The sequence below is a fragment of the Nocardioides sp. JS614 genome (genome assembly GCF_000015265.1).
GTDB lineage: Bacteria > Actinomycetota > Actinomycetes > Propionibacteriales > Nocardioidaceae > Nocardioides.
The window spans coordinates 3897387-4117781 of the sequence record NC_008699.1; the positions used below are offsets into that span (position 1 = coordinate 3897387).

At 72.3% G+C, this 220395-nt stretch carries 244 protein-coding genes and 1 pseudogene (2 of these 245 running past the window's edge); 115 read left to right on the forward strand and 130 right to left on the reverse strand.

From position 1 onward, the window contains the following. A protein-coding gene (hemE, locus tag NOCA_RS20070; RefSeq protein ID WP_011757105.1) for a uroporphyrinogen decarboxylase crosses the window boundary here: on the reverse strand, positions 1 to 467 show its 5' end (the start). Its footprint begins 571 nt before the window's first position; only the first 467 of its 1038 coding nucleotides appear in the window; its start codon is at positions 465 to 467; the stop codon falls past the left edge of the window. 71 nt (positions 468 to 538) lie between these two features. On the opposite strand from hemE, the gene NOCA_RS20075 reads away from it, so the two are divergent. The 4 genes from NOCA_RS20075 (at position 539) to NOCA_RS20090 (ending at position 4380) form a co-directional block, all read left to right on the forward strand. Beyond that, positions 539 to 1168, forward strand: coding sequence for a DUF3000 domain-containing protein (locus NOCA_RS20075; protein WP_011757106.1), 630 nt, complete (start codon positions 539 to 541; stop codon positions 1166 to 1168). Between the two features lies 1 nt (position 1169). Continuing rightward, a complete protein-coding gene (locus tag NOCA_RS20080) occupies positions 1170 to 2498 on the forward strand; it encodes a ribonuclease D (protein ID WP_011757107.1) in 1329 nt (442 codons plus the stop codon). 100 nt (positions 2499 to 2598) lie between these two features. Beyond that, positions 2599 to 3303 carry a hypothetical protein gene (locus NOCA_RS20085; RefSeq protein WP_011757108.1) on the forward strand — a complete coding sequence of 235 codons (705 nt, stop codon included), beginning with the start codon at positions 2599 to 2601 and terminating at the stop codon, positions 3301 to 3303. A 408-nt stretch (positions 3304 to 3711) separates the two neighbouring features. After that, the gene (locus NOCA_RS20090; protein ID WP_011757109.1) at positions 3712 to 4380 is read left to right on the forward strand and encodes a DUF6448 family protein; all 669 of its coding nucleotides are present in this window, start codon (positions 3712 to 3714) and stop codon (positions 4378 to 4380) included. Positions 4381 to 4571: 191 nt separating this feature from the next. On the opposite strand, the gene NOCA_RS20095 is transcribed toward NOCA_RS20090, so the two are convergent. The 8 genes from NOCA_RS20095 to NOCA_RS20130 form a co-directional block, all read right to left on the reverse strand. Beyond that, complete coding sequence (locus NOCA_RS20095) at positions 4572 to 5381, reverse strand: inositol monophosphatase family protein (protein WP_049774416.1); 810 nt, start codon at positions 5379 to 5381, stop codon at positions 4572 to 4574. A gap of 2 nt (positions 5382 to 5383) precedes the next feature. Then, complete coding sequence (locus tag NOCA_RS20100; RefSeq protein WP_011757111.1) at positions 5384 to 6478, reverse strand: ABC transporter ATP-binding protein; 1095 nt, start codon at positions 6476 to 6478, stop codon at positions 5384 to 5386. Between the two features lie 13 nt (positions 6479 to 6491). Next, positions 6492 to 7409: a carbohydrate ABC transporter permease gene (locus tag NOCA_RS20105; protein ID WP_011757112.1), complete on the reverse strand. Its 918-nt coding sequence runs from the start codon at positions 7407 to 7409 to the stop codon at positions 6492 to 6494. After that, the gene (locus NOCA_RS20110; RefSeq protein ID WP_011757113.1) at positions 7406 to 8257 is read right to left on the reverse strand and encodes a carbohydrate ABC transporter permease; all 852 of its coding nucleotides are present in this window, start codon (positions 8255 to 8257) and stop codon (positions 7406 to 7408) included. The genes NOCA_RS20105 and NOCA_RS20110 overlap by 4 nt, the downstream gene beginning before the upstream one ends. 49 nt (positions 8258 to 8306) lie before the next feature. After that, on the reverse strand, positions 8307 to 9605 hold the full coding sequence (locus NOCA_RS20115) for an ABC transporter substrate-binding protein (RefSeq protein ID WP_011757114.1): 1299 nt from the start codon (positions 9603 to 9605) through the stop codon (positions 8307 to 8309). 86 nt (positions 9606 to 9691) lie between these two features. Continuing rightward, entirely contained in the window at positions 9692 to 10459 is a 768-nt protein-coding gene (locus NOCA_RS20120) for an SDR family NAD(P)-dependent oxidoreductase (protein ID WP_041546726.1), read from the reverse strand. Next, the gene (locus NOCA_RS20125; protein ID WP_011757116.1) at positions 10459 to 11991 is read right to left on the reverse strand and encodes an FGGY-family carbohydrate kinase; all 1533 of its coding nucleotides are present in this window, start codon (positions 11989 to 11991) and stop codon (positions 10459 to 10461) included. Before NOCA_RS20125 ends, NOCA_RS20120 begins: the two co-directional genes overlap by 1 nt. Positions 11992 to 12004: 13 nt before the next feature. Continuing rightward, complete coding sequence (locus NOCA_RS20130; protein ID WP_011757117.1) at positions 12005 to 12823, reverse strand: BtpA/SgcQ family protein; 819 nt, start codon at positions 12821 to 12823, stop codon at positions 12005 to 12007. A gap of 140 nt (positions 12824 to 12963) precedes the next feature. Between NOCA_RS20130 and NOCA_RS20135 the strand changes: the two genes are divergently transcribed. Then, positions 12964 to 13743: a DeoR/GlpR family DNA-binding transcription regulator gene (locus NOCA_RS20135; RefSeq protein WP_011757118.1), complete on the forward strand. Its 780-nt coding sequence runs from the start codon at positions 12964 to 12966 to the stop codon at positions 13741 to 13743. A 121-nt stretch (positions 13744 to 13864) separates the two neighbouring features. Here the strand turns inward: NOCA_RS20135 and NOCA_RS20140 are convergent, their stop codons facing one another. Next, positions 13865 to 15265 (reverse strand): ABC transporter substrate-binding protein, encoded by a 1401-nt coding sequence (locus tag NOCA_RS20140; protein ID WP_011757119.1) that lies wholly within the window; start codon positions 15263 to 15265, stop codon positions 13865 to 13867. A 141-nt stretch (positions 15266 to 15406) separates the two neighbouring features. On the opposite strand from NOCA_RS20140, the gene NOCA_RS20145 reads away from it, so the two are divergent. After that, a complete protein-coding gene (locus NOCA_RS20145; protein WP_041546728.1) occupies positions 15407 to 16174 on the forward strand; it encodes a hypothetical protein in 768 nt (255 codons plus the stop codon). Positions 16175 to 16264: 90 nt separating this feature from the next. Here the strand turns inward: NOCA_RS20145 and NOCA_RS20150 are convergent, their stop codons facing one another. The 3 genes from NOCA_RS20150 to hrpA all read right to left on the reverse strand — a co-directional run bounded on the left by NOCA_RS20150 (position 16265) and on the right by hrpA (position 21290). Beyond that, positions 16265 to 16711 carry a type II toxin-antitoxin system PemK/MazF family toxin gene (locus tag NOCA_RS20150; protein ID WP_140403888.1) on the reverse strand — a complete coding sequence of 149 codons (447 nt, stop codon included), beginning with the start codon at positions 16709 to 16711 and terminating at the stop codon, positions 16265 to 16267. 124 nt (positions 16712 to 16835) lie between these two features. Beyond that, positions 16836 to 17432 (reverse strand): hypothetical protein, encoded by a 597-nt coding sequence (locus NOCA_RS20155; RefSeq protein ID WP_041546729.1) that lies wholly within the window; start codon positions 17430 to 17432, stop codon positions 16836 to 16838. 9 nt (positions 17433 to 17441) lie between these two features. Further along, positions 17442 to 21290 (reverse strand): ATP-dependent RNA helicase HrpA, encoded by a 3849-nt coding sequence (gene hrpA / locus NOCA_RS20160; RefSeq protein WP_011757123.1) that lies wholly within the window; start codon positions 21288 to 21290, stop codon positions 17442 to 17444. A 65-nt stretch (positions 21291 to 21355) separates the two neighbouring features. Here hrpA and NOCA_RS20165 point away from each other — a divergent pair, with 65 nt between their 5' ends. The 4 genes from NOCA_RS20165 to NOCA_RS20180 all read left to right on the forward strand — a co-directional run bounded on the left by NOCA_RS20165 (position 21356) and on the right by NOCA_RS20180 (position 26370). Continuing rightward, positions 21356 to 22924, forward strand: coding sequence for an FAD-dependent oxidoreductase (locus NOCA_RS20165; protein ID WP_049774417.1), 1569 nt, complete (start codon positions 21356 to 21358; stop codon positions 22922 to 22924). A 9-nt stretch (positions 22925 to 22933) separates the two neighbouring features. Further along, positions 22934 to 24178, forward strand: coding sequence for a hypothetical protein (locus tag NOCA_RS20170; protein ID WP_011757125.1), 1245 nt, complete (start codon positions 22934 to 22936; stop codon positions 24176 to 24178). Between the two features lie 75 nt (positions 24179 to 24253). Continuing rightward, entirely contained in the window at positions 24254 to 24964 is a 711-nt protein-coding gene (locus NOCA_RS20175; protein ID WP_011757126.1) for a response regulator transcription factor, read from the forward strand. Then, entirely contained in the window at positions 24961 to 26370 is a 1410-nt protein-coding gene (locus NOCA_RS20180; protein ID WP_011757127.1) for a sensor histidine kinase, read from the forward strand. Before NOCA_RS20175 ends, NOCA_RS20180 begins: the two co-directional genes overlap by 4 nt. Before the next feature lie 47 nt (positions 26371 to 26417). Here NOCA_RS20180 and NOCA_RS20185 read toward each other — a convergent pair whose 3' ends face one another. Next, a complete protein-coding gene (locus NOCA_RS20185; protein WP_041548002.1) occupies positions 26418 to 27020 on the reverse strand; it encodes a TetR/AcrR family transcriptional regulator in 603 nt (200 codons plus the stop codon). 51 nt (positions 27021 to 27071) lie between these two features. Here NOCA_RS20185 and NOCA_RS20190 point away from each other — a divergent pair, with 51 nt between their 5' ends. Both NOCA_RS20190 and NOCA_RS20195 read left to right on the forward strand, forming a co-directional pair. Next, positions 27072 to 28661, forward strand: a complete 1590-nt coding sequence (locus tag NOCA_RS20190) for a flavin-containing monooxygenase (RefSeq protein WP_011757129.1) — start codon at positions 27072 to 27074, stop codon at positions 28659 to 28661. After that, on the forward strand, positions 28658 to 29500 hold the full coding sequence (locus NOCA_RS20195; RefSeq protein ID WP_011757130.1) for an SDR family NAD(P)-dependent oxidoreductase: 843 nt from the start codon (positions 28658 to 28660) through the stop codon (positions 29498 to 29500). Before NOCA_RS20190 ends, NOCA_RS20195 begins: the two co-directional genes overlap by 4 nt. 9 nt (positions 29501 to 29509) lie before the next feature. Here the strand turns inward: NOCA_RS20195 and NOCA_RS20200 are convergent, their stop codons facing one another. Continuing rightward, the gene (locus NOCA_RS20200) at positions 29510 to 30862 is read right to left on the reverse strand and encodes a threonine/serine ThrE exporter family protein (RefSeq protein ID WP_140403889.1); all 1353 of its coding nucleotides are present in this window, start codon (positions 30860 to 30862) and stop codon (positions 29510 to 29512) included. 38 nt (positions 30863 to 30900) lie between these two features. Between NOCA_RS20200 and NOCA_RS20205 the strand changes: the two genes are divergently transcribed. Together NOCA_RS20205 and NOCA_RS20210 are read left to right on the forward strand one after the other, a co-directional pair. Beyond that, on the forward strand, positions 30901 to 31464 hold the full coding sequence (locus NOCA_RS20205) for a DUF402 domain-containing protein (RefSeq protein ID WP_049774418.1): 564 nt from the start codon (positions 30901 to 30903) through the stop codon (positions 31462 to 31464). 19 nt (positions 31465 to 31483) lie between these two features. After that, positions 31484 to 32614, forward strand: a complete 1131-nt coding sequence (locus NOCA_RS20210; protein ID WP_011757133.1) for a glutamate--cysteine ligase — start codon at positions 31484 to 31486, stop codon at positions 32612 to 32614. A 68-nt stretch (positions 32615 to 32682) separates the two neighbouring features. Here the strand turns inward: NOCA_RS20210 and NOCA_RS20215 are convergent, their stop codons facing one another. Together NOCA_RS20215 and NOCA_RS20220 are read right to left on the reverse strand one after the other, a co-directional pair. After that, entirely contained in the window at positions 32683 to 33771 is a 1089-nt protein-coding gene (locus NOCA_RS20215; RefSeq protein WP_011757134.1) for a DNA polymerase IV, read from the reverse strand. Next, the gene (locus tag NOCA_RS20220; RefSeq protein WP_011757135.1) at positions 33768 to 34868 is read right to left on the reverse strand and encodes an FUSC family protein; all 1101 of its coding nucleotides are present in this window, start codon (positions 34866 to 34868) and stop codon (positions 33768 to 33770) included. The genes NOCA_RS20215 and NOCA_RS20220 overlap by 4 nt, the downstream gene beginning before the upstream one ends. 159 nt (positions 34869 to 35027) lie before the next feature. Here NOCA_RS20220 and NOCA_RS26065 point away from each other — a divergent pair, with 159 nt between their 5' ends. Both NOCA_RS26065 and NOCA_RS20230 read left to right on the forward strand, forming a co-directional pair. Further along, positions 35028 to 36377 carry a serine/threonine protein kinase gene (locus tag NOCA_RS26065; RefSeq protein WP_011757136.1) on the forward strand — a complete coding sequence of 450 codons (1350 nt, stop codon included), beginning with the start codon at positions 35028 to 35030 and terminating at the stop codon, positions 36375 to 36377. Between the two features lie 81 nt (positions 36378 to 36458). Continuing rightward, a complete protein-coding gene (locus NOCA_RS20230; RefSeq protein WP_011757137.1) occupies positions 36459 to 37877 on the forward strand; it encodes a WS/DGAT/MGAT family O-acyltransferase in 1419 nt (472 codons plus the stop codon). Here NOCA_RS20230 and NOCA_RS20235 read toward each other — a convergent pair. Next, positions 37874 to 39052 (reverse strand): site-specific DNA-methyltransferase, encoded by a 1179-nt coding sequence (locus NOCA_RS20235; protein ID WP_011757138.1) that lies wholly within the window; start codon positions 39050 to 39052, stop codon positions 37874 to 37876. The genes NOCA_RS20230 and NOCA_RS20235 overlap by 4 nt on opposite strands. Positions 39053 to 39142: 90 nt before the next feature. On the opposite strand from NOCA_RS20235, the gene NOCA_RS26070 reads away from it, so the two are divergent. The 3 genes from NOCA_RS26070 to NOCA_RS20250 all read left to right on the forward strand — a co-directional run bounded on the left by NOCA_RS26070 (position 39143) and on the right by NOCA_RS20250 (position 42982). Further along, positions 39143 to 39976, forward strand: coding sequence for a matrixin family metalloprotease (locus NOCA_RS26070; RefSeq protein WP_238383514.1), 834 nt, complete (start codon positions 39143 to 39145; stop codon positions 39974 to 39976). A 164-nt stretch (positions 39977 to 40140) separates the two neighbouring features. Beyond that, positions 40141 to 41700, forward strand: coding sequence for an alpha/beta hydrolase (locus NOCA_RS20245; protein ID WP_011757140.1), 1560 nt, complete (start codon positions 40141 to 40143; stop codon positions 41698 to 41700). Between the two features lie 19 nt (positions 41701 to 41719). Beyond that, positions 41720 to 42982 carry a phosphodiester glycosidase family protein gene (locus tag NOCA_RS20250; protein ID WP_011757141.1) on the forward strand — a complete coding sequence of 421 codons (1263 nt, stop codon included), beginning with the start codon at positions 41720 to 41722 and terminating at the stop codon, positions 42980 to 42982. On the opposite strand, the gene NOCA_RS20255 is transcribed toward NOCA_RS20250, so the two are convergent. Beyond that, positions 42964 to 43413, reverse strand: a complete 450-nt coding sequence (locus NOCA_RS20255) for a hypothetical protein (RefSeq protein ID WP_011757142.1) — start codon at positions 43411 to 43413, stop codon at positions 42964 to 42966. The genes NOCA_RS20250 and NOCA_RS20255 overlap by 19 nt on opposite strands. A 56-nt stretch (positions 43414 to 43469) precedes the next feature. Here NOCA_RS20255 and NOCA_RS20260 point away from each other — a divergent pair, with 56 nt between their 5' ends. Next, entirely contained in the window at positions 43470 to 44036 is a 567-nt protein-coding gene (locus NOCA_RS20260) for a mismatch-specific DNA-glycosylase (protein ID WP_011757143.1), read from the forward strand. Positions 44037 to 44073: 37 nt separating this feature from the next. Next, a complete protein-coding gene (locus NOCA_RS20265; protein WP_011757144.1) occupies positions 44074 to 44994 on the forward strand; it encodes an NAD-dependent epimerase/dehydratase family protein in 921 nt (306 codons plus the stop codon). A 9-nt stretch (positions 44995 to 45003) separates the two neighbouring features. Here the strand turns inward: NOCA_RS20265 and NOCA_RS20270 are convergent, their stop codons facing one another. From NOCA_RS20270 to glgC, 4 genes are all read right to left on the reverse strand, one after another. Beyond that, complete coding sequence (locus tag NOCA_RS20270; protein WP_140403892.1) at positions 45004 to 45399, reverse strand: hypothetical protein; 396 nt, start codon at positions 45397 to 45399, stop codon at positions 45004 to 45006. Positions 45400 to 45537: 138 nt separating this feature from the next. Further along, on the reverse strand, positions 45538 to 46851 hold the full coding sequence (locus tag NOCA_RS20275; protein ID WP_011757146.1) for an amidohydrolase: 1314 nt from the start codon (positions 46849 to 46851) through the stop codon (positions 45538 to 45540). Beyond that, positions 46848 to 47507: a trimeric intracellular cation channel family protein gene (locus tag NOCA_RS20280; protein ID WP_011757147.1), complete on the reverse strand. Its 660-nt coding sequence runs from the start codon at positions 47505 to 47507 to the stop codon at positions 46848 to 46850. Before NOCA_RS20280 ends, NOCA_RS20275 begins: the two co-directional genes overlap by 4 nt. Positions 47508 to 47645: 138 nt before the next feature. Further along, positions 47646 to 48893, reverse strand: coding sequence for a glucose-1-phosphate adenylyltransferase (gene glgC / locus NOCA_RS20285; RefSeq protein ID WP_011757148.1), 1248 nt, complete (start codon positions 48891 to 48893; stop codon positions 47646 to 47648). Positions 48894 to 48945: 52 nt separating this feature from the next. On the opposite strand from glgC, the gene glgA reads away from it, so the two are divergent. The 3 genes from glgA to NOCA_RS20300 all read left to right on the forward strand — a co-directional run bounded on the left by glgA (position 48946) and on the right by NOCA_RS20300 (position 51419). Continuing rightward, entirely contained in the window at positions 48946 to 50139 is a 1194-nt protein-coding gene (gene glgA / locus NOCA_RS20290) for a glycogen synthase (protein WP_011757149.1), read from the forward strand. 136 nt (positions 50140 to 50275) lie between these two features. After that, the gene (locus NOCA_RS20295; RefSeq protein ID WP_011757150.1) at positions 50276 to 50707 is read left to right on the forward strand and encodes a hypothetical protein; all 432 of its coding nucleotides are present in this window, start codon (positions 50276 to 50278) and stop codon (positions 50705 to 50707) included. 34 nt (positions 50708 to 50741) lie between these two features. Beyond that, complete coding sequence (locus NOCA_RS20300; protein WP_011757151.1) at positions 50742 to 51419, forward strand: EthD domain-containing protein; 678 nt, start codon at positions 50742 to 50744, stop codon at positions 51417 to 51419. On the opposite strand, the gene NOCA_RS20305 is transcribed toward NOCA_RS20300, so the two are convergent. From NOCA_RS20305 to NOCA_RS20325, 5 genes are all read right to left on the reverse strand, one after another. Beyond that, on the reverse strand, positions 51404 to 51784 hold the full coding sequence (locus tag NOCA_RS20305) for a DUF427 domain-containing protein (protein WP_011757152.1): 381 nt from the start codon (positions 51782 to 51784) through the stop codon (positions 51404 to 51406). The two genes, NOCA_RS20300 and NOCA_RS20305, sit on opposite strands and share 16 nt — an antisense overlap. An 82-nt stretch (positions 51785 to 51866) precedes the next feature. Next, positions 51867 to 52349: a gluconokinase gene (locus NOCA_RS20310; protein WP_011757153.1), complete on the reverse strand. Its 483-nt coding sequence runs from the start codon at positions 52347 to 52349 to the stop codon at positions 51867 to 51869. A 9-nt stretch (positions 52350 to 52358) separates the two neighbouring features. Continuing rightward, the gene (locus NOCA_RS20315) at positions 52359 to 53012 is read right to left on the reverse strand and encodes an alpha/beta hydrolase (protein ID WP_011757154.1); all 654 of its coding nucleotides are present in this window, start codon (positions 53010 to 53012) and stop codon (positions 52359 to 52361) included. Beyond that, entirely contained in the window at positions 52993 to 53661 is a 669-nt protein-coding gene (locus NOCA_RS20320) for a hypothetical protein (protein ID WP_011757155.1), read from the reverse strand. Before NOCA_RS20320 ends, NOCA_RS20315 begins: the two co-directional genes overlap by 20 nt. 38 nt (positions 53662 to 53699) lie before the next feature. Continuing rightward, the gene (locus tag NOCA_RS20325; RefSeq protein ID WP_011757156.1) at positions 53700 to 54218 is read right to left on the reverse strand and encodes a hypothetical protein; all 519 of its coding nucleotides are present in this window, start codon (positions 54216 to 54218) and stop codon (positions 53700 to 53702) included. A 110-nt stretch (positions 54219 to 54328) separates the two neighbouring features. Between NOCA_RS20325 and NOCA_RS20330 the strand changes: the two genes are divergently transcribed. From NOCA_RS20330 to NOCA_RS20360, 7 genes are all read left to right on the forward strand, one after another. Continuing rightward, the gene (locus NOCA_RS20330) at positions 54329 to 55480 is read left to right on the forward strand and encodes an acyl-CoA dehydrogenase family protein (RefSeq protein WP_011757157.1); all 1152 of its coding nucleotides are present in this window, start codon (positions 54329 to 54331) and stop codon (positions 55478 to 55480) included. A 25-nt stretch (positions 55481 to 55505) separates the two neighbouring features. Then, positions 55506 to 56642: an acyl-CoA dehydrogenase family protein gene (locus NOCA_RS20335; protein WP_011757158.1), complete on the forward strand. Its 1137-nt coding sequence runs from the start codon at positions 55506 to 55508 to the stop codon at positions 56640 to 56642. A 122-nt stretch (positions 56643 to 56764) separates the two neighbouring features. Continuing rightward, the gene (locus tag NOCA_RS20340) at positions 56765 to 57019 is read left to right on the forward strand and encodes an Hsp20/alpha crystallin family protein (RefSeq protein WP_011757159.1); all 255 of its coding nucleotides are present in this window, start codon (positions 56765 to 56767) and stop codon (positions 57017 to 57019) included. A gap of 173 nt (positions 57020 to 57192) precedes the next feature. Then, on the forward strand, positions 57193 to 57507 hold the full coding sequence (locus NOCA_RS20345; protein ID WP_011757160.1) for a WXG100 family type VII secretion target: 315 nt from the start codon (positions 57193 to 57195) through the stop codon (positions 57505 to 57507). Further along, positions 57507 to 57809, forward strand: a complete 303-nt coding sequence (locus NOCA_RS20350) for a WXG100 family type VII secretion target (protein ID WP_011757161.1) — start codon at positions 57507 to 57509, stop codon at positions 57807 to 57809. The genes NOCA_RS20345 and NOCA_RS20350 overlap by 1 nt, the downstream gene beginning before the upstream one ends. Beyond that, on the forward strand, positions 57806 to 59176 hold the full coding sequence (locus NOCA_RS20355) for an RNase A-like domain-containing protein (protein ID WP_011757162.1): 1371 nt from the start codon (positions 57806 to 57808) through the stop codon (positions 59174 to 59176). The genes NOCA_RS20350 and NOCA_RS20355 overlap by 4 nt, the downstream gene beginning before the upstream one ends. 13 nt (positions 59177 to 59189) lie before the next feature. After that, complete coding sequence (locus tag NOCA_RS20360; protein ID WP_011757163.1) at positions 59190 to 59474, forward strand: contact-dependent growth inhibition system immunity protein; 285 nt, start codon at positions 59190 to 59192, stop codon at positions 59472 to 59474. 302 nt (positions 59475 to 59776) lie between these two features. Here NOCA_RS20360 and NOCA_RS27650 read toward each other — a convergent pair whose 3' ends face one another. After that, on the reverse strand, positions 59777 to 59920 hold the full coding sequence (locus NOCA_RS27650) for a hypothetical protein (protein WP_158305687.1): 144 nt from the start codon (positions 59918 to 59920) through the stop codon (positions 59777 to 59779). 198 nt (positions 59921 to 60118) lie between these two features. Here NOCA_RS27650 and NOCA_RS20365 point away from each other — a divergent pair, with 198 nt between their 5' ends. Next, on the forward strand, positions 60119 to 60571 hold the full coding sequence (locus NOCA_RS20365; RefSeq protein WP_011757165.1) for a hypothetical protein: 453 nt from the start codon (positions 60119 to 60121) through the stop codon (positions 60569 to 60571). On the opposite strand, the gene NOCA_RS26685 is transcribed toward NOCA_RS20365, so the two are convergent. Continuing rightward, positions 60525 to 60728, reverse strand: coding sequence for a hypothetical protein (locus NOCA_RS26685; RefSeq protein WP_083768213.1), 204 nt, complete (start codon positions 60726 to 60728; stop codon positions 60525 to 60527). The two genes, NOCA_RS20365 and NOCA_RS26685, sit on opposite strands and share 47 nt — an antisense overlap. Before the next feature lie 15 nt (positions 60729 to 60743). On the opposite strand from NOCA_RS26685, the gene NOCA_RS20370 reads away from it, so the two are divergent. From NOCA_RS20370 to NOCA_RS20380, 3 genes are read left to right on the forward strand one after another with little or no spacing between them, the layout of a single operon-like run. Next, the gene (locus NOCA_RS20370) at positions 60744 to 61373 is read left to right on the forward strand and encodes a hypothetical protein (RefSeq protein WP_011757166.1); all 630 of its coding nucleotides are present in this window, start codon (positions 60744 to 60746) and stop codon (positions 61371 to 61373) included. After that, positions 61370 to 61705, forward strand: a complete 336-nt coding sequence (locus NOCA_RS20375) for a hypothetical protein (protein WP_011757167.1) — start codon at positions 61370 to 61372, stop codon at positions 61703 to 61705. The genes NOCA_RS20370 and NOCA_RS20375 overlap by 4 nt, the downstream gene beginning before the upstream one ends. A gap of 14 nt (positions 61706 to 61719) precedes the next feature. Then, entirely contained in the window at positions 61720 to 62211 is a 492-nt protein-coding gene (locus NOCA_RS20380) for a hypothetical protein (RefSeq protein WP_011757168.1), read from the forward strand. Positions 62212 to 62280: 69 nt separating this feature from the next. Here NOCA_RS20380 and NOCA_RS20385 read toward each other — a convergent pair whose 3' ends face one another. Next, positions 62281 to 62787, reverse strand: coding sequence for a DUF4234 domain-containing protein (locus tag NOCA_RS20385; RefSeq protein WP_011757169.1), 507 nt, complete (start codon positions 62785 to 62787; stop codon positions 62281 to 62283). A gap of 98 nt (positions 62788 to 62885) precedes the next feature. Further along, positions 62886 to 63020 (reverse strand): hypothetical protein, encoded by a 135-nt coding sequence (locus tag NOCA_RS28500; protein ID WP_274378263.1) that lies wholly within the window; start codon positions 63018 to 63020, stop codon positions 62886 to 62888. A gap of 103 nt (positions 63021 to 63123) precedes the next feature. Between NOCA_RS28500 and NOCA_RS20390 the strand changes: the two genes are divergently transcribed. After that, complete coding sequence (locus NOCA_RS20390; RefSeq protein ID WP_197687666.1) at positions 63124 to 63756, forward strand: maleylpyruvate isomerase N-terminal domain-containing protein; 633 nt, start codon at positions 63124 to 63126, stop codon at positions 63754 to 63756. A 4-nt stretch (positions 63757 to 63760) separates the two neighbouring features. Here NOCA_RS20390 and NOCA_RS20395 read toward each other — a convergent pair whose 3' ends face one another. The 3 genes from NOCA_RS20395 to NOCA_RS20405 all read right to left on the reverse strand — a co-directional run bounded on the left by NOCA_RS20395 (position 63761) and on the right by NOCA_RS20405 (position 65068). Continuing rightward, positions 63761 to 64162, reverse strand: coding sequence for a DUF2237 family protein (locus NOCA_RS20395; protein ID WP_011757171.1), 402 nt, complete (start codon positions 64160 to 64162; stop codon positions 63761 to 63763). Between the two features lie 16 nt (positions 64163 to 64178). Beyond that, complete coding sequence (locus NOCA_RS20400; protein WP_011757172.1) at positions 64179 to 64643, reverse strand: hypothetical protein; 465 nt, start codon at positions 64641 to 64643, stop codon at positions 64179 to 64181. Positions 64644 to 64717: 74 nt separating this feature from the next. Beyond that, complete coding sequence (locus tag NOCA_RS20405; RefSeq protein ID WP_011757173.1) at positions 64718 to 65068, reverse strand: ArsR/SmtB family transcription factor; 351 nt, start codon at positions 65066 to 65068, stop codon at positions 64718 to 64720. A 92-nt stretch (positions 65069 to 65160) separates the two neighbouring features. On the opposite strand from NOCA_RS20405, the gene arsM reads away from it, so the two are divergent. From arsM to NOCA_RS20420, 3 genes are read left to right on the forward strand one after another with little or no spacing between them, the layout of a single operon-like run. Beyond that, positions 65161 to 65964 (forward strand): arsenite methyltransferase, encoded by an 804-nt coding sequence (gene arsM / locus NOCA_RS20410; RefSeq protein WP_011757174.1) that lies wholly within the window; start codon positions 65161 to 65163, stop codon positions 65962 to 65964. Further along, positions 65961 to 67052 carry an ACR3 family arsenite efflux transporter gene (gene arsB, locus NOCA_RS20415; protein ID WP_011757175.1) on the forward strand — a complete coding sequence of 364 codons (1092 nt, stop codon included), beginning with the start codon at positions 65961 to 65963 and terminating at the stop codon, positions 67050 to 67052. The genes arsM and arsB overlap by 4 nt, the downstream gene beginning before the upstream one ends. Further along, a complete protein-coding gene (locus NOCA_RS20420; protein ID WP_011757176.1) occupies positions 67049 to 67492 on the forward strand; it encodes an arsenate-mycothiol transferase ArsC in 444 nt (147 codons plus the stop codon). Before arsB ends, NOCA_RS20420 begins: the two co-directional genes overlap by 4 nt. Here NOCA_RS20420 and NOCA_RS20425 read toward each other — a convergent pair. Both NOCA_RS20425 and NOCA_RS20430 read right to left on the reverse strand, forming a co-directional pair. Continuing rightward, positions 67489 to 70704, reverse strand: a complete 3216-nt coding sequence (locus NOCA_RS20425) for a heavy metal translocating P-type ATPase (protein ID WP_011757177.1) — start codon at positions 70702 to 70704, stop codon at positions 67489 to 67491. The two genes, NOCA_RS20420 and NOCA_RS20425, sit on opposite strands and share 4 nt — an antisense overlap. 4 nt (positions 70705 to 70708) lie before the next feature. Next, a complete protein-coding gene (locus NOCA_RS20430) occupies positions 70709 to 70918 on the reverse strand; it encodes a heavy-metal-associated domain-containing protein (RefSeq protein ID WP_011757178.1) in 210 nt (69 codons plus the stop codon). 234 nt (positions 70919 to 71152) lie between these two features. On the opposite strand from NOCA_RS20430, the gene NOCA_RS27655 reads away from it, so the two are divergent. Together NOCA_RS27655 and NOCA_RS20435 are read left to right on the forward strand one after the other, a co-directional pair. Further along, entirely contained in the window at positions 71153 to 71314 is a 162-nt protein-coding gene (locus NOCA_RS27655) for a hypothetical protein (RefSeq protein WP_158305688.1), read from the forward strand. A 51-nt stretch (positions 71315 to 71365) separates the two neighbouring features. Then, the gene (locus tag NOCA_RS20435) at positions 71366 to 71779 is read left to right on the forward strand and encodes a carboxymuconolactone decarboxylase family protein (protein ID WP_011757179.1); all 414 of its coding nucleotides are present in this window, start codon (positions 71366 to 71368) and stop codon (positions 71777 to 71779) included. A gap of 147 nt (positions 71780 to 71926) precedes the next feature. On the opposite strand, the gene NOCA_RS20440 is transcribed toward NOCA_RS20435, so the two are convergent. Both NOCA_RS20440 and NOCA_RS20445 read right to left on the reverse strand, forming a co-directional pair. Then, a complete protein-coding gene (locus NOCA_RS20440) occupies positions 71927 to 72907 on the reverse strand; it encodes an aldo/keto reductase (RefSeq protein WP_011757180.1) in 981 nt (326 codons plus the stop codon). Positions 72908 to 72936: 29 nt separating this feature from the next. Next, positions 72937 to 73479 carry a hypothetical protein gene (locus NOCA_RS20445; protein ID WP_011757181.1) on the reverse strand — a complete coding sequence of 181 codons (543 nt, stop codon included), beginning with the start codon at positions 73477 to 73479 and terminating at the stop codon, positions 72937 to 72939. A gap of 34 nt (positions 73480 to 73513) precedes the next feature. Here NOCA_RS20445 and NOCA_RS20450 point away from each other — a divergent pair, with 34 nt between their 5' ends. Further along, the gene (locus NOCA_RS20450) at positions 73514 to 73861 is read left to right on the forward strand and encodes a TfoX/Sxy family protein (protein WP_011757182.1); all 348 of its coding nucleotides are present in this window, start codon (positions 73514 to 73516) and stop codon (positions 73859 to 73861) included. A gap of 43 nt (positions 73862 to 73904) precedes the next feature. Here the strand turns inward: NOCA_RS20450 and NOCA_RS20455 are convergent, their stop codons facing one another. Continuing rightward, positions 73905 to 74237: a TraR/DksA family transcriptional regulator gene (locus NOCA_RS20455; RefSeq protein ID WP_011757183.1), complete on the reverse strand. Its 333-nt coding sequence runs from the start codon at positions 74235 to 74237 to the stop codon at positions 73905 to 73907. Continuing rightward, complete coding sequence (rlmC, locus tag NOCA_RS20460; protein ID WP_011757184.1) at positions 74234 to 75373, reverse strand: 23S rRNA (uracil(747)-C(5))-methyltransferase RlmC; 1140 nt, start codon at positions 75371 to 75373, stop codon at positions 74234 to 74236. The genes NOCA_RS20455 and rlmC overlap by 4 nt, the downstream gene beginning before the upstream one ends. Positions 75374 to 75585: 212 nt before the next feature. Between rlmC and NOCA_RS26075 the strand changes: the two genes are divergently transcribed. Together NOCA_RS26075 and NOCA_RS20470 are read left to right on the forward strand one after the other, a co-directional pair. Next, positions 75586 to 77991: a DUF7507 domain-containing protein gene (locus NOCA_RS26075; protein ID WP_011757185.1), complete on the forward strand. Its 2406-nt coding sequence runs from the start codon at positions 75586 to 75588 to the stop codon at positions 77989 to 77991. A 101-nt stretch (positions 77992 to 78092) separates the two neighbouring features. Continuing rightward, positions 78093 to 79421, forward strand: coding sequence for a phospholipase D-like domain-containing protein (locus NOCA_RS20470; protein ID WP_041546737.1), 1329 nt, complete (start codon positions 78093 to 78095; stop codon positions 79419 to 79421). Between the two features lie 33 nt (positions 79422 to 79454). On the opposite strand, the gene NOCA_RS20475 is transcribed toward NOCA_RS20470, so the two are convergent. The 4 genes from NOCA_RS20475 to NOCA_RS20490 are packed head-to-tail and all read right to left on the reverse strand — an operon-like array spanning position 79455 to position 85798. Continuing rightward, a complete protein-coding gene (locus tag NOCA_RS20475; protein WP_011757187.1) occupies positions 79455 to 80648 on the reverse strand; it encodes a glycine C-acetyltransferase in 1194 nt (397 codons plus the stop codon). A gap of 1 nt (position 80649) precedes the next feature. Further along, positions 80650 to 81690 carry an L-threonine 3-dehydrogenase gene (gene tdh, locus NOCA_RS20480; RefSeq protein WP_011757188.1) on the reverse strand — a complete coding sequence of 347 codons (1041 nt, stop codon included), beginning with the start codon at positions 81688 to 81690 and terminating at the stop codon, positions 80650 to 80652. Between the two features lie 49 nt (positions 81691 to 81739). Continuing rightward, positions 81740 to 84475, reverse strand: coding sequence for a secreted protein (locus NOCA_RS20485; RefSeq protein WP_011757189.1), 2736 nt, complete (start codon positions 84473 to 84475; stop codon positions 81740 to 81742). Positions 84476 to 84520: 45 nt separating this feature from the next. Continuing rightward, positions 84521 to 85798 (reverse strand): cation:proton antiporter domain-containing protein, encoded by a 1278-nt coding sequence (locus NOCA_RS20490; RefSeq protein WP_011757190.1) that lies wholly within the window; start codon positions 85796 to 85798, stop codon positions 84521 to 84523. Between the two features lie 95 nt (positions 85799 to 85893). Between NOCA_RS20490 and NOCA_RS20495 the strand changes: the two genes are divergently transcribed. Continuing rightward, positions 85894 to 87204: a phospholipase D-like domain-containing protein gene (locus tag NOCA_RS20495; RefSeq protein WP_011757191.1), complete on the forward strand. Its 1311-nt coding sequence runs from the start codon at positions 85894 to 85896 to the stop codon at positions 87202 to 87204. Positions 87205 to 87345: 141 nt separating this feature from the next. On the opposite strand, the gene NOCA_RS27660 is transcribed toward NOCA_RS20495, so the two are convergent. Both NOCA_RS27660 and NOCA_RS20505 read right to left on the reverse strand, forming a co-directional pair. Further along, a complete protein-coding gene (locus NOCA_RS27660) occupies positions 87346 to 87483 on the reverse strand; it encodes a hypothetical protein (protein ID WP_158305689.1) in 138 nt (45 codons plus the stop codon). 711 nt (positions 87484 to 88194) lie between these two features. After that, positions 88195 to 88500, reverse strand: coding sequence for a GIY-YIG nuclease family protein (locus tag NOCA_RS20505; protein ID WP_011757194.1), 306 nt, complete (start codon positions 88498 to 88500; stop codon positions 88195 to 88197). A 267-nt stretch (positions 88501 to 88767) separates the two neighbouring features. Between NOCA_RS20505 and NOCA_RS20510 the strand changes: the two genes are divergently transcribed. From NOCA_RS20510 to NOCA_RS20520, 3 genes are all read left to right on the forward strand, one after another. Next, entirely contained in the window at positions 88768 to 89505 is a 738-nt protein-coding gene (locus NOCA_RS20510; RefSeq protein ID WP_011757195.1) for a hypothetical protein, read from the forward strand. Between the two features lie 70 nt (positions 89506 to 89575). Then, the gene (locus NOCA_RS20515; protein ID WP_011757196.1) at positions 89576 to 90148 is read left to right on the forward strand and encodes an RNA polymerase sigma factor; all 573 of its coding nucleotides are present in this window, start codon (positions 89576 to 89578) and stop codon (positions 90146 to 90148) included. After that, positions 90145 to 91008, forward strand: coding sequence for a hypothetical protein (locus tag NOCA_RS20520; RefSeq protein WP_011757197.1), 864 nt, complete (start codon positions 90145 to 90147; stop codon positions 91006 to 91008). Before NOCA_RS20515 ends, NOCA_RS20520 begins: the two co-directional genes overlap by 4 nt. Here the strand turns inward: NOCA_RS20520 and NOCA_RS20525 are convergent. Next, positions 90975 to 92129, reverse strand: coding sequence for a fatty acid desaturase family protein (locus NOCA_RS20525; RefSeq protein WP_011757198.1), 1155 nt, complete (start codon positions 92127 to 92129; stop codon positions 90975 to 90977). The two genes, NOCA_RS20520 and NOCA_RS20525, sit on opposite strands and share 34 nt — an antisense overlap. 199 nt (positions 92130 to 92328) lie before the next feature. Between NOCA_RS20525 and NOCA_RS20530 the strand changes: the two genes are divergently transcribed. From NOCA_RS20530 to NOCA_RS20560, 7 genes are all read left to right on the forward strand, one after another. Further along, positions 92329 to 93057 (forward strand): IclR family transcriptional regulator, encoded by a 729-nt coding sequence (locus NOCA_RS20530; protein WP_238383374.1) that lies wholly within the window; start codon positions 92329 to 92331, stop codon positions 93055 to 93057. 72 nt (positions 93058 to 93129) lie between these two features. Continuing rightward, positions 93130 to 94164 carry a thiamine pyrophosphate-dependent dehydrogenase E1 component subunit alpha gene (locus tag NOCA_RS20535; protein WP_011757200.1) on the forward strand — a complete coding sequence of 345 codons (1035 nt, stop codon included), beginning with the start codon at positions 93130 to 93132 and terminating at the stop codon, positions 94162 to 94164. Between the two features lie 10 nt (positions 94165 to 94174). Beyond that, on the forward strand, positions 94175 to 95218 hold the full coding sequence (locus NOCA_RS20540) for an alpha-ketoacid dehydrogenase subunit beta (RefSeq protein ID WP_011757201.1): 1044 nt from the start codon (positions 94175 to 94177) through the stop codon (positions 95216 to 95218). Next, positions 95215 to 95451: a biotin/lipoyl-containing protein gene (locus tag NOCA_RS20545; protein ID WP_011757202.1), complete on the forward strand. Its 237-nt coding sequence runs from the start codon at positions 95215 to 95217 to the stop codon at positions 95449 to 95451. The genes NOCA_RS20540 and NOCA_RS20545 overlap by 4 nt, the downstream gene beginning before the upstream one ends. Positions 95452 to 95619: 168 nt before the next feature. Then, entirely contained in the window at positions 95620 to 96840 is a 1221-nt protein-coding gene (locus tag NOCA_RS20550) for a YVTN family beta-propeller repeat protein (RefSeq protein WP_011757203.1), read from the forward strand. A gap of 113 nt (positions 96841 to 96953) precedes the next feature. Then, the gene (locus NOCA_RS20555) at positions 96954 to 97739 is read left to right on the forward strand and encodes a prolipoprotein diacylglyceryl transferase (protein WP_197687686.1); all 786 of its coding nucleotides are present in this window, start codon (positions 96954 to 96956) and stop codon (positions 97737 to 97739) included. 140 nt (positions 97740 to 97879) lie between these two features. Continuing rightward, complete coding sequence (locus tag NOCA_RS20560; RefSeq protein WP_049774421.1) at positions 97880 to 98584, forward strand: M23 family metallopeptidase; 705 nt, start codon at positions 97880 to 97882, stop codon at positions 98582 to 98584. Between the two features lie 3 nt (positions 98585 to 98587). Here the strand turns inward: NOCA_RS20560 and NOCA_RS20565 are convergent, their stop codons facing one another. The 7 genes from NOCA_RS20565 to NOCA_RS20595 form a co-directional block, all read right to left on the reverse strand. Further along, entirely contained in the window at positions 98588 to 99493 is a 906-nt protein-coding gene (locus tag NOCA_RS20565) for an ATP-binding cassette domain-containing protein (protein ID WP_011757206.1), read from the reverse strand. Continuing rightward, positions 99490 to 100632 (reverse strand): ABC transporter permease, encoded by a 1143-nt coding sequence (locus NOCA_RS20570; protein WP_011757207.1) that lies wholly within the window; start codon positions 100630 to 100632, stop codon positions 99490 to 99492. The genes NOCA_RS20565 and NOCA_RS20570 overlap by 4 nt, the downstream gene beginning before the upstream one ends. Further along, a complete protein-coding gene (locus NOCA_RS20575) occupies positions 100629 to 101780 on the reverse strand; it encodes an ABC transporter permease (protein WP_011757208.1) in 1152 nt (383 codons plus the stop codon). The genes NOCA_RS20570 and NOCA_RS20575 overlap by 4 nt, the downstream gene beginning before the upstream one ends. 27 nt (positions 101781 to 101807) lie before the next feature. Beyond that, positions 101808 to 102146 carry a hypothetical protein gene (locus NOCA_RS20580; RefSeq protein ID WP_011757209.1) on the reverse strand — a complete coding sequence of 113 codons (339 nt, stop codon included), beginning with the start codon at positions 102144 to 102146 and terminating at the stop codon, positions 101808 to 101810. Continuing rightward, the gene (locus NOCA_RS20585; protein WP_041546742.1) at positions 102143 to 102370 is read right to left on the reverse strand and encodes a YgaP-like transmembrane domain; all 228 of its coding nucleotides are present in this window, start codon (positions 102368 to 102370) and stop codon (positions 102143 to 102145) included. Before NOCA_RS20585 ends, NOCA_RS20580 begins: the two co-directional genes overlap by 4 nt. A 150-nt stretch (positions 102371 to 102520) precedes the next feature. Next, complete coding sequence (locus NOCA_RS20590; protein ID WP_197687687.1) at positions 102521 to 102958, reverse strand: hypothetical protein; 438 nt, start codon at positions 102956 to 102958, stop codon at positions 102521 to 102523. Between the two features lies 1 nt (position 102959). After that, a complete protein-coding gene (locus tag NOCA_RS20595) occupies positions 102960 to 103247 on the reverse strand; it encodes an SHOCT domain-containing protein (protein WP_041548039.1) in 288 nt (95 codons plus the stop codon). Between the two features lie 282 nt (positions 103248 to 103529). On the opposite strand from NOCA_RS20595, the gene NOCA_RS20600 reads away from it, so the two are divergent. From NOCA_RS20600 to NOCA_RS20645, 10 genes are all read left to right on the forward strand, one after another. After that, the gene (locus NOCA_RS20600) at positions 103530 to 104225 is read left to right on the forward strand and encodes a response regulator transcription factor (RefSeq protein WP_041546744.1); all 696 of its coding nucleotides are present in this window, start codon (positions 103530 to 103532) and stop codon (positions 104223 to 104225) included. Between the two features lie 231 nt (positions 104226 to 104456). After that, positions 104457 to 104714 carry a glutaredoxin family protein gene (locus tag NOCA_RS20605; RefSeq protein ID WP_041548041.1) on the forward strand — a complete coding sequence of 86 codons (258 nt, stop codon included), beginning with the start codon at positions 104457 to 104459 and terminating at the stop codon, positions 104712 to 104714. Further along, complete coding sequence (locus tag NOCA_RS20610) at positions 104707 to 105660, forward strand: cytochrome c biogenesis CcdA family protein (protein WP_011757215.1); 954 nt, start codon at positions 104707 to 104709, stop codon at positions 105658 to 105660. Before NOCA_RS20605 ends, NOCA_RS20610 begins: the two co-directional genes overlap by 8 nt. 12 nt (positions 105661 to 105672) lie before the next feature. Then, on the forward strand, positions 105673 to 106296 hold the full coding sequence (locus NOCA_RS20615; protein ID WP_011757216.1) for a peroxiredoxin family protein: 624 nt from the start codon (positions 105673 to 105675) through the stop codon (positions 106294 to 106296). A gap of 106 nt (positions 106297 to 106402) precedes the next feature. Continuing rightward, the gene (locus NOCA_RS20620) at positions 106403 to 106714 is read left to right on the forward strand and encodes a metal-sensitive transcriptional regulator (RefSeq protein WP_011757217.1); all 312 of its coding nucleotides are present in this window, start codon (positions 106403 to 106405) and stop codon (positions 106712 to 106714) included. 49 nt (positions 106715 to 106763) lie between these two features. Then, positions 106764 to 107159 carry a heavy-metal-associated domain-containing protein gene (locus NOCA_RS28505; protein WP_083768214.1) on the forward strand — a complete coding sequence of 132 codons (396 nt, stop codon included), beginning with the start codon at positions 106764 to 106766 and terminating at the stop codon, positions 107157 to 107159. Between the two features lie 29 nt (positions 107160 to 107188). Beyond that, on the forward strand, positions 107189 to 109546 hold the full coding sequence (locus NOCA_RS20630; RefSeq protein ID WP_011757219.1) for a heavy metal translocating P-type ATPase: 2358 nt from the start codon (positions 107189 to 107191) through the stop codon (positions 109544 to 109546). Positions 109547 to 109756: 210 nt separating this feature from the next. After that, on the forward strand, positions 109757 to 111532 hold the full coding sequence (locus NOCA_RS26080) for an N-acetylmuramoyl-L-alanine amidase (RefSeq protein WP_011757220.1): 1776 nt from the start codon (positions 109757 to 109759) through the stop codon (positions 111530 to 111532). A gap of 37 nt (positions 111533 to 111569) precedes the next feature. Next, positions 111570 to 112160, forward strand: coding sequence for a class I SAM-dependent methyltransferase (locus NOCA_RS20640; protein ID WP_011757221.1), 591 nt, complete (start codon positions 111570 to 111572; stop codon positions 112158 to 112160). Further along, a complete protein-coding gene (locus NOCA_RS20645; RefSeq protein ID WP_011757222.1) occupies positions 112157 to 112615 on the forward strand; it encodes a DUF2752 domain-containing protein in 459 nt (152 codons plus the stop codon). The genes NOCA_RS20640 and NOCA_RS20645 overlap by 4 nt, the downstream gene beginning before the upstream one ends. Positions 112616 to 112631: 16 nt before the next feature. Here NOCA_RS20645 and NOCA_RS20650 read toward each other — a convergent pair whose 3' ends face one another. Further along, complete coding sequence (locus NOCA_RS20650; protein ID WP_041546745.1) at positions 112632 to 112877, reverse strand: hypothetical protein; 246 nt, start codon at positions 112875 to 112877, stop codon at positions 112632 to 112634. Between the two features lie 460 nt (positions 112878 to 113337). On the opposite strand from NOCA_RS20650, the gene NOCA_RS20660 reads away from it, so the two are divergent. From NOCA_RS20660 to NOCA_RS27665, 4 genes are read left to right on the forward strand one after another with little or no spacing between them, the layout of a single operon-like run. Next, a complete protein-coding gene (locus NOCA_RS20660; protein ID WP_011757224.1) occupies positions 113338 to 115284 on the forward strand; it encodes a MoaD/ThiS family protein in 1947 nt (648 codons plus the stop codon). A 32-nt stretch (positions 115285 to 115316) separates the two neighbouring features. After that, positions 115317 to 116138 carry a phosphoadenylyl-sulfate reductase gene (locus NOCA_RS20665; protein WP_197687689.1) on the forward strand — a complete coding sequence of 274 codons (822 nt, stop codon included), beginning with the start codon at positions 115317 to 115319 and terminating at the stop codon, positions 116136 to 116138. Between the two features lie 47 nt (positions 116139 to 116185). Next, positions 116186 to 116743, forward strand: a complete 558-nt coding sequence (locus NOCA_RS20670; RefSeq protein WP_238383375.1) for a hypothetical protein — start codon at positions 116186 to 116188, stop codon at positions 116741 to 116743. 57 nt (positions 116744 to 116800) lie between these two features. Beyond that, the gene (locus tag NOCA_RS27665; RefSeq protein ID WP_011757227.1) at positions 116801 to 116968 is read left to right on the forward strand and encodes a hypothetical protein; all 168 of its coding nucleotides are present in this window, start codon (positions 116801 to 116803) and stop codon (positions 116966 to 116968) included. Here the strand turns inward: NOCA_RS27665 and NOCA_RS20675 are convergent. Beyond that, a complete protein-coding gene (locus NOCA_RS20675) occupies positions 116965 to 118062 on the reverse strand; it encodes a hypothetical protein (RefSeq protein WP_011757228.1) in 1098 nt (365 codons plus the stop codon). The genes NOCA_RS27665 and NOCA_RS20675 overlap by 4 nt on opposite strands. 226 nt (positions 118063 to 118288) lie before the next feature. Here NOCA_RS20675 and NOCA_RS20680 point away from each other — a divergent pair, with 226 nt between their 5' ends. Further along, positions 118289 to 118603, forward strand: a complete 315-nt coding sequence (locus NOCA_RS20680) for a hypothetical protein (RefSeq protein ID WP_011757229.1) — start codon at positions 118289 to 118291, stop codon at positions 118601 to 118603. 46 nt (positions 118604 to 118649) lie between these two features. Here NOCA_RS20680 and NOCA_RS20685 read toward each other — a convergent pair whose 3' ends face one another. Beyond that, the gene (locus tag NOCA_RS20685; protein WP_011757230.1) at positions 118650 to 118907 is read right to left on the reverse strand and encodes a hypothetical protein; all 258 of its coding nucleotides are present in this window, start codon (positions 118905 to 118907) and stop codon (positions 118650 to 118652) included. A gap of 144 nt (positions 118908 to 119051) precedes the next feature. Between NOCA_RS20685 and NOCA_RS20690 the strand changes: the two genes are divergently transcribed. Beyond that, positions 119052 to 119240 (forward strand): hypothetical protein, encoded by a 189-nt coding sequence (locus NOCA_RS20690; RefSeq protein ID WP_011757231.1) that lies wholly within the window; start codon positions 119052 to 119054, stop codon positions 119238 to 119240. 33 nt (positions 119241 to 119273) lie between these two features. On the opposite strand, the gene NOCA_RS20695 is transcribed toward NOCA_RS20690, so the two are convergent. The 3 genes from NOCA_RS20695 to NOCA_RS20705 all read right to left on the reverse strand — a co-directional run bounded on the left by NOCA_RS20695 (position 119274) and on the right by NOCA_RS20705 (position 122105). Then, entirely contained in the window at positions 119274 to 119843 is a 570-nt protein-coding gene (locus NOCA_RS20695; protein ID WP_337999000.1) for a DUF488 domain-containing protein, read from the reverse strand. Between the two features lie 43 nt (positions 119844 to 119886). After that, positions 119887 to 120147, reverse strand: a complete 261-nt coding sequence (locus tag NOCA_RS20700; protein WP_041546748.1) for a fibronectin type III domain-containing protein — start codon at positions 120145 to 120147, stop codon at positions 119887 to 119889. Between the two features lie 113 nt (positions 120148 to 120260). After that, positions 120261 to 122105, reverse strand: coding sequence for a hypothetical protein (locus NOCA_RS20705; protein ID WP_041546750.1), 1845 nt, complete (start codon positions 122103 to 122105; stop codon positions 120261 to 120263). A gap of 115 nt (positions 122106 to 122220) precedes the next feature. Between NOCA_RS20705 and NOCA_RS20710 the strand changes: the two genes are divergently transcribed. Next, entirely contained in the window at positions 122221 to 123255 is a 1035-nt protein-coding gene (locus tag NOCA_RS20710; RefSeq protein ID WP_041546751.1) for a hypothetical protein, read from the forward strand. A 76-nt stretch (positions 123256 to 123331) separates the two neighbouring features. Here NOCA_RS20710 and NOCA_RS20715 read toward each other — a convergent pair whose 3' ends face one another. From NOCA_RS20715 to NOCA_RS28330, 5 genes are all read right to left on the reverse strand, one after another. After that, on the reverse strand, positions 123332 to 124033 hold the full coding sequence (locus NOCA_RS20715; RefSeq protein ID WP_011757236.1) for a SprT family zinc-dependent metalloprotease: 702 nt from the start codon (positions 124031 to 124033) through the stop codon (positions 123332 to 123334). A gap of 102 nt (positions 124034 to 124135) precedes the next feature. Continuing rightward, entirely contained in the window at positions 124136 to 125128 is a 993-nt protein-coding gene (locus tag NOCA_RS28325; protein WP_011757237.1) for an ERCC4 domain-containing protein, read from the reverse strand. An 18-nt stretch (positions 125129 to 125146) separates the two neighbouring features. After that, positions 125147 to 126346, reverse strand: a complete 1200-nt coding sequence (locus NOCA_RS20725) for a cysteine desulfurase-like protein (RefSeq protein WP_011757238.1) — start codon at positions 126344 to 126346, stop codon at positions 125147 to 125149. Between the two features lie 46 nt (positions 126347 to 126392). After that, the gene (locus NOCA_RS26085) at positions 126393 to 127313 is read right to left on the reverse strand and encodes a nuclease-related domain-containing protein (protein ID WP_049774425.1); all 921 of its coding nucleotides are present in this window, start codon (positions 127311 to 127313) and stop codon (positions 126393 to 126395) included. Positions 127314 to 127526: 213 nt separating this feature from the next. After that, a complete protein-coding gene (locus NOCA_RS28330; protein WP_238383376.1) occupies positions 127527 to 127790 on the reverse strand; it encodes a hypothetical protein in 264 nt (87 codons plus the stop codon). A gap of 39 nt (positions 127791 to 127829) precedes the next feature. Between NOCA_RS28330 and NOCA_RS20735 the strand changes: the two genes are divergently transcribed. Further along, positions 127830 to 130718 (forward strand): DUF3427 domain-containing protein, encoded by a 2889-nt coding sequence (locus NOCA_RS20735; protein WP_238383377.1) that lies wholly within the window; start codon positions 127830 to 127832, stop codon positions 130716 to 130718. Positions 130719 to 130876: 158 nt separating this feature from the next. Continuing rightward, entirely contained in the window at positions 130877 to 132094 is a 1218-nt protein-coding gene (locus NOCA_RS20740; protein WP_011757241.1) for an exonuclease domain-containing protein, read from the forward strand. A 256-nt stretch (positions 132095 to 132350) separates the two neighbouring features. Here NOCA_RS20740 and NOCA_RS20745 read toward each other — a convergent pair whose 3' ends face one another. Continuing rightward, complete coding sequence (locus NOCA_RS20745; protein WP_011757242.1) at positions 132351 to 135221, reverse strand: vitamin B12-dependent ribonucleotide reductase; 2871 nt, start codon at positions 135219 to 135221, stop codon at positions 132351 to 132353. A 140-nt stretch (positions 135222 to 135361) separates the two neighbouring features. Beyond that, positions 135362 to 135880: a transcriptional regulator NrdR gene (gene nrdR, locus NOCA_RS20750; RefSeq protein WP_011757243.1), complete on the reverse strand. Its 519-nt coding sequence runs from the start codon at positions 135878 to 135880 to the stop codon at positions 135362 to 135364. Positions 135881 to 136460: 580 nt separating this feature from the next. On the opposite strand from nrdR, the gene NOCA_RS20755 reads away from it, so the two are divergent. Both NOCA_RS20755 and NOCA_RS20760 read left to right on the forward strand, forming a co-directional pair. Next, complete coding sequence (locus NOCA_RS20755; protein WP_011757244.1) at positions 136461 to 137234, forward strand: sigma-70 family RNA polymerase sigma factor; 774 nt, start codon at positions 136461 to 136463, stop codon at positions 137232 to 137234. A 125-nt stretch (positions 137235 to 137359) separates the two neighbouring features. Continuing rightward, on the forward strand, positions 137360 to 137746 hold the full coding sequence (locus NOCA_RS20760) for a hypothetical protein (RefSeq protein ID WP_041546753.1): 387 nt from the start codon (positions 137360 to 137362) through the stop codon (positions 137744 to 137746). 255 nt (positions 137747 to 138001) lie between these two features. Here NOCA_RS20760 and NOCA_RS20765 read toward each other — a convergent pair whose 3' ends face one another. Together NOCA_RS20765 and NOCA_RS20770 are read right to left on the reverse strand one after the other, a co-directional pair. Continuing rightward, positions 138002 to 138358: a LysM peptidoglycan-binding domain-containing protein gene (locus NOCA_RS20765; RefSeq protein ID WP_011757246.1), complete on the reverse strand. Its 357-nt coding sequence runs from the start codon at positions 138356 to 138358 to the stop codon at positions 138002 to 138004. Positions 138359 to 138575: 217 nt separating this feature from the next. After that, positions 138576 to 139397: an SDR family NAD(P)-dependent oxidoreductase gene (locus NOCA_RS20770; protein WP_041546754.1), complete on the reverse strand. Its 822-nt coding sequence runs from the start codon at positions 139395 to 139397 to the stop codon at positions 138576 to 138578. Positions 139398 to 139469: 72 nt separating this feature from the next. Here NOCA_RS20770 and lexA point away from each other — a divergent pair, with 72 nt between their 5' ends. From lexA to NOCA_RS20800, 6 genes are all read left to right on the forward strand, one after another. Continuing rightward, positions 139470 to 140210 carry a transcriptional repressor LexA gene (gene lexA, locus NOCA_RS20775; RefSeq protein ID WP_011757248.1) on the forward strand — a complete coding sequence of 247 codons (741 nt, stop codon included), beginning with the start codon at positions 139470 to 139472 and terminating at the stop codon, positions 140208 to 140210. 99 nt (positions 140211 to 140309) lie between these two features. Then, complete coding sequence (locus NOCA_RS20780) at positions 140310 to 141221, forward strand: phosphatase PAP2 family protein (protein WP_158305690.1); 912 nt, start codon at positions 140310 to 140312, stop codon at positions 141219 to 141221. A gap of 95 nt (positions 141222 to 141316) precedes the next feature. Then, complete coding sequence (locus NOCA_RS20785; RefSeq protein WP_041546756.1) at positions 141317 to 143029, forward strand: alkaline phosphatase D family protein; 1713 nt, start codon at positions 141317 to 141319, stop codon at positions 143027 to 143029. Then, positions 143026 to 144348, forward strand: coding sequence for an alkaline phosphatase family protein (locus tag NOCA_RS20790; protein ID WP_083768216.1), 1323 nt, complete (start codon positions 143026 to 143028; stop codon positions 144346 to 144348). Before NOCA_RS20785 ends, NOCA_RS20790 begins: the two co-directional genes overlap by 4 nt. 528 nt (positions 144349 to 144876) lie before the next feature. Further along, a complete protein-coding gene (locus NOCA_RS20795) occupies positions 144877 to 146349 on the forward strand; it encodes an MXAN_6640 family putative metalloprotease (RefSeq protein ID WP_011757253.1) in 1473 nt (490 codons plus the stop codon). A gap of 47 nt (positions 146350 to 146396) precedes the next feature. Next, positions 146397 to 147974: an MXAN_6640 family putative metalloprotease gene (locus NOCA_RS20800; protein WP_041546758.1), complete on the forward strand. Its 1578-nt coding sequence runs from the start codon at positions 146397 to 146399 to the stop codon at positions 147972 to 147974. Here NOCA_RS20800 and NOCA_RS20805 read toward each other — a convergent pair. Together NOCA_RS20805 and NOCA_RS20810 are read right to left on the reverse strand one after the other, a co-directional pair. Then, positions 147967 to 149997, reverse strand: coding sequence for an ATP-dependent DNA helicase (locus NOCA_RS20805; protein ID WP_011757255.1), 2031 nt, complete (start codon positions 149995 to 149997; stop codon positions 147967 to 147969). The genes NOCA_RS20800 and NOCA_RS20805 overlap by 8 nt on opposite strands. Before the next feature lie 144 nt (positions 149998 to 150141). Beyond that, entirely contained in the window at positions 150142 to 150615 is a 474-nt protein-coding gene (locus NOCA_RS20810) for a hypothetical protein (RefSeq protein WP_011757256.1), read from the reverse strand. Positions 150616 to 150665: 50 nt separating this feature from the next. On the opposite strand from NOCA_RS20810, the gene NOCA_RS20815 reads away from it, so the two are divergent. Continuing rightward, positions 150666 to 151352 carry a response regulator transcription factor gene (locus NOCA_RS20815; RefSeq protein ID WP_011757257.1) on the forward strand — a complete coding sequence of 229 codons (687 nt, stop codon included), beginning with the start codon at positions 150666 to 150668 and terminating at the stop codon, positions 151350 to 151352. An 11-nt stretch (positions 151353 to 151363) separates the two neighbouring features. Beyond that, a complete protein-coding gene (locus tag NOCA_RS20820) occupies positions 151364 to 152641 on the forward strand; it encodes a sensor histidine kinase (protein WP_011757258.1) in 1278 nt (425 codons plus the stop codon). A gap of 13 nt (positions 152642 to 152654) precedes the next feature. On the opposite strand, the gene NOCA_RS20825 is transcribed toward NOCA_RS20820, so the two are convergent. Beyond that, entirely contained in the window at positions 152655 to 153104 is a 450-nt protein-coding gene (locus tag NOCA_RS20825; protein ID WP_140403921.1) for a hypothetical protein, read from the reverse strand. A gap of 131 nt (positions 153105 to 153235) precedes the next feature. On the opposite strand from NOCA_RS20825, the gene NOCA_RS27670 reads away from it, so the two are divergent. The 5 genes from NOCA_RS27670 to NOCA_RS20850 are packed head-to-tail and all read left to right on the forward strand — an operon-like array spanning position 153236 to position 156611. Next, a complete protein-coding gene (locus NOCA_RS27670) occupies positions 153236 to 153655 on the forward strand; it encodes a hypothetical protein (RefSeq protein ID WP_011757259.1) in 420 nt (139 codons plus the stop codon). A 4-nt stretch (positions 153656 to 153659) separates the two neighbouring features. Further along, positions 153660 to 154601: an FAD:protein FMN transferase gene (locus NOCA_RS20835; RefSeq protein ID WP_011757260.1), complete on the forward strand. Its 942-nt coding sequence runs from the start codon at positions 153660 to 153662 to the stop codon at positions 154599 to 154601. Next, positions 154598 to 155185 (forward strand): ferric reductase, encoded by a 588-nt coding sequence (locus NOCA_RS20840; protein ID WP_011757261.1) that lies wholly within the window; start codon positions 154598 to 154600, stop codon positions 155183 to 155185. Before NOCA_RS20835 ends, NOCA_RS20840 begins: the two co-directional genes overlap by 4 nt. Then, complete coding sequence (locus tag NOCA_RS20845; RefSeq protein WP_011757262.1) at positions 155182 to 156420, forward strand: NADH-ubiquinone oxidoreductase-F iron-sulfur binding region domain-containing protein; 1239 nt, start codon at positions 155182 to 155184, stop codon at positions 156418 to 156420. Before NOCA_RS20840 ends, NOCA_RS20845 begins: the two co-directional genes overlap by 4 nt. Beyond that, positions 156417 to 156611 (forward strand): ferredoxin, encoded by a 195-nt coding sequence (locus tag NOCA_RS20850; RefSeq protein ID WP_011757263.1) that lies wholly within the window; start codon positions 156417 to 156419, stop codon positions 156609 to 156611. Before NOCA_RS20845 ends, NOCA_RS20850 begins: the two co-directional genes overlap by 4 nt. Before the next feature lie 290 nt (positions 156612 to 156901). On the opposite strand, the pseudogene NOCA_RS26700 reads toward NOCA_RS20850, so the two are convergent. Together NOCA_RS26700 and NOCA_RS20855 are read right to left on the reverse strand one after the other, a co-directional pair. Continuing rightward, positions 156902 to 157057, reverse strand: a pseudogene (locus tag NOCA_RS26700) (MarR family transcriptional regulator); the annotation flags it as partial. A gap of 118 nt (positions 157058 to 157175) precedes the next feature. Beyond that, the gene (locus NOCA_RS20855) at positions 157176 to 157892 is read right to left on the reverse strand and encodes an SGNH/GDSL hydrolase family protein (RefSeq protein WP_011757264.1); all 717 of its coding nucleotides are present in this window, start codon (positions 157890 to 157892) and stop codon (positions 157176 to 157178) included. 89 nt (positions 157893 to 157981) lie between these two features. Here NOCA_RS20855 and NOCA_RS20860 point away from each other — a divergent pair, with 89 nt between their 5' ends. Further along, positions 157982 to 158878, forward strand: a complete 897-nt coding sequence (locus tag NOCA_RS20860) for an alpha/beta fold hydrolase (RefSeq protein ID WP_011757265.1) — start codon at positions 157982 to 157984, stop codon at positions 158876 to 158878. Positions 158879 to 159039: 161 nt separating this feature from the next. Here the strand turns inward: NOCA_RS20860 and hflX are convergent, their stop codons facing one another. Further along, a complete protein-coding gene (gene hflX, locus NOCA_RS20865; RefSeq protein WP_011757266.1) occupies positions 159040 to 160521 on the reverse strand; it encodes a GTPase HflX in 1482 nt (493 codons plus the stop codon). 83 nt (positions 160522 to 160604) lie between these two features. Here hflX and NOCA_RS20870 point away from each other — a divergent pair, with 83 nt between their 5' ends. Beyond that, complete coding sequence (locus NOCA_RS20870) at positions 160605 to 163088, forward strand: GcvT family protein (RefSeq protein ID WP_011757267.1); 2484 nt, start codon at positions 160605 to 160607, stop codon at positions 163086 to 163088. After that, on the forward strand, positions 163085 to 163666 hold the full coding sequence (locus tag NOCA_RS20875) for a nucleoside/nucleotide kinase family protein (protein WP_011757268.1): 582 nt from the start codon (positions 163085 to 163087) through the stop codon (positions 163664 to 163666). The genes NOCA_RS20870 and NOCA_RS20875 overlap by 4 nt, the downstream gene beginning before the upstream one ends. Positions 163667 to 163755: 89 nt before the next feature. On the opposite strand, the gene NOCA_RS20880 is transcribed toward NOCA_RS20875, so the two are convergent. From NOCA_RS20880 to miaA, 4 genes are all read right to left on the reverse strand, one after another. Beyond that, positions 163756 to 164532 (reverse strand): SDR family NAD(P)-dependent oxidoreductase, encoded by a 777-nt coding sequence (locus NOCA_RS20880; protein WP_041548057.1) that lies wholly within the window; start codon positions 164530 to 164532, stop codon positions 163756 to 163758. A gap of 71 nt (positions 164533 to 164603) precedes the next feature. Further along, positions 164604 to 165443 (reverse strand): diaminopimelate epimerase, encoded by an 840-nt coding sequence (dapF, locus tag NOCA_RS20885; protein ID WP_011757270.1) that lies wholly within the window; start codon positions 165441 to 165443, stop codon positions 164604 to 164606. Continuing rightward, positions 165440 to 165997: a dihydrofolate reductase family protein gene (locus NOCA_RS20890; RefSeq protein WP_011757271.1), complete on the reverse strand. Its 558-nt coding sequence runs from the start codon at positions 165995 to 165997 to the stop codon at positions 165440 to 165442. The genes dapF and NOCA_RS20890 overlap by 4 nt, the downstream gene beginning before the upstream one ends. Continuing rightward, complete coding sequence (gene miaA / locus NOCA_RS20895; RefSeq protein ID WP_011757272.1) at positions 165994 to 166926, reverse strand: tRNA (adenosine(37)-N6)-dimethylallyltransferase MiaA; 933 nt, start codon at positions 166924 to 166926, stop codon at positions 165994 to 165996. The genes NOCA_RS20890 and miaA overlap by 4 nt, the downstream gene beginning before the upstream one ends. Positions 166927 to 166944: 18 nt before the next feature. On the opposite strand from miaA, the gene NOCA_RS20900 reads away from it, so the two are divergent. From NOCA_RS20900 to NOCA_RS20920, 5 genes are read left to right on the forward strand one after another with little or no spacing between them, the layout of a single operon-like run. Next, positions 166945 to 167202, forward strand: a complete 258-nt coding sequence (locus NOCA_RS20900) for a hypothetical protein (RefSeq protein ID WP_041546762.1) — start codon at positions 166945 to 166947, stop codon at positions 167200 to 167202. 1 nt (position 167203) lies between these two features. Beyond that, positions 167204 to 167383, forward strand: coding sequence for a hypothetical protein (locus NOCA_RS20905; RefSeq protein WP_041546763.1), 180 nt, complete (start codon positions 167204 to 167206; stop codon positions 167381 to 167383). Beyond that, positions 167380 to 167838 (forward strand): NUDIX hydrolase, encoded by a 459-nt coding sequence (locus NOCA_RS20910; RefSeq protein WP_011757273.1) that lies wholly within the window; start codon positions 167380 to 167382, stop codon positions 167836 to 167838. Before NOCA_RS20905 ends, NOCA_RS20910 begins: the two co-directional genes overlap by 4 nt. A gap of 14 nt (positions 167839 to 167852) precedes the next feature. Continuing rightward, positions 167853 to 168116, forward strand: coding sequence for a hypothetical protein (locus tag NOCA_RS20915; protein WP_011757274.1), 264 nt, complete (start codon positions 167853 to 167855; stop codon positions 168114 to 168116). Continuing rightward, positions 168113 to 168424, forward strand: coding sequence for a hypothetical protein (locus NOCA_RS20920; RefSeq protein WP_011757275.1), 312 nt, complete (start codon positions 168113 to 168115; stop codon positions 168422 to 168424). The genes NOCA_RS20915 and NOCA_RS20920 overlap by 4 nt, the downstream gene beginning before the upstream one ends. A gap of 18 nt (positions 168425 to 168442) precedes the next feature. Here the strand turns inward: NOCA_RS20920 and miaB are convergent, their stop codons facing one another. Continuing rightward, positions 168443 to 169933 (reverse strand): tRNA (N6-isopentenyl adenosine(37)-C2)-methylthiotransferase MiaB, encoded by a 1491-nt coding sequence (gene miaB, locus NOCA_RS20925; protein WP_011757276.1) that lies wholly within the window; start codon positions 169931 to 169933, stop codon positions 168443 to 168445. 63 nt (positions 169934 to 169996) lie between these two features. Between miaB and NOCA_RS20930 the strand changes: the two genes are divergently transcribed. After that, entirely contained in the window at positions 169997 to 170344 is a 348-nt protein-coding gene (locus NOCA_RS20930) for a hypothetical protein (RefSeq protein ID WP_041546766.1), read from the forward strand. Between the two features lie 17 nt (positions 170345 to 170361). Beyond that, positions 170362 to 171855 carry a CehA/McbA family metallohydrolase gene (locus NOCA_RS20935; RefSeq protein ID WP_011757278.1) on the forward strand — a complete coding sequence of 498 codons (1494 nt, stop codon included), beginning with the start codon at positions 170362 to 170364 and terminating at the stop codon, positions 171853 to 171855. Here the strand turns inward: NOCA_RS20935 and NOCA_RS20940 are convergent. From NOCA_RS20940 to NOCA_RS20950, 3 genes are all read right to left on the reverse strand, one after another. After that, positions 171839 to 172303, reverse strand: a complete 465-nt coding sequence (locus NOCA_RS20940; protein WP_011757279.1) for a hotdog fold domain-containing protein — start codon at positions 172301 to 172303, stop codon at positions 171839 to 171841. The genes NOCA_RS20935 and NOCA_RS20940 overlap by 17 nt on opposite strands. 111 nt (positions 172304 to 172414) lie before the next feature. Then, entirely contained in the window at positions 172415 to 173299 is an 885-nt protein-coding gene (locus NOCA_RS27675) for a PASTA domain-containing protein (RefSeq protein ID WP_011757280.1), read from the reverse strand. Between the two features lie 65 nt (positions 173300 to 173364). Continuing rightward, positions 173365 to 174174 carry a trans-aconitate 2-methyltransferase gene (locus NOCA_RS20950; RefSeq protein WP_011757281.1) on the reverse strand — a complete coding sequence of 270 codons (810 nt, stop codon included), beginning with the start codon at positions 174172 to 174174 and terminating at the stop codon, positions 173365 to 173367. Between the two features lie 66 nt (positions 174175 to 174240). On the opposite strand from NOCA_RS20950, the gene NOCA_RS20955 reads away from it, so the two are divergent. Then, the gene (locus NOCA_RS20955; RefSeq protein ID WP_011757282.1) at positions 174241 to 174729 is read left to right on the forward strand and encodes a MarR family winged helix-turn-helix transcriptional regulator; all 489 of its coding nucleotides are present in this window, start codon (positions 174241 to 174243) and stop codon (positions 174727 to 174729) included. 30 nt (positions 174730 to 174759) lie between these two features. On the opposite strand, the gene NOCA_RS20960 is transcribed toward NOCA_RS20955, so the two are convergent. The 7 genes from NOCA_RS20960 to rsmI all read right to left on the reverse strand — a co-directional run bounded on the left by NOCA_RS20960 (position 174760) and on the right by rsmI (position 182330). After that, positions 174760 to 176595: an ABC-F family ATP-binding cassette domain-containing protein gene (locus NOCA_RS20960; protein WP_011757283.1), complete on the reverse strand. Its 1836-nt coding sequence runs from the start codon at positions 176593 to 176595 to the stop codon at positions 174760 to 174762. Continuing rightward, positions 176588 to 177493 (reverse strand): 4-(cytidine 5'-diphospho)-2-C-methyl-D-erythritol kinase, encoded by a 906-nt coding sequence (locus NOCA_RS20965; RefSeq protein WP_041546768.1) that lies wholly within the window; start codon positions 177491 to 177493, stop codon positions 176588 to 176590. Before NOCA_RS20965 ends, NOCA_RS20960 begins: the two co-directional genes overlap by 8 nt. Beyond that, the gene (rsmA, locus tag NOCA_RS20970; RefSeq protein WP_011757285.1) at positions 177484 to 178377 is read right to left on the reverse strand and encodes a 16S rRNA (adenine(1518)-N(6)/adenine(1519)-N(6))-dimethyltransferase RsmA; all 894 of its coding nucleotides are present in this window, start codon (positions 178375 to 178377) and stop codon (positions 177484 to 177486) included. Before rsmA ends, NOCA_RS20965 begins: the two co-directional genes overlap by 10 nt. A gap of 55 nt (positions 178378 to 178432) precedes the next feature. Beyond that, the gene (locus NOCA_RS28510) at positions 178433 to 179596 is read right to left on the reverse strand and encodes a resuscitation-promoting factor (protein WP_011757286.1); all 1164 of its coding nucleotides are present in this window, start codon (positions 179594 to 179596) and stop codon (positions 178433 to 178435) included. 210 nt (positions 179597 to 179806) lie between these two features. After that, on the reverse strand, positions 179807 to 180634 hold the full coding sequence (locus NOCA_RS20980; protein ID WP_011757287.1) for a TatD family hydrolase: 828 nt from the start codon (positions 180632 to 180634) through the stop codon (positions 179807 to 179809). Next, positions 180631 to 181467, reverse strand: coding sequence for an alpha/beta fold hydrolase (locus NOCA_RS20985; RefSeq protein ID WP_011757288.1), 837 nt, complete (start codon positions 181465 to 181467; stop codon positions 180631 to 180633). Before NOCA_RS20985 ends, NOCA_RS20980 begins: the two co-directional genes overlap by 4 nt. A 2-nt stretch (positions 181468 to 181469) precedes the next feature. Further along, positions 181470 to 182330, reverse strand: coding sequence for a 16S rRNA (cytidine(1402)-2'-O)-methyltransferase (rsmI, locus tag NOCA_RS20990; protein WP_049774428.1), 861 nt, complete (start codon positions 182328 to 182330; stop codon positions 181470 to 181472). A gap of 48 nt (positions 182331 to 182378) precedes the next feature. Here rsmI and NOCA_RS20995 point away from each other — a divergent pair, with 48 nt between their 5' ends. Further along, positions 182379 to 184004 carry a dolichyl-phosphate-mannose--protein mannosyltransferase gene (locus NOCA_RS20995; RefSeq protein WP_011757290.1) on the forward strand — a complete coding sequence of 542 codons (1626 nt, stop codon included), beginning with the start codon at positions 182379 to 182381 and terminating at the stop codon, positions 184002 to 184004. A 204-nt stretch (positions 184005 to 184208) separates the two neighbouring features. On the opposite strand, the gene NOCA_RS21000 is transcribed toward NOCA_RS20995, so the two are convergent. Continuing rightward, positions 184209 to 184808: a TetR/AcrR family transcriptional regulator gene (locus tag NOCA_RS21000; RefSeq protein WP_197687690.1), complete on the reverse strand. Its 600-nt coding sequence runs from the start codon at positions 184806 to 184808 to the stop codon at positions 184209 to 184211. Positions 184809 to 184864: 56 nt separating this feature from the next. Here NOCA_RS21000 and NOCA_RS21005 point away from each other — a divergent pair, with 56 nt between their 5' ends. From NOCA_RS21005 to NOCA_RS21025, 6 genes are read left to right on the forward strand one after another with little or no spacing between them, the layout of a single operon-like run. Continuing rightward, the gene (locus tag NOCA_RS21005; RefSeq protein WP_011757292.1) at positions 184865 to 185617 is read left to right on the forward strand and encodes an SDR family oxidoreductase; all 753 of its coding nucleotides are present in this window, start codon (positions 184865 to 184867) and stop codon (positions 185615 to 185617) included. Beyond that, complete coding sequence (locus NOCA_RS21010; RefSeq protein WP_011757293.1) at positions 185617 to 186435, forward strand: SDR family NAD(P)-dependent oxidoreductase; 819 nt, start codon at positions 185617 to 185619, stop codon at positions 186433 to 186435. Before NOCA_RS21005 ends, NOCA_RS21010 begins: the two co-directional genes overlap by 1 nt. Further along, positions 186432 to 187484 carry a phosphotransferase family protein gene (locus NOCA_RS21015; protein ID WP_011757294.1) on the forward strand — a complete coding sequence of 351 codons (1053 nt, stop codon included), beginning with the start codon at positions 186432 to 186434 and terminating at the stop codon, positions 187482 to 187484. The genes NOCA_RS21010 and NOCA_RS21015 overlap by 4 nt, the downstream gene beginning before the upstream one ends. A gap of 1 nt (position 187485) precedes the next feature. Beyond that, positions 187486 to 188709, forward strand: coding sequence for an acyl-CoA dehydrogenase family protein (locus NOCA_RS21020; protein ID WP_011757295.1), 1224 nt, complete (start codon positions 187486 to 187488; stop codon positions 188707 to 188709). A 4-nt stretch (positions 188710 to 188713) separates the two neighbouring features. Next, positions 188714 to 188845: an acyl-CoA dehydrogenase family protein gene (locus tag NOCA_RS28345; RefSeq protein ID WP_140403924.1), complete on the forward strand. Its 132-nt coding sequence runs from the start codon at positions 188714 to 188716 to the stop codon at positions 188843 to 188845. A 32-nt stretch (positions 188846 to 188877) separates the two neighbouring features. Then, positions 188878 to 189810 (forward strand): alpha/beta hydrolase, encoded by a 933-nt coding sequence (locus NOCA_RS21025; protein WP_011757296.1) that lies wholly within the window; start codon positions 188878 to 188880, stop codon positions 189808 to 189810. Between the two features lie 12 nt (positions 189811 to 189822). On the opposite strand, the gene NOCA_RS27680 is transcribed toward NOCA_RS21025, so the two are convergent. Continuing rightward, the gene (locus tag NOCA_RS27680) at positions 189823 to 189960 is read right to left on the reverse strand and encodes a hypothetical protein (protein WP_158305691.1); all 138 of its coding nucleotides are present in this window, start codon (positions 189958 to 189960) and stop codon (positions 189823 to 189825) included. 300 nt (positions 189961 to 190260) lie between these two features. On the opposite strand from NOCA_RS27680, the gene NOCA_RS21030 reads away from it, so the two are divergent. Together NOCA_RS21030 and NOCA_RS21035 are read left to right on the forward strand one after the other, a co-directional pair. Then, complete coding sequence (locus tag NOCA_RS21030) at positions 190261 to 190665, forward strand: YciI family protein (protein ID WP_041546770.1); 405 nt, start codon at positions 190261 to 190263, stop codon at positions 190663 to 190665. A 14-nt stretch (positions 190666 to 190679) separates the two neighbouring features. After that, positions 190680 to 191813, forward strand: a complete 1134-nt coding sequence (locus NOCA_RS21035) for an RNA polymerase sigma factor (protein WP_011757298.1) — start codon at positions 190680 to 190682, stop codon at positions 191811 to 191813. Here NOCA_RS21035 and NOCA_RS21040 read toward each other — a convergent pair. From NOCA_RS21040 to NOCA_RS21050, 3 genes are all read right to left on the reverse strand, one after another. After that, on the reverse strand, positions 191779 to 192396 hold the full coding sequence (locus NOCA_RS21040; RefSeq protein ID WP_011757299.1) for a class I SAM-dependent methyltransferase: 618 nt from the start codon (positions 192394 to 192396) through the stop codon (positions 191779 to 191781). The genes NOCA_RS21035 and NOCA_RS21040 overlap by 35 nt on opposite strands. Further along, entirely contained in the window at positions 192389 to 193195 is an 807-nt protein-coding gene (truA, locus tag NOCA_RS21045; protein ID WP_011757300.1) for a tRNA pseudouridine(38-40) synthase TruA, read from the reverse strand. Before truA ends, NOCA_RS21040 begins: the two co-directional genes overlap by 8 nt. A gap of 117 nt (positions 193196 to 193312) precedes the next feature. Then, complete coding sequence (locus NOCA_RS21050; RefSeq protein ID WP_041546771.1) at positions 193313 to 194233, reverse strand: carbohydrate kinase family protein; 921 nt, start codon at positions 194231 to 194233, stop codon at positions 193313 to 193315. Positions 194234 to 194256: 23 nt separating this feature from the next. Here NOCA_RS21050 and NOCA_RS21055 point away from each other — a divergent pair, with 23 nt between their 5' ends. Further along, on the forward strand, positions 194257 to 194616 hold the full coding sequence (locus NOCA_RS21055) for a GntR family transcriptional regulator (protein ID WP_011757302.1): 360 nt from the start codon (positions 194257 to 194259) through the stop codon (positions 194614 to 194616). Positions 194617 to 194703: 87 nt separating this feature from the next. On the opposite strand, the gene rplQ is transcribed toward NOCA_RS21055, so the two are convergent. From rplQ to rpsJ, 33 genes are all read right to left on the reverse strand, one after another. Then, on the reverse strand, positions 194704 to 195312 hold the full coding sequence (gene rplQ, locus NOCA_RS21060) for a 50S ribosomal protein L17 (protein WP_011757303.1): 609 nt from the start codon (positions 195310 to 195312) through the stop codon (positions 194704 to 194706). 150 nt (positions 195313 to 195462) lie between these two features. Continuing rightward, positions 195463 to 196479, reverse strand: a complete 1017-nt coding sequence (locus NOCA_RS21065; protein WP_011757304.1) for a DNA-directed RNA polymerase subunit alpha — start codon at positions 196477 to 196479, stop codon at positions 195463 to 195465. A 151-nt stretch (positions 196480 to 196630) separates the two neighbouring features. Further along, the gene (gene rpsD, locus NOCA_RS21070) at positions 196631 to 197239 is read right to left on the reverse strand and encodes a 30S ribosomal protein S4 (protein WP_011757305.1); all 609 of its coding nucleotides are present in this window, start codon (positions 197237 to 197239) and stop codon (positions 196631 to 196633) included. 31 nt (positions 197240 to 197270) lie between these two features. Continuing rightward, a complete protein-coding gene (rpsK, locus tag NOCA_RS21075; RefSeq protein ID WP_011757306.1) occupies positions 197271 to 197678 on the reverse strand; it encodes a 30S ribosomal protein S11 in 408 nt (135 codons plus the stop codon). A gap of 89 nt (positions 197679 to 197767) precedes the next feature. Further along, complete coding sequence (rpsM, locus tag NOCA_RS21080) at positions 197768 to 198142, reverse strand: 30S ribosomal protein S13 (RefSeq protein ID WP_011757307.1); 375 nt, start codon at positions 198140 to 198142, stop codon at positions 197768 to 197770. Between the two features lie 160 nt (positions 198143 to 198302). Continuing rightward, positions 198303 to 198416: a 50S ribosomal protein L36 gene (gene rpmJ, locus NOCA_RS21085; RefSeq protein WP_011757308.1), complete on the reverse strand. Its 114-nt coding sequence runs from the start codon at positions 198414 to 198416 to the stop codon at positions 198303 to 198305. 32 nt (positions 198417 to 198448) lie between these two features. After that, positions 198449 to 198670, reverse strand: coding sequence for a translation initiation factor IF-1 (gene infA, locus NOCA_RS21090; protein WP_011757309.1), 222 nt, complete (start codon positions 198668 to 198670; stop codon positions 198449 to 198451). 257 nt (positions 198671 to 198927) lie between these two features. After that, positions 198928 to 199971: an LLM class flavin-dependent oxidoreductase gene (locus tag NOCA_RS21095; protein ID WP_238383378.1), complete on the reverse strand. Its 1044-nt coding sequence runs from the start codon at positions 199969 to 199971 to the stop codon at positions 198928 to 198930. Between the two features lie 57 nt (positions 199972 to 200028). Next, the gene (locus tag NOCA_RS21100; RefSeq protein WP_011757311.1) at positions 200029 to 201087 is read right to left on the reverse strand and encodes a TerC family protein; all 1059 of its coding nucleotides are present in this window, start codon (positions 201085 to 201087) and stop codon (positions 200029 to 200031) included. Between the two features lie 228 nt (positions 201088 to 201315). Beyond that, positions 201316 to 202134: a type I methionyl aminopeptidase gene (gene map / locus NOCA_RS21105; RefSeq protein ID WP_011757312.1), complete on the reverse strand. Its 819-nt coding sequence runs from the start codon at positions 202132 to 202134 to the stop codon at positions 201316 to 201318. Between the two features lie 10 nt (positions 202135 to 202144). Continuing rightward, positions 202145 to 202720, reverse strand: a complete 576-nt coding sequence (locus tag NOCA_RS21110) for an adenylate kinase (protein ID WP_011757313.1) — start codon at positions 202718 to 202720, stop codon at positions 202145 to 202147. A gap of 60 nt (positions 202721 to 202780) precedes the next feature. Continuing rightward, the gene (secY, locus tag NOCA_RS21115) at positions 202781 to 204094 is read right to left on the reverse strand and encodes a preprotein translocase subunit SecY (RefSeq protein WP_011757314.1); all 1314 of its coding nucleotides are present in this window, start codon (positions 204092 to 204094) and stop codon (positions 202781 to 202783) included. Positions 204095 to 204259: 165 nt separating this feature from the next. Then, on the reverse strand, positions 204260 to 204700 hold the full coding sequence (rplO, locus tag NOCA_RS21120; protein ID WP_011757315.1) for a 50S ribosomal protein L15: 441 nt from the start codon (positions 204698 to 204700) through the stop codon (positions 204260 to 204262). A gap of 1 nt (position 204701) precedes the next feature. Further along, positions 204702 to 204884, reverse strand: coding sequence for a 50S ribosomal protein L30 (rpmD, locus tag NOCA_RS21125; RefSeq protein ID WP_011757316.1), 183 nt, complete (start codon positions 204882 to 204884; stop codon positions 204702 to 204704). Next, the gene (gene rpsE / locus NOCA_RS21130; protein WP_011757317.1) at positions 204884 to 205501 is read right to left on the reverse strand and encodes a 30S ribosomal protein S5; all 618 of its coding nucleotides are present in this window, start codon (positions 205499 to 205501) and stop codon (positions 204884 to 204886) included. The genes rpmD and rpsE overlap by 1 nt, the downstream gene beginning before the upstream one ends. A 72-nt stretch (positions 205502 to 205573) precedes the next feature. Then, a complete protein-coding gene (gene rplR / locus NOCA_RS21135) occupies positions 205574 to 205957 on the reverse strand; it encodes a 50S ribosomal protein L18 (protein ID WP_011757318.1) in 384 nt (127 codons plus the stop codon). 2 nt (positions 205958 to 205959) lie between these two features. Further along, positions 205960 to 206499 (reverse strand): 50S ribosomal protein L6, encoded by a 540-nt coding sequence (rplF, locus tag NOCA_RS21140; RefSeq protein WP_011757319.1) that lies wholly within the window; start codon positions 206497 to 206499, stop codon positions 205960 to 205962. 31 nt (positions 206500 to 206530) lie between these two features. Further along, on the reverse strand, positions 206531 to 206938 hold the full coding sequence (gene rpsH, locus NOCA_RS21145; RefSeq protein ID WP_011757320.1) for a 30S ribosomal protein S8: 408 nt from the start codon (positions 206936 to 206938) through the stop codon (positions 206531 to 206533). Between the two features lie 149 nt (positions 206939 to 207087). Next, complete coding sequence (locus NOCA_RS21150; RefSeq protein WP_011757321.1) at positions 207088 to 207273, reverse strand: type Z 30S ribosomal protein S14; 186 nt, start codon at positions 207271 to 207273, stop codon at positions 207088 to 207090. 1 nt (position 207274) lies between these two features. After that, positions 207275 to 207871 carry a 50S ribosomal protein L5 gene (gene rplE / locus NOCA_RS21155; RefSeq protein WP_011757322.1) on the reverse strand — a complete coding sequence of 199 codons (597 nt, stop codon included), beginning with the start codon at positions 207869 to 207871 and terminating at the stop codon, positions 207275 to 207277. Further along, on the reverse strand, positions 207871 to 208242 hold the full coding sequence (rplX, locus tag NOCA_RS21160) for a 50S ribosomal protein L24 (RefSeq protein ID WP_011757323.1): 372 nt from the start codon (positions 208240 to 208242) through the stop codon (positions 207871 to 207873). The genes rplE and rplX overlap by 1 nt, the downstream gene beginning before the upstream one ends. 3 nt (positions 208243 to 208245) lie before the next feature. Beyond that, complete coding sequence (rplN, locus tag NOCA_RS21165) at positions 208246 to 208614, reverse strand: 50S ribosomal protein L14 (RefSeq protein ID WP_011757324.1); 369 nt, start codon at positions 208612 to 208614, stop codon at positions 208246 to 208248. A gap of 130 nt (positions 208615 to 208744) precedes the next feature. Continuing rightward, positions 208745 to 209026 carry a 30S ribosomal protein S17 gene (rpsQ, locus tag NOCA_RS21170; protein WP_011757325.1) on the reverse strand — a complete coding sequence of 94 codons (282 nt, stop codon included), beginning with the start codon at positions 209024 to 209026 and terminating at the stop codon, positions 208745 to 208747. Next, a complete protein-coding gene (gene rpmC / locus NOCA_RS21175; RefSeq protein ID WP_011757326.1) occupies positions 209023 to 209265 on the reverse strand; it encodes a 50S ribosomal protein L29 in 243 nt (80 codons plus the stop codon). The genes rpsQ and rpmC overlap by 4 nt, the downstream gene beginning before the upstream one ends. Next, complete coding sequence (gene rplP / locus NOCA_RS21180) at positions 209265 to 209684, reverse strand: 50S ribosomal protein L16 (RefSeq protein WP_011757327.1); 420 nt, start codon at positions 209682 to 209684, stop codon at positions 209265 to 209267. Before rplP ends, rpmC begins: the two co-directional genes overlap by 1 nt. 4 nt (positions 209685 to 209688) lie before the next feature. Further along, a complete protein-coding gene (rpsC, locus tag NOCA_RS21185; RefSeq protein ID WP_011757328.1) occupies positions 209689 to 210525 on the reverse strand; it encodes a 30S ribosomal protein S3 in 837 nt (278 codons plus the stop codon). Then, a complete protein-coding gene (gene rplV, locus NOCA_RS21190) occupies positions 210525 to 210965 on the reverse strand; it encodes a 50S ribosomal protein L22 (protein WP_011757329.1) in 441 nt (146 codons plus the stop codon). Before rplV ends, rpsC begins: the two co-directional genes overlap by 1 nt. Further along, positions 210962 to 211243, reverse strand: coding sequence for a 30S ribosomal protein S19 (rpsS, locus tag NOCA_RS21195; protein WP_011757330.1), 282 nt, complete (start codon positions 211241 to 211243; stop codon positions 210962 to 210964). Before rpsS ends, rplV begins: the two co-directional genes overlap by 4 nt. Positions 211244 to 211258: 15 nt before the next feature. Then, positions 211259 to 212095, reverse strand: a complete 837-nt coding sequence (rplB, locus tag NOCA_RS21200; protein ID WP_011757331.1) for a 50S ribosomal protein L2 — start codon at positions 212093 to 212095, stop codon at positions 211259 to 211261. Positions 212096 to 212126: 31 nt separating this feature from the next. After that, the gene (gene rplW / locus NOCA_RS21205) at positions 212127 to 212432 is read right to left on the reverse strand and encodes a 50S ribosomal protein L23 (protein ID WP_011757332.1); all 306 of its coding nucleotides are present in this window, start codon (positions 212430 to 212432) and stop codon (positions 212127 to 212129) included. Next, entirely contained in the window at positions 212429 to 213208 is a 780-nt protein-coding gene (rplD, locus tag NOCA_RS21210; RefSeq protein ID WP_011757333.1) for a 50S ribosomal protein L4, read from the reverse strand. The genes rplW and rplD overlap by 4 nt, the downstream gene beginning before the upstream one ends. Positions 213209 to 213210: 2 nt before the next feature. Further along, the gene (gene rplC / locus NOCA_RS21215) at positions 213211 to 213882 is read right to left on the reverse strand and encodes a 50S ribosomal protein L3 (RefSeq protein WP_011757334.1); all 672 of its coding nucleotides are present in this window, start codon (positions 213880 to 213882) and stop codon (positions 213211 to 213213) included. Positions 213883 to 213892: 10 nt separating this feature from the next. Next, entirely contained in the window at positions 213893 to 214201 is a 309-nt protein-coding gene (rpsJ, locus tag NOCA_RS21220; protein WP_008360994.1) for a 30S ribosomal protein S10, read from the reverse strand. A gap of 566 nt (positions 214202 to 214767) precedes the next feature. Between rpsJ and NOCA_RS21225 the strand changes: the two genes are divergently transcribed. Genes NOCA_RS21225 through NOCA_RS21245 form a run of 5 tightly spaced genes read left to right on the forward strand, consistent with a single transcriptional unit; the run spans position 214768 to position 219751 of the window. Then, positions 214768 to 215721 carry a hypothetical protein gene (locus NOCA_RS21225; protein WP_041546775.1) on the forward strand — a complete coding sequence of 318 codons (954 nt, stop codon included), beginning with the start codon at positions 214768 to 214770 and terminating at the stop codon, positions 215719 to 215721. Then, positions 215718 to 216341, forward strand: a complete 624-nt coding sequence (locus NOCA_RS26090; protein ID WP_011757336.1) for a DUF4129 domain-containing protein — start codon at positions 215718 to 215720, stop codon at positions 216339 to 216341. The genes NOCA_RS21225 and NOCA_RS26090 overlap by 4 nt, the downstream gene beginning before the upstream one ends. Next, positions 216338 to 217453, forward strand: a complete 1116-nt coding sequence (locus NOCA_RS21235) for a DUF4350 domain-containing protein (protein WP_011757337.1) — start codon at positions 216338 to 216340, stop codon at positions 217451 to 217453. The genes NOCA_RS26090 and NOCA_RS21235 overlap by 4 nt, the downstream gene beginning before the upstream one ends. After that, complete coding sequence (locus NOCA_RS21240) at positions 217450 to 218448, forward strand: AAA family ATPase (RefSeq protein ID WP_011757338.1); 999 nt, start codon at positions 217450 to 217452, stop codon at positions 218446 to 218448. Before NOCA_RS21235 ends, NOCA_RS21240 begins: the two co-directional genes overlap by 4 nt. A gap of 10 nt (positions 218449 to 218458) precedes the next feature. Continuing rightward, positions 218459 to 219751, forward strand: coding sequence for a DUF58 domain-containing protein (locus tag NOCA_RS21245; protein WP_011757339.1), 1293 nt, complete (start codon positions 218459 to 218461; stop codon positions 219749 to 219751). A gap of 119 nt (positions 219752 to 219870) precedes the next feature. Here NOCA_RS21245 and NOCA_RS21250 read toward each other — a convergent pair whose 3' ends face one another. Next, positions 219871 to 220395, reverse strand: the 3' portion of a protein-coding gene (locus NOCA_RS21250) for a stage II sporulation protein M (RefSeq protein ID WP_011757340.1). Its footprint extends 471 nt past the window's final position; 525 of the gene's 996 nt are visible here — the last part of the coding sequence; its start codon lies off the right edge, out of view — the gene reads right to left on this strand; it ends in the stop codon at positions 219871 to 219873.

Below are 220395 nucleotides of genomic sequence, written 5' to 3' on the forward strand. Positions count from 1 at the left end.
ACGAGGTACGACGCGACCGTGAACGGAGCACCCGCGAACCCGATGAGCGGGGTGCCGCCCAGCTCGCCGACCAGCCCGCGGACCGCCTCGGTGATGAACGGGACGTGCTCGGGGGTCAGGTCCGGGATCGCCTCGACGTCGGCCAGCGTGCGCACCGGGTGGGCGACGACCGGCCCGACACCCGGCTTGATGTCCAGGTCGACGCCGACCGCCTTGAGCGGCAGCACGATGTCGGAGAAGAAGATCGCCGCGTCCACGCCGTACCGCCGCACCGGCTGGAGCGTGATCTCCACCACCAGGTCCGGGTCCATGCAGGACTCCAGCATGCCGATGCCCTCGCGGACGGCGAGGTACTCCGGCAGCGAGCGGCCCGCCTGGCGCATGTACCACACCGGCGTGTGCGGCACCGGCTCGCCGCGGGCCGCCTTCAGGAAGGCGCTGTCGGCGAGTCGCGGATCGGGGGTCACGGGGCGAAGCCTCGCAGGTCACCCGGCGTGTTCGCACATCGGGATCGTCAGGATCGACCTACTGTGACCTCATGGTCGTCGGTCAGGAGACGCACCCGAGCACGGGTGCGGGTGCGGCACCCCCGGAGTTCCGGGACGCGGTGGCGACCATGCACGCCGCGCGGCTGCGCCCGGAGATCTTCTGCGAGGAGATGCCCGCGCCGCAGCGGATCGCGCCGTACGCCTCGGCGCTGAGCGCCGACGTGACCGTGGACGACACCGACATCGGCACCGGCCGGATCATCCTGCTGCACGACCCTGCCGGCAACGACGCGTGGGAGGGCACCTTCCGGTGCGTCGCGTACGCCCGCGCCGAGATCGACCTCGAGCTGATCACCGACCCGATGCTGGCCGCCGTGGGCTGGTCCTGGCTGACCGAGGCGCTGGAGGCGCACGGCGCGTCGTACGCCGCGGCTTCGGGCACGGTCACCCGGGTCGCGACCGAGAGCTTCGGCGGGATGGCCGACGAGGGCGGCACCGCGCAGATCGAGGTCCGGGCCTCGTGGACCCCGCTCGTCCCCGACGACCTGGCGCCGCTCGACCTGGCGCCCCACGTGGAGGCCTGGGGCGAGCTGCTGTGCACCGCGGCCGGGCTGCCGCCGGTCCCCGAGGGCGTCACCGTGATGCCGAGCCGCCGCGGGCAGCGGGGCTCGGGACGCTGACATGGCCGCTGAACCCACCGACGCCAACCCCGACGGCAACACCGACGCCACCCCCGACGCCACCCCCGGCACGTCCGAACCCGAGCCGGCTCCCGAGCGGCCGCTGCTGGTCCTGCGCGAGACGCTCCCGCGCGTCGTGGACACCGAGGCCGGCCTGGCGGAGGTGTGCGAGCGGATCGCGGCCGGGACCGGACCGGTCGCGATCGACGCCGAGCGCGCCTCCGGCTACCGCTACTCCTCGCGGGCCTACCTGATCCAGCTGCGCCGCGAAGGGTCGGGGACGTTCCTCGTCGACCCGATCCCGTTCGTGATCCTGCCCCAGCTCCAGGAGGCGCTCGAGGGCACCGAGTGGATCCTGCACGCCGCCACCCAGGACCTGCCTTGCCTGGCCGAGGTCGGGCTGCTCCCCTCGCGGCTGTTCGACACCGAGCTGGCCGGCCGGCTGCTGGGCTACCCCCGGGTCGGCTTGGCGACGCTGGTGGAGACGCTGCTCGGGTCCCGCCTCGCCAAGGAGCACTCGGCGGTGGACTGGTCGACCCGGCCGCTGCCGGAGCCCTGGCTGGAGTACGCCGCCCTCGACGTCGAGGTCCTCGCGGAGCTGCGCGACCTGCTGGCCGACGAGCTCGAGACAGCCGGGAAGGCCGAGTGGGCGCGCCAGGAGTTCGACGCGCTGCGCAGCTTCGTGCAGGCCGAGCGGGTCGACGCATGGCGGCGTACGTCGGGCCTGCACCGGGTCCGCGGGCGCCGCGCGCTGGCCGCCGTCCGGGCGCTGTGGGAGACCCGGGACGAGATCGCCGAGAACCGCGACGTCACCCCCGGACGGATCCTGCCCGACTCCGCCATCGTCGCCGCGGCCCAGGCGATGCCGACCGACCGCGCGACGCTGCTGGCGACCAAGGGGTTCCACGGCCGCGGCGCCGATCGCTACGCGAACCGCTGGGTCGCCGCGCTGCGTGAGGCGGCCGAGCTGCCCGAGTCGGACCTGCCGACCCGCTCACCGCGCGGCGACGGCCCACCGCTCCCCCGCGCCTGGGCGGAGAAGGACCCGGTGGCGGCCCGGCGGCTGGCCCTGGCCCGGGACGCGATGGCCGCGCTCGCCGAGGAGCACCACCTCCCGGTCGAGAACCTGCTCACCCCCGACTACCTGCGCCGGACCCTGTGGACGCCGCCGCGCTCCCGCGACCCGGAGAAGCTCGCCCCCGCCGTCGCCGACCAGCTGCGCACGCTCGGTGCCCGCGAATGGCAGGTCGAGCTGACCGGCCCGATCCTGGTCGACGCGATCCTCACCGCGGAGCAGGAGCCCCCGGCCGCGCCAACCACCGGGGCTTGAACCGGGGTCGCGGGCAGTCATCCTGGGTGTGGTCGGACCCTTCCGGCGCGCCGCTGATCGGAGGATAGTTCGAGTACGGGGGAGTATCGGGTGTTCACCTATGGAGGTGGTCACGGTGACTGGACACCACGAACTCAGATGGGGCGGTTTCGCCGGACTCGGATTCGTCGTACTTGCGGCGATCGCCGTGCTCCTGCCCGGCCTTGCTCCGATGTTGACCGACTCGGACCGCGAGATCACGACCTGGATCAGTGACTCGCGCACGCAGCTACTCGCATCGTCGCTGTTGTGGGCGGCAGGTGCCGGGCTGATCATCTGGTTCGCTGCGGCGTTCGCGGAGGCCATCCGCGAGCGTGAGGAGCGCAGCGACGTACACCTGGCTCTCCTGGCGGGCGCGGTGCTCGTCGGCGGAGCCGTCTTCGTCACGGCCGCAGGCCAGGCGATCATGGCCTACGGCGAGGCCGGGCGCGATCCGGGGCTCACGCTCGCGATGTTCGAGGGCGTCAGCGTCCTCAACAGCGTGATCGGAGTCGCGGCTACGCTGCCGCTGGTTGCCGCAGGCATCGGAGTCCTGCGCACCCACCTGATGCCGGACTGGCTGGGCTACCTCGCGCTCGCGGCCGCAGCCGTCTCGGTGATCGGCGCCTTCGGGGTGTTCTTCACCGACGGCGCCATGGTGGCCGGCGGACGGTTGAGCGCGATGATTCCCCTGCTCGCCTCGGGGATCTGGGTGGCGTGCACCAGTGCGTACATGGTGCGCGAACACCTGCCACAGATGACGCCGATGGGTCTTCCTCAGACCTGACCGGCGCCTCGCTCGCACGACACAACTGGCGAGGGCGAGCCACCGGCTCGCCCTCGCCAGCTTCGATGGCCAGCCGTTCCGCCCGCTCCTGGCGACCGGGCCGATCCGCGCCTGGGCGGCGAGCGGGGCCGTCGGCCGCCCGGACCTGCCGGCCGTCCAGTGAGGGCCCGGTGTCACGTCGGCAGTCCCTCCACATGGCATCCGACCCGGCTCCCGCCTCGGCACCCACCTCGTGGTGGTCGCGCTCTTCCCCGAACCGTGCTGACCCCTGGGCCGGCCGATCCTGAGGGGACGCTGAGCCGACCCTGAACCGATGCCCATGCTGTGCGACTACTTGACGCACGTCATGTTTCGACCATGGCCGCTCCATCCAGCATTCGGGCCACCCCAACGAGAAGGAGTGACCCCATGGTTGCTGCAAGCAAGAAGTTCCTCGCCCGCGCCGTCCTCAGGTCTCGCATCGGCCGGGCCGTCGTGGCCCTGCTGGCCGCGACGGCGGTCGCGGTCCCGCTGATGCTCGGGACGGCGGCGCCGGCTTCTGCCCACTGCGACTCCGCCCAAGGCCCGGTCGCGACCGCGGCCCGAGACGCCCTCGCGGAGGGCAACGTCGACCTGGTCCTGCCCTACGTGAAGGCGGACCAGGAGGAGGAGCTGACCGCGGCGTTCAACCAGACCGTCGCCATCCGCGACAGCAGTGCGGAGGTCCGGGAGCTCGCCGACCAGTACTTCGTCGAGACCGCGGTCCGGCTGCACCGCGTCGGCGAGGGCGCGTCGTACACCGGCCTCAAGGACGACGTCGAGATCAGCCCGGCGCTGGCCGCGGCGGAGACGTCCCTGGAGCAGGGCACCAAGGACCAGGTCTTCAAGGTCCTCAAGCGCGACCTGCGCGCCGAGCTGACCGACCGGTTCGCGGGGGTCCTGGAGGCGCGCGAGGCCGAGCAGGGCGACCCGAGCGTCGCGACGGCGCGCGAGCGTGCCGAGGCCGAGCTGATGTTCGAGAAGTACATCCTCGAGATCGAGACCGCGGTCAACGCCGAGCCCGGGCACGATGCCCCGGCCGGCGGCGAGGGCCACTGACGACCTCGGGCACCGTTCAGGGACAGTCGCGGACCTGATGTCCGCGACTGTCCCGCTCGCCCTCTTGGAGTTCCGACTGCCCGTTCATCCGGGGTCGGGGAGCCCCGAGGGGCCGGTCCGAACACTGCCCGGCAGAGCCGCGTCCGGCAAGTCGTCAACTACGTGCGCACATCCGGTTAGGTTCCCGCACGTCAACTCCGGCTGGGCGTGCGGCCAGTAGAGAGGCCGAGGCCGAATGCGTGATGCAGCGGCTCCCACAGAGCGGAATTGGCCGCAATCACGCCATGCGTCGAAACGCGGCGCAGGGGCGCAGTCAACCCTCCAGCCTGCTCGACAAGATGAGCACCGGCCGCCCAATCCCAGGGCTGCAAGTCATCTTCGACGAACCCATCTAGCGCTCCTGCCGCGACATGGCACAGCTCGAGGGCAGCAGAGCCACCGCGACGGACATCCCCGATGTCGGCCAGTGCCCGAGCCAGGGCAGCTCCCTGCCGTGCCCGGTCGGCGGCGTCATAGGAGAAGCCGATGCCGATCAACGAGCTTGCGAGATTCGTCGTCGCTGAGACTCGAATCGGGCGCCCGTTCACTGTCGCGCCGCGCAAGGCGGCACTGTAGAGCAACCCGTGAGTGGGGTCGTAGACCACTCCAACCGCGGTCTTCCCCTCGTGCTCGGCGGCGACGCTCACCGACCAGCCCGGGTAACCACGCAAGTAGTTGCTGGTCCCGTCCAACGGGTCGACGACCCAGGTGACGGAGCTCGAGCCGTCCCGAGGCGCGAGCTCCTCGCCGACGATGGAGTCAGCTGGCCGTGCGCGTCTCAGTACGTCACGAATGAGTGCCTCGGCCGTGCGGTCGGCTTCGCTGACCAAGTCCGTGGCACTGGACTTCTGTTCGGCAGTGTTCTGGTGGCGCATGTCCAGCAGAAGGTGGCCGGCTTGCCGTGCGGCATGCTCGGCGACGGGAAGCAGCGCATCGGCGAGATCAGCCAGTGCCTCGTGCACGATCACGTCGTCAACAGCCGCTGTCCGCCGGCTTCGAAGAAGTGCAGGCCCGCAGACGCGAAGTCCACGTCGACCAGGCTGCCCTCATGGATGCCCGACAGGTCGCGAGCCTCCACGACTGCAATGAGCCGCTCGCCATCGGCGTTGAGCGAGACGATGGCTCGCGGACCTAGAAGCTCGACCAGCTCGACTCGGGCCGCAGCGCCCGCACCGGCGCCAGGATCATTCCTTGCCCGGCTCGACTCGTTGTGGTCAGCCCCGACCAGACGAACGAGCTCGGGGCGTACACCCAAGCTGCCTTCCTGGTCGGCGGCACCCATCGGCACTCGACCCCACCGAGACTCGAAGACCCCACCGACGACCCGACCGGCGATCAGGTTCATGCGGGGCGATCCGACGAATCCGGCGACGAAAGTGGTGGCTGGAGCGGCGTAGACCTCCCGCGGGCTGCCCTGCTGAGCGATGGTGCCGCCGTCCATGACGACCATGCTGTCGGACATGGTCATCGCCTCCTCCTGGTCGTGGGTGACATAGACGGCCGTGACACCAAGCTGACGCTGCAGCCGGAGGATCTCCGAGCGCATCTCCACCCGCAACCGCGCATCCAGGTTGGACAGCGGCTCGTCGAACAGGAACACCCGCGGTTCTCGCACGACGGCACGTCCGATTGCCACCCGCTGCTGCTGTCCCCCCGAGAGTTGCCCAGGCTTGCGCTGCAGCAGTTCGGTGAGCCCGAGCATCTCAGCCGCCTCACGTGCTCGTCGAATGGCATCGGCGCGCTTGCCGCCGCGAGCAAGAACCGGAAAGGCAAGATTGTCCTGAACCGTCAGATGGGGGTAGAGGGCGTAGTTCTGGAACACCATCGACACATCGCGAGTCCGCGGTTCTCCACCGGTGACGTCCTCTCCGTCGAAGTGGATCGAGCCGTGGGAAACGGCTTCCAAGCCAGCGATCATGCGGAGCGTGGTCGTCTTTCCGCACCCGGATGGCCCGACCAACACGGTGAGCTGTCCGTCGGGCAGGGTGAGACTGATGTCATCGACAGTCGTCTTGGAACCGAAGATCTTGGAGACGTGACGCAACTCGACAGCTGCCATCCTGCTTTCCTTCCTAGAACTTGACCGCGCCGCCAGCGAGGCCCTGGACGAGGCGGCGCTGGACGACGTAGCTGACGATGAGGACCGGCACGATCGAGACGACGATGGCGGCGCACATAGCGCCCAACTCGACACCACGGAAGGTGTTGAAGCTGGCAATCGTGACGGGCAGAGTCGCCGAGTTGCCGGGCGCGAGGATCAAAGCGTAGAAGAGGTCGTTCCACGACAGGACGAATCCGAAGATGGCAGCCGCACCCATGCCGGGAGCGACCTGAGGGAGTACCACCTTCCGGAAGGCGGCGAAGCGAGTCAGCCCGTCCACCATGGCCTGCTCCTCGATCGAGATGGGAACCGCGTCGAAGAACCCGATCAGGAACCAGCACACGACCGGCAGGACGAAGCTGAGATGGGCCGACGTCACAGCCACGAGCGTGTCGTTGAGGCGCAAGTTGTAGGAGACGACCAGGAACGGGAAGACGAGCACCGCGGGCGGGAGGACTTGCGCGGCAAGGATCCCGAATCGCGTCACGTCGCCGCCCGTCTTGAAGCGCGAGATCGAGTACGCGGCCATCGAGCCGAGCACGAGCGAGATGATCACCGTCGCGAGGCCGACAAGTGCGCTGCGACCAGCGGAGCCGAGAACCCCAGATGAGGCGATCGCTGACCAGTTCGATGTCGTCGGGCTGAACACCACGGCGGTCGGATCGTTGAGCGCTGTGGGGCTCTTGAAGCTGCCGAGCACCACCCAGAACAACGGCAACGCGACCAGGAGGAAGGCACCTCCGAGGAGAAGCCGTCCGCCCGTGGCCCACGCCCCGCTGACGGGGCGGAGGGAGCCGTCCTGCGACCGCCGTGGGCCGCGCGAGGCGTTGCGATCGGCACTGGGCGCGAACCGGGTCGCGAAGCGGCGGGACGACGTCGAGTCGCTCATAGGACTCCTCCTCGTCGAATCCGGGCGAACAGGAGAACCGCGAGCACCACCACGGCGGCCAGCAACAGGTAGGCCATCGCAGAGGCTGAGGCGAGACGGAAGAAGGTGATGCCAGTGTTGTAGATCAGGTACTGAATGGTCTGCGTCTCGGTTCCCGGCCCGCCGCGAGTAGTGGCGTATACGTACTCGAACACCTTGAGCGCGTCCAAGCTGCGGATCAGAACTGCGACGACAATGACAGGTCGCAACAGCGGAATCGTGACTTTGCGGAACGTGAACAGCGCGCTGGCACCATCGACCCGGGCCGCCTCGAATGGCTGCTTCGGTAGTCCCTCCAAGCCGGCGAGCAACATCAGCATCATGAAAGGAGTCCACTGCCAGACGTCAATGGCCACGATGGTCCACAGCGCCGTACCACTGCCGAAGAAGTCCATGGAGACGCCCAGCCCGTTCAGGAGCGACGGGATCGCCCCCAACTGGCTGTTGAGCAGGAAGCGGAACATCAGACCGACGGCGATCGGGGTGATGAACATCGGCGCGAGCAGGAACGAGCGACTGAGGTTGCGGACCCACCGTTGCTGCTGCAGCGCGAGTGCCAATAGCATGCCGATAGCAAGCTCGAGCACGACCGCGGAGACGACGAACGTCCCGGTCGTAAGCAGCGCTTGGACGTAGTCAGGATCGTTCAGTGCATTGTCGTACTGCTCCAGGCCACGGAAGGCTACGTCCCCCCGGCTGGTGATCTTGTAGTCCGTGAGGGAGAGGTAGAAGCTATAGGCGAGCGGGTACCCGACCACGGCGGCCAGCACCACCACCAATGGCAGCATCATGCGGATTCGGACACTCACCAGCTGCTACCTCTCCCTGATTCCTGACGGTACGTAGATCGGCCCAGGCTCAGCTGGACTGGATCCGAGTCGCCTGCTCCTGGGCCGCAGAGAGGGCGTCTGCCACGCTCTTCTGTCCGGAGACTGCGGCGCTGAGCTCGGTTCCGACCGCCTGGATCATCTCGTCGCAGTTGGCGCCCTGGCACAGGGGGGCCGAGTTGGCGAGGATGTCACCGACAGTGGCGTAGTAGTCAGCACCGAAGCCCTGGGCCGCCACCTGCGGATCAGTCAGGACGCTCTGCCGGACGGGTGCGCCACCGGCCTCCACTCGCTGCTTCTCACCGTCGGCAGAGGTCAGCCAAGAGATGAACGCCCAGTCGGCATCGTCCGTCTCACTGTTGGAGGGGATGGCCCAACTCCATGAACCGAGGACTTGCTTGCCGCCCGGCATGGTCGCCAAAGCGAACTTGCCAGCGAGATCGCCGGCGGGCGAGTCGTCAGCGTTGAGGGTGGGGAGCATCCAGTTGTAGGAGACCATCATGGCCGCCTTGTCGCTGCTCACGGATCGCAGCGCCTCGTCGAAGGCCCAGTTGAGGCTGCTGGCGGGAGCCGCGGTCTCGTAGAGCTCGATGTAGGTCTCGAGGGCCTCCTTCGCCTCGGGGGTGTCCAGGCTGAGATTTCCTTCGTCGTCGTAGATGGAGCCACCAGCGGCAAAGAGGAAGTTGGCCCATTCCTCAAATGCCTTGTAGCCGCGCTGGGGCTGCATCGCAATGCCAGCCCGAGTGTCAGTGGTGTTCTCCTGGGCGGCAGCAACGAGTTCATCCAGTGTGGAGGGCGCTGCCGAGAGGAGATCGGTGCGGTAGATCAGCCCCAAGCCGTAGTTGTAGAACGGAATACCGTAGGTCTTGCCGTCGACCTCGTTGATCTGGCGCAGAGGTTCGGCGAAGTCCTCGTAGTCGTAACCCGACGTCGACTCGATGTACGAGTCCAGTGGGGTCAGGAATCCGGCCTTCGCGAAGTCGCCCATCCAGGGGTTGTCGATGATCGCGAGATCGTAGGACGACTCAGGTGCGGTGAAGGACGCCACGTACTTGTCACGCATCTGGTCGTAGACGGCGGTCTCGATCTGGACCTTCACGTTGGGGTACTGCTCGTTGAACTCGCCGATCATCCCCTCGACGATGTCGGTGTCGGGCACGCCCTCCATGAGGACCCGGACGGTCCCTTCGACGTTCGAGCTCACGTCTCCGTCACCGCTGGGGGTCTCGGACCCCGGCGCACCCTTGCCCCCAGAGCATGCCGCCGTCAGGGACAGCGCCGCGACGGCAGCTGTGACAGCCACCGTGCGGCGCACAGTTCGATTCTTCATGGCACCTCTCCTTTACCTGTACTGCTCCATTGCTGCCGAGATCGTGCTGCGACATCGGTCGCACCGATGGGCCTTGCGACGTGTGGTCAATCCATGAACGCGCCCCCGTTGACGGCGATCGCCTCTCCAGTAATGAACGCGGCATCAGGTCCGCAGAGGAACGCAACAACCCTGGCAACGTCTTCGGGACGCTCGAGCCGACCGATCGGCGTGGCGTCGATCATCGACTGACGGACCTGCTCGGGCGTCGTGCCGCCGAGTTCTGCTTCCCAGGCGAGCTCACGGGTCTGCATGTCGGTCGCGACAAAGCCGGGGCAGACACTGTTGACGCGGATGTTGGCTGACGCGAGCTCTCTGGCCATCGCCTGGGTCAGTCCGACGACGGCGAACTTGCTGGCGACGTAGTCGGCGAGGAAGGGCACCCCGCCCTGCTTGGCTGCCATCGACGCGATGTTGACGATGCGGCCACCACCGTGCGTGGCCATATGACGGCTCGCCGCCTGAGACGCGAGGAACACCCCTGTGGTGTTCACACGCAGAGACCGTTCGAAGTCCTCGAGGGAGATGTCGAGGAACCGCTGCATCTTCGAGATGCCTGCATTCGACACCCACACATCGAGTCGCCCCATCTCGGCGGCAACCTCGGCGACCACGTCGGCGCATTGCTGGGCCGAGGTGACGTCTAGCCGGCGAGCGATCGCACCGGGTACCTCTGCGGCATTCTGCGCCGCCCGGTCAGCGTCGATGTCGGTGAACACCACCCGGTAGCCCCGGCTGGCGAGCTCGCGACCGATCGCAGCCCCAATGCCAGATCCGGCGCCGGTGACGACAGCCACCTCCTCGAGCGTGTCCATCATCCGGTCCTCTCCGTTGTGTCCTCGTCGGCGCCCAGGCGAGCAAGCCGTCTGGCGAGCGGATTCACCTGCTCCTGCAGGTCCAAGAAGATCTGATACGCGTCGGCGTATCTTCGAGTCCGATCACCGTCGGGCTCAATCGGCGTGTCGTACTGGATGCCGGCGGCTGCCCGCACCCAGTCGTCAGGGCCTTGTACGGATCCGGCGAGCGCGGCACCGAGCGAAGCCCCCGGATGGTCACGCACGGGGATCAGCGGCATGTTGAGAACGTCGGCCAGGACCTGCTTCCACAACACGGACCGCGACCCGCCATTGGTGACCCGCACCGTGGTCACTGCCACCCCCGCCTCCCGGAGGACCTCGACGTGCTGGCGGAATCCGTACGCGATGGCCTCCAGGGCCGCCCGATGCAAGTCCGCGGCGGTCGTCCCCAGGTGGACGCCCAGGAACGCGCCACGCAGCCACGGATCGTGGTGCGGCGTCTTCTCTCCGAGGAGATAGGGCAGCGCCACGAGCGCGGCAGCCGGCCTACCCGTCGCCTCTTGGTCGAGCTGTTCTAGGTCCTGCCTGCCGTGGATGGTCTGCAACCACCGCAGCATCGACCCGCTGGTGGCCATGCAACCATTGGGCAGCCATCGGTTGGGGATGGGATGGGCGTCGAGGTAGAGACGAGAGTCGAGCACCGGGCCGTTGGCGACCGCGAGGATGTCACCGGCGCCACCGAGCTTGACCAGCACATCTCCTTCCTCGGCAAGCCCCGCGGCATAGGCCGACATCACGTGATCGGCCCCGCCGACGACGATGGTGGTTCCTCCCCGCAGACCCAGGTCCGCTGCGGCGCTGGCCGAGAGGGTGCCGACCGCGTCGCCCGGCCGATGGAGCGCTGGAACGCGGTCGGCATCCAGACGCACCGCGTCCCACACCGCGGCAACAGGCTCCCCGGCAAGGTCGTACAAGCCACTTTCGATCGCCCAGTTCAACTCCACATGTGGTGATGCGCCCATCCGCATGGCGACGTAGTCGTAGGAGCCGACCACCCACCGGGTCTTCGCCCAACGATCAGGTTCGTGACGTTGCAGCCACCGCACAGAGGGTGCAACCGATTGCTGGCTGAGTACCGAGCCGGTGCGCTCGAGCAGGTCGATACCGGCCAGCTCGCGAGCAAGCTCGGCGATCTCGCGGGTCGCGCGCGCATCGTTCTGCAGCATGGCAGGGCCGAGGGAGCCTCCTCGTGCGTCGACGCACACCACGGCCGGGACCATGCCGGAAACCGCGACGACGCTCACCGGAAGGCCCTCGGGCAGGTCGTGCACAACCTGCCGAGTCGCGCGGCAGGTGGCTTCCCACCACTCCTCGGGGTCGGCCTCGGCCCACCCGGGCTCCGGCGAGTAGAGCTCAACCGGCACCGAGGCGGTGGCAAGAACCCCGCGCACGCGAGAGTGCGCGAGGACCTTCACGCCACTCGAGCCGATGTCGACGCCGACGGTCACTTCGTCGCCAATAGAGAGTGAGCGGCCTTCGGTCCTGGGCATGACGGTCACGATCTCAGGCGTCAACCAGGTCGCGGACGCGCCGTGCCTCGACCATGAACTCGGTCACCCGGCTGACGTCGACCTGGTTCTCGAAGATCCCGTCGTACTTGAAGGCGGTCCCGACGATCGCACCGTCTGCGGCGCTCAACTGTGTCTCGAGGGTGGCGACCCGCACGCCAGTGTTGACGAACACCGGCGTGTCACCAGCAGCCTGCTTCACCACCCGAAGTTGATCGGTGTCTGTCGCCGCACCCGCGGTGGCTCCGGAGACACACAATCCGTCAGGCGCGCAGTTGAAGACGGTCGTGCGAGCGATACTCGCCAGGTCTCGGTGTGCCAGGTACTGCGCTGCTTCCGGGACGATGTTGAACAGCAGTCGCACTCCCATGGCGTCGTGCTGGCGTTGACGCCGGGCCGACAGCCCGACGTTGGTGTTCCAAAGTCCGAAGTCCGAGGCGTAGACGCCCGAGAAGATCTCGCGCACGAACTGTGCACCCGTCGCAGCAGCCAGATCGATGCTGGCCGGGCCGTCCCAGAGCACGTTCACGCCGAACGGGACACGAATGTCGCTGGCGAGCTCACCGATGATGCGTGCCATCGAGATCGCGGTGATGGGCTCGGTCTTGGTCAGATAGGGGAGCGAGAACTCGTTGGAGAACATCACCGCGTCCACACCACCGTCCTGGAGCGCACGCAGATCCTCCCCTGCCGCACGGAGCACGGCCGCCATGCCGGTGGTCGCGTCATAGTGCGGGTCCCCCGGCAGCGGCTTGAGGTGGAGCATGGCGATGATCGGCCTGTCGACGCCGAAGGTCTCCTTCAACCACTGCATGAATGTTCTCCAATCACACTCGAACGTGAATCTTTCACGAACAGTAGGGGTTCGATGTGGTCTTGACTAGGGTTGAGGTCAAAAAATCTCAGAATCACCGATGTATTGAGAGAAAGTCTCAGCACCACTAGCATGCAGCCATGGGCGCAGTGGATGAGCGGCGTCAGGCGATCAAGGACCGGCTCCGCGCAGGCGACGACGTGCGACTCGCCAGCCTGGCCGAGGACTTCGAGGTGTCCGAGATGACGATCCGTCGTGACTTCGAGGCCCTCGAGGAGGAGGGGGTCCTACGACGAGTGCTGGGCGGGGCGATCCCGGTCGGCGGCATCGGCAAGAGCAGGGAGCCATCCTTTGCCTCGCGGGTCGGTGCCCGGGCCACGAACAAGGCCCACATCGGCGCGGCCGTGGCCCGTCGATTCGTCAAGGGCGAGGCCGTCTACTTCGACGGCGGGAGCACGGCGCTCGCCGTGGCGCGAGCAGTCAGGCACCGCGAGCTCGAGCTCACGGTCGTCACCACCAGCCTTCCGGTCGCCGTTGAGCTGGTCGATGAGCCGAGCACCAGTGTGATCCTGCTCGGCGGACAACTACGCCAAGGCGAACTGACCACGATCGGCACCGAGACGACCGAGGCGATCGCGCACTACAACGTCGACACCTACGTGATGGGGGTCGCCGGCGTCGACCCGGAGCGCGGACTGACGGAGTACCACCGAGACGAGGCCGGCGAGAAGCGAGCCGCCCTGCGCCGTACGGATCGCGTCATCGTGGCCGTGGATGCGAGCAAGCTCGGCAAGGTCCTCCTGGCCCATGTCGCGGACCTCGCTGAGATCCACACACTCGTGACGGACGCCCATCCGGACGATCCGACGCTCGCCGCCATACGAAGGCATGGAGTGGAGATCGTCATCGCCGAGAACTAGCCGAGAACTAGCCGGGAGCTCCGCGAGACCCGTGGCAGTACGACGCGGTGATGCCCGGACCGACCGGGGTGGAAGCGAGTGAGTCTCGTCAGCCGGGCTCGCGACCGAGCGTCACGACGATCTAGGACGAGGGCGTCGCCGCAGATCGCCCTGTCGGGCTGGGTGGTTCGCTGGGCTCGGGCGGGCTGAGGACCGCCCGGGACTCCTCGTCGATCTGCTCGGTGAGGCCCTCCAGGTCGAGTACGCCGATGCCGTAGACGAGCTGCTCGAGGCTCGGCTGCACCGCCGCCTCGAGCCGGCCGAGGGTGTCGATCAGCGGCGGCAGGTCGATCGAGCGGACCGTCGAGTTGAAGAACGCCGCGTGGAGCGGCTCCCGGCCGGGCTGGAGGAACGTGTCCGAGAGCGCCACCTCCAGGTTGGCGGGGGCGAGGTAGCCGGTGCGAGTCACCCGGCTCACGGCCTCGGTGGAGATCTCGTGGATCAAGAAGTCCGCCGCCAGCGGGACGCTGTCGGAGGTGCGGGACAGGCACAGGCCGGTGACGTCGCCGACGGTCGAGGAGCTGTCGAGCACCGGCATCGGCATCACGTCGAAGTCCAGGTCGTCGACCCCGCGCAACTCCGGCACCAGCGAGCGGTAGCCGGCGATCATGCCGAGGCGGCCGCGCTCGAACCAGGTCAGCGGACTGGCCTCGGCGAGCTGGTCGTCGTCGAGGGTGACCTGCGGGTTGCGGAGCAGCTCGAGGGTGCGCTCCAACGCCGAGCGGGTCCCGTCACTGGAGAAGGCCAGCGAGGTCGGGTCGGTGTTGTCGTCGTACACCGAGCCGCCACCGGAGCCGATGAACGGCGCCAGCCCGGGCAGGGTCGCCGCGATGTGCACGCCCTTGGTGCCGCGCCCGGGACGGGTGGCGAAGTCGGCGGCGGCGGCGAACTGATCGAACGACCAGCTCTTGGCGTCCTGGTCCGGGGCGTCCAGGCCGCGCTTGCGCATCCGGTTGAAGTTCACCAGGTCGCGGTTGTAGTAGATCACCATCGGGGAGACGGCGTACGGCATGCACTGCAGCCGGTCATCGGCGCTGAACGCCTGGATCGAGTCGCGGGAGTACTGGTCGCCGAACTCGACGCCACGCTCGTCGAGCAGCTCGTCGACCGGCTGGTTGTGCCGGTTCTCGAGCAGCCAGCTCAGGTCCGACCGCGAGGCCAGGAACACGTCGGGCACCGGGGCACCGGAGTCGATGTCGGCACGCATCGCCGCGTGATCGGGCCAGGAGCGCAGCTTGACCTCGGGTCGGTCCTGCTCCGCGCCGGCGGCGTTCCAGGCGTCGACGGTGGCGCGGTACGCCGCGATCTCGGCCGGCGCTCCGTAGACCCCGAACGTCAGCCGGGACACCTCCGGCTGGACCGGGCTGGTGGCCGGCTTCGGCCCCGGCGTCGCGCCGTCGCCCGTGCAGCCCACCGCCGAGAGGGCCAGCCCGACCACGGCCACGGCGCCCAGCAACGCGCGGCGCCCCCGACTCGCCCTCACCGGCAACCTCCTCGCGCGCACTCGCTGGTCTCGTCCCGGGTCGCGCCCGGCCCGCACAACCCTAGCGACCCGTGCCGACCGGTGGGCCGGGCCGCATGTCGCAACCCCGATCCGGGTCTGCGGATCCCTACGATGGCAGGCGTGCCTCGGGTCCGGACCACCTCCCTGATCGCCGCCCTGGTCGTCGAGGGCCTGGCCGCGACGTTGCTGCTCGCGGGCTGCGGCACCGACAGCGACGGGCCGGAGGCCGCGGAGCCCGCGGCGACGCCGAGCGCCCGAGCGACCGTGTCGGAGCAGCCCTCGGCGACCGCCGCGCCGTCCGCACCCGAACCGACCGCCGCGACGCGGGCCACCCGCAAGCCGCGCGGCCACAAGGTCGGCACCCTGCAGCCGAGGGCACGGGCCACGACCACCGAGCACCTGTTGGACGCGGACCGGCTGCCCACCGTGGGCGACCGGGCCTGGGCGGTCGATACCACCGGCCCCGAGGATCCCGAGCGCGACCCGGCCGTCGGCGCCTGTCAGAAGACGCTGCTGGGCACCATCGGCGCCGTCGAGACGGTACGCCGTACCTTCACCGCAGCCGACCGGGTCACCGCGACCCAGGTGGTCGCCCGGTTCGCGGACTCGCGCTCGGCGTGGCGCGCCCACCGGGTCCTGGTGGCGTGGCGCGACGACTGCGCCGAGCGGGTGGACCGCGCCGACGTCGGCCCACTGGAGCCGGTCACCGTCCGCACCGGCACCGCCGAGTCCTACCGCACCGCCGCGCGCAAGCGGGCCGCCGGGTTGGGCATCCTGCGCACCGGCAGCTACCTCACCGTCGTCGAGGTCACCGCACGCGCCGAGCGCTACCCCGACTCCTGGGACCCCGCCCGGGTGGCGCTGCGCCGGGTCGCCCGCACGTTCTGAGCTGCCCCCGCCTGAGCTTGCGAAGGCCGGGACCCAGCAGCCAGGTCGAGGAGCCCCGCGACGCGAGACCGGGTCGTTGCCGCGAGACGCTCAGCCCAAGGAGTGGAAGCGACGAGCCGCCGTGACCACCCGGTCGAAGGTGGCCCGGTCCAGGGCGGCGCCCTCGCGGCGTACGGCGTCGGGCGCGAGCTCGATCAGCCGGTCCAGACGCACCTCGCTGGGACGCCGCTCGCGATCCCACCCGCCGGTGCCGACGTCCATCCAGTGTCGGCCCCAACGGGCCTCGTCGGCCGCGTCCCGGTCGTGGTCCTTGCTGGTCAGCATCAGCCCGAGCAGCCGCCCCGCACGCCGGCCGACCAGCAGCACCGGGCGGTCCTTGCCCTGGCGGGGGTCGTCCTCGTAGGGCACCCAGCCCCACACGACCTCGCCGGGGTCGGGCCGGCCGTCGGCTCGCGGCGCGTACGACACGGTCGATGTCCTCGACGCGGTCCGGGCCCTCGGGCGGGCCCGGTGCAGCAACCGGCGCAGCGATCTCATGCGAGGAGCCTAGAAGGAGGAGTACGCCGGACCGGGAGCGCCTCACGGCGCGTGGCCGCTCGTAGCGGCTGATTTTGGGACCCGGGGCTGCCACGGCCCGGCGTACTCGGCGAGTGTAACGGCCCTAGGCCAGCTCGTGTTCCAACTCGGCGTGACCCGCCGACTCGAGCTGCTCGGAGAGCACCAGCATCCGCTGCACCTCGGCCCCGCTGGGGTCGCTCAGGGCCGCCCGGCCGGTCGCCACGACCCGCGCGAACGCCGCCGCGCGCAGCAGCACGTCGGCGAAGTCGCTGGCGGCGATGCCGCGCAGCACCTGGTCGACCATCGCCTTGAGCTGCTCGGGTCCCGGCGGCTCGGCGACGCCGGCGACCACCCGCGCCACCTGCGCGCTGCGGCGGCCGGCCTCGAACTCGCGGGCGACCTCGACCGGGTCGGCGTACACCCACGAGCGCAGCAGGTAGAGCCGCCACAGGCAGCCGGCCAGCGAGTCCGCGGGCGCGCCCGACCACACCTCGGCGATCGTCTCGATGCCCTCGGTGTCGGCGAGGTGCAGCAGCCGTTCGGCGACCGCGGCGTCGTCGGACTCGCGTGCCCCGCGCACCAGCAGCGCCGCCGCGCGGTCGGCGGCCTCGCTGACGAGCGCCGGATCGGCGCCGCCGACGAGCGCCTCGAAGAAGTCGCCGCCCGGTGTCATCGGGCGGTGGTGGGGGCGGTCGTTCACCCCACGAGGTTACGGGGTCAGGCTGCGTCGGATGCGCTGGTCGCTGACCGGGTACGGCGTGCCGAGCTGCTGGGCCCACAGCGAGACGCGGTACTCCTCGAGCATCCAGCGGACCTGTCGCAGCCGCTCCCCGGGCGGTCGGCCCGGCGGGAGCGCCTCGAGACGGTGCAGGTAGGCGTCCTGGAGCTCGGTGAGCTGGTCCATCAGCTGCCGGTCGCGGTTCACCTGTCCGGGCAGCCGCTCGCGGCGCTGCTCGAGGGCGGTGAGGTACACGGGGTAGCGCCGCAGCTGGGCCGCGCCCGCCTCGCCGACGAACCCGCGGTGCACCAACCGGCCCAGCTGCGCGCGCATGTCGGTGAGCGCGGGCAGCAGCGGCAGGTCCGCGCGACCGCTGAGCGCCTTCTCGGTCCGGCGCCAGGCGTCCAGGACCCGGATCACGTCTCCCATCACGGCCCGCAGGTGGGCCTCCTGGTCGCGGGCGGCCTCGGCACGCAGGGCGACGTACGCCGCCTCGTCGCGCACGGGCGGCCGCGCGTCGACGGCGGCGCCGACCACGGCCGCGCGGCAGTCCTCGAGCAGCTCCGCGACGCTGGGGTACGGCGAGCCCGCGAGACCCAGCTTCTCCGCATTCGTGAGCCCGTCGAGGACGCGCTTGACCGGCGAGTCGAGCTCGAGGAGCAGCAGCCGGCGGACGCCGAGGCGGTGCCGCGCCTCCTGCTCCTCCGTGGACCCGAAGACCTGCTGCCCGACGGCGCTGCCCTCATCGACGAGCGCCGGGTAGACCTGGACCTCGTGGCCGGCGCGACGCTCGGTGTGGCTGCTCGGGACCTCACCGAACGCCCAGGTCGTCTCACCGGTGCGGGCCAGGCCGCTGTCGCCGGCGACCTCCGCGATGGCCGCGGCGAAGGTCGGGCGCAGCGGCGCCTTGAGCGCCTCGAGGTCCTTGCCGCGGGCCTGCTCGCGGCCGGCGTCGTCGACGACACGGTACGTCGGCCGCAGGTGCTCGGGCACCTTGCCCCAGTCCCATGCCTCACGCGGGACGACGACGCCGGTGGTCGAGCGGCACCAGCGCTCGAGCGCGTCGAGGAGCGGCTCCTCGCCCGGCGGGACCGCGGCCAGGAACTCCCGGGCCTTGTTGGGCGCGGGCACGAAGCTGACCCGCAGGTTCTTGGGGAGGCTGCGGATCAGGCTGGTGACCAGCTCCTCGCGCAGGCCCGGAACGTTCCAGGAGAAGTCGTCGGCCTCGACCCGGTTGAGGGTCGCCACGGGCACCTCGATCGTGAGGCCGTCCTCGGCCGCGCCGGGCTCGAAGTGGTAGCTGATCGGGAAGGTCAGGCCCGCACCTTCCCATTGCTCGGGGTAGTCGGCGGCGCTGACCTCCTCGACGGTGTCGTGGGTGAGCATCGCGGGGTCGAAGGTCAGCAGCCGCCCGTTGCGCTGCCTCTCGCGCTTCCACCACTGGTCGAAGTGGGCGCCGCTGACCACGTCCGCGCCCACGCGCGCGTCGTAGAAGTCGAACAGGGTGTGCTCGTCGACGACGATGTCGCGACGCCGGGCCCGGTGCTCGAGCTCCTCGGCCTCCTCGAGCAGCCGGCGGTTGGTCTCCAGGAACTTGTGGCTGCCCTGCTCGGCCGCAGCCCACTCGCCGTAGACCAGCGCGTGCCGGATGAACAGCTCACGGGCCAGGGCGGGGTCCACCTTGCCGTACGCCACGGGGCGGTCCGCGACCAGCGGGACGCCGTACAGCGTGACCCGCTCGAAGGCCATCACCGAGGCCCGCTTCTTGCTCCAGTGCGGCTCGGAGTAGGTGCGCTTGACCAGGTGCGCGCCGAGCCGCTCGGCCCACTCCGGCTTGATCGCGGCGTTCTGCCGGGCCCAGAGCCGGCTGGTCTCGACGAGCTCGCCGGCCATCAGGAACTGGGGGTTCTTCCGATGCAGCCCGCTGCCCGGGAAGATCGCGAACCGTGCGCCGCGGGCGCCGAGGTACTCACGCGGGCCGCGACGCTCCTTCTCCCGCTCCTCGAGCAGCCCGATGTGGGAGAGCAACCCCGAGAGCAGCGCCTGGTGGATGCCGTCCGCATCCTCCGTGACCACCTGAAAGGTCTGACCCTCGGCCACCGAGCGACGTTGCCGCTCGGGGCCGATGGTCAGACCGACTTCCTTGCAGACCTGGCGCAGCTGGGACTCGAAGTCCTGCCACTCGCGCACCCGCAGGTAGTTGAGGAACTCGCGCTTGCACATCCGGCGGAACGCCGAGGAGGACAGCTCCTTCTGCTGCTCCTTGAGGTAGCGCCAGAGGTTGAGCCAGGTGAGGAAGTCGCTCGCCTCGGCCTTGAACCGTGCATGCAGCTGGTCGGCCTGCGCCTGCTCCTTCGGGTGGTCGGCGCCCGGCCGCTCCCGCGGGTCCTGCAGCGAGAGGGCGGCGGCGATCACGATCACCTCGCGCACGCAGCCGAGTCGTTCGGCCTCGAGGATCATCCGGGCCAGCCGGGGGTCGATCGGCAGCCGGGCCAGCCGTTGACCGATCCTGGTGAGGCGCGGGCCACGGGCCTTCGCCGCTCGCTCCGGCGGACGAGCGGTCGGTTCGGCCGCCGTGGACAGCGCGCCGAGCTCCTCGAGCAGCTGCACGCCGGCCTGGACGTTGCGCCGGTCGGGCGGCTCGACGAACGGGAAGCGGGCCAGGTCGCCGAGGCCGAGGCTCGTCATCTGGAGGATGACGCTGGCCAGGTTGGTGCGCAGGATCTCGGGGTCGGTGAACTCCGGGCGGCCCTCGAAGTCCTCTTGGGAGTAGAGCCGGATCGCGATGCCGGCCTCGACGCGGCCGCACCGGCCGGAGCGCTGGTTGGCGGAGGCCTGGCTGATCGGCTCGATGGGCAGCCGCTGGACCTTGGTGCGCACCGAGTAGCGGCTGATCCGCGCGACGCCGGTGTCCACGACGTACCGGATGCCAGGGACCGTCAGCGACGTCTCCGCCACGTTGGTCGCAAGCACCACCCGGCGGGTCGCATTGCCGTGGGAGGAGAAGACCCGGTGCTGGTCGGCGGCGGACAGCCGGGAGAAGAGCGGCAGGATCTCGGTCCGCGGCAGGTCCCCCAGCGCGTCGGCGGTGTCGCGGATCTCGCGCTCGCCGGGGAGGAAGACGAGGACGTCGCCGGGTCCCTCCCCCGAGAGCTCCTTGATCGCCTCGACGATCGCCTCGGTCTGGTCCCGGACGATCACCTCGCCCTCGTCGTCCTCGCTCTGCTCACCTGGGGCGAACGCCATCAGCGGCCGGTAGCGGATCTCGACCGGGTAGGTCCGCCCGGAGACCTCGACGACGGGAGCGTCGAAGTGCTTCGCGAACCGGTCGACGTCGATGGTCGCCGACGTGATGATCAGCTTGAGGTCCGGCCGCTTCGGCAGCAGCCGCTTGAGGTAGCCGAGCAAGAAGTCGATGTTGAGGCTCCGCTCGTGGGCCTCGTCGATGATGATGGTGTCGTACCGGCGCAGCTGCCGGTCGCGCTGCAGCTCGGCGAGCAGGATGCCGTCGGTCATCAGCTTCACGCGGCTCTTCCGCGAGGTCCGGTCGGTGAACCGGACCTGGTAGCCGACCAGGTCCCCGAGCTCGGTCCCCAGCTCGCTCGCGATCCGCTCCGCCACGGATCGCGCCGCGATCCGGCGGGGCTGGGTGTGCCCGATCAGGCCCGTCGAGCCACGCCCGAGCTCGAGACAGATCTTCGGCAGCTGGGTCGTCTTGCCCGACCCGGTCTCGCCCGCCACGATCACGACCTGGTGGTCGCGGATGGCGGCGGCGATGTCCTCGCGGCGCTGGGTGACCGGCAGCTCCGGAGGGTAGGCGATCTGGAGCTCCTCGGACATGGCCGGTCCATTGTGTCAAGCCTTCGACCGACGGCCTGAACTAGAACATGTTCTACACTCGCCGCATGACGCACGCGCGGGAGTACGACGTGGTGGTGGTCGGCTCGGGTGGGGGTGCGATGACCGGCGCGCTCTTGGCGCAGAAGGCGGGCCTGTCGACCGTGGTGGTGGAGAAGACCGCCCTGCTCGGCGGCACCTCGGCGTACTCCGGCGGCGCGTGCTGGTTGCCGGGCAGCGCGGTGCAGCAGCGGGCCGGGATCGCCGACTCGACGGCGTCGGCGCGCACGTACCTCGCCGCGATCCTGACCGGCGCGGACGAGGCGCGGATCGAGGCGTTCCTCGAGCACGCGCCCCAGCTCGTCGCGGAGCTCGAGGCGGACGAGGCGATCGACTTCGAGTGGCTGCCGTTCCCGGAGTACTACGACGCGCCCGGCCGGGTCCCGCTAGGCCGGTCCATCCAACCCACCAACGTCAAGCGCGCCGACCTGCCGGCCGCCCTCGGCGACCTCGTGCGACCGCCGGTCGAGCGCGACCGCGCCGGCCGGGGCGGCCGCAGCACGCTCAGCGGCGGGCAGGCGCTGATCGCTCGGCTGCTCGACGGCTTCCTGCGCGAGGGCGGGACGGTGCTGACCGAGCTCCCGGTGACCGGGCTGGTCCTCGAGGACGGCCGGGTCGCCGGCGTGGCCGCGAGGACGCCGGAGGGACCGGTCCGGATCGGGGCCCGACGCGGCGTGCTGGTCGCGGCGGGCGGGTTCGAGGGCAACCAGGCGCTGCGCGACGAGCGCGGCGTCCCGGGCGACGTCGCCTGGACGATGGCGCCCGCCGGCACCAACACCGGCGAGCCGATCGAGGCGGCCGCGGCGATCGGCGCCGCGACCGACTTCCGTGCCGTGGGCTGGTTCTGCCCCGGCCTGGCGCAACCCGACGGCGGCGGGTCGTTCACGCTCGGCTTCCGCTCCGGCCTCATCGTCGACCAGGGCGGGCAGCGCTACGCCAACGAGTGCCTGCCCTACGACCGCTTCGGCCGGGCCATGGCCGAGGACCCGGCCCGGATCCCGTCCTGGTTCGTCTTCGACTCCCGCGAGGGCGGTCGGCTGCCGGCGATCGCGATGCCCGAGGGCGACCCTGCCGACCACCTCGCCGCCGGCACCTGGGTGCGGGCCGAGACGCTGGCGGACCTGGCCGGCCTGATCGGCGTACCGCCCCACGCCCTGGCCGCGTCGGTCGAGCGGTTCAACGGCTTCTGCGAGACCGGCGTCGACGAGGACTTCGGCCGCGGCGGCGACGAGTACGACACGTTCTTCACCGGGGGAACCGGCCCGACCGAACACATCAGGAACGGGGCGCTGACGGCCTGCACCGAGGCGCCGTTCTACGCCGCGCGGCTCGTGCTCTCCGACCTCGGCACGAAGGGCGGGCTGGTCACCGACACCGCCGGACGGGTGCTGCGCGCGGACGGTACGCCGATCGCCGGGCTCTACGCGGCCGGGAACTCGGCCGCGTCCGTGTTCGGCGCGGTCTACCCCGGCCCCGGGGCGCCGCTCGGCTCCGCCATGGTGTTCGCCGCGCTGGCGGTCCGCGACCTGGCCGATCTGCCCGAAGGTGCAGTGGTGCCGACCGAGGTGCGGGCGTAGCGTCCGAGCATGCGCCGCGCGCTGGCCCTGCTGCTCGCCGTCCCGCTGCTGGGCCTGGCAACCGCAGGGGCGCCACCCGCGGTCGGCGGCGAGACGTTCTACCAGGTCGTGCGCGAGCTCGACGGCCGCTTCGACGCGGCGGGCTTCACGTGCGCCGGTGACCCGAGCACGGCGCCCACGGCCCGCATCGGCGTCTCCGACATCCACGTGGACGGGCAAGGCAGCCTGCTCCTGCGCAGCGCCGCGGACACGCTGGCGAGCACGATGCTCGTCGATCCGGCCAAGCCGAGCCGGGTGGTGTGGCACGCCTGGCCGACGACCGGCACGGACCCACGCGGGGTGTGGCGGGTCGAGATGAACGGCGACGTCCTGACCAGCGACCCGGTCGCGCTGCCGCCCGGCACCTGGACCCGCACCGGCGTCAGCGGCCTGACGCTCCACAACGGCGACTGGTCGGGCACGATCGACGACTACATCACCCAGTTCGGGAAGGGCGACCACTGGCGGATCGGCCTGCTCACCGGCGACTGCCTGGACAGCGCCGAGGTGCGGCTGGATGACATCGGCGCCCGCACGGCGACGTACGACTTCGAGGCGCGCAGCTGGCTCACGCTCCGGCTCGAGGCACGGACCGACGCGGCCCTGCTCGAGTACGGCGACCCCTTCGACGTCATCGTCCGGGCCAACCGCTGGGACGCCGACGCGGACCGCGGCCGCCGGGTCGCGGGCGCCCGGGTGACGTTCCTGCGCCGGTGGGCCGACGGACACGGCTGGCGGCAGGTCGCGGACGCGCGCACCGGCGCGGCCGGCCGCGCCGTGCTGCACCAGACGTCGCAGCGGCGGGCGTACTGGCGGGTCGTGTGGCACCGCTCGCCGACCCCGGTGCCCAGCGACCAGGAGTACCAGGGCTCAGACGTCGCCTTCGGCGCGCCGCTCGTGGACGGCCGCCGCTGCCGGGTCGTCGACGACTACCCGATGACGTGCGCGCGGGTCACCGTGTCCCGGGGCCGGGTCGTGCTGTCCGGGCGGGGCCGGCCCGGCGGCTCGGCCGTCGTGCACCTGTACCTCTACCGGGACGAGTCCCACGGCGAGCCCCTGCTGCACCGCCAGGACCGTCTCGACCGGCACGGCCGGTGGCGCATCGCCTTCCTCACCGGCTCCCGTCATGAGCTGTTCGCCCAGCTGGGCGCGAAGCCGACCTCGGACCGCCACTGGGTCTCCTACAACCCGGGGATCCCGCTGCGGGTGCGCTGACCCGCGCACCGGCTCCTCACCGCGACACAGAACACGCACAGCAACCGCACAGGTAGCGTCGCCAGGGTGAGCGGCATGGAGCTGGCCCGGCCGGACGGAACCCCGCTGCGCGTGCTCGTCGTCGACGACGAGGCGAACATCGCCGAGCTGATCTCGATGGCGCTGCGCTACGAGGGCTGGCAGGTCCGGGCGGCGCACACCGGCTCGAAGGCGGTGGCCGCGGCGAAGGAGTTCCGGCCCGACGCGGTGGTGCTCGACATCATGCTCCCCGACTTCGACGGCCTGGAGGTGCTGCGCCGGATCCGCTCGACCGACCCCAGCGTGCCGGTCGTCTTCCTGACCGCCCGCGACGCGGTCGAGGACCGGGTCGCCGGGCTCACCGCCGGTGGCGACGACTACGTGACCAAGCCGTTCTCGCTCGAGGAGCTGGTCGCCCGGCTGCGGGGCCTGATGCGACGCGCCGGGGCCCAGCAGGCGACCGCGTCGTCGACGCTGGTCGTCGGCGACCTCGAGCTCGACGAGGACAGCCGTGAGGTCTTCCGGGCCGGCCGGGAGGTGACCCTGACCGCGACCGAGTTCGAGCTGCTCCGCTTCCTGATGCGCAACCCGCGCCGGGTGCTGAGCAAGGCCCAGATCCTGGACCGGGTCTGGAACTACGACTTCGGCGGCCAGGCGAACGTCGTCGAGCTCTACATCTCCTACCTGCGCAAGAAGATCGACGCCGGCCACGAGCCGATGATCCACACCATGCGTGGCGCGGGCTACGTGCTGAAGCCCGCGACATGAGCCGGGTCCGCCACGCGCTCGCGTCCCTCACCTCGCGCCTCGTGCTGACGACGGTCCTCCTGGTGCTGTTGGTCTCGGTGCTGATCGGCACGGCGACGACGCTGTCCATGCGCAGCTACCTGCTCGACCAGCTCGACCAGCAGGTCCACCAGTCGGTGCGCGTGGCGGCGGGCGGGCCGGGCAGCGAGATCGGCCTCCTCCGCGCCGTGCTTCCCGACAGCGGATCGCCCCGGGTCGAGGTGGTGCAGTCGCCGACGGCAGTCGAGCCGCCGCGTCAGGTCCAGGTCGCCGGCGGCACCGTGGTCGGCCGGCTCGAGCGGGTGCCCGCGGACGGCGAGGCCCACAGCGTGTCCCTGCCCGGTCTCGGCGACTACCGGGTCCTCGTGATCGACGCCGACGGCGGCACGGTCCTCGTGGGGCTTCCCGCGGACCAGGTGGCGAGTGCCCTGTCCCGGCTGCTCTGGCTGGAGGTGCTCTTCGCGATGCTCGCGACGGCGATCGCTGCCGGGGGCGCGCTGGTCGTCGTACGCCGTCAGCTGCGCCCGCTGCGCGAGGTCGCCGCAACCGCGCACAGTGTCGCCGCCCTCCCGCTGGAGACCGGCCAGGTCGACATCACCGAGCGGGTGCCCGACCATCTCACCGACGAGCGCACCGAGGTGGGCCAGGTCGGGGCGGCGCTGAACACGCTGCTCGCCCACGTCGAGACCTCCTTGGCGGCGCGGCACCGCAGCGAGCAGCAGGTGCGCCAGTTCGTCGCCGACGCCTCCCACGAGCTGCGCTCGCCGCTGGCGACGATTGCGGGCTACACCGAGCTGGCCCGGCGCCGCCCCGAGGACGGGGCCGCGATCGAGACGGCGCTGGACAAGGTCGAGGAGGAGTCCGGCCGGATGACCTCCCTGGTCGAGGACCTGCTGCTGCTCGCCCGGCTGGACGCGGGTCGGCCGCTCGATCGGGCGCCGGTCGACCTGACCCGGCTGCTGCTCGAGGCGGTGTCCGACGCGCGGGTGGTCTCGCCCGACCACCGGTGGCAGCTGGACGTGCCCGACGACGCCGTGGACACGCCGTACGACGTGCTCGGCGACGAGCTGCGCCTGCACCAGGTGGCGACCAACCTGCTCGGCAACGCCCGGCGCTACACGCCGCCCGGCACGACGGTCACGGTGACCGTGCGGCGCGACGGCTTCAGCGTCCACGACGACGGCCCCGGGTTCCCGCCGGACCTCGTGGGGCACGCGTTCGAGCGCTTCGCACGCGGCGACGCCGCCCGCACCCGCGGCGCCGAGGTCGGGGTGGGCCTCGGCCTGGCGCTCGTGCAGGCGATCGTCACCGCCCACGGGGGCTCCGTCACCCTGGCCAGCGCGCCCGGCGACACCACCTTCGACGTGCTCCTGCCCGGTAGTCCCTGACGTTTGCGCGGCGTGGGAGCGATCCCAGACCCCACAACGGTCAGGGACTATCGCTCCGGGACGGTCTCCACGATGGCGGGCAGGGAGGCGGCGAGGATGTCCAGGAGCTGGTCGCGGGTGAGGTCGCCGGGGGCGGCGATCCAGGAGAGGACGAGCTCCTCGATCATCGCCGACCAGCCGCGGACGACGAGCCGGGTCACCGGGGTGTCCGGGATGATCTCGCCCTGGGCGTCCTCGCGGAAGATCCGGCTGTTGAGGGCCGCGCGCGCCTCCTCGTAGATCTCGCGCAGCGTCTCGTTGCCGCCGGCCGCGGCCTTCACCAGCGAGAGGTACCCCTCGTGGTTGGCCACGACGTAGTCGACGTACGCCGCGAGCGAGGTGACCAGTCGCACCATCGGCTCGCCGTCGGAGGGCGGCGCGGTCTGCGCGATCAGGTCGTCGGCCGCCCGTCGCACGACGGCCTCGTGGAAGGCATGCTTGTTCCCGAAGTAGTGGTAGAGCAGGCCCCGCGAGATGCCGGCCTCCTCGGCGAGCAGATCGATCGAGAGCTCGTCGAGGGAGCGGGTGGCGAGCAGGCGGACCCCGAGATCGAGCAGCTGGGAGCGCCGCTGCTCGGGCGTGAGCCGGGTGCGCGTGGTGGTCGTCGTCACGGACCCCACTCTATTGACACATTTTCAATAACGCCAGTACGGTCGGCCCCCATGAGCGCACTCCGCACGCCCTCCCCTGTCGAGCGGCCCGGCGAGCACCACGTCGAGCACCACGTCGAGCACCTGGTCGTCGGCGCCGGCTTCGCCGGGCTGTGCACCGCGATCCGGCTCCAGGAGGACGGCGAGGCCGACTTCCTCGTGGTCGAGAAGGCGGGCGACGTGGGCGGCACCTGGCGCGACAACACCTACCCCGGCGCGGCCTGCGACGTCCCGAGCCAGCTCTACTCGTTCTCGTTCGCGCCGAACCCCGACTGGACGATGTCGTTCTCCCCCCAGCCGGAGATCTGGGCCTACCTGCGCCGGGTCGCCCGGGAGTCGGGGACCCTGGACCGCTTCGCCTTCCACACCCGGCTGGAGCACGCGACCTGGGACGAGGTCGCGCAGCGCTGGCGCAGCCGGCTGGTCGGCCCGGACGGCGAGCGCACGGTCACCTCGACCACGCTGGTCGTCGGCGCGGGCGGCCTCTCGGAGCCGCGGCTGCCCGAGATCGACGGGATCGAGACCTTCGAGGGCGAGCTCTTCCACTCCGCCCGCTGGAACCACGACGTCGACCTGAGCGGCAAGCGGGTCGCGGTCGTCGGCACCGGCGCCTCGGCGATCCAGATCGTGCCCGAGCTGCAACGCACCCTGGAGGCTACGGGCGGGCACCTCGACGTCTACCAGCGCACCGCGCCGTGGGTGATCCCGCGCCACGATCGCCGCTACCCCGCGTGGGAGCGGGCGGCGCTGCGGCACGTTCCCGGCCTGCAGCGGCTCTACCGGACGGCCGTCTACTGGGCCCGGGAGACCTACGTCCCCGCCTTCACCATCGAGCCCAAGATCGCGACGCCCGCCAAGCGGGCGGCCCTGGCCAACATCGAACGCGGCATCGCCGACCCCGAGCTGCGCGCGCAGGTCACCCCGCACTACGAGATCGGCTGCAAGCGGATCCTGATCTCCAACACCTACTACCCCGCTCTCGACGCCGACAACGTCGAGCTGGTCACCGACCCGATCGTGAAGGTCACGGGCAGCGCCGTGGTCACCGCCGACGGGGTCGAGCGGCCGGTCGACGTCCTGGTCGTGGCGACCGGCTTCTACACCACCGAGCTGCCGATCACCGAGCACGTCACCGGGCGCGAGGGCCGCACCCTGGCCGACGTGTGGCGCAGCTCCGGGATGGCGGCCTACAAGGGCACCACCGTGCCCGGGTTCCCCAACTTCTTCATGCTGGTCGGCCCCAACACCGGTCTCGGCCACTCGAGCATGGTGTTCGTCATCGAGTCGCAGGTGGAGTACCTCCGTGGCGCCGTCCGCACGATCCGGCGCGGCGGGTACGCCGCGGTCGAGCCGCGCCAGGAAGCCCACGACGCGTGGAACGGCGACCTCCAGCGGCGGATGCGCCGCACCGTCTGGAGCACCGGCGGGTGCTCGAGCTGGTACCTCGACGAGCACGGCCGCAACACCACGCTGTGGCCGAAGTCGACGGTGACCCTGCGCCGCCAGCTCGCCCGCTTCGACACCGACGCCTACCACCTGCGCGCCGCCGCACCCACCACCATCCCCCAGCCGTCGCCCCAGGGAGAGGAAGCCCACGCATGAGGACGCTCGACGACAAGGTCTGCGTGGTCACCGGCGCCGGCTCCGGCATCGGCCGCGCACTGGCCCTCAACCTCGCCGGTCGGGGTGCCCGACTGGCCCTGAGCGACGTCGACGACATCGGGCTGGCCGCCACCGTGGACCAGGTCCGGGCGGCCGGGGGCCGCGAGGTCCGCTCGGACCACCTCGACGTGGCGGACCGGGACGCGTTCGCGTCGTACGCCGCCGACGTCGCCGGCCACTTCGGTCGCGTCAACGTCGCGATCAACAACGCAGGGGTGGCGCTCGCCGGCAACTTCGAGGACCTCGAGTACCCCGACATGGACTGGATCATCGGGGTCAACTTCTGGGGCGTCGTGCACGGCACCAAGGAGTTCCTGCCGCACCTGATCGCCTCCGGCGACGGCCACCTGGTCAACATCTCCTCGCTCTTCGGGCTGGTCTCGATGCCCGGTCAGAGCATGTACAACGCCTCGAAGTACGCCGTGCGCGGCATGTCCGAGGCGGTGCGCGAGGAGATGCTGATCGCGGGCCACCCGGTCGGCGTCACGGTCGTGCACCCCGGCGGCATCAAGACCGCGATCGCCCGCAACGCCCGCGTCTCGTCTCGTGAGGACAAGGAGAAGACGGCCAGGCTCTTCGACGAGAAGCTCGCGAAGATGACACCCGAGCGGGCCGCGGAGATCATCGTCCGCGGCATCCTGCACAACCGCGCCCGGGTGCTGGTCGGACTCGACGCCCACGCCGTGCACCACCTCGCCAAGCTGACCGGGTCGCGCTACCAGGACATCCTGGCCAAGGCCGCCGGCCGGGTGCTGCCCGACCAGACGACCGCGGTCTGACGCGACCGGCTACTCGTCCCGGTCCTTGGCCCCGCGACGGGCGCGCCGGGAGGTGCGGGTGCGCAGCGGGCCGACCAGCCGCGGCCCGGCCAACCGGCTCTCCAGACGGTGCGCCTCGCGCTTGAGCGGCTGGGCGACGTACTCGCCGAGGATCACGCCCGAGGCGAGGGCGATCGCCACGGACGCAGCGGTGATGATCGCGAGCAGCCCGTCCGAGGTCTGCCCGCCGCCCTCGGTGAGCAGGCTCAGGCCCCGGTAGATCGACAGGCCGGGCAGCATCGGGACGATCGCCGGGACGACGACGACCAGCGGTGGCACCCGCATCCGGCCGGCGACGGTGTAGCTGACCAGGCCGACGAAGAACGCTGCCAGCGCGGTCGGCCAGGTCCGCCCGAGGCCGCCCAGGGCACCGGAGCCCGAGATGACGATCGCCACGGCCGCGACCGCACCGATCGGCAGGAGCGAACGGCGGGGGGCGTACGACGCGAACGCGAACGCGGAGCCGCAGATCGCCGCGCCGAGCGCCATCACGGAGAGGGTCTTGAGGTCGGCGGCCGCCCCGGGGTCCAGGCGCCCCACGTCGACACCGAGGACCTCGGCGAGGGTCAGGCCGCCGCTCACGCCGGCGATGATCCCGGCGGTCGCCAGCAGCGCCTCGGTGAGCCGCGCCCCGGCGGTGACGTAGAACCCCGACAGCGCGTCGTGCAGCGCACCCATGAACCCGATGCCGGCGAGCAGCATGATGATGTTCGCGGTGACCGCGACCGAGGGGTCGAGGTCTCCGGGCAGGGCGACGGCGGCCAGCACGGCGATGATCGTCGCGACGCCGCCACCGGCCACCTGCTGGTAGAAGAACGGCAGCCGGCGCCGGGCCATCAGCAGCTGCAGCCGGTCGATGCACGCCGCGGCGACGAACGCGACCGCCACGATCACCGGGCCGCCGCCCAGCTGCAGGCCGACCCCCGCGCACATCGCGCCCCAGCCGAGCGTCACCGCCCAGCGTGGCGTCAGGTGCCCCGACGAGACGATCCGGGCCAGGCGGCTGCGCGCCTCCTTGAGGTCGACCTCGCCGCGGAGCACGTCGCGCACCAGGTGGTCGACCAGGGTCAGGTCCTCGTAGTCGATGTCGCGCTGCTTCACGTGGCGCAGCAGCACCGCCGCCGGCTCCTCGGGGTCGCGCTGGTAGCTCATCGACAGCGAGGTGAAGGTGATGTCGATCTCCGGGTGCCGCACGCCCAGGTGCCAGGCCAGCGACTGCATGGTGGCGGTCACGTCGGCGGCACCGGCTCCCGAGGAGAGCAGCAGCTCGCCGACCCGCAGACAGAAGTCCAGGGTCAGGTTCAGCTGGCGCGCCTCCGGCATGGGCGCCATCGTGGCAGCCCGACTGGTAGACAGGCCACGTGACCTCGGTTGCGCGCCCGGACCTGCCACCCCGCCCCGGCGACCGCGTGCGCGTCGTCATGACCAAGTGGCGCGACGGGCGGCACTGGGAGTTCGAGGCCGACTACCTCGGCCGGGACCAGCACGGCGACTGGCTCGGGATCCTCGCCGGCACCCCGATGGCGCGCCCGGGCGCGACGTACGTCGCCCCCACCGACCAGGTCGGCCTGGTGCCGGCGCCCGGTCCGGACACCGGGCGCGGGTGGCTGGCGACGTTCCACGCCGTGGGCGGCCCGGTGCGGGTGTACGTCGACGTCACCACCCCACCGGTGTGGGACGGTCCGGTGGTCCGCGCCGTGGACCTCGACCTGGACGTGGTGCGCGGCAACAGCGGCCGGGTGTGGGTCGACGACGAGGACGAGTTCGCCGACCACCGGGTCCGGCTCGGCTACCCCGACGAGCTGGTCCGGGCGGCCCTCGCCTCGTGCGAGCTGGTGCGCGCCGCGATCGAGACCGCGGCGGCGCCGTACGACGGCACGGCTGAGGCGTGGCTCACCCTGGTGGGCGCTCGGCGCGGACCCTGAGCTGTGGAACGCTGGAGCGATGCGGATCGACTTCCACGCCTCACCCGAGCCCACGCTCGGCGTGGAGTGGGAGTTCGCGCTCGTCGACCGGCGCACCCGTGACCTGCGCAACGACGCCACCCACCTGTTCGCTCGGGCCAAGCCCCGGTTGCCCGACCCCGACAAGCTGCACAAGGAGCTGCTGCGCAACACCGTCGAGGTCGTGAGCGGGGTGTGCCACACCGTCGGCGAGGCGATGGCCGACCTGCGCCGGACCCTCGAGGTGGTGGTCCCGGCGGGTGACGACCTGGACCTGGACCTGTACGGCGGCGGCACCCACCCGTTCGCGTCCTGGACCGTGCAGCAGCTCTCCGAGGGGCACCGCTACGAGGAGCTGATCAACCGCACCCAGTGGTGGGGCCGGCAGATGCTGATCTGGGGCGTGCACGTGCACGTCGGGATGCCCGAGCGCGACCGGGTGATGGCGGTGCTGTCGTCGCTGCTCAACTTCCACCCCCACCTGCAGGCGCTGTCCGCCTCCTCGCCGATCTGGTCCGGCATCGACACCGGCTACGCCTCCAACCGGGCGCTGATGTTCCAGCAGTTGCCGACCGCGGGCCTGCCGTTCCAGTTCGAGCGCTGGTCGGAGTTCGAGGCGTTCGTCGGCGACGAGCTGGTGACCGGCGTGATCGAGGAGCTCTCGGAGGTGCGCTGGGACGTCCGGCCCGCACCGCGCATCGGCACCCTCGAGAACCGGATCTGCGACGGCGTCCCCGACCTCGCCGACCTGTCCTCGCTGGTCGCGCTCATGCACTGCCTGGTCGTCGACCTCGACACCCGGGCCGCGGCAGGCGAGACGCTGCCGACGATGCCGCCCTGGCACGTCCAGGAGAACAAGTGGCGCGCGGCCCGCTACGGCCTGGACGCGATCGTGATCACCGACGCCGAGTCCAACGAGCGGCTGGTCACCGAGGACCTGGCCGACCACCTGGAGCGGCTCGCGCCGGTCGCCGACCGGCTCGGCTGCAGCGAGGAGCTCGCCCAGGTGGCGCAGATCCCGGTGCGCGGCGCGTCGTACCAGCGCCAGCGCGCGGTCGCCGAGCGCACCGGCGGCGACCTGGTCGCCGTGGTCGACTCGGTCGTCCGCGAGCTGCGCGCCGGCCTGGGCTGAGGCGCCCGGAACTTTCGGGTCGTGTGCCTGAGGACGCGCCATGGCGCGTTCTCAGGCACACGACCCGTTCAGCGCAGCGGTCCTTCGGGCGGGTCGACCATCTCGAGGCGCACGCCGAGCAGGCGGACGGGTCGGCCGCGCTCCACGCGCTCCAGCAACGAGACGGCGGCGTCCTCCAGCACGGCCGGATCGTTGCTCGGCTCGGGCAGGGTGAGGCTGCGGCTGACCGTGCTGAACGGCCGGTAGCGGACCTTGATCCCCACCCGCGCGGCCGGACGCCCCTCGCGGTCGATGTCGTCGACCACCCTCCGGGTCAGCGCCCGGACCTCCTCGGTGACCCGGTCCCAGTCCTCGAGGTCCTCCTGGTAGGTCTCCTCCCGCCCGTGTGCCCGCGGCACCCACGGCGTCGCGTCGACGGGGCTGGTGTCGACCCCGCGGCCGAGCCGGTGGAACCACGGGCCCATCGTCGGCCCGAGCTCGGCGGCGAGGACGCGGGCGTCGGATCGGGCCAGCTGCTCCACGGTGTCGATGCCGAGCGCGGACAGCTTCTTCGCGGTCCGGGCGCCGATGCCCCAGAGCGCGGTCGTCGGCCGCTCCCCCATCACCGGGAACCAGTCCGCCTCGGTCAGCTGCCACACCCCGCGGGGCTTGCCGAAGTCGGTGGCGATCTTCGCGCGCAGCTTGTTGTCGCCGATCCCGACCGAGCAGTGCAGTCGGGTCTCGGCGAGCACCTCGGCGCGCAGGTGCTCGGCGAACTCCCGGGGGTTGCCGAGCTCGCCGTGGTCCTCGCCCGCCGCCAGGAACGCCTCGTCCCAGCCGAGCACCTCGAGCACGACCGGTACGCCGCCCCACTCCAGGCCGCGCAGCGTCGTCATCACCTGCGCCGAGGCGGCGTCGTACGCCTCCTTGTCGACCGGCAGGAAGACCGCGTCGGGGCACTTGCGGGCCGCGACCCGCAACGGCATGCCGGACCCGACCCCGAACGCCCGCGCCTCGTACGACGCGGTCGCGACCACCCCACGCTCGGTCGGATCGCCACGGCCGCCGACGACCACCGGGCGGCCAGCCAGCTCCGGCCGGCGCAGCACCTCGACCGCGGCGATGAACTGGTCCAGGTCGACGTGCAGCACCCAGCCCGGTGCGGTCCGGCCGCTCATCGCGGTGGCGGGGGCAGGGCCTCGGTCGACTCCATCTGGTCGAGCCCGGTGACCATCAGGAGGTCCGCGACGACCGCCCGCAGCTGGGCCAGGATCGCCTCGGCGGTGAGCAGGTCGGTGCGCTCCACCTGCCCGGTGGCCTCGCCCACCACGAGCAGGACGCCTCGGGCAGCGGCCGCCATCCGGTTCGCGGCCAGCTCGTCGGCAACCCGGTCGGCCGCGTCGGCGAGGTCGAGGGCGAGCAGCGAGTAGGACGACGGCACCGGGCGCCGGCGGTACGCCGCGACCGCGGTGTGCCGGACCAGGACGCGGGTGCTGCGCAGCGCCCGGTCGAGCGGGTCGACCAGGTCGACCATCTTGCGCAGGTCGCCCTTGTGGCGGATCCGGAACGGCGAGGACTCGACCACGGAGAGGCCTTCGTCGGCGGCGTCCTTGAGCTCGCGGATCAGGTAGTCGGTCGAGCGGGCGTCGGCGAGCAGGTCGAGCGCCCGGGCCGCCTCCCCGTCGTCCATCACCTCACCGGCCGCCCGCAGCAGGGCTGCGATCTTGCGCATCACGACCGCGGCCTGCTCGCGCGGCCGGCGTAGCGGCGCGGCCGGCACCGCGGTGGCCGCGACCAGTGCGACCGCGCCACCCACGACCGCGTCGGTCCACCGGGTGAACGCCGCCCCCGGGTCCGGGACGAGCGACGCGACCACGATGGACTGCACCGCCGCCTGGGTCACGAACAGCTGGCCGCCGTCGAGCAGGAAGGCCGCCGCCATCGCGAGCGCGACGATCAGCCCGATCTGCCACCAGCCCGAGCCCAGCCACACCACCAGCAGGTCGGCGAGGAAGACGCCGACGGCCACACCGATGGTGACCTCGGCGACCCGGCGCAGCCGCTGGCCGTAGGAGGTGCCGAGGGCGACCACGGCGGCCACCGGGGCGAAGAACGGGGTGGGATGGCCCAGGACGTCGGCCGCGATCAACCAGGCGACCGCGGCGGCGAGCGCACACTGCGCGATCTGGAAGGACTTGGCCTGCAGCCGGCGGATCCGAGCCCGGACCGAGGTCCGGCTCCGGTCCCACATCCGGTCCAGCGGCCCCGCCTCCATGCCCGGGATCCTGCCACGCGCCCCCGATCAACCGGTGCCGGGACATCGGGCTCCGATGAGTCCCGCAGCCATCGCGCCGGCCGTGACCAGAGCTTCGGATCGCCAGCTCCAGGACCGTCGGGACGGTTCACCGGCCGGACCCGTGGGTACCGCCCCAGGGTGGACAAGGGAGACCTCCTCGGCGGCCGGTACCGGCTGACCGAGCGGATCGGCGCGGGCGGGATGGGGACCGTCTACCGCGCGCACGACACCCGGCTGGACCGGACCGTGGCGATCAAGACCCTGCACGAGGGCCGCGACGTCGACGACGTCACCCGGTCCCGGCTGCGCGCCGAGGCACAGCTCGCGGGCACGCTGCGCCATCCCGGTGTCGTGCAGGTCTTCGACTACGGCGAGGAGGCCGGCGCGACCGGCCCGACGCCGTACGTCGTGATGGAGCTGGTCGAGGGCACCCCGCTCTCCCAGGTCCTCCGCGCGCGGGGGCCGCTCCCGACCGAGGAGGCGGCCGCCCTGGTGGGTGACGTGGCCCGCGCCCTCGAGGCGGCGCACGCGGCGGGCATCGTGCACCGCGACCTCAAGCCGTCCAACATCCTGGTCACGCCCGAGGGCCGCGCGGTGCTCCTCGACTTCGGCGTCGCCCGCTCGGACTCCATGGAGCCGCTCACCGAGACCGGCCTGATCATCGGCAGCGCCGACTACCTCAGTCCCGAGCAGGTGCGCGGCCAGCGAGCGACCCCCGCGTCGGACGTGTTCGGTCTCGGGGTGGTCGCGCACCAGAGCCTGAGCGCCGCCTCGCCCTTCCACCGCGACACCCAGGCGGCGACGGTGCTCGCCCGCCTGCACGAGGACGCCCCCGAGCTGCCGGCATCGGTGCCCGCCCCGCTGCGCCGGCTGGTCGCCTCGATGCTCGCGCGCGAGCCCGACGACCGACCCTCGGCCGCCGACGTGGCCGACCGCGCGGCAACCGCCCATCGGAGTGGGCCGGTGCTGCCGCCGCCGCTGCCCACGCCGCCGTCGGCGCCGCGGTCGAGGTGGAATCGGCAACGCCTGCTGGCGATCGCCGCGGCCGCCGTCGTACTGGCAAGCAGCCTCGGCCTGTTGGCCCTGCAGCGCCGCGACGTGCCGCCGGCCGGAGCGTCCGAGCTCGAGGTCCCCGCAGTCGTGGGCAAGCGGGCAGAGCGTGCCGTCCGGATCCTCGAGCATGCCGGTTTCGAGGCCATCCTCGAGGACACCACGGGCGGCGTCCCGGGCCAGGTGGTCAGGCAGTCACCGGAGCCGGGCCCGTACGACGGCGCCGCGACCGTCACGCTGTGGGTGGTCGTCGTGCCCACCTCGGCCGTGCCCCCGTCGCCGATGCCGACGCCGGCGACCCGTCCGCAGCCCCACGAGAAGCCGACCGCGATCCGGCAGAACCCGAAGGAGCACGGCCCCGGATCCGCCCAGGGCCAGGGGTGGGAGAACGGGCACGGCAAGGGGCCGCACGAGGAGCCGGGGAAGAAGCACGACTGAGCGACGCCCCTTGTGGCGGCCGGCGTGACCGGACATAGTCGGACGCCACGACAACGGCGACACAACGAGTGGGGGACGCGCGTGGTCTCACCGATCGACCCGACGGCTACCGGCTTCCTGCTCGCCGAGAACCGCAGCATGCCGATGCACGTGGGCGGCCTGCAGCTGTTCGAGAAGCCGGAGGGCGCCGGGCGCGACTACGGCCGGGTGATGTACGAGGCGATGCGCGACGTCTCCGAGGTCGCGCCGCTGTTCATCAAGCGGCCGCACCGGTCGGTGGCGACCGCCGGGCAGCTCGTCTGGGTCGAGGACGAGCAGTTCGACATCGAGCACCACGTGCGGCACAGCGCGCTGCCCAAGCCCGGCCGGATCCGCGAGCTCCTGGACCTGGCCGGCCGGCTGCACAGCACCCGCCTGGCCTGGGAGCGGCCGCTGTGGGAGGCGCACGTCATCGAAGGCCTGCGCGACGGCCGGGTGGCGCTCTACACCAAGACGCACCACGCGCTGGTGGACGGCATCTCGGCAATGCGGCTGCTGCAGGGCGTGCTCACCACGGACCCCGACCAGCGCGACATGCCCGCGCCCTGGGACGCGGGCACCCGCCGCAACCAGGCCGCCGCGGCGGCCGGGGGCAGCAGCCCGGGTCTCGCCGAGCTGCCGGCCCACGTCGTCCGCCAGGCGCTGAGCCAGGGGCTGGGCATCGCCGCCGAGGCCGCAGGGCTGCCCGGCGCGCTGGTGCGCACCCTCAGCAAGGGCGTTCGCAACGAGACGTCCGCGATCTCCCTCCACGCGCCACGCACCCTGTTCAACCAGAAGATCACCGGGTCCCGCCGGTTCGCCGCCCAGGACTGGCCGATCGAGCGGCTCCGCGCGATCGGCAAGGCCACCGGCACCACGATCAACGACGTGGTGCTCGCGATGTGCAGCGGCGCGGTCCGCGCCTACCTGCTCGAACACGAGGCACTTCCCGAGGCGCCCCTGGTCGCGATGGTGCCGGTCGGACTCAAGGCCAAGGAGTCGAACATCGCCTCGATCGACGGCGGCAACGCCATCGGCGCGGTCATGTGCCGGCTCGGCACCGACCTGGTCGACCCCGCGGACCGGCTCCGCGCGATCCACCGGTCGATGAAGGACGGCAAGGACGCGCTGTCGAGCATGACGCCCACCCAGATCCTGGTGATGAGCGCCCTCGGGCAGGCCCCGGCGATCGTCGCGCCGATGCTCCGCATGCAGGGCATCGTGCGGCCGCCGTACAACCTGATCATCAGCAACGTGCCGGGCCCGCGCACCACCCACTACTGGAACGGCGCGAGGCTGGTCGGCACCTACCCGCTCTCGATCCCGATCAACGGGATGGCGTTGAACATCACCTGCACGTCGTACGACGGCAACATGGCCTTCGGGCTGATCGGCTGCCGCCGGACCGTCCCCCACCTGCAGCGGCTGCTCACCCACCTCGACGACGAGGTCCGGGCGTTGGAGAAGGCGGCCGGGGTCTAGAGCCGGACCTCCTCGAACCCACCGCCGACCCGCTCAGCGACCGCCCGCAGCCGGGCGCGGGTGATGTCGGCGACGGTGCGCAGTCCCGCGTTGCGGGCGTTGGAGCCCTCGCGGGTCGGCTCCGCGGAGTTGATGCTGACGCAACGGCGGGTGCCGCCGTCGGCGGCGTTCTGCAGCGCGACGGCGTGACCGGTGGTGCCGCTGCCTGCGAAGAAGTCGAGCACGACCGCGTCGCCGGGCATGGTGCCGAGGATCCGGCGGAGCAGGCCGGTCGGCTTCGGCGACTCGAAGACGTGCCCGACGACCTCCTTGAGCTCGGCGACCGCCGTGTCGGTGGACCCGACCTCCTCGGCGAGCCAGATCGTGCGCAGCTTCTTGCGCCGCACGCCCGGGACGCCACCGGCGGCGACGGGGTGCAGCCAGTCCTTCTGGAACACGTCGACCCGCTCCCCCAGGCGCCCCTTCACCCGGCGGCACACGAGGTCGTCGGGCCGCTGGTCGATCAGCGGCCGGCTCCACCGCCACACCGCCGGCGTACCGTCGCCGAACACCGGCCCGATCTCGACGGCCCCCTCGAACGGCACGGTCGCGACCCGGCCCGTCTGGGGGTCGCCCCACACCGTGAAGTGCAGGGTACGCGCGGTGACCGGGTTGAACTTCTTGTTGGTGTTGCGAAGCGGCAGCTGCCGGTACCGCCGGCCATCCGCGCTCTCCAACGGGAAGTCGCTCGGGTCGACGGTCTCGTGGGTCGCCGCGTCGAGGACCGTACGACGGGCGTCGCGGGCGTACACGAGCAGGTACTCGTGGCTGGTGGCGAAACCCCTGCCGAGCTGGCGCCCCTTCGGGTTGAGGTTCACCACGACCTGGGCGAGCAGGTTCTGCTCGCCGTACACCTCGTCCATCAGCAACCGGAGATGGGCGACCTCGTGGTCGTCGATGCTGACGAAGATCGCGCCGGTCTCGGCGAGCACCTCGCGCGCGGCCGTCAGTCGCGGGCGCATCATCTCCACCCACGCGGCGTGGCAGCGGAAGTCGTCGTGGTAGGCGAAGTCGTTGCCGGTGTTGTACGGCGGGTCGATGTAGACCAGGTCGACCGGCCGGCCGACCAGCTCCGGCACCCGGGGTAGCACGTCGAGGTTGTCGCCCTCGACGAAGACGTTCCACGGCTGGCCCACGGCCCGACAGTAGTGGCGCAGGCGCGCCCGAAGATGGGCGAAACGCCCCCGGCAGGCCCGCGGAGGCCCGAGAATCGCCGCGTGTTCCGCATGCTCTCGGCACAGCTGGCGCGGCGCCGCCATGCCCGGGAGCTGCGTCGGCTGCTGCGTGACCTCGACCGGCTGGAGCGGCGCCGGCGTCGTACGCACCGGATCGCGCCCCGCGCCCGCACGTCCGTCTCGCTGCTGCTCGCGGTCGCGCTTGCGGCTCTGGTCGTCGCCTTCAACCCGACGTCGACCGGTGAGCGGCTGCGCGCGACGCTCGGCATCGGCCAGGACCTCACGTTCACGATCACCGACACCGGCGGTGCCGGCTACACGTTCGCGATGCTGCAGCCCGACGGCGTCGGCCCGGTGACCTGGGACCGCTGTCGCGAGATCCCCTACGTGGTCAACCCCGAGGGCGCGCCGGCCGGGCACCTGGAGACGGTCGCGGCCGCGGCCGAGGACCTCGCGGACGCCAGCGGGCTGCGGTTCCGGTACGACGGCACCACCGACGACCGCCGCCTCGAGGACCGGGCCGGGCCGTTCGGGTCGACGGCCCCCGTGCTGGTCGCCTGGGCGACTCCCGAGGAGGTGCCCGCCCTGGCGGGCGACGTCGCCGGCGTCGGCGGCGCCGAGGCGCGGCCGGTGACGCCGGACCGGCTCGCCTTCGTCACCGGGATGGTCGCCCTGGACCGGGACGCGTTCGCCGCGATGGCGGCGCGCCCCGACGGGGCAGCGCTGCAGCGCGCGGTGGTCGAGCACGAGCTCGCCCACGTGCTCGGGCTGGGCCACGTGGACGACCCGGCCCAGCTGATGTACGCCGAGACCACCGGTCAGCGGCGCCTCGCCCCCGGCGACCGCGACGGACTGGCGGTGCTGGGCTCCGGTCCCTGCCAGTGAGCGGCGCGCGAGTTTCATCGGCCGGCCGACAAACGTCGTGCTTGGACGATGCAGTTTCATCGTCCAGGCTCGAGTTTCATCGGCCGGCCGATGAAACTCGCCGGGACGTTCAACCCGTGGTGACCCGTCAGTAACCTGAGGCCCGCTCCGGGCGTTGTCCTCACATGCTGCGCACCGCACTCCGCGCCACGATGGCCGCCGGGCTGGCCGCCACGATGGCCGCCGGCACCCTCCTCGCCGCACCGGTCACGCCTGCGGCGGTGGCCAAGCCGGTCGCCACGACGACCGACGGCTGCCTGAGCAGCGTCCCCGACCCGGGCACCACCGCGCCGGTCCAGATCTGCTACACGGTGTTCCGCCCGGCGGGCGCCTCCCGCCGGCACCCGGTGCCGATGCTCATGCACAGCCACGGCTGGGGCGGCTCGCGGGCCACCGAGCCGGCCGAGCTCTCGACGTACCTGGAGGCCGGCTACGGCGTGCTCTCCTTCGACCAGCGCGGCTTCGGCGAGAGCGGCGGCCACGCGTACGTCGAGAACCCCGCCGTCGAGGGCCACGACGTGCGGGCGCTGGTGCGGCTGGTCGGCCGGCTGCCGTGGGTCCGCCAGGACGGGCCCGGCGACCCGCGGATGGGTGCGATCGGCGGCAGCTACGGCGGCGGCTACCAGTTCCTGACCGCCTTCGAGGAGCTCCGGGTCACCGGGAAGCCGGTGCTCGACGCCCTCGCCCCCGAGATCACCTGGAACGACCTCAGCGACAGCCTCGCGCCCGACGGCGTGGTCCGCACCGCCTGGGCGGTCGCGCTCAGCGCCGGCGCGGTCCCGTCCGACGCGCTTCCTCCCAACGTCTACAAGGCCCTCGTGGAGGGGGCGGCCACCGGCTTCTGGCCGGACGGCTCGGTGCCCGGCACCGAGGACATGGCGACGTTCTTCCGCGCCAACGGCCCGAAGTGGCACGTCGAGCACGGGCGCTGGCTCGACATCCCGGTGCTGCTGGGCCAGGGCACCACGGACTCGCTGTTCCCGCTCCAGCAGGGGCTGGCGAACTGGCGGACCGCGCTGACCCCGCAGGCCCGCCGGCACAGCATCTTCGTGGCCTACAACGGCGGCCACGTGCTGCCCGCGGTGCTGCCCAGCGGCGTGAGCGTCGACTCCGACCCGTGCAGCCGGCAGCTGGCCGGGGGCAGCTTCGCCGACCTGACCGTGCGGTTCTTCGACGAGCAGCTGCGCGGGCGCGACACCGGGCTGCACGGCTACGGCAAGTACCACCTCGCCACCCCCGACAGCACCTGCACGACGGTCGCGTCGGTCGCCGCGAACACCTCGTACGACGTCGGCACGGTCGCCACGCCCGAGACCGGCGGCGCGCCGCTGGCCTACGAGGTCGCCGCCGGGCCGATCCGGGTCGCGGGGACGCCGTACCTCACCGGCACCCTGACCGCGCTCGGCGCCAACAACCGGGCGTTCTACGGCCTGGCGGTCGGTACCTCGCCGGCGGACGCGCACCTGGTGCAGAACAACGTGCTGCCGCTGAACACCCTCGAGCCGGTGGTCGGTCAACCGTGGCACCTGGCGCTGCCCTCGGTGGCGGTCGACGTGCCGGCCGGGCAGTCGCTCTACGTGATCGCCAGCCCGCTCAGCGACACCTTCGTGGGGATGGGCAGCCGGACCCCGGGCGCGGTGCTGCTCGAGGACACGGTGGCCCACCTCCCCATCGTCGGCAGGTGAGGCGCTTAGCCTTGTAGAGGTGCGTACCCGTCTCCTCTCGGTCAGTCTTGCCGCCTGCCTGCTCGCGGCCACGGGGCCCGCTCTCGCGGGCGACCCGGGCAGCGACGCGTCGGCGGCCGGCCAAGCGGTCGCGCGCGGTGGACACGGGAACCGCCCCGACGTCCCCCGCACGCTGCACCCGCAACACACCTCGGGGGGCGAGGAGGGTGAGGTCGCGGCGGCGCTGCCGTCGATGCGCCGCACGGCCAGCCAGAACTGGCGGACCAGCTGGCAGGTCGCCCCGGGCGTGAAGTTCACCCGCTGGAGCCAGACCGACGCGCGCGGACCGATCGTCGCGCACCTGCTCACGATCGACCCGAAGACACCGGGGCTGCGCATCGACTACGCCAGCATGGGCGCCGTACGTCGCGTCGCGCCGGTCCGCGACATCCTCGCCGTCGACAACGCCGTCGCCGGCGTCAACGGCGACTTCTACGACATCGGCCACACCGGCGCCCCCCTCGGCCTGGGCAAGGACCGGCAGCGCGGGCTGCTGCACGCCCGGGAGGACGGCTGGAACAAGGCGTTCTTCATCAATCGCCACGGTCGGGCCGGCATCGGCGACCTGCCGATGACGGCGCGCGTGCTCTACCACCCGAAGCTGAAGGTCACGAACCTGAACTCGCCCTTCGTGATGCCGGGCGGCATCGGCATCTACACCCCGCGATGGGGCCGCACCGCCGGGTACGGCGTCACCCAGGGCCAGACCGAGCGGGTGCGCGCGGTGACCGTCGTCAACGGCCGGGTGCGGACCAACCGCGCGAAGCTCAGCCACGACCAGCCGATCAAGGGCCTGCTGTTCATCGGCCGCGGCGAGGGCGCCAAGGTGCTGCGCAAGCTGCCCAAGCACACCCGGATCAAGGTCCGATGGTCGCTCCAGGGACGCCCGCAGATGGCCATCAGCGGGAACAACTTCCTGGTCCACGACGGCATCATCCGCGCGATCGACGACCGCGAGATGCACCCGCGCACCGCGGTCGGAGTCGACTCCGACACCGGCGAGGTGCTGCTGCTGGTCGTCGACGGCCGCCAGGCCGACAGCCGCGGCTACACGATGGTGGAGCTCGCGAACCTGATGGTCGACCTGGGTGCCGACGAGGCCGTGAACCTCGACGGTGGCGGCTCGTCGACGATGGTCGGCAAGAACCGCAGGGGGAAGGTGGCGGTCCTCAACGACCCCTCCGACGGCTTCCAGCGCTGGGTCGCGAACGCGATCGAGGTGACCTACTCCCCGCCGTCCTGAGGAACGGCCGCGAGTGCCACCGTCGTCACGGGCGCGAAGCACTCCTGCCGCGGCGACGGCACCCGCGCAGGCACGAAGGTCGTGGCGGCCCCCTCGCCCACGACGTCGACGTCCGGAGGTACGTCGCAGCCGACGGCGACGACCGCCGCGACGAGCTGGGCGTCGGGCGGGACCTCGAACCCGGTCGCCGCGCTCGCGACCTTGCCGGCCAGCGGGCCACGGAACCCGCCTGCGTACGCCCGGATCGCCGCCCGCCCGTCGAGCACCGTCACGCCGTCGGCGACCTGGCCGCCGGCCGCCGTGCCGGAGACGAGGGTGACCTCCGGCGCCGGCGGGTCGCCGATCGCGGAGACCCCCTCGTCGTCCCCGCACGCAGCCGCCCCGAGCGGGAGCGCGAGCACCAGCAGCGTCGTTCCGAGAATCCGTCGCATGACGATGGGACGGGAGCCGCCCGCGCGGGGTTCCGACCGCGTGGCAGGCTTCGGGCGTGCCTCGCTTCACCCGTGCCGAGCTCGAGTCCTTCCGCGACGCCGAGGTGCCCGACCTGGTCGGCCCCGGGCTGAAGCTGCTGTTCGTCGGCATCAACCCCGGCCTGTGGACCGCCGCGACCCGGACGCACTTCGCGCACCCGGCGAACCGCTTCTACCCCGCGCTGCTGCAGGCGGGCATCATCACCGAGCCGATCAGCCCGTCGGCCGGCATGACCGACGAGGACCGCGACCGGCTGCGCGCCCGCGGGCTCGGCATCACCAACCTGGTCCGCCGCGCGACCGCGCGGGCCGCCGAGCTCGGCGACGAGGAGCTGCGCGCAGGCGGGCTCGAGCTGGTCGAGACGGTACGCCGCACGACGCCCCGCGTGGTCGCCATCGCCGGCATCACCGCCTACCGGGCCGCGTTCGGCGCCCGGCGCGCCGTGCTCGGCCGCCAGCCGGAGCCGCTCGCGGGCGCCGAGCTCTGGATCGTCCCGAACCCGAGCGGCCTGAACGCCCACGAGACGATCGCGTCCCTGGCCGTGGCGTACGCCGAGGCCGCCCGCGCTGCCGGCGTGATCTGAGCCCGGCCGCAGTCGCCGGACGTGCCATCGTGGACACATGAGCGAGTCGCCCCCCACCGCACCGCCCGTCGTCGTGGTCACCGGCGCCAACGGCCTGGTGGGATCCCACGTCTGCGCGGCGCTCGCCGAGCGCGGTGCGACGGTCCGTGCCGTCGTACGCCGTCCGGGAGCGGCACCCGACCTCGCCGATGTCGAGGAGTGGGCCGGGGAGTTCGGTGACGCGGGGTTCGCCGCAGCGGTGACCGCAGGGGCGAGCGCGGCCGTCACGACCGTGCACCCGATGGGTTCGGACCTCGAGACCCAGCGGCGGGTCGGTGTCGAGGCGACCGGGACGTTCGCGCGCGCGGCCGCCGCTGCCGGCGTCGGGCGGCTGGTGCACCTCTCGACGGCGGCCGTCTACGACCGCTCACCCGGCCGCGGCGACGTCGACGAGGCGTCCGCGCTGGTGGGTGACGACGCGAACGACTACGCCGTCACCAAGCGCGACACCGACGCGGTGCTCCTGGCCGTGGCCGGCCCGACCAGGGTCCTGTTGCGACCGCCCGCGGTCCTGGGTGGCGGCGAGACGTCGGTGTGGAACACGCTGCGCCCGGCGCAGCTGCGCGCCGACGAGGCGGCCCGGCACGCGGTGCCCGAGCAGACCTTCTCGTGGGTCCACGTGCTCGACCTGGCGGCGTTCGCCGCCGATCTGGCCGCGGGCCGGATCGCGAACGCGACAGCTCCCGACGACGGCCCGGTCGCCGGCGGCTGCACCGCCGTCAACGTAGCGGCCGAGCCGGGCACCGCGCGCGACTACTTCGAGACGGTCACCCGGGCCCTCGGGGTCGACGCGACCTGGGACGACGCCCCGGCGTGGACCGGCCGGATCCTCGCCGGCCGGGCCCAGCGCTGGGGCTGGACGCCCACGGTCGACCTCGCCACCGCCCTCGCCGAGATCGACGCCGGCCTGCGTGCCTGACCGGGCCGCTCACCACTCGTAGCGCAGCGACCACCAGTGCTTGCCCTGGTCGGGCCGGCGGTGCCAGCCGGCCCGGACCAGCTCCGCGTCGAGCTCCTCGAGGCGCTGCCGGGCCAGGTGGGTCCACTTGTCGTCGGTGTCGTCGTCCAGGTCCTGGAACGGGACCAGGGGGAACCGGTCGCTGGAGCCGGCGTGCTCGACCTCGGCGTGCTCACCGCCCGGCGCGGCGGCGACGAAGCGGTAGACCGGGCCACCGCCGGCGCTCATGACCGCACCGAACAGCGCGCTCTTCCACGAGTGGCGACCCACCTCCTCGAGCTGGATCTGGATCATCCCTTCGGGCGGCTCGGCGATCTCCACGAGGCCGTCGAGGTCGGATCGCTGCCATGACGTCATGGCGCTCACTCCCTCTCTCGTCGTTCATCGTGGCGGTGCCGGCCCGGCGCGGCTAGAGCAATTCGTCCCACCGGCCCGACGGCATCTCGACAGGCGCCGAGCCGCTGCCCCGGGCCCCCAGATGCAGGAGAGCCGGGCCGCCGAGGGTCACCGCCCTGCCACCCCGTCCGGGGTCTCGACGATGCTCGCGGGCGCGAGCCACTCCAGGGCTGCGGTGACGAGGGCGGTGGTGCCGGTGTCGAGGGTGGGCTGGAGCACCGGTGCGAAGGCGGCGGAGTGGTTGACCGGGACGTCCTGGGCGATCCGCCCGGCCGACCGGGCCCGCTCGTAGAGGTCCCGGTCGATGCCGCCGATCCCCCAGTAGGTGTAGGGGATCGCGAACGCGTTCGGGAGATCGGTGAAGTCCTCGCTCGCGGTCTGCAGCGGCAGCTCGACGGCGTCGTCGCCGAACCGGCGGCGGAAGGCCGCAGCGACCCGCTCGGTCACGTCCGGGTCGTTGTCGGTGAGCGGGAACCGGTCGAAGAGCTCGAACTCCGGCGGCCGCGGGCTGCCCGAGGCCTCGCACTCGGCCACGACGATGCGGCGGATGGCGTCGAGGATCGCGGTCCGGGTGTGTTCGTGGTACGTCCGCACGTTCAGCGCGATCACGGCGTGGTCGGGGATCACGTTGCTCTTGGTGCCGGCCTGCAGGCTGCCCACGGTGAGTACGGCGGGCTCGCCCGGCTGCGTCTCGCGTGAGATCACGGTCTGCAGCCGGACGACGATCATCGCGGCGAGCACCACCGGGTCCACCGACGCCTGCGGCATCGAGCCGTGCGCGCCACGGCCGTGCACCGTGATCCGCATGCTGTCCGCGGCCGACAGCGTCGGGCCGACCCGGGTCGCGACCTGACCCGTCGGGAGCGGCAGCACGTGCTGGCACAGCGCCACCTGCGGCCGGCCGACCCCGGCACCGTCGACCAGGCCCACGAGACCGTCGTCGACCATGCCCCGGGCCCCGTCGGCGACCTCCTCGGCGGGCTGGAACACCGCGACGACCGTGCCGTGCCAGGCATCGCGCGCGGCGGCGAGCAGCGACACCGCGCCCAGCAGGCACGCCACGTGCACGTCATGCCCGCAGGCGTGCATCACCGGCACCACGGCGCCGTCCGCGTCGGTCGCGACGGCGGTGCTCGCGTAGGGGACCCCCGTGGCCTCCCGCACCGGCAGCGCGTCCATGTCGGCGCGCAGCAGCACGGTCGGCCCGCCGCCGTTCGACAGGACGCCGACCACGCCGGTGCCGCCCACCCCCTCGTGGACGTCGCAGCCGTCCTGACGGAGCCGGTCGGCGACCACCCCCGCGGTCCGGGTCTCCTGGTGCGAGAGCTCGGGATGGGCGTGCAGGTCGCGGTAGCACTCCTCCTGCCAGGACCGCACCCTCGAGAGCCCGGCGAGGACGGACGTGAGTGGTTCGCTGGTCATCGGCTACCTCCATCGGTGCGGTCCGGCTCCTCAATCATGCCGGGCGGTCTGGGCGCGTTGATCCGGTAGTGCACGCCGAGCATCCGGATCGCGAAGCAGGTCCCCGCGGCCAGCAGCGCCGCCGGTACCCCGTATCCACCGGCGCGATCGGTGGCGACCACGATCGTCGCGGCGACCAGGGCGGGGATCGCGTAGAGCTCGCTGCGCAGCACCACCGGGACGACACCGGTCATGACGTCACGCAGCGTGCCGCCGCCGACCGCGGTGATCACGCCGAGGATCACCGCCTGCGCGACGCCGACGTCGAAGTTCAGTGCCTTGGCGGCCCCGGTGACCGCGAACAGGCTGAGCCCGGCGGCGTCGAGCACCAGGATCGGCGTGGTGAGCCCGGTGAGCGCCCGGCTGAACCCGAACGCGACCAGGCTGCCGGCCGCCGCGACCAGGAGGTAGCGCCAGTCGCTGAACGTCGCCGGCGGGACGGCGCCGATCAGGATGTCCCGGAGGATGCCGCCACCGATGGCGGTGATCATGCCGAGGGTCACCACGCCGACGACGTCGAGCCGCGCGACCCGGATCGCCGTCATCGCTCCGTTGAGCGCGAACGCGAACGTGCCGGTCAGGTCCAACGTCAGCAGCAGGGGCGACTCGGAGCTCACCGCACCTGTGTACCCGCTCGAGGGCTCCCAGGACAGGTTTGCCGGCACGGCCGCGCACCGGTGCCGGGGATCTCGACAGGCTCGATCACCGGTGCGCCGCTCGATCACCGGGCGCGGCTCGACCGCCGGAGCGGGCGGTTACGTCGGGAAGGCCTGGTCCTTGCCGAGGATCGTGAGCCCGTCCTCGACGACGAAGCCGCGGGCCCGGTCGGCCTCCGGGTCGACGCCGATCTGCGCGCCGGGCGGCACGACGACGTTCTTGTCCAGGATCGCGTTGCGCACGACGGCCCCGGCCCCGACGTACACCCCGTTCATGAGCACCGCGCCGGTGACCTCGGCGCCGGTGTCCACGCGCACGGACGGGGAGAGCACGGAGCGCTGGACCTGGCCACCGGTGACGACCACGCCCGGGGAGAGGACCGCCTCGTCGACGCCCGGCAGGTCGCCGGACGCACCCTGCACCAGCTTGGCCGGAGGCTGCGGGCCGTACGAGGTGTAGATCGGCCAGTCGAAGTTGTAGAGGTTGAACACCGGCAGCGGCGAGACGACGTCCATGTGGGCCGCGTAGTAGGAGCCGAGCGTCCCGACGTCGCGCCAGTAGCCGCGGTCGCGGTCGGTCGAGCCAGCGACGTCGTTGTCCTTGTAGTCGTAGACGGCGGCCTGCTGTCGGCGTACGAAGGCCGGCACGATGTCGCCGCCCATGTCGTGCTTCGAGCCGATCTCCGTCGCGTCCCGGGTCACCGCCTCGACGAGGGCGTCGGCGTCGAAGACGTAGTTGCCCATCGAGGCGAGCACCTCGCCGGGGCTGTCCGGCAGGCCGACCGGGTCGGTGGGCTTCTCGAGGAACTCGCGGATCCGGGACGGGTCGTCGGGGTGTACGTCGATGACGCCGAACTGGTCGGCCAGCTCGATCGGCTGGCGGATCGCGGCGACCGTGCAGGCCGCGCCGCTCTCCGCGTGGGCCTTGACCATCTGGTAGAAGTCCATCCGGTAGACGTGATCGGCTCCGACGACCACGACGTAGTCGGGCCGCTCGTCGCGCATCAGGTTCAGCGACTGGTAGATCGCGTCCGCGGAGCCGAGGTACCAGTGCTTGCCGACACGCTGCTGCGCGGGCACCGGGGTGACGTAGTTGCCGAGCATCGTCGACATCCGCCAGGTCTGGGTGACGTGCCGGTCCAGGCTGTGCGACTTGTACTGGGTCAGCACGACCACCTTGAGGAAGCCCGAGTTCACGACGTTCGACAGCGCGAAGTCGATGAGCCGGTAGATGCCCGCGAACGGCACCGCCGGCTTGGCCCGGTCCGCGGTGAGCGGCATCAGCCGTTTGCCCTCGCCACCGGCGAGGCAGATCACGAGCACGTTCTTCCGGGAGATACGAGCCATGCCGCCACGCTAGCGCCCCCAGGACGGCGGCGGAGGCGAGTAGGTTCGGGCTGTGCGAGTCGACGTGCTGAGCAAGGAGTACCCGCCCGAGGTGTACGGCGGCGCCGGCGTCCACGTGGCGGAGCTGGTCCGGGCGCTGCGGGCCCGCGACGACGTCACCGCGCACGTGCACGCGTTCGGCGCGCTGCGCGACGAGGACCGCACGTCGTCGTACCCCGACCTCGCCGAGCTGGCCACCGCGAACGCCGCGCTGCGCACGCTGGGCGTCGATCTCACGATCGCCGACGGCTGCGCCGGCACCGACCTGGTCCACTCGCACACCTGGTACGCGAACCTCGCGGGGCACCTCTCCTCGCTCCTGTACGACGTGCCGCACGTCGTCACCGCACACTCGCTCGAGCCGCTGCGGCCGTGGAAGGCCGAGCAGCTGGGCGGCGGCTACGCGATCTCCTCGTGGGCCGAGCGCACGTCCTACGAGGCCGCCGCCGCAGTGATCGCGGTGTCGGCGGCGATGCGCGACGACGTGCTCGCGTCGTACCCGCGCATCGACGCCGACCGGGTGCACGTCGTACACAACGGCATCGACACCGAGGACTGGCGACCGGTCGCCGATCCCGACCGGGTGCGTGGGCTCGGCGTCGACCCGGACCGCCGGTCGGTGGTGTTCGTCGGCCGGATCACCCGGCAGAAGGGGCTGCCGCTGTTCCTGCGCGCCTGCTCCGCACTGCCTCCGGACGTGCAGATCGTGCTGTGCGCCGGCGCGCCGGACACCCCGGAGATCATGGCCGAGGTCGAGGGGCTGGTCGACGGGCTGCGGGCGAGCAGGGACGGGGTCGTGTGGATCCCGGAGATGCTGCCGCGGCGCGACGTCGTCGCGCTCCTCACCGCCGCGACCGCGTTCGCCTGCCCGTCGATCTACGAGCCGCTTGGCATCGTCAACCTCGAGGCGATGGCCTGCGAGACCGCCGTCGTCGCAACGGCCACCGGCGGCATCCCGGAGGTGGTGGTCCCCGGTGAGACCGGGCTGCTGGTGCCCATCGAGCAGGCCTCGGACGGCACCGGCACGCCGCTGGACCCGGATCGCTACGTCTCCGACTTCGCCGCGGCTCTCCTCGAGATCGTCTCGGATCCCGGCCGGGCCGCCGAGCTGGGCCGCGCCGGACGTGCCCGCGCGATCGCCGACTTCAGCTGGGCCGCGATCGCGGAGCGCACCGTGGCGGTCTACCGCTCCGCGCTCGCGCGATAGTCCCTGACGTTTGCGGGGCCTGGGATCGCTCCCACGCCGCGCAAACGTCAGGGACTATCGCTCGCTGTGCGCCCGGTGGTCCGGTGCTTGTGGAGAACGGGGCGGCGGTCTGCCGGATCGGGGCAGGCTGCCGGGCATGAACGATCACGCCTACCGACCCATCATCCGCAGCCAGGCCGACCTCGAGACGGTCTGGCGCCACCTCATGCAGCCGCTCGGCTTCGCCACGGGCAGCGTCTGGATGCTGCGCCTCGAGGCCGACGGGCGCGCGGTGCCCCGCCTCATGGAGATCGCCGACGCCGAGCTCGCCGCGGATCCCCGCGAGGAACCGGAGCCGTTCGCGGCCCTGCTCGCCGACCTCGACAGCGTCGAGCCAGGCGGCAGCTACGCATTCCTGCGGTCCCGGCCCGGTCGCGACGGCATCAGGCCCGAGGACCGCGCCTGGGCGGGCTTCCTCTACGCCGCCGGCCGGCTCGCCGGGGTCCGGCTCGAGGTCGTGCACCTGGCGACCGACGCCGACGTCGTACCGCTGCCGCTCGACGAGGTCGGCCTGCCACGCAGCGCCTGACCGCCGCGGCGAGCGGCCGCTACCGTGGGCGCTCGTGACCAAGCTGGTGTTCGCCCTCTGGGGTGACGGACTGCCGACGAGCCTCCACGACCCCGGCCTGCACGGGCGGCTCGCCGCCGCGGGGGTACGCCGTCTGCAGCTCAACGTCGACGACGAGCAGGTCGCCGGGGCCATGCGGATCCCGACCGGCGAACCGGTGCGCGCAGTGGTCAGCGTCTGGGACGCCGAGCCCACTCCGGTCGCCGACGCCCTCGCCACCGCCGCGGCGACCGTGCACGGCTGGCGGGTGGACGAGCGCCGCCGGCTGGACCCTCCCGAGACCTGGGACGGCAGCCGCGCCGACGCGCTGAGCAACGTCGCGATCCTGCGCCGCCCCGCCGAGCTGGCGCACGAGGAGTGGCTGCGGCGCTGGATGGTCGAGCACACGCCGATCGCGATCCGCACCCAAGCCACGTTCGGCTATGTCCAGAACGTCGTCGTCGAGCCGGTCACCGCCGGGGCGCCCCGCGTGGACGCGGTCGTCGAGGAGCTGTTCCCGAGCGCCGGGATGAGCGACACGCACGCGTTCTACGGCAGCGGCGGCGACGAGGCCGAGCTGGGCCGCCGGCTCACCGAGCTGATGGCCAGCGTCACCCGGATCGGGGCCGACCGCGACCTCGACCTGGTCCCGACCAGCCGCTACCTCTACGCCCTGGATCAGGCGCTCGGGTAGGTCCGGACGTCCACGACGTTCGGGTAGAACGCGACATGGCCGGCGATCCCGGCGACCGCGTCGTACGGCTGCTCGTAGACCCACACCGCGTTGTCGTGGGTCGCACCGTCGGCGACCAGGCTGTAGTAGCCGGCGTCGCCCTTGTAGGGGCAGTACGTCGCGTGGTCGGTGCGTCGGAGCACCGCCGGGTCGACGTCGGCCAGCGGGACGTACTGCACCGGCGGGTAGCTCGCCTCCTGCAGCGTCAGGGCGGAGGTCGTGTCGGCCACGGTGCGCTCACCGAGCGTGACGACGACCCGGCCCGTGGTGGGCGTGATCGTGATCGGGTGCCCCTCGTCGGGCACCAGCACCTGCTTCTCGCTCATACCGGGCCCAACACCGTCCCGGACGCGCTGATTCCGCCTGCGCCACCCGTTCCCGGAGGAACGCGCGGCGCGGCATCCGACCTCAGGGCCGTCCGACGATCGCGTCGACGATCGCCTCGACGCTCTGGTCGACGTCGATGACCACCCCCCGCTCGTCCGGCTCGAGCGGCTCGAGGGTGGCGAACTGCGAGGCCAGCAGCGAGGCCGGCATGAAGTGGCCGGGTCGGCTGGCCTGGCGCCGGCCGATCACCTCGGGGGTCCCCTCCAGCAGCACGAACTCCACGACGGGCGCGTGTCGGCGCAGCTGGTCGCGGTACTTCCGTCTGAGCGCGGAGCAGGCCATCACGCCGCCGTCCGGATGCTCGGCGAGCCAGCCGCCGACCGCCTCCAGCCAGGGGTAGCGGTCGTCGTCGTCGAGCGCGTGCCCCGCGCTCATCTTCGCGACGTTCTCCGGCGGATGCAGGTCGTCGGCGTCCTCGTACGGCACGCGGAGTCGCTGGGCCAACGCTGCCCCCACGGTCGACTTGCCCGAGCCCGAGACACCGATCACGACCAGGGGATGCATCCTCGCACGCTAACCCGTGACGTCCAGCAGGGTCGCCACCGCGAACCGGGCGGCCGCGCGCTCGAAGGCCCCACCGTGGCGCAGCATGGCGTGCCGCGCGCCCGGCACCTCGACGTACTCGACCTCGGTCTGTCGCGCCAGGGTCCGCGCGACGAGGCGGGACCGCTGCGGTGGCGCGACGCGGTCCTCGGTGCCGTGGACGATCAGGACCCGTCGCCCGGTGAGGTCGACCGGCCGGCGCGGGTCGTCGGGGTAGACCCACGGGTTGAGGGCGACGACACCGCGCACGCCCGCTACCCCACCGGCCAGCAGCGCCGCGCGGCCGCCGAGCGAGTGCCCGACCAGGCAGACCGGCAGGTCGCCGAAGCGGGCCCCGACCTCACGCAGCGCCCACGCGACGTCGTCGACCGGGGTGTGCGTGGCGTCCCATCCGCGCGCGGAGTTGAGCAACCTCGACACGGCGAGCCGCCCCCGCCCGGCACGCGCGATCCGGCTCGCGACCGGCACCATCCGCAGCACCGAGAGCTGGGCCGGGCTCACCTCCGAGCGGCCCGGACGGCTCGCGCCGCCGTGCAGCACCAGGACCACTCCCCCAGGGTGGTCCGGCGTATGCGTGTCGATCAGCCGGGCGCGCGTCACGCCGTCATTCGGTGCGAGAGCCACGAGCGGATCGGTACGACGGCTCGCGCAGCCGCTCGACCGCGCCGTACTGCTCGAGTCCGGGGAGCCGGTTGACCACTGGGTCGAACGAGACGGCCGGGTCGTCCGCGTCGTCGTCCAGGGGCAACGCGGACAGCCGCAGCTCGGCGAAGCGCGCCCACTCCCCCTCCGGCGCGGCCGCGGCCAGCTCGAAGGACTCGGCGCCGGTTGGCCGGGCACCGAGCAGCAGCGGCCCCCGGTCGGTCCGGTAGGGCAGCAGCGTGGTCATCGGCCGCTGCCGCGGGGAGCGGCTCATGGTCAGCACGAAGCGGGTCAGCCGGCCCCATCCGGTCGAGGCGAGCAGGAGGTCGCCGTGCCCGCCGCCGGGGCGGGGCACGCGGATCGCCAGGCCATGGATGTCGGGCGCCGAACCGGGCAGGCCGATCGCCCGGGAGCGGCGCACCAGCACGTCGTCCTCGCCGGTCTCGTCGAGCCACGGCACGCCCGTGGCCGGCTGCGCACCGCGACGGAACAGCCGACCGCGGGTCACCTCTCCGCGTGGGTGCAGCGGCTTGGCGGCCGGCCGGACGGCGGCCACGGCGCGGGTCGTCCCGGCGAACAGCAGGCCTCCGGCGGAGGCGAGGGCGTGCGCGGGGGCGTCGAGAGCGGACATGACCCCGCCGTACCCATGCGGGACGGGCGGCACGCCGCTCAGGGCACCACGACCGTGAACGCGACCGCGTTGGCGAGCTTGTACGACCCGCCGGCCGTGAAGGTGAAGGTCCGCACGCCGAGGTCGCTGCCCTCGGGGCAGCCGGCGGCGGACTTGCTGAGGTACGCCGCGAGGTTGGCCCCCGCGGACTTGTCCCAGTCCACGCTGACCGCCGGCGCGACCGTGTCCGGGTCGATCGAGTCGTCGGCGTACGTCAGGCAGTAGACGCCGGTCTTGACCCGGACGACCGAGGCGAAGCCGCGGGTGCGGGCCGGGTCGAGGATCACGGGATCCTCCCAGGTCACGTAGGTGTAGGCACGCACCGAGAGGGCCGCGAGCGACGAGGCACTGAGGTCGGCCGGGCGCACCGCGCCGTCCTTGATCTTCACGCTGGTGATCGCGCTGTTCGCGATGTCCTTGGTGCCGATCCTGGAGGCCGCATAGCTGACGCCACCGAGCGAGAGGACCAGGGCCAGGCAGGCCACCACCATGGCGGGCGAGGGGATCAGTCGGCGCACACCAGCACTTTAGGGAGCCCGCCGGCCGCGGCGGTGGCGGCGCACCGCGCCGGTCGCCGTACCAGCCGGTAGCCTCTGCCACACCCCCTGCCCGACCACCGGAGGTACGGATGCAACTGGCGCTGTCCGCGGAGGACGCCGAGTTCCGCGACGAGATGCGGGAGTTCTTCACCACGAAGGTCCCCCAGGAGATCCGCGACGCGGTCCGCGACCAGCGTGAGCTGACCAAGGACCAGTTCGTCACCAGCATGCGGATCCTCAACGAGCACGGGCTCGCCGTACCGAACTGGCCCGTCGAGTGGGGTGGCCGAGACTGGTCGGCGCTGCGGCGCCACATCTGGCACGAGGAGATGCAGCGGGCCTTCGTGCCGGCGCCGCTGGCGTTCAACGCGACGATGATCGGGCCGGTGATCGCCCAGTTCGGCTCCCAGGAGCTCAAGGAGCGGTTCCTCCCCGCGACCGCGAACCTGGACATCTGGTGGTCGCAGGGGTTCTCCGAGCCCGACGCCGGCTCCGACCTCGCTTCGCTGCGCACCACCGCGGTGCGGGACGGCGACGAGTACGTCGTCAACGGGCAGAAGACGTGGACCACGCTCGGCCAGTACGGCGACTGGATCTTCAACCTCGTGCGCACCGACCCGGAGGCCAAGAAGCAGGCCGGCATCTCGATGCTGCTCATCGACATGACCTCCCCCGGCGTCGAGGTGCGCCCGATCGAGCTGATCGACGGTGGCCACGAGGTCAACGAGGTGTGGTTCTCCGACGTGCGGGTGCCGGTCGAGAACCTGGTCGGCGAGGAGAATCGCGCGTGGGACTACGCGAAGTTCCTGCTCGGCAACGAGCGCGTGGGCGTCGCGCCGGTCGGCGCCACCAAGCGGCTGCTGGCCCAGGCCAAGCAGTGGGCCGGGCCGCTGCTCGACGACCCCCTGGTCGCCGCCCGGATCGCCGAGCTCGAGAACGAGCTGCTGGCCCTGGAGCTCACCGCGCTGCGCGTGGTCGCCCACTCCGCCGACGGCAAGCCACACCCGGCGTCCTCGGTGCTCAAGCTCAAGGGCACCGAGCTGCAGCAGGCGGTGACCGAGCTGGTCGTCGACCTCGCCGGGCCGGCGTCGCTGGCGAGTGGCGCCGGCGACGACTCCGACCTGCCCTGGTGGACGCGGCGCTCGACGCCGATCTACCTCAACTTCCGCAAGGCCTCGATCTACGGCGGCTCCAACGAGGTGCAGCGCCAGATCATCGCCCGCACGATCCTCGGGCTCTGAGCCCGACCCTGGGAGAGGAACCGTCATGGACTTCACCTACGACGACGAGCAGCAGGCCCTGCGCGAGGCCGTGCGCGGCCTGGTCGGCCGGACCTACGCCGACTTCGAGAACCGCCGCCGGGCGGTGGCCGCGGACCCCGGCTTCAGCGAGGCCGTGTGGGGGCAGCTGGCCGAGATGGGGATCCTCGGGCTCCCGTTCGCGGAGGAGTACGGCGGGATGGGGGCCGGGGCCGTCGAGGTCGGCATCGTCGCCCAGGAGCTGGGCCGGGTGCTCGCTCCCGAGCCGTTCCTCACCGCCGTGGTGCTGGCCGGTGGCCTGGTCGCGGAGGCCGGGTCGGAGGAGCAGCGCAACGAGCTGCTCGGCGGGCTGTCGGCCGGGGAGCTGGTGCTCGCCTTCGCCCACGCCGAGCCCGGCTCGCGCTGGTCGCCGAGCGCCACGGAGGTCCGCGCGGAGGCGGCCGGTGCCGGCTGGACGCTCAGCGGCGTGAAGGAGCCGGTGTCCCACGGGGCCCGCGCGGACGTGCTCGTCGTCAGCGCCGCGCTGCCCGGCGGCGGGACCGGGCTGTTCGTGGTCGCCGGGGCGGACGCCGTACGCGAGGGCTATCGGACCCACGACGGCGGTCGAGCCGCGCGTGTCGCCTTCGACGGCACCGCGGCGACGCCGCTGGGGGCTGCCGAGGACCGCACCGGCATCATCGCGCGGGTGCTCGACACCGCCCGGGTCGCCGCCTGCAACGAGGCGGTGGGGCTGATGGAGACCGCGCTCGACCTGACCTCGGCGTACCTCAAGAGCCGCAAGCAGTTCGGCGTGACCCTCAACACCTTCCAGGCGCTCACGTTCCGTGCCGCGGACTTGTACGTCTCGCTCGAGCTGGCGCGCAGCATGGCGCTGTGGGCGACGATGGTGCTCGACGGCGGGTCCGGGGAGGAGACGTCGGTGGCGGCGTCGCGGGCGGCACTCCAGGTGAGCCGGGCCGGCCGGCACCTCGGGCAGGAGGCGATCCAGCTGCACGGCGGGATCGGCATGACCGCGGAGTACAGCGTCGGCAGCTACACCAGCCGGCTCACCGCACTCGACCACCTGCTCGGCGACGGCAACCACCACCTGGGCCGGCTGGCCGCCGGCGTGCGCGGCTACGACGAGGTCGATCCGCTGCCGTGACCTTCTGCCCGTGACCTCCGGCCCAGGGGCCCTGGCGGCGACACCCCGGCTGCGCGAGCGTCGAGGTGACGGCTCCCGATCGTGGGGAAGGCCTGGGAGGGTCGGCGGAGGGAGGGGCGGACATGGTCAACCTGGTCCACGACCGCTTCGTGGTGGTCGAGCAGTTCCAGCGGGACGGGGCGTACGTCGTGCGCGTCGAGCTGCCGGAGGTCGAGGTCTCGGTGGCGGGTCGCTACCTGGTGGTCCGCGGCGCCTCCGAGCGCGGCACCTTCTCCCGCAGCCTGCGGCTGCCGGACGGCGCCGAGCCGTTCGGGCTGCGCACGGTGCCGCTCGACGGGTGCGTCGAGATCGTCATCCCTCTGGTGGTCGGCCGCTGAGCGGTGCTCGGCCGGCCGGCGGACCTGCGCGCCACGGCATGCGGACGGAGCAAGGGGTGACACCATCCGGGCGACCTCCCGAGGACGCCCCTCGGACGCGGCAGGAGAGCCGCTTGTCCACAGGTCGCCGATGACCGGGGTCCATCGCCGGCTCGGCGGGGCATCGTCTCGGCATGGACGATCCGCTCGCCGCCGACCATCTGGCGTTCCGGGCCGCCGTCGCGCACGTGCGCGGCACGGTCGCGCAGCTGGCTGAGGACCGGGACCGGGTCGCGGCCCGGGTCGACGCGCTGCTCGACCGCGGCTGGCGCGGCGGCGCCGCCACCTCCTTCGCCGCCGGCTGGGCGGAGTGGGCCCGCGCGGCCGATGCCGTACGACGCGGCCTGGAGCTGATGGGCGACCTGCTGGAGGCGGCCGACCGCGACCTGGTCCGCGCCGACACCGACGCCGGCGATGAACTGGCCAGCCTCCGGGCGAGGTTGGGCTGATGTCCGCGCCGGGCTTCGCCGTCGACCTCGACGAGCTGCTCGACGTGGTCGACGAACTGGTGCGGTGCGGTGTGGCGCTCGACGCGCTGCTCGACGACGTCGTCGGGCGGGTCGCCGCACTGCAGCAGACCTGGTCCGGGAGCGCCGCGGACGCCCAGGCCGGCGCCCAGGCGGAGTGGGAGAGCGGCTTCCGCGAGATGAGCGCGGCGCTGGCCGTGATGCGGAGTGCCGCCGACACGGCCCATGACAACTACGAGCGCGCCGCGACCACGAACCTGCGGATGTGGGAGCAGGTCCGGTGAGGCTCGCGGTCCTGGGCGAGGGCTACGCCTCGGCGACGACAGCGTTCGTCTCCGGCAACGAGATCGCCGCACAGGCGGCCCGCGACCTGTGTGCCGACCTGATCGGCTTCGGTGGGATGGCGGGCGACGATGCGACGGCGACCGACTTCGCGGCGTCGTACGACGAGGCGGCCGCGGAGGCGGCCGCCGGGGTCGCCGAGGTGGCCTGCGCGCTCGCGTCCCTGGCCGAGCTGAGCGCGCACTCGCTGACCAATCACCATGCGGCGGAGGTCGCCTCGGGCGGATCCGGCGTGGGCGGGGAGCCCGACGCGTCAGGCGTCGTGCGCCTGATGGCGGCGACACCGCCCTCCGCGCTGGGGGCCGACGCCGACTTCCTGCCGGGGTGGGCGGGGGTCGTGCTCGACTTCCTGGAGGGGGCCGTCTGGCCCGACGCGGACACCGATCGGCTGCGTGCGGCCGCCACCACATGGCGCACCGCCGCCCGTGCGGTGGGCCTGCTCGGCGCGCACTGCGAGACCGCGCTCTCCGGACTTGACGACGAGGTCTCGCCCGAGATCCCCGTGGCGATCGCGACCACGCGCGACCTGCGCGATCGGGTGGCCACGGTCGCCGAGCAGCTCGTCGCGATCGCCGGCGCATGCGAGGCGTACGCCGACCAGGTCGAAGCGAAGCGCGCCGAGATGCTCGACCTGCTCAAGGAGCTCGGCATCGAGCTCGGGGTCGGCGCGGTCATCGCCGGCGCCCTGTCGTTCCTCTCCGCCGGCCTCGCCGCCGGGGCCGGCAGCGCCGCCGCGGGCGGCCGGATCGCCACCGCCTCGCGCGAGCTCAAGGTGATCGCCGACGCGCTGCGGATCCTCAACGGCAGCACCGCGGCCACCCTCCGCCCCGTCGCCGTCACTGTCCGAGACACCCGCTCCTCGCTCGCGCGGCTGCTGCGGGTCGACCTCGCTCGGGCGGATGAGCGGGGGGTAGCGTCCCTGGGCCGGTGGCCGGACGGCTGGCTCTCGCAACACGAGAAGGGCGAGCTGGCGCACACGATCAGGCGGCACGTGGCGAAGTCGGACCGCGAGCTCATCGAGCGCGTCACCGCCTCGGCCGGGCCGAGGCGGGCTTCATCGTTCGCCGACCAACGGACCGCGGAGCGCTTCCTCCGCCGTCTCTTGGGATCGCAATCCGATGACATCCGCGTCTGGTTGAGGACCAATCCCGAGGACCGCTTCGTCCTGACCCAGGACTTCGGTGTGATTGTCGGACGCACGGCCACCCGAGCCGGAGAGGTGTTCGACGTTTCGGGGCTTCGCGCCATCTTGACGGCAGACCCGACGATGCCTCAGGGCTACCGCATCGTGACGGCCTATCCCGCCTAGACTGGAGAACGCGATGGAGACACGAGCCCTCCGCCACTTCATGGGCGCCTACCTGCACCAGGACTTCGATCTGGTGGGTTCGGTCGAGGACAACCTCGCCCTGTTCGTGCGGCAGTCACCCGCGCTGGCCGCCGCGCTGTCGGACGAGGTCGCCGACCTGCTCGCGCATCCATTCACCGATGGTGAGCTCGAGCGGCTGCTCGACGAGATGGGCTGCGAGGCCTCTCCACCGGTCGGCAAGACCTACCGCGACTGGCTCACTCAGATCGCCGACCGGGTCCGTCGAACGACGGCCTGAGGGCGCCGCCAGTTTCATCGGTCGACCGACAGAGCTCGTGCTTGGACGACGCAGTTGCATCGTCCAGGGTCGAGTTTCGTCGGCCGGCCGACGAAACTCGCGAGCCGGCCATCTGGGCGGGCCGGCCCCCGGAGTAACGGAAGGCCGCCCCGTCGAAGGCGGAGCCGGTCGGCGCCCCGCAACACGCAGACGGAGAGGAGCAGGGCGAGCGCCCGGGGTCGGGGTGTGGCGGTCACAACGACCGTCCGGCGCCCACCAACCCCGGGGGCCCGTGCACGCCACCGGTCGACCCGCCGCGAAGGTCAGCGGGTCTGGTGCCGCAGGCGCAGCATCTCCAGCTCGACCTGGCTCTGATGGCGTCGGCGCAGGTCCTCCAGGCGCTGCTGCTTGTCCTGGTGGGTCAGCGAGCGCCACACCTCGCGGCGCTCGGCCAGCATCGACTTCATGACGGGTTCCTTCTCCGGTCTCGGGATCCACCTCCGTGGTGGGCACGCCCATCGTCGGCGGCGGCGCTTGGAGACGGCTGGGAGCCGACTTGAGGGAACCGGCGAGGAACCGGCGAGGAACCGGCGAGGAACAAGGTCCGTGCCGCCCACGGACCCACGACCCTGGGACGCGGGCACCCGGCGCCCCAGCCTGGTGCCATGAGCACGCCCACCCGGGTCGCCAGCCACAAGCGGTCGCCCACGGCGGCCGCCCGCCGCTCGGGGTACGTCGGCACCGTCGTCTTCGACGCGATCAGCCTGATCGCCATCAACGCGTGGCCGGGCTGGGACGTGCTGCCGTTTCTCACCGCCGACACCGACCGGGTGATCGGGCTCGTGAACGCCTCGATCGTGGTGCACCTGGTGGTCTTCGCGCTCTACACGCTCTGGGACCCGAAGGCGCTCCGGGCGGCCGGTGAGATGCTCACGTCCGGCTTCGGCATCGCGGTGACCGCCCGGCTGTGGCAGGTCTACCCGTTCGACACGGCCGATGACTGGTCCGGTTGGGGGCTGGTCGCCCACGTGCTGGTCGGGCTCGGGATCGTCGGGTCGGCGATCGGCGTGGTCACCGGGGTGGTGCACCTGGTCCAGGCGTGCGCCCGTCCTGAGTGAGCCGCGGCCCGGCGCCGTTCTCGAGCCGGTCCCGCAACCGGTCGCGGACCTCCTCGGGGCTCAGCTGCGCGCGCTGGCGCTGGTCGCGCGCGATGATGACACCGGTGGCGGCCACTCCGGCCAGCCCCGCCAGCCCGAGCCACTTCCACAGCTTCACGGGGGACTCCTCTCGATGACTCGTCCGACCGGCCCGACCGGCTCCACCCTCACGCTCGAGCAGGCCGTCGACCTGACGCGGACCGGCGACCTGTGGTTGTTCCGCGGGCGCTCGACCGCCGACCACGCTATCCGGGTGCTGACCAACGCGCCCGTCAACCACGTCGGCATGGCGATCGTGCTCGACGACCTGCCGCCGCTGATGTGGCACGCCGAGCTCGGCAAGGGGCTGCTCGACGTGTGGACCAACAGCCACCACCGCGGGGTCCAGCTGCACGACCTGCGCGCGGCGGTGGAGCAGTGGACCGGCCGCTACGGCCAGCGCGCCTGGCTGCGTCAGCTCGACGCGCCGGTCACCGCGGAGATGGAGGACGCAGTGCTGCGCACCGTCGCGCGCCTGGACGGTACGCCGTTCCCGGCGACAGCGGCGTTGGTCGGCCGATGGGCCCGCGGTCGACTGCGCCGCCCCGCGCCGGCCGAGCTGACCTACTGCGCCGAAGTGGTGGCGGCGACGTACACGGCGATGGGCCTGCTCGACGGCCGCCGGCCCACCAACTACTACGACCCGGGGCGGTTCTGGTCGGGTGACGACCTGGAGCTGCTGCAGGGTGCGGAGCTGAACGAGGAGATCGAGGTACTGCCATGACCGACCTGGCCCTGACCGCCGACGACCTCGCGGTGCGGTTCACGCCCGCCGAGAAGGCGCTCGGGATTCTGCGGAACGTGACCGTGCCGCGCACGGCGATCACCTCCGCCGTCCTGGTGCGGTCCTGGCGCCGCGAGGTGCGGGGCCTCCGGGTTGGTCTCGGGCTCCCGGGCATCCGGCTGCTCGGCACCTGGCGCTCGCGCGGCCACAAGCAGCTGGTCGCGCTGCGCCGCGACGTGCCGGCGGTCCGGATCGGCCTGGTGGGCGCGTCGTACGACGAGCTCCTGGTCAGCACGCCCGACGCCGAGCGACTGGTCGCCGAGCTCGGCTGACGAGCAGCAGGCGGGTGTACCACGTCGGCTCCCGCGAGGGACTGCTCGCCGAGGTGACCCGCGAGGTCGAGGCCCGGCAGCGGGCGCTGATGACCGCGACGTACGACGAGGAACTGCCGCCGCTGGCCGCCGCCGCGGCGTACTGGGAGCAGACCGTCGAGGCCACGCTGCGCCACGGCCCGCTCTTCTTCGAGCTCGCCGCGCACGCGATGCAGGGCAAGGAGCACGCCGCCGACCTGAAAGCCGAGCTGATCGCTGCGTGGCTGCCCTCGATCACCGAGCTGTGCCGGCGGCTCGGGATCCCCGCGCCTCAGGCCGAGATCCACGCGCGCCTGGCCCTGGGCGCGGCCCGCGGGCTGCTCATGGACCTGCTGGTGACCGGGCAGCGCGAGCAGGTCGCGCAGGCCGCCGACCTGCTCAGCCGGCTGCTCCTGCTCTCCGCCGAGGACGGCGGCGCCGGGCCCCACGACGACCCCGGCAACCACACCGGGCCGGCGCCTCGATGAGGCCCGGCCCGGTGCTGCGCGGTCTGTGGTGCGCGGTCTGTGGTGCGGTGGTCTGTGGTGCGGTGGTGGTCAGGCCTGGGCGCCGACCGACTTCCAGTACTCGTTGAGCGCGTTGTTGGTCTTGACGAACCACACGATCGCGCCGACGAGGAACAGCCAGCCCAGCAGCAGGAACCACAGGCCGGTGGCCGCGGTGACCGGGGCCTGCTGGCCGCGGCGCTCGTAGAGCTTGCCGACCTCGTTGGAGGACAGGAACGGGCTCACGATGCCGACGAAGATCGCCAGGATCAGCGCGATCCCGCCGCCGATGCCCTCACCCGTGTGCCGCTTCATCTCGTCGTGGGTCTTGTAGTACCAGAACCAGGTGTAGATCCCCAGGGTCACGATGCTGAGCAGGATGCAGGTCCCGGTGCTGCGGACCTCACCGATCGGGCCGGCGGCGGGGGCCGCGTGGGCCGCCCCGGCGTACGCCGGGGCGGCCGGCGCCGGCGCGGGAGCAGGCGTGGCCTCGCCGAAGGGCGGCGGAACGGATGCGCTCTGCGGGCTGACAGGGGTGGAGTCGTTGCTCTCGGTCATGCGGCAGAGGCTAGGGCCCCACCGACCCCGCCGCGGGGATTCCCGCGGTGGACTGGACCGCGTGTCCCCAGCGAGCGCGGGTCCGGCGGTGCTTCGGGTCAGCGCCGCCGCAGGAGCCGCAGGTCGAGCTCGACCTGGGCCTGCTGGCGGCGCCGAAGGGCCTCCAGGCGCGCCGCCAGCTCCTGCGCGGGGAGCACCTGCCGGGAGCGGTGGCGCGAGCGCTGCTGGGTCATGCCTCCATGGTGCCGACCGCACCTGGGGACGCGCTTCCGATCAACCGTCAACAACCTGTGGACACCCGCGCCGGGCGCCGGACGCGTGCCGGAGGATGGAGCGGTGTCGACCGCCCTGACCGCAGCCCGCACCACCTACGCCGAGGCCTCCGACGCGTTCGTGGCCCTCGCCGCCCAGGTGCCGATGGAGCGGTACGCCGAGCCGGGGCTCGGCACCTGGGACCTGCGCGCGCTCATCGGGCACACCGGCCGCTCGCTGGTCACCGTCGCGACCTACCTGACGACCCGCGCGGCGCGGGTCGACGCCCCGGACGCCGCGGCGTACTTCGCGATCGTCAGCCGGCTCGCGCACGGCAGCGCGCGCGACGCGATCCACCAGCGCGGGATCGAGGCCGGCGTCGCGCTCGGCGCGCACCCGCTCGCCGCCCTGGAGGCGGCACGCGAGGAGGCCGAGCTCGCCCTGGACCTCCTCGAAGGGGAGGACCCGGTCGTCGAGACCGCCGCCGGCGGGATGCGGGTCAGCGACTACCTGCCCACCAGGACGTTCGAGCTGACCGTGCACTCCCTCGACATCGCCGAGGCCGCCGGCCTGGAGTTCGCGCCGCCGGCCGAGGCGCTCGCCGACACCCTCGCGCTGGCCACGGCGAGCGCCCTGCGGCTGGGCCACGGGGTCGACGTGCTGCTCGCGCTCACCGGTCGCCGGCCGCTGGCCGCTGGCACCTCGGTCGTCCCCTGACCGCTCAGAGCAGCGCGCCGGGATCGTCCGGGACGTCGACCGCCTGCTCGTCGAGGTACTCCAGCGGGACGACCTCCAGGGCCCGCTCGCTCGTGGACGCCAGCACGACCGGCGCGGGGACGCCGGCCTCGTAGGCCTGCAGCCAGCGCGCGGCCACCACGCACCACCGGTCACCGGGGTGCAGGCCCGGGAAGCCGTACTCCGGACGGGGGGTGGACAGGTCGTTGCCGATCCGGCGCTGGTAGTCGAGGAACTCCGTGGTCATCACCGCGCAGACCGCATGCAGCCCCACGTCCTGGGGTCCGCACGTGCAGGTGCCGTCGCGGGAGAAGCCGGTCACCGGGTCGGTGCCGCAGGGCTCCAGCTGCGTCCCGAAGACGTTCCGCTCCTCCAACGGTCCGACCATCAGCCCCGCTCCCCTCTCAACCCAGGGCCCAGATCCCCGGACGTCCCTTGGTCATCGCGCCCTCGGCCACCAGCGCCTGCCGGGCCCGCCGCGCGGCGTAGCGCCAGCGCAGCTCGCCCTCGGGCGTCTTCTCGTGGTCGGCGTCGGTGAGCCGCTCCTCCATCCGGACCTCGAGCTCGAGGAAGACCTCGTCCTGGTCCAGCTCGCCACCGGCGGCCGACAGCACCGCGAGGATCTCGGGCTTGAAGACGTCCGGCGGGGTCCACCGGTGCCGGACCGGTCGCGCCGGCGCCGCCGCGGTGGTCGACCTGGTCGAGGTGGTCGACCTGCTCGATCCGGGCGACGAGGTTGCGGTTCGGCGTACGACGGGCCGGGTGGCCGGCGCCTTGCGCACGGTCGGCGGGGGTGGAGCCGGCGGGTTCCCGTGGATGCACTGGGACTTCGGAAGGTCACACAGCTCGCAGTAGTCCTCGGCGCTCATCGGCTCCAGCCTAGACGACCGGCCGACCGATGGGCCGAGCGGATGAACGGCCGGCGGCGGCGGCCGCCCGATCGTCAGGGGAGCAAGGCGCTGCTGAGGCTCGTGAGGGTGTCGTCCACCAATCGGTAGAACGCCCAGCGACCGCGCTGCTCGCGGGTCACGAGCCCGGCGTCGACCAGCTGCTTCATGTGATGGGACACCGTCGGCTGGGAGAGCCCGACCGGCTCGATGAGGTCGCAGATGCAGGCCTCGCGCTCGGGATGGGCGGCGATCATCGAGAGCAGGCGCAGCCGGGTCGGGTCCCCCAGCGCCTTGAACACCCGCGCCAGGTTCTGCGCCTCCTCGGCGTCGAGCAGCCCGCGGGCGACCGGGACGCAACAGCCGCCGGTGTCGTCGAGGACAGGGAGGGCGGATCGAGCGGACATGGCTCCATGGTGCCACACCCATTGACATTCGTCGATTGATTGATAATCTTCGATGCATCGACAGTCGTCGATACGGATGAGAGGATAGAGCCATGACGAGTACCGACGATCTCCGCGAGGAGGTCCGCACCCGCTACGCCCAGGCCGCGACCGCCGTGCGCGCCGGCAGCACCAACACCGAGCTGAACGACGCCCTGCAGGTCGTCGACGACGGCTGCGGCTCCAGCTCGTGCTGCGGCGGCGACGCGACAGCGGTCGACCAGTCCTTCGGCGCCGGGCTCTACGCCCCCGAGGAGCAGGACGAGCTGCCCGCGGAGGCCCTGGCCGCCAGCCTCGGCTGCGGCAACCCCACCGCCGTGGCCGCGCTGCGGCGCGGCGAGCGGGTCCTCGACCTGGGCTCGGGCGGCGGCATCGACGTACTGCTCTCGGCGCGCCGGGTCGGCGAGACGGGCTTCGCCTACGGCGTGGACATGACCGAGGAGATGCTCGAGCTGGCCCGTGCCAACGCCGCCAAGGCGGGCGCCACCAACGTCGAGTTCCTCCAGGGCACCATCGAGGACGTCCCCCTGCCGGACGCCTCTGTCGACGTGGTGATCTCCAACTGCGTGATCAACCTGTCGGTCGACAAGCCCCGGGTGCTCGCGGAGATGCACCGGGTGCTGGTGCCGGGCGGCCGGATCGGGATCTCCGACGTCGTCGCCGAGGACCAGCTGACCACGGCCGACCGCGCCGAGCGTGGCTCCTACGTCGGCTGCATCGCCGGCGCCCTCTCGCGGGCCGAGTACCTCGACGGCCTCACCGCGGCCGGCTTCGTGGACGCCGAGGTCGAGTTCACCCACGAGGCCGCACCGGGGATGCACGGCGCGATCATCCGAGCCACCAAGCCCGTCGCGTGAGCGACACTGCAGCGGCGCAGGTCCGTGCCGACGTCGTCGGCCGGCTCCCCACGCTCGACCGGTACCTGCCGGTGTGGATCGGGCTGGCGATGGCGGCCGGGCTGCTGCTCGGCCGCTGGGTGCCCGGCATCGCCGACGTCCTCGACGCGATCACGATCGCCTCGGTGTCGCTGCCGATCGCGCTCGGGCTGCTGGTGATGATGTACCCCGTCCTCGCCAAGGTCCGCTACAACGAGGTGGGCGACGTCGCTCGCGACACCCGCATGATGGCGCTGTCGGTGGTGCTGAACTGGGTCGTCGGTCCGGCCCTGATGTTCACCCTGGCCTGGGTGTTCCTCGCCGACCTGCCCGAGTACCGCACCGGGCTGATCATCGTGGGCCTGGCCCGGTGCATCGCGATGGTGATCATCTGGAACGACCTCGCCTGCGGGGACCGGGAAGCGGCGGCCGTCCTGGTCGCCCTGAACTCGGTCTTCCAGGTGCTCGCCTTCGCCCTGCTCGGCTGGTTCTACCTCGACCTGCTGCCCGGCTGGCTCGGCCTCTCCGGCACCGGGCTGGAGGTGTCGCCCTGGCAGATCGCCTGGAGCGTGGTGGTGTTCCTCGGCATCCCGCTCGCTGCCGGCTACCTCAGCCGCCGGGCGGGAGAACGACGCCGCGGCCGCGAGTGGTACGAGCAGCGGTTCCTGCCACGGATCGGGCCGTGGGCGCTGTACGGACTCCTGTTCACCATCGTGGTGCTGTTCGCACTGCAGGGCGACACCATCACCAACCAGCCGGCCGACGTCGCGCGCATCGCCGTCCCCCTGGTCGTCTACTTCGCCCTGATGTGGGGCGGGTCGATGCTGGCCGCCCACCGTGCGGGGCTCGGCTACCGCCGATCCACCACGGTCGCCTTCACGGCAGCCGGCAACAACTTCGAGCTCGCGATCGCGGTGGCCATCGCCGTGTACGGCGTCACCAGCGGGCAGGCGCTCGCGGGAGTCGTCGGCCCGCTGATCGAGGTGCCCGTCCTCGTCGGCCTGGTCTACGTGAGCCTCTGGGCCCGCCGCTTCTTCCCCGACACCGTCCAGGAGGACCTACCCCGATGACCGAGACCCACGTCCCCACCGTCGTGTTCGCCTGCGTCCGCAACGGTGGCCGCTCCGTGGCTGCCCGGCTGCTCACCGAGCACTACGCCCGCGGCCGCGTGCTGGCCCTGTCGGCCGGCACCCAGCCGGGCGAGCACATCCACCCCGAGGTCGCCGAGGTCCTGGAGAAGCTCGGCCTGGACACCTCGCAGGAACATCCCAAGCTGCTCACCACCGAGATGATCGCCGGCAGTGACCTGGCGATCACGCTCGGGTGCGGCGAGGAGTGTCCCTACGTGCCCGGCGTCACCTACCGGGACTGGCCGGTCGACGACCCCGGGGGCCAGGAGGAGGAGACGGTGCGTCGCATCGTCGCCGACCTCGACCGCCGCGTGCGCGACCTCCTGCAGGAGCTCGCGCCGGATCTCCCTCTGTCGCCCCCGGTGGTGCGGGCGGGCTAGCCCGCCCGCACCACGAACGGCGCGGTGACGACGGTGTCGTCGCCGAGGCGGAACTGCGCCCACAGGCGATAGGTCCCCGCGACCTCGAACCGGGCGTGCATGGCCAGCTCGGGCCCGAAGGTCGTCCCGGGCAGCGCCGGCACCGGCCGGCCGTCGTCGTCGAACGTCTCGGCGTGCCGGTGCGCGAACCGGGTGCCGTCCTCGCGCAGGACCACGACGTGGCCGGCGGCGCCCAGGTAGGGCCCGAGGTCGTCGATGGGGGCACCGGTCGCGGCGTCGGCGAAGGTCAGCGTGAACTCGCTGACCGCGTCGACGTGCGCCTCGCCGTCCAGCGTGATCCGCACGCCGTCCACGGTGACCTCGCGGACGTCGGCGCTCGGCACCGGCGCGGCCGGCGGCGGGTCGCCCGCGACCGTCACCTCGTGGCTGTCGAGCACGTCGGCGAGCTGACCCTCCTGGCGCAGCTCGGTGTGCAGCGCGTAGGTGCCTGCCGTCGGGAACGTCGCCCGGACCGTGAACACCCCGTCCTCGCCGGTCGGCTCGGGGTGCAGGTGCGCGAAGGTGCCGAGGTCGGACCGGGTCACGATCAGGTGCATCCACACCTGGTGGGTGCGGACCAGGTCGCCGACCGGGTCGCCGGTGGCCGCGTCGCGCACCGTGACGGTCAGCGTCGTCGGAGCTCCGGGCCGTACGTCGGCAGGCAGGTCGTACCCGATGTCGAGCCCCGCGTGGTGGGCGCTGGTCGGCGGCACGTCCGTCTCCTCCAGGACGCTCATCGCCGGACGCATCGGCATGCCCATGCCAGCCTGCCAGGTGAGCAGGCCGTTCATCCCGCGCTCGGCCTGGTCGGTGCGGCTGAGCCAGGTGAAGCCGATCCCGATCGCGAGGGCGACCACGGCGATCAGGCCGAGGTAGCCGGCGTCGACGATCCGGCCGCGCAGGCTCCCGCCGTGGCCCGGCTTGCGCAGCCGCAGCGCGTTGGTCACCACGCTGACCGAGCTCATCGCCATGGCGGCGCCGGCCAGGACCGGGTCCAGCAGGAGCCCGTCCCACCAGTAGAGCGCGCCCGCGGCGACGGGGACGAGCAGCACGTTGTAGGCGAAGGCCCAGACCAGCCCCTGCTTGATCGTGGTCACGGTGCGGCGCGAGATGTCGATGGCCGACGCGATCCCGTGCAGGTCACCGCCGACCAGGGTGATGTCCGAGGCCGCGATGGCGACGTCCGTGCCGGTGCCGATCGCGATGCCGAGGTCCGCCTGCGCCAGTGCGGGCGCGTCGTTGACGCCGTCGCCGACCATCGCGACGACCTGGCCGGCGGCCTGGAGCTCGGCGACCCGGCGGGCCTTGTCGGCCGGCCGCACGTCGGCCATCACGTGCTCGATGCCGACCTGCTCGGCGACGGCGCGGGCGGTGGTGGCGTTGTCGCCGGTGACCATCCAGACCTCGAGGCCGAGCCGCTCCAGGGCGGCGACGGCCGCGGCCGAGGACTCCTTGACCGTGTCCGCGACGGTGACGCTGCCGGCCAGGACGCCGTCGACGGCGGCGTACACGCCGGCGCCGTCGAGCGGTGCCGTGTCGATGTCGTGCTGGGCGAGGTGGGCGGTGTTGCCGACCAGCACCGTGCGGCCGTCGATCTCGGCGACGACGCCGTGGCCGGGGACCGAGTCGAAGTGCGTGACTGCCGGCAGCGTGAGCCCGCGGTCCTGTGCCCCGCGCACGATCGCCTCGCCGACCGGGTGCTCGCTGCCGACCTCGGCAGCCGCCACCAGTGCGAGCAGCTCGTCGGCGTCCCAGCCCTGCGACGTGACGACCTCGGCGAGGTCGGGGTGGCCGCGGGTGATGGTGCCGGTCTTGTCGAGCACGACCGCCGTCAGCCGGCGCGCGGTCTCGAGGGCCGCGCCGTCACCGACCAGGATGCCCATCTCGGCGGCCTTGCCGGTGCCGACCATGACCGCGGTGGGCGTGGCCAGGCCGAGCGCGCACGGGCAGGCGATGATCAGCACCGCGACCGTCGTACCGATCGCCAGGACCAGGCGGTCCGCCTCCGGGCCGAGGAGCAGCCAGCCGAGGAAGGTCAGGAGCGCGACGACCAGCACGGCCGGCACGAACCACGCCGAGACCCGGTCGGCGAGCCGCTGCATCGGCGGGGCGCTGGCCTGCGCCTCCTCGACGAGGCGCACGATCTGGGCGAGCGTGCTGTCGGCGCCCACCGCCGTCGTCCGGACCACGAGGCTGCCCGTGGTGTTGACCGTGGCGCCGATGACCGCATCCCCCGCGACCTTCTCGACCGGGACGCTCTCGCCGGTCAGCATCGACTCGTCGACCGCGGACCGGCCCTCGGCGACGACGCCGTCGACGGGCAGCTTCTCCCCCGGCCGGACCCGCACGTGGTCTCCCACGCGCACCTCGGCGATGGGTACGTCGACCTCCGCACCGTCGCGGAGCACCCGGGCGGTCGTGGGCGCGAGCCCGACCAGCGCCTTGATCGAGGCCGCGGTGCGCTTCTTGGCCTTCAGCTCCAGCCACCGGCCCATCAGGATCAGCGCCATCACGATCAGCGCGGTCTCGTAGTACAGGTGGAGCGGCAGGCCCCAGCGCTCGGCCGGCCCCGGCCAGAGGGTGACGAACGCGCTGTAGCCGTAGGCCACGCCGGTGCCGAGCGCGACCAGGGTGTCCATGCTCGAGGACCCGTGCTTGGCGTTCGCCCAGGCCCGTTGGTAGATGTCGCGGCCGGCCCAGAACAGGGTGACGGTCGCGACCACGAGGAGCAACGGCATCAGCCAGTCCATCGTGTCGAGGTCGAACGGGACGTACATCAGGCCCATCAGGGCCAGGCCGACGACGAGCGCGACCCGCCACTTGCGGCCCAGCCGGGCGATCTCGACGTCGCGGCGCGCGTCCAGCTCGGCGACGGGGTCCGGCGCGGCCGGCAGATCCGCCTCGGGCCGGGGCGCCGCGCGCAGGGTGCCGGCGTACCCGGCCTTCTGCACCGCCGCCGTGAGCGCGGCGGGCTCGACGACCGCCGGGTCGTAGGTGACCGCGGCCGTCTCGGTCGCGAGGTTCACCGAGGCCTCCACCACGCCGTCGACCCGGGACAGCGCCTTCTGCACCCGGCCCACGCAGGACGCGCAGGTCATGCCCTCGATGTCGAGGGTCCCCTCGGCGGTGAGCGGCGGGTTCTCGGTGGTCGGTGTCGTCGGTGTGGTGGTCATGGCCTCAGGAGACGAGCTCGTAGCCGGCCTCGTCGATGGCGGCGGCGATCTCGTCGTGGGTGAGCTCCCGGGTGGACCGCACGGTGACGTCGCCGGTCTCGAGCTCGACCTGGACGTCGGTGACGGGCTCCAGTGCGCTGACCTCGCGGGTCACGGCGCCGACGCAGTGGCCGCAGGTCATCCCGGTGACGCGGTACGTGTGGGTCGTGGACATCTCGATTCTCCTCAGAGTAGACCGTATATACCCCACTGGGGTATCACATCGGAGCGAACCTAGCATACCCCTGCGGGGTATGAACAGGGCCGGTCGGCCGATCGTTCGCGGGCCCATCGCCTGAGGTGGCGCGAGCCGGGAAGTACGGCGATCTCCCGATGTGCCGGCCCACCTCAGGCGCGCACCGTGGCACTCGCCACCGCCTAGCGACCGACTACTCCCAGGAGTACCCCGATGATCGACTCCCTCACCATCCCCGACCCGACCTGCGCGCTCATGCTCGCCCACCTCAGGGTGGACCAGGAGGGGCGGGCGTACGCCGTGCGCCGGCGGGCCCTGCGCCGCCGGCAGCGACGATTCCAGCACCAGGCGCGCCTGCGCCGACTGCTCGCGTGAGGACCATCGCCAAGTCGTGACCGATACCCCCCGGGGTATATCATCGTTCGCATGACGACCTCCACGATCGCCCAGTCCACCGAGCACCAGGCCTCCGAGCACCCCCACGGCAAGGAGGTGCTGGACGCCCTCTCCCCGCTGCACCGGCAGCTGCGGCAAGCGGTGCCCGACGTCTACAAGGGCTTCGGCGAGCTGCACAAGGCCGCGTTCGCCGCGGGTGCGCTCGACACCCGCACCAAGGAGCTGATCGCGGTCGCGATCGGGGTCGTGGAGGGCTGCGACGGCTGCATCGCCTCCCACGCCCAGGCCGCGGCCCGGGCCGGCGCGACCAAGCAGGAGGCGGCCGAGGCGATCGGCGTCACCTTCCTGATGAAGGGCGGCCCGGCCACGATCTACGGGCCGCGCGCCTACGACGCGTTCTGCGAGTTCGCCGACGCCCTGGAGCAGGGCCGCCCCCCCGCCTGAGCCGGCGGTCTCAGGCTGCGCGCGGACCGCAACCCAACCGTCTGAACACCGACCCAGGAAAGATCCCGCGGCCGGCGCGGCGGCGAAGCCGACGCCGCAGACGCGGCCTCGGCGGGTGTGGCGGCGAAGCCGACGCGGCAGACGCGGCTACCAGCGGTCGTGGATCGCCGCGCGGAGCCTCGTGTCGTAGATCCGCGTGACCCCGTCCAGGACGGAGCCGGGCAGCGGCCCGGCCAGTCCGGCGACCGCGTTGGCGCGCGCCTGCTCGGCGTTGCGGGCGCCCGGGATCACCGTGGTGACGCCCGGCTGCTGCACCACCCACGCGATCGCCGCCTGCGCGGGCGTCAGGTCCAGGTCACGCACCAGCTGCGAGAACTCCTGCGCCGCGCGGACGCCGGTCTCGTAGTCGACGCCCGAGAACGTCTCCCCCACGTCGAAGGCGCTGCCGTCGCGGTTGTAGCTGCGGTGGTCGTCCGGGGCGAACGTCGTGTGCTCGTCGTAGCGACCCGACAACAGGCCGGACGCGAGCGGCACCCGGGCGATGATCGCGACCCCGGCCTCCGCCGCCGCCGGCAGCACCCGGTCCAACGGCTTGAGGCGGAACGCGTTGAGGATGATCTGGATCGACGCGACGTGCGGGCGCGCGATGGCGGACAATGCCTGGTCGACGGTCTCGACGCTCACGCCGTACGCCGCGATCGCGCCGTCGGCGACCAGCGTGTCGAGCGCGTCGTACGTCGCGTCCGCGTCGATGACCGCGCTCGGGGGGCAGTGCAGCTGCACGAGGTCGAGGGTGTCGACGCCGAGGTTGCGTCGCGACCGGTCGGTCCAGGCCCGGAAGCTCTCGAGCGTGTAGTGCTCGGGCAGCTGCTCGACGCGACGACCCATCTTGGTGGCCACGACGACCTCGGGGTGCTCGCGCAGGAACCGGCCGATCACCTGTTCGCTGCGCCCGTCGCCGTACACGTCGGCGGTGTCGAAGAACGTGACACCGGCGTCGACCGAGGCGCCGAGGACGGCGAGGGCGTCGTCCTCGGAGACGTCCCCCCAGTCCGCGCCGAGCTGCCAGGTGCCGAGTCCGACCACGGAGACCGGACGCCCGGTCCGGCCGAGGGTGCGCTGCTCCATGCCGCGAGTCTGGCACGCGGTCTCGGGCCTCACCCAGGGAGGTAGGAGAGCACCTTCCGCGAGAGCCGGTGCTTGCCGGGCACGTAGTCGTCGGTGCGGGCCGGGGCGTCCATCTGGTAGGACCGCACGGACACCGCGAACCGCACCGAGGGCTCCAGGCAGCTGGGGTCGAACCGGACGACCGACCGGCGCTGGTTCATCCGCAGCGACGCGCACTGCTGGTCGGTGATGTTGCGACCGTGGTGGGTCCACGAGCTCGTCTTGTAGACGGCGTACTCGGAGAAGGACGGGCCAGTGACGAACAGGTCCGGCACCCGGTCGTCGTCGGTGTCCACCCAGAAGTCGATCGAGTCGCGGACCTCGACCGGCCGGGCGTGCCGGATGACGACCTTGGCCTTGCGGCCGGGGGCCGGGGCCGAGGTCAGGGTCACCGAGAGCACGTCGTACGCCTTGTCGGGCTCACGCGCGTCGGTGATCGTGCGCTCGGTCGGCGGCGCCGCGACGGCCGGTGGGACGAGCGCCGCGACCAGGGCGAGGGCGGCGAGGAACGGAACGACCCGAGCAGCACTCATACCGCCAGTCTGCCCCCGTGAAGGGGCGAATGGCATGAGACTTTGGTCCATGGCGTACGACGAGGGGCTGGCCGACCGGCTCCGGGAGATCCTCACCGGCGAACCCGGACTCAGCGAGCGCAAGATGTTCGGGGGCCTGGCCTTCCTGGTCCACGGCAACATGGCGGTCGCCGCCAGCAGCGAGGGTGGCCTGCTCCTGCGGGTGGCGCCGGAGCGCACCGAGGAGCTGCTGGGCGAGCCGCACACCTCGTCGTTCGTGATGCGCGACCGCGAGATGGTGGGCTGGCTGCGCGTCCAGCCGGCGGGGGTGGTCGCCGACGAGGACCTCGAGCGCTGGGCCGAGGTCGGTGCCGGCTACGCCCGCACCCTGCCCGCGAAGTAGCCCGCGGCCCGGCCCGGCCCGGCCCAGCCCGGCCCGGCCCGGCTCAGGCGCAGCCGACGCAGGTCGTCGCGGTGGGCCGCACGTCGAGGCGCTCGGCGGCGATCGGTGCTCCGCACCGGGCGCATGCCCCGTAGGTCCCGTCGTCGAGGCGGGCCAGCGCGTCTGCGACCTCGGTCAGCCGCTGCTCGGCTCGGCGCACCAGGGCGCCGACCTGCTCGCGCTCGAAGGCGATCGTCGCCCCCTCCGGGTCGTGCTCGTCGTCGGCGTTGGTGTCGCGCGAGGCGTCGACGAACCCGCGGTACTCCCCGCGGAGTTCCGCCAGCCGGGCCGTCGTACGGCGACGCTCCTCGTCGAGCCGCCCGCGTGGGCCGGTCACAACCGCTCCAGCAGCGCGAGGACCTCGTAGTGCGCGGTGTTCGGGAACATGTCGAGCAGCTGCGCGCGCACCGGGCGCAGCGAGGGCATCGCGTCCAGGTCGCGGGCCAGCGTGTGGGCGTTGCAGCTGGAGTACAGGACGTGCCGCACGCCCGAGTCCTCGAGCCAGCCGCTGAGCTCGGGGCCGAGGCCCCGTCGCGGCGGGTTCACGACGACCAGGTCCGGGACGTCGGGCCGGTCCGACACCCAGGCGGTGGCGTCGCCGGCCTCGAACCGCACGCGGTCGAGCCCCGCCTCCCGCGCGCTGGCGGTCGCCGAGGCGATCGCCTCGCCGCTGACCTCGACGCCGGTGACCTCCGCGTGCGCCGTGGACGCGATCGCGAGGGCGAAGCCGCCCACCCCGCAGTACAGGTCCCAGACCCGGCCCGGGGCCAGCTCGGCCGTCCACGCGCGGGCGAGCCGGTAGAGCTCGGCGGCCATCGCGGTGTTGGTCTGGAAGAAGCTCTGCGGCCGCAGGTGCAGCCCGAGGCCGCCGACCTGCATCAGCAGCGACTCCTGCTCGGTGAGCACGATCTCGCGCTCGCCCTCCAGGACCGCCTTGTGCTCGGGCTGGAGGTTCACGGTCGCGACCGCGACCTGCGGCAGCCGCTCGAGCAGCGCGGGCAGGTGCTTGCGGATCCGCGCCACCGGCTCCTGGGAGCGCAGCACGAACCGCACCATCAGCTCACCGTCCGGTGACTCGGTGACCAGCAGGTACTTCAGCTCACCCCTGCGAGTGGCCAGGTCGTACGGCGCCAGCGCGGCCCGGGTCACGAAGTCGGCGAGCACCGGGAGCGCTGCCTGGATGCCCGGCGTGTGCAGCGGGCAGTCGCGCAGGTCCACCCCGGCGCCGGCCGGGTTCAGGATGCCGAGCGTCGGCTCCGCGAGGGTGCCGCTGACCACCATCTTCGCCTTGTTGCGCACGCCCAGCTGGGCGCTGGCGACCGGCGGCAGCCAGGCCGTCGCCCCGGCGGCGCCGACCGACCGGGCGAGCAGCTCCTCGACGGTGTGCTGCTTGGCGCCCAGCTGCGCGGCGTACGCCGTGCCGAGCCAGGTGCAGGACCGGCAGCGTCCGGCGTCGAAGTGGGAGCAGAGCATGACCGCACCAGGCTACGGGGGCCCCGGTGCGGCACTGGTCTGATCCGGTGGCACCAGGACGGCCGTTCCCGGGACCGGACGCTGCCCCGACGCTAGCCTCGAGAGGTCAGGACGGGGGGTCCGGGCGCGCCACACGCGCGTCGGGGGTCGTGACGAACCACCAGCAGGACGCCTCGTCCCGTCGCCACCGATGGAACGAGGGGGGTCCAGCCGTGGTCACGTCTGGTCGTATTGCCAACCGCACGCACGTCGTCCTGAGCGGGCTGCTCGGCCTGCTCGTCGCGCTCGCGCTCGTCGTCGTCCCGGGGACGCCACTGGCCGGGCCCGCCCGGGCCGCAGGCGATCCGCCGGGCAACAACGGGACGGTCAAGATCGCCGAGCACGGCGAGCTCGACGGGACGCCGGACAACGACCCGCACGTCGGCTGCGAGTTCGAGGTCGAGTGGTACGGCTTCGACCAGGGATCCGACATCATCTCGACCGTCACGTTCGAGATGCAGGCCCCGACCGACGACGTCGTCCTCGACGTCACCGGTCCCGCCGCGGTCTTCGTAGGTGGCGACCCGGCGAGCGGCGCCGGCACCGGCACCGGCCTGGACGGCCGCGAGACCTACACGCTCGCGTTCTACGGCGAGCCGCAACCGCTGCAGGGTTACCACGTCAAGCTGACCATCCACACGCCCGGATCGCAGGGTGCGGACAAGAAGTCGAAGGTCTTCTGGGTCGAGGGCTGCGAACCCGTCGTGCCGGACGGGCCCGGGATCCACGTCGAGAAGAGCGTCACGGACTCCGCCGACGCCGACACCGTCGGCTCGTTCGGCGAGCAGCTGACCTACGGCTTCGTGGTCACCAACGTCGGCGACACGACGCTCGAGGACGTCACGCTCACCGATGACCTGCTCGGGCTGGCCGCCGCACCCTGCGTCGCGACCCTCGCGCCGGGTGAGTCGACGACCTGCCCGCTCCTGCCGACCCCGACGTACGTCGTCACCTCGGCGGACGTGGCCGCCGGCCGGGTGTGGAACCTCGCCACCGCGACCGGGACCCCGCCGTCCGGCCCGGACGTGTCCGACTCCGACGACGCGGCGATCCCCACGGGACCCGGCGAGCCGGAGCCCGCCGGCCTGGCGGTCGTCAAGACCGCGGACGTCAGCCTCGCCGCGCCGGGTGACCTGGTCACCTACACCCTGCGCGCCGTGAACAGCGGCCCCGGCGCCGCCGAGGACGTCGTCATCACCGACGTGCTGCCCGCCGGCGCCAGCTTCGTCTCGGCCGGTGCCGGCTGCACCTACGCCGCCCCGACCGTCACCTGCGCCCTCGGCGACCTCGCCGCCGGAGGGCAGCGGTCGGTCACCGTGACCGTGCGGGTCAGCCTGCTGCCGAGCACCGTCACCACCCACGACCACCTCTTCGACGTCACGAAGATCGAGAGCCACCTGTCGGCGTTCGCCGGCCAGACCGCCACCGCCACCACCTCGTGCCCGACCGGGTACCTCGCGACCGACGGCAGCGTCCGGATCGATCATATCGACCAGAACGCCGGGACCTGGCCCGACGTCGACGTGCTGGCCTCGGCCACCACGGCCGACGGCCGGGGCTGGACCGGGACGCTGCGCAACGGCACCACCGGCCAGGTCCAGGCCAAGGTCAACGTCGTCTGCATGAGCGAGCGGACCGTCTCCGGCGAGGACCACTCGCACCCGCTGGTGGTCTCCGACGTGCTGAGCACGACCCAGGCGTGGGCGGCCGGTCCGCACAGCGTCGACCTGTCCTGCGGACCCGGCGCGGTCGCGATCGCACCCGGCTTCGCCTTCCTCGAGGGCGACGGCGTGGTCGCCAGCCGCCCGATCTCCGACGGCCGACGGTTCGTGGGGGACATCGACGACGACGCCCTGGTCACGCTGACCGCGCGGTGCCTGCGGACCACGCTCGGCGTGGCGCGCGGCCACACCCACGAGCTGCTCACCTCCGAGCTCTCCGGCCACGTGGACGTCGCGCCGGGCGCCCTGGTCGAGCGGAGCCTCACCTGCCGCGACGGCGCCAAGGGGATCGTCGCCTGGGTCGACCCGCACGGCACCCTGCCGCTCGGCAACGACCCGCAGCCGGTGACGCGGGTGTTCCGGTTCTACAACCCGTCCGCCGGGTCGCTGACCGTGGACTACGGACTGCTCTGCGTCGACGTGCGTACCAGCCCGGCCGAGGAGGAGAGCCGTCAGGTGGAGAACACCGCCACCGTGGCGACCAGCAGCCCGGACTCCGCGACCTTCGACGACACCTCGACCGCCACGATCACGGTCAGCGCGACGGGCGTCTCGGCCGGCGGCTCGGGCTGGGTCAACGCCGGCCGGACCAGCGTCCAGGTCCGGGTCGCGACCGAGGTACGCCGCCACGTCTCGCTGAAGCTGATCGCCACCCACCGGGTCGCGGGCGCGCCCGTGCGCCGCGGCACCGTGCTGGCCCAAGGGAAGGCGGTCGTCCGGAAGGCCCAGCCCACCGTCCGCCTGGCCGTGACCAAGGCCGCCCGCGCGGCGTTGCGCGGCGACCGGATCCACCGGGCCCGCCTGGTGGTGACCGGTCCCGGCGGCGCCCGCGACGCACGGCTGATCACGCTGCGCTGACCGCACGGGGCACCACGCGCCTGTCCCCCGCGTGGTGCCCCCGGCGTGCCACCCGCGTGGTGCCACTGTGGCCAGTGGGGCCAGAGGTACGCTCTGGTGCCGTGCGCAGGACGATCGTGGTGCTCGGCTGCGCCCTCGCGCTGCTCGTGTCGCTGGCCATCTCCGCCCCGGCGGTGACCGCGAGCAGCGCCGACAGGAAGCACCAGCACCGCCACCACCACGCGACGTCCTGGCGGCCGGCCGAGGGCGGCTTCTTCAACAACCCGTGGGGCGAGCGCGCCGACAAGTTCCGCATCGAGCGGCAGATCGTGGCGGCCATCCGGCACGCCCGGAAGGGCTCCTACATCCGGATCGCCGTCTACTCCTTCGACCGGGTCAACGTCGCCCGGGCGCTCATCGACGCGCACCGCCGCGGCGTGCACGTGCAGGTGCTGCACAACGACCACCAGGTCACCGCCGCGATGCGGATGCTGCGCACGGAGCTCGGCACCGACCGGGGGCGGCGGAGCTGGGACCACATCTGCACGACCGGCTGCCGCAGCGAGCAGGGCGTGCTGCACGACAAGATCTACCTCTTCGACCGCACCGGCGCCGCCGAGAACGTGGTGATGACCGGCTCGGCGAACCTCACCCTGAACGCCACCGCCCACCAGTTCAACGACCTGCTGGTCCAGCGCAACGCGCCGCGCCTGCACCACGTGCTGCTGCGGCTCTTCTGGGAGCTGCGCCGCGACCGGACCGCCCAGCCGCTCTTCGAGCACAAGGTGCTCAAGCACTACCGGCTGTGGGTGCTGCCGCACCCGCGCACGACTGCGGCGAACGACCCGGTCATGCAGGTCCTGCGCCAGGTGCGCTGCCGCGGGGCCCGCGGGAACACCGGTGTCGACGGGCGCACCAAGATCCGGGTCTCGATGCACTCGTGGAACGGCGACCGCGGCACCTGGATCGCCGACAAGCTGCGCCGCCTGTACGCGCGCGGGTGCAACGTGAAGGTGATGTGGTCACTCGCGGGTGCCGAGATGAAGCAGGCGATCGGGGCGCCGACCCCGCGGGGCGAGGTTCCGCGCCGGGCCGACGGCTACAACACCGACTGCGACGTGCTGCAGGAGGTGGACATGTACAGCCACCAGAAGTACCTGACGATCTCGGGGCGCTACGGCAGGGACCGGCGCGCGTCGTACGTCTTCACCGGCTCGAGCAACTGGACCGCCCAGGGGCTCAGCGGCGACGAGATGATCCTGCGCGCGCACGGGCTGCGCCTGGTCCGGCAGTGGAACCACAACTTCGACTTCATCTGGCGGCACCGGGCCCGGCAGGTCGGCGGCGAGCGCGGGTTCCGGCCGGGCGCCCCGTCCTGCCCGTACTACTACCGCACCACCCGGCCGCACCGCGGGCTCGCCTTCTCCGGCGAGCACTGGGAAGCGGACTGAGCTGAGCCTCGGCGGCTTCAGGCCTGGGCGGCTTCAGGCCTGGGCGTCCCGGGCCGCGACGAACGCCGCCACGCAGCGGCGGACGTCATCCTCCGAGTGCGCGGCCGAGAGCTGGACCCGGATCCGGGCCTTGCCCCGCGGCACCACCGGGAACGAGAACGCGATCACGTAGACACCCTGGGCGAGCATGTCGTCCGCGATGGCGGTGGCGAGCCGGGCGCCGTCCTCGCCGGGGAACATCACCGGCGTGATCGGGTGCGTGCCGGGCAGCAGCGAGAAGCCGGCCTCGGTCATCAGCGACCGGAACAGCGCGCTGTTCTCCTCAAGGGTGTCGCGCGCCTCGCTCGAGGAGGTCACCAGGTCCAGGGCCGCGAGCGAACCGGCGACGACGCCGGGTGCGACCGAGTTCGAGAACAGGTAGGGCCGCGAGCGCTGCCGCAGCAGGTCCACGATCTCCTGGTGGGAGGCGACGTAGCCGCCCGACGCACCGCCGAGCGCCTTGCCCAGGGTGCCGGTGATGATGTCGACCCGGTCCAGCACCCCGAACAGCTCCGGCGTGCCGCGCCCGCCAGGACCCACGAACCCCACGGCGTGGGAGTCGTCGACCAGCACGAGGGCGGAGAACTCGTCGGCCAGGTCGCAGATCTCCGACAGCGGCGCGAAGCTGCCGTCCATCGAGAACACGCCGTCGGTCGCGATCAGCACCCGCCGTGCGCCGGCTTCGCGGGCCGCGACCAGCTGGTCGCGCAGATCGGCCAGGTCGGCGTTCTTGTAGCGATACCGCGCCGCCTTGCTCAGCCGGATGCCGTCGATGATCGAGGCGTGGTTGAGCTCGTCGGAGACGATCGCGTCCTCCTCACCGCACAGCACCTCGAAGACGCCGCCGTTGGCGTCGAAGCAGGAGCTGTAGAGGATCGTCGCCTCGGTGTGCAGGAACTCCGAGAGCCGCCGCTCCAGCTCCGTGTGCTGGGTCTGGGTGCCGCAGATGAACCGCACCGAGCTCATCCCGAAGCCCCAGGTGTCCAGCGCCGCCTTGCTGGCCGCGATCACGTCGGGGTGGTCGGAGAACCCGAGGTAGTTGTTCGCGCAGAAGTTCAGCGCCTCGCCCGCGGTGGTCGCGATGTGCGCCGCCTGTGGCGTGGTGATCTCGCGCTCGCGCTTGTAGAGCCCCGCGCTCTCGATCTCCGCAAGGGTCTGGGCCAGCTGCTGCTTCACGTCGCCGTACATCTCAGCTCCAATCCAGGACGGCCTTGCCGGCGGTGCCGGACCGGGTGTGCTCGAAGGCTTCCTCCCAGTCCTCCGCCGGGCCACGCCACGTGATCACGGACTGTACGGCGTCCCGCAGCGCCGGCGTGGTCGCCAGCATCGAGCCCATCAGGTACCACGTCTCGAACATCTCGCGGCCATAGATCCCGCGCAGCGTGATCATGTGCGTGATCACCTTGCCCCAGTCGATCTCGTACGCCGACCGCGGCAGGCCCAGCATCGCGACCCGGGCCCCGTGGTTGAGGTTCTCGAGCATGTCGCGCACGGCGTCGGGAGCACCCGACATCTCCAGGCCGATGTCGAAGCCCTCGAGCATGCCGAGCTGCCGCTGTGCCCAGGCCAGGTCCTGGCCCTGGGAGACGTCGACGGTGAGGTCGGCGCCCGCGCTTGCCGCCAGCTCCAGCCGCTCGGGGCTGAGGTCGGTGACCGCGATCCGCCGGGCGCCCGCGTGCCGCACGATCGCGGTCGCCATGATCCCGATCGGGCCGGCCCCCGTAATGACGACGTCCTCCCCCACCACCGGCCACTGGAGGGCGGTGTGGGTGGCGTTGCCGAGCGGGTCGAACAGCGCACCCAGGTCCGGGTCGAGGTCGGCCGGCTGGACCCAGGCGTTGGCCGCCGGGATGACGACGTAGTCGGCGAACGCGCCGTCCCGGTTGACCCCGACGCCGACGGTGTTGATGCACAGCTGGCGCCGCCCGGCCCGGCAGTTGCGGCAGGCCCCGCACACGATGTGTCCCTCGCCGGAGACCCGGTCGCCGACCGAGACGTGGTCGACGTCCGCGCCGACCTCGACGACCTCCCCGAAGAACTCGTGGCCGATCGTCATCGGCGCCTGCACCGTCGCGGCCGCCCAGTCGTCCCAGGACAGCAGGTGCAGGTCGGTGCCGCAGAGGCCCGCTCTCAGCACCCGGATCTTCACGTCGCGGTCACCACAGGCCGGCTCGGGCACGTCGATGAGCTCGAGCCCGGGTCCGGCGGTCGTCTTCACGAGAGCACGCACGTGCCCATCCTGCCCACTCCTGTCCAGCCCCGCGGGCCCGGCCCGGGCATCACCCGTCCCCGACGGTCACGGTCCGCACCACCGGGTCGCCGGCCTTCTGCACCCGGATCCGCAGGATCACGGTCTCCGCGCCCTCGTCCAGCCCGTCGCGACGGACCGGGATCGCGAAGCGGTCCGCGGTCTCACCCGGCTCGATCAGCCCGAAGAAGCGCAGGTCGACCTCGTGCAGCGGGGTCCCGGCCGGCGGTACGACGGCCACGTGGTGGCGCAGCCAGCCGGACGGCAGGTCGTCCACGCTCAGCTGGTCCGGGCTCCGGTCGTCGACGACCCGGGCCCGGATGCCGGTGTAGTAGTCGGCGGGCTCGGAGCGCTCGACGACCCAGCGTGCCAGGGCGCCCTCGACGATGCGCGCCCGCGCCGCCCGGATCGTCACCGTCGGCGCGGGGTCGTCGTCGAGGACGGTCAGCACCGGGGTGAACCGTCCCGGCATCACGCCGGTGGCGCCGAACACGTTGAGCACGATCGGGTTGCGGTAGAGGTCGTCGCGGCGATCCGCTGCGTAGGCGACGTCGACCGAACCGCGCGTCGTACCCGCAGGCACCCGGACGGCGGCCGACTGGGGTGCACGGTAGTTGCGCGGGTCGAGCACCACGAAGGTGAACCGGGCCGGCGACGTGAGGTCACCGACCACCTCGAAGGACAGGCCGGCCGTGGTCGTCCCGTCGGCGTCACCCTCGGGGACCCTGACGTCGCGGAAGAGCACCAGCGGCAGCCGCTTCTCGGGCACCGGAGCGATCTCCTCGGAGACGGCCGCGAGGTCCAGCACCCACACCTGGCCGGCGTCGCTACGCCCGACCAGGTCGACGCGGCGTACGTCGCTGAGGTCGATGCCGCTCGCGCCCGCCAGAGGCACCCGGAGGGTCTGGGCGAGAAGCTTGGTCCACCAGACCTGGCCCGGGAGGCGGCGCAGCACGCCGTCGGCCTCGGGCGTGAGCAGCGCGGTGGCCCCGCTGCCGTCGTGCAGGCGCACGGCGAGCCGCACCCGGCCCGGCTCGGGCGCGACCACGGTGCGCAGGTCGAGCCGGGTGGCCTCGCTGAGGTCCCAGGGCCGGTCGAGGAGGAGGCCGCCACTCGCGCCGGTCCGGCGCCAGGTCACCTGCCACGCCGGCGAGGTCGGGACGCGGCGGCTCCAGGCACCCTGCGCGACCCAGTGCGGGGCGACCGAGTCGCTCTGCGTGGTGCACAGCCGCTCGTCGCGCCCGGTCTTGCCCACGCAGATCCGCGACGCGCGCGGCACCTCGGAGACCGCGGCCGCGTCCACGCCGGGTCGGCGCAGGGAGCGCCCCAGCCCGAGCGCCTGGGTCCGCACGTCGGCGCCGCCGGCCGAGGCGACCTCGACGTCGCTGCCGTCGAACATCGGTAGCACGCTCCGGTCACCGGCCGCCATGAACGCGACCGCCCCCGCGATCCAGGTACGCCCGACCGCACGCTGCTCGGCCGCGGTCAGCCGGGTCTCGCTGCCCGGCCGGCACGCGCCACCGAGGTCGCCGTCGTCCCACGACGGTGCCGCCGAGAGCCCCGGCGTCCACTCGGTGTTGAAGAAGTTGTGGTTGGCGCCCATCACCAGCACCGAGCTGCGCAGCGCGGTGTCGTCGGCGGCCAGGTCCCGGGCGCGGTCGGTGTAGGCCTGCCCCTGCAGGTCGAACACGTCGCCGTCGCAGTAGGGCAGCATCACGACGGTCGGCACGTAGGCCGCGACCGCCCGGGCGAAGTCGGTGGGCGCGAGCAGCACCTGCCCGACGATGCGGTACGGCGCCTCCAGCGGCGTGGTCAGGCTCGCCAGGTCGACGCCCTCCCCGCCGCGGGAGTGGCCGACCAGGACGACCCGGCTCGGGTCCACGTCGTAGGTGCCGTCGGCGGCCCACGCCGCCCACTGCTCCAGGTGCGAGCGGACCAGCCGGGCGCGCGCGTCGGCGCCGCCGTCGCGGGCGACCCAGTCCTGGGCGTTGATGCCGTTGGCCGCGATCGACACGGTGGCGTAGCCCTGGCTGGCCAGCAGCCGCTGGACGTAGCGGTAGCCGAGCTGGCTCGGGACCGGCCGGGTCCCCGCCGGGCACGGCCAGTCCGGCCCGGGCCGGGGGTCGTCGGGGTGGCCGTAGCAGTAGTCGTGGCGGCCGTGCAGGAACAGCACCAGCGGCGCCGGGCCCGCCGTCTCGGGCAGCACCGGCAGCACCACGTGGCCGATCCGCTCGACCGGGGCGTCGAGCTCGGGGACGACCAGGTCGGACAGCTCGTAGTCGGAGCTCGTGACCGCGTACGGCCCGCGGACCCCCGGATCGACCGGCAGCGGATCGCCCGCCCGCGGCTCGGCGTACGACGCGGGGCTGGGGCGCGCGGCGCGGGGCCGGTCCAGGACCCGGCCGGACAGGCTGACCTCGAGGTCGGCCACCTGCGGCTCGGTGTCGGCGGTGACGACCAGGCTCAGGGTGCGGCCGTCGGCCTCGAGCGACGGGGCCGGCAGCAACACGCCGGCGAGCCGGAACTCCGGGCGTGCCGAGGTGATCGGCAGGTCCGTCGGCGAGCGCCAGGTCAGCCGGTACGTGCCGGGCGCGACGAGCGAGACCTCCCAGCTGCCCCGGGCGCCCGGCGCCGACAGGGTGACGTCGAGCGCGGGTGCCCGGGTGCTGCCGGTGGCGGGGGCGACTCCCGGGGCGAGGGTCATGCCCACCGCGAGGTTCACGACGAGCGCCAGGCCCGCCACCGTCGTACGCCGTGCGCGGCCCATGGCTCACCCTGCGTCCGCTCCTCCGGCCCGGTGCAGGGTCCAAGGTCACCTGCTCGCAGGATCACCGACGCGGCGCAGCACCGGTGAGGCGAGCACGCCGTGCAGGAGCACCGAGGCGACGACCGTGAACGAGACCGTGGACCACAACCAGTCCGTGCCCAGCTCCGCGGCGTGTCCGGCGGCGTAGGCCAAGTAGTAGATCGAGCCGACGCCGCGGACGCCGAAGAACGCCGCCGCCCACCGCTGGCCCCGGGTCAACGGTGGGCGCTCCCGTCGGGCGAACGGCGCGAGCGCGACCAGCCCCGCGAGCGGGCGGATCACGAGCAACAGACCGAGGCCGAGGACGACGCCGCGCCAGTCGAGCCCGCCCAGCAGCCCGCGGCTGAGCGCGATGCCGAGCACCAGCAGCACGAACAGCGTGAGCAGTCGCTCGAGCCGCTCGGCGACCTCGTGCATCGCCGCGTGGTAGTCGTGGGCGCGCTCCGCCGACCGGAACGTCATCGCGCAGACGAACACCGAGAGGAAGCCGTAGCCGCCGACGACCTCGCCGACACCGTACGCCGACACCAGGGCCGCGAGCGCCAGCAGCGACTCCCCGCGCTCGGCCACCCGCAGCGACCGGCTCGCGGAGCGGAACGCGACCCAGGCCAGCACCCGTCCGACCGCGATGCCCGCGACGACGCCGATCACGACCTTCCCGACCAGGTAGAAGCCGACCCACTCCAGCGCCCACCCCGAGACCGCGCCCTCGGTCGCGAGCAGGATCGCGGCGTACACGAACGGGAACGCGAGCCCGTCGTTGAGCCCGGCCTCGGAGGTGAGGGTGAAGCGCAGCTCGTCGGACTCGTCGATCTCGTGGTCACCGGTCTGCGGGCCGGCGACCTGGACGTCGGACGCGAGCACCGGGTCCGTCGGCGCGAGCGCCGCCCCGAGCAGCAGGGCCGCCGCCGGCGCGACCCCGGCTCCCCAGGCGAGCAGGGCCACGGCGCCGATGCACAGCGGCATCGTGATGCCGAGCAGCCGCCAGGTCGTGCTCCACCGGGCCCAGGAGGCGCTGCTGCGCGGCCGCAACGGCCGGTCGAGGGCCAGCCCGACGCCCATCAGCGCGACCAGCACCGCGAGCTCGGTGACGTGCTCGATCGTGGCCCGGTTGGCCTGCGGATCCAACGGCATCCCGTCGGGCAGCGGAGTGAACCCGATGCCGATCCCGACCGCGACCAGCACCATCGGCGCGGACACCGCCCACCGGTCGAGCAGCTCCGGCAACACGATGGCGAGCAGGAGGCTGCCCCCGGCGACGACGTACACGAGGTCGGCGGTCACGCCGGGCAGTACCCCTGGGACGCCTTGTTATCCTCGCCGACGTTCGAGGCTCCCCCCGTCCGGGCGCGGGCCGACCGCGAACGAAGGGTGCGAGCGTGCGGTTGAGGATCACGGGTGTGCTGGGCGCGCTCGTCCTGGTGGCGACGATGTTGGCGACCAGCCCCACGGGGCCGGCCGAGGCGGCGAGCCGGAAGCGCTGGGAGCCACCGACCGGGGGCCACTTCAACAACCCGTGGCGGGACCGGGAGGCCAAGTTCCGCATCGAGCGGCAGATCGTCGCCGCGATCAACCACGCCCACAAGGCCTCCTACATCCGGATCGCGGTCTACTCCTTCGACCGGGTCAACGTCGCGAAGCGGCTGATCGAGGCGCACAAGCGCGGCGTGCACGTGCAGGTCCTGCACAACGACCACGCGTACACGAAGGCCATGAAGATGCTCAAGCGCGCGCTGGGCACCAAGCGGAGCAGGAAGAGCTGGGACTACACCTGCAAGACCGGATGCCGCAGCCAGCAGGGCGTGCTGCACGACAAGATCTACCTCTTCGAACACACCGGCGGCGCCAGGAACGTGGTGATGACCGGCTCGGCGAACCTGACGAAGAACGCCGCCGTCCACCAGTTCAACGACCTGCTGGTGAAGAAGGACGCCCCCAAGCTGTACGACGTCGTCCTGACCCTGTTCCGGCAGCTGAAGAAGGATCGGACGGCCAAGCCGCTCTACTGGCACAAGGTCCTGCGCGACTACCAGCTCTGGGTGATGCCGCACCCCCGTACCGCCGCGGACAACGACCCGGTGATGGACATCCTGCGCCCGGTCCGGTGCCGCGGCGCCAAGGGTGGCACCGGCACCAATGGGCGCACCAAGATCCGGGTCTCGATGCACTCCTGGAACGGTGACCGCGGCGCCTGGATCGCGCGCCGGCTCCGGCACCTGTACGCCGACGGCTGCAACGTCAAGGTGATGTGGGGTCTGGCCGGGGCGAAGATGAAGGACGTGATGGGCGCGCAGACGCCCCGTGGCCGGGTGCCCCGCCACGCGAACGGCTACGACACCGACTGCGACGAGCTCAACGAGGTCGACATGTACAGCCACCAGAAGTACTTCACGATCTCGGGCCGCTATGGCAGGGACCGCTCCGCGTCCCTCGTGTTCACCGGGTCGAGCAACTGGACGCACTCCGGTGTCAGCGGCGACGAGATGATCCTGCGCGCCAAGGGCCCGCACCTGGTGAAGCAGTGGAACAACAACTTCTCGAACATCTGGAAGAACTGGTCACGTCCGGTCGGCCACCAGGGCGGCTTCCGCCCGGCGCCCCCGCCCTGCAAGGCCGAGCGGGGCATCTCCGCCCGCCGCGCCACCACCCACGACCTGTCCTTCTCCGGCCCGTACTGGGAGGCCGACTGACCGCACCCTCGGTCGAGCAGCGAGCAGGTTCCGCCGGTCGAGCAGCGAGCTCCAGCAAGCAGGTGCCGTTGGTCGAGCAGCGAGCGCCAGCGAGCGTCGTCGAGACCCCGGAAGTGAAGGCAGGGCCTCGACCATCGACGGCTACTCGAAGGTGGTCGCCGCCCCGCGCAGGTCCAGGGTCTCGACAAGCTCGACCACCGCAGCCGCGCCGTTGGTCGAGCAGCGAGCGCCAGCGAGCGTCGTCGAGACCCCAGGAAGCCAAGGCAGGGCCTCGACCATCGACGGCTACGCGAAGGTGGCCACCGCCCTGCACAGGTCCAGGGGTCTCGACAAGCTCGACCACCGCAGCCGCGCCGTTGGTCGAGCAGCGAGCGCCAGCGAGCGTCGTCGAGACCCCGGAAGCCAAGGCAGGGCCTCGACCATCGACGGCTACCCGAAGGTGGCCACCGCCCTGCGCAGGTCCAGGGTCTCGACAAGCTCGACCACCGCAGCCGCGCCGTTGGTCGAGCAGCGAGCCCCAGCGAGCGTCGTCGAGACCCCGGAAGCCAAGGCAGGGCCGTAGCCACCGACGGCTACTCGAAGGTGGTCGCCGCCCTGCGCAGGTCCAGGGGTCTCGACAAGCTCGACCACCGCAGCCGCGCCGTTGGTCGAGCAGCGAGCGCCAGCGAGCGTCGTCGAGACCCCGGAAGTGAAGGCAGGGCCTCGACCATCGACGGCTACGCGAAGGTGGCCACCGCCCCGCGCAGGTCCAGGGGCCTCGACAAGCTCGACCACCGCAGCCGCGCCGTTGGTCGAGCAGCGAGCGCCAGCGAGCGTCGTCGAGACCCCGGAAGTGAAGGCAGGGCCTCGACCATCGACGGCTACGCGAAGATGGTCGCGGCCCTGCGCAGGTCCAGGGGTCTCGACAAGCTCGACCACCGCAGCCGCGCCGTTGGTCGAGCAGCGAGCGCCAGCGAGCGTCGTCGAGACCCCGGAAGCCAAGGCAGGGCCTCAGCCATCGTCCTTGCGCCGGCGTGACCGGCTTCGGGCGAGCGCAGGCAGGTCGTCGAGCCGGCCCTCGATGAGGGCGATCCGCTTCGCACGCCCCCAGCCTTGGATCTGCTTCTCGAAGTCGTAGGCGTCGTCGACGCGGTCGTAGAAGACGGCCCACGCCAGCCGCACCGGCGGACGGCGCTTGAGCCTGGTGTACGCCGAACCGAGCCCGAGGTTGTGCTGGCTGATCCGACGGTCCAGGTCGATGGTGCTGCCGACGTACAGCGAGCCGTCGGCGCACTCGACGATGTAGGTCCAGGCCATGCACCCGGTCTGCCCACCGGGGCGACCGTCGACGCGACGGGCCCGGCGCCTGTGGACAAGTCGGCTGTCCGTGGTCGCCGCCCTGCGCAGGTACGGGGGTCTCGACGGGCTCGACCAGCGGTGTGGCCCGCCGGAGAGCAGCGAACGCCAGCCGTCCTGAACCGCGCCGAACATTTTTTCCTCCGAACCCGTATCCCAGGCAGGTGGATCGGACGATCTACCGGATGAGCGCGCTGAATCGCAGCGCCAACGGGAGGAACCAGCACCGTGAGCACCACCTTCTTCGAGCACCGGCGCGGCGTGGCGGCTGTGGCCGCCGGGTTGGCCGCCATCGCCGCCCCGTTGGCCCTCGGCAGCCCGAGCGTTGCGCAGGGCGCCCGCGACAGCGACGGCGACGGCATGCCGAACCGGTGGGAGATCGCCCACCAGCTCAACCCCCACAAGGCCAACGGTCGGGCCGACGCCGACAAGGACGGGTTGCGCAACATCGGCGAGTTCCGCCAGGGCCTCGACCCTCAAGACGAGGACTCCGACGACGACGGCGACGACGACGGCGACGAGGTCAAGGACGGCAGCGCGAGCACCGATCCCAGCGACGCCGACACCGACGACGACGGCACCCCGGACGGCGACGAGGACGCCGACCACGACGGCGTCGACAACGAGGACGAGGACGACGCCACGGAGCCCTGCGCCGCCGACGACGAGGACACCGACTCCGACGGCGTCGACGACGAGGACGAGAACGAGCAGGGCACCGACCCCGAGGACGCCGACTCCGACGACAACGGCGTGGATGACGGCAACGAGGACACCGACAACGACGGCGTCGACGACGAGGACGAGGACGACGTCTCCGACGACAACTGCTCGACCTCGGACGAGGGCGAGGACGACGACGACAACGGGAGCGACAACGGGAGCGAGAACGGCAGCGTGCCCGGCAACGACGGCGACCGCGCGACGGCTTCGGGCAACCGGGTCGTCTGGTACGCGGTTGTCTGAGGACGCAACCCGTCCACGGGGGACGGTGCCGGTCCGACCACCGGCGCCAGGACCCTCACAATGAGGGCCCGTGGACTTCCAGGACCTGCTGCATGACGCACGGCTCGGCGAGGGCGCTGCCTTCGCCGAGCTGTGGTCGCGCTATGCCACTCGGGTGGCGGCATTCGTGCGGGTCCGCGGGGCCACCGACGTAGAGGAGATCACGAGCGACGTGTTCGTGGCGGCATTCGAGGGGATCGGTCGCTTCGAGGGGGACGAGGCGGGATTCGTGGCGCTCCTCCTCACGATCGCCCGCCGCCGCGTCGTGGACGAGCAGCGACGCCGGAGCCGGCGGGTGCCGGTCGCTCCCTGGACGGCCGAGGACGACGGGCGCACCGTGCGGAGCGTCGAGGACGACGTGCTCGACCGGGCCGCTGCCGACGACCTCGCCGCCCACCTGGACCGGCTCACGCCCGAGCAGCGCCAGGTCGTCACCCTCCGCCTGCTCACCGACCTCTCGCTCGAGCAGACCGCGCAGGTGATGGGCAAGCGGGTCGGCACCGTGAAGTCCCTCCAACGCCGGGCCCTCGACGCCCTGCGCCGCTCCATGGCCGGCGAGAACGGCACCCGACACAGCACCTTCGACACCAAGGCGAACTCATGAGCACGCTCCTGACCGACGACCAGGCGGAGGCACTCATCGCCCGCGCCCGCGGCGGTGACGTGCCCGTGGCGGCCGACCTCCGCCCCCTGGGGGACGCCCTGGCCGCCCATCGCGCCGCCCTCGCCGCCACGCCCGCTCCCGTGCCGACGACCGCGCTCGAGGGTTGGCTGGCGCCGGGCACCCACGCACCAGCCCCGGTCGCCGGACCGGCGTGGTGGCGTCGTGCGGTGCAGGCGATGGCCGGGCTCGGCCTCGGGATCCAGGTCGCGATCGGCGCCGGCGCCGCGGTCGCCGCCGGTCTCGGCATCGGCATCGCCCACCACCAGGGCCTCCTGCCGGGCGGCGGGACGGAGCAGCAGGCTCCGGCGCCGTCCGACCGGTCCCCCGCCTCCGGCACGCCCTCCGACGGGTCGGACGCCACGGTGGACCCCACCGACGCTCCTGCGGGCACATCAACCCCCGTGGTGCCCGCGGGAGCACCCTCCGGCCCGACCGGCGGCCCGTCGTCCGGTACGTCGGGCCTGCCGGGCATCGGCACCAGCCCCGGGGGAACCGACGACGGGGACGAGGCCGACGATCCGTCGGGCGACGACCAGGGCCAGGACGAGCCGGGCGACGAGCCCGATGACCAGCCCAGTGACCAGCCGGACGACTCCGGCGACCCGGGTGAGGACTCGGGAGGCCAGTCGGACGGGCCGGACGACTCGACCGAGCCCAGCGAGTCCCCCGAGCCCAGCGAGTCCACCGACCCGAGCGAACCGGCACAGGACGCACCCGACGGGCCCTCGGAGTCCGACGAGCCGGACCAGCCGGACGCGAGCCCCGATCAGGCGGGACGGACCGCCAACCTCCTGAGCTGAGGGACCAGGTTGCGCCGGTTGGTCTCGGCCAGCCAGCCGTTGGGCAGCGAGAGCCGGATCACCTTGTGCCAGGCGCTGGCGACCTGCTTGACCATCGGCCGGGCGTTGTAGGCCAGGTCGAACCTCGCGAACACCTCCCGCACCCGGGGCGCGATCTCGGCGTACCGGTTGCTCGGCAGGTCGGGGAAGATGTGGTGCTCGATCTGGTGGGACAGGTTGCCGGTCATCAGGTGCAGCAGCCGCGAGCCGGAGATGTTCGCCGAGCCGAGCATCTGGCGCAGGTACCAGCTCCCGCGGGTCTCGTTCTCGTCGAGCTCGGCCTGCTCGAAGGTCTGCACGCCCTCGGGGAAGTGCCCGCACATGATCACCGAGTGGCTCCACAGGTTGCGCACCAGGTTCGCGGTCGCATCCGCCGCGAGCGTCGAGCGCCAGCCGCGACCCGACAGCGCCGGGTACAGCACGAAGTCCTTGGTCAGCTGGCGGCCGGCCTTGGCGAGCGCCACCTTGACCTCCGCCTTCTTCTCCGGCGTCATCTGGCGCTTGTCGCGGAGGTGGTCGCCGAGGTCGAGGTCGAACATCGCGATGCCGTACTCGAAGATGCAGGCGGTCACGAAGTTCCACGCGGGCTGCACGAGGTAGCGCGGCTGCCACTCCTGCGCCTCGTCGACGCGCATGATGCCGTACCCGAGGTCGTTGTCCAAGCCGCGAATGTTCGTGTAGGTGTGGTGGGTCTCGTTGTGGGCGCGCTTCCACTGAGCCGCGGGGGTGACGTGGTCCCACTCCCAGGTGCTGGAGTGGATCTTGGGGTCGCGCATCCAGTCCCACTGACCGTGCAGGACGTTGTGCCCGATCTCCATGTTGTCGAGGATCTTGGCGATCGCGAGCCCGGCGGTGCCGACCACCCACGCGGCGGGGCGCCGGCTGCGCAGCAGCACCGCCCGGCTGCCGAGTTCGAGCATCCGCTGCACCTGGACGACCCGGCGGATGTACGCCGCGTCCCGTGCGCCACGGCTGTCGAGCACGCCCTGCCGGATCGCGTCGAGCTCCTTGCCGAGCAGCTCGACCTCGTCGGTCGTGAGCCCGCCCGGCGCCGTCCGCGGGCGCACCTGCATCGTGGTCATGCTCACACTGTGCCCCACCGGCGGGCACGACACGCCGTACGGGGTTCGGCCGCCGTGCGTGACGACGTACGGCCGGCAGGTGGGGGCCCCTCCCGGGAACGCCGCCGGCGAGGTTCAATGGTCGGGTCGAACCGGTGGGGCGACCCATCCGCAACACGCTGGAGGATCCATGGCCGCGCCAGGCACCTTGATCCAGTCCGTGAGCCGAGCACTCCACCTGCTCGACGCCGTGGGGTCGTCCACGCGCCCGATGACCGCGAAGGCCCTGGCCCGGCAGGCCCGGATGCCGCTGCCGACGACGTACCACCTGCTGCGGACCCTGGTCCACGAGGGCTACCTCGCCCGCGATCCGGAGGGCTACGTGCTGGGCGACCGCGCGATCACTCTCGCCGGTGCGCCGACGCTGCGCCCCACGCACACCCACCGGATCCTCGAGCACCTGCGCGACGAGCTGAACGCGCCGGCCTACCTCTCGGTCCTCGACGACGGGGAGATCCGCCTCGCCGACGTCGCCGACAGCCGCACCTCCCCGCGGGTCGACCTGTGGGTCGGCTTCCACGACGCCGCCCACGCCACGGCTCTGGGCAAGGCCGTGCTCTCGACGCTGCCCGAGCCCGCCCGGCGGGAGTACGTCCAGACCCACGACCTGGCCGACCTCACCCAGCACACCGTGACCAGCACCCAGGCGCTGCTCCGCGAGCTGCGCGAGTCCCCGGAGCTCGCCGTCGACCGCGAGGAGTACGCCGTGGGCACCGCGTGCCTGGCGGTGCCGGTGCCGTCGACCGCGTTCGCGGCGGCCGTCGCGGTCTCGGTGCCGACCCGAGCACTGCCGCGGGCCATGGAGCGTCGCGACGCGATCCGCCGGGCGGCCCGCCTGATCGCCTATGCCGGCCCGCAGTCGACGCCGGGACCGTCTATCACCATCTGAAACTTCGACCCTGGCTGGCCCGCGGACGCGGGTCTACGTTCCGAAGCAGGCACCCATCTGCGGAGGACAACCATGACCACTCAGGCAGCGGCACAGCCCGCGACTCCCCAGCAGGCCGGCGGCGGGACGGGCCTCGACCCCGCCGTGCGGCTCGACCTCTACGAGACGATGGTGCTCTCGCGCACCTACGAGGAGGCGATCCTGCGCGAGTACCACGCGGACAAGGGCCCGGGCTTCGACATCGGCAAGGGCCTGATCCCGGGCGAGATGCACCTGTCCGCGGGTCAGGAGCCCGTCGCCGCCGGGGTCTGCGCGCACCTCACCACCGACGATGCCGTCACCGCCACCCACCGGCCGCACCACTTCGCGGTCGCGCACGGCGTGGACCTGCGGCGGATGACCGCCGAGATCTTCGGCCGCGAGGACGGGCTGGGCCGAGGGCGGGGCGGCCACATGCACCTGTTCGACCCGGACACGCACTTCTCCTGCTCCGGCATCATCGCCGAGGGCTATCCGCCCGCTCTCGGCCAGGCCTTCGCGTTCCACCGCCAGGGCACCGACCGGATCGCCGTGGCCGTCACCGGCGAGGGCGCGGCCAACCAGGGCGCGTTCCACGAGTCGTTGAACCTCGCCGCCCGCTGGTCGTTGCCGGTCGTCTTCGTCGTGGAGGACAACGACTGGGGGATCTCGGTGCCGCGGACCGCGTCGACCTCCGTGGCCTCGAACGCCGATCGGGCCGCGGCGTACGGCATCCCCGGCGAGCGGATCGAGGGCAACGACGTCGAAGGGGTGTACGACGCCGCGAGGCGTGCGGTCGCCCGCGCCCGTGCCGGGGAGGGCCCCTCGCTCATCGAGGTGCACACGCTGCGGTTGTGGGGCCACTTCGAGGGCGACGCCCAGGGCTATCGGCTCGACCTGGAGGACGCGCCGAGCCACGACCCGATCCCCCGCTACGAGACCCGGCTCCGCGAGGCCGGCGTACTCGACGACGAAACGGTCACGCGGATCAGGAGCGCCGCCAGCGAGCGCACCGAGGACGCGATCGCGTTCGCGAAGAACAGCCCCGTGCCGGACCCTGCGTCGGCCACGTCCTACGTGTTCGCCTGAGGAGACGACGATGACCATCACCGAGACCCCGACCACCCCGACCCCGCACTCGCGGAGGCTGACCACCTCCAAGGCGATCGTCGAGGCCATCGCCTTCGAGATGGAGCGCGACCCGTCCGTGTTCTACCTGGGCGAGGACGTCGGCTCGTACGGCGGCATCTTCGGCTCCACCGGCGGGCTGCTCGACCGGTTCGGGAAGGACCGGGTGATCGACACCCCGATCTCGGAGACCGCCTTCATCGGGCTCGGCATCGGCGCCGCGGTGGAGGGCATGCGGCCGATCGTGGAGCTGATGTTCGCCGACTTCATGGGGGTCTGCCTCGACCAGATCTACAACCACATGGCGAAGATCCACTTCGAGTCCGGCGGCAACGTCAAGGTGCCGATGGTGCTGACGATGGCCGCCGGCGGCGGCTACTCCGACGGCGCCCAGCACTCCCAGTGCCTGTGGGGCACGTTCGCGCACCTGCCCGGGATGAAGGTGGTGGTCCCGAGCAGCCCGGCCGACGCGAAGGGGCTGATGACGGCGGCGATCCGTGACGACAACCCGGTCGTCTACCTGTTCCACAAGGGCGTGATGGGGCTGCCGTGGATGGCGAAGAACCCGCGGTCGAACGACGCCGTCCCCGACGGCGACTACGAGACGCCGATCGGCAAGGCGAACGTCGTCCGGTCGGGCAGCGACGTCACGGTGGTGACGATCTCCTTGTCGGTCCACCACGCCCTCGACGTGGCCGAGCGGCTCGCGGACGACGGCATCGACGTCGAGGTTCTCGACCTGCGCAGCCTGGTGCCGCTGGACCGGGAGGCGATCCTCGCCTCGGTCGCCAAGACCGGTCGCCTGGTCGTCGTGGACGAGGACTACCTCTCCTTCGGGATGTCGGGCGAGGTGGTCGCCACGATCGCCGAGCACGACCCGACGCTGCTGAAGCGACCGGCCGAGCGGGTCGCGGTGCCCGACGTGCCGATCCCCTACGCCCATGCGCTGGAGTACGCCGTGCTGCCGCGGCAGGACCGGATCGAGGCCGCCGTACGCCGGGTGGTGGCCGGGTGACCGACGTCCTGTTCCCATCGCTGTCGAAGGAGACGCCGGACGCGGAGGGGGTGGTGTCGACCTGGTTCGTGCGCGAGGGCGAGACGGTGACCGCCGATCAGCTGATCGCCGAGGTGCAGGTGGACAAGGTCGCGGCCGAGGTGCCGGCGCCGGTCGGCGGCGTCGTGCACCTGCTGTTCGAGGAGGAGGCGGCGGTCGCGCAGGGCACGCCCATCGCCCGCATCGACGACTGACTGGTGTCACCACCGGGTCGAGCGCGCCCCGCCTGACGCGCTCGGCCCCGACGAGCACGAACTTCATCGAACCTTCACACGATGCCCACGGTTCGCACCGGGTCCACCACCCACGCTGGCGCCGCGGTTCGTCCGACCCGCTGTCCACCGACCAGCCGGGAGGCGATCGTGACCCACGCCAACGACGACCAGGGCGAGCCGCCCGAGACGACCGAGCCGACCGACGGAGCTGGGTCGGGCCGGCGCGCCGGACGGGTCTGGCTCGGCGCGGCCGGGCTGGCCGTCCTGGTCGCGGTCGCGTCCATCGCCGTCGCGCTGGCCGACGACGACGGGGCCGAACGGCCACCCAGCGCCGCCGCCGGCGTGACCGGCACGATCTGGGTCGCGAACGAGGCGGGCGACAGCCTGACCGCGATCGACGCCGCCACCCACGAGGTCGTGACGACGGTCTCCGGCATCGCGGGCCCGCACAACGTGCAGGTCGCGCCGGACGGCAACACCATCTGGACGGTCAGCGGGCACGACTCGCTCGCCGTGATGCTGGACGCCGCGACGCTCGGCCTGCACGGGACCGTCGGAACGGGAAGCATGCCCGCTCACGTCGTGCTGACGCCGGACGGCAGCACCGCCTACACCTCCAACGGCGAGGACGGGACGGTCACCGCGATCGACACGGCCACGATGAGGCCGACCGCCACGATCCCCGTCGGGGCGGGTCCGCACGGCCTCCGGCCGAGCCCGGACGGGAGCCGGATCGTGGTCGCGAACATCGGCGGGAGCACGCTGAGCGTGATCGACACCGCCTCCAACGAGGAGGTGACACAGATCGAGGTCGGCGCGGCACCCGCCCAGGTGGCCTTCTCGCCCGACGGGCGGTTCGTCTACGCGTCGTTGAACGCCGAGGACGCCGTCGTGAAGGTCGACCTGGCGAAGGGCCGCGCGATCGCCAAGACCACCGTCGGGAGCGGGCCCATCCAGACCTACGTGAGCCCGGATGGCGAGCTCCTGCTGGTCGCCAACCAGGGCACCGAGGACGCCCCGGGCACGACCGTGTCGGTGGTCGACACGGACAGCTTCGAGGTGGTCGAGACCATCGAGACCGGCGAGGGCGCGCACGGCATCGTCATCGATCCGACCGGCCGTCAGGCGTACGTCACGAACATCTACGGGAACGACGTCGCCGTCATCGACCTGCAGGAGCTGCGTGTGGTCGCCCGGGTGCCTGTCGGCGAGGCCCCCAACGGGATCAGCTTCTCACCGGTCGTCGTCGACGAGCAGCCGACCGTCGAGCTCCAGCTGCCGGACGCCGGCATGGACTCGCACGACGAGGGCGACGAGGGCGACGAGGGCGACGAGGGCGACGAGGGCCACGGCGACGACGGTCACTGACGCTCGGACCCCGCTGGGAACACGGATTCTCCACGCGAAGGTGATCGGATCTTCATCCCGGGCCGGAAGGGTCGAGTCATGCGACCTGACCAGGTAGGGCGATCGTGAGGCCGGTGCTGTTCGACCTCTTCGGGCTCTCGGTGAACAGCTACGGCGCCAGCAAGGCGGCGGCGGCGCTCGTGGCCGGCTTCCTGCTGGTCCGCGAGTTCCGCCGGATGGGCTGGGACGAGGACCGGGCGTGGACGCTCGTGATGGCGACCACCTTCTTCGGGTTCGTCGGCGCCAAGGCGTACTTCCTCGCGGAGAACGGCGGCAGCATCAGCCTGCACCACTTCGGGGGGTCGGGTTTCACGTGGTACGGCGGTTTCCTCGCCGGCACCCTGACCGTGCTGGTGCTGGCCCGGCGGTGGCACCTCCCCCTCGTGCCCCTGGCCGGGGTGCTGACGGGCCCGCTCGCAGCGGCGTACGCGATCGGTCGGGTGGGCTGCTTCCTGGCCGGCGACGGGACCTACGGCCGCCCCAGCGACCTCCCGTGGGCGATGGCCTTCCCGAACGGGACGGTGCCGACGTCGGTCCCCGTCCACCCGACGGCGCTCTACGAGACCATCGGCGCGCTCCTGCTCGCGGTGGTGCTGTGGCAGCTCCGCACCCGGGTCCGGGCCATCACGCTGATCGCGGTCTACGCGCTCGCCAGCGGTATCACCCGGCTGTCGATCGAGGAGCTTCGCATCAACTCCGAGAGCTGGCTCGGCCTGACGCAACCCCAGCTCTGGTCCGTCGTGCTCGTCCTCGTCGGCCTCGGCCTGCTGCTGCGCGCGGCGTACCGCTCCGGCGCTGTCCCCGGGGACGACCCATCGCCCCTGACGCCTGAGCACACGGGCAGCGGCGCGCCCACCTGACCGCACGCGGTACGTCCCCACGCGCCGCTTCGGGAAGGGAACTCATGAGCAAGCATCGCGCCGGTCGCCACGCCCGTGGAGGCGCCCATCGTGCGCCACAGCACCAGCACCGCCGCTCCGCAGGAGGCCGCTCCTGGAGAGTGCCGCTGAGCACGACCCTGGGCGCCCTCGCCGCGGGAGCGGCCATCGCCGGCGCCACACTCGGCGCCGCGACGCCCCTCGACCAGGACATCGAGCAGCGCGGCGCCGAAGCCGCCGTCGCTCCCCCGCGGCTGGCGACCGGGGCCCGGGGCCGACGCGTGGTGTCCCGCAGCGCCGACCGCCTGGCGACGCAGAGCGCCGCCGGCGCCGAGGCGGGCCGGCTGCAGGCCGCGGCTCGAGCGCGCGAGGCAGCCCTCTCCCGGATCGAGGACCTCGCCGGCACCCGGGCCGCCTACCTGCGCCGGAACCGGTGGGTGCTGCCGTTCACCGGCTACCGCATCACCGCCACCTTCGGCGACACCGGCTCGCTGTGGTCGACCGTGCACACGGGCGTCGACCTCGCCGCGCCCACCGGGACGGTGACGGGCGCCGTCGGCGCCGGGGTCATCACCTTCGTCGGGTACGACGGCGCGTACGGCAACAAGGTGGTCGTCACGCACGCCGACGGCACGGAGACCTGGTACGCCCACCTCGATACCATCACGGTGGCGGTCGGCCAGGAGGTGGCGGCCGGGCAGCAGATCGGGACGGTCGGCGCGACCGGCAACGTCACCGGCCCGCACCTGCACCTCGAGGTCCGTCCGGACGGGCAGGACCCGGTCGACCCGGTCCCGGTGCTCAGGGAGCGCGGGGTCGAGCTCTGAGCCCTACGACGGCACGTCGGCGCCCGGCCCGTACCGATCGGGGTGGGAGCGGAACTCGGCGGCGCACGCCTCCGAGCAGAACCAGCGCGGACGTCCGTCCACGTCCACCCGAGGGCCCGTCGTCTCGACCTGCATGCCGCAGACCGGGTCGACCGCCATCGCCGCCAGCTCCTTGAACCTCCCGTCCTCGAGCCACAGGACGCGGTCGGCGACCTCGCGCAGCCGGTCGTCGTGGCTGACGATCACGACCGCGCGGCCGTCCTCGTCCGCAACCCGCCGCAGGAGCCGGGCCAGCTCGCGCCCGCGGGCAGCGTCCAGGTTCGCGGTCGGCTCGTCGGCCAGGACCACCGGCGGATCGTTGGCCAGCGCACGCGCGACAGCGACGCGCTGCTGTTCGCCACCGGAGAGCCGCGACGGCCGCGCGCCTGCGCGGTGATCGAGCCCGACGCGTTCGAGCAGCTCTCGAGCCGTCGCCCGTGCCGACGGCCCCGTTCGTCCGGCGATGTTGCAGGCGACGGCGACGTTCTCCTCGGCGGAGAGCGCATCGAGCAACGCATAGTCCTGGAAGATGAACCCGAAGGTGTGGGCGCGCAGCTGCGGTAGGACCTTCTCGGACGCGGCGGTGAGCTCGAGCTCGGCTCCGTCCGCGCGGATCACCGCGATCGAGCCGGCGGTCGGCCGCAGCAGCGCCCCGAGCATCAGCAGCAGCGTCGTCTTGCCCGACCCGGACGGCCCCATGACCAGGAGCAGCTCCCCCGCCCGCACTTCCAGGTCGATGCCGTTGACCGCCTTGACCGACGTGGCGTCACCGCCGTAGGTCTTGACCAGGCCGCGAACCTTGAGGACGGGGCCGGATGGCGAGCTGGGCGCGTCTCGAGGGACGCGCCTGTCTGAGGGTGTGATGCTCATCTGGACTCCCTGAAGGCGGTGGCGGGATCGAGGGCGGCGACGCGCCGTAGCGGCCACAGCGCGGCCACCAGTCCGACCACGAGCGCGGAGACCGCCGTCCGCGTGCTCGCCTCCGCCGTCACCTCGATCTGGACGTCGGGTGCGACCTGGCGAAGCGCCACCGCGACCACCATGGCCAGGACGGTCGCGAGTCCCGCCGCCAGGCCGACGGTCCACAGCACCTGGCTGACCACGGTGCCCACGAGCCGGGCGGTCGACGACCCGAGTGCCTTGAGGACGGCGAAGTCGCGCAACCGGTTCAGCGTCGACGTCATCAGACCGAGCGCGATGACCGCGAGGGCGATCGCCAGCCCGACGGTCGACATCAACCGCAGCAGGTCCGCGCTCATGTCGGTCACGACTCGGGTCTCGGACGCCACGAACTCGTCGCGGGTCTGCACGGCCAGGTCCGGGGCCGCCGTCCGGACCCGGTCAGCCAGGATCGCCTGGTCGACACCGGCGGAAGCGCCCACGAGCAGGTACGCCGGGCTCGCGCTGTGGTCCTGCCCGTGTCCCGCCACCGGCAGCAGTGCGAACTGCTCGGAGTCGACGAACACCGTGGTGTTGGTGATGCTCGTGCCGGCCGTCGAGAGCCCCGAGACGCGGAGCGGTGTCCCGAGCACGGTCACCGAGCCGCCCAGCGGGGCACCGAGCTGGTCGCCGGCCTGCTCGTCGATGACCGCCTCACCCATGCCCGGCGGACGGCCGGCGACCAGGCGGGCCGGACCACCGCGCCCGAGCTCGGTGTCGTAGCCGATGACGTACGACAGCTGCCGGCCGTTCGGGCCGCCGATCGATCCGGACGTGAAGTCGATGCCCGTCACCCAGGCCACCCCCGGCACCTCGGCGACGCGTGCCAGAGCGTCCGGAGGGAGGACCGACGAGGACATGTGCATGGTGCGCACGCCCTGCTGGGAGACGAACACATCCGCGGGCGACGTGCGGATGTAGTAGGTGACGCGGTCGATGGCGCCGGCGAAGATGCCGTTCAGCAGGAGCACCAGCAGCAGCGACGCAGCAACGCCCAGGACGGCGAGCACGGCCCGGCGGCGCTCGACGAACAGGAACCGCCGGCCCACAGGGACGGCCCGGCCGCTCATCGTCCGGTCCTGAAGGCCGAGGCGGCGTCGAGCCGGCCGATCCGGCGGACCGGCAGCCAGGCGGCCAGCAGCGTCATCGCCACTGCCGCGGTCGTCGTCTGCACGAGGGTCGTCCGGGTGATCACGACCGGGAAGGCGGGGCGCCACCACGCCAGCAGCTCTCGCGCGAGCAGGAGCAGCACGACCGAGCCGACCGCGCCGGTCGCAGCGAGCACCGCCGTCTCGGCCAGGGTGATCCGTCGGAGGTCTCGCGGGGTCGCCCCCAGCGCCTTCAGGATGCCCAGGTCGCGCTGTTGCTCGCAGATGCGCGTGTAGGCGACGAGCGCGACGATCAAGGTCCCGGCCGCGAACGCGACTCCGACCATGAGCCGGACCGGCGTGCCGTAGATCGAGGTGGCCAGGCTCAGGGACTCCTGGTGGAGCTCGCGCGGCGTCCGGACGGCGTACCCGGCCGCTGTGAGCTGCCGCCGCACGGCGGTGGGATCGTCGGCGCTGATCAGCACGGCACCGGCCGCGCCGGGCGAGTCCAGCATGTCGTTGACCGCGTCCGTGGTGAGGAACAGCAGCGGGGTCATGAACAGGGCGGTGCCACCGGTCCGGCCCACGATCCGCATCTGGTGGCCGAGGATCGGGAGCCGATCACCGAGCGCCAGCCCGTGCTGGTCGGCGAAGACCGCATCGACGGCCACCTCGTCGATCGCGACCGGCGCCCGCCCGTCCTCGATGTCCCAGGGCCCGCCCATCCCGCTGGCTGGGTCGAACGCCACCGTCGCGGTCGCAGCCTTCCCATGCGCCAGCTCCAGGATCTGGTACATGGTGCGCACACTCGCAGTCGCGGTGACGCCGTCGACCTGACCCACGGCTGCGGTCGTCCCGGCGGGGAGCACCCCTGGGTCGGCGAACAGCGTGTGCGTGTCGGGAGGGACGACGACCAGGTCGGCGCGGGTGTGGTCGTCGTACGTCGTGACCCGTTCCTGGATCCCGGCCCACAGCCCCGTGAGGAGGAGCATCAGCATCAGGGCCAGGGCGATACCCGCTGCACCGGCGGCGCTCTGCCGTCTGCTCGCGGCCAGCAACCGCGCGGCCACCCCGGGGGTCCAGGCCGACCCACCGGTGGTCGCCCCGCCGGTCCCTCCAAGCGAACTCACGTCCCACGCCCCTCGCGGGTAGACCAGCTAGTGGTTCCCGTGACCCCCACCCGGCATGGCGCGCATCATCAGCGCCATCATGAGCGTGCAGAGGATCGCCGGGACCAGGATCCCGGGGCTGGCGGCACCGGCCGCCATCAGGCCGACCGCGATCAGCAGCATCGGGATGCAGCAGATCAGCATCATCCAGCCGTGGCCCCCATGACCCCCATGGCCACCCGCCTGCTCGGTCCGGGCGTGCTCGGTGTGGTCACCGTGATCGCCGCCCGGGAGGTGCTGGTCGTGCCGGAGCAGGCTGCCCTCGGCGGAAGGAATGCGTTCCTCCGACCCGCCGTACGACGCCACGCCGCCGGCCCGCTCGGTCATCGGGTGCTCCCCTCGAGCGAGGACGGCACGTGGTGGAGCCGGGCGTAGAGCGGGCAGTGCCCGACTGCGCCGGTGACCACCAGGTCGAGGCCGGCGAGCACCAGCAGCACCTCCAGGACGAGCACGATGATGCCCGGTCCTGCGGTCAGCAGGGCGACGCCGCCGACCGCGGCGGCCGCGCCGATCACGATCCTCGCCACCCGTTCCGGTGGGGTGACGTTCACGGGCCAACGAGGTGACATGACAGCCTCCGAACTTGTTCTCGACCCGCTAGTCGGGTCCTGGCTCCACTGTCGGCGGCGCCCTTGAAGATCAGTGCTGCGTTGGCGTGAAGGTTCGTTGAAGGTCGCCGTGCTGGGCTTCGGATGCGCCGCTCAGCCGTCGTGGTGCTGCGAGTGCTGGTCCGGGGAGGACGGTCGCGCTGGGCCGGAGTCGTCGGCCGAGCGGGTGATCGCCGGTCCGATGCCGAAGGCGGAGAGCGAGAAGACGGTCACGAACACCGCGACGGCGATCGCGGGCGCCTTCCACGTCCGGTGCCGCCGGTACAGACGAAGCAGGAACGGGATCGAGAGCACCAGGCCCGCGACGCCGAACAGGGCGTTGCCGGTCGCCCCCGTGACGAGGAAGGCGCCTGCGAACAGCCCGACGTGGTGCAGGACGTGGGGCGCCAGGCCGAGGAGACCGGTCACCGCGGTGCCGGCCGCGTTCCAGGCACTGGCCAGCCACCTCCGGTCGGCCACTGTCGACTCCGTCGCCGGTTCGGTCGCTGCGGGCAGCTCACCGAGCACCGGGGCCGGCCCTTGGTCGGCCACGTCAGGAGCCCTGGACGTCTGAGGAGTGACGACGGCGCGGGTGGTCGGTCGTGCGGAGCACGTCCGTCCGCAGCCGGTACTCGGCCTCGTCGATCTCGCCGCGCGCATACCGCTCGGCCAGGATCTGATCGGGCTGCCGGTCGGAGCGCGGACCGCCGCCCTCCTGGGAGCGAGCAGGCCGGAACACCATCACGATCACCGCGATCACGGCGCCCCAGACGACCGCCATCATCACGGCCATGCCCAGCCAGGTGCCCCAGCCCCAACCAGCGTCAGGGTTCCACCCCATCATCGGACCTCAACCTCCCTCGGGCCGCCGGCCGACCGATCGGCCGATCGGTCGCTGTTGCTCCACCTTGGGTGGCACACCTGGATGGCGCCGTACGGTTCCTGTGAAGGTTCGGTCAAGATGCCGCCGTCAGGTCGGGATCTCGTTGAACCAGGCGCCACTGCTGCCACGATGAACGTCGTGATCGAGAATGCAGACCGGCCCTCCTCCCGGACGGATCCCACGAGTGCCGGTGCAGGCGGATCCACAGCACCGGGGGCGGCACGGCCTGCCCTGCGCGCCATGGTCGTGGAGGACGAGGTCGAGCTCGCCGCCGTCGTGGGCAGCTACCTGGAGCGGGCCGGGTACGAGGTCGCGCTGGCCCACGACGGACTGCGAGCGGTCGACCTCGCGCGTGAGGTCGATCCGGACGTCGTGATCCTCGATCTCGGACTCCCGGGCATCGACGGCATCGAGGTGTGCCGCCGGCTGCGCACCTTCAGCGACTGCTACGTCGTGATGCTCACCGCCCGCAGCGACGAGGTCGACATGCTGATCGGACTCTCCGTCGGCGCCGACGACTACATGACCAAGCCGTTCAGTCCGCGCGAGCTCCTCGCCCGGCTGCAGGCCATCCTGCGCCGGCCACGACCGAAGACCGGCCAGCGGGCCGACGTCGCAACGGCGGGCACGATCCTGACGTTCGGTGCGCTCTCCATCGACGTGGAGGCGCGCGAGGTCTGGCTCCGCGACGAGCTGGTGCCCCTGACCCGCACCGAGTTCGACCTGCTCGCCACGCTCGCCGAGCGCCCCCGACTCGTGTTCTCACGCCGCCAGCTCATCGATCGCGTCTGGGGGGAGGACTGGGTGGGCGACGAGCACCTGGTCGACGTCCACATCGGGCACCTGCGTCGCAAGCTGGACGACGACGCGAGCCGGGGCCAGTACCTGCGAACGGTCCGCGGTGTCGGCTACCGCATGGGCACCGGCGAGGAGTGATCGCATCCGGTGCCGGCGCCGCACCGGGGCCGTAGGACCCCGCGATCCGGGACCTTCCTCCGTCGGCTTCAGCGAATCTTCATACGAGCAGGGCGCGAATCTCCACCAGCGACGCGGAGGCTGGGAGCACCAAGGACACCGCGACTGACAGAAGGGCCGGCCATGCCGCTGATCCCGCCCGTCCACCACTCGGCCGGAACGCCCGCCACGGGGTCCCAGCCGGCTGCCGCGATGCGAGTGACCGTCGTCGAGTCGGAGGCGTGCCACTTCTGCGAGGACGCCCTGGCGGCCCTGAGCGGGTTCGCGCAGGACCACGAGTTCGCCCTCGACGTGGTCGACATCCGCTCGCAGACGGGCCAGGCCCTGGTGCAGCGACACCGGCCGTCGCTGACACCGCTCGTCCTCGTCGACGGCGAGTTCTTCTCCCAGGGCCGGCTGCCGCGACGGAAGTTCGCGAAGCTCCTGACCGCGCGGGGCCTCGATGGGTGACCTGCTCACGACCGGCTCCGTTCTCGCGGCCTTCTTCGCCGGTGGCGTGGCGCTGTTCGCCCCGTGCTGCATCGTGTTCCTGGCCCCGTCGTACCTGGCCGTCGCCGTGAAGAACCGGCGCTGGCGACTGCTCCCGCTCACGTTCGTGTTCGCGGCCGGCCTGGCACTGGTCCTGGTGCCGATCACCCTCGGCATGAGCCTGGTGGCCTCGACGATCGCCAACTACCACGCTCCGCTCTACTACGCCGGGGGCGCGTTGATGCTCGCCCTGGCCGCATTCTCGCTGTCCGGGCGGATGGTCAGCATGCCGTCGTTCCTCCGCGCACCGGACACCGCCCGCGGAGACAGCGCCAGCTTCTTCGCGCTCGGGGTCTTCTCCGGTGTCGCGAGCTCGTGCTGCGCGCCCGTCCTCGCGGGCGTGATGACCCTCTCGGCCCTCTCCGGGTCCGCGGTCGGTGGGATCGCCCTCGGGCTCGCCTACACCTTCGGCATGGTGTTCCCGCTGTTCGTGATGGCCCTGGCGTGGGACCGCTTCCGGCTCGGCGAGCGGCGCTGGCTCCGCGCGAAGCCGGTCCGCATCCGGGTGGCCGGACGGGTGCTGGCGACGAACACGATCAACCTGGCCGTCGCGATCGCGTTCGCGCTGATGGGCGGCTTCGTCATCTATCTCGCCAACACGGGCCAGATGACCGGCGGACCCGGGTTCCAGGTCGCGATGGGCGAGGGTCTCGAACGCCTCTTCACGCGCATCGAGCGCTGGACCGACCCGGTTCCCGAACCCGTCCTCGGCTTGGCGGTCCTGCTCCTCGCCGCGGGTTTCATCACCGCGACCCTCGCCGATCGGCGCCGGCCGGGACGGGCACCGGGGGACGCGTCAGCAGCCCGGCACGAGCCTGGCCCGACACCCGATGACGCGTGCCACGACCACCACGAATCAGGCAAGTGAGGAGAGCACGAGATGTCTCGCAAGGCGGCCGAACGGTCGAGGAACGAGCGCCGTGAGCGCGCGGCGAAGGTGCTTCACGACCAGGAGCGGAACCAGCGCCTGCGGCGCGCGGCCGTCTGGCTCGTGGCCCTCGCCGCCGTCGGCGGCATCGTCAGCGCGATGATGCTGACGTCGCGGCCCCAGTCGTCCGACGACGTCAAGAGCGCGCCGGACTTCACCCTGACCGACACCGCCGGTGCGACCCACAGTCTCAGTGACCACCGCGGCGACAACGTTCTCCTGTACTTCTCCGAGGGCGCCGGCTGCCAGTCCTGCCTCGTCCAGATGGCCGAGGTCGAGCGCCACATGGACGAGCTGCGTGACCTTGACGTGACCGTCCTTCCCATCGTGATGAACACCCGCGAGCAGATCCTGCAGGACATGGCTGCCAACGGGGTCCGGACGCCGTTCCTGCTCGACGACGGCACCGTCTCCGGCGAGTACGGAACCCTGGGCAAGGGGATGCACGCCGGCCTTCCCGGGCACAGCTTCGTGCTCATCGACAGCGAGGGGCGCCAGCGCTGGTACGGCGAGTACCCGTCGATGTGGCTCGCCCCCGAGAAGCTCATCGACGAGGTCCGCGCGCGTCTGGCGTGAGCGCCGGCTTGCGAGAACGGGACCATGGTCCCTGGGCCACGATACCCCCTAGGGGTATATTGGCGAGGCGATCAGGAACCGGTGGCAGCTGATGAGGAGGCGGGCCGTGCACACGCACGCAGCAGCGGATCCCTCCGCCCCGAGCCCGGGGTACATCAACGACAAGGCCGCCTTGCGGGTCAGGTTGCGCCGGATCGAGGGCCAGGTCCGCGGTGTGCAGCGCCAGGTCGACGAGGACGCGTACTGCGTGGAGATCCTCACCCAGGTCTCCGCCATCACGAGGGCGCTGCAGAGCGTCGCCCTGCTCCTGCTCGAGGACCACCTCGAGCACTGCATGTCGCCTCCCGCGACGCCCCAGGAACGGCAGCAGCACGTCACCGAGGCCACCAACGCCATCGCCCGGCTGGTCCGCTCCTAGAAGCGACCGGCCCTCCCAACAACAACCCTAGAGACAGACAGGAAGTCCCATGAACGACTCCAGCCCCATCCAGCTCCTGCCGCTGGCCGACGACACATCCGCCGCCGCGGACTCCTCATCCGGCTGCGGCTGCGGCGGGTGCGGCTGCGGCGAGTCCGGAGCCACCCCGTCCGCGAGCACCGACAGCACCGCAGCTGCTCAGGATCGCCCCGGCCAGGGCGGTGACGTGACCGGCGAGCACGCCTACTCCGTGCTCGGCATGACCTGCGGTCACTGCGCTCGGGCCGTCACCGCCGAGCTCGGCGCCCTGGAAGGCGTCACCGATGTCCAGGTGGACCTGGTCGCCGGTGGTGCTTCCACCGTGCGCGTGACCAGCCGCCGGCCACTGAGCGCCGACGCCGTCGCCGCGGCACTGGCCGAGGCCGGCGAGTACCGCCTCGCCTGACCGCCGAGACCCATCGACGAGGTAGCCACATGACGCAGCAGACCGAACCGATACCCACCACGGAGAGCGAGTCGCCGCAGACGGTCGAGCTCACCATCGGCGGGATGACCTGCACCTCCTGCGCCGCCCGGATCGAGAAGAAGCTGGCGAAGATCGACGGCGTGGTCGCCTCGGTCAACTACGCGACGGAGAAGGCCCGGGTCACGTACGTCGCACCGGTGACCGTCGACCAGCTGGTATCGGTCGTCGAGGCCACCGGGTACACGGCAGCTCAGCACGAGTCCGTCCCGACGGCCCCGGAGGGCGGCGCCGGGACGGACAGCACCGAGGCCGCGCCCGATCCAGCGACCGCCGCCTGGCACCGCCGGCTGACGATCTCGGCGGTGCTGACGCTCCCCGTCCTCCTGCTGGCGATGGTTCCCGCGCTGCAGTTCGACAACTGGCAGTGGATCTCCCTCACGTTGGCATCGCCTGTCGTCGCCTGGGGGGCCTGGCCGTTCCACCGCGCGGCCGTCGTCAACGCCCGGCATGCGACCGCGACCATGGACACCTTGATCTCCGTGGGCGTCACGGCCGCCTACCTGTGGTCCTTGTGGGCGCTGCTGTTCACCGATGCCGGGATGACCGGCATGCGGATGCCCTTCCGGCTGCTCCCGGACGACGCCGGCGGTGCGCACATCTACCTCGAGGTCGCGGCCGCCGTCACGACGTTCATCATCGCGGGGCGCTACTTCGAGGCGCGCGCGAAGCGGCAGTCCGGCGCAGCCCTCCGCGCACTCCTCGACCTGGGCGCCAAGGACGTCGCCGTGCTGCGCCACTCCAGCGACGGCGCCGCCCGGGAGGTCGAGACCCGGATCCCGATCGGCCAGCTGGACGTGGGAGATCGGTTCGTGGTCCGCCCGGGCGAGAAGATCGCCACGGACGGCGTCGTGGAGGAAGGGTCCTCCGCGGTCGACGCCTCGATGCTCACCGGTGAGCCGGTCCCGGTCGAGGTCGGCCCCGGTGACCCTGTCGTCGGAGCGACCATCAACGCCGGCGGCCGCCTGGTCGTCAGAGCCAGCCGGGTGGGTTCGGACACGCAGCTCGCCCAGATGGCGAGCCTCGTCGAGGCGGCCCAGTCCGGGAAGGCCCAGGTACAGCGGCTCGCGGATCGCGTCTCCGGTGTCTTCGTGCCGATCGTGATCGCGATCTCACTGGCCACCCTCATCACCTGGCTGGCGACCGGGCACACCGCCACCGCGGCCTTCACCGCGGCGGTCGCCGTGCTGGTCATCGCCTGCCCGTGCGCGCTGGGCCTCGCAACGCCGACCGCGCTGCTCGTCGGCACCGGACGCGGCGCGCAGATCGGCATCCTGATCAAGGGCCCGGAGGTGCTCGAATCCACCCGGGTCGTCGACACGATCGTGCTCGACAAGACCGGCACCGTCACCACCGGCAAGATGACGCTCGTCGGGGCGGTGCCCTCTATCGGAACCGACACCGATCAGCTGCTCGGCCTCGCGGGGGCGCTCGAGGACGCGTCCGAACACCCCATCGGGCGTGCCATCGCCGCCGGCGCCGCCAGCCTGACCGGCCGACCACTCAGCCCGGTCCAGGGGTTCAGCGCCACCCAGGGGCTCGGCGTGTCGGGAGTCGTCGACGGCCACGAGGTGGTGGCGGGGCGGCCGAGCTGGCTGCGCGAAGCGTGGGGCCAGGCCCTGGATGAGCCGCTGCTCCGTGCGGTGGCCGATGCCGAGGGGGTCGGCCGGACGGCCGTCGCCGTCGGTTGGGACGGCGCGGCTCGCGGCGTGGTCATCGTCGCCGACACCCTCAAGCCGACGAGCGTGCAGGCGATCTCCGAGCTCAAGGCACTCGGGCTCACCCCGGTGCTGCTGACCGGCGACAACCAGCGCGCGGCGCACGCAGTAGCGGCCGAGGTCGGCATCGACGAGGTCATCGCCGAGGTCCTGCCGGCGGACAAGGTAGGCGTGGTCGAGCGGCTCAGGGCCGAGGGTCACACGGTCGCGATGGTCGGCGACGGCACCAACGACGCTGCCGCGCTCGCAGCCGCCGACCTCGGCCTTGCGATGGGGACCGGCACGGACGTCGCGATCGAGGCCTCGGACCTCACCCTCGTCCGGGGGGACCTGCGCACCACGGTGGACGCGATCCGACTGTCGCGCCGGACCCTGCGGACGATCAAGACGAACCTCTTCGCCGCCTTCGTCTACAACGTCGCCGCCATCCCATTGGCGGCGCTGGGCCTGCTCAACCCCGTGATCGCGGGCGCGGCCATGGCGCTGTCGTCGGTGTCCGTGGTGTCCAACAGCCTGCGCCTGCGCCGGTTCGAGGCCATCTCCGTCCAGCGGTCCACGACTGGCGAAGTCGAGCCCATGACCGGCACCTGACCCGCCGGGGACCCTTCGCCGGCGGCGTCGGACAGCCGTCGAGAGCACACCCCAAGGAGCGACGATGAACCGACCGCACCCTCCTCACCACACCGGCCGACGTCCCGACCAAGCCCGTGGAAGCTCCGCGCGGCCTGCGACCCCGGCGGGCGGGCGCGTCCCGGCGCGGCGTCCCAGCTGCGCCGGTGGACATGACGGAAGGTGGACCGCATGAGCGCGCGCCCCGGACCTCGCCCGACTACGCGTCGACCCTTCCTCGCCGCCCTGGTCGGAGGTGCCGCGGCCGTCGCCGGGATCGGCGTCGCCGCCCGCAACGGGGTCCTGTCCGGCTCCAGCGAGGGCCCCCCGCGCACCGACGGGGTGCTCCAGCTCTCCGCCGGGCGGATGGGGGTGGAGTCGCTCGCGGTGCGACTCACCGACGAGATCCTGGCTCTCGAAGAACCTGGCACCTGGCGCACCTCGCGACTGGCGACGAGCACCCACACCATGGTCGGCTTCACCTGGCGCAGCGGCGAGGTCGAGCCGCACATCGACGTCAGCTCACGCACCGATGGTGCCTGGCAGCCGTGGTCACGGATGCCCCACGTCCACCACTCGCCCGACGCCGACTCGGGCGAGGCCACCGGCATCGTCGGGACCGAGCTCGCCTGGATCGGGCCGGCGGACGGCATCCGGCTGCGCATCCGCGACAGCCGGCCGGCGGGTCTCACGATGGTTCTCCTGCATCCGACGCCACTGCCGAGCGACCGGTCGATCGGCCACGCCCGGGTGGGACGGCGGCGGACACGACGCGCCGGCGGCGAGCCGGCGAGCACTCCCGCCGGCGTCGTACCGCCGCCCGACCTGCTGAGCCGGGCCCAGTGGGGCGCCGACGAGGGCTGGCGCAAGGGACGGCCCTCCTACGTCGAGACGATCGAGCAGGTCCACGTCCACCACACCGCGAACAGCAACACCTACGCGCGCACGGACGTCCCCGCGCTGATCCGCGGCATGTACGCGTACCACACCCAGAGCCTGGGCTGGTCGGACATCGCGTACAACTTCCTGGTGGACCGGTTCGGTCGGGCCTGGGTCGGCCGCGCGGGTGGTCCCGCCAAGCCGGTGCGCGGCGCGCACACCCTCGGCTTCAACGCCACGTCGGCAGGGATCGCCGCCATCGGCAACTTCGACCAGGCCACGCCCAGCCGGGCGGTCCTCGGTGCGTTCGCCCGGATCGCCGCGTGGAAGCTCCACCCCTACGACCGGAACCCCGAGGGACGCACCATCGTGACCTCCGAGGGCAGCGACAAGTTCCGAGCCGGCAGGCGGGTGACCCTGCCCGTCATCGACGGGCACCGGGACACCAACGACACCGCCTGCCCCGGGCAGCACCTCTACGACGAGCTGCCCGAGATCCGACGGCGCACCCAGGTCCGGATCGACCGCTTCAACCGGGCAGGACAGGTCGAGATCACCGAACCCTTCACCGCGGCCGGGACCCCGGTGGATGGCGAGCTGCTCACCGTGAGTCCGGGAGCCTGGGCGCCTGCGGCCGCATCGGCGGCATACACCTGGATGCGGGACGGCGAGCCGCTCGGCTCCGCAGCCACCGCCGATCGGCGGCTGTCCACAGACGACGTGGGAGCGCAGATGACCGTCCGGGTCGACCTCACGGCCGAGGGGTACGAGCCCGCGAGCCAGGTCGTGACCTTCCCCGACCCGGTGCGCTCGCGCACCCGGATCGACGTCGCGGCAGTCGGACGGCGCGGGCGCGCCGTCGTCCGGGTCACGATCGAGACACCGGGGCTCGACGTACCCTTCGATGACTCGGTGACGATCACGTTCGCCGGGCACAGTCGGACGGTCGCGGCCACTGACGGGCGGGCCCGCGTGGTCTTCCGCGACCTCGCACCCGGGCGGTACGAGGCCCGGGTCGACTTCGCCGGAGGCCCGACCGCCGCCGGTGCGAGCGCGACGGACACCGCCACCGTCAGACCGTCCGGGTGACCGGACGCGATCCAGCCGAGCCGAGCAGGAGGTCCCGATGCCAGCCATGTCCGTCCTCGAGGCGGCGTTCTGCCGCAGCGGACCCTGGCGCGCGATCGCGCGGCGGGCGATCCTTCCCTGGGCACTCCAGGGGGTGGAGCTCCATGGCGAGGTGCTCGAGCTCGGCAGCGGCAGCGGGGCCATGGCGGTTGGCGTCGCCCGCTCCTTTCCCTCCGTGCAGCTCACGGTGAGCGACGTCGACCCGGCGATGGTCGCGGCGGCAGCCCGGCTCCTCGGCGATCGCGGGAACGTCATCGTCGACCAGGCCGACGTCACGGCACTGCCCTATCCGGACGGCGCCTTCGAGTTCGTCACGAGCTGTCTGATGCTGCATCACGTGGTCGACTGGAGGCGCGGACTGCAGGAGGTCGCCCGAGTGCTCCGTCCGGGCGGCACGTTCGTCGGATACGACCTCGCGGACACCTCGATCGCAAGCGCGGTCCATGTCATCGACCGCTCGCCCTATCTCCTGCTCGACCCCGATGACCTGCACCGGGAGCTCCTGGAAGCAGGGTTCGTCGATGTCGCCGTGCGAGCCGGCTTCGCCGGGACCGTGGCGAGGTTCCTCGCCCGTCGGTCAACGCCATGAGCACATCGGGGCCGGTCACGGCGGATCGGCTGCGGATCACCTGGTCGCCGCGCGACGAGTGGAGGACGCTGACGGCCCTGGCGGTCGTCGGTGCCCTGCTCGCTGCCGCGATGGCGCTCTTCGGGCTGCCTCCCGTCGACCTCCACGGCCCGCTCCACCGGATGGGCATCATGGATCCCTTCTGCGGAGGCACGCGAGCCACCCGATTCGCCGCCCGCGGCGACCTCGGCCGCGCCTGGACCTACAACCCGCTCGGTGTCGTCGTCGTCCTCGGCGCGCTGGGAGTGCTGGGCCGCGCGGTGGTCGGGGTGGCCTCGCGACGCTGGCTGACCGTCGAGGTGCGGCTGGGTCGTCGCGGCCGGCAGGTCGTCCTGGCCGTCGTGATCCTCCTGCTCGTGGCCCTGGAGATCCGCCAGCAGTCGCGGGTCGACCTGCTTCTGGTGCCGACACACTGACCAGCTGAGGCGGTCGTCAGAGTCGGTCCGGGACGCTGTCCTGGAGGCGGGAGAACACCAGCTGCGGCGCGCCGAGGACCACGACTGCCAGGGCCAGCGCCAGAAGACCGCGAGCGAGCAGCTCGTCGGGCAGGTGCTCGAGAGCCGTGCGGCGCCGGTCGTCTGTGGTCCCGACCCAGAACGCGCGCTGCAGAAGGAGCACCGACTCCGCGACCGGGTTGGTGTCCTGCCAACCGAACCGGCCCCCGGAACGGTTGCCCACGCACCGCCGGCCCGGCACGAGCGACCCACGGATGCAGCAGGCGAGCCCGAAATACTATCGACCTTCGTAGAGCGGCCCGAGCCCGCAAGAGGATCGGCCGACCCCGGGACCAAGGTCCCGACTTGATCAGGTCCTTGGTCCCGAGTGCGGACGCATCATGAGAACACCCGCCCAGGGCCACTCGGCACCCCTAAGGTCTGGCCCATGATCCGGACGCGCTGTCGTGACCAGGTGGGGCAGATGATCCCCAGCCTGAGCGACTGTTGCTCGAGCGCGCCCGCCCCGCTGCGAATGCGCTGAGCGCGTCGCACTCTCCGCTCGAGGCCACGGGCCCCAGTCCTGAGGCTCGAGTCCTGGCCGGCGCGCGCCTTCGACCTTCTCGTCGCCTCGGCGACATCGACCACGCCGTGGTCGGTCGACCGGCCGACCCGTCGACCCTCGAACCATCCGGAGCACCCTCATGACCGAGACCCCGACGCGCACCCGACGCGCCCGAGCCGACCGCCCGCCCCCCGACTGGGAGCAGGTCTACCGACGCAACTTCCTCGAACGACTCAAGCGCGACCGGCCCCCGGTCGACGTGCGCGCCGAGCTGCCCGACCTGATCGCCCGCGGCTACGAGGCGGTCCCGGAGGAGGACATGGTCCGACTGCACTGGTGGGGCATCGCCCACGACAAGCCGAAGGTGGGCACCTTCATGGTGCGGGTCAAGGTTCCCGGTGGCGTCCTCACGGCGTCGCAGGTCCGCGGGCTGGGCCGGATCGCGCGCGAACATGCCCGCGACGGGGTCGAGCTCACCACCCGGCAGGGCGTCCAGCTTCACTGGGTCTCGATGGCGGACCTACCCACCGTGGTCGCGGAGGTCGAGGCGATCGGCCTGAGCACCGCCGGCGCCGAGGGTGACACCGTCCGCAACGTCACGGGCTGCCCGGTTGCGGGGTTGAGCGGCCACGACGTCTTCGACGTGACCGATGTAGTTCGCGAGGTCGCGGCGTTCTTCGGGTCCCATCCCGACTACAAGAACCTGCCGCGCAAGCACAAGTACACGATCTCCGCCTGCCCGGCCCAGTGCAACGCTCCGGAGATCTCCGACGTCGCGCTCGTGGCGGTGCTGCAGAACGGTCGTCGCGGGTTCGCCCTCCGGGTCGGCGGCGGCATGGCGAACACCCCGCGCATCTCCCGGGACGTCGGCGTCTTCATCCCCGTCGAGGACACCGTCGAGGTCCTCCGGGCGGTGACCGACGCCTGGCAGACCGACCTGCGCTACCGGATGTCGCGGGCGCGGGCGCGGATCAAGTTCATGATCGACGACCTCGGCCCGGAGGCGTTCCGAGCCCGCGTCGAGCACCAGCTCGGGCACGCACTCGGAGACGGGGTGGCCCCGGACCCGGTCGGCGGGGCCGACCACCTGGGCGTGCACCCACAGCGTGATGGCGGTCGCGTCTACGTCGGGGTTCCGGTGCCCTCCGGACGGCTGTCTGGAACGACCCTGACTCACCTGGCCGACCTGGTCGACGACATCGGCGGCGACCTGCGTCTCACCCGGCAGCAGAACTTCGTGCTCGGTCACGTGCCCGGAGCCCGCGTCGAGGAGGTCAGCGCCCGACTCGCCGAGCTGGGTGTCCCGGTCGACCGCAGCCGAGCCGTCGGACGATCCGTCGCCTGCACGAGCAACCGGTTCTGCAACTACTCCGTCGCCGAGACCAAGGACAAGCTGGACGGGATCCTCACCCGGCTCGAAGCAACTCACGGCGCGGAGCGCCTGTCCGATCTGGCCATCCATCTCGACGGATGCCCCCATGCCTGCGCGCAGCATTGGGTCGGAGAGATCGGCCTGCAGGGCACCACGACCCACGACCCCGACACCGGGGAACGGGTCGAGGCGTACGACCTCAGCGTCGGTGGCGGCCTCGGCCGACGAACGGCGATCGGTCGACGGCTCGTCCGGCGTGTCCCCACGAAGGACGTCGAGGACGTGCTCGACCGGCTCGTCGGCGCCTGGCTGGCCGAACAGGACCGGACCGGCGGCCGACCGTCGTTCGGCGAGTTCTGCGACCTGCTGGAAGACGACGAGCTCCTCGCCGTCTCCGTCGGCGCTCGCGGGTCCGTCGCCGGGCCCGGGGAGCGGGTGGACGCCGGGGTGCTGGTCCGGGTGCCCGGGCCGCTGCAGAGGTACGTCGACGGCGCGGACGAGCTGAGCGTCGACGGCCGGACCGTCGGCGGAGTGCTGGCCGAGGTGACTCGCCGGCATCCCCAGTTCGGCAGCACCGTCCTGCCCGACGGCGAGGTGGCGGGCGCCTTCCTGGTCACCGTCGGCGACCAGGACATCCGTGGGCTGCAGGGGTTGTCCACGGATGTCACCCCGAACGACACGATCACCATCGTGATGGCGATGGCAGGGGGCTGACCGACATGACGACGTACGACAGGAGAAGCACGGTGACCATCGTCGACGCGAGGACTGCCTCCAACCCGGCCGAGCGCGTGGTCTTCGACGACCTCGAGATCGGCGAGATCGCCGTCGACCTCGATGACCAGGAGCCCGAGGACGTCATCGCCTGGGCACTCGAGGAGCTCGGTGATCGGATCGCCATCGTGACGGCCCTGCAGGTGGACGGCATGGTCGTGCTGGACATGGCGACCCGTCTCCGGCCGGACATCCGGGTCGTGACGGTCGACACCGGCCGGCTCCCGGACGCAACCCTGCGCTTCATCGACGAGGCCCGGGCGCACTACCCCCGGACCCGCTGGGACGTGCTCCACCCGGACGCGGCCGAGGTCCAGGCGATGGTCGCCGAGCGCGGCGTCGACCTGTTTCGCTCCAGTGTCGCCGACCGGATGCGGTGCTGCCAGGTCCGGAAGGTCCGGCCGCTCACCCAGGCGCTGCGCGGGCTGGACGGGTGGTTCACCGGGTTGCGGCGCGACCAGTGGGCCTCGCGCGCGGCGATCAAGAAGGTCGAGCTGGACCACGACCACGGTGGCATCGTGAAGGTCAACGCCCTGGCCGACTGGGCGAGCGCCGACGTGTGGGGCTACGTCGAGGAGCACGGTGTCCCAGTGCATCCGCTGTACGCGCAGGGTTACACGAGCCTGGGCTGCGGCCCCTGCACCCGACCTGTCGCGGTGGGAGAGGACGACCGTGCCGGTCGCTGGTGGTGGGAGAAGGGCGCGCCCAAGGAGTGCGGCATCCACTGCCCGATCGAGACCGGCAGCTTCGAGCACGAGGCGGCAGAGATCCTGGCGTCGTCGACGCACGCGTGACCCTGCCCGCCTACCGCCACCCGACCACGCCCTGCGATGGTTCTCCCGTGAAGTCACGTCCCCGCCTGGTCACCCTGGCCCTGGTCGCACCGCTGCTCCTCACCGCCTGCGGGAGCTCCGATCAGGGCTCCGACGCCGACGCGTCGACAGCTCCGACCGGCTCGGTCGAGATGACCACCACGCCCCCACCGTGGCCGGCACCCACGGACGACGTCGCGGCCCGGGTCGCGGCAGCCGGCCTCGACCTGGGTCCGATGGGCACCGCGGAGCACTACCACCCGCGGCTGGAGATCGTGGTGGCAGGAACACCGGTGCCGGTACCGTCGAACATCGGCGTCGACCCGTCCACGGGAGCCATGTCGGCCCTGCACACCCACGAGGCGGACGGAACCATCCACATCGAGGCCGACACCGTCGGCGAGGTGTTCACGCTGGGGCAGCTGTTCGTCCAGTGGGGGGTCCCGCTCACGCGGACCCAGATCGGCGGGGTGCGCGCGGAGGCGGGCGAGACGGTCACGCTCACCAGCAACGGGACTCCCGTGACCGGCGACCCGGGCGACCTGCGCCTCGAGCCCGACCAGGAGATCGTCCTCAGCATCCCGTAGTCGCGTCCTACAGTGGAGGCAGCCGTCGCCACTCGCACGGCACGATCGGAGGCCCTCATGGTGTTCCTGGCCCTTGCGGCGTTCATCCTGCTGGTCGCGGTGCTGGTCCGGGTCTCATCGCTGAAGGGCCAGCGGGTCACCGGCTGCTGTGCGCCCGCCGACCCTCGCGACGACCTGCGGATGCGCCCGGTCTACGACCGGGACGACAACGGCGCCGAGTCCTAGGCGGCCGCCCGGGCGGCCGTGGCTAGCTCGCGACAGATCGCTGCCGCGGGGCCGAAGAGCCGGTCGGCCAGGGCCAGCAGCCCGGGCGCGTCCTCGGGCCGGATCCGGTCGGCCACCCGCTCGATCATCGGCGGGGAGCAGAGCACGGCCGCGACGCACGGCCACAGGTCCACCTCGGCGTCGTCGACGCCGGTGGAGAGCTCGCCCCGGAGCGCCGCTCGCACCAGCGCAGCCCCAGACTCGGCCAGCACGCCCGGCGTCAGCGGGGCGCCGAGCACCTCGGCCCAGCGCAGGACGGCGTACTCCCAGACGACCTCCGGCACGTCGGTGAGCAGGTGGTTGCCGCGCATGATCGCGGTGTGGCGCCCCTCCTCGCCGGGCTCCCACCGACGAAGGGCGCCCACCCAGTCACCGGGGTCCGCGGCGACCGCCGCAGCGACGTCGGCCGGCACCGGCAGGGGCGTCCCCTCGAGCATCGGTCCGTCCGAGGTGGGCACCAGCCGGCCCAGCACGGTCTCCCCGGGCAGCAGCAACGCGGCGGCACCGAGATCGGGGACGCCGACCGGGGCGCCGGTGGCGACGTCGGCCCAGTGCAGCAGCGCCGGCTCGCGTCGGACGAACCGCAGCGCGCGCATGGGTGCGGACACCCACTCCTGGATCCGGTCCGCCCCGGCCACGAGATCGGCCGCCGCCCCGTGCCGCAGGAACGCCGCGAGTCCGCCCTGGTCGTAGAGGTAGAGCTGCCGGTAGACCCAGTCGTCGTCGGCCACGCGGGAGAGCGCGTCGATCTCGTCGACCCCCGGCAGGGCGTCGCGGCCGCCACGCAGCTCGACCGTGACGTCGCGGGCGAAGGCCCGGCCGCGTCTCGTCGTCGGGTCGCACGCCTGGGCCGCCTGCTCGAGGATCCAGCGCGAGACGACCCACCTCGGCAGGAACGGCTCGAGCACGATCAGCTGCTCGAGCCGGGCGATCCGCCAATGTCGCCAGAACAGCTCGCCCCGCTCGTCGAGGGGCTGCCGGCTGATCACCTCGAGCGTCGCCGCCGCGTCGCCGCGCGCCTCGGCCTCGTCGGCGAGGCGCACCAGGCCGGCCATCCTGCGCAGGTACGGCGCACCCGGGCCCCCGGGTCGTGGTCCTGATCCGGTCCCCGTCTGCTTCTGCTTGCGTCCCCGAGACTTCGGCATGGGTCCAGCGAACGCCTCGCGGGGCCCGCGCCGCCAGGGGGTCCGAACGATCTGTGGACAACCGCCGGCGACCGCCGTGAGAGGACCCTCACCGAGGCCTCACCCCCGCCTCATCTCGCGCGCGCAGGCTCGGGCCATGAAGACACTCCTCGCCACCACCGCTGCCGTCCTGCTCGCCGTCCCGGTCCTGGCCGCCGCACCCGCAAGCGCCGCCGGCTCCGACGTACGCCGCTCCGGGTCGTGCTCGGGCCGCACCGACTGGAAGATCAAGGCCGGTCCCGACGACGGCCGCATCGAGGTCGAGGCCGAGATCGACGGCAACCGGGCCGGCCAGACCTGGCGCTGGAAGCTGCGCCACGACGGCGACGCCCTCGACAGCCGCGACGCGTTCACGTTCCGCGCGACCAACCGCGCGACGGGTGAGACCTGCGTGGCCCGGGTCACCCTCTGAGCCCGCCGGGTTCACCTCGTGCCCGGCCCTCACCGGGCCGCCGGGCTCACCTCGTGCCGGGCTCGCAGGCGACCCCACCCGCACACGCGGGACCGGGGGCGGTCGGGGCGGGCACCGGCGGCGCGTCCCGGCCGATCAACCCGGTGGCCTCACCGAGCCACGGGACCATGCTGAGGACCAGGACCGCGAGCACGAGGAAGAGCAGCAGTCGCAGCGTTGAGGGGCTCGCCTGCTCGTCGTACCCGGCCTGCGGCCGGTCGGGTCTCCGACGGCGAGCCGACTGACCGGTCCACTCAGTGGCCACGTCACTCCCCGATCTGTCCTCTCCAAGGATTCATCGGCTCGCCCGGCAGGTTCCTTGAGCGGCTCGGACCCTTCCTGGATCGGGTCCTGGGACCCTGGCCCCGGCCCGACGTGCTCACTAGCGTCGGGGGCGGAGGGGAGATCAATGGGTGACAACACGGGCTCGTCGTACTCCGGCGCCAGCGGCGCGCTGTACGGGATCGGCATCTTCGGCGCGTGGGTGTGGTTCTGGCAGCAGGCCGACAGCTTCTGGTGGTACGTCCTGGCCATCCTCGAGGGGATCGTCTGGCCGGCGTTCCTCGTCTACTACGGGCTGGAGCGGCTCGCGGGCTGAGCGCCGGACGCCGCCCGCGCCCGACGGCGCGGGTCAGCGGTCCCCGTCGTAGCGCAGCCCGTCGGGGGTGACCCGCGCGCCCGCGGCCGGCACGTGCTCGGTGCGCCTGCCGTCGTGCCAGAGGTGCAGCACCGGAACACCGTGCAGGAGCACCGCGACGTCGGCGATCAGCCGGCGGTGGCAGCGCCACCACAGGCTCTCGCTGCACATCACCGCGGTGCTCGCGTCGGCGCGCGCGGAGACCTCCGTGAGGAGGCCGTCCATCGCCTCACGGAACTCCTCGGTGCGGGTGTACGCGGCGTACGCCCGGAACGCCTCGACCCGCCACCACGGGTCGGCGTCGCGCTCGTCCGGCGGGACCCGGCGGCGTCCGCCCAGCCGCGGCTCCCAGCGGTAGGCGACGGCGGCTGCCGGGAGCCACCGCTCGAGCCGGTCGGTCGCCACGTGCGGGTGGCGACGGCTGCCGGGGAAGCGTCGTACGTCGACGACCAGGCCCACCCCGCCACCCGTGAGGAGCTCGGTGAGCTCATCCTGGCTCGCGGTGCCGTGGCCGACGGTGAGCAGCGTGACGATGGGGGCCTCCTCGGGTTCCTGCCCCGCCAGTACCCACCGTCGGTGCCACCGTCACGACCCACCGGTCCCGCGATCAGCGCCGGGCGACGATCCGGATCACCGCCGGGCGGCTGGGGCGTCCGAACCCGATCGCGTTGACAGCCGCCACGGTGAACTCGTGCCGGCCGCGACCGGCCTTGAACACGGTCCGTCGTACGTCGGCGCCGACGACCTTCGCCCGACCGCTGCTCGAGACGATCCGGTACCGCTTGATCGGGCTGGCGTTGTCCGACGGAGCGCTCCAGCGCACCACGACCCGGCCCCGGCTCGCGCGGGTCAGGTCCGGTCTGCGCACCCGGCCCGGCGGACCGGCGGCACCCGGATCGGCGGCTCCGACGCAGGGACGTGCCGCGGCGCCGCCCGTGACGTGACCCGGTCGTGGCGCGGCTCACCTCCCGGTCGTGGCCGCTACCGGTGGTCGCCGACGGGATCGGCCCGGTGCCACCGGGTGGCGCTGGTGGCTCCCGTGCGGACCAGCTCGCCGGCGTCGACGAGCTGCTGGAGGAGGGTGCGCGACCGCGCCGGGCTCAGTCCGGTGGCGGCCCGCACCTCCGCGCCGCTGACCGGGCCGGTCGACGCCAGCTCCAGGACCACCTCGCGGGGACCCGCCGGCCTCGTGACGACCACGGTCCTCGGCGCCAGGTCGAGCAGCCGCTGGTCCTCGGCGTGCTCCGCGGTCGGGTCGTGGACGACCAGCACGTCGAGCCGCCCGCCGGCGGCGCTCTGCGCGATCAGCTCGGGCATCGCGACGACCCGGACCGCGGGGCCGGCCATCGCCTCCGAGAGCTCGCGGGCCGCCGCCCACGCGGCGTCCCACCTCGCGATCCGCGGCGCCCAGCTCGCCTCCGTGGCGTCGGCCTCGAGCAGGGCAGGCAGACCGGGCGCGCCCTCGGCGAGTCGCGACGTGAGCTCTTCGCGCAGCACCGCGAGCCGCCGGGCCCGTCGCGCGGCGGCCATCTTCACGTGCCAGTCGGCGTAGGCCTGGTCGGCCGCGGCGCGCAGGCACAGGACGAGCTCGGCCACCTCCGGCGCCGGCTGGTCCAGGCGCTCGGCCGCCGCGACCCTCACCGCGGCCTGCTCCAGGGTGTTCGCGGCCGTCTCCAGCTCGCGGCGCGCCAGCTCGCCCTCGCGGACCGCGGCCAGCGCGTCACCGGCCCAGCCGACCCGCTCGGCGTCCTCGAGCGAGGCGACCGGCAGCTCCTCCACCGGCCCCGGTCCGAGCACCTGGACCAGGCGCCGGGAGACGTCGACCAGCCGGGAGATCGCGCGCAGTGCCTCCAGCACCTCGGCGTACCCGGCGACCATCCCGTCCCGCGGCGTGTCCGGGGGCACCGGCACCCCGAGCGAGCCCAGCTGCTGCCCCAGGTCCGCCGACTCGGCGGCGACCTCGAGGAAGCGCCGTACGGTGGACGCGCCGGCGACGTCGGTGACCGGCTCGCCGTCCACCCGAGCGCTCTCGAGCAGGCGGGCGGCCGTCCGCTGCGTCCGACCCCGGAACCATCGTCGCGCGGGCTGCCCCGCGGCGAGCTCGTCCTGCAGGGCGCCGAAGGCCTGGGCCGCCTCCTCGGAGGGTTCGACCCCCTCGACCACGGCGTCGCCGAGCTCGGCGAGCGACCGGAGCAGGTGCTCGATGCCGTCGGCGTGGGCCGACAGGCGCTGCCAGGTCTCGGCCCCGGGGTCGCCGAGCGCCACATCGACCACCCGGACCACCCAGGCGCGCCGGTGCCGCAGCACCTCACCGAGTCGAGCCTTGACCTCGCGGATGGTGGCGAGGACCTCGCTGGCGTCGGCGCGCTCCAGGACCTCGCGGAGGCTGGGGTCGAGCTGCCGGGCGGCCAGGTCGCCCCGGGTCACCCGGTCGGCGAGGACGCGCACCTCCTCGTCGGTCGGGACGGCCTCCACGGGCGGGAACGCCTGCCGCCGTCGGCGCTCGTGCTCGGGCGTCGTGCGGGCGAACAGGCGGACGAGGCGCTGCAGCTCCTCGGTGGTCAGCGGCAGGTCCCCGCGCACCGGCAGCGGCAGCCACCGCAGTGCCGGGTCCGCCACTTGGGCCGCCGGATCCCGCGGCGTGAGCACCACCCCGAGCCGGTCGCGGGTCTTCTCGAGCACCGTGTCGTCCGTGCCGGTCACGGTGATCCGCAGACCGCCGACAGCGAGTCCGGCGGCGGTGGCCGCCAGCCGGTCCTCCGGCGCCTCACCGGACCCGAGCACCACCCGGTCCAGGCGCCGCTCCGGCTCCTCGCCAGCTCCCACGTCACACCCCTCCACCGAGATCTCTCCGCGTCCGGCGGGACACACAGCGTCGATGCTAGGGCGTGGGCTCGGTGGGCCCCGTGACCCGCCCGGCGTCGCCGGGTACGGGTCCCCCATGAACACCACCACCGCCGCACGCCGGGCCCGGGCCGGGGCCCGGGCGCGTCCGCACTTCTTCATGGCCATCAAGGCGGCTCTCGCCGCGATGCTGGCCTGGCTCGTGGTGCAGCCGCTCGGCGGGTTCGCCGCGGAGTACTCCTTCTACGCCCCGCTCGGCGCCCTGGCCGTCGTCTCCACCTCCGTGGTGCGCTCCGCCCGGAGCGCGCTCGAGGTCGTGCTCGCGATCCTCCTCGGCTCGGTGCTCGCGCTCATCGCCATCGGTGCTCCGCTGCCCGAGCCGATCCCCCTCGGGCTGGCCGTGGTGGCGGGCGTGATCGTCGGCGGTGCGGGCCTCGCCGGCGGGATGGGCAGCTGGGTGCCGCTGGCCGCCATGTTCGTGCTGGTCGCGGGCAAGGGCGACCCGATCGAGTACACCGCGGCGTACGGAGGCCTGACCGCCCTCGGCGCCGTGGTCGGCGTCGGGGTCTACGTCGCGTTCCCCCAGCTGCCGCTCACCCCGGCCGCCCTCGCCCAGGAGCGGCTCCGCACGGAGCTCGCCGACCACCTCGACGAGCTCGCCACGGCGCTCGAGCGGGAGATCGTCGGCGAACGGGACTGGAACTCGCTGCGGCACTCCCTGGCCGGTACGGCGCGTGACGCCGACGGCCTGATGGACGAGGCCCGCGACGCCAGGCGCGCCAACTGGAAGGCGGCCCGCTGGGCCGAGAGCACCGAGCGGCACGACCTGCGCGCTCAGGCCCTCCAGCGGCTCACCGGCTGCGTCGACGAGGTCATCGCCCTGGTCTCCGACCAGCGTGCGGAGATCCGCCACGACGACCCCGCCGCCGCCTCGCTCCGGGCGAGCACCGCCCAGGCCCTGCGGTGCGTCGCCGCCCTGCTTCGGGAGGAGGCCGATCCCGACGCAGCCCGCGCGGACGTCTCGGCCCTCCGCTCCCGCGTCGTCCAGGCCCAGAGCAGCACCGGCGACCACCACTTCGCCGCCGCCGCGATCGTGCTCAACCTCGAGCAGGCCGTCGAAGCCTGGACCTGACCTCGGCCGGCAGCTCAGGCGCGCGGTCGACGTCCGGGGTCACGGTCCGAGGTCGTGTTCAGGGTCATGTTCAGGGTCATGGTGACACCCGGTCGGCCACGGCCTGGGCGCACCCGAACGGCACCGTCAGGACCTGCCCGCCGACCCGCAGGTGGTAGCGGGTCCGACCCCGCTTCACCAGCGTGCCGGTGAGCCCGTCGTACTTGCTGCCGGGCGCGGCGATCCGCAGCCGGTCGCCGAGGCCGGCCGGCAGGTCGAACAGGGCGGGCTCGGAGGACTCGGACCGGGCCCGCGCCAGCTCGGCCCGGTAGCCGGCGGTCATGGCGGCCGGGGCGCCGCGGTAGGTCCACGTGAGCAGGTGGTCGGCGGAGAACCCCGGCGAGCAGGTCGCGCAGGACCCGGGCCGCGACGGGCGGCGGTGGCGGGTGATCCGATGACCGGCGGGGCAGGTGCCGACCCAGTCGCCGGCCACGCCAGGCAGCTGCGGGTCCGTGCACCGCTGGCCGCTGCACCCGATCCGCAGCGCGGCCGCCCGCCAGACCTCGTCGTGGCCGCGGCGCGGGCCGACCAGAGCGTGGGCGATCTCGTGGAGGATCGTGTCGCGCACCTCGGGCTCGGGGTGCAGGGTCGTCAGCGGCGCGCTGAGGCCGATCTCACGACGTGCGTGCCGGCAGACGCCGGCCCGCTGCTTGGCGCGGTCGAGGACCAGGGTCCAGGTCGTCAGTCCGTGCTGGTCGAGCAGCTCGCGTCCGAGCCGGCGCGCCGCCTCCAGGTCCATTCCGGTCTCCTCACCGCTCCCAGCAGTTCCTCGTCGGCAGAACGCTAGAGGCGGGCACCGACAACCCGTCAGACGTGGCCGCCCCGGCGAGCCGCCGACGCGCTACTCGGACTCGTGGGCGGCGAGGTACGCCGCCCGCACGGCGGCCGGGATCCGGCCCCGGTCCGAGACTTCGAGGGACGCAGCGATCGCCCAGGCCCGGATCTCGGCGGACGTCGGCTCGCGCGGCGGCAGCACGTTGCCGGTGGCCAGTCCACCGAAGTACAGCTCGCCCGGCTGGTCCTGCACGGCCTCGGCCAGGGCGGCCCCGAGGAACCGGTAGGTCCATTCCTGCGCGAGCTTCCTGGTTTCGCAGAACACGATCGGCACGTTCGGGAACGCCACCTGGCACTCCGCGAGCCCATCGGCGACCACGGCGGCGCGGACGATCTTGTGCTGGAAGGCGCGGGAGTAGCGGTCCTCGACGACCAGAGCGCCGTGCGGGACCGCGGCCAGGTCGGCGAGCTGGTACTTGAGCTTGCCGGTGGTCAACGAGCTGACCAGGTCGCCCAGCCCCTTGCGTTCCACGACGCCGACCGGCCGGCCTTGGTGCAGCACGGCGTAGTCACCGGCCGGCAACCGCTCCCGCCGAGTGGTGGCCTGCTGGGCCGAGAACGACCAGGCGTACCGCTCCGAGACGTCCACGACGATCTCGAGGTCCTCCAGCCCGCTGGCCCGTGCCCGCGGGGTCTGCACCCGCGGCCGGACCTGCTTGGCGGTCCGCGCGGTCTGCCAGAAGATCGCCTGCCGCCCGCCGCGGGCGAACGACATCACGAACTGCGACCGGTTCTCCCGGGCCCGGTCGAGGACGAGGTCGATGGCCGCGCCCCGACGTACGCAGGATCGCACCCCCACGCGCTCGACCACCTCGACGTCGGCCGGCCATTCCTCGAACCGGTGGCAGTAGACCTTGCTGGTCCGCGGCCACGCCTCTCGCGCCTTGAGCAGGATGCCGCGCTCGCCATAGGGGATCCGCAACAGGTACGGCAACGAGGAGTCGGCCTCCGGGTTGCGCGCGACCACGAAGTCGTCGTACGTCGTCTGTCGCGACGGCATGCCGGGAGTCTGCCACCCTCACCCGGCGATCTCGGCGACCCCCGCGAGCAGCCGCTCGACGTCGTCGGCGCTGCTGTACGGCGCGAGCCCGGCCCGCACCGCGCCGGTGTCGCCGAGGCCGATCCACCGCGATGCCTCGATCGCGTAGAAGCTGCTCGCCGGAGCGTTCACCCCCGCGGCGGCCAAGCGCTCGTAGACCTCCTGGTCCGCCCGGCCGGCGACGGAGAAGAACGCGGTCGGGGTGCGCCGCTCCGGGTCGCCGTACAGCGTGACGGCGTCGATCCCGCGCAGCCCGTCCAACAGCCTCGCGAACAGGGCCTCCTCGTGCTGCTCCACTGCCCGCATCGACTCCAGCACCCGGGTCCGCCGGTCCGCCGCGTCCGAGGCGAGGCCCGCGAGGTAGTCGACTGCAGCCGTGGTGCCGGCGAGCAGCTCGTAGGGCAGCGTCCCGAGCTCGAACCGCTCCGGGACCTGGTCGCCGGCCGGCACCAGCTTGTCCGGGTGGATCCGCTCCAGGAGCTCCGGTGCGGCGACCACGATGCCGTGGTGCGGGCCCAGGAACTTGTACGGCGAGCACGCGTAGAAGTCGGCGCCGATCGCCGCGACGTCCACGGGCACGTGCGGGGTCAGGTGCACCCCGTCGACGTAGAGCAGGGCACCCACCTCGTGCACCGCAGCCGCGATCGCCGGCACGTCGGGCCGGGTGCCGAGGACGTTCGACGCACCCGTCACCGCGACCAGCTTGGTCCTTGCCGACAGCTGCTCGCGGACGTCGTCGACGCCCAGCTCGCCGGTCTCCTGGTCGAACCCGGCCCACCGCACGGTCGCGCCCGCCGCCTGCGCCGCCTGCACCCACGGCCGGATGTTCCCGTCGTGGTCCAGGCGAGTGACCACCACCTCGTCACCCGGCCCCCACTCCTTGGCGAGCGCGCGGGAGACGTCGTACGTCGCCTGCGTCATCGACCGCGCGAACACCACCCCGCCCGGGTCGCAGCCGAGCAGGTCCGCGACCGCCGCCCGCGCACCGACCACGACGTCCTCGGCGCGCTGCTCGGCCGCCGTGACCTGGCCACGGTTGGAGATCCCGGACGTCATCGTCCCCGCCACCGCCTCGGCCACCTGCCGCGGCACCTGGCTGCCGCCCGGCCCGTCGAAGTAGGCGGTGCCGGAGTCGAGGGCCGGGAAGTCTTTGCGGATGCGGTCGACGTCGAAGGTCATGGGGACATCTTCTCCGCACGAGTCGATCTGAGGCTCGGCGGTCGGCTCATCGGCCTCCGGACGAGGGCCGGTCCTGACCCCGCTCGCACGCGATCCAGTCGTGGTCCGTGTCGAGTGCCCTGTTCGCGGCGTACACGGCCATGTCTACGACCGGCAGCTGCTTGCGGTGAAGGCTGTCGACTCCGGCCGTAGTGCCTACTCCGTTCGGATACACACCGCGAAGCTCCTTGCAGCTGTCATAGCTGACCGCCGGCTGCGGCACGATGGCCTTGGCGACATCGTCGCTGAGACTCGCGAGGCGCGGAAGTTGCGTCAGCCCGACCATGGCAACCACGACGACGAGCAACAGGCCGAAGAGCTGACGCTGAAGCCCGTGCCTCTTCCGGCTCTTCGGGCTGTGTCGCCGAGGCGGGGGTGCCGTGACCCGCGGCGTCGGCATAGGTCTGCGGCCAACAGGTCTCGCCGCGGAGGCGGGAACAGTTGATTGGGCTGCGGCACGGAACGCGATGTCGAGCTCGAGACCCGCCATCCGCGCTTGATCGACCGTCAGGGCAGGAGGTCGAGTCAAGAGCATCTCCCGGAGGTTCCCGGTCGAGCAGACCATCACGTCGTAACACCATCCTGCGAGGTGTTCCTCGCGGACGAAGCACAACACCGAGCGCGCTGTGGCCGCTGCCGGGGCGCTGACCAGACCGGCCACTGCCAGCGCCGCGTCACCGGCCGCGGCAACGATCTTGTCCTGCTTCCGACCGTCGCATCGGAACGTGTTGTCCCGGACATCGATCCGACCCGACCAGTTCTTGGAGTCGATCACGTAGATCCCAGGCGGACCGACGACCACGTGGTCGATGTTCGCGCGTGGACGACCGGGCCACTTGACGTCGTGGAAGACAGCCCATCCCTCGTGACGCAGTGCGTCGAGGATCGTCGCGGTGGCGCGTTCCCCGTGCGCCCCGCGCTCGTACATCTGGGCAGACCTCAGGAGTCGCTCGGCGCGTTCACGCTGGCGACGAGCCAGCTGCTCCGCTGATTCTCCTGCCATGTCGACCCCCGTCCGAGATGCAAGAGCGTCATCGGTCGAGCTCAGGCTCAACTTGAGCCTGGGGGAACGTGGGGCAGGAGAGACGGAGGCGGAAGTCGGTTCGGTGAAAGCTCAACGCATGATGGCGCGTGCTTGGGCTCACGCTGGCGCGTAGCGATCGGTCATCGGTCGAGCTGGACTTGAGGCTGGGCGGCACGACCACAACCCGAATGCCAGCCCGATGTCTGCATGGCCTGGCAAGCTCGGCCCGTGCACGAAGGTCTCTACGAGTCGCTCATCACTCCGGAACTTCGAGACCGCCTCCGAGCGACCGAGCGCTTGGCTGCGGCTGAACTCGCGGTCGACAAGGCGGACGAGCCACACGTCATCGCACAACACGTCGCTCAGGTTGTGCAGCGTCATCTCGAGAGCATCAGCGATCGCGGCCAGCGGTTGGCATCGGTGAACGCGGTTCTCACCGCGCTCGACTCGCGCGAGGCCATCGAGCCGCCCACGCGGCTGCTCGGCTCTCTGCTCGAGGAGCGGAGTGTGCGTGGCTCAGGGCGGTACGGATCCCGACCCAAGACCCCGTTGTCAGAGGCCGCACTCCTCACGAATGCACGCGATGAGCCGAGTCTTGCGGCCGAGCTCCGGGCCGAGATGGCCTCGGCCGACTCCGTCGACCTGCTCTGTGCCTTCGTCAGATGGCATGGAGTCCGCCTACTCGACGACGACCTTCGGGAACTGCAACGGGCGGGCATCCCCTTCAGGGTCGTCACCACCACCTATCTCGGATCCACCGAGCGTCGAGCGCTCGATCGGCTCGTCGAGGAGTTCGGTGCCGAAGTGCGCGTGCAGTACGACTCGCAGCGGACCCGCCTCCACGCGAAGGCCTGGCTGTTCCGTCGTGACACCGGTTTCGACACGGCGTACGTCGGCTCCTCCAACCTGTCGCGCGCCGCGCTCCTGGATGGGGTCGAGTGGAACGTACGTCTGTCCAAGATCGCCACCCCGAGCCTGCTCCAGAAGTTCGAGGCGACGTTCGACTCGTACTGGAACGACGCCAGCTTCGAACGCTACGACCCCGCGCAGGATCGCGATCGTCTCGACGATGCACTCCTCGAGGCCAGCGGCCGCAAGCAGCACGACCGCGTCACGCTCACGCTGTCGGGTCTCGAGGTCCGGCCCTACGCCTACCAGCAGAAGATGCTCGACGACCTCGACGTCGAGCGGACGATCCGTGGTCGACACCGCAACCTGGTCGTGGCGGCGACCGGAACGGGCAAGACGGTCGTCGCCGCGCTCGACTACCGGCGGCTGGCCGGGCACACGCCCGGTCGTCGACCGACGCTTCTCTTCGTCGCCCACCGCGCCGAGATCCTGGAGCAGTCCCGTCGGACCTACCGCGAGGTGCTGGCCGACGGGAGTTTCGGAGAGTCTTGGTACGGCGGCACCCGGCCCGAGCGCGGGGAGCACGTGTTCGCCAGCGTGCAGTCGCTCCACTCCTACGGGATCCACCAGATCCCGCCCGACGCCTTCGACGTCGTCGTGATCGACGAGTTCCACCACGCCGAGGCGCCGACGTACCGCCGGATCATCGAGCATCTGACGCCGCGGGAGCTACTCGGCCTGACGGCAACGCCGGAGCGGACCGATGGCACCGACGTCCGCGACTTCTTCGATGGCCGGATCGCCACCGAGTTGCGCCTCTGGGATGCCCTGGAGTCCGACCTGTTGTGCCCGTTCCACTACTTCGCCGTCGCCGACAACACCGACCTGTCGGCGATCACGTGGCGGCGAGGACGTTACGACGACGCCGAGTTGGAGAACCTCTACACCGGCAACGATGCTCGCGCGGCGATCGTCCTGCGCGAGCTCAACGACAAGGTCGGCAACCTGTCGACGATGCGCGCCTTGGGCTTCTGCGTCAGCGTTGCGCACGCGCATTACATGGCGAAGGTCTTCAACGACGCCGGAATCCCTTCGGTGGCCGTGAGTGGTGAGACTGCGCCGACGGCGCGACAGCAGGCGCTGAGCGATCTGCGGGGCCGTCGGGTGAATGTCGTGTTCGCAGTCGACCTGTTCAACGAAGGCCTGGACATTCCCGAGATCGATACCGTTCTGTTTCTGCGCCCGACCGAGAGCGCAACGGTGTTCCTTCAGCAGTTCGGTCGCGGCCTGAGGCGTACGACCGACAAGGCCGTCCTCACCGCCCTCGACTTCGTCGGCCACCAGCACGCCGAGTTCCGCTGGGACGCCAAGCTCCGCGCCCTCACCGGACGCGCCCGAGGCGAGCTCGTCAAGGACGTCGAGGAGGGCTTTCCGTTCCTTCCATCTGGCAGCCAGATCATCCTCGACCGCACCTCGCAGGAGCTCATCCTCGAGAACGTCAAGGCCCAGGTCACCCGGCGCTGGCCCCAGGTGGTCCAGGAACTGCGGTCCATGGGCGACACCTCATTGCCAGACTTCCTGGCGCGGTCCGGGCTGCCGCTCTCCGAGGTGCTTCGGCAGGGCAAGAAGTCCTGGACCCAGCTCCGGGTCGACGCGGGCCTACCTGTTCGCGTGCGCAGCGCGTACGCCGCCGGCCTCGCCAAACGGAATCGCGCTCTCGCCCACGTCGACGACCCCGAGCGAGCTACCACCTATCTCCAACTGCTGGCGGACGATGCCCCGGCATACCGGGACCTGGGCCAGGCCGATCAGCGGTACGCACGCATGCTGTTCTTCTCGCTGTGGCCGGACGGGGGCGGCTTCTCGTCGTACGACGCGGGCCTCAACGCGCTCCGTCGGGAGGAGGCCATGCGCGACGAACTCCGCGAGGTCGTCGACCTCGCACTCGATGGCGCGCAGCACGTCACCACCCCTCTCGTTGGTGGGCTCAGTGCCTACCCGCTGCGCGTCCACGGCCGGTATCAGCGCGAGGAGATCCTGGCTGCCGTCGACTACGCCACCCTCGACCGCAAGCCGACCAGCATGATGCAGGGCGTCGCGTTCGCCCCCGCGGCAAACGCCGACCTGCTCATGGCCACGCTCAAGAAGTCGGAGGCCGACTACTCCCCCACGACGATGTACCGCGACTACCCGATCAGCCCGACGCTCTTCCACTGGGAGTCGCAGAACGTCACGACGGTCGGCTCACCCACCGGCCAGCGGTACGTCAACGGCACCAGCAACATCCTGCTGTTCGTGCGCGACACACAGCATGACCCCTTCGGCACCGCGCCCTACCAGTTCCTCGGCCCGGCTACGTACGTGAGCCATCAGGGCGAACGACCGATCGCGATCACCTGGAAGCTCGAGCACGCCATGCCGACCGACCTCTTCCGGGCGGCCAGCGTGGCGGCGCAGTAGCGGACCCGATCGCCTGCGGATGCCGCAGCCACGTGCCAATTGATCGATCAAAACCGCATTCGCGCGAGCTGCGGGATTGCTCGAATCCCCTGCAGGCACACGAACTCAGGCCTAACGTCTGGCTCGGACCGGTCGAAGTCGAGCGAACGGGAAGCGTGATGACTGGCTACACCATCATTGACCTCGAGACCACCGGGCTCTTCCCGCAGAAGCATGACCGAATCGTTGAGATCGGCCTCATTGAGGTTTCAGACTCAGGAGCGATCGAGCGCGAGTGGGCCACCCTCGTCAACCCGCAGCGCGACGTGGGCCCGACGCACATCCATGGCATTACGGCGCGCGACGTGCTCGATGCCCCGACCTTCCAGGAAGTTGCTCCATACCTGATCGGTTCGCTGGCCGGTCGTACTCTGGTTGCGCACAACGCACGCTTCGACACCCAGTTCCTCGACTACGAGTTTGAGCGCGCCAGCGTCGGAACGCGACCGCCTACGCCGTCACTGTGCACCATGCAGCTGTCGAGTTCGTATCTACGAGGCGCGTCTCGAAAGCTGAAGGACTGCTGCGTTGCCGCAAACGTTCCGCACGCGGACGAGCACACGGCCCTCGGTGACGCCCGAGCCGTCGCTGGTCTTCTCAACTATTACCTCGTCAATACCGACAGACCGGTGCCGTGGTCCGCTGTCTTGGAATCCACACGGCGTCACTGGTGGCCGGCCCCCGGGCCAACGCCGGGCAGGCCCCGCTCAGTACTTCGGTCTGCCACTCCTCGAGAACCGGCCGCCTGGCTGGACCGCATCACCTCGACCCTGCCGCGTAACCCCAATCCCATGGTCGAGGCGTACCTCGACGTTCTGGAGCAGGCACTGCTCGACGGATACCTGTCCGCACACGAGGAGAACGCCCTCGTTGACCTCGCGCTATCTCTTGGCTTGCACCGCGACCATTTGGCCGCGGTCCATGCCACGTACCTCGATTCAATGGCGATCGCGGCCTGGGCCGACGGCATGGTGACCGAGACCGAGCTGGCGGATCTCACTAGTGTTGCGACGGCGCTCGGCTTACCGACCGACTTGGTGAGGGTGGCCATCAAGAGGGCCAAGAACGTCGCGGCGCACGCGACGAGCGAGGGCGGTTTCAAGTTGTGTGTTGGTGATCAGGTTGTGTTCACCGGCGAGCTGTCTGTCCCACGCGACCAGTTAATCGACTTGGCACAACAAGCTGGCTTGAAGCATGGCGGAGTCAATAAGAGCACCAAGCTCGTCGTCGCCGCAGATCCCGATTCCCAGAGTGGCAAAGCCGCGAAGGCTCGCAGCTACGGAATACCCGTCGTCACGGAGGCAGCCTTCGCTCGTATGCTCGCCGACCTCCACTAGTTGCCCATCAGCCCGGTGGCTGGCGCGCATGTCAATCCGCCACCTCTCCACCTCAGACTTGCCGTCGCCGTACTTGAGCGCCCTGTGGCGGGCAGACGTAGGTAGGCCCCGGATCCTCGGGGCTCCCCGAGCTCAGGCACCTGACGTTCCTGCTCAGGCTGCGCGCGTGACACGACCCCTATGTCAGGTGCGGCCACCAGCAACGCAGTCGGGCCCGCCACCTCGCGGTGACGAGCCCGACTGACGTACCGAACGATCAGCTGCAGCCGCTGGTACTGCCGCAGCCCTCGCAGACGTAGCAGGAGCCGGCGGGGCGCATCTTGGTGCCGCAGGTGAAGCACAGCGGGCTGTCGACGGCGGTGCCGGTGATCTGCTCGAGGAGCTCGGCGGAGGTGTGGGCCGTCTTCACAGGCCCTGCCTTCACCTCCGGGGTCTCGACAAGCTCGACCACCGGTGCCTCCTCGACCACCGTGGCTTCCTCGATGTCGTGGTCGTGGTCGGCGATCAGCTCGGCGGCGGAGCCGGTCTCCTCGATGGGCTCGTACGAGCCGGTCTCGAGGTAGCGCTGACGCTCGTCGGCGGAGTAGATCCCCAGGCCCTGGCGGGTCTCGAAGTCGAGGTAGTCCAGGGCGAGGCGGCGGAAGATGTAGTCCATGATCGACTGCGCCATCCGCACGTCCGCGTCGTCGGTGAGGCCGGCCGGCTCGAAGCGCAGGTTGGTGAACTTCGAGACGTAGGTCTCCAGCGGGACGCCGTACTGCAGGCCGATGCTGACCGCGATCGAGAACGCATCCATCACGCCGGCCAGGGTCGAGCCCTGCTTGCCGAGCTTGAGGAAGATCTCGCCCAGCTCGCCGTCGTCGTGGGCACCCGAGGTCATGTAGCCCTCGGCGCCACCCACCGTGAACGAGGTGGTGCGCGAGACGCGGGACTTCGGCAGCCGCTTGCGGGTCGGGGCGTAGACGATCTTCTCCACGACCTTGGTCGGCTCGCCGGCCGCAGCGTCGGTGCCCGCGTCGGCCTTCTTGGCCTTGGCGTCGGCCAGCGGCTGGCCCACCTTCGCGTTGTCGCGGTAGATGGCGGTCGCCTTGAGGCCGAGCTTCCAGGACTGCAGGTAGATGTCCTCGACGTCCTCAACGGTGGCCGTCTCCGGGAGGTTGACGGTTTTCGAGATCGCACCGCTCAAAAATGGCTGGGCGGCGGCCATCATCCGCACGTGACCCATCGGCTTGAGCGAGCGAACGCCCATCGCGGTGTCGAAGACCTCGTAGTGCTCGGTCCGCAGGCCCGGGGCGTCGACCACGTGGCCGTGCTCGGCGATGTAGGCGACGATCGCCTCGATCTGCTCGGGCTGGTAGCCGAGCTTCTTCAGGGCCCGCGGGACCGTCTGGTTGACGATCTGCATCGAGCCGCCGCCGACCAGCTTCTTGAACTTGACCAGCGAGAAGTCCGGCTCGATGCCGGTCGTGTCGCAGTCCATCATGAAGCCGATGGTCCCGGTGGGCGCGAGCACCGAGGCCTGCGCGTTGCGGAAGCCGTGGGTCGCGCCGAGCTCGATCACGTCGGCCCAGGCCTGGGTGGCGAGCTTGTGCACCTGGCTGTCGGTGATGGCGAGCGTGCGGACCGTGTCGTTGGCGGCCTGGTGCTTGCGCATCACCCGCTTGTGGGCCTCCGCGTTGCGGGCGTAGCCGTTGTAGGGGCCCACGACACCGGCCAGCTCGGCCGAGCGCTTGTACGACGTGCCGGTCATCAGCGAGGTGATCGCGGCGGCCATCGCGCGACCACCGTCGGAGTCGTAGCCCAGGCCCATCGCCATCAGCAGCGCGCCGAGGTTGGCGTAGCCGATGCCGAGCTGGCGGTAGTCGACGGTGGTCCGGCCGATCGCCTCGGTCGGGAAGTCCGCGAAGCAGATCGAGATGTCCATCGCGGTGATGATCACCTCGACGGCCTTCGCGAACAGCTCGGCGTCGAAGGTGTCGTCGTCCTTGAGGAACTTCAGCAGGTTCAGCGAGGCGAGGTTGCACGAGGAGTTGTCCAGCGACATGTACTCCGAGCACGGGTTGGACGCGGTGATCCGCCCGGTCTCGGGGTTGGTGTGCCAGTCGTTGATGGTGTCGTCGTACTGCAGGCCCGGGTCGGCGCACTCCCACGCGGCCTGGCTGATCTTGCGGAACAGCTCACGGGCGTCGACGCGCTCGATGACCTCGCCGGTCTTGCGGGCGCGCAGGCCGAAGTCGGTGCCGTCCTCGACCGCACGCATGAACTCGTCGCTGACCCGCACCGAGTTGTTGGCGTTCTGGTACTGGACCGAGGTGATGTCCTTGCCGCCGAGGTCCATGTCGAAGCCGGCGTCGCGCAGCGCGCGGATCTTGTCCTCCTCGCGCGCCTTGGTCTCGATGAACTCCTCGATGTCGGGGTGGTCGACGTCCAGGACGACCATCTTCGCCGCGCGCCGGGTGGCGCCACCGGACTTGATGGTGCCGGCGGAGGCGTCGGCGCCACGCATGAACGAGACCGGGCCCGACGCGGTGCCGCCGGAGGAGAGCAGCTCCTTGGAGGAGCGGATCCGGGAGAGGTTCAAGCCGGCGCCCGAGCCGCCCTTGAAGATGAAGCCCTCCTCCTTGTACCAGTTCAGGATCGAGTCCATCGAGTCGTCGACGGAGAGGATGAAGCAGGCCGAGACCTGCTGCGGCGACGGGGTGCCGACGTTGAACCAGACGGGGCTGTTGAAGGAGAAGTACTGGTGCACGAGCAGCCAGGTCAGCTCGTGTTCGAAGACCTCGGCATCGCCGACCGTGGCGAAGTAGCCGTGGTCGACGCCGGCCTTGGTGTAGGTCTTCACGACCCGGTCGACCAGCTGCTTGAGGCTCCACTCGCGGGCGTCGGTGCCGACCGCACCGCGGAAGTACTTGGTGGTGACGATGGTCGAGGCGTTGACCGACCAGGTGTCGGGGAACTCCACGCCGCGCTGCTCGAAGACGGTCTCACCGGTCTTCCAGTTGGTCTGCACGACGTCGCGGCGCTCCCAGGTCAGCTCGTCGTACGGGTGCACCCCCTCGGTGCTGAAGACCCGCTCGATCTTCAGGCCGGTCTTGGCGCCGGTGCGCCCGCTCACGGTCTCGGTCATCCCTCTTTGTCCCGTCTCTCGAGGTGGTGTTGCTTCGATCATTGCCCTGAGCACCGACACCGCTCGGGTGAGCGGCCGGGCTCGATGTGGTGCGCCCGGCGCGTGCAGCTTCCCCACTACACACGCCGGGCGGTCTGGGGTCAGCCCGTCGCGACGGGCTGAGGTGGGGCCGGCTCCGTGGCCGGCACCGTCACCGGCTCGATCGCGACGGCCGGGCGCTCGGCGCGCAGCATCGCGATCTCGTCCTCGAAGTCGTCGGCCGACTCGAAGGCGCGGTAGACGCTGGCGAAGCGCAGGTAGGCGACCTCGTCGAGCTCGCGCAGCGGACCCAGGATCGCCAGGCCGACCTCGTGGGCCGGGACCTCGGCCGCCCCGTCCAACCGGAGCGCGTCCTCGACCGCCTGGCCCAGGCACGCGAGCTGGTCCTCGGTGACCGGACGGCCCTTGCAGGCCTTCCGGACCCCGGCGACGGCCTTCTCCCGGGTGAACGGCTCGGACGCGCCGGAGCGCTTGAGCACGGTCAGCTGCATCAGCTCCACGGTCGTGAACCGCTTCGCGCAGGCCGAGCAGGTACGCCGGCGGCGGATCGATCCGCCGTCGTCGGCGACTCGCGAGTCGAGGACCCGGGTGTCGGTGTTGCGGCAGTACGGACAGTGCACGGGTCACTCCTCTCCGGTGGGCTGCGCAGGGGTCGCCGAGAATCCCCAGGAGGGGTGGGCGCGGGCTGTGGATATCGGGGGTTCCGCTGTGTACAACAAGGGGCGAGCTGTGGGTCTTCCACCCTGGACCTGTGAGTCGCCGAGGCGCTTCTGGGGACTAGATGTGGATAACTACACCGTTGTAAGTACTAGATGTAGTGGTAACCGTACGCCCGGCCCCCAGGGCTGCGCAAGTAGCCCGCGGAAGTTCTTGCGGCGATCGCCGGCCACGCGGCAAACCTGCAGGTCAGGGCCCCTCCGGGCATCGGATCGGGGGGCTCGCGAGGGCGTGTCGCGGCCTCGTCCCCCGCCGTCCCCGGACCTGCTGCCGGGCCCGGGCGCCGCGCCCGGGAAGCCCCTCGGCGCGGCGGTCGGTGCGGCGGTCGGTGCGGCCGGCCGATGCACGATCCGCCCCCGGATAGACCACCCGCACGGGTGGTTTATCGCTCCACCAGTCCGGGGCAAGACAACCAAGACGGTCGTGAAAGGGCCGCAGCACAAAGGGCCCCAGGACAATCGAAGACAGGAGAGGTCACCCCCGATGACTGCAGGGATTGCACCGAGCCGTTCCGACGAGACCATCCGTCTCTTCACCCTCCGCTCCGCCGCCGACCCGGCAGAGCGGGCCGAGATCGAGGACCAGCTGATCCGCCTGAACATGGCGGTGGCCGTGGACGCGACCCGTCGCTTCCGCGGGCGCGGCATCGCCACCGACGACCTCGAGCAGGTCGCGTACGTCGGCCTGGTCAAGGCGGTCAAGGGTTTCGACCCGGACCGCGGCCACGACTTCTTGAGCTTCGCGATCCCGACCATCCGCGGCGAGGTCCGCCGGCACTTCCGCGACCTCGGCTGGACGGTGCGCCCGCCCCGCTCCATCCAGGAGGCGCAGACCAAGATCATCGCCTGCGAGGGCGAGCTCTACCAGCAGCTCGGCCGGGCGCCGCGCCCCTCGGAGATCGCCGAGCACCTCGGCCTCGACCGCGACCTCGTGGTGGAGGCGCTCGGCGCCAGCGGCTGCTTCGCGCCGGCCTCGCTCGACGCCCCCGCGCACGAGGGCGACGACGACCCGATCGGGCGCCGCCTGGGCTTCACCGACGAGGGCTTCGACGTGGCCGAGGCCCGCGCGGTGCTCGCGCCGGTGCTCGCGAAGCTCTCGAAGCGGGAGCGGATCATCGTGGAGATGCGCTTCTTCCGCGGCTGCACCCAGGCCCAGATCGGCGAGGCGATCGGCGTGACCCAGATGCAGGTCTCGCGGCTGCTGACGCGGCTGATGGCCCGGCTGCGCGAGGAGCTGAACGTCACGCTCGCCGCCTGAGCCTCGCCGTCTGAACCTCGCCGCCTGAGCCCGGCCCCGGGCCGATCCGTGCGGCCACCGGCGTGCGCCGCGCGCACCGGCCCCGGGTGGCCGGAGGGCGACCGGGGATCGGCGACAATGGCGCGGTGGCAGGCAGGGCGACGGGGAGCACGGCGGGCAAGCGCGCGGGATCGCGTCGCGGGCCGCGGCGCCGGGCCCGGTTCCAGCCGGCGCTGCTGCTGCTCGCACTCGGGATCACCGCGTGCATCGTGGCGTGGGGCTACCTGGTGTACGCCGCGATCGACTTCGGCTCGACCGCCCGCGGCGGTGACCGGACGGCGTGGTGGTTCCTGGCCCTGGCCTCGGTCGGCGCCGTGGCCTGCCTGTTCGTCGGCCTGATGCTGCTCGCGCGGGTGCTGCGCCGGCTCGGCATCACCGGCGGCCCGCCGCCGCGCTCCGGACCGGCCCCGGCCGAGCCGGCCGCCGAGGACGATCGCACCCGTCCCATCGGCGGACGCCGCGCCGCCCGCTGAGGCCACGGCCGCGCTCGCACGGGGCCGGTCCGCCACGAAACTCGTGCCTGGACGACGCAGCTTCATCGTCCAGGCGCGAGGTTCATCGGCCGACCGACGAAACTGGGCGCGGCCCCGGCACCCCACCAGGACGCCGCGAGGGGCGGGGCCACCAGGCCCCGCCCCTCGTCTTCCCCGGCTCGTCAGCCGGGGTCGAGGCGGCTGACGATGTCTGTGTGGGCCTGCGTGGGCCTTGGTGTGGGTCTGTGAGGGCGCCTACTCCACCGGCACCAGGAGGCGCTGGCCGGCGACGACCATGCCGGAGTCGAGGGCGTTGAGCCGCTGGATCCGGTCGACCATCGCGCGCACGTCGCCGTCGTCGGAGAGGCCGGCGGCGATGTCCCAGAGCGTGTCGCCGGTGCCGACCATCACCACGCGGGTGGGCTCCGGGTGGCCCGACTCGCCGGTGGCGACCGAGCCGCCGGCCAGCACGAAGCCGATCGCCAGGATCGCGAGCACCGCGACCGCGAGCACCACCAGGCGGCCACGGCGGGTCAGCCGGACCGCGCCGCGGCGGGCGGCTGCGGAGCGCACCACCCGAGCCGGGTGGGCGGGAATCGTCATCGTGCTCATCGTGACCTCCTGGGGAAGCGGCGGTCTGCCTGGGGTCCTGCTCTCTCGACGTCAGTTCTAGTGGTGGCCACCGACAGTCCCCGCGGGACGGTCTGGACCAGGCACTCGATCAGACGTTCGATCGAACATGTGTACGACGATAGAGCACGTGTTCGAACCGATCAAGGAGCGACACGAACATTTGTTCGATGGCCGCGGGGCGGCCCCGCGACGGTCCTCAGCGGCCCTTCGCGATCGCCCGACGGCCCTGGGCGGCGAACAGGCCGGTGGCACGGGCGGCGACGGACGGCGCGAGGGTCGTGGCCCGCACCAGCCCGCCCCGCCAGGCCGGGACGGTGCGCACCACCCGGCCGGTCCCGAGCAGCCCGACCGCGGCCGCGGCGACCTCCTCGACGGTGAGGATCCGCCCGCCGGAGTGCACGAGCGCGGCGCCCAGGCCCCCGGGCGTCTGCGCGTCGAGCATCGCGGTCCGCACGCCGTCCGGGCACAGGGCGTGCACCCGGACCCGGCGCGGGGTCTCCGCGGCCACCGACATCGAGGCGGAGACGATCGCGGCCTTGGTGGCGGCGTACACGCTGTAGCCCGGCACCGGGCCGAGGCCCGCGAGCGAGGCGGTGTTGACGACGTCGCCGCCGCGCGGGCCGAAGGCGGCCACCGCGGCCCGCATCCCCCACAGGGTGCCGAGCAGGTTCACCTCGACCACCCGCCGCACGGCCTCGTCGGTGAGGTCGCCGATCAGGCCGTCGTCGCCGACCCCGGCGTTGTTGAACCAGGCCGCCAGCTCGCCGTGCCGCATCGCCGCGGCCGCCGCGGCGCGGTGCGCGTCCGGGTCGCGTACGTCGAGCCCGCGCCCCTCGGCCGCGCCGATCTGCTCCGCGCAGGACCGCGCCGCCGCCTCGTCCACGTCGCCGACGACCACGGCGTACCCCTCCGCCACCAGCCGCTCGGCGATCCCGCGCCCGATGCCGCGCGCCCCGCCCGTGACGACCGCGCTGCGGCCACTCGCCCCGCGCCTGCTTGAACCTCGGAGTGCACCCATGGCCGCAGTCTGGCCGACACGCCGTTCGAACAGGTGTTTGAACCCGACGGCCGAGATGGCTACCGTGCTCCCATGGCCACGCCCCAGACCGGCAAGAAGACCCCGTCCCGCCGCGTGAGCGAGCTGCCCGACGGACCGCCCGACGCCACCGGGCTGACCCCGCGCCAGCAGCGGGTGCTCGCCCACATCAAGGACTCCATCGAGAAGCGCGGCTACCCGCCCTCGATGCGCGAGATCGGGGAGGCGGTCGGGCTGACCAGCTCCTCGAGCGTGGCCCACCAGCTGAAGACCCTCGAGGAGAAGGGCTTCCTCAAGCGCGACCCGCACCGCCCGCGTGCCCTGGAGGTGTTCCTGCCCGAGGTGATGGCCGCGCGCCGGTCGATGTCGGCGGCCGAGGAGTCCTCCTTCGACGAGACCGGGGTCGGCGACGCGCTGCCCGCGGCGCAGTACGTGCCGGTCGTCGGCCGGATCGCCGCCGGCGGCCCGATCCTCGCCGAGGAGCGGGTCGAGGACGTCTTCCCGCTCCCCCGCCAGCTGGTCGGCGACGGCCAGCTGTTCCTGCTGGAGGTGCGCGGCGACTCGATGATCGAGGCCGCGATCTGCGACGGCGACTACGTCGCGATCCGCCAGCAGCCCACCGCCGAGAACGGCGAGATCGTGGCGGCCATGATCGACGGCGAGGCGACGGTCAAGACCTTCCAGCGCAAGGACGGAAATGTGTGGCTGCTGCCGCACAACCCGGCCTACGATCCGATCGACGGCACCCATGCCACCATCCTCGGTAAGGTGACAGCGGTGCTGCGACGGGTCTGACATCGACCGGACGTCGGGGAATTACCTGAGCAGACCCTGGTGTTGATTCCGGGTGGAGCCCGGATGACTCAGGGAGGTTGCATGAACAACGCTGGTGCTGTGACGACAGCATCCGCGCTCGCCCGCAGCCGCCCGATGCCGCGGTGGGCGCGCGGCATCCTCGAGCTGGTCCTGATCCTCGCCCTCTGGGTCGTCTACAGCCTGGCCCGGCTCCTCGCCGACACCGACATGGGCCCGGCCCTGCGCCGCGCCGACGAGCTCTTGCACCTCGAGGGCCTGATCGGGATCCAGTGGGAGGTCCCGCTCAACCAGCTGTTCAGCGACCACCGGGTGCTCGGCCTGGCCGGCAGCTACTGGTACGCCACCCTCCACTACGTCGTCACCGCCGGCGTGCTGATCTGGCTGTGGCGGCTCGGCGCCGACCGCTATGGGCCCGCCCGCCGGGCCCTGGTGATCGGCACCCTGATGGGCCTGATGGCCTACATCTCGCTGCCGACCGCGCCGCCGCGCTTCATCGGTGGGTACGTCGACATCCTCAGCCTGCACGCGGCCGACGGCTGGTGGGGCGCTGACGCCTCGGCGCCCCGCGGCCTGGGCGGGCTGACCAACGAGCTCGCGGCCTTCCCCTCGCTGCACGCCGGCTGGTCGCTGTGGGTCGCGCTCGCCCTGCAGATCTACGCCACCCGCAAATGGGTGCGCGTGCTCGGCTGGCTCTACGCCCTGGGCACCGCCGTCGTCATCGTCGGCACCGGCAACCACTGGGTGATCGACGCGATCGTGGGCTGGATGGTCATCCTCGCGGGCTGGGCCGCGGCCGAAGCGATCGGCCGGGTCCGGCTCCGGCACGCCCTGGGCCACCTGCTGCGACGACTGCGCCGGCGCGAGCCCGGCCTGGTGCTCACGGCCGCACCGGTCCAGACCACCTCTCGCGATGACGCGGCGGCGCAGGCCCCGTGCCCCGATGACGCGGTGGCGCAGGCCGCCGGGCGGCTGGTCGACTCCGAGCAGTGACCCGGCGCCCCCGTCCGGAGTGACGGCCGGGTGAACATACGGTGCTCACACCGGTGAGCCCGTGCCCCGGCACCCGGTGCGTCGTTCATTGAGGCGTGACCACCCTCGATCGCCGTACCCTCCTCGCCACCGGCACCGCCGGCGCCGCGACGCTCGCCGTCGCCACCGGCCTCGACGGGCCCGCGGGCGCCGCCGCACCCACCGGCGCCGCGGACGACCCGCGCGCGAGCGGCCGGGTGTTCCGACACGGGGTCGCCTCCGGCGACCCGCTTCCCGACGCCGTGCTGATCTGGACCCGGGTGACGCCGACCGCCGCGAGCCGGCCGGGGTCGGGCCACGGCCCCCGGGTCGAGGTCCGCTGGGAGGTGGCGCGCGACGCCGACTTCCGCCGGGTGGTGCGCCGCGGCAGGTTCCAGACCGGGCCGAGCCGCGATCACACGGTCAAGGTCGACGTCACCGGGCTGGAGCCGGCGACCTGGTACCACTACCGCTTCCGGTACGACGACGCCGTCAGCCCGGTCGGCCGGGCCCGCACCGCCCCGGCGAGCGACGCCAGCCCGGACCACCTGCGCTTCGGCGTCGTGTCGTGCGCGAACCTGCAGGCGGGCTGGTTCTCCGCCTACCGGGGCCTTGCCGCGCGCGACGACCTGCACGCCGTGCTGCACCTCGGCGACTACCTCTACGAGTACGGCCCCGGCGAGTATGGCTACGGGATCGACGACGAGGACATCCGCTCGCACCAGCCGGCCCACGAGATGCTCACGCTGGCCGACTACCGCCAGCGGCACGCCCAGTACAAGCAGGACCCGGATCTGCAGGCGCTGCACGCGAAGTACCCGTGGGTGATCACCTGGGACGACCACGAGGTGACCAACGACGCCTATCGCGAGGGCGCCGAGAACCACAACCCCGACCTCGGCGAGGGCGACTTCCACCGGCGCCGCGCCCGGGCGCATCGCGCCTACGACGAGTGGATGCCGGTGCGCATGGACGGCACCGCCGGGCTGCGCGACGGCGACCGGTTGTTCCGGCGGCTGCAGTTCGGCCGGCTGGCGGAGATCAGCATGCTCGACCTGCGCACCTACCGCGACGAGCAGGTCGCACGCCCGCTCCCCGAGCCGCTCCCGGTGGCCGACGCGGCGGTGAGCGACCCCGACCGCACCATCGTGGGCCGCCAGCAGCTCGACTGGCTCAAGCAGTCGCTCTCGCGCGGTCGCGCGCAGTGGAAGATCATCGGCAACCCGGTGATGATCGCGCCGGTGGACTTCGGCGGGCTCCCCGACGAGCTGATCGACCCGGTCAACGACGTCACCGGGCTGCTCCCCCGCGACGGCCTGCCCTACAACGTCGACCAGTGGGACGGGTACACCGACGACCGCCGCGAGGTCTTCACGCACATCCGCGACCACCAGGTGAGCGACGCGCTGTTCGTGACCGGCGACATCCACTCCGGCTGGGCGTGCGAGCTGCCGTACGACGCCTCAACGTACCCAGCCGGCGACTCCGCGGGCGTGGAGTTCGTGTGCTCGTCGGTCACCTCGAACAACCTCAAGGACCTCACCGGCACGCCCGCGCACACCACGAGCACCGCGGTCGAGCAGACGATCCTGGCCAACAACCGGCACATCAAGTACCTCAACTTCGACGACCACGGCTTCTCCGTCCTGGACGTGACGCCGCTGCGCGCGCAGATGGACTGGTACGTCATCGGCGACCGCGCCGACCGGGACACCTCGATCACCTGGTCGGTCTCCTACGCGACCCGCACCGGCACCGGCCGGGTCGAGCAGGTCGGGGAGCCGGTGTGAGCGGCCCGGTCGCGGCCGACCGCCGTACCTTCCTCAAGGCGGGCGCCGCCGGGCTGGTCTTCTCCACGGTCGCCGGCGCCCCGGCGCTCGCAGCTGCCGGGCGCAGCCCCCGACGCGCCTACGTGCTGGTCGTCGACGGCTGCCGGCCCGACGAGATCGACAGCGGCCTGACGCCGAACCTGGCGGCGCTGCGCGACGGTGGGCTCCGGTTCCCGCAGGCGTCGTCGATGCCGGTCATGGAGACGATCCCCAACCACGTGATGATGATGACCGGGCTGCGCCCCGACCGCACCGGGGTGCCCGCGAACTCCGTCTTCGACCGCGGGCTCGGCGAGGTGCGCACCCTCGACCGGCCCTCGGACATCCGGTGCGGAACGCTGCTGGGCCGGCTCGGCCGGCGCGGCCTCACCACCGGCACGGTGCTCTCCAAGACCTACCTGTACGGCGTCTTCGGCGGCCGTCCCACACACCGCTGGGAGCCCAGCCCGACGCTGCCGATCACCGACCACGCCCCCGACGCGCTCACCATCGACGCCGCGATCACGATGCTCGAGGAGTACGACCCGAACCTGATGTTCGTCAACCTCGGCGACATCGACCGGTTCGGGCACGCCGACCTCACCGGCACCACGCTGCGCGTCGCCCGCCGGCTCGCACTGGCCGACACCGACCTGCAGGTCCAGCGGTTCCTCGACGCGCTGAAGGCCCAGGGGCTCTGGGACCGGTCGATCGTGATCGTGCTGGCGGACCACTCGATGGACTGGTCGACCCCGGACCGGTTGATCGGCCTGACCGGGCCGCTCACCGCAGACCCGCTGCTCGCCGGGCGGGTCCAGATCGCCGACAACGGCGGCGCCGACCTCCTGTACTGGACCGGCCCCGATACCCAGCGCGCCGAGGCGATCGAACGGATGCGGACCATCGCGCGGGCCCAGGAGGGGGTGCTCGCGGCGTACGCACGCACCGCCCCCTGGCTGCGCCTGGGACCGGAGGCCGGTGACGTCGTAGTGTTCTGCCAGGCCGGCTGGCGGTTCAGCGAGCCGGACCCCACCGCGAACCCGATCCCCGGCAACCACGGCCACCCGGCCACCCGGTCGATCCCGTTCTTCGTCGGCGGCGGCCACCCCGACGTACCCCGACGCACCGCGTCCTCGCGGGTCGCCCGCACCATCGACGTCGCCCCCACCGTCGCCGCGTTCTTCGGCGCCGGCGCGCCGAAGGGCGGGTACGACGGCCGCAACCTGCTCCCCCGCACCCCACGACAGCAACCGGTGATCGAGATCGTGGAGGTCCCCGCACCCCACGCCGGCCACCGGTGATCGAGCTCGTCGAGATCCCCGCACCCGCGCAGGGCGGCGACCACCCCCGGCTGACCTCGGTGGTCACCGCCCTGCCTTCACTTCCGGGGTCTCGACAACGCTCGCTGGCGCTCGCTGCTCGACCACCGGAGGACACCCACGCCGGGCGGCGACCACCGCCAACCCGGTGTGGTCACCGCCCTGCCTTCACTTCCGGGGTCTCGACGACGCTCGCTGGCGCTCGCTACTCGACCGACGGCGGCCACCCGCGCCGGGCGGCGACCACCCCCGGCTGCCCTCGGTGGTCACCGCCCTGCCTTCACTTCCGGGGTCTCGACAACGCTCGCTGGCGCTCGCTGCTCGACCACCGGTGGACACCCGCGCAGGGCGGCGACCACCCCCGGCTGACCTCGGTGGTCACCGCCCTGCCTTCACTACCGGGGTCGCGACCCGGTTGCTGCGCAACCCGCTCGACCGACGACGGCACCGACACCGGGCAGGCCGAGCGAGGATCACCGGATCCGCGGCCCGGCGTGGTTCAGTAGTCCGGTGCGTCTGCGTCGTGTCCTCGTCCTGGCCGCGACCGCCGCGGTCGCCGGCTCGCTGCTGGGTGTCGTGCCCGCGCAGGCGGCCCCGGACAGCACCCCGGCGGGAGCGCGGGCACTGGCCGAGGCGCGGGCGGTGCTCGGGGGCGAGAGCCACCGCGACGCGACCCTGACGCTGCGCGAGCTGCGCCGGCACCGCGACGCCCTGTCCGCGGACGACCGGGCGAGCGCCGACCGGCTCCTGGCCCGGCCGAGCACCGGACGCACCAGCTGCTTCACCACCGTGTGCGTGCACTGGTCGGCCAGCGGCCCGAACAAGGCGACCGCCGGGTACGTCGACGAGGTCGCCAGCACCGCCGAGCACGTGTTGTCGACGTACGCCGCCGCCGGCTATCGCGCCCCGGAGAGCGACGGGACCCGCGGCGGGAACGGGCTGCTCGACATCTACCTGCAGGACCTGGGCGCCCAGGGCCTGTACGGCTACTGCGACAGCGACGGTCAGCCACCCGTGAACGGCCCCTACGACACGTGGGCGTACTGCGCCTTCGACAACGACTACCGCGAGTTCCCCGCCCACACCCCCGTGCAGAACCTGCAGGTGACCGCGGCCCACGAGCTCTTCCACGCCGTCCAGTTCGCCTACGACTACTTCGAGGACGGGTGGTTCATGGAGGCCACCGCCACCTGGGCCGAGGACGAGCTCTACGACGACGTCGACGACAACCTGCAGTACCTCGCCCAGAGCCCGCTCACCCAGCCGGCGCGGTCGATGGACCACTTCGAGTCCTACGGCCTGCGGCAGTACGGCGACTGGATCTTCTTCCGCTACCTGACCGAGAACCTCCCCGGCCGCAAGGGCGGGCTGCCCACCCTGGTGCGCGACGTCTGGGAGCAGGCCGACGGCGCCAAGGGCGGTCCCGACGACTACTCCATCCAGGCCGTGGCCCACGTCCTCGCCGAGCGCGGCACCAGCCTGCGTGACACCTGGGCGGCGTTCGCCGACGCGAACCGCCGCCCCGGCACGTCGTACCGCGAAGGCCGGGTCAACAAGTACCCGACGGCGTCCCCAGCCCGCACGATCGCGCTCACCGGCCGCCAGCGGGACACCGGCTGGACGACCCGACGGGTCGACCACCTGGCCAGCACCACCTACCGGATCACCCGGGCCGTGAAGATGAAGGCCCGCCGGCTGCGGCTGCGGCTGGACCTGCCGCGCACCGAGCGCGGGTCGGGTGCGGTCGCCACCGTCTACCGCACCGAGGGCCGGCCCGAGCCGGTGCCGCTGCAGCTCTCGGCACGCGGCAACGCGACCCGGTCCGTGGCCTTTGGCCGGGACGTGAGGTACGTCGAGGTGACCCTCGCGAACGCGGGTGTGGCCTACCGGTGCTGGCGCCGGACCGACACGGGCTACTCCTGCCGGGGCCGCTCGGAGGACGACGACCTGCCGATGCGGCTCCGGGCGGTCGCGCTGCGATAGCCCGATCGGGTCATGCGGCCCGGAGCAACCCGTAGTTGGCTGGTCACGTGTCCATTCACCGTCTCCACACCCGCTTCCAGGCCCGCCTCGTCGTCCCCGCCTGCCTCGCCGTCCTGCTCACCGGCGGGCTGATCGCCGGCCTCCCCGCAGCGAGCGGCGCACCCGGCGACCCGTCGGGAGCGGCCGGCAAGACGACCGCCTCCCGGACCGAGGCCCGGGCCGCGCTCGCCGACGCGCGGGCGGTACTCGCCGGGGACGCGGCGCCGGCGGCAGACGCGACGATGACGCTGCTCCGGCTCTGGCAGCTGCGCGGTGAGCTCACCGGCGCCGACCGGGCCGCGGCGGACCGGCTCCTGTCCCGCCCCGACGCGACGCAGGACGCGTGCACGGCGGACAACTGCTACCACTGGGTGACCACCGGCCCGGACGCGGTGCCGACGGGTGACCTGGACGGCGACGGCGTCCCGGACTACGTCCAGGACGTGATGGACATCGTCGACGGCGTGCACGACACCTACGTCGGCGCCGGCTACCGGGCGCCGAAGACCGACGGCGCGATCGGCGGGAGCCCGAACACCGACATCTACCTCGCGGACGTCGGCAGCGACAACCTCTACGGCTACTGCACGAGCGACGCACCGAACCCGCCCAGCGGCGGTCCCTATGACGCCTGGGCCTACTGCGTCCTCGACAACGACTACGACCCGAGCCAGTTCCCCACCAACACCCCGCTGGAGAACCTCCAGGTCACCGCGGCCCACGAGTACTTCCACGCCGTCCAGTTCGGCTACGACGCACTCGAGGACAGCTGGCTGATGGAGGCCACCGCCACCTGGGCCGAGGACGAGCTCTACGACGACGTCAACGACAACCTGCAGTACCTGTCGGAGAGTCCGCTGAAGAAGCCCGGCCAGCCGCTGGACACCTTCAACGACGCCGGCGCGCAGTACGGCACCTGGATCTTCTTCCGGTTCCTCACCGAGTGGGCGACCGACGCCGAGGGCGGCATGCCCACGCTGGTGCGCGACATCTGGCGGTACGCCGACGGTGCCGCCGGCGGCCAGGACGACTACTCGATGCAGGCGCTGTCCCGGGTCCTGGCAGAGCGAGGGTCCACCCTGCCGGTGATGCTCGCGACGTTCGCGACCGCGAACCGGGCACCCGCGCTCTGGTACGACGAGGGCGCCGCCAACCACTACCCGGTCGCCGCACCCGGCGGTACCTTCCGGCTCAGCACGTCGAAGAAGGACAGCGGCTGGAAGGCCGCCCGCCTCGCCCACCTGAGCAGCGTCACCGCCCGCTTCGTGCCGGGCACCGGGCTGGGCTCGTCCACCTGGAAGCTGAAGGTGACCCTCGACCTGCCCGACGCCGCCACGAAGCCCGCCGCCGTCGTCACGGTGTACCCGAAGGCGGGCGCTCCCACCGCCACGCTGGTCCCGCTGAGCTCCAGCGGAGCGGGGACCCGCAAGGTCGCCTTCGGCTCGACCCGCGTGAAGTACGTCGAGGTCACCCTCGTGAACGCCGGCAGCCGCTACGACTGCTGGACGGGCGGCGCCTACTCGTGCCAGGGCAGCTCGCTCGACGACGGCCGCAAGGTGCTGATGCGGGCGCAGGCGGTCAGGTAGCCGCGAGCCGGGTCAGCGCCTGGCGGGCGACCGCCGGATCGGTGGTCGTCCACATCGGCGGCAGGCTCGCCTTGAGGAACCCGCCGTACCGGGCGGTCGCGAGCCGTGGGTCGAGGACGGCGACGACGCCGCGGTCGGTGTGGGTGCGGATCAGCCGGCCCGCGCCCTGGGCGAGCAGCAGTGCGGCATGGGTGGCCGCCACCTGCATGAAGCCGTTGCCGCCGGCCTGGTCGGCGGCCTTCTGGCGGGCACTGAGCAGCGGGTCGTCCGGTCGCGGGAACGGGATCCGGTCGATGAGCACCAGCTGGCAGGTGTCGCCGGGGACGTCGAGGCCCTGCCACAGGCTGAGCGTGCCGAACAGGCAGGTGTGCGGGTCGCCGACGAACTGCGCGGCGAGCTCGGGCAGCTGCGCGTCGCCCTGGGCCAGGGTGGTGAGGTGCGGCAGCCGCCCGCGGACGGTCTCCGCCGCTGCCTCGGCCGCGCGGCGGCTCGAGAACAGCCCGAGCGTGCGGCCGTGCGCCGCGTCGACCAGCTCGACGATCTCGTCGAGCTGGGCCTTCCCGAGCCCGTCGCGGCCCGGGGGCGGCAGGTGCCGGGCGACGTACAGGATCGCCTGCCGGCCGTAGTCGAACGGGCTGCCGACGTCGAGGCCGCGCCACGGCTGGGCCTGCTCGGACACCGGCGTCTCGGCGACCGGGGAGCCGTCGACGATCCGCTCGGCGGGCTTCAGCCCGACGCTGGTGGCGACCGAGGAGAAGTCGCCGCCGAGCATCAGGGTGGCCGAGGTGAACACCACCGTCTTGTCGGCCAGCAGCTTGTCGCGCATCGGGCCCCACACCTGCAGCGGCGCCACACACAGCCGCGGCGGCATCCGCTCGGTGCCCTCGCTGAGCCACAGCACGTCGCTCTCGGAGGCCGCGGCCATCCGCTCGGCGGTCGCGAACACCTCCTGCACGGCGCCCTTGGCCTGCTGACGGCCCGCGTCGGGCTCCTCCGAGGAGTCCGCCTTGGGGTACGCCGAGAGGCAGGCCCGCGCCGCGTCGCGGACCAGCACCAGGGCGTCCGAGAGCTCCTCGGGGACCCGCTCGAAGCGGCCCGGCCGGGCCTCGGCGATCGCGTCGCGCAGCGCGTCGGCCGCGTCGGCGAGGTCGTCGGCCGCGCTCCCGTCCACGTGCCGCTGGCTGCGGCGCGCGGCGCGCTCGACCTCGGCGGCCCAGAGCTCGTCGGTCGCCGCCTGGGTCACCCGGGTGGTGAGCTCGTGCGCCTCGTCGATCACCACGACGTCGTACTCGGGGATCATCGGCACGCCCTCGATCGCGTCGATCGCGAGCAGCGAGTGGTTGGTGACCACCAGGTGGGAGCGGTGTGCCTTCTCCTTGGCCAGCTCGGCGAAGCACTCCTGGCCGAACGGGCACTTGGCCGCGCCCAGGCACTCACGGTGGTTGACGCTGACCTGGCGCCACTCCCGGTCGGTGTGCCGGGGCGCGTTGTCGCGCTCGCCGCTGCCACCCTGCTCGGCCTCCTCCTCGGCCCAGGCCCGCAGCTCGAGCACCTTCTTGCCCAGCGAACCCTCGGGCAGCTCGACCAGGGCACCCTGGTCGTCGGGGACGCCCTCGCGGATGCGGTGCAGGCAGGCGTAGTTGGAGCGGCCCTTGAGCACGGCGTAGCTGGTGTCGAGGCTGCCGGAACCGTCGGCCGCGGGAGCGCCCTCGACCGCCTCGACCAGCCGCGGCAGGTCGCGCTCGACGAGCTGGTGCTGCAGCGCGAGCGTCGCGGTCGCCACCACCACGCGGTCACCGTGCAGCAGGCTCGGCACCAGGTAGGCCAGGGACTTGCCGGTGCCGGTGCCGGCCTGGACCAGCAGGTGCCGGCCCTTGTCCATCGCCTCGGCGACGGCCTCGGCCATCCGCACCTGCCCGGCGCGCTCCTGGCCGCCCAGCGCCGCCACCGCGGTGCCGAGCAGCTCCGTGACGACTGGGGTCACGGCCGTCGCGGGGGACGTGGCGGGTGGGGCTTCGGGCACCCGAGCACCCTAGCCGCGCCCCCAGACACCCCGCGCCGCACCGTCCCCGCCCAGCTGTAACGCCGGGTTACCCCTTGTTCCCACGGTGCTGCAACATGGTCGGAACAAGGGGTAACCGGGCGTTACAAGGGAGAGGTCGCCGGGTCAGTCGTCGGTCGAGGCCACGTCGAACTCGGGGGTCCCGTCGACGCAGCGGGCGATGAGCTCGGTCTCCCGGCCCTCCTCGCCCTGGCCCTCGAAGTGCACCTCGAGCTGCTCGGGACCGTGGTCGCCGACCTCGACCCGGAAGCCCGGGTCGGCGGAGGAGGAGACCAGCGAGATGGCCGGGCCGCGGCACTGGGCGATGACCAGGCCGCCGGCACCCTGCCAGGTACGCCGTTGCGCGACCGGCCCGGGCGTCCCGCTGGAGGTGGGGCGCCGCGACGGGCGCGCGGAGGCGGCCGGCGCGGTGGGCGAGTCCGGCCCGGCGCCGGCGGAGGTCACCACCACTCCCGGGTCGGCCGTCGGGGCGATGCCGTCACCCGCCCGAGAGATGACCACCCAGACGACGCTCGACCCGACGGCCACCACGGCCAGCCAGGCCAGGACCGCGACCACCGCGCTGCGGCGCATGCTCATGACGCCAGTCTCCCAGCGCCGGACCACCCGTGCGGCGTACGTTCTGTCCCATGGCCAGCATCCTCGTCGTCGAGGACGACGCCGCGATCCGGGACGCGGTCCGACGGGGGCTCACCGAGCGCGGTCACGCGGTCGCCACCGCGGCCACCGGCCTGGCCGGGCTCGAGCACGTCCTGGCCGAGCGGCCCCAGGCGGTGCTGCTCGACCTCGGCCTGCCGGACGTCGACGGGCTCACCCTGATCGGCATGATCCGCGCGGCCAGCACGGTCCCGATCATCGTCATCACCGCCCAGGACGACGACCCGACGATGGTCAAGGCGCTCGACGGCGGCGCGGACGACTACGTCGTCAAGCCGTTCGGCACCGGCCAGGTCGAGGCCCGGATCCGGGCGGTGCTGCGGCGCGGCGACCGGGCGCTGACCAGCGAGCCGATCCGCGTCGGGCAGCTGGTCATCGACGAGGGTGCCCGCACCGCCGCCCTGGCCGGGCGACGCCTCGAGCTGGCCCGCCGCGAGTTCGACCTGCTGCTGGCACTCGCGCAGCGCCAGGGCCAGGTGATGACCAAGCGCGAGATCCTGGCCGAGGTGTGGCAGCAGGCGTACGGCGGGGGCGACCGCAGCATCGACGTCCACCTCTCGTGGCTGCGCCGCAAGCTGGGCGAGACGGCCGCCGAGCCGCGCTACCTGATCAGCGTGCGCGGGGTCGGCGTACGCCTCGTCGACCCGGACGCGGACTGAGGCGGCACCCGGTGCGTCGTCGGATCTCATGGCTGGTCGTGGCCACGACGTCGAGCGTCGTGGTCTCCTTCGTGATCCCGCTGTGCCTGCTGGTGCGCACCCTCGCCGAGGACCGCGCGATGGCGGCCGCCGACCAGGAGGCCCGCAACGTCGCGATCCTGGTCGCGAGCCTGCACGACGATCCGCAGCTGCCGGGTCTGATCGGCGATCTCGACCAGCGGGGCACGCCGTCGACGAGCGTGCTCACCGCGGACCGGCGGGTGATCGGTGCCGACACGGCGATGCGCGGCGACCCGGAGGTACGCCGCGCCGCGGCGGGCGAAGGCTTCGAGGTGGTCGACTCCACCGGCGGCCGGGTGCTGCTGCCCGTGGTCGTCGAGTCCGGCACCGCGGTGGTGCGCAGCAGCGTGACGCCCGAGGACCTGCGGCGCGGCGTCGCGGCGGCCTGGGCCGGCATCATCGGGCTGGGTGCCGTGCTGCTGGCGCTCGCCCTGGTCATCGCCGCGCGGCTCGGGCGCCGGGTCAGCGAGCCGGTGCGCCAGGTCGCCGCGGTCGCCCACCAGCTGCGGGAGGGCGACCTGCACGCCCGGGCCCGGGTCTCCGGGCCCGAGGAGACCCAGGAGCTGGCCCGCGCGCTGAACGCGCTCGCCGATCGCACCGTCGAGCTGCTCGCCGCCGAGCGGGCGAGCGTCGGCGACCTCTCCCACCGGCTGCGGACGCCGGTGACCGCGCTCCGCCTGGACGCGGAGGCCGTGGCCGACCCCGCGCTCGCGGCGCGGCTGGCCGACCACATCCAGGTGCTCCAGCGCTCGATCGACGTCATCGTCAAGGAGGCCCGCCGGCCGGTGCGCACCGACCTGGCCGCGGCGGGCGATGCCACCGCGACCGTCCGGGAGCGGGTCACGTTCTGGTCGGCGCTGGCCGAGGACCAGGGCCGGATGCTGACCGTCTCGCTGCCGGGCCGGCCGCTCGTCGTACCGGTCGCGGCCGGCGACCTCGCCGACCTGGTCGACGTGCTCGTCGACAACGTCTTCGCGCACACCCCCGACGGCACCGCGTTCGAGGTCGGGCTGGGCGTCGAGGACGGGCAGGCGGTGCTGGTGGTCGCCGACGAGGGTCCGGGGACGGCGTCGCGGCCCGGCGCCGACCGGGTCGGCAGCACCGGCCTGGGGCTGGACATCGCGCGGCGGACGGCCGCCGGCTGCGGCGGCGAGCTGCGACTCTCCGCGCCGTCCCAGCCGGGCACCCGGGTCGAGGTCCGCCTTCCGCTGGTGGCCGACCGCGGCTGAGGGCGGCCGCGGCTCAGTCGTCCTCGTGCTCGCCACCGTCGTCCCCGTGGTCGTCGCCGTGGTCGTCCCCGTGGTCCTCGGCGCGGTCGTCCCCGTGGTCGTCCCCGCGGTCGTCCCCGTGGTCCTCGGCGCGGTCGTCCCCGTGGTCCTCGGCGCGGTCGTCGCCACCGGCCCGCACGGGGCGGGTGGCCGGGGCAGCGGGGGCCGGGGCGGGTAGGACGACGGTGCGGACCTCCTCGGTCACACAGGCCTTGCCCCGGCGGACGGCCGGGGGCTGGCAGGGCGCCCAGCGCACCTTCGGGCGGGCGTGCCGGGTGCGCTCCACAACGGGTGCGGCGCCGGTCGAGGCGGTGGGCGACGAGCCGGCACCCACGGGACCCGCGGCGACCTGGTAGGCGGCGACGCCACCCAGGAGACCCACGGCGAGGACCGCGGCGAACACGAGAGCAGGAATGGTCTTCATGCCCCGACCCTGCGCCGACCACCGCTATGGGCACCTCGCGAGAACGTCAAGCGCGGGTCAAGGACCCCCATGACCCGGACTTAACGGTCGGATGAGGCGCCATTGCGGCGCCGCCCGGGAACGTCTGCGTCATGAGCTACTCCTCCACCGAGCGCAGCCGCCACGGCGTGGTGCGCCTCCGGATCGCCGTCGCCGCCGTCTCGGGGGCCACCGCGATCGCCGCGTTCTCCGCGACCGGCTGGCTGGCCGGGGCCGCGGCCCGGACCACCGAGGCCCAGCAGGCCGATCCGGTCCAGCAGACCACCGCCGCGACCGGGACGAAGGCCGCCGTCGCGCGACCGGACCGGCACCGCAGGGTGGTGCTGAAGCAGCGCCCCCAACGCACCCACGTGACGGTGCGCTACGTCCGGGCCACACCGTCGGCGCCGGTCGGCGGCGGGGGCACGGTCTCCCAGCCCGCCGTACACACCCCGTCGGCACCCGCCCCCCAGCCGGCCCCCCAACCGGCCCCTGCGCCGCAGCCCCCGCCGGCCCCGAGCTCGGGCTCCTGAGCCGATGACCGCCGCCACCGCCCGGTCCAGCGCACTGGGCACCTACGTCTTCCTGGCCACCCGCCGGGCGGCCGACCTCGACACCGCGAGCCGGATCGCCCGCCACGTGCTCGACGACGTCGACCGCACCTGCAGCAGGTTCCGGCCCGACTCCGACCTCTCCCGCGCCAACGCGGGCGCGGGCGGCTGGGTCGCGGTCGACCCGGTCCTCGTCGCCGCCGTCACCGCCGCCTGCGCCGCGGCCGAGGACACCGACGGGCTGGTCCACCCGCTGCTCGGACGGAACCTGGTGGAGCTGGGCTACGACCGCGACTTCGCCGCGCTCGCCGCCGTCGAGGACGACCGGGTGCCGGCGCAGCTGTGGCCCACCACGGCGCCGGGCCGGGACCGCTGGCGCGAGATCGGACTCGACGCCGACGGTGCGATCAGGGTGCCCGCCGGCACCGCCCTGGACCTCGGCGCGACGGGCAAGGCCTGGGCCGCGGACGTGATCGCGACCGCGTTCGCCGAGGAGCTCGGCGGACCCGCCCTGGTCAGCCTCGGCGGCGACCTGGCCATCGCGGCGCCCGACGGGCAGCCCTGGCCGGTCGCGATCTCCACCCATCCGGACGGACCGGTCGAGACGACCATCGCGCTGGACCGGGGCGGCCTCGCGACCTCGAGCACCCGGGTGCGCCGTTGGTCCCGCCGCGGGACCGACCTCCACCACCTGCTCGACCCACGCACCGGCCGGCCCGCGCCGGAGGTGTGGCGCACCGTGACCGCGACCGGGCCCACCTGCACGGCGGCCAACACCGCCTCGACGGCCGCGGTCGTGCTGGGGCGGGACGCACCGGCCTGGCTGACCGGCCGCGGAGTCGCCGCGCGCCTCGTCGACCGCACCGGGCGGGTGCGCACGACCGGCGCCTGGCCCACCGACACCGACGAGCACAGGAGACCCGCATGATCGACGGCGCCTCCCTCTGGTACCTCAACCGGAGCACCGGCTTCGTGCTGCTCGGGCTGTTCACGCTCACCACCGCGCTCGGCGTGCTCGCCACCGGCGGCCGCGCCGGCCGCGGCCTTCCCCGCTTCGTCACCCAGACGATGCACCGCAACCTGGCCCTGTTCTCGGTGGTGGCGCTCGGCGTCCACGTGACCACCGCGGTCGTCGACAGCTACGTCGACATCCGGTGGTGGCAGGCGCTGGTGCCCTACGTCGGTTCGACGTACCTCCCGCTCTGGCTGGGGCTGGGCACCCTGGCCGTGGACCTCGCCCTCGTGGTCACCGTGACCAGCCTGCTGCGCACCCGGATGCGGCACCGCTCGTGGCGCGCCGTGCACGTGCTGGCGTACGCCGGGTGGGCCGCGTCCGTGGCGCACAGCATCGGCATCGGCACCGACATCCGGAACGGAAGCTCGTGGGCCCAGCTCACCGTCGCGGCCTGCGTCGCCGTGGTCGCCGGCGCCGCCGTCCTGCGGCTCGCCCGGCTGGCCCTCGAACTGACCGAGCGCCACCGTGCCGTCCGGCCCGTGCGGAGCGCGCCGTGAGCGCGTCGCCGGTGCCGGTGCCCACCGAGCTGCACGTGCTCCCCGGCCCCGCCCTCCTGTCGGGCCTGGACGGCGGGCCGGGGCTGCGCGCGCACCGCCGGCAGTACGGCGAGCCGCCGCGCGTCGACGTGGCCGCCCTGCTGGCCGCGCTGGCGCGGCTCCGGGTCCGCGGCCGTGGCGGCGCCGCGTTCCCGTTCGAGGTCAAGCTGCGCACCGCGGCCGACCGGTCGAGGCAGGGCCGGCGCCCGGTCGTGGTGGTCAACCTCAGCGAGGGCGAGCCGGCCAGCGCGAAGGACAGCGCGCTGGCGCTGACCCGGCCGCACCTGGTGCTGGACGGCGCCGTCGCGACGGCGTACGCCCTCGGTGCGCGCGAGCTCCACGTCGTCGTCCCGCAGGAGCGCCCGCTGGTCGGCACGGCGATCCGGGCGGCCCTGGCCGAGCGCCGCGACCGGCTGCGCACCCACCTGCACACGGCCCAGGGTCGCTTCGTCGCCGGCCAGGCGCGTGCCGTGCTCGAGCTGATGGCCGGGCGTCCCAACCTGCCGGTGACCGCCTGGTCGCCCGAGGCGGTCGCCGGCCACCGCGGTCGCCCCACGCTGCTGTCGAACGCCGAGACCTGGGCGCAGGTCGGGCGGCTCGTCCTCGCCGGCGAGGAGCGGTACGCCGCGCTCGGGTCCGCGGACGAGCCGGGGACGACCCTGCTGACGCTGTCCGCGGCCACGTCCACGGTCGTCGAGGTCGAGCTCGGCAGCCCGTGGCGCGACGTGCTCCCGGAGGCATGGGCCGGCCGGTCGCTGCTGGTCGGCGGGTTCCACGGCGCCTGGGTGCCGTGGGCGACGCTGGTGGCCGGCCGGGTCTCGGTGGACGCGATGCGCGCCGCCGAGACGCCGCTCGGGGCCGGCGTGGTGGTGGCTCCGCGCGGGTGCCCGGTGGCCTTCACCGCCCGGGTCGTCGACTACCTCGCCGCGCAGAGCGCGCGCCGGTGTGGTCCGTGCCTCAACGGCCTGCCCGCCCTGGCGAGGGCCGTGCAGGAGGTCGTCGACGGCGCCGGGCACCCCGAGCGGGTCGAGGGGCTGGCGGCGCTGGTCACCGGCCGGGGCGCGTGCGCCCATCCCGACGGCACGGCCCGACTGGTCCGCTCGATGCTCGCGACGTTCCCCGACGAGGTGACCCGGCACGCGACGGGCCGCTGCACCGCCGTACCGTCCGCCCGGCTCGCCGAGGTGGCGTCATGACCGTCCGGCTCCGGGTCGACTGGCCCGACTGCCGCGCCCGCGGGCTGTGCCACGAGGTGCTGCCCGAGCTCGTCGACCTCGACGAGTGGGGCTACCCCGTGATCACCGGCGAGGTCACCCCCGAGCTGCTGGCCGACGCCCGGGTGGCCGTCCGGATGTGTCCCCGGCTGGCCCTCCGCCTCGTCACCTGACCGCCCGTGGCCCGGCCCCGTGCGCCAGCTGTAACGCCGGGTTACCCCACCTTCCCACCATGTTGCAGCACAGTGGGAAGAGCGGGTAACCCGGCGTTACATGCGGAGTGGCGGCCGCTAGTCCGTCGTGGCGAAGGCGGCGTCGAAGGCGGCCTCGGGGGCGTCGAAGGCCAGCCGGCGCACGAACGCGAGGGCCTCGGGGGCGCCGACCAGGCGGTCCATGCCGGCGTCCTCCCACTCGACCGAGATGGGGCCGTCGTACCCGATCGTGCCTCCTGCGCCAGCCCCAGCTCGGCCAGCCGTGAGACCTCCGCGGCGATCGTGGTCCGTGACACCTGGAGCCGGTCGGCGAGCTGGGCCTTCGACAGCGGCCCCTCGTCGCGGAGCTCGGCGAGCAGCCGGGCCTGCGTGGGGGTCTCCGCGCGGCCGGCCAGGGAATGACGCACGCTCGGATACTCCCACGGGGCGCCAACCGCCCGGCGCCGAACGCTGTAACGCCCTGTTACCCGATCTACCCGGGATGTTGCAGCACGGTGGGAGGGCAGGGTAAACGGGCGTTACAGCTCAGGAGGGCAGGCGGGCGAGCCGCGAGGCGACGTAGTCGCCGAAGGCGTCGTGGCCGGCGAGGGTGAGGTGGAGACGGTCGCCGAGGTAGTCCAGCCGGAGGCCGGACGTGCGGATGTAGGGGACGCCGTACCAGTCGGAGAGGGAGGCGAGCAGCGCGTCGACGTGGGGTACGGCGGCCGCGCGGGACGGCGCGCTGGCCGGGCCGACCACGACCACCCGCTGCCCGTCCAGGGCGGTCATCAGCCGCGCGAACCCGGCCCGGATCTCGCTGTCGGGCCGGTCGTAGTCGTTCAGCCCGCCCTCGACCACCACGAGGTCGGCGCCGCCGCGCAGGGCGGCCGGCGCCCGGTCGGCGAACGAGACCCCGGCGCAGGCGCTCGCGTGCACGCTGAAACCGGAGCCGGAGAACCCGGCCACGTGCACCGCACCGGGCAGCCGCGAGGGCCAGGAGGCGGCCGGCCGGTCCAGACCGAGGCCCGCGGACCAGGAGTCGCCGATCACGACGACCCGGTCGCCGGAGCCGCTGACCTGGGCGGCCCGGGCGACGGAGTCGGCCGTGAAGGCCCGGCATCGGTCGGCGTCCGCGCCGGCACGGTCGGCGACGCGCAGGATCAGCGCGGAGGCCAGGAGGAACACGAGGAGCGCGCCGATCGCCGCCGTGCGACGGCGTACAGACCTGCGCGAGCCCGGGCTCGCGACCCCCCGGAGGACCACGCGAGCAATGATGCGTCGCGGCGCGACCGCCCGCCCGGGATGTTGCCAACCCGTGATGAACCTGCAAGAAACCCTGGCAGGCTGGTCGGATGAGTGAGTACCTGGAGGTCACCGGTCCGGACGGTCGCACCATCGAGGTGCTCACCGGGGGCGACCCCGGCGGGTTCGGCCTGCTCTACCACGGCGGATCGCCGTCGGCGGCCGTCCCGTTCGTGACCATCGACGACGCCGCCCGGGCGCACGGGCTGCGGCTGGTGACCTACTCCCGGCCCGGCTACGGCGGCTCGACGCCGCGTCCCGCGGCAGGGCGGTACGCCGACGACGTGGTCGAGTCGCTCGCCGTGCTCGACGCGCTGGGCGTGGCCGAGTTCGTGACGGTGGGCTGGTCGGGCGGCGGACCGCGGGCGCTGGCGTGCGCCGCGCTGCTGCCGGACCGGTGCCGGGGCGCGGTCTCGCTCGCCGGGGTGGCGCCGTACCACGCATCGGGCCTGGACTGGTTCGCCGGCATGGCGGAGGAGAACCACGAGGAGTACCACGCCGCCGAGGAGGGACGGGAGGCCTACGAGGCCCACCTGACCGAGAACTTCCTCCCGATCCTCGGCGCCTCCCCCGGTGAGCTCGCCGCGGCGATGGGCGGCCTGGTGCCGCCGGTCGACCGCGCGGTGCTGCGCGGCGCGTTCGCGGACTGGCTGAGCCGGACCTTCCAGCGCGCCGGCGCGCAGGGGGTGGTCGGGGTGCGCGACGACGGGCTGGCGGCGGTGGCGCCCTGGGGGTTCGAGCTCGCGGACATCCGGGTGCCGGTCGCGGTCTGGCAGGGCCGCGAGGACGCGATGGTCCCGTTCGCCCACGGGGAGTGGCTGGCCGCGAACGTGCCCGGTGCCCGGCCGCACCTGCTCGACGACGAGGGCCACCTGTCGCTGGTCCAGGGGTTCGACGAGGTGCTCGCGGACCTCACCCGGCTGGCCGGGCTGTCGCCCGAGGCATGACCCGAGGCATGACCTGGCGCCCGACGGGGAACAACCCGCACATGGAAGACACGCCCATCTGCGCCTCCGTCGAGCGTGACCTCGAGCTCGAGTTCGACCAGATCACCGGCCCGCGCCCGGAGTGGACCCCCGCCGGGCAGCCCACCTGACGGCGCGGCCGCTCAGACGGCGTACGCCGCCAGCTCGCCGGCCAGGTCCTCGTTGGCCCGGCCGACCACGATGGTGCCCTCGCCGGTGTGCTCCATCGAGTCGATCTCGCCGTGCTGGTGCAGCCGGTTGATCAGGTCACCGCGCTCGTAGGGCAGCAACGCCTTGAACTCCACGCCGGGGCGGGGCAGCTCACCCTCGATCACCCGCAGCGCCTCGGCGACGCCCTCGCCGGTCTTCGCCGACACGACCACGGAGTGCGGCTCGCGCTGGCGCAGCCGCGCGATCACCATCGGGTCGGCGGCGTCGGCCTTGTTGATGACCACGAGCTCGGGCACCTGGGAGGCGCCGATCTCGGCGAACACCTCGCGGACCGCGGTGAGCTGGCCCTCCGGGTCGGGGTGCGAGCCGTCGACCACGTGCAGGATCAGGTCGGCGTCGGCGACCTCCTCCAGCGTCGAGCGGAACGCCTCGACCAGCTGGTGCGGCAGGTGTCGCACGAAGCCGACGGTGTCGCTCATCGTGTAGACCCGCCCGTCGGCGGTCGTCGTACGACGCGTCGTCGGGTCGAGCGTCGCGAACAGCGCATCCTCCACGAGGACTCCGGCGTCGGTGAGCCGGTTGAGCAGCGAGGACTTGCCGGCGTTGGTGTAGCCGGCGATCGAGACGCTGGGGATGTGGTGGCGGCGCCGCTCCTGGCGCTTGGTGTCGCGGGTCCCCTTCATCTCCTTCAGCTCGCGGCGGAGCTTGGCGATCTTGGTGTTGATCCGGCGGCGGTCGGTCTCGATCTTGGTCTCACCGGGGCCGCGGCCGCCGATGCCGACGCCACCCGCGGCGCGACCGCCGACCTGGCGCGAGAGGTTGCCACCCCAGCCGCGCAGGCGCTGCTTGAGGTAGTTGAGCTGGGCCAGCTCGACCTGCGCCTGGCCCTCCTTGGACTTCGCGTGCTGGGCGAAGATGTCGAGGATCAGGGCGGTCCGGTCGACGACCTTGACCTTGAGCCGGTCCTCGAGGTTGCGCAGCTGGCTGGGCGCCAGCTCGCCGTCGCAGATGACGGTGTCGGCGCCGGTGGCCTGCACGATCTCGCGCAGGCCGTCGACCTTGCCCCGGCCGATGTAGGTGGCGGGGTCGGGCTTCTGGCGGCGCTGGTAGATCGCGTCGAGCACCTCTGAGCCGGCGGTCTCGGCGAGCAGCGCGAGCTCGGCCATGGAGTTCTCCGCGTCCTCGACGGACCCCTCGGTCCAGACCCCGACGAGCACCACCCGCTCCAGCCGGAGCTGGCGGTACTCGACCTCGGTGATGTCCTCGAGCTCGGTGCGCAGCCCCGCCACGCGGCGCAGCTCGTGCCGCTCCGCGAGGTCGAGGTCGCCGGTCGTGGGCTCCTCCGGGTCGGGCTCGTCGACATAGCCGGACCGGAAGTCGTCGTCCTCCCAGTCCTCGGTGGCCGCGAGCTCGTCGTCGAGGCTGAAGGAGTTGAGGTCAGGTGCGTTCGTCATACGCCCCCAAGGGTACGTTCGCAGCCCTGAACCGCGCGAGCCGATAACGAACGCGCCGTCCGGCCGGGCAGTACGTTGAGCCGGTGACGAACCTCCCGGACCGGGCCCGCGTCGTGGTCATCGGCGGCGGCGTGATCGGCTGCTCGGTCGCCTACCACCTGGCCCACGCCGGCTGGAGCGACGTGGTCCTGCTGGAGCGGGACCGGCTGACGTCGGGCACCACCTGGCACGCAGCCGGCCTGATGACCTGCTTCGGCTCGACGTCGGAGACCTCGACGGCGATCCGGCTCTACTCCCGCGACCTCTACGCGCGGCTGGAGGCCGAGACCGGCCAGGCCACCGGCTTCCGGCCGGTCGGGCTGATCGAGGCGGCGGCCGACGAGGCGCGGCTCGAGGAGTACCGCCGGGTGGCGGCCTTCCAGCGGCACCTCGGGCTGGAGGTGCACGAGATCTCCCCGCGCGAGATGGCCGACCTGTTCCCGTGGGCGCGCACCGACGACCTGCTGGCCGGCTTCCACGTCCCGGGCGACGGGCGGGTCAACCCGGTGGACCTGACCCTGGCGCTGGCGAAGGGCGCCCGGCGGCTCGGCGTACGCATCGTCGAGGGCGTCTCGGTCAGCGACGTCCAGGTCTCGCCCGGCCCCGCCGGCGGCACGGACCGGGTGACCGGGGTGACGACCACGGCGGGCGACATCGAGTGCGAGTACGTCGTGAACTGCGCCGGCATGTGGGCCCGCGAGCTCGGCGCGCGCAACGGCCTGGTCATCCCCAACCAGGCCGCCGAGCACTACTACCTGATCACCGACACCATCGAGGGCCTCGACCCGGACGCACCGGTCTTCGAGGACCCCGCGTCGTACGGCTACTACCGCGAGGAGGGCGGCGGCATGATGGTCGGCCTCTTCGAGCCGGTCGCCGCGCCATGGCGGGTCGACGGCGTCCCGGCCGACTTCTCCTTCGGGACGATCCCGCCGGACTGGGACCGGATGGGCCCGTTCCTGGAGAAGGCGATGGCCCGGGTGCCGGTGACCCTCGATGCCGGGGTGCGCACGTTCTTCTGCGGGCCCGAGTCGTTCACGCCGGACCTCGCGCCCGCGGTCGGCGAGGCCCCGGGCCTCCGCAACTACTTCGTCGCCGCCGGGATGAACTCCGTCGGTGTGCTCTCCGCGGGCGGCCTGGGCCGGGTGCTGGCCGAGTGGATCACCACCGGGCGGCCCGACGTCGACGTCACCGGCTTCGACGTGCACCGGTTCCGGCCCTGGCAGGCCGACGACGCCTACCGCGCCGCCCGCACCACCGAGATCCTCGGCACGGTCTACGCCGCGCACACGCCCGGGACCCAGCTGCGCTCGGCCCGCGGCACGCTGCTCTCGCCGGTGCACGACCGGCTGGTCGAGCAGGGCGGCTACCTGCGGGAGGTCTCGGGCTGGGAGGGCGCGGACTGGTTCGCCGGTCCCGGCACCACGCCGGTCGCCGAGCCCAGCTGGGGCCGGGCCCCGTGGTTCCGGGAGTGGGCGGCCGAGCACCGCGCCGTCCGGGAGGGCGTGGGACTGATGGACATGAGCTTCATGGCGAAGCTGGCCGTCCGCGGTGCCGGCGCGGCCGCCCTGCTCGACCGGGTCTCGGCCGGCGACGTGACCGCCTCGGTGGAGACCATCACCTACACCCAGTGGCTGGACGAGCGCGGCCGGATCGAGGCGGACCTCACCGTCACCAAGCTCGCCGACGACGACTTCCTCGTGGTCGCCTCCGACACGGCCCACGGGCACACGCTGGCCTGGCTGCGCGGGGCGGTCGCCGACGGCACCGACGTACGCATCGAGGACGTGACCGCCGACTACGCCCAGCTCAACGTGCAGGGCCCGCGCTCCCGGGACCTGCTGGCCGCTCTCACCGACGCGGATCTCTCGACCGCTGCCTTCGGTTTCCGCACGGCACGCTGGATCGAGGTGGCCGGCGTGCGCGTGCTGTGTGCGCGGATCACCTACCTGGGCGAGCTCGGCTACGAGCTGTACGTCCCCGCCGGCTCCGGCCTGAAGGTGTACGACGCGCTGCAGGACGCCGGCCCGGCGTACGGCCTGCGGCCGGTGGGGCTCAAGGCGCTGGCGTCATTGCGGATGGAGAAGGGTTACCGCGACTTCGGGCACGACATCGACAACACCGACTGCCCGCTCGAGGTCGGCCTCGGCTTCGCGCTGTCGCTCGACAAGCCGGGCGGGTTCGTCGGCCGCGACGCGGTGCTGGAGCGCAAGGCGGCGAACGCGGCGGCCGGCGGGATGGGCCAGCGACTGGTGCAGGTGCGCCTGCTCGACCCGGATCCGCTGCTCCACCACGCGGAGGTGGTGCACCGCGACGGCGTGCCGGTGGGGTACGTCCGCGCGGCGTCGTACGGCTGGACCCTCGGTGGGGCCGTCGGGCTGGCGATGGTCTCGGGACAGGGGGCGCCGGTGACGCCGGACTGGCTGTCGGGCGGCACCTGGGAGGTCGACGTCGCCGGGACCCGGCACCGCGCCGAGGTGTCGCTGCGGCCGATGTACGACCCGGCATCCGCGCGCGTCCGGGCGTGAGCGCGGTGCGCCTGCCGGAGGTCCCGCCGGGGATCCGGCTGCTCGGCATCACCGGTGCTCCCGGGGTGGGCAAGTCGACGGTGGCCGCCGCGCTCCGTCGACAGCTGGGGCTCGCGATCCTGCCGATGGACGGCTTCCACTACGCCGATGTGGAGCTCGTGCGGCGCGGGCTGCTGGACCGCAAGGGCGCGCCGGAGACCTTCGACGCCGAGGGGTACGCCGCGCTGCTGCGGCGGGTCCGCGCGGGCGAGGCCGACGTGGTGGCGCCGATGTTCGAGCGGGACCTGGAGCAGCCGCTGGCCGGCGCGATCCCGGTGCCGGCGACGGGGACGGTCGTGACCGAGGGCAACTACCTGCTGCTCGACGAGCCGCGCTGGCGGGCGGTCCGCGAGCAGCTCGACGTGGTGTGGCACCTGGTGCTCGACCAGACGGTGCGGGTCGAGCGGCTGGTCGCCCGGCACGTGGCGTTCGGCAAGACGCCGGAGGCGGCTCGCGCCTGGGTGATGCGGGTGGACCGGGCGAACGCCCGGCTGGTCGAGGCCTGCCGGGACCGGGCCGACCTCGTGGTCGAGCTCTAGCTCTGGCCGGGGCCCCTCCGGGTCGTGTGCCTGAGCACGCGCCATGGCGCGTCCTCAGGCACACGACCCCACCGCAGGCTGGTCGGCGCCTACTTGGGGGGCATCCGGATGCCGCCGTCGACGCGGATCACCTCGGCGTTCAGGTAGCTGTTGGTGATGCACTCGACGACCATGCTGGCCAGCTCGTCCGGCACGCCGAGGCGCTTGGGGAACAGCACGCTCTCGCCGAGCTTGGCCTTGAACGCCTCCGCGGCCTCGCCCTCGCCGTAGATCGGGGTGTCGATCAGGCCCGGAGCGATCGTGTTGAGCCTGATGCCGGCGGCGGAGAGATCCCGGGCGACGGGCAGGGTCATGCCGACGACCCCGCCCTTGGAGGCGGAGTACGACGCCTGCCCGATCTGGCCGTCGAAGGCGGCCACGCTGGCGAGGTTGACGATCGCGCCGCGACAGCCGTCCTGGTCCGGCTCGTTGCGGCTCATGGCGGTCGCGGCGAGCCGGACCATGTCGAAGGTGCCGATCAGGTTGATCGCGATCACCTTGCGGAAGGCTTCCAGGTCGTGCGCGGAGTCGAACTCGCCGTCGCGGCCGATGGTGCGCTGCGCCCAGCCGATGCCGGCGGAGTTGACGCACGCGCGCAGCGGGGCGATCTGGGCGGCGGCCTCGACGGCCGCGCGGATCTGGTCGGTGTCGGTGACGTCGACCCGGGCGAAGACGCCCCCGATCTCCTGGGCGAGCGCCTCGCCCTTGTCGGCCTGCAGGTCGGCGACCACGACGACCGCGCCCTTCTCGGCGAGCTGACGAGCGGCGGCCGCGCCGATGCCCGACGCCCCACCCGTGACGATGGCACTGGCTCCGTTGATGTCCATGCGCGCGAGCATAACCATGCTCACAGTGGGACTGTCACGGTGCGGGTCCGAGCGGTCGCCGGGTTCGCCGCTCAGAGCACGGTGGTGCCCCGGGCGACGATGACGGCGGGGCCGGTGAGCAGGACCCGGTCGTCGGCGGTCCAGGTGACCGTGAGGGTGCCGCCGGGGACGTCGACGCGGTAGGCGACGTCGGCGCCGGAGGGGCGGGCGCCGTCGGCCACCGCGGCCGCCACCATCACCGCGCAGGCGCCGGTGCCGCAGGACCGGGTCTCCCCCGAGCCGCGCTCATGCACACGCATCGCGACGTGCCGCTCGCCCCGGCGTACGACGAACTCCACGTTCGCCCCGTCCGGGAAGGTCTCCGGGTCGCGGCTGGGCGGGTCGAGCAGCGGGCCCACGGGTCCGTGCGGGTCCAGCGAGTCCACGAACGCCACCGCGTGCGGGTTGCCCATGTCGACGTGGCGCGCGGGCCAGCTGACCGTGCCGACGCCGACCACGGTCTCGCCGAGCACCCGGGGCCGGCCCATGTCCGCGGTGATCAGGTCGCCGTCGACGGTGAGCACCTTGACCCCGTCGCGGGTGTCGACCTCGATCGGCTGACCGGGATCGGCCAGCCCCTCCTCGACCAGGTGGCGCACGAAGACCCGGATCCCGTTGCCGCACATCTCCGCGATCGAGCCGTCGGCGTTGCGGTAGTCCATGAACCACCCGGCGTCGGTGCGCAGCACGCGCAGCACCCCGTCGCCACCGATGCCGGCGTGCCGGTCGCACAACGCGCGGACCCGGTCGGCGGACAGGTCGCCGTGGAGGCTGCCGTCGAGGTCGGGCAGCAGCACGAAGTCGTTCTCGGTGCCGTGACCCTTGAGGAACGGGTAGCCGTCAGCCGCTGTCGGGGCGGGCGTGGTGGTCACGCCCCCACGGTACTGGCCGGCTCCGCGTCAGGCCCCGGCAGCACGGCGTACCGGGCGCACAGGAACTCGCGGTTGCGGGCGTGCTCCTCGAGCCGGAGCTCGACGTGGCGCGGGAGCAGCGGCGCTCCGCCGCCGAGGGTCACCGGCGCGTACTGCACCCAGACCTCGTCGAGCAGGCCGACGTCGGCGAACTGGCCGACCAGGTCACCCCCACCCATCAGCCACACGTCCTTGCCGGCGGCGGCCTCGACCATCGCGGCATGGACGGTGCGCACGTCGTCGGTGGTGAAGGTGATCGCGTCCTGAGCCGGGAAGTCGCGGTGGGTGAAGACCCAGGAGGGCAGGGTGAACTCCCAGCCGTCGGGGTCGTTGTCGAGGACCCACTGGTAGGTGGTCGCCCCGAGCGCGGCGGCGCCGACGCCCGCCCGGAAGCCCGGGTAGGCCATCGGGCCGTCCTGGTCGATGTCGCGGCTGAGCAGCCAGGCCAGCGAGTTGTCCGGGTCAGCGATGAAGCCGTCGAGCGAGCTGGCGGTGTAGTAGACGGTCTTCGTCATCCGTCCAGTGTGGCGGCGACCACCGACACCGCCCGGTCGACCAGCCCGGGATCGTCGTACCGGATCCAGGTGACCCGCGGGTCCTTGCGGAACCAGGAGTCCTGGCGCCGGGAGAACCGCCGGGTCGCGCTGACCGTGCGCTCGCGCGCCTCGGCGAGGCTGAGCTCGCCCGTGAGGTACGACGCCACCTCGCGGTAGCCGATCGCGCGACCCGCGGTGCGGCCCTCGGCGAGCCCCTCGGCCAGCAGCCGCTCGACCTCCTCGACGAACCCGGCGGCGAACATCGCGTCCACGCGCGCGACGATCCGCGCGTCGAGCGTCGGCCGGTCGATGTCGACGCCGACCTGGACGGTGCGGGGGTCGGCGTACTCCATGGTCGGGAGCGAGGCCGTGAACGGCCGGCCCGTGATCTCGACGACCTCGAGGGCCCGGACGATGCGCCGGCCGTTCTCGACCAGGATCCGCGTCGCGGCCTCGGGGTCGACGGCGCGCAGCCGCTCGTGGAGGGCGGCCGGCCCGAGGGCGTCGAGCTCCGCCTCCAGCCGCCGTCGGACCGCCTCGTCGGTGCCGGGGAACTCGAAGCGGTCGAGGATCGCCCGGGTGTAGAGGGCGGACCCGCCGACCAGGACCGGCGTCCGCCCCCGGCCGCGGATCTCCGCGATCTCGGCCCGCGCCCAGGACTGGAACTCCGCGACCGTCGCCGGGTCGCGCACCGTGAGCGTGTCCAGGAGGTGGTGCGGGATCCCGCGGCGCTCGGCGACCGGCAGCTTCGCCGTACCGATGTCCATGCCGCGGTAGACCTGCATCGCGTCGGTGTTGACGATCTCGCCCCGCAGCCGCTCGGCCAGGTCCAGGGAGAGCCCCGTCTTGCCGGACGCCGTCGCACCCACCACGGCCACGATCGGCGTGCGGTTTGGGGTCGGGGCCATGTGGTTAGTGTGGCAAGCATGAGCGAGCCCGAGGACAACCCCCAGGACACGCCCCAGGGACCGGTCGACCCGCACGGGCCCGGTGGCGCGGACGCCCCGCCGCCGCCCGGCGGACCGCAGCGCACCGACACTCCGCACGGCCCCTACGGCACGCCGCCCGGCGAGCACGACAGTGACCTTCCCGACGAGCACGACGGCTCCCCCGACCGGGCTGCGCAGGAGGAGAATGCAGGCACGTCGCTCGATGAGCCGTCCGACGGCTCGGGAGGTGAGTGAGATGAGCGAGTTCGACCTGACCGAGGACCTCGAGCCCGAGGAGTCGCCGGACGAGGAGGAGTACGAGGCGAACGAGCAGGAGGCCGTGTCCGCGGAGACCGGCACGGTGTACGACGGTCGGGGCGAGCCGGCCGTGACCCCCCACGACCTCGAGGGCGAAGACGAGGACGACGAGGAGTGATCGACCGCTTCGTCGTCGTCCCTGCCGCGTACGTCTTCCTGCTCCGCGACGGGGTCGCCGGCCCCGAGGTGCTGCTCCAGCTGCGCACCAACACCGGCTTCATGGACGACCACTGGGCCGCCGCCGCGGCCGGGCACGTCGAGAAGGGCGAGACCGCGTACGACGCCGCGCATCGCGAGGCGCTCGAGGAGATCGGGGTCACCGGCCTCGACCTGACGTTCGTGACCGCGATGCAGCGCACCCGCGGCGGCGAGCCGATCGACGAGCGGATCGACTTCTTCTTCACCTCCCGCACCTGGACCGGGGAGCCCCGGATCCTCGAGACCCGCAAGGCCGCCGAGCTCCGGTGGTGCCCCCTGGACGCGCTGCCCGACCCGGTGGTGCCGCACGAGCTGGCCGTGTTGGACGGGCTGCGAACGGGTACCACGACGGCATACTCGACGTTCGGATTCTGAGCAGGGAGGGACCCATGGCATCCGATCTCGGCCCGATGCCCATGCCCCAGATCGAGCCCGGCGAGCCCAACCCGGGCGGCGTCGACGCGGTCGAGGACGACAGCGGGCCCATCCTGATCCCCGACCTCACCCCGGAGGAGAACCCGGCGATCGAGGAGAAGGCTCCCGATCCGCTGGTGGAGGAGGTCAGGGGCACCGGGGACACCTCCACCCGCGCCACCCGCAGCGAGGGCGGCGCGGACGAGGGGTCCGACGACGACAAGGAGTCCCCCGCATGAGCGACATCGAACCCACCACGTCCGGCGGCACCGACGACGCCGACGAGGAGATCCAGTCCTCGACCCCCGGATCCGGAGGCCCGCAGCGCGCGTCCGGCGGCATGGGGGTCAGCAGCGAGCGGGTCGGCCATGCCGGCCCGGGCCAGGAGGCCACCGACGGCCTCCGCGACGTCGCGCCGCACGAGCACCACGCCGGCGCCGACGAGCCTCCCGAGCAGCACCCCGGCAACCCCGAGGAGAACCCGGTCGGCCTGCCGCCCAAGGCCGGCTACTCCAGCAAGGACCCGCGCTCGGACGACGAGGTCTGACTCCGCGGGACCGCCGGCTCAGCGGCAGGCGGGCGCGTCCGGGAGCGGTGCCGGGGCGCCGACGGTCGGCATGCCGAGGGTGACGCCGGACGACGGGGCCGGCGCGGCGTTCCGGGCCGCCCAGGCGTCGCCGGAGCGGGTACGGCGTACGTCGACCACGGGCCCGTCGGCCACGAGGTGGTGCGGCGCCGCGTAGGTGACCTCGACCGTGGCCAGGTCGCCCGGGCGGATCTCGACGCCCGCGGGCGGCGCGAAGTGCACCAGCCGGTTGTCCGGGCCGCGCCCCGACAGGCGGTGGGTGGCGGCGTCCTTGCGGCCCTCGCCCTCGGCGACCATCAGCTCGACCCGGCGGCCGACCAGGCGCTTGTTCTCCTCCCACGCGATCTCGTTGACCAGCGCGACCAGCCGCTCGTAGCGGTCCTTGACGACCTCGGGCGGGACCTGGTCGGGCAGCGTGGCGGCGGGGGTGCCGGGACGCTTGGAGTACTGGAACGTGAACGCCCCCGAGAAGCGCGCCGCGCGCACCACGTGCATGGTCTGGAGGAAGTCCTCCTCGGTCTCGCCGGGGAAGCCGACGATGATGTCGGTGGTGATCGCGGCGTCCGGCATCGCGGCCCGGACCCGCTCGAGGATGCCGAGGAACTTCCGCTGCCGGTAGGACCGTCGCATGTCGCGCAGCACCTTGTCCGACCCCGACTGCAGCGGCATGTGCAGCTGCGGCATCACGTTCGGCGTCTCGGCCATCGCCGCGATGACGTCGTCGGTGAACTCGGCCGGGTGTGGGCTGGTGAACCGCACCCGCTCCAGACCGTCGACCTCCCCGCACGCCCGCAGCAGCTTGGAGAAGGCCTGCCGGTCACCGAACTCCACGCCGTAGGCGTTGACGTTCTGGCCCAGCAGGGTGATCTCCGAGACGCCGTCGGCGACCAGCGCCTCGACCTCCGCGAGGATCTCGCCCGGGCGCCGGTCCTTCTCCTTGCCGCGCAGGCTGGGGACGATGCAGAACGTGCAGGTGTTGTTGCAGCCGACCGACACCGACACCCAGGCGGCGTACGCCGACTCGCGCCTGGTCGGCAGCGTCGAGGGGAACACCTCCAGCGACTCGAGGATCTCGACCTGGGCCTCGTCCTGCACCCGCGCCCGCTCGAGCAGCGCCGGCAGCGAACCGATGTTGTGGGTGCCGAACACCACGTCGACCCAGGGTGCGCGGGTGGTGATCGTGTCGCGGTCCTTCTGCGCCAGGCAGCCGCCGACGGCGATCTGCATCCCCGGTGTCGCGGCCTTGACCGGTGCCAGGTGGCCGAGATTGCCGTAGAGCTTGTTGTCGGCGTTCTCCCGGACCGCGCAGGTGTTGAACACGACCACGTCGGCCTGCTGGCCGTCGGGCGCAGCCACGTAGCCCGCGTCCTCCAGCAGCCCGGTGAGCCGCTCGGAGTCGTGGACGTTCATCTGGCACCCGTAGGTGCGGACCTCATATGTCCGGGGGGAGGTGTGCTGCGCAGTCGACATGACAGTCGTCAAGGGTACGGCGGGCCGGCCTGCCGGACCGAACCGCGGCGTACCGTGCGGTCCATGTGGTCCTACGGCTCGCGGGGCTCGGTCCTCTCCTTGTGGTCGGACGGCTCGGTCCTCTCCATCGGGAGCGTCGGCTCGATCGCCTCGTTCGGCAGCGTGGGATCGGTGATGTCGGCCGGGTCGCTGGGCTCGCTGATGTCAGCGGCGTCCGCGCTGTCCGTCCAGAGCTCGGCGTCGGTCCTCTCCCGGGAGAGCAACGGTTCGGCGCTCTCCTACCAGTGCCATCGGGCCCTGCGCGGGTACCGGGAGCACGGCGAGCTGCGGATCTGGCCCGGGCTGGTCGCCGGCTCGATGCTGCTCGCGGCCGCAATCACCGGGTTCGCCGTACGACGCGGCTGGCGCTGAGCCATCCTGGTGGCACCATGAGCAGCCATCACCTCGACCGGCGCCGGCTCCTGCTCTCCGGAGCCGGCGTGGCGACCACCGCCGCGCTGACCACCTTCGAGCCCGCGGCCGCCGGCTCGACGGTCACCAAGAAGTTCCGGGGCCACTTCTCCCCCACGGACACCGAGGATTGGCGATACCTGCCGTTCCAGGTGCCCCGCGGCGTACGCCAGATCGAGGTCTCCTACTCCTATCCGCCGCCCAGCGACACCGGGTTCGGCTTCAGCACGAACGTCATCGACATCGGCATCTTCGACCCCTCAGGGGTGGGGTTGGGCAACGCCGCCGGGTTCCGGGGTTGGACCGGTGGCGCGCGCTCCTCGTTCCGCCTCAGCCGCGGGTCGGCCACGCCGGGCTACCTGGCCGGGCCGATCGAGCCGGGGCGCTGGCGGATCTCACTGGGCCCGTACCAGATCATGCGCCGGGTCGACTACGAGGTGACCGTCACCCTGCGCTTCGGCCCGCGCGGCCCGGCCTTCGAGCCGGCTCCGGCGCCGACCGCGGTCCCGGGCACCGGCTACGGCTGGTACCGCGGCGACCTGCACGTGCACACCGTGTTCTCCGACGGCTCGCAGACGCGGCGCCAGGTGCTGGAGTACGCCCAGGCCGCCGGTCTCGACTTCATCGGGACCTCCGAGCACAACAACAGCTCGGCGACCCGGACCTGGGGCCGGCACGTGCCCGAGGGCTTCCTGGTGATCAACGGCGAGGAGGTCACCACGCGCGGCGGGCACTGGCTGGCGACCGGGCTGCCCGCCGACACCTGGATCGACTGGCGCTACCGCCCCGAGGACGACCGGCTCGCGGAGTTCACCCAGCAGGTGCGCGACCTGGGTGGGCTGTCCATCGCCGCGCACCCGAACGTCCCGGTCCCCTCGATCCGCTGGGACTACGACCCGGGGTTCTCCGAGGTCGACGCGGTCGAGGTGTGGAACGGCCCCTGGTCGGGCGTGAACGCCGTCTTCAACGCACAGGCGGTGAAGCGCTGGCACACGCTGCTCAGCGCGGGCACGTTCAAGCCCGCGGTCGGCAACTCCGACACCCACCGGCAGGCGCAGCAGATCGGCCTGGCCCAGACCGTGGTGCGCGCGGAGTCGCTCTCGACCGAGGCGATCATCGCCGGCTACCGGGCCGGGCACTCCTGGATCGCCGAGTCCTCGGGCATCGGCCTGACGTTCACCGCGACCCTCGGCGACGTCAGCGGCGAGTGCGGCGACCGGGTGCCGAGCGGGCCGGGCGACCAGGTCGCCGTACACCTCGAGGTCACCGGCCTCGACGACGGCTGCGTGGCGACGCTGCTCGGGCCTGCGGCCGCGACCTACGGGACCGCCCTCGCCAGCGCCGGAACCGTGCGGCTCGACGCCGCGGTGCCCGGTGGGACGGCGTTCGTCCGGGCGGAGGTACGCCGGGAGTCGGCCACCGGGCAGATGGTGGCGCTGACGAACCCGATCTTCCTCACGACCGCGGGGTGACCCAGAGCCGGATCACGCCCTCGATCACGACGGTGCCGTCGTCGCGGATGCCGTGCACCCGCACGGGCAGGTCCGGGTCGCCCGACACCCACTGCTCGGGGTCGGTCTCGGCGACGCACACGATGTCGCTGGTGGCCTTGGCGGTGTAGGCGACCTCCATCCCCTTGGGGATCCAGCGCCTGTCGGCGGGGATCGTGGCCTCGGCGAGCGCCCCCATCGCGGCCTCGAGCCCGTTGCACAGCGCGATCGCGTGCACGGTCCCGAGGTGGTTGTGGACCCGGCGTCGCTTGGGGATCAGCAGCTCGACCCGGTTCGGCTCGATGCTCAGGAAGCGCGGGCGGATCGAGGCGAAGTACGGCGCCTTCTGCGCGAACAGCACCGAGAACAGCCGGCTGCCCACCACGGGGACCGCGCTCGTCCTCTGCCACATCGTCAGGACTTGGCTCATGCGGTGATATTACCGACCAGTAACCGGTTGCCGCCGGCCAGCGGTGCCCAGGCAGCCGAACCCGACCCCCGGACGGTTGCTGGGCCACCGCCGGCCCTGCGTCGGCCAGGGTCACGGCGATCCGAGCCGGAGCGCGACGCCGCGGATCTGGTCGTGGTCCAAGAACACGGTCACGCCCCACCACTGCAGGCAGGAGTCGATCGCGTCCTCGGGGACGGTGAGGCTGATCGCGCGCAGCCCGGCGAGCCCGGCCGGCGCCTTCGCGTTGCCGCCCGGGCAGGTGCCGACGATGCCGCGGTGCAGCTCGTAGTACCCGCCGCTGCTCGCCAGGACGTCCAGCGCCGAGAACGGGCCGCCGCGCTCGGCGTACTCCGCGTCGAGCTGCCAGGCGGCGAGGTCGGTCCGCTCCGCGGCGCCGACGGTCGTCGACGCCAGGCCGTCCTCGATGCCGGTCCACACCTCACCGGCGACGAACGGCGCCCCGACCGAGGGGTCGGCCGCGAACCGGTAGAGCTTGCGGGCCAGCACGGCGTCCGCGCCCGTCACGGGCCCGAGCTCCTCGGCCTCGCAGGGCCCGCGGAACGCCTCGAGGTCGAGAGTCGCGGTGCGCAGCCGCACCACCGTGTGGTCGGTGAGCACCGAGCCGGCGGCCGGTGCCTGGCGGACGACGGTGCCGGGCCGGGCCTCGCAGCGCACGGCGACGGTGCTCCACTCCGAGCCCAGCTCGAGCGCGCCGAGCAAGCGGCCGGCCTCGGCCGAGCCGAGCCCGACGAGGTCGGGCATCGTGCCCGGTGCGTAGGCCTGGCCACTCGGATCCGGCGGGGACGCCGGGGTGGAGGCCTGCGTGGGCTCAGGCGTCGCGTCCCGGGCCGCGCCGGGGTCCGAGCCCGGCGTCCCGCAGGCGGCCACCAGCAGCGGCACCGCGACCTGCGCCGCCCACCACCGCCACCGACCCGGTTGGCCCGAACGACTCGAACGACCCTGCCGCGTGCCCATCTCGCGCCTCCCCTGGTGTCCTACAAGTGGGACGCGCGGTGGAGCCGCCGGGTTTACCGGACCGCTCAGGCGCGCGGCGCGCGCGGCGAGGGGGTCGACCCGCGAGCCGCGGGCACCCGCGCGACGACGAACACCCGGCGGAACGGCAGCACGACGCCGTACTCGTGCACCGGGTAGGCCTCGGCCAGCCGGCGCCGCAGCTCCGCCTCGAACGCCGGCCGCAGGTCGTCGGGGAGCGCTTGCAGCGTCGGGCGCGCACCGGTGCCGGACACCCAGGTGAAGACCGGGTCCGGGCCGGCGAGCAGGTGGAGGTACGTCGTCTCCCAGGCATCCACCGTGCATCCGTGGCCGGCCAGGACGTCCAGGTAGCGACGAGGGTCGTGGCTGCTCGGCAGGACGACACCACGGGTGTGGGCGGCGTACGGCGGCTCCGCGGCCAGCTGGTCGCGAACCGTGTGGCTGGGCTCCTCGAAGTTGCCGGGCACCTGGAAGGCGAGCCAGCCGCCGGGCGCGAGCCCCGCGACCAGGCGGGGCAGCAGCTCGAGGTGGCCGGGCACCCACTGGAGCACCGCGTTCGCGACGAGCACGTCGACCGGCTCGGCCGGCGCCCAGTCGCGCAGGTCGGCGACCTCGAAGGCCAGGTCGGGCGCCGCGGCTCGCGCGGCCCGGATCATCTCCGGACTGGAGTCCAGGCCGGAGACCGCCGCATCCGGCCACCGCTCGGCGAGCAGCCTCGTCAGGTTGCCCGGACCGCAGCCGAGGTCGACCACGGTCCGAGGATCCTCGGCCCGCACCCGGGCCAGCAGGTCCACGAACGGGCGGCCGCGCTCGTCGGCGTAGGCGAGGTAACGGTCGGGGTCCCAGGAGTGCGCCATGCCGACCACCGTGCGCCCGGTGTATCTCGATGTCAAGATTCTCGACGCATCCGGTACGCTCGCGCCATGCGGGACGAGGTCGACGCGCTGGTCGAGGCTTGGGCGCGGGAGCGCCCGGACCTGGACCTGGCGCCGGTCGAGGTGTTCAGCCGGATCAGCCGGCTGTCCCGCCAGCTCGATCTCGCCCGGCGCGACGCGTTCACCGCGGCCCGGGTCGAGCCCTGGGAGTTCGACGTCCTGGCGGCGCTGCGCCGCGCGGGGACGCCGTACGAGCTCTCGCCGGGCCGGCTCCTGCGCGAGACGCTGGTGACCAGCGGCACCATGACCAACCGGGTCGACCGGCTGGCCGCCCGCGGCCTGGTCGAGCGGCTGCCCGACCCGCACGACCGGCGCGGCGTGCTGGTGCGGCTCACCCCCGAGGGGCGAGCCGCCGTCGACGAGGCCTTCGAGGCCCTGCTGGCCGCCGAGCGCACCTTCCTGACCGCACTCGCCGAGCGCGACCGCACCCGGCTCGCCGGGCTGCTGCGGACCCTGTCGGCGCCGTTCTCCGGCTGACCGTCGGGGCCGCGCAGGACCGCTGGGTCGCTACTCCAGCAGCTCCGCGGCCTCGAGCCACTCGAGCTCGAGGCTCTCCTTCTCCGCCGCGAGCCCGTCGAGCTGCGCACTCAGCCCGGCGAGCCGCTCGTAGTCGTGGGCGTGCTCGAGGATCTCGGCGTTGAGCCCGGCCTCCTGCTCGGCGATCCGTTCGAGCCGCTTGTCGATGCGGGCGATGGTCTTGCGAGCCGCGCGCTCCTCGGCACTCCCCGCCTTGGCCTTCACCGTCGGCTCGGCGGCCGGAACTCCCGCATCACCGGTCACAACTCCCGACTCGACCGTCGGAACTCCCGACTCAGCGGCCAGAAGTCCCGGCTCGACGTGGAGGTCGGCCGCGCGGCGCTCGAGGTACTCGTCCACGCCCCGGGGCAGCATCGAGAGCTGCCCGTCGCCGAGCAGCGCCCAGACCGAGTCGGTGACCCGCTCGAGGAAGTACCGGTCGTGGGAGACGACCACCAGCGTGCCGGGCCAGCCGTCCAAGAAGTCCTCGAGCACGTTGAGCGTCTCGATGTCCAGGTCGTTGGTGGGCTCGTCGAGCAGCAGCACGTTGGGTTCGGACAGCAGCAGCCGCAGCAGCTGGAAGCGCCGCCGCTCGCCACCCGAGAGGTCCCCGATCCGGGCGGTGAGCCGGTCGCCGGTGAAGCCGAAGCGCTCCAGCATCGCGGTCGCGGTGATCTCCCCGTCGGCGGTCTTCGTGATCCGGCGGATCGACTCGACGGTCGGCAGCACCCGGCCCTCGGGATCGAGGTCGTCGAGCTGCTGGGTCAGGTGCTGCAGCGCGACGGTCCGGCCCAGCCGCACGCGACCGGCCGACGGCGCGAGCTCGCCGGACAGCAGCGAGAGCACCGAGGTCTTGCCGGCACCGTTCACCCCGACGATGCCGACCCGGTCACCGGGCCCGAGCCGCCAGGTCGCGTGCGAGAGCAGCTGCTTCTCGCCGCGCGCCAGGTCGACGTCCTCGACGTCGATCACGTCCTTGCCGAGCCGCTGCGTGGCGAACCGCTGCAGCTCGAGCCGGTCCCGCGGCGGCGGCACGTCCTCGATCAGCTGGTTGGCGGCGTCGATGCGGAACTTCGGCTTCGACGTCCGCGCCGGCGGCCCGCGACGCAGCCAGGCCAGCTCCTTGCGGACCAGGTTCTGCCGACGCACCTCCGAGGCGGCCGCCTGCCGCTGCCGCTCGGCCTTGGCCAGCACGAAGGCGGCGTACCCGCCCTCGTAGGCGTCGACGACGCCGTCGTGCACCTCCCAGGTCCACTGGCAGACCTCGTCGAGGAACCAGCGGTCGTGGGTGACCACGACCAGGGCGGAGGTACGGCGGACCAGGTGCTGCGCCAGCCAGGCGACCGCCTCCACGTCCAGGTGGTTGGTGGGCTCGTCGAGAACCACCAGGTCGTGCTCGCCGAGCAGCAGCGCCGCGAGCGAGCAGCGCCGGCGCTCCCCGCCGGAGAGGCCGAGGACCGCGCGGTCCAGCGCCACGCCGGCCAGCAGCACCTCGACGACCTCGCGGGTGCGCGGGTCCGCGGCCCACTCGTGGTCGGAGCGGCCGGCCAGCACCGCCTCCCGGACGGTGTGCGTGTCCTCCAGCTGGTCGGCCTGGTGGAGGAAGCCGACCTGCAGCCCCCGGCTGCGGGAGACGCGGCCCGAGTCGGGCTCCTCCAGGCCGGTCATCACCTCGAGCAGGGTGGTCTTCCCGTCACCGTTGCGGCCCACGATGCCGACCCGCTCGCCGGCGCCGATGCCGAGCGAGACCTCGGTGAGCAGCGGCCGGACGCCGTACGCCTTGGAGACCCGTTCGAGGTTGACGAGGTTGGCCGCCGGGCTAGGCATAGGAGACCAGGTGCGCGCCGGCGACCGGCCCGTTGGCGGCGAGGACGACGGGATGACCGGCGCCGGACAGGTCGGCGGCCAGCGAGCGAGCGTGGTCGGCGGAGCCGCACAGGAAGACGCAGGTCGGGCCGGACCCGGACACCAGGCCGCGCAGCGCCCCGGCCTCCTCGCCGCGCTCGATCAGCCGGCCGAGCTCGGGGCGCAGGTCGATCGCGGCCGCCTCGAGGTCGTTGTGCAGGGCGTCCGCGAGCGCCCAGGTGTCGCCGGCGGCGATCGCGCCGAGCAGCGCGTCGGCCGGCACCGGCTGGGAGGGTGCGTCGGGGAACATCCGGTCGAAGTGCCGGTAGACCTCGGGGGTCGACAGCCCGGTGTCGGAGGGGACGACCACCCACCACCAGGTGCCGCGGTCCTGCACCGGCGTGACCACCTCGCCCCGGCCGGTGCCGAGCGCGGTGCCGCCGAGCAGGGCGAACGGCACGTCGCTGCCCAGCCGGGCGGCGAGCGCGAGGAGGTCGTCGTCGGAGGTGTCCAGCCCCCAGAGCCGGTCCAGGGCGACCAGGGCCGCGGCGGCGTCGGCGGAGCCGCCGGCCATGCCGCCCGCGACCGGGATCGCCTTGGCGATGTGCAGCTCCCCGGTCCGTTCGACGCCGTGATGGGCCGCGAGCAGGTCCGCGGCCCGGTCCACGATGTTGGCGCCGTTGAGGGGTACGGCGTCGTCGTCCATCCAGTCCGGCAGGCCCACGCCCACGCTCCAGTCCGGCGCCGCGCGCGCCGTGACGTCGTCGTAGAGCCCGACCGCCTGGTAGACCGTCACCAGCGGATGGAAGCCGTCCTCGCGGGGCGCGCCGACCCCGAGGTGCAGGTTGACCTTGGCGGGCGCGCGCACGGTCACCTCCACGGCCCCTCCTTCGAGGGCAGCGCCTCCCACGGCAGCCGCTCCGCAAGCCGGGCGAAGTCCTCCACGCGCAGCGACTCCCCGCGGGCCAGCGGGTCCACGCCCGCGCCGGCCAGCGCCGCGTCGACCGACTCCGCCGGGGCGAGCGAGCGCAGCACCCCGCGCAGGGCCTTGCGGCGCTGGGCGAACGCCGCGTCGACGACCGCGAAGACCTGCTCGCGGGTGGCGGTGGTGGCCGGCGGCTCGCGCCGGGACCAGGCCACCAGGCCGGAGTCCACGTTCGGCGCGGGCCAGAACACGTTGCGCCCGACGGCACCGGCGCGGCGGACGTCGGCGAACCAGGCCGCCTTGACCGAGGGGACGCCGTACACCTTGGAGCCGGGGGCCGCGGCGAGCCGGTCGGCGACCTCGGCCTGCACCATCACCAGGCCCCGCTCGAGGGAGGGCAGCAGCGTGAGCAGGTGCAGCAGCACCGGCACGGAGACGTTGTAGGGCAGGTTCGCGACCAGCGCGGTCGGCGTCGGCCCGGGCACCTCCTGGATCCGCATCGCATCACCGAGGACGACCTCGAACCGGTCGGCCTGGGCCGGCGCGTACGCCGCGATCGTCGCGGGCAGCCGGCCGGCCAGCACCGGGTCCACCTCGACCGCGACCACCCGGCCGGCGACGGCGAGCAGCGCGAGGGTCAGCGAGCCCAGGCCGGGACCGACCTCGAGGACCACGTCCTCGGCGGTGACGCCGGCCTCCCGGACGATCCGACGGACCGTGTTCGCGTCGATCACGAAGTTCTGACCGCGCTGCTTGGTGGGTCGCAGGTCGAGCTCGGCGGCGAGCAGGCGCACGTCCGCCGGCCCCAGCAACCTGGGGCCGGCGGAGGTGTCAGACATGGGCGCCAGCGTAGTCAGCGCGACCCCGCGCGCTTCGCGGCGGGCTCCGGTGACGTCAGCGGGGCAGCCCGAGCGCCGCGGCGCAGCCCGGCCAAGCGCCATAGCCGCCGGAGGCGTTGCGGAGCTTGGTGGCGATGGCGATCTGCGTCTCGCGGCTGTGGTTGCTGGGCAGGCCGGTGCCGCCGTACGCCTGCCAGGTGCCGAGGCTGAACTGGAGGCCGCCGTAGTAGCCGTTGCCGGTGTTGATCGCCCAGTTGCCGCCGGACTCGCACTGGGCGAGCCGGTCCCACACGCTGTTGCCGGACGCGAAGTTGACCGCCGGCGCCTTGGTGCCGACCTTGACGATCTCGTCGACCGGCTGGCGCAGCACGTCTTGGCGCAGGACCTTGCGCACCGAGACCTCGCCGTTGCGGTAGACGATCCGGTAGGTCACGTCGCGCAGGCCGGTCTCACCCTCCCGCACGACCGAGGTCTGGCCCTGGACCATCGACCCGTCCTCCTGTTCGACGGTGCCGAAGTCGACGACCTCGCCGTCGACGTGCTTGGTCACGATCCTGACGTTGGTGAAGACCAGCCGGTCGCCGTCCTGCAGCTCGTGCCCGGGGGCGGGCTTCGTCTCGTCGTGCTTGCCGAGCTTCACCCCGAGCTTCGCCAGGGCGTCCTCGACGGTGAGCGCGGTGACGGTCCGCTTGACCATCTGGTGCTTGCCGAGCTTGACCTTCAGGGTCTTCGGCGTCACCACCGCCAGGCTCATGCCGCCGCGATCGATCGAGCCGCCGCGGCTGACCGACAGCTCGGCGTCGCCGTACCGCCGGCCGATCTCGCCCAGCGCCTGCGCGACGGTGGTGGAGGTGACCCAGTAGGTGCGGGTGTCGCCGTCGACGCTCAGCGCGAGCGGGCGGGCGAAGCGCACCGAGATCTTGGTGCCGTCCGCGATCGGCTCGTCGACGCTCGGGGCGACGACGTCGCGGGCCGAGACCTCCACGCCCTCCGACTTCAACACGTCGCCGACGGTCCCGCCGAAGGCGGTGACCTCCTGGGCCTGCCCGTCGAGGGAGAGGGTCACGGTCTTGCTGAGGGCGCTGTAGCCCCAGGTGCTCCCGGCGACGGCCAGGACCACGATCGCCGCGAGGGCGACCATCAGGGGCCGGCTCCGGCCGGCCCGGCTCAGGAGGCTGCTGGTGGGCTGCTGCTCATTGCTGTGCTCACTGGTGGGCACGATTCTCCGAACGTCGTACGACCCGGGCCTCGGGCTGCCAGCGCGGTCCCGACGTGTTCCCCACACCCGCGCTGGTCCTTGCTGGACCTGTCCTGATCCGTCCCGATCCCGGCCTTCCGCATTCCAGACCACCAGCCAAGGTGCCAGAAATGCAAACCGAGCCAAGCACATTTCACCCGGGCGTGAGCAGGATCTCGATGGTAAAGAGGGCTACCAGGAGCCCCCGAAGGCCGCCTCGGTGGTCGCCTCGACGGCCGCGCAGAGCGTCTCCAGGTCCGCGCCGCGGACCTGCGCCATCGTCCGCATCGTGAGCGGGACGAGGTAGGAGGCGTTGGTCCGGCCGCGGTACGGCGTGGGTGTCAGGTACGGCGCATCGGTCTCGACCAGCAGCCGGTCGAGGGGCGTGATCGCGAGCGCGTCGCGCAGCGGCTGGGCGTTCTTGAAGGTCACCGTGCCCGCGAAGGAGAGGTGTGCCCCACGGTCCAGGCAGCGACGCGCGAAGGCGGCGTCGCCGGAGAAGCAGTGCATCACCCAGCGCGCCGGCGCCCCCTCCTCGTCGATCACGTCGAGGACCGCGTCGTGCGCGTCGCGGTCGTGGACGACCAGGGTCTTGTCGAGCCGCTTGGCGAGGTCGATGTGCCGGCGGAAGGACTCGACCTGCACGGCCCGCCCCTCCTCACCGGTGCGGAAGTGGTCCAGGCCGGTCTCGCCCACCGCGCGCACCTTGTCGTGCGCGCCCGCGAGCCGCTCGATCTCGGCCATGGCGGCGTCCAGGTCGGGCAGCCGCGGCGCCTCGTTGGGGTGCAGGGCGACGCCGGCGACCAGCGCGTCGTACGTCGCGGCCGCCTCGACCGCCCAGCGGGCGCCGGGCAGGTCGCAGCCGATCTGGACGATCCGGGTGACGCCGACCGCCGCGGCCGCGGCGACCGCCTGGTCCACCGGGAGCGGGTCTGCGTCGTCGCGCACGACGTCGAGGTGGCAGTGGTTGTCCACGACCGGGTGTGGCAGCGGCTCCGGGGCGGGTGGGCGGTCGGTCATCCGTGCACCCGCGCGAGGATCGCGGCGGCGCACTCCTCGGGCGCCTGGGTGGGGATCCAGTGGCTGACGCCCTCGAGGACGACCAGGTCGTACGGCGCATCCACCCAGCGCGGGGTGCCCTCGACCGCCTCGCGGCCGATCGCGATGTCCCGGTCGCTCCACACCAGCGTGGTCGGGACCGTGACCGTGACGTCGGCGCTGCCCGGGCGGGTGAACGGCAGCGCGCGGTACCAGCCCAGCGCGTGGTGCAGCGCGCCGTACTCGACGATCTCGGTGCGGAACCGGGTGACCTCCTCGGCGGTCATCCCGGCCTTGCGCATCGCCTGGTCGAAGCGGCCGCCGGGCGTCCGCGCCATCAGCTCGGGGAGCACCGGGAGGTTGAACATCGCCATGTAGCCCGACCGCCGGCGCTGGCTCCGGCTCCTCATCGCGCGGGCGAACGCGGCGGGGTGCGGCACCGACACCGCGGTGTAGGTGCGGACCTGCTCCGGGAGCCGTCCGGCGACGGCCCAGCCGACCGCGGCACCCCAGTCGTGCCCGACCAGGTGGACGGGCCCGCCGATGCGTTCGATCAGCGCGGCGACGTCGCCGACCAGGAGCGGGAGCCGGTAGCTCCACCGGGCCCGCGGCCGCGCGCCCGGTGAGTAGCCGCGCTGGTCCGGTGCGTAGGTGCGCAGCCCCGCCTCGTGCAGGATCGGGGCGACCCCCCGCCAGGTCGTGCTGCGTTCGGGGAACCCGTGCAGCAGCACGACGGGCGTCCCGTCCAGCGGCCCCTCGTCGAGGACGTCGAAGGTGAGGCCGTCGTGCTGCAGCCGGGTGATCCGTGCGTTCATGCTCACTCCTGTGCCCCGTGGTCCCGGTCGTGAACCAGGTTGTAGACCTCGCGCTTCGGTACGCCGGCGCGGCGGGCGACCACGACGATCGCCTCCTTGCGCGGCACGCCCTCGCGCACCAGGTCGGCGACCGCGGTCCGCAGGCTCGCCGGGTCGCTGGCGACCTCGGCCGCCGGCGCGGCGCCCGCCACCACGATGGTGACCTCGCCGCGCACCCCCTCGGCCGCCCAGGACACGAGCTCGGCGAGCGGACCTCGCCGTACCTCCTCGTGGGTCTTGGTGAGCTCGCGGCAGACCGCGGCGGCGCGGTCGGCGCCGAGCGCCTCGGCCATCGCGGCGAGCGCGGCCTCGGTGCGGTGCGGCGCCTCGAAGAACACCATCGTGCGGCGCTCGTCGCGCAGGTCGGCCAGGCGGCGCTGCCGCTCCCCCGCCTTGCGGGGCAGGAACCCCTCGAAGCAGAACCGGTCGACGGGCAGGCCGGAGACCGCGAGCGCGGTCAGCACCGCCGACGGACCGGGGACGGCGGTGACCCGCACGTCGTGCTCGACCGCGGCGACCACGAGCCGGTAGCCGGGGTCGGAGACGCTGGGCATGCCCGCGTCGGTGACCAGCAGCACCCGATCGCCCGCGAGGAGGCTCTCGAGGAGAGCCGGCGTGCGCGCCGACTCGTTGCCCTCGAAGTACGACACGACCCGTCCGCCGATGCTCACCCCGAGGTCGGTCGTGAGCCGCTTGAGGCGCCGGGTGTCCTCGGCCGCGACGACGTCGGCGCTCGCCAGCTCCTCGGCGAGCCGCGGCGGCGCGTCGGCGACCCTGCCGATCGGGGTCGCCGCCAGCACGAGCACGCCCAGGCTGTCGTCCACGCCCCGATCATCGCAGCGTCTGATCCCGGGGCCCGTATCCTCGGGCCCGTGACGACCGGCGCCCCTCCCTCCGCCTGGGAGCGCGCCCGGGGCCGGGCCCGGCTCGAGGACCCGTTCATCGGCTGGGCGGCGACCATCGCGGTCGCGCTGCTCGCCCTGTTCCTGCGGCTCTGGAAGCTCGGCAAGCCGCACGTCTTCGAGTTCGACGAGACCTACTACGCCAAGGACGCCTGGTCGCTGCTCAACTTCGGCTTCGAGCACGACACCACGGAGAAGGCCAACGACCTGATCCTCCGCGGCCAGACGCTCTCCGGCGTGTTCAAGGACACCCCGGAGATGATCGTGCACCCGGAGGTCGGCAAGTGGTTGATCGCCGCGGGCATCAAGGTCTTCGGGATGGACCCGTTCGGCTGGCGGGTCGCGGCCGCGGTCGTCGGCTCCCTGATGGTGCTGGTGATGGTCCGGCTCGCCCGGCGGCTCACCGGCTCGACGTTCCTCGGCGTCCTGGCCGGGCTGCTGCTGTGCTTCGACGGCCTGCAGTTCGTGCTCTCCCGCCTCGCCCTGCTCGACATCTTCGTGGCGTTCTTCCTGCTCTGCGGCGTGCACTGCGTGGTCGCCGACCGAGACTGGCACCGGGCGCGTCTCGCTCGCCTGGTCCCCGCACCCATCGACAGCTCCCGGTCGTGGGGACCCGTGCGCGGACTGCTGTTCCGGCCCTGGCTGCTGCTCGGCGGAATCGCCTGGGGCCTGGCGGTCGGCACCAAGTGGGAGGCCGTCTACCCGCTCGCGGCGTTCGGGCTGCTCGTCTGGCTGTGGTCGGCCGGCGCCCGCCGCTCCTTCGGCGTGCGATGGCCGATCCTGCGCTCCGCGGTCGTCGACGGCGTCCCGGCGTTCGTGCACCTCGTGCTGGTCGCGTTCGTCGTGTACGTCGCCAGCTGGACCGGCTGGCTGATCAACGCCCACCAGTACGAGGAGCACCTGTCCGCGACGCAGTACACGCACTTCGACGGCGGCCAGGACTGGCCGACCCGCACCGAGGCCGACGCGTCCGGGCTGGGCGAGGTGACCCAGTCGCTGCGGTCGCTCTGGTACTACCACCAGGACGTGTACACGTTCCACACCGAGTTCCTCAACGACAGCACCCACACCTACGCCTCGAAGCCCTCGGGCTGGCTGCTGCTCAACCGGCCGGTCGGCGTGGCCGCCGACGTCGACATCCAGCCGGGCACCCAGGGCTGCCACGCCCCGGCGGACAGCGACTGCCTGCGCCAGGTGCTGCTGCTCGGCACGCCCGTGCTGTGGTGGGCGGGCTGCCTCGCGCTGATCTACGCCGTCGTCATGTGGGCCGGCTCGAGGGACTGGCGCTTCGGCGTCGTGGTCGTCGGCGCCGCCTCGACCTGGCTGCCCTGGTTGCAGTACGACGACCGGCCGATCTTCTCCTTCTACGCCGTGATCACGCTGCCGTTCCTGGTGCTCGCGCTGGTCCTCGCGATCGGCCGCATGATCGGCCCGGGCACCGGCGCCGCGGGCCGGCGCACCGCCGGCGTGATCGCCGCGGGCACGTTCTTCGTGCTGGTGCTGCTGAACTTCGCGTGGTTCTGGCCGATCTACACCGACCAGCTGCTCACCCACTCCGAGTGGCTGGACCGGATCTGGTTCTCCCGCTGGATCTGACTCGGTGGTTGAGGTGCGAGGAGCGCCAGCGACGAGCCTCGAAACCACCATTCGTGTGATCGGCTCGCGGCCGTAGGTGGCTGCGGCCCTTGGCAGCAAAGCGGGCACGGCACGCTCGGGTCACCGTCGGGCACCCGGCTTACCGGCCGCCGCTTCGCCCCCTGACCAACCGCACGCGCACCCGGCGTGTCGCGTGCCCGTTCGTCAGGGACGCGGCGACTCGGCGCCGACCATCCGGAGGGCGAGCAGGCGGTAGTGGGCGGCGACCTCGTCGGGGGCCCAGCGCCCCTCGTCGCGGTACCAGCGGGCGACGTCGATGCCCAGGGACAAGATGGCGAGGGCCGTCATCCGGGGGTCGGGCGTGGTGAAGACGCCAGCGGCGACGCCACGGTCGAGCACGTCACGCAGCACCAGGTCGATCTCGTGGCGGATCGCGAGGACCTCGGCATGGTGCTCGGGACTGAGCGCGGCGAGCTCGTAGTTGATCACCCGCGCCCCGGTGTGCGCCTCGGCGTGGTCGCGCACGAAGTCCTCGACCAGCTGACCGAGCTGGGCCACGGGGTCGGACAGCGGCGCCACCGACGCGCGCACCAGCTCCAGCACTCGCAGGTGCCCCACGCGCGCGAGCTCGAAGAGCAGCTCCTCCTTGGAGCGGTGGTGGACGTAGAGCGCGGCCGGGCTCATCCCGGCGCTGGTCGAGATGTCGCGCGTGGTCGTCCCGTGGAAGCCGCGCACGGCGAACGCGTCCACGGCGGCGGCCGCGAGCCGGGTCCGGGCATCGGGAACGGGGCTGGACGCGCTCATGTCCAACATGGTAAGCAAGCGCTTAGCTAGGAGCAAGCCAGGACGCAGGAGGACACGTGCAAGGACTCGCCGGCAAGGTCGCGATCGTGACCGGGGCCAGCCGCGGCATCGGGCTGGGCATCGCTCAGCGCCTCGTGGACGAGGGCGCCAAGGTGTGTGTGACGGCGCGCAAGCAGGAGGCGCTCGACGCGGCCGTCGAGAGCCTGGGCGGCGCGGAGCACGCGATCGCCGTGGCCGGCAAGGCCGACGACCCAGCGCACCGCGAGGACGCCGTACGCCGCACCATCGAGACGTTCGGCAGCCTCGACCTGCTGGTCAACAACGCCGGCATCAACCCGGTGCTCGCCCACCTCGTCGACATCGACCTCGACGCCGCCCGCAAGATCGTCGAGGTCAACGCGCTCGGTGCGCTCGCCTGGGTGCAGTCGGCCCACCGCGCCTGGATGGCCGAGCACGGCGGCGCCGTCGTCAACATCTCGTCCGTGTCCGGGGTCCGCCCGGCGCCGGGCATCGCGATGTACGGCGCGTCCAAGGCGATGATGATCAGCCTCACCGAGTCGCTCGCGGTCGAGCTCGGCCCGTCGGTCCGCGTCAACGCGGTCGCCCCGGCGATCGTGAAGACCCAGTTCGCGGGCCCGCTCTTCGAGGGCCGGGAGGACGAGGTCGCGGCGAGCTACCCGCTCCAGCGGCTCGGCGTGCCCGAGGACATCGCGGGGGCGGTGGCGTTCCTGCTCTCCGACGACGCGTCCTGGGTCACCGGGCAGACGATCACCCTCGACGGCGGCGTGACCCTCACCGGCGGGCTGTGATGCACGAGCGACTGGACGGCCGCGGCGTGGTCGTCACCGGCGCCGGCCGCGGCATCGGCCGCGCACTCGCGCGCCGGCTCGCCGCCGAGGGCGCCCGCGTCGTCGTCAACGACCTCGACCCGGCGAGCGCCGAGGCCGTCGCCGCGGAGGTCGGGGGCGTCGCGGTGCCCGGCGACGCCTCGTCCGCCGACGGCGTCGCGGCGCTGGTCGAGCGCGCCACGGAGGCGCTCGGTCGCATCGACGTCTACTGCGCCAACGCCGGCATCGACGGCGCCGGCGGCCTGGGTGGGGTCGACAGCCTGCAGACCTCCGACGAGCACTGGCAGCGGATCCTCGAGGTCAACGTGCTGGCGCACGTGCGCGCCGCCCGGCTGCTGGTCCCGCGCTGGCTGGAGTCCGGCGGCGGCCGGTTCGTGGTCACGGCCTCCGCGGCGGGACTACTGACGATGATCGGCAGCGCGCCGTACTCCGTCACCAAGCACGCCGCTGTGGGCTTCGCGGAGTGGCTCTCGGTGACCTACGGCCACCGCGGGATCGTCGTGCAGGCGATCTGCCCGCAGGGGGTGCGCACGCAGATGCTGGAGGACGCCGGACCGCTGCAGGAGCTGCTCTCCCACGACGTCGCGCTCGAGCCCGAGCAGGTGGCCGACGCGTGGGTCGCCTCGCTCGAGGACGATCGGTTCCTGGTGCTCCCCCATCCGGAGGTCGCCGGCTACTACGCCGCCCGTGCCGCCGACACCGACCGGTGGCTGGCCGGCATGCGCCGCCTCCAGCACAAGGTCGACGAGGCACTCGACCGGAGCGGACGGCCGGCGTGAGCGACCTGCAGACCCACGGCCTCCCCGGTCTCGACCTGGTCGCCTTCCGCCGGTGGTATGACGAGCAGCGACCCGGCGAGATCGCCGGCGAGCTGCGCGCCCGGGTGATCGCCGGCGGCCGCTCGAACCTCACCTACGAGGTCACCGACGGCGACTCCTGGTGGATCGTGCGGCGGCCGCCGCTCGGGCACGTCCAGGCGACCGCCCACGACATGGGCCGCGAGTACACCGCGATGAGCGCGCTGGCGGACACGGCCGTGCCGGTCCCGACCACCTACGCGCACTGCCCCGACCCCGAGGTCCTCGGCGCCCCGTTCTACGTGATGGAGCGGGTCGCGGGCACGGCGTACCGCTCGGTCGCGCAGCTCGCGCCGCTCGGCCCGGAGCGCACCGCCACCATCGCCGGCCGGATGATCGTGGTGCTGGCCACCCTGCACGCGGTCGAACCCGCGTCGGTCGGGCTCGCGGAGTTCGGCCGGCCCGAGGGTTTCCTCGAGCGGCAGGTCCGGCGGTGGGGCCAGCAGCTCGCGGGGTCCAAGACGACCGATCGCCCGGACGCCGACGAGCTGCACCGCCGCCTCGCCGCACGAGTGCCCGAGGACGACGACGACTGGGTCGGGATCGTGCACGGCGACTACCGCCTCGACAACCTGCTCGTCTGCACCGACGACCGCATCAAGGCGGTCGTGGACTGGGAGATGGCCACCCTCGGCGACGCCCGCACCGACCTCGCACTGCTGCTGGTCTACGACCGGCTGGCCGAGCTGCCGGCGGCCGGGCTGGTGTCCGACGTGAGCACGGCGCCCGGCTACCCGACCGGTGAGGAGCACCTCGCGCGGTACGCCGCAGCGCGCGGCCGCGATCTCGGCGACCTGAGATCCGGCATGAGGTTCCACCTCGGGCTGGCCTACTTCAAGCTCGCGGTGATCCTCGAGGGCATCCACTACCGCTTCCTGCAAGGAGCCACGGTCGGCGACGGCTTCGACCAGATCGGCACCGGCTTCGACCCCCTGATCACAGCAGGGCTTTCTGCCCTCGGAGAGGACTGAGATGGACTTCGGACACGACGACAAGACCGCCGAGCTGATCGCGAGGCTCGAGACGTTCATGGCGGAGCGGATCGTGCCGTCCGCGCCGCTCTTCCACGAGCAGCTCGGACAGCTCGAGGACCGCTGGGCCTGGACGGAGACGCCGGTGCTCAAGGAGCTGCAGGCCGAGGCCCGCGGCCTCGGGCTGTGGAACCTCTTCCTGCCCCACGAGCACGCCGACTCCCCGGGGCTGACCAACCTGCAGTACGCACCGCTCGCCGAGATCACCGGCCGCCTGGGCCACCTGGCGCCGGCCACGCTCAACTGCGCGGCGCCCGACACCGGCAACATGGAGGTGCTCTCGCTGTTCGGCACGGCGGAGCAGAAGGAGCGCTGGCTCCAGCCGCTGCTGGCCGGCGACATCCGCTCGGCGTTCGCGATGACCGAGCCGGACGTCGCGTCGTCGGACGCGACCAACATCGAGACCCGGATCGAGCGCGACGGCGACGAGTACGTCATCAACGGCCGCAAGTGGTGGATCACCGGCGCGATGAACCCGCACGCCGAGATCTTCATCGTGATGGGCAAGACCGACCCGTCCGCGTCCCGGCACCGCCAGCAGAGCATGGTCCTGGTGCCGCGGGACACCCCGGGCGTGGTGGTGAAGCGGGGCATGGAGGTGTTCGGGTACGACGACCACGAGCACGGCGGCCACGCCGAGCTGGAGTTCCACGACGTCCGCGTGCCGGTCACCAACCTCATCGGCGAGGAGGGTGCCGGGTTCGCGATCGCGCAGGCGCGACTCGGCCCCGGACGCATCCACCACTGCATGCGCGCCATCGGGGTCGCCGAGGCCGCGATCGAGCTGATGAGCCGGCGCGCGTCGTCGCGGGTCGCGTTCGGCCGCCCGCTGGCCGACCAGGGCGTGGTGCGCGGGTGGATCGCCGAGTCTCGGGTCCGCGTCGAGCAGCTGCGGCTGCTGGTGCTCAAGACCGCGTGGCTGATGGACACCATCGGCAACCGTGGCGCCCACACCGAGATCCAGGCGATCAAGATCGCCACCCCCGAGACCGTCCAGTGGATCCTCGACAAGGCGATCCAGGTGCACGGCGGCGGCGGGCTGTCCCAGGACTTCCCGCTCGCCTACGCGTACGCCCAGGTCCGCACGCTGCGCTTCGCCGACGGGCCCGACGAGGTGCACAAGAGCTCACTGGCCAAGGCCGAGATCGCCCGCTGGAAGGACTGAGGCCATGGACCTCAGCCGCAGCGAGGAGCAGCAGGCGTTCCGCACGCTCGTGCGTGACTTCCTCGACCGTGCGGCGGTCCCGCCGCACCGCACCGCCCGGGACCGCGCCGAGACCGGCGTCCGCGCGTTCGTCTGACGTCTCACACCTTCCGATCGCCGAGGAGTCCCATGACCGTCGACCCGCAGATCGCCGCCTTGCTCGAGTTCATCGCCTCGGTCGAGGCCAAGCCGATGTCCGAGGGCACCCCGGAGGAGGCCCGCCAGGGCTTCCGCACGCTGACCGTCGACCTGCGCGACCCGGCCGCCGTGCCCGCCGTGCGCTCGGTCGAGGAGACCACCGTGCCGGGCGCCGCAGGTGACCTGCCCGCCCGCGTCTACCGGCCCGGGCTCGACGGTCCGCTCCCGACGATCGTGCTGCTGCACGGCGGCGGGTTCGTGATCGGCGACCTCGACACGCACGACATCACCGCCCGCACGTTGGCCAACGGCTGTGCGGCAGTCGTGGTCTCGGTCGACTACCGGCTGGCGCCCGAGCATCCGTTCCCGGCGCCCGTGGACGACGCCGTCGCGGCCGCCCGCCACGTCGCGGACCACCTCGCCGACTTCGGTGGCGACGACCGGGTCGCGCTCGCCGGTGACAGCGCCGGCGGCAACCTCTCGGCCGTCGTCGCGCAGGCGTTCCGCGAGGAGGGCCGTCCGCTCGCCGGGCAGCTCCTGATCTACCCGGTCACGGACATGACCGGCGAGTACCCCTCCCACACCGAGAACGCCGAGGGCCTCTTCCTCGACCTCGCGACCATGGCCTGGTTCCAGCAGCAGTACGCCGGCCACCTCGCCGACCTCGCCGACCCGCGACTGTCCCCGCTGCTCGGCGACCTGCACGGGCTGGCGCCCGCCGTGGTGGTGGTCGCGGAGCTCGACCCGCTGCGCGACGACGGCCTCGCCTACGCCACCGCGCTCGCGGCCGCAGGCGTGCCCGTCGAGGTGCGCAGGTTCCCCGGGCTGGTGCACGGCTTCGTCGACATGGGCCGCCACTCCGAGGCCGCCCAGCGGGCACTCGACGAGACCTGCGCGCTGTTCCGGGCGGTGCTGCACGGCTGACGCGGGTGCGGGTCAGCTGCCGACCGTGCCGATCGCCGTCCCGATCAGGAGCGCGAGCAGGAACGCCGGGCCGCCACGCTCGCCCGCCCCTGGAACCTCCCCGGAGAACCCCTGGGACACCGTGACGTGGTCGACGTCCCCGCGCGCCACGGCCGTGCGCGGGTCCTCGGGCTCGTGGTCCGCTCCCCGGCGACGAGCCCGAGGACGACCAGGCCGAGGCACGCTCCGAGCAGCGTCCACCCGGCGACCCGAGCGGTCCACGATCCCGCCGGATGCACGGCGACGCCCGACGGAGCAGCCGGGCCTCGACGGCCCCACCGGTCCTCCCCCGAGCTGCCACGCTCGCACGGTGGGCGCGATCCGCAGGGCGCGATGTCGAGAACGCCGAGGTCGCGCCGTCCCAGGGGTGTGCCACCACAATGGCGGCACCGGACCCGAGGAGAGATCACGATGGCGAAGTACCTGCTGCTCAAGCACTACCGCGGCCCGAAGCCGCTCGACTGCGCACCGATGGACGAGTGGACGCCGCAGGAGGTCGACGCGCACATGGCGTTCATGGGCCACGTGGCCGACCAGCTGCGCGAGCGCGGCGAGTTCGTCGACGCGCAGGCCCTGTCGCCGGACGGCGCGTGGGTGCGCTTCGACGGGGACGGCCGGCCGCCGGTCACCGACGGCCCGTTCGCGGAGACCAAGGACCTGATCGCCGGCTGGATGGTGATCGACGTCGACTCCGTCGAGCGCGCCCACGAGGCCGCGGCGTACCTCTCGTCGGCGCCGGGCCCGGGCGGCGAGCCGATCCGGGAGTGGATCGAGGTGCGGCCGTTCCTGGAGCAGCCGCAGGCCGTCACCGAGTGATCGACTGATCGCCGGTGGAGGAGCTGGTCCGGGAGCTGGTGCCCCAGGTCCTCGGTGTCCTCGTCCGTCGCGGAGCCGACTTCGCGTCGGCCGAGGACGCCGTCCAGGAGGCGCTCGTCGAGGCGGTACGCCGCTGGCCGGACGCGCCGCCGGACGACCCGAAGGCATGGCTGGTCACGGTGGCCTGGCGCAAGGTCGTCGACGCCGGGCGCTCCGAGTCGGCGCGCCGGGCCCGCGAGGAGCGCGTGCACGAGGAGCCGGCGCCGGGACCCGCGGCGGGGCAGGACGACACCCTGCTGCTGCTGTTCCTGTGCTGCCACCCCGCGCTCAGCCCGTCCTCGGCGGTCGCGCTCACGCTGCGCGCGGTCGGCGGGCTGACCACCCGGCAGATCGCCGCGGCGTACCTCGTGCCGGAGGCGACGATGGCCCAGCGGATCAGCCGGGCGAAGCGCACGGTCGCCGACGCCGGCGTCGGCGCACCCGGTGACCTGCGGCGGGTGCTGACCGTGCTGTACGTGGTGTTCAACGAGGGCTACTCCGGCGACGTCGACCTCGCGGCCGAGGCGATCCGCCTGACCCGGATGCTCGCCGAGGCGAGCGACGAGCCCGAGGTCGCCGGCCTGCTCGCGCTGATGCTGCTCCACCACGCCCGCCGCGCCGCCCGCTGGACCGAGCAGGGCGCGCTGGTGCCGCTCGCCGAGCAGGACCGCAGCCGCTGGGACACCGCGCTGGTCGCCGAGGGGGTCGAGATCCTGCAGGCCGCGCTCGCCCGCGACCGGCTCGGGGAGTACCAGGCCCAGGCCGCGATCGCCGCCCTGCACTGCGACGCCCGCTCGACGGAGGAGACCGACTGGCCGCAGGTCCTGGAGTGGTACGACGAGCTGCTCGGCCTCACCGACTCACCCGTGGTCGCCCTCAACCGGGTGGTCGCGGTCGGCGAGGTCGACGGACCCTTGGTCGGCCTCCGCGAGCTGGCGTCGGTGCCGGCGGACGTGCCGCGTCGTACCGCCGTCGAGGCGTGGCTGCACGAGCGCGCCGGCGACACCGCCCTCGCGGGCCGGCTCTACGCGGCGGCCGCGGCCGCCGCGAGCAGCGCCGTCGAGCGCGACCACCTCACCCGACAGGCGGCTCGGCTGCGGCACGACTGACCAGGACCCGGAACCCCCTGGCGCTGGCGAGCCGCTCCGTCGGCCAGCCCTGCTCGCCCAGCCAACGCTGCAGCGAGTCGGCGCCGAGGTTCTTGCCCACCACCATCACGGCGCGGCCGCCCGGCGCAAGCCGCGGCAGCCAGGTGAGCAGCAGCTCGTGCAGCGCCTGCTTGCCGATCCGGATCGGCGGGTTGGACCAGATCTCGTCGTACACCTCGTTGGTCGGCACCTGCTCGGGCCGGCAGGCGACGAACCGGCCGTCGACGCGCATCGCCCGGGCGTTCTCGTTCGCGAGCGCGATCGCGCGGTCGTTGACGTCGATCGCGGTGATCGAGGCGAGCGGTACGGCGGCGGCGATCGCCAGCCCGATCACGCCGTACCCGCAGCCGAGGTCGAGGAACCGGCCCTGCACGGGCGGCTCCGTCTCGCGGAACAGCACCGCGGTCGCGTGGTCGAGGTGGCCCCGGCTGAACACACCGGAGCCGCTGACCAGCGTCAGCTCCCGGCCCCACACCTCGCAGGTGAACGGCTCGCGCTCGAACGGCACCGACGGGTCGGCGCTGAAGTAGTGGTCCTCACTCATCGGCGACCCTCTTCGCTCGTGTCTGCTCGGCCCGGGCGGCGAGCTCGTCGTCGGCCGGGTAGGCGACCTCCTCCAGCGTGAGGCCGTGGGCGTGCACGACCGCCACCGCGGGATCACGCGCCTCCGCCCGCAGGATGTCCTCGGCCCAGGCGACCGGCTTGCGCGCCTCCCCGACGGCGATCAGGCAGCCGACCAGGGACCGGACCATGCTGTGGCAGAACGCGTCGGCGCGGACCGTCCCGACCAGCACGCCGGCCGGGTCCCGCGCCCAGGACAGCTCAAGCAGGGTCCGGATCGTGGTCGCGCCCTCCCGCTGCTTGCAGAAGGACGCGAAGTCGTGCCGGCCGACCAGGAACGCGGACGCCGCGTTCATCGCGTCGAGGTCCAGGGCTCGTGGCCAGGCCAGGACGTGGGAGCGGGTCAGCGGGTCCACTACGGCCGGGGTGTCGGCGATCCGGTAGGCGTAGCGCCGCCACAGTGCCCCGAACCGGGCGTCGAACCCCGCGGGCGCCTCGACCGCCCGGCGCACCCGTACGTCGGCGGGCAGTCGCCCGTTGAGCCGCCGTACCAGCCCCTCGACGGTGGCCGGCTCGAGGCCGTCCAGGTCGGCGTGCACCACCTGGCCGCGCGCGTGGACGCCGGCGTCGGTGCGGCCGGCGCAGACCACGGCGACCTCCGGGACCCGCAGCACCGTCGCGAGGGCGTCGCTCAGCTCGCCCTGCACGGTCCGCAGCCCCGGCTGGCTCGCCCAGCCGTGGAAGTCGGTGCCGTCGTAGGCGAGGTCGAGCCGGATCCGCACGGGCCAACCCTATTGCGGTACTCGACGCTGCTCCGGGACGGGGACGTCCCTGACCTGTCGCACACCCCCGCCGGCGGGTCGCGTGCGCGTTCGTCAGGGACGCGGCACGCCCCGGGGTCAGGCCTCCAGCTCCGAGCGGTACGGCGGGTCCGCGCCGGGCCGGGAGACCGTGACGGCCGCGGCCCGCGTCGCGTGCGCCAGCACCTCCGCGATCACGCCGGGGTCCAGCTCCCTCAGCTCGGAGCGATGGTCCGCGCCGAGCAGGTCCCGCTGCCACAGGGCGTCGACGACGGCCGCGCCGAACGTGTCGCCGGCGCCGATGGTGTCGGCGACCTCGACGGGCAGGGAGGCCGCCTCGACGATCGCGTGCGCAGCGAACCAGGCGGCGCCGTTGCCGCCGCGGGTGACGACCACGCCGGCCGGGCCGAGCGCGAGCAGGTGGCGCGCCGCCGCCTCCTCGTCGAGCTGTGGGTAGAGGTGGGCGAGGTCCTCGTCGGACGCCTTGACCAGGTCGGTGACTGCGGCGAGCCGTTCCACGAGCGCGACCACGTCCGGGCCGGTGCCGGTGATGGCGGGTCGCGCGTTCACGTCGTAGCTGATCGTGGCGCGGTCGCGCAGCCGCTCGACCAGGGCGAGCACCCCGTCGGCGCCCGGCTCGAGCACCGCGCCCAGCGAGCAGGTGTGCAGCACCAGCGGGGCGGGCTCGGCGCTGACGTCCGGGATCTGCCACTCCAGGTCGAACTCGTAGCTGGCCGCCCCGTCGGCGCCGATGGTCGCCGCGGCGGTCGCGGTCCGGGCCAGGACGTGCGGGTCGCCGGCGAGCTCGACCCCGGCCCTGGCCAGGTGGTCGGCGAGCACCCGGCCCCGCTCGTCCGCCGCCCACGCCGTCACGAACCGGACCCGGCGGCCCAGCCGGGCCAGCGCGACGGCAACGTTGGCGGCGCTGCCGCCGGCGTACTCCGTGGTGTTCCCGTCTGGACCGTGCACGATGTCGACCAGCGACTCCCCCACCACCAGCACGCTGCCCACACTCTCCATGGGGATTTCTCTACCATGCGGACATGCAGGTGCACCCGTGGGACCCCGGCTCCCCGGTCCCGCCGTACGAGCAGCTGCGCAGCCAGCTGGCCGCCCGCGCCGCGTCCGGTGACCTGGCAGCCGGGACCCGACTGCCGACGGTGCGGGCACTGGCCGCGGAGCTGGGCCTCGCGGTGAACACCGTGGCCCGCGCCTACCGCGAGCTCGAGGCCGACGGCGTGGTCGTGACCGAGGGGCGCCGCGGCACTTTCGTCGCCGCCTCGGCGGCCGGCCGGTCCACCGAGGCCGCCGACGCCGCCGCGGCGTACGTCGCCACCGCCCGCCGGCTCGGCCTCACCCTCCCCGAGGCCACCCGCCTCCTCGAACAGCACTGGCCCACCTGATCCCACGTTGATTCGGGACTCAACCGGAGAAAATGACGCCGACCCGCCCGAGGTCTCGGGCGGGTCGGCGGCTCGGACGGGGCCGGCTCAGGCCTTGTCGTCCTCGGTGCTCTCCTCGGTGCTCTCCGCGGCTGGCTCCTCGGTGGCGGCCTCGTCCTCGACGGGCTGCTCCTCGGTGACCACGCTCTCCTCGGGCGACGCCTCGTCGGTCAGCTCGGTGGGAGCCTCCTCGACAGCCGTCTCCTCGGCCACGGTCTCCTCGGCGGGCGCCTCCTCGACCGGCGCCGGGGCGGTTGCGGCCGGTGCGGCCTTCTTCGCCTTCGGGGCCGACGGCTTGTAGGCCTCGGTCACGAGCTCGATGACGGCCATCGGGGCGTTGTCGCCCTTGCGGGGACCGATCTTCGTGATCCGGGTGTAGCCACCCGGACGCTCGGCGAAGGTCGGCGCGATCTCGGTGAAGAGGGTGTGGACGACCGACTTGTCGCGGATGGTCTTGAGGACCTCACGACGGTTGTGCAGGTCGCCCTTCTTCGCCTTGGTGATCAGCTTCTCCGCGTGCGGACGCAGCGCGCGCGCCCGCGACTCGGTGGTCGTGATCCGGCCGTGCTCGAACAGCTGGGTGGCCAGGTTCGACAGGATCAGGCGCTGGTGGGACGGGCTGCCGCCGAGGCGGGGACCCTTGGTGGGCTTGGGCATTGTCTTCTCTCTCCTCCCGAGCCGTACCAGGTACTCGGGTAGATCCTTCTTGTGAGGTACCCACCCGCGGTGGCCACGGTTTCGATCGTCACCACCGACGGGGTCTGGGGCGAAGCCCCAGTTGGGCTAGTACGGGCGAAGCCCGTTCGATCAGTACTGCTCGTCTTCGACGAACGCGTCGTCGTCGTCATCGCCGTACGCCGCGAGCGCGGCGTGCGGGTCGAAGCCGGGCGCGCTGTCCTTGAGGGACAGGCCCATCTCGACCAGCTTGGCCTTGACCTCGTCGATCGACTTCGCACCGAAGTTGCGGATGTCGAGCAGGTCCTGCTCCGAGCGGCTGATGAGCTCACCCACGGTGTGGATGCCCTCGCGCTTGAGGCAGTTGTAGGAGCGGACGGTCAACTGCAGGTCCTCGACCGGGAGGGCGAGGTCCGCGGCCAGCTGCTCGTCGACCGGCGACGGGCCGATGTCGATGCCCTCGGCCTCGACGTTCAGCTCGCGGGCCAGGCCGAAGAGCTCGACCAGGGTCTTGCCGGCCGACGCGATCGCGTCGCGGGGCCGGATCGACGGCTTGGTCTCGACGTCGATGACGAGCTTGTCGAAGTCGGTGCGCTGCTCGACACGGGTGGCCTCGACCTTGTAGGTCACCTTGAGGACCGGGCTGTAGATCGAGTCGACCGGCATCCGGCCGATCTCGTTGTCGGCGCCCTTGTTCTGGACGGCGGAGACGTAGCCACGGCCACGCTCGACGACCAGCTCCATCTCCAGCTTGCCCTTGTCGGACAGGGTCGCGATCTTCAGGTCGGGGTTGTGCACCTCGACACCGGCCGGCGGCGCGATGTCGGCGGCGGTCACGTCACCGGCACCCGACTTGCGCAGGTACATGGTGACGGGCTCGTCGTGCTCCGAGGAGACGACGAGACCCTTGAGGTTGAGGATGACCTCCGTGACGTCCTCCTTGACCCCCTCGATGGTGGAGAACTCGTGGAGGACGTTGTCGATCTTGATGCTCGTGACCGAGGCACCCGGGATCGAGCTGAGGAGGGTACGGCGGAGCGAGTTGCCCAGCGTGTAGCCGAAGCCGGGCTCCAGGGGCTCGATCACGAACCGCGAGCGGAACTCGTCGACGGTCTCTTCCGACAGGGTGGGGCGCTGTGCGATGAGCACTGGTTCTTTCCTTTCCGGACCTACCCGCTATTTGACAGGTCCGAACTTCAGGGTTGACGGAAGGCGATCCACCGGCCACTCCGGCCCCAGACCCGGGGGTCTGGGGGCGGAGCCCCCAGTGGGGGTTCAAGGGGGCGAAGCCCCCTTGTGTCTACTTCTTGGAGTAGTACTCGACGATGAGCTGCTCCTGGACCGGGATGTCGATCTGCGCGCGCACGGGGAGCTGGTGGACCAGGACCCGCATCCGCGACGGGATCGCCTCGAGCCACGCGGGCACGACGCGCTCGCCGTGGGTCTCGCGCGCCACGATGAACGGGGTCATCTCCAGCGACTTCTCGCGGACGTCGATGACGTCGTGCGCGGTGACCTGGAAGGACGGGATGTCGACCTTCTTGCCGTTCACCTTGAAGTGGCCGTGCGTCACGAGCTGACGGGCGTGGCGACGGGTCCGGGCGAAGCCGGCGCGGTAGACCACGTTGTCGAGGCGGCACTCCAGCAGCTGGAGCAGGTTGTCACCGGTCTTCCCGGCGCGACGCGAGGCCTCGGTGTAGTAGTTGTGGAACTGCTTCTCGAGGACGCCGTAGGTGAAGCGCGCCTTCTGCTTCTCCCGGAGCTGGAGGAGGTACTCGCTCTCCTTGATCCGGCCGCGGCCGTGCTGGCCGGGGGGGTAGGGGCGACGCTCGTAAGCCGAGTCGCCACCGACGAGGTCGACACCGAGGCGGCGCGACTTCTTGGTCATGGGTCCGGTGTAACGGGCCATTGCTACAAGTCTCCTGTTCTCAGGTGTCGGGTCAGACGCGCCGGCGCTTGGGCGGGCGGCATCCGTTGTGGGGCGTCGGCGTGACGTCCTGGATGGTGCCGACCTCGAGGCCGATCGCACCCAGGGAACGGATCGCCGTCTCGCGGCCCGAGCCCGGGCCCTTCACGAAGACGTCGATCTTCTTCATGCCGTGCTCCATCGCCCGACGACCGGCAGCCTCGGCTGCCATCTGCGCGGCGAACGGGGTGGACTTGCGGGAGCCCTTGAAGCCGACGGTGCCGGCCGAGGCCCACGAGATCACCGCACCGGTGGGGTCGGTGATCGTGACGATGGTGTTGTTGAACGTGCTCTTGATGTGGGCCTCGCCCATCGCGACGTTCTTCTTCTCCTTGCGGCGCACCTTCTTGGCGCCGGCCGCAGTGCGGCTCTTGGGAGGCATGCAGTATCTCCTGGAAGTAGCTGGTCTGTGGTGGTCAGTGCTGACGGCGGTTGAGGCGCAAGCGGAGCGAGCCTCGAAACCCCGTCAGATCACTTGGCCTTCTTCTTGCCGGCAACCGTGCGCTTCGGACCCTTGCGGGTGCGGGCGTTGGTCTTGGTGCGCTGACCGCGGACCGGGAGGCCCTGGCGGTGACGGCGACCCTGGTAGCTGCCGATCTCGATCTTGCGCCGGATGTCGGCCTGGACCTCGCGACGGAGGTCACCCTCGATCTTGAAGTTGGCTTCGATCTCGTCACGGAGCTTGACCAGCTCTTCGTCACCCAGCTGGTGGACGCGGAGGTCGGGGTTGACCCCGGTGGCCTCCAGGACCTGCTGGGCGCGGGTACGGCCGATGCCGTAGATGTAGGTGAGTGCGATCTCGATGCGCTTGTCGCGCGGGAGGTCCACACCAACGAGGCGTGCCATGTGGGCGGTTTCCTTCTGTTGTTCGCAGCGGTTTCGGTCGTGTCGCATCCCGGCCTCGTAGTGTCCCGGGCTCCGGCCGTCTGCTCCGGAGGTGGCTTCGCTCGTCGTCCGACGGGCTAGCGATCACGTTGTGGGTTCTTCAGTTGTGCGGTTCTGCGGCTCAGCCCTGACGCTGCTTGTGGCGCGGGTTCTCGCAGATGACCATGACGCGGCCGTGGCGACGGATCACCTTGCACTTGTCACAGATCGGCTTGACGCTCGGCTTGACCTTCACTGTCAGGCCCTTTCCGGTGAGTAGCGGCTTGCTTACTTGTACCGGTAGACGATCCGACCTCGGGTGAGGTCGTACGGCGAGAGCTCCACCACGACCCGGTCCTCGGGGAGGATCCGGATGTAGTGCTGGCGCATCTTGCCGCTGATGTGGGCGAGAACCTTGTGGCCGTTGCTCAGCTCCACGCGGAACATCGCGTTCGGGAGGGCCTCCACGACGGTGCCCTCGATCTCGATCACGCCTTCTTTCTTCGGCATGTCCTCCACAATCTGTTGATCGTTTGTCTACCGTCGGCCCGGGAACCGCCCCAGCACTCCCGTCCTTCCGGGGGTTCAAGGGGGCGGAGCCCCCTTGTGGGTGGACCTCGTAGCGCCGCCCGTCGAACCTCATTCCGGACACGCGCACGAGCCACTCCGAGGAGTGATCCGATTGGATTCCGGGCAGCCGCGAGGCACCACGAAGCAGACCCACGTTGGGCCGACGCACCAGTCTAGTGGCATTCGGGCGCGAATCCCTAACTGAGCAGCCGCAGCGTCTGCTCGCGAGCGGGGCTCGCGGTCGGCTCCGTGCCCGTGAAGGCACCGGCGACCGGGTGCACCATCACCTCGTCGACGTCGTACGTCGCCGCCAGCTCCTCGATCCGGCTCCGGGCCCGGTCGGGGGCGCCGATCACCCAGCGCTGCGCCATCGCCTCCAGCAGGTCGTGGTGCGACGGCGGCAGCTCGACCTTCTCCGCCTCCTCGACCCTGAGCTGCGGGCGCAGCTCCCCGCCGGTGCGCAGCGCCACCATGGCCAGCAGCTGGGGCAGCGCCAGGCGCCGCGCCTCGTCCTCGGTGTCGGCCACCACTGCGTTCACCGTGAGGAAGGTCCGCGGCTCCGAGAGCTCGGGGGACGCGCGGAAGCCGGAGCGGTAGAGCTCGAGCGCCTCGGCGGTACCCGAGCCGGAGAAGTGGTGCGCGAAGACGTAGGGCATCCCCTTCTCGGCGGCCAGCCGGGCGGAGTAGTCCGAGGACCCGAGCAGCCAGACGGTCGGGACGGTGCTCGCCGCGGGGGTGGCGCGCAGCGGGTAGGTGCGGCCCTGGATGCCGAGGCCGACCCCCTCGGGAGCCATCATCGCGAGCACGTTGTCGACGTACTCGGGGAACCGGGTGACCGCCTCGTCGTTCACTCCCCCGGCGCCGTGCCGCAGCGCGTAGGACGTGACCGGATCGCTGCCCGGCGCCCGGCCGATGCCGAGGTCGATCCGGCCGGGGAAGGCCGCCTCGAGGAGCGCGAACTGCTCGGCGACGACGAGCGGCGCATGGTTGGGCAGCATCACCCCACCGGAGCCGACCCGAAGCCGCCGGGTCGCGCCGGCGACCAGCCCGATCAGCACCGGTGGGTTGGTCGCGGCGACCGCGGGCATGTTGTGGTGCTCGGCGAGCCAGTAGCGCCGGTAGTCGAGCTCGTCGGCGACCCGGGCGAGCGAGAGCGTCGCCGCGAGTGCGTCAGCGGTCGTCTGGTCGCTGCGGACCGGGACCAGGTCGAGGACGGACAGGGCGGTACGACGGGCGCTCACCCTGGTGCCAACCGGCCGGCCGGGTGTTCCATTCCGGTCCCGGCCTCGGGCCACGGGCTAGTCGTCGCCGAGCGAGGCCGTGCGCTCCTCGACCTCCGCCTTGGACATCCGCGAGGAGACGGCCAGGCTGACGACCGCGGTGATCGCCAGGGTCCCGATGATCACCGCCAGCGAGAGCCAGATCGGGATGTCGGGGGCCCACCCGATGTGCTCCCCGCCGTTGATGAACGGCAGCTCGTTCTCGTGCATCGCGTGCAGCACCAGCTTGACGCCGATGAACCCGAGCAGCACGGCGAGGCCGTAGGAGAGGTAGATGAGCCGCTGGAGCAGGCCGCCGATGAGGAAGTAGAGCTGCCGCAGGCCCATCAGCGCGAACACGTTGGCGGTGAACACCAGGTAGGGGTCGCGGGTCAGGCCGTAGATCGCGGGGATCGAGTCCAGGGCGAACAGCAGGTCGGTGGTGCCGAGCGTGAGGACCACCAGGAACATCGGGGTGATCAGCCGCTTGCCGTTCGTCTTGGTGAGCAGCTTCGTCCCGTGCCACTCGCTGGTGGCGGGCAGGTGCTTCTCCGCGAACCGCACCAGGCGGTTCTCCTCGTACTCCTCGGCGTCGTCCTCGGTGGAGCCCTGCTTGGCGAGCTTGACCGCCGTCCACAGCAGGAACGCCCCGAAGACGTAGAAGACCCAGCTGAACTCGTTGATGGCCGCGGCGCCGACCACGATGAAGATCGCCCGCATGACCAGCGCGAGCACGATGCCGATCATCAGGGCGGTCTGCTGGTACTGCCGGGGCACCGAGAAGTTCGCCATGATGATGATGAAGATGAAGAGGTTGTCGATCGAGAGCGAGTACTCCGTCAACCAGCCCGCGAAGAACTCGGGCCCGGGGTTCGGTGACAGCGCGTGCGGCTCGGCGAACAGCCACAGCGCCGCGCCGAACAGCACCGCCAGGCCGATGAAGAACGCGAGGTGCCGGCTGACCTCGGGCATGGTCGGCTCGTGCGGGCGGCGCGCGATGATCGCGAGGTCGACGAACAGGACGCCGACCGTCACCGCGATCGTGATCGCCCAGACGAGTGGGGAGGCGACCGAGTCGCCCACGATCATGGCAGTCATCGAGAGTTTCTCCTCCGGAGTGGCCCAGAATGTCAACGTACGTCGTACGCCGGCGCGGTCATTTCTCCGGAGGTCTCTTCCGCTCGGGTCACGAGCCGATGGCACCGGGTCCGGGCGCGGACCCGGGCCGTACTGACGACACCACCGCGGGGAATACTCCCCTCCTGGCGGGAGCCATCATTCCACGCCGCCACCGCGGAACGCGATTCGGGGCCCGGGTCGACCCGGTCAGTCCCCGCCGTAGCGCACGCCGAGCGCGGTCAGGGCCGCCTCGCCGCCGTCCAGGGCGGTCAGCACCCAGGTCCCGCGCGGCGTGAGCGTGAAGGTGTGCTCGAAGTGCGCGGCCCAGCTCCCGTCGTCGGTGACCACCGTCCAGTCGTCCTCGAGCACCGAGGTGTCCTTGGCGCCGAGGGTGATCATCGGCTCGACGGCGAGGGCCAGGCCCTCGACCAGCCTCGGGCCCTTGCCCGGCCGACCGTAGTTCGGGACGTTCGGGGGCTGGTGCATCTGGGAGCCGATGCCATGGCCGGTGTAGTCCTCGAGGATCCCGTAGCTGCCCTGGCCACGCACCTGCCGCTCGACGGCGTGCGAGATGTCGGTGACCCGCCCGCCGAGCCGGGCCGCAGCGATGCCGTGCCACATCGCCTCCTCGGTCACCCGCATCAGCTCGGTGAGCTCCCGGCTGACCGCGCCCACAGCGACGGTGATGGCGGCGTCACCGTGCCACCCGTCGACGATGGCGCCACAGTCGATCGAGACGACGTCGCCCTCGGCGATCACGCGCTCACCCGGGATGCCGTGGACGACCTCGTCGTTGACCGACGCGCAGATCGAGGCGGGGAAGCCGTGGTAGCCCTGGAACGACGGGGTCGCGCCCGAGGACCGGATGTGGTCCTCCGCGATCGTGTCCAGCTCCCCGGTCGTGATGCCGGCCCGCACGTGGCCGCGCAGCAGCTCCAAGGTCCGGCCCACCACCAGGCCGGCCTTGCGCATCCCGGCGATCTGCTCGGGTGTCTTGATCTCGATCCCGCGGTCGAGGAAGCCCATCAGTCGAGAGTCACGACTCAGGGATGACGTCCAGCGCCTGGAAGATCCGGGCGGTGACCTCGTCGACCTCGCCGATGCCGTCGACCTCGTGCACGAGGTCGCGCTGCTTGTAGATCTCGATGAGCGGCGCGGTCTGCTCGAGGTAGAGGTCCTGACGGCGCCGGATCACGTCCTCGGTGTCGTCCGCACGACCCTCGACCTGGGCCCGCTGGAGCAGCCGGCCGACGATCTCGTCCTGGTCGACGGTGAGGCACACGACCGCGTCGAGCCGGTGCCCGGTGAACCGGATCATCCCGTCGAGCTCCTCGACCTGGGCGACCGTGCGCGGGTAGCCGTCGAGCAGGAACCCGCCGACGGCGTCGGGCTCGTCGATCCGGTTGCGGACCATCCGGTTGGTGACCTCGTCGGGGACGTACTCGCCGGCGTCCATGTAGCGCTTCGCCTCGACACCGAGCGGCGTGCCCTCGGTGACGTTGGCGCGGAAGATGTCACCGGTCGAGATCGCGGGGATCTTGAAGTGCTCGGCGATGTACTTCGCTTGGGTTCCCTTGCCGGCCCCCGGGGGGCCCATGATGATCAGGCGCATGGCAGCGGCATTGTCGCAGAGCGCGTCGCGGCGCCGCAGTCGTTGGTGATCAATCGCATATCAGCGCAGGAATCCTTCGTAGTTGCGCTGCTGGAGCTGGCTCTCGATCTGCTTCACCGTGTCCAGCCCCACGCCGACCATGATCAGGATGCTGGTGCCACCGAACGGGAAGTTCTGGTTGGCACCGATCACGGCGAAGGCGATCAACGGGATCAGGGAGATCAGACCGAGGTAGAGCGAGCCGGGCAGCGTGATGCGGGACAGGACGTAGGACAGGTAGTCCTCGGTCGGCTTGCCCGCCCGGATCCCGGGGATGAAGCCGCCGTACTTCTTCATGTTGTCGGCCACCTCGTTCGGGTTGAACGTGATCGACACGTAGAAGTAGGTGAAGAAGATGATCAGCAGGAAGAACGTGAGCATGTAGAGCGGGTGGTCGCCGCGCACCAGGTAGGAGTTGATCCAGTTCGCCCATCTCGAGTCGGCGTTCGGGTTGAACGAGACGAGCATGGCGGGCAGGTAGAGCAGCGACGACGCGAAGATGACCGGGATGACGCCGGCCTGGTTCACCTTGAGCGGGATGTAGGTCGAGCTGCCGCCGAACATCTTGCGGCCCACCATCCGGCGGGCGTACTGCACCGGGATCCGGCGCTGGGCCTGCTCGACGAAGATGACCGCCGCGACGATCACCAGGCCGGTGACCATCACGATGCCGAAGATCCACCAGCCCTTGGAGCTCTGGACCGACCACAGCGAGGACGGGAAGCCCGCGATGATCTGGGTGAAGATCAGCAGCGACATGCCGTTGCCGATGCCGTGCTCGGTGATCAGCTCGCCGAGCCACATGATCACGGCCGTGCCGGCGGTCATCGTGACCACCATGACGAGGAACGTCGAGGTCCCGTTGTCGTGGAGCAGCGGGAACGTGTTGGGGTCGCAGCCCTGCAGCAGGTTGCCCGAGCGGGCCAGGGCCACGATGCCCGTCGCCTGGAGGACCGCGAGGCCCAGCGTCAGGTAGCGGGTGTACTGGGTGATCTTGGTCTGGCCGGACTGGCCCTCCTTCTTCAGCGCCTCGAGCCGGGGGATGACCACGACCAGCAGCTGCAGGATGATGCTCGCCGTGATGTACGGCATGATGCCGAGCGCGAAGATCGTCAGCTGGAGCAGCGCTCCGCCGGAGAACATGTTGACCAGGCTGTAGAGGTCGGCGTTGCTGCCCTCGGTCGCGATGTCGACGCAGGCCTGCACGTTGCCGACGTCGACGCCGGGGGTCGGGACCTGGGATCCGAGCCGGAAGACCCCGATGATCAAGACGACGAACAGCAGCTTGCGCCGCAGGTCCGGGGTCCGGAAAGCGTTCGCGAACGCGCTCAGCACGAGATCCTCTTTCTCCAAGCGTGAAGCGGCCCCTGCGACTCGACCGCAAGGACCCGGGGAAGCCTAACAGGCAGGGTGACGGGCCCGGAAAGCGCGACGGGCGCGGACCGTCCTGCCTGGGGCAGGACTGCCGCGCCCAACGCGCTGAAGCGGGTCACCCGTGGGTCACACCAACGTCGTGGTGCCGCCGGCGGCCTCGATCTTCTCCGAGGCCGTCGCCGAGAACGCGTTCGCGCTCACCTGCACGGCCACGGAGATCTCGCCCTGGCCGAGGACCTTCACCGGGTGGCCGTCACGCACCGCGCCCTTGGCGACGAGGTCCTCGACGCCCACGGCGCCGCCCTCGGGGAAGAGCTGGTTGATGCGGTCCAGGTTCACGACCTGGAACTCCACCTTGAACGGGTTCTTGAAGCCCTTGAGCTTCGGGAGCCGCATGTGGATCGGCATCTGGCCGCCCTCGAAGGCGGCCGGGACCTGGTAGCGGGCCTTCGTGCCCTTGGTACCACGGCCCGCGGTCTTGCCCTTCGAGCCCTCACCGCGACCGACGCGGGTCTTGGCGGTCTTGGCGCCCGGGGCAGGACGCAGGTTGTGCAGCTTGAGCGTCATGTCACTCGACCTCCTCGACCGTCACGAGGTGACGGACGGTGTTGACCATGCCGCGGATCTCCGGGCGGTCCTCCTTGACGACGACGTCGCCGATGCGCTTCAGGCCGAGGGTGCGCAGCGTCTCGCGCTGGTTGGCCTTGATGCCGACGACGCCCTTCTTCTGCTGGACCTTGAGCTGCGCCATCAGGACGACACCTCCTCGGAGACCCCCGCGGGGACCTCCACCCGGGCCTTGAGCAGGGCCGCCGGGGCGACCTCCTCGACCGGCAGGCCGCGGCGGGCGGCCACGGCCTCGGGCTGTTCGAGCATCCGCAGGGCCTCGACCGTCGCGTGGACGATGTTGATCTGGTTCGACGAACCGAGCGACTTGCTCAGCACGTCGTGGATGCCGGCGCACTCCAGGACCGCGCGCACCGGGCCACCGGCGATGACACCGGTACCGGGGGCGGCCGGACGCAGGAGGACGACACCGGCCGCCTTCTCGCCCTGGACGGGGTGCGGGATCGTGCCCTGGATGCGGGGCACGCGGAAGAAGTGCTTCTTCGCCTCCTCGACACCCTTGGCGATCGCCGCCGGGACCTCCTTGGCCTTGCCGTATCCGACACCGACCAGACCCTCACCGTCGCCGACGACCACGAGGGCGGTGAAGCTGAAGCGACGACCGCCCTTCACGACCTTGGCGACCCGGTTGATCGCAACGACGCGCTCGATGTAGGCGGTCTTGTCAGCACCCTGGCCGCGACGGTCGTCACGTCCACCACGGCGCTCGCCACCGCGCTGTCCGCGCTGGGCTCCGCTCATGAGACTTTCCTCTTCTCTTCCAAGCTCTTTGCTCTTCGGGGGCACACGGGGGTGTCCCCCGTGCGTATGCGATCAGAAGGTCAGGCCGCCCTCGCGGGCGCCCTCCGCCAGGGCCGCGACGCGACCGTGGTACTTGTTGCCGGCCCGGTCGAAGACGACGCCCTCGACACCGGCGGACTTGGCCCGCTCGGCGACGAGCTCGCCCACCTTCTTGGCCTTGGCGGTCTTGTCGCCCGAGAAGCCGCGCAGGTCCGCCTCCATGGTGGAGGCCGACGCGAGCGTCTTGCCGACCAGGTCGTCGACGACCTGGACGCTGATGTGCTTCGAGGAGCGGGTGACGACCAGGCGCGGACGCTCCGGCGTGCCGGAGACCCTCTTGCGGCCCCGGACCTGGCGGCGCAGACGGGACTTGGTCCGCGCGGCGGTGTGCTTGTTGTTCGACAGCGAGATCGCCATGGTCACTTACCGGCCTTTCCGACCTTGCGGCGGATGTGCTCACCCGCGTAGCGAACGCCCTTGCCCTTGTACGGCTCGGGCTTGCGCAGCTTGCGGATGTTCGCGGCTACCTCACCGACGAGCTGCTTGTCGATGCCCTGGACGCCGAGCCGGGTGGGGCCCTCGACCGCGAAGGTGATGCCCTCGGGGGCGTTGAAGGTGATCGGGTGGGAGTACCCGAGCTGGAACTCCAGCTGGGTCGGCCCCTTCGACAGGACGCGGTAGCCCACGCCCACGATCTCGAGCTTCTTCTCGTAGCCCTCGGTCACGCCCACCACCATGTTGTTGACCAGGGTGCGGGTCAGGCCGTGGAGCGCCTTGCTCTCGCGCTCGTCGTCGGGTCGCTTGACGTCCAGGACGCCGTCGCCCTTCTCGACCGTGATCGGTGCGGCCACGGTGTGCGACAGGGTGCCCTTGGGGCCCTTGACGGTCACCCGTGCGCCGTCGATCGCGACGTCGACACCCGACGGGACCGCGACGGGGAGCTTGCCAATACGCGACATGCTTTACTCGTTCTCCTTCTCGGTCTCGTCGTTACCAGACGTAGGCGAGGACTTCCCCACCCACGCCCTTCTGGTTCGCCTGGCGGTCGGTCAGCAGGCCCTGGCTGGTCGAGATGATCGCGACCCCCAGGCCGCCGAGCACCTTCGGGAGCCCGGTGTGCTTGGCGTACACCCGCAGGCCGGGCTTGCTGATCCGGCGGACGCCCGCGATCGAGCGCTCCCGGTTGCGGCCGTACTTGAGGGTGATGGTCAGCGTCTTGCCGACCTCGCCCTCAGCCGGCTCGGTCACGTCGTAGGAGGTGATGTAGCCCTCCTGCTTGAGGATGTCGGCGACACCCTGCTTGAGCTTGCTGTACGGCATCGACACCGCGTCGTGGTACGCCTGGTTGGCGTTGCGCAGACGAGTCAGCATGTCTGCGATCGGGTCAGTCATCGTCATGGCCGAATTGGCCCTTTCTCGGTGTGGTTTCGATCCGCATCCGCAGATCGACCTTCAGCGTTTGATGTTGTGGTTTTCCCGCCGTAACCACCGACGGGGGTGTGGGGGGCGAAGCCCCCACCAGGTCGCGGGGCGAAGCCCCGAAATCCTTACCAGCTGGACTTGGTCACGCCCGGCAGCTCGCCGCGGTGCGCCATCTCGCGCAGGCAGATGCGGCACAGGCCGAACTTGCGGTAGACGGCCTTGGGCCGGCCGCAGCGCTGGCAGCGGGTGTAGCCGCGCACCGCGAACTTGGGCTTGCGAGCGGCCTTGACCTTCAGAGCGGTCTTCGCCATGTCAGTTGCCCTCCTTGAACGGGAATCCGAGCTGCTTGAGCAGCGCACGGCCCTGCTCGTCGTTGGTGGCGGTGGTGACGACCGTGATGTCCATGCCCCGCGAGCGGTCGATCCGGTCCTGGTCGATCTCGTGGAACATGACCTGCTCGGTGAGACCGAAGGTGTAGTTGCCCCGGCCGTCGAACTGGTCGGGGTTCAGGCCGCGGAAGTCGCGGATGCGCGGCAGCGCGAGCGACAGCAGGCGGTCCAGGAACTCCCACATCCGATCGCCACGCAGCGTGGCGTGCGCGCCGATCGGCATGCCCTCGCGCAGCTTGAACTGCGCGATCGACTTGCGGGCCTTCGTGACCAGCGGCTTCTGGCCCGTGATCGCGGTGAGGTCCTTGACGGCACCCTCGATCAGCTTCGAGTCGCGAGCGGCCTCGCCGACGCCCATGTTGACCACGATCTTGGTCAGCCCGGGCACCTGCATGGCGTTCTTGATGTCGAACTCGGAGCGCAGCGCGGGAACGATCTCCTCGCGGTAGCGGGTCTTGAGACGAGGGGCGACCTTCGCGGAGGCCGTCGTCTGCGACTGCTCAGTCTCGGTCTGGGTCATCAGATTTCCTTGCCGGTCTTGCGCGAGATGCGGACGCTGCGCTCCGCCTTGTACGTCGAACCGTCGGGACGGCGCTTGGTGACCTCGTCGCGGCGGAAGCCGATCCGGGTCACGCCGCCGCCCTCGACGAGCATCACGTTCGAGACGTGGATCGGGGCCTCGGCGGTGATGATGCCGCCGGTGGTGCCGGCGCGACCGCCCTGGTTGACGACCTTGGTGTGCCGCTTGACGCGGTTCACGCCCTCGACGATCACCCGCTGCTCCTCCCGGAGCACCTGGATGACGCGACCCTCGGCGCCCTTGTCCTTGCCCGCGATCACCTTGACGGTGTCGCCCTTCTTGATGCTCACGCTCTTCTTCTTCTCAGCCATGGCTCAGAGCACCTCCGGGGCGAGCGAGATGATCTTCATGAACTTCTTCTCGCGCAGCTCACGGCCCACGGGGCCGAAGATGCGGGTGCCTCGCGGCTCGCCGTCGTTCTTGAGGATGACGGCGGCGTTCTCGTCGAAGCGGATGTACGAGCCGTCGGGGCGGCGACGCTCCTTGACGGTGCGCACGACGACAGCCTTGACGACGTCACCCTTCTTCACGTTGCCACCGGGGATCGCATCCTTCACGGTGGCGACGATGACGTCGCCGATACCGGCGTAGCGCCGACCCGAGCCACCGAGAACACGGATGCAAAGGATCTCCTTCGCACCGGTGTTGTCGGCGACCTTGAGCCGCGACTCCTGCTGGATCATCAGTTTCTCCTTGTCACCCTGGTTCTCGGCCGGCTAGCCCGGATGAGCCTGGGGGAACTCACTAAGTTGGTCCCGGCTTCGCCGGGGCTGTCTTTCTGTTGCGAAGTAGGCAAGCTCGCTGCGCTCGCGCCTACTTCGCCTTCTCGAGGATCTCGACGACGCGCCAACGCTTGGTGGCCGACAGCGGTCGGGTCTCCATCAGGAGGACCCGGTCACCGATGCCGCACTCGTTCTGCTCGTCGTGCGCCTTGAGCTTGCTGGTGCGGCGCATGACCTTGCCATACAGCGCGTGCTTGACGCGGTCCTCGACGGACACGACCACGGTCTTGTCCATCTTGTCGCTGACGACCAGGCCCTCACGGACCTTGCGGGCGTTCCGCTCTGCAGCGTTCGCCTGAGCCTGCTCGCTCATGCGTCACCATCCTCGTTGCTGTCCTGGCCCGGGGTGGAGCGGATGCCGAGCTCGCGCTCTCGCACCACGGTGTAGATCCGGGCGATGTCCTTCTTGACCGTGCGGAGCCGGCCGTGGCTCTCCAGCTGGCCGGTGGCCGCCTGGAACCGGAGGTTGAAGAGCTCCTCCTTGGCCTCGCGCAGCTTGGCCTCGAGGTCGACGGCGTTGAGCTCGTCGAGCTCGTGGGCGGTCGTTGCCATCAGAACTCACCTGCTTCGCGGGAGATGAACCGGCACTTCATGGGGAGCTTGTGCATCGCGCGGCGCATGGCCTCGCGGGCGACGGTCTCGTCCACGCCGGAGAGCTCGAACATGACCCGACCCGGCTTCACGTTGGCGATCCACCACTCGGGCGAGCCCTTGCCGGAGCCCATGCGGGTCTCGGCGGGCTTCTTGGTGAGCGGGCGGTCGGGGTAGATGTTGATCCACACCTTGCCGCCACGCTTGATGTGACGGGTCATCGCGATACGGGCCGACTCGATCTGACGGTTGGTCACGTAGTGAGCCTCGACCGCCTGGATGCCGAAGTCGCCGAAGGCGAGACGCGTACCGCCCTTGGCAGCACCCCTCCGCGTGGGGTGGTGCTGCTTGCGGTGCTTGACACGACGGGGCATCAGCATGACGTCAGCCCTCCTGGTTCTCTGCCGGGGCGGGGGCGGCCTGCTCGGTCGCAGCGCCGGTCGCCTCGCTGGTGGGGGCGTCGCCGCCGCGGTCCGCGCGGGTCGGACGGTCGCCGCGCGAGCCACGGCTCGGGCGCTCCCCACCACGCTGCGGACGACCACCGCGACCGGGGACCCCGGCGCGGGCGGCAGCCTGGGCCTGGCGCTCGGCACGGGTGCCGGCGACCTCGCCCTTGTAGATCCAGACCTTCACGCCGATCCGGCCGAAGGTCGTGCGGGCCTCGTAGAAGCCGTAGTCGATGTCGGCGCGCAGCGTGTGCAGCGGGACGCGACCCTCGCGGTAGAACTCGGTGCGCGACATCTCGGCGCCGTTGAGCCGGCCCGAGCACTGGATCCGGATGCCCTTGGCACCCGAGCGCATCGAGGTCTGCATGGCCTTGCGCATGGCGCGCCGGAACTGCACGCGGCCGGAGAGCTGCTCGGCCACACCCTGGGCGACCAGCTGGGCGTCGACCTCGGGGTTCTTGACCTCGAGGATGTTCAGCTGGACCTGCTTGCCGGTGAGCTTCTCGAGCTCGCCGCGGATCCGGTCGGCCTCGGCGCCGCGGCGGCCGATGACGATGCCCGGGCGCGCGGTGTGGATGTCCACCCGCACGCGGTCACGGGTGCGCTCGATCTCCACCTTGGCGATGCCGGCCCGCTCCATGCCCTTGGAGAGCAGCTTGCGGATGGCGACGTCCTCGCCGACGTACGACTTGTAGAGCTTGTCGGCGTACCAACGGCTCTTGTGGTCGGTCGAGATGCCGAGGCGGAAGCCGTTCGGGTTGATCTTCTGGCCCATCAGGCACTCTTCCTCTTCTTCGGGGTCGCCTTCTTCTCTGCCACCACGTCGGCCGGCTGGACGACCAGGGTGATGTGGCTGGTGCGCTTGTTGATGCGCGTCGCACGACCCTGCGCCCGCGGGCGCCACCGCTTCATCGTCGGACCCTCGTCGACCTGCGCCACGGAGACGACCAGGTCCCCACGCTCGAGGCCCTCGGTGAGCTCGGCGTTGGCGACGGCGCTCTCGAGCACCTTGTAGACGGTCTCGGAGGCGGACTGCGGCGCGAACTGCAGCAGCGACAGGGCCTCGTCCACGGGCAGCCCGCGGACCATGTCGACGACCCGGCGGGCCTTCATCGGCGTGATCCGCGCGTAGCGGGCGCTCGCGAAGGCTCCGGGCTGGTCGCCGAGCAGCGTCTCGCGGCGCGCGCTGGTGCGCCTGCGCTCCGTGGTGCTCATCGACGACGCCCCTTCCGGTCTTCCTTGACGTGCCCGCGGTAGGTGCGGGTGGGAGCGAACTCCCCGAGCTTGTGGCCGACCATCGAGTCGGTCACGAAGACCGGCACGTGCTTGCGACCGTCGTGCACGGCGATCGTGTGACCGATCATGTCCGGCACGATCATCGACCGGCGCGACCAGGTCTTGATGACGTTGTGAGAGCCCTTGGCGTTCTCGGCGTCCACCTTCTTCTGCAGGTGGTCGTCGACGAACGGACCCTTCTTCAGGCTGCGAGGCATGTCTCTATTTCCCTATCAGCGCTTGTTCTTGCCGGTCTTGCGACGACGGATGATCTGGGAGTCGCTGGCCTTGCGCTTGCGCGTGCGGCCCTCGGGCTGGCCCCAGGGGGACACCGGGTGACGACCACCCGACGTCTTGCCCTCGCCACCGCCGTGCGGGTGGTCGACCGGGTTCATGACGACACCGCGGACGGTCGGGCGCTTGCCCTTCCAGCGCATCCGGCCGGCCTTGCCCCAGTTGATGTTGGACTGCTCGGCGTTGCCGACCTCACCGACGGTCGCGCGGCAGCGCACGTCCACGAACCGCATCTCGCCCGACGGCATCCGCAGCGTGGCACGCGAGCCCTCACGGGCGACCAGCTGGGCGCTGTTGCCGGCGGAGCGGGCGATCTTCGCGCCGCCACCCGGACGCAGCTCCACGCAGTGGATCGTCGTACCGACCGGGATGTTGCGCAGCGGCAGGTTGTTGCCGGGCTTGATGTCGGCGTTCGGGCCCGACTCCACGCGGGTGCCCTGCGTCAGGTCCTTCGGCGCGATGATGTAGCGCTTCTCGCCGTCGACGTAGTGCAGCAACGCGATCCGCGCGGTGCGGTTCGGGTCGTACTCGATGTGCGCGACCTTGGCCGGGACGCCGTCCTTGTCGTAGCGACGGAAGTCGATCAGACGGTAGGCGCGCTTGTGGCCGCCACCCTGGTGCCGGGTGGTGATCCGGCCCTGGTTGTTGCGGCCACCCTTCTTGGGCAGCGGACGCGTCAGCGACTTCTCCGGAGTGGTCCGGGTGATCTCGACGAAGTCGGCGACCGACGAGCCGCGGCGGCCCGGGGTAGTCGGCTTGTACTTGCGGATTGCCATGTGTCTTCAGTCCTCGTATCCAGCTGCCCGGTCAGGAGACCGGACCTCCGAAGATGTCGATGCGGTCGCCCTCAGCGAGGCTGACGATCGCGCGCTTGGTGTCCTTGCGCTTGCCCAGCCCGTTGCGGGTCCGACGCGTCTTGCCCGGACGGTTGATCGTGTTGACGGAGGTGACCTTGACGTTGAACACCTTCTCGACCGCGATCTTGATCTCGGTCTTGTTGGCGTCCGGGTGCACCAGGAAGGTGTACTTGTTCGCGTCGAGGAGGCCGTAGCTCTTCTCGGACACGACCGGCGCGAGCAGGATGTCGCGGTGGTCCTTGTGGAGCGTGCTCACTTCGCAGCCTCCTCGGCCGGGACGGGCTTGGACACGGCGGTGCCGTTCACGAAGGCGTCGTAGGCGCCCTGGGTGAAGACGACGTCATCGGATGCCAGCACGTCGTAGGTGTTCAGCTGGTCGACCGCCACGATGTGCACCTCGGGGGCGTTGCGCAGCGACAGCCAGGTGACGGTGTCGGTGCGCTCGAGCACCACGAGGAACCGCGAGCGCTCGGAGAGCGTCGACAGCGCGGCCAGGGCCGTCCTGGTCGACGGGGCCTCTGCCGTGATCAGCGACTCCACCACGTGGATCCGGTCGTTGCGCGCCCGGTCGGAGAGGGCACCGCGCAGGGCGGCGACCTTCATCTTCTTGGGGGTGCGCTGGTCGTAGCTGCGCGGCTGCGGGCCGTGGACGGTGCCACCGCCGGCGAACTGCGGGGCGCGGGTCGAGCCCTGGCGGGCGCGGCCGGTGCCCTTCTGCTTGTAGGGCTTGCGGCCACCGCCGCGGACCTCGCCGCGGGTCTTGGTGGCGTGCGTGCCCTGCCGGGCGGCGGCCTGCTGGGCCACCACGACCTGGTGGATCAGCGGGACGTTGAGCTCGACGTCGAAGATCTCGGCCGGGAAGTCGACCTTCGCGGCCTTCGGCGCGGCGGCCTTCTTGGCCGGGGCAGCCTTCTTCGCGGGCGCCGCCTTCTTGGCCGGAGCAGCCTTCTTCGCGGCGGTCGTCTTCGCAGCGTCCGTCTTCTTGGCAGCCGTCTTCTTCGCGGGGGTGGTCTTCTCGTTGTCCTCAGCCATGATCAGACCTCCTTGCCCGACGTGAGAGAGCTCTTGGCGGCCGAGCGGAGGACCACGAGGCCACCCTTGGGGCCGGGAACGGCACCCTTGAGGAGGATCAGGCCCTTCGCAGTGTCCACGGCGTGCACGGTGACGTTCTGGGTGGTCACCGTGTCGGTGCCCATCCGGCCGGCCATGCGGACGCCCTTGAACACGCGGCCCGGCGTGGCGCACGCGCCGATCGAGCCCGGCTTGCGGTGGTTGCGGTGGGCACCGTGCGAGGCGGAGACACCGGCGAAGCCGTGGCGCTTCATCGTGCCGGCGAAGCCCTTGCCCTTGCTGGTGCCGGTCACGTCGATCTCCTCGCCCGCGGCGAAGGTGTCGACGGCCAGCTCCTGGCCGACGGTGTAGTCGGCCGCGAGGGCGGTGCGGATCTCGACCAGGTGGCGGCGCGGCGTGGTGCCGGCCTTGCCGAAGTGACCGGCCTGCGGCTTGGTCACCTTGCGGCCGTCGATCTCGCCGTACCCGACCTGGATGGCGTTGTAGCCGTCGGTGGCGGGCGTCCGCACCTGGGTGACCACGTTGGTGCCCGCGGCGATCACGGTGACGGGGACGACGCGGTTGTTCTCGTCCCAGACCTGGGTCATGCCGAGCTTGGTGCCCAGCAGGCCCTTCATGTTGCGCTCGATTGTCATCTCAGGAACCTCAGAGCTTGATCTCGATGTCGACGCCGGCAGGCAGGTCGAGGCGCATCAGCGAGTCGACGGTCTTCGGCGTGGGGTCGATGATGTCGATGAGGCGCTTGTGGGTGCGCATCTCGAAGTGCTCGCGGGAGTCCTTGTACTTGTGGGGCGAGCGGATGACGCAGTACACGTTCTTCTCGGTCGGCAGCGGCACCGGGCCGGCGACCTTGGCACCCGTGCGGGTGACGGTGTCCACGATCTTGCGCGCCGAGGTGTCGATCACCTCGTGGTCATAGGCCTTGAGCCTGATGCGGATCTTCTGTCCCGCCATAGGTCTCTCTCGTCCTTCTCGATTCGGTACCGCGTGCAGTCCCGGGGCTTCCTCCGGCTTGAGTCGGCCCCGCCCGGTGCTCCGCCGCCTCGCAGCTCCGACCCCCGCGGTCGGGCGTGTCGCACCTGTGAGGCACAACACGAGACCGGTTGATCTCGCCTGCTGTGTTGGTGGTGCCCGACGGTTCGTCGGGCGGATCGGGTCTCCTGGGTCGGTGCGGCCGCACGCCGGACCACTGACCCCTCATGGAGACGCGATTCAGTAGTCAAGATGTGTGGCGCACCCCGGCAACCCGCCGAAGCAACCGGACCATCTTGGCAGACTTCGCGGCGAGCACCAAACTCGGCGCCGCTGACCACCCCTGACCGCTCCCCGACCGCCCCCCGGCCGCCCTCCGACCTCCGACGGCGGGCACCTGGGAGGATGTCCGGGTGTCGGGCGACCAGTACCCTCCCCCGGGCGGATCGCCCCCGAGCCCGCCCCCGCCCGGATGGCAGCCACCGCCGCCCCCGACACCCGTCCCGCCGGCGCCCGGCTGGGCGCAGTCGCCAGTCGTCGCGCCGGGCATGCTGGGCGCCGCACACAAGCCGGGTGCGATGCCGCTGCGCCCGCTCGCGCTCGGCGACATGTACGACGCGGCGTTCCGGATCATCCGGTTCAACCCGAAGGCCACGGTCGGCTCCGCGGTGCTCGTCGCGGCGGTCGCGATGGGCGTCCCGGTCCTGGTCACCGCGCTGCTGACGCTGGTCGTGGATCTCTCCGCCGCACAGTCCGGCGACGACCTCTCCACTGCCGAGGTCGTCGGCTACGCCGGGTCGATCGGCTCGCTGTTCCTCGGCACCGCGCTGCAGTCGGTGGGCTCGATCCTGGTCACCGGCATGGTCGCCCACGTGACGGCGGCCGCGGCGATCGGCCGCCGGCTCACCCTCGGCGAGGCCTGGGCCGCGACCCGGGGCTCGCGCTGGCGGCTGGTCGGGCTGACACTGCTGCTGGGCCTGATGCTGGCCGGGCTGCTGCTCGCCTACGGCCTGCTCTGGATCCTGGCGGTCGTGCTGCTGCCGACCTGGGCGATCGTCCTGTTCGGCGTGCTCAGCGTCCCGGCGTTCCTCGCGTTCGCCTGCTGGTTCTGGATCCGGGTCTACTACCTGCCGGTGCCGGCCCTGATGATCGAGCGGACCCGGGTGCTGGCCGCGATCGGGCGGGGCTTCCGGCTGACCCGGCGGCAGTTCTGGCGGACCTTCGGGATCGCGCTGCTGACCGTGATCGTCACGGGGATCGCCGGGAGCATGCTGTCGGCGCCGTTCACGATCGCCGCTCAGCTGCTGCCGCTGGCGATGGCCGAGTCCCGCTACGCCGTACTCGTCCTGGTCGTGCTGAGCGCGATCGCCACCGTCGTCCAGACCGCGTTCGTCACCCCCTTCACCTCCGCGGTCACGAGCGTGCAGTACCTCGACCAGCGGATCCGCAAGGAGGCCTACGACGTCGAGCTGATGACCCAGGCCGGGATCACCGCGTCGTGACCGGTCCGCTGCTCGCGATCCTGGCCGAGCCCCCGCTCGATCCGTCGCCGGACGAGGCCGGCTCGCTGCTGCGCCGGGAGCTGGTGCGCCCGGAGTACCACGACCGCGACGTGCTCCAGCAGGTGCTGGACTGGGTCGACCGGCTGGTGAGCAGCGCCGTCGACGCCGCCTCGCGGACCCCACCACTGTCGACGTTCGCGGCCATGGTCGCGTTCCTGCTGCTCGCGCTCGGACTGGGTTGGCTGGTCTCCCGGGCGCGGCGTACCGCCCGGTCCACCCGGGAGCGCGCGGTGCTGCCGGCGGGAGCCGTCCTGAGGGCGGACGACCTGCGGGCCCGGGCCGAGCGGGCGCTCGCGGAGGGCCGCGCCGAGGACGCGGTGGTCGACGCATTCCGCGCGCTCGCCGTCCGGCAGGTCGAGCGCGGCGTGCTGGAGGACCGCCCTGGTGCCACCGCTCACGAGGTCGCCACCGCCCTCGGCGCTGCTCACCCCGACCAGCGACCGCGGGTCGACGGCACCGCGGCGCTCTTCGACGCGGTGCGGTACGGCGACCGACCGGCCTCGCCCGCCCAGGCACGGGGCGTGCTGGAGCTCGATGACGTGCTGGGCGGTCGGGGATGAGTGGCCACGGGCTGCTCCGGCAGCGCTCCACGCTGGTCGTCCTCGCCGGCCTGACGCTCGCGGTCGTCGTCGTGCTCCTGCTCGGCGACGCCGGCGCCCGTCGTGGCGTGGCGCTCGACCCGGACAACCCCGACCCGGACGGCGCGCGAGCCCTCGCGCGGGTGCTTTCCGACCAGGGGGTGGACGTGACGATCGCGCGCGGCGCTGAGGCCCTCGACGCGACCGAGGTCGAGGACGCGACCGTGCTGGTGACCTCGACCGGGCTGCTCGGGGAGAGCACGATCGCGCGACTCGTCGAGCACACCGCGGGGGCCCGGCTGGTGCTGGCCGAGCCCGGCCCGGGCACCACCGCGGCGCTCGGCGTCGACAGCCTGCCCTACCAGGTGACGCTCGACGAGCCGCGCCCCGCCGACTGCGCGGACCCGACGTATGCCGGGCTCTCCGTCCAGGTCGACCACGCCGTGGAGTACCCCGTGCGCGGCGGCTGCTTCCGCGGCGAGCACGGGGCGCTCGTGGCCGAGCCCCGTCCCGACCTCGTGCTGCTCGGCGCCGGCGAGCTGCTCAGCAACGGCCAGGTGCTCCGCGCCGACGACGCCGCGGTCGCGCTGCGGCTGCTCGGCGAGCGGGACCACCTGGTCTGGTACGTGCCCTCCCTCGACGACCTGGTCGGCGACGACGGGGTCAGTCTCGCCACCCTGCTGCCGCGCTGGCTGCGGCCCGCGCTCTGGGTGCTCGCGCTCAGTGCGTTCGCGCTGCTGCTGTGGCGGGCGCGACGGCTGGGACCGCTCGCGACCGAGCCGCTGCCGGTGGTCGTGAAGGCCATCGAGACCACCCGGAGCCGGGGCCGGCTCTACCGCAAGGCCGGCGATCGCGGGCACGCCGCCGAGGTCCTGCGCTCGGCCGCCCGAAGGCACGCGGCCGACCGGCTCGGGCTCGACACGCGCGCCGACGCGGCCAGGCTGGTCGACGACGTCGTCCGTCACACCGGCCGGGCTCGCGACGAGGTCGCGTGGCTGCTCGGGCCCGGCGCCCCTCCCCCGACCACCGACCACGACCTGATCGCCCTGGCCGACCGCCTGGCCCAGCTCGACAGAGAGGTACGCCGCCCATGACCGACCCCCACCACCCCGACCACCCCGGCCGTTCCGAGGCCGCCGACCGGGACGCGCGCGACCGGCTCGCCGCCGTACGCACCGAGGTCGCGAAGGCCGTCGTCGGCCAGGACGCCGCCGTGTCGGGCCTGCTCGTGGCCCTGCTGTGCGGCGGGCACGTGCTGATGGAAGGCGTGCCCGGCGTCGCGAAGACGCTGCTGGTGCGCACCCTCGCGGCGGCGCTCTCGGTGGACGCGCGCCGGGTGCAGTTCACCCCCGACCTGATGCCCGGCGACATCACCGGCTCGATGGTCATCGACGGCACCCGCGGGGAGCTGATCTTCCGCGAGGGTCCGATCTTCACGAACCTGCTGCTGGCCGACGAGATCAACCGCACCCCGCCGAAGACCCAGTCGGCGCTGCTCGAGGCGATGGAGGAGGGCCAGGTCTCGGTGGACGGCGTCTCTCGGCCGCTGCCTCGCCCCTTCCTCGTCGCGGCGACGCAGAACCCGGTCGAGTACGAAGGCACCTACCCGCTCCCCGAGGCGCAGCTGGACCGCTTCCTGCTCAAGGTGGTCCTGCCGATCCCCGAGCGGGCGGACGAGCTGGAGATCGTGCGCCGACACGCGGCCGGCTTCGATCCGCGCGACGTCCCGGCCGCCGGCGTGCGCGCGGTGGCCGGCGCCGACGACATCACGGCCGGCCGGGCGGCGGTCGGCCGGGTGCAGGTGACGCCGGAGGTCGCGGCGTACGTCGTCGACATCGCCCGGGCGACCCGGGAGTCGCCGTCGCTGAGCCTGGGGGTGAGCCCCCGCGGCGCCACCGCGCTGCTGCGCTCGGCCCGGGCCTGGGCATGGCTGACCGGCCGGGACTTCGTGACGCCCGACGACGTCAAGGCGCTGGCGCACGCGACGCTCGTGCACCGCCTCGGGCTGCGACCCGAGGCCGAGCTCGAGGGCGTCGACGTCGGCCAGGTGCTCGCGTCCGCCCTCGGGTCGGTGCCGGTCCCGAGGTAGAGGAGCGTCGATGGCGATCTCCGGCCGGGTCCCGCTGCTGCTGCTCCTCGGGGTAGCGGCCGTGCTGCTGCGCCCGGGGATGGGGACGGTCTGGCTGTGGGTGCTCGCGGTCGCGCTCCTGGTGGCCGCCGACCTGCTGCTGGCGCCCGCACCCGAGCGGCTCTCCTTCGAGCGGCCGGCGGTCGGGACGGTGCTTCTGGGGCAGCCGACCGAGACCCGGCTGGTCGCGTGCAACGTGTCGCGACGCCGGGTCCGGGGCACCCTGCGGGACGCGTGGCAGCCGTCGGCCGGCGCGACCGGCAACCGGCACCGGCTCGCCCTCGGGCCGGGTGACCGGGTGGAGCTGCGCACGGCACTGCTGCCGGTGCGGCGGGGGGACCTGCGCGCCCTGGGCGTCACCGTGCGCCTGCGGGGTCCGCTGGGGCTGGCCGCGCGCCAACGCACCCGCGTCGTCGACGGGGCGGTCCGCTCGCTGCCGCCGTTCGACTCCCGCAAGCACCTGCCCAGCAGGCTGGCCCGGCTGCGGGACCTGGACGGCCGCGCCGCGGTGCGGGTGCGCGGCGCCGGCACCGAGTTCGACTCGCTGCGCGAGTACGTGCGCGGCGACGACGTACGCTCCATCGACTGGCGCGCGAGCGCGCGCAACCGTGCGGTCGTGGTCCGCACCTGGCAGCCCGAGCGCGACCGTCGAGTGGTGCTCGTGCTCGACACCTCACGGACCTCGGCCGGACGGGTCGGCGACGTCCCCCGCCTCGACTCCGCGATGGACGCCGCCTTGCTGCTCGCGGCGCTCGCCGCCCGGGCCGGCGACCGCGTCGACTTCGTGGCCGGCGACCGTCGGGTCCGGGCCCGGCTCCGCTCCGCCGGCGCCCGCGACGTCGCCGCGCGGCTCCAGGACGCCATGGCCGACCTCGAGCCGCTGATCGCCGAGGCCGACTGGGACTCGCTCGCCGGCGCGGTCACCGCGCTGGGCCGCCAGCGCGCGCTGGTCGTCCTCCTCACCCCGCTCGAGCCGGCGGCGGTCGAGGAGGGACTGCTCCCCGTCCTGCCGACGCTCACCAAGCACCACCGGGTGGTGCTCGCCTCGGTCCGCGACCCCGCGCTGGAGCAGCTCGCCGCCGCGCGCGGCACCCTCGACGAGGTGTACGACGCCGCCGCGGCCGAGCAGGTCCTCGGCCGGCGCCGCCGTACCGCCGGGCTGCTGCGCACGCTCGGCGTGGACGTGGTGGACGCCGACGCCGAGCAGCTGCCGCCCGCCCTGGCCGACCACTACCTGAGCCTCAAGGCGCGCGGGCTGCTCTGATCGGCGCGGCGGTGGTGGACGGTTTCCCCGGTTAACCGGGGAAACCGGAACTGTTGGGCCGAAACTTCGGGCCAGAAGTTCCAACATCCCCGGTGAACCGGGGAAACCGACCCCGGCGCTCAGGCCTCGCTGGTGACCCGGTCCTCGAGGAGGGCGGGGTCGAGGTCGCCGGTGTGGCCACGACGGACGGCGTCGCGGCCGAGCACGAACACGTAGGAGAGGAACACCGCCTCGGCGAGGACGCCGATGCCGACGCGGGCCCAGGTCGGCAGGCCGGAGGGAGTCACGAACGCCTCGATCAGGCCGCTGACGAGCAGCACGGCGACCAGGCCGAGGGCGACGGTGCCGGCGGTGCGGCCCTCCCGCGCCAGCGCCTGGGTACGGGTCAGCGGACCGGGCTCCACCCAGGACCAGAACAGCCGCAGGCCGACGCCGCCGGCGACGAACACCGCGGTCAGCTCGAGCAGCCCGTGGGGCAGGATCAGCCCCCAGAAGTGCGCACCGTGGTCATGGCGGATCATGATCGAGCCGATGATCGCGAGGTTCGCGATGTTCTGGAACAGCAGGTAGACGACCGGGACGCCGAGCACCCCCAGCGCCAGGCACAGCGCGGCGACCCAGGCGTTGTTGACCCAGACCTGGGC

Coding starts and splice junctions, on each gene's coding strand:
- NOCA_RS20190 (WP_011757129.1), top strand. CDS start 27,072: ATGAGCGCACTCCGCACGCCCTCCCCTGTCGAGCGGCCCGGCGAGCAC.
- NOCA_RS28345 (WP_140403924.1), top strand. CDS start 188,714: ATGGACCTCAGCCGCAGCGAGGAGCAGCAGGCGTTCCGCACGCTCGTG.
- NOCA_RS20725 (WP_011757238.1), bottom strand. CDS start 126,346: ATGACCTTCGACGTCGACCGCATCCGCAAAGACTTCCCGGCCCTCGAC.
- NOCA_RS20850 (WP_011757263.1), top strand. CDS start 156,417: ATGACCGTCCGGCTCCGGGTCGACTGGCCCGACTGCCGCGCCCGCGGG.
- NOCA_RS21100 (WP_011757311.1), bottom strand. CDS start 201,087: ATGACTGCCATGATCGTGGGCGACTCGGTCGCCTCCCCACTCGTCTGG.
- glgC (WP_011757148.1), bottom strand. CDS start 48,893: ATGGCTCGTATCTCCCGGAAGAACGTGCTCGTGATCTGCCTCGCCGGT.
- NOCA_RS20175 (WP_011757126.1), top strand. CDS start 24,254: ATGGAGCTGGCCCGGCCGGACGGAACCCCGCTGCGCGTGCTCGTCGTC.
- NOCA_RS20745 (WP_011757242.1), bottom strand. CDS start 135,221: ATGACCGAGACCGTGAGCGGGCGCACCGGCGCCAAGACCGGCCTGAAG.
- rplR (WP_011757318.1), bottom strand. CDS start 205,957: ATGGCGATCTCGCTGTCGAACAACAAGCACACCGCCGCGCGGACCAAG.
- NOCA_RS21010 (WP_011757293.1), top strand. CDS start 185,617: ATGCACGAGCGACTGGACGGCCGCGGCGTGGTCGTCACCGGCGCCGGC.
- NOCA_RS21000 (WP_197687690.1), bottom strand. CDS start 184,808: ATGAGCGCGTCCAGCCCCGTTCCCGATGCCCGGACCCGGCTCGCGGCC.
- rplV (WP_011757329.1), bottom strand. CDS start 210,965: ATGAGCACCACGGAGCGCAGGCGCACCAGCGCGCGCCGCGAGACGCTG.
- NOCA_RS20595 (WP_041548039.1), bottom strand. CDS start 103,247: ATGGGGTGGAACCCTGACGCTGGTTGGGGCTGGGGCACCTGGCTGGGC.
- NOCA_RS20350 (WP_011757161.1), top strand. CDS start 57,507: ATGTCCGCGCCGGGCTTCGCCGTCGACCTCGACGAGCTGCTCGACGTG.
- NOCA_RS20690 (WP_011757231.1), top strand. CDS start 119,052: ATGGGTGACAACACGGGCTCGTCGTACTCCGGCGCCAGCGGCGCGCTG.
- rplQ (WP_011757303.1), bottom strand. CDS start 195,312: ATGCCCAAGCCCACCAAGGGTCCCCGCCTCGGCGGCAGCCCGTCCCAC.
- NOCA_RS26070 (WP_238383514.1), top strand. CDS start 39,143: ATGCTCTCGGCACAGCTGGCGCGGCGCCGCCATGCCCGGGAGCTGCGT.
- NOCA_RS20215 (WP_011757134.1), bottom strand. CDS start 33,771: ATGAGCGGCCGGACCGCACCGGGCTGGGTGCTGCACGTCGACCTGGAC.
- NOCA_RS21235 (WP_011757337.1), top strand. CDS start 216,338: ATGAGTGGCCACGGGCTGCTCCGGCAGCGCTCCACGCTGGTCGTCCTC.
- NOCA_RS20450 (WP_011757182.1), top strand. CDS start 73,514: ATGAGACTTTGGTCCATGGCGTACGACGAGGGGCTGGCCGACCGGCTC.
- NOCA_RS20370 (WP_011757166.1), top strand. CDS start 60,744: ATGACTCGTCCGACCGGCCCGACCGGCTCCACCCTCACGCTCGAGCAG.
- NOCA_RS20645 (WP_011757222.1), top strand. CDS start 112,157: ATGAGCACATCGGGGCCGGTCACGGCGGATCGGCTGCGGATCACCTGG.
- miaA (WP_011757272.1), bottom strand. CDS start 166,926: ATGGCCCCGACCCCAAACCGCACGCCGATCGTGGCCGTGGTGGGTGCG.
- rplF (WP_011757319.1), bottom strand. CDS start 206,499: ATGTCGCGTATTGGCAAGCTCCCCGTCGCGGTCCCGTCGGGTGTCGAC.
- NOCA_RS20630 (WP_011757219.1), top strand. CDS start 107,189: ATGACGCAGCAGACCGAACCGATACCCACCACGGAGAGCGAGTCGCCG.
- NOCA_RS20675 (WP_011757228.1), bottom strand. CDS start 118,062: ATGGCCGGCCTGGTGCGCCTCGCCGACGAGGCCGAGGCGCGCGGCGAC.
- NOCA_RS20445 (WP_011757181.1), bottom strand. CDS start 73,479: ATGAGTGCTGCTCGGGTCGTTCCGTTCCTCGCCGCCCTCGCCCTGGTC.
- NOCA_RS20900 (WP_041546762.1), top strand. CDS start 166,945: ATGAGCGAGCCCGAGGACAACCCCCAGGACACGCCCCAGGGACCGGTC.
- rpsM (WP_011757307.1), bottom strand. CDS start 198,142: ATGGCACGCCTCGTTGGTGTGGACCTCCCGCGCGACAAGCGCATCGAG.
- rplD (WP_011757333.1), bottom strand. CDS start 213,208: ATGGCTGAGGACAACGAGAAGACCACCCCCGCGAAGAAGACGGCTGCC.
- NOCA_RS20920 (WP_011757275.1), top strand. CDS start 168,113: ATGAGCGACATCGAACCCACCACGTCCGGCGGCACCGACGACGCCGAC.
- NOCA_RS20660 (WP_011757224.1), top strand. CDS start 113,338: ATGACCGAGACCCCGACGCGCACCCGACGCGCCCGAGCCGACCGCCCG.
- NOCA_RS20980 (WP_011757287.1), bottom strand. CDS start 180,634: ATGACCGACCGCCCACCCGCCCCGGAGCCGCTGCCACACCCGGTCGTG.
- NOCA_RS20615 (WP_011757216.1), top strand. CDS start 105,673: ATGTCTCGCAAGGCGGCCGAACGGTCGAGGAACGAGCGCCGTGAGCGC.
- NOCA_RS20115 (WP_011757114.1), bottom strand. CDS start 9,605: ATGAAGAATCGAACTGTGCGCCGCACGGTGGCTGTCACAGCTGCCGTC.
- NOCA_RS27650 (WP_158305687.1), bottom strand. CDS start 59,920: ATGAAGTCGATGCTGGCCGAGCGCCGCGAGGTGTGGCGCTCGCTGACC.
- rpmC (WP_011757326.1), bottom strand. CDS start 209,265: ATGGCAACGACCGCCCACGAGCTCGACGAGCTCAACGCCGTCGACCTC.
- NOCA_RS20605 (WP_041548041.1), top strand. CDS start 104,457: ATGCGAGTGACCGTCGTCGAGTCGGAGGCGTGCCACTTCTGCGAGGAC.
- NOCA_RS20075 (WP_011757106.1), top strand. CDS start 539: ATGGTCGTCGGTCAGGAGACGCACCCGAGCACGGGTGCGGGTGCGGCA.
- NOCA_RS20600 (WP_041546744.1), top strand. CDS start 103,530: ATGGTCGTGGAGGACGAGGTCGAGCTCGCCGCCGTCGTGGGCAGCTAC.
- NOCA_RS20485 (WP_011757189.1), bottom strand. CDS start 84,475: ATGGGCCGCGCACGGCGTACGACGGTGGCGGGCCTGGCGCTCGTCGTG.
- NOCA_RS20610 (WP_011757215.1), top strand. CDS start 104,707: ATGGGTGACCTGCTCACGACCGGCTCCGTTCTCGCGGCCTTCTTCGCC.
- hrpA (WP_011757123.1), bottom strand. CDS start 21,290: ATGTCCGAGGAGCTCCAGATCGCCTACCCTCCGGAGCTGCCGGTCACC.
- rsmA (WP_011757285.1), bottom strand. CDS start 178,377: ATGTCTGACACCTCCGCCGGCCCCAGGTTGCTGGGGCCGGCGGACGTG.
- NOCA_RS20890 (WP_011757271.1), bottom strand. CDS start 165,997: ATGACGAAGACCGTCTACTACACCGCCAGCTCGCTCGACGGCTTCATC.
- rpsH (WP_011757320.1), bottom strand. CDS start 206,938: ATGACGATGACTGACCCGATCGCAGACATGCTGACTCGTCTGCGCAAC.
- NOCA_RS20210 (WP_011757133.1), top strand. CDS start 31,484: ATGCGGATCGACTTCCACGCCTCACCCGAGCCCACGCTCGGCGTGGAG.
- NOCA_RS20170 (WP_011757125.1), top strand. CDS start 22,934: ATGCGCCGCGCGCTGGCCCTGCTGCTCGCCGTCCCGCTGCTGGGCCTG.
- NOCA_RS20565 (WP_011757206.1), bottom strand. CDS start 99,493: ATGAGCATCACACCCTCAGACAGGCGCGTCCCTCGAGACGCGCCCAGC.
- NOCA_RS20475 (WP_011757187.1), bottom strand. CDS start 80,648: ATGTACGGCGACGTGAAGCAGCAGCTGGCCCAGACCCTTGCGGAGATC.
- NOCA_RS21245 (WP_011757339.1), top strand. CDS start 218,459: ATGGCGATCTCCGGCCGGGTCCCGCTGCTGCTGCTCCTCGGGGTAGCG.
- NOCA_RS20755 (WP_011757244.1), top strand. CDS start 136,461: ATGACTGCAGGGATTGCACCGAGCCGTTCCGACGAGACCATCCGTCTC.
- NOCA_RS20930 (WP_041546766.1), top strand. CDS start 169,997: ATGTGGTCCTACGGCTCGCGGGGCTCGGTCCTCTCCTTGTGGTCGGAC.
- rpmD (WP_011757316.1), bottom strand. CDS start 204,884: ATGGCGCAGCTCAAGGTCCAGCAGAAGAAGGGCGTCGTCGGCATCAAG.
- NOCA_RS21030 (WP_041546770.1), top strand. CDS start 190,261: ATGGCGAAGTACCTGCTGCTCAAGCACTACCGCGGCCCGAAGCCGCTC.
- NOCA_RS20740 (WP_011757241.1), top strand. CDS start 130,877: ATGACTGGCTACACCATCATTGACCTCGAGACCACCGGGCTCTTCCCG.
- NOCA_RS20400 (WP_011757172.1), bottom strand. CDS start 64,643: ATGAGCGCCGAGGACTACTGCGAGCTGTGTGACCTTCCGAAGTCCCAG.
- NOCA_RS20580 (WP_011757209.1), bottom strand. CDS start 102,146: ATGACCGAGCGGGCCGGCGGCGTGGCGTCGTACGGCGGGTCGGAGGAA.
- NOCA_RS20520 (WP_011757197.1), top strand. CDS start 90,145: ATGAGCACGCTCCTGACCGACGACCAGGCGGAGGCACTCATCGCCCGC.
- NOCA_RS28500 (WP_274378263.1), bottom strand. CDS start 63,020: ATGACCCAGCAGCGCTCGCGCCACCGCTCCCGGCAGGTGCTCCCCGCG.
- NOCA_RS27655 (WP_158305688.1), top strand. CDS start 71,153: ATGATCGACTCCCTCACCATCCCCGACCCGACCTGCGCGCTCATGCTC.
- NOCA_RS27665 (WP_011757227.1), top strand. CDS start 116,801: ATGGTGTTCCTGGCCCTTGCGGCGTTCATCCTGCTGGTCGCGGTGCTG.
- NOCA_RS21020 (WP_011757295.1), top strand. CDS start 187,486: ATGGACTTCGGACACGACGACAAGACCGCCGAGCTGATCGCGAGGCTC.
- NOCA_RS20905 (WP_041546763.1), top strand. CDS start 167,204: ATGAGCGAGTTCGACCTGACCGAGGACCTCGAGCCCGAGGAGTCGCCG.
- NOCA_RS20960 (WP_011757283.1), bottom strand. CDS start 176,595: ATGCCTAGCCCGGCGGCCAACCTCGTCAACCTCGAACGGGTCTCCAAG.
- NOCA_RS20570 (WP_011757207.1), bottom strand. CDS start 100,632: ATGAGCGGCCGGGCCGTCCCTGTGGGCCGGCGGTTCCTGTTCGTCGAG.
- NOCA_RS20360 (WP_011757163.1), top strand. CDS start 59,190: ATGGAGACACGAGCCCTCCGCCACTTCATGGGCGCCTACCTGCACCAG.
- NOCA_RS20950 (WP_011757281.1), bottom strand. CDS start 174,174: ATGGCGCACTCCTGGGACCCCGACCGTTACCTCGCCTACGCCGACGAG.
- NOCA_RS28330 (WP_238383376.1), bottom strand. CDS start 127,790: ATGACGCTGCACAACCTGAGCGACGTGTTGTGCGATGACGTGTGGCTC.
- NOCA_RS28325 (WP_011757237.1), bottom strand. CDS start 125,128: ATGCCGTCGCGACAGACGACGTACGACGACTTCGTGGTCGCGCGCAAC.
- hflX (WP_011757266.1), bottom strand. CDS start 160,521: ATGACGAACGCACCTGACCTCAACTCCTTCAGCCTCGACGACGAGCTC.
- NOCA_RS20100 (WP_011757111.1), bottom strand. CDS start 6,478: ATGGCAGCTGTCGAGTTGCGTCACGTCTCCAAGATCTTCGGTTCCAAG.
- NOCA_RS20305 (WP_011757152.1), bottom strand. CDS start 51,784: ATGAGCGAGAAGCAGGTGCTGGTGCCCGACGAGGGGCACCCGATCACG.
- infA (WP_011757309.1), bottom strand. CDS start 198,670: ATGCCGAAGAAAGAAGGCGTGATCGAGATCGAGGGCACCGTCGTGGAG.
- NOCA_RS21225 (WP_041546775.1), top strand. CDS start 214,768: ATGCTGGGCGCCGCACACAAGCCGGGTGCGATGCCGCTGCGCCCGCTC.
- NOCA_RS20275 (WP_011757146.1), bottom strand. CDS start 46,851: ATGACCAGCGAACCACTCACGTCCGTCCTCGCCGGGCTCTCGAGGGTG.
- NOCA_RS20715 (WP_011757236.1), bottom strand. CDS start 124,033: ATGGACCTGGAGGCGGCGCGCCGGCTCGGACGCGAGCTGCTCGACCAG.
- NOCA_RS20840 (WP_011757261.1), top strand. CDS start 154,598: ATGATCGACGGCGCCTCCCTCTGGTACCTCAACCGGAGCACCGGCTTC.
- NOCA_RS20710 (WP_041546751.1), top strand. CDS start 122,221: ATGAACACCACCACCGCCGCACGCCGGGCCCGGGCCGGGGCCCGGGCG.
- NOCA_RS20335 (WP_011757158.1), top strand. CDS start 55,506: ATGGACTTCACCTACGACGACGAGCAGCAGGCCCTGCGCGAGGCCGTG.
- lexA (WP_011757248.1), top strand. CDS start 139,470: ATGGCCACGCCCCAGACCGGCAAGAAGACCCCGTCCCGCCGCGTGAGC.
- NOCA_RS20080 (WP_011757107.1), top strand. CDS start 1,170: ATGGCCGCTGAACCCACCGACGCCAACCCCGACGGCAACACCGACGCC.
- NOCA_RS20330 (WP_011757157.1), top strand. CDS start 54,329: ATGCAACTGGCGCTGTCCGCGGAGGACGCCGAGTTCCGCGACGAGATG.
- NOCA_RS20770 (WP_041546754.1), bottom strand. CDS start 139,397: ATGGGTGCACTCCGAGGTTCAAGCAGGCGCGGGGCGAGTGGCCGCAGC.
- NOCA_RS20255 (WP_011757142.1), bottom strand. CDS start 43,413: ATGCGACGGATTCTCGGAACGACGCTGCTGGTGCTCGCGCTCCCGCTC.
- rpsD (WP_011757305.1), bottom strand. CDS start 197,239: ATGGCCCGTTACACCGGACCCATGACCAAGAAGTCGCGCCGCCTCGGT.
- NOCA_RS20310 (WP_011757153.1), bottom strand. CDS start 52,349: ATGCATCCCCTGGTCGTGATCGGTGTCTCGGGCTCGGGCAAGTCGACC.
- rlmC (WP_011757184.1), bottom strand. CDS start 75,373: ATGCTCTGCTCCCACTTCGACGCCGGACGCTGCCGGTCCTGCACCTGG.
- rpsQ (WP_011757325.1), bottom strand. CDS start 209,026: ATGAGCGAGCAGGCTCAGGCGAACGCTGCAGAGCGGAACGCCCGCAAG.
- NOCA_RS20835 (WP_011757260.1), top strand. CDS start 153,660: ATGACCGCCGCCACCGCCCGGTCCAGCGCACTGGGCACCTACGTCTTC.
- NOCA_RS20105 (WP_011757112.1), bottom strand. CDS start 7,409: ATGAGCGACTCGACGTCGTCCCGCCGCTTCGCGACCCGGTTCGCGCCC.
- NOCA_RS20505 (WP_011757194.1), bottom strand. CDS start 88,500: ATGGCCTGGACCTACATCGTCGAGTGCGCCGACGGCTCGCTGTACGTC.
- NOCA_RS20125 (WP_011757116.1), bottom strand. CDS start 11,991: ATGCCCAGGACCGAAGGCCGCTCACTCTCTATTGGCGACGAAGTGACC.
- NOCA_RS20405 (WP_011757173.1), bottom strand. CDS start 65,068: ATGTCCGCTCGATCCGCCCTCCCTGTCCTCGACGACACCGGCGGCTGT.
- NOCA_RS20345 (WP_011757160.1), top strand. CDS start 57,193: ATGGACGATCCGCTCGCCGCCGACCATCTGGCGTTCCGGGCCGCCGTC.
- rpsC (WP_011757328.1), bottom strand. CDS start 210,525: ATGGGCCAGAAGATCAACCCGAACGGCTTCCGCCTCGGCATCTCGACC.
- rpsS (WP_011757330.1), bottom strand. CDS start 211,243: ATGCCTCGCAGCCTGAAGAAGGGTCCGTTCGTCGACGACCACCTGCAG.
- NOCA_RS20340 (WP_011757159.1), top strand. CDS start 56,765: ATGGTCAACCTGGTCCACGACCGCTTCGTGGTGGTCGAGCAGTTCCAG.
- NOCA_RS20680 (WP_011757229.1), top strand. CDS start 118,289: ATGAAGACACTCCTCGCCACCACCGCTGCCGTCCTGCTCGCCGTCCCG.
- NOCA_RS28505 (WP_083768214.1), top strand. CDS start 106,764: ATGAACGACTCCAGCCCCATCCAGCTCCTGCCGCTGGCCGACGACACA.
- NOCA_RS20765 (WP_011757246.1), bottom strand. CDS start 138,358: ATGAGCACGATGACGATTCCCGCCCACCCGGCTCGGGTGGTGCGCTCC.
- NOCA_RS20090 (WP_011757109.1), top strand. CDS start 3,712: ATGGTTGCTGCAAGCAAGAAGTTCCTCGCCCGCGCCGTCCTCAGGTCT.
- NOCA_RS20395 (WP_011757171.1), bottom strand. CDS start 64,162: ATGGTCGGACCGTTGGAGGAGCGGAACGTCTTCGGGACGCAGCTGGAG.
- NOCA_RS20955 (WP_011757282.1), top strand. CDS start 174,241: ATGCGGGACGAGGTCGACGCGCTGGTCGAGGCTTGGGCGCGGGAGCGC.
- map (WP_011757312.1), bottom strand. CDS start 202,134: ATGGGCTTCCTCGACCGCGGGATCGAGATCAAGACACCCGAGCAGATC.
- NOCA_RS21150 (WP_011757321.1), bottom strand. CDS start 207,273: ATGGCGAAGACCGCTCTGAAGGTCAAGGCCGCTCGCAAGCCCAAGTTC.
- NOCA_RS20540 (WP_011757201.1), top strand. CDS start 94,175: ATGACCATCACCGAGACCCCGACCACCCCGACCCCGCACTCGCGGAGG.
- NOCA_RS20220 (WP_011757135.1), bottom strand. CDS start 34,868: ATGGAGGCGGGGCCGCTGGACCGGATGTGGGACCGGAGCCGGACCTCG.
- NOCA_RS20365 (WP_011757165.1), top strand. CDS start 60,119: ATGAGCACGCCCACCCGGGTCGCCAGCCACAAGCGGTCGCCCACGGCG.
- NOCA_RS20265 (WP_011757144.1), top strand. CDS start 44,074: ATGAGCGAGTCGCCCCCCACCGCACCGCCCGTCGTCGTGGTCACCGGC.
- NOCA_RS20130 (WP_011757117.1), bottom strand. CDS start 12,823: ATGCAGTGGTTGAAGGAGACCTTCGGCGTCGACAGGCCGATCATCGCC.
- NOCA_RS27660 (WP_158305689.1), bottom strand. CDS start 87,483: ATGGTCGAGGCCCTGCCTTGGCTTCCTGGGGTCTCGACGACGCTCGCT.
- NOCA_RS20815 (WP_011757257.1), top strand. CDS start 150,666: ATGGCCAGCATCCTCGTCGTCGAGGACGACGCCGCGATCCGGGACGCG.
- NOCA_RS20375 (WP_011757167.1), top strand. CDS start 61,370: ATGACCGACCTGGCCCTGACCGCCGACGACCTCGCGGTGCGGTTCACG.
- NOCA_RS27675 (WP_011757280.1), bottom strand. CDS start 173,299: ATGGGCACGCGGCAGGGTCGTTCGAGTCGTTCGGGCCAACCGGGTCGG.
- NOCA_RS20135 (WP_011757118.1), top strand. CDS start 12,964: ATGGGCGCAGTGGATGAGCGGCGTCAGGCGATCAAGGACCGGCTCCGC.
- NOCA_RS20525 (WP_011757198.1), bottom strand. CDS start 92,129: ATGACCACGATGCAGGTGCGCCCGCGGACGGCGCCGGGCGGGCTCACG.
- NOCA_RS20320 (WP_011757155.1), bottom strand. CDS start 53,661: ATGTCCGCTCTCGACGCCCCCGCGCACGCCCTCGCCTCCGCCGGAGGC.
- NOCA_RS20985 (WP_011757288.1), bottom strand. CDS start 181,467: ATGAACGCACGGATCACCCGGCTGCAGCACGACGGCCTCACCTTCGAC.
- NOCA_RS21110 (WP_011757313.1), bottom strand. CDS start 202,720: ATGCGCCTGATCATCATGGGCCCCCCGGGGGCCGGCAAGGGAACCCAA.
- rpsK (WP_011757306.1), bottom strand. CDS start 197,678: ATGCCTCCCAAGAGCCGCACTGCGGCCGGCGCCAAGAAGGTGCGCCGC.
- NOCA_RS20085 (WP_011757108.1), top strand. CDS start 2,599: ATGGAGGTGGTCACGGTGACTGGACACCACGAACTCAGATGGGGCGGT.
- rplC (WP_011757334.1), bottom strand. CDS start 213,882: ATGACAATCGAGCGCAACATGAAGGGCCTGCTGGGCACCAAGCTCGGC.
- NOCA_RS21055 (WP_011757302.1), top strand. CDS start 194,257: ATGCAGGTGCACCCGTGGGACCCCGGCTCCCCGGTCCCGCCGTACGAG.
- NOCA_RS20435 (WP_011757179.1), top strand. CDS start 71,366: ATGACGACCTCCACGATCGCCCAGTCCACCGAGCACCAGGCCTCCGAG.
- rplE (WP_011757322.1), bottom strand. CDS start 207,871: ATGACCCAGACCGAGACTGAGCAGTCGCAGACGACGGCCTCCGCGAAG.
- NOCA_RS20245 (WP_011757140.1), top strand. CDS start 40,141: ATGCTGCGCACCGCACTCCGCGCCACGATGGCCGCCGGGCTGGCCGCC.
- NOCA_RS20940 (WP_011757279.1), bottom strand. CDS start 172,303: ATGAGCCAAGTCCTGACGATGTGGCAGAGGACGAGCGCGGTCCCCGTG.
- rpsJ (WP_008360994.1), bottom strand. CDS start 214,201: ATGGCGGGACAGAAGATCCGCATCAGGCTCAAGGCCTATGACCACGAG.
- NOCA_RS20150 (WP_140403888.1), bottom strand. CDS start 16,711: ATGAGATCGCTGCGCCGGTTGCTGCACCGGGCCCGCCCGAGGGCCCGG.
- NOCA_RS20120 (WP_041546726.1), bottom strand. CDS start 10,459: ATGGACACGCTCGAGGAGGTGGCTGTCGTCACCGGCGCCGGATCTGGC.
- arsM (WP_011757174.1), top strand. CDS start 65,161: ATGACGAGTACCGACGATCTCCGCGAGGAGGTCCGCACCCGCTACGCC.
- NOCA_RS26080 (WP_011757220.1), top strand. CDS start 109,757: ATGAGCGCGCGCCCCGGACCTCGCCCGACTACGCGTCGACCCTTCCTC.
- NOCA_RS27670 (WP_011757259.1), top strand. CDS start 153,236: ATGAGCTACTCCTCCACCGAGCGCAGCCGCCACGGCGTGGTGCGCCTC.
- NOCA_RS20165 (WP_049774417.1), top strand. CDS start 21,356: ATGACGCACGCGCGGGAGTACGACGTGGTGGTGGTCGGCTCGGGTGGG.
- rpsE (WP_011757317.1), bottom strand. CDS start 205,501: ATGAGCGGAGCCCAGCGCGGACAGCGCGGTGGCGAGCGCCGTGGTGGA.
- NOCA_RS20915 (WP_011757274.1), top strand. CDS start 167,853: ATGGCATCCGATCTCGGCCCGATGCCCATGCCCCAGATCGAGCCCGGC.
- NOCA_RS20640 (WP_011757221.1), top strand. CDS start 111,570: ATGCCAGCCATGTCCGTCCTCGAGGCGGCGTTCTGCCGCAGCGGACCC.
- NOCA_RS26085 (WP_049774425.1), bottom strand. CDS start 127,313: ATGTACGAGCGCGGGGCGCACGGGGAACGCGCCACCGCGACGATCCTC.
- NOCA_RS20935 (WP_011757278.1), top strand. CDS start 170,362: ATGAGCAGCCATCACCTCGACCGGCGCCGGCTCCTGCTCTCCGGAGCC.
- rplO (WP_011757315.1), bottom strand. CDS start 204,700: ATGACGCTCAAGCTGCACAACCTGCGTCCTGCCCCGGGCGCCAAGACC.
- NOCA_RS20195 (WP_011757130.1), top strand. CDS start 28,658: ATGAGGACGCTCGACGACAAGGTCTGCGTGGTCACCGGCGCCGGCTCC.
- NOCA_RS21240 (WP_011757338.1), top strand. CDS start 217,450: ATGACCGACCCCCACCACCCCGACCACCCCGGCCGTTCCGAGGCCGCC.
- rplB (WP_011757331.1), bottom strand. CDS start 212,095: ATGGCAATCCGCAAGTACAAGCCGACTACCCCGGGCCGCCGCGGCTCG.
- NOCA_RS20430 (WP_011757178.1), bottom strand. CDS start 70,918: ATGTCCACGACCCACACGTACCGCGTCACCGGGATGACCTGCGGCCAC.
- NOCA_RS20295 (WP_011757150.1), top strand. CDS start 50,276: ATGAACGATCACGCCTACCGACCCATCATCCGCAGCCAGGCCGACCTC.
- miaB (WP_011757276.1), bottom strand. CDS start 169,933: ATGTCGACTGCGCAGCACACCTCCCCCCGGACATATGAGGTCCGCACC.
- NOCA_RS20810 (WP_011757256.1), bottom strand. CDS start 150,615: ATGAGCATGCGCCGCAGCGCGGTGGTCGCGGTCCTGGCCTGGCTGGCC.
- rplP (WP_011757327.1), bottom strand. CDS start 209,684: ATGCTGATGCCCCGTCGTGTCAAGCACCGCAAGCAGCACCACCCCACG.
- NOCA_RS20880 (WP_041548057.1), bottom strand. CDS start 164,532: ATGGACATCAACGGAGCCAGTGCCATCGTCACGGGTGGGGCGTCGGGC.
- NOCA_RS20385 (WP_011757169.1), bottom strand. CDS start 62,787: ATGACCGAGAGCAACGACTCCACCCCTGTCAGCCCGCAGAGCGCATCC.
- NOCA_RS21050 (WP_041546771.1), bottom strand. CDS start 194,233: ATGGAGAGTGTGGGCAGCGTGCTGGTGGTGGGGGAGTCGCTGGTCGAC.
- NOCA_RS20860 (WP_011757265.1), top strand. CDS start 157,982: ATGAGTGAGTACCTGGAGGTCACCGGTCCGGACGGTCGCACCATCGAG.
- NOCA_RS21025 (WP_011757296.1), top strand. CDS start 188,878: ATGACCGTCGACCCGCAGATCGCCGCCTTGCTCGAGTTCATCGCCTCG.
- rplN (WP_011757324.1), bottom strand. CDS start 208,614: ATGATCCAGCAGGAGTCGCGGCTCAAGGTCGCCGACAACACCGGTGCG.
- NOCA_RS21040 (WP_011757299.1), bottom strand. CDS start 192,396: ATGAGTGAGGACCACTACTTCAGCGCCGACCCGTCGGTGCCGTTCGAG.
- NOCA_RS20200 (WP_140403889.1), bottom strand. CDS start 30,862: ATGCCGGAGGCGCGCCAGCTGAACCTGACCCTGGACTTCTGTCTGCGG.
- NOCA_RS20425 (WP_011757177.1), bottom strand. CDS start 70,704: ATGACCACCACACCGACGACACCGACCACCGAGAACCCGCCGCTCACC.
- NOCA_RS20420 (WP_011757176.1), top strand. CDS start 67,049: ATGACCGAGACCCACGTCCCCACCGTCGTGTTCGCCTGCGTCCGCAAC.
- rplX (WP_011757323.1), bottom strand. CDS start 208,242: ATGGCTGAGAAGAAGAAGAGCGTGAGCATCAAGAAGGGCGACACCGTC.
- NOCA_RS20180 (WP_011757127.1), top strand. CDS start 24,961: ATGAGCCGGGTCCGCCACGCGCTCGCGTCCCTCACCTCGCGCCTCGTG.
- NOCA_RS20825 (WP_140403921.1), bottom strand. CDS start 153,104: ATGAAGACCATTCCTGCTCTCGTGTTCGCCGCGGTCCTCGCCGTGGGT.
- NOCA_RS20440 (WP_011757180.1), bottom strand. CDS start 72,907: ATGGAGCAGCGCACCCTCGGCCGGACCGGGCGTCCGGTCTCCGTGGTC.
- NOCA_RS20535 (WP_011757200.1), top strand. CDS start 93,130: ATGACCACTCAGGCAGCGGCACAGCCCGCGACTCCCCAGCAGGCCGGC.